General features: G+C 66.1%; 158 protein-coding genes, 6 tRNA genes, 5 pseudogenes and 1 riboswitch (1 of these 170 cut by a window edge). Of the genes and pseudogenes, 107 read left to right on the top strand and 62 right to left on the bottom strand.

The window, feature by feature from the left end:
• Positions 1-126: 126 nt before the first annotated feature.
• Positions 127-720: pseudogene (locus ACZI8W_RS09710) on the top strand (hypothetical protein); the annotation flags it as partial.
• A 93-nt stretch (positions 721-813) separates the two neighbouring features.
• On the opposite strand, the gene ACZI8W_RS09705 reads toward ACZI8W_RS09710, so the two are convergent.
• Complete coding sequence (locus ACZI8W_RS09705) at positions 814-1,353, bottom strand: alkylhydroperoxidase, AhpD family (RefSeq protein ID WP_463368274.1); 540 nt, start codon at positions 1,351-1,353, stop codon at positions 814-816.
• Positions 1,350-1,940 (bottom strand): peroxiredoxin, encoded by a 591-nt coding sequence (locus ACZI8W_RS09700; RefSeq protein ID WP_463368273.1) that lies wholly within the window; start codon positions 1,938-1,940, stop codon positions 1,350-1,352. Before ACZI8W_RS09700 ends, ACZI8W_RS09705 begins: the two co-directional genes overlap by 4 nt.
• A gap of 176 nt (positions 1,941-2,116) precedes the next feature.
• Here ACZI8W_RS09700 and ACZI8W_RS09695 point away from each other — a divergent pair, with 176 nt between their 5' ends.
• Positions 2,117-3,046 carry a LysR substrate-binding domain-containing protein gene (locus ACZI8W_RS09695; RefSeq protein WP_463368272.1) on the top strand — a complete coding sequence of 310 codons (930 nt, stop codon included), beginning with the start codon at positions 2,117-2,119 and terminating at the stop codon, positions 3,044-3,046.
• Between the two features lie 25 nt (positions 3,047-3,071).
• On the opposite strand, the gene ACZI8W_RS09690 is transcribed toward ACZI8W_RS09695, so the two are convergent.
• From ACZI8W_RS09690 to ACZI8W_RS09675, 4 genes are all read right to left on the bottom strand, one after another.
• Entirely contained in the window at positions 3,072-3,845 is a 774-nt protein-coding gene (locus tag ACZI8W_RS09690; RefSeq protein WP_463368271.1) for a LysR family substrate-binding domain-containing protein, read from the bottom strand.
• A 31-nt stretch (positions 3,846-3,876) separates the two neighbouring features.
• Positions 3,877-6,381, bottom strand: a complete 2,505-nt coding sequence (locus ACZI8W_RS09685; RefSeq protein WP_463368270.1) for a DEAD/DEAH box helicase — start codon at positions 6,379-6,381, stop codon at positions 3,877-3,879.
• Between the two features lie 31 nt (positions 6,382-6,412).
• Positions 6,413-7,450 carry an alpha/beta fold hydrolase gene (locus ACZI8W_RS09680; protein ID WP_463368269.1) on the bottom strand — a complete coding sequence of 346 codons (1,038 nt, stop codon included), beginning with the start codon at positions 7,448-7,450 and terminating at the stop codon, positions 6,413-6,415.
• A gap of 241 nt (positions 7,451-7,691) precedes the next feature.
• On the bottom strand, positions 7,692-8,633 hold the full coding sequence (locus tag ACZI8W_RS09675) for a proteasome assembly chaperone family protein (protein WP_463368268.1): 942 nt from the start codon (positions 8,631-8,633) through the stop codon (positions 7,692-7,694).
• A 143-nt stretch (positions 8,634-8,776) separates the two neighbouring features.
• Between ACZI8W_RS09675 and ACZI8W_RS09670 the strand changes: the two genes are divergently transcribed.
• Complete coding sequence (locus tag ACZI8W_RS09670; RefSeq protein WP_463368267.1) at positions 8,777-9,523, top strand: DUF5642 family protein; 747 nt, start codon at positions 8,777-8,779, stop codon at positions 9,521-9,523.
• Between the two features lie 227 nt (positions 9,524-9,750).
• Entirely contained in the window at positions 9,751-10,881 is a 1,131-nt protein-coding gene (locus tag ACZI8W_RS09665) for a DUF4192 domain-containing protein (protein ID WP_463368266.1), read from the top strand.
• Here ACZI8W_RS09665 and galE read toward each other — a convergent pair whose 3' ends face one another.
• Together galE and ACZI8W_RS09655 are read right to left on the bottom strand one after the other, a co-directional pair.
• Positions 10,882-11,877 carry a UDP-glucose 4-epimerase GalE gene (galE, locus tag ACZI8W_RS09660; RefSeq protein ID WP_463368265.1) on the bottom strand — a complete coding sequence of 332 codons (996 nt, stop codon included), beginning with the start codon at positions 11,875-11,877 and terminating at the stop codon, positions 10,882-10,884.
• Between the two features lie 54 nt (positions 11,878-11,931).
• Positions 11,932-12,618 carry an iron-dependent transcriptional repressor DtxR gene (locus ACZI8W_RS09655; RefSeq protein ID WP_463368264.1) on the bottom strand — a complete coding sequence of 229 codons (687 nt, stop codon included), beginning with the start codon at positions 12,616-12,618 and terminating at the stop codon, positions 11,932-11,934.
• A gap of 102 nt (positions 12,619-12,720) precedes the next feature.
• On the opposite strand from ACZI8W_RS09655, the gene ACZI8W_RS09650 reads away from it, so the two are divergent.
• On the top strand, positions 12,721-13,992 hold the full coding sequence (locus ACZI8W_RS09650; protein ID WP_463368263.1) for an acetoin utilization protein AcuC: 1,272 nt from the start codon (positions 12,721-12,723) through the stop codon (positions 13,990-13,992).
• An 88-nt stretch (positions 13,993-14,080) separates the two neighbouring features.
• Positions 14,081-16,732 (top strand): bifunctional acetate--CoA ligase family protein/GNAT family N-acetyltransferase, encoded by a 2,652-nt coding sequence (locus ACZI8W_RS09645; RefSeq protein WP_463368287.1) that lies wholly within the window; start codon positions 14,081-14,083, stop codon positions 16,730-16,732.
• A gap of 80 nt (positions 16,733-16,812) precedes the next feature.
• On the opposite strand, the gene ACZI8W_RS09640 is transcribed toward ACZI8W_RS09645, so the two are convergent.
• The 3 genes from ACZI8W_RS09640 to ACZI8W_RS09630 form a co-directional block, all read right to left on the bottom strand.
• Positions 16,813-17,775 (bottom strand): sigma-70 family RNA polymerase sigma factor, encoded by a 963-nt coding sequence (locus ACZI8W_RS09640; RefSeq protein WP_463368262.1) that lies wholly within the window; start codon positions 17,773-17,775, stop codon positions 16,813-16,815.
• Positions 17,776-17,969: 194 nt separating this feature from the next.
• Entirely contained in the window at positions 17,970-19,448 is a 1,479-nt protein-coding gene (locus ACZI8W_RS09635) for a DUF7782 domain-containing protein (RefSeq protein WP_463368261.1), read from the bottom strand.
• 51 nt (positions 19,449-19,499) lie between these two features.
• Positions 19,500-19,859, bottom strand: a complete 360-nt coding sequence (locus tag ACZI8W_RS09630) for a DUF3099 domain-containing protein (RefSeq protein WP_463368260.1) — start codon at positions 19,857-19,859, stop codon at positions 19,500-19,502.
• A gap of 73 nt (positions 19,860-19,932) precedes the next feature.
• On the opposite strand from ACZI8W_RS09630, the gene ACZI8W_RS09625 reads away from it, so the two are divergent.
• On the top strand, positions 19,933-20,169 hold the full coding sequence (locus ACZI8W_RS09625; RefSeq protein WP_054714474.1) for a DUF3039 domain-containing protein: 237 nt from the start codon (positions 19,933-19,935) through the stop codon (positions 20,167-20,169).
• On the opposite strand, the gene ACZI8W_RS09620 is transcribed toward ACZI8W_RS09625, so the two are convergent.
• Positions 20,142-21,431: a YihY/virulence factor BrkB family protein gene (locus ACZI8W_RS09620; protein ID WP_463368259.1), complete on the bottom strand. Its 1,290-nt coding sequence runs from the start codon at positions 21,429-21,431 to the stop codon at positions 20,142-20,144. The genes ACZI8W_RS09625 and ACZI8W_RS09620 overlap by 28 nt on opposite strands.
• Positions 21,432-21,652: 221 nt before the next feature.
• Here ACZI8W_RS09620 and ACZI8W_RS09615 point away from each other — a divergent pair, with 221 nt between their 5' ends.
• Positions 21,653-23,392 (top strand): DEAD/DEAH box helicase, encoded by a 1,740-nt coding sequence (locus ACZI8W_RS09615; RefSeq protein WP_463368258.1) that lies wholly within the window; start codon positions 21,653-21,655, stop codon positions 23,390-23,392.
• A gap of 112 nt (positions 23,393-23,504) precedes the next feature.
• Here ACZI8W_RS09615 and ACZI8W_RS09610 read toward each other — a convergent pair whose 3' ends face one another.
• Entirely contained in the window at positions 23,505-23,705 is a 201-nt protein-coding gene (locus ACZI8W_RS09610) for a DUF7455 domain-containing protein (protein ID WP_463368257.1), read from the bottom strand.
• Between the two features lie 284 nt (positions 23,706-23,989).
• Here ACZI8W_RS09610 and ACZI8W_RS09605 point away from each other — a divergent pair, with 284 nt between their 5' ends.
• Positions 23,990-24,334: a DUF952 domain-containing protein gene (locus tag ACZI8W_RS09605; RefSeq protein WP_463368256.1), complete on the top strand. Its 345-nt coding sequence runs from the start codon at positions 23,990-23,992 to the stop codon at positions 24,332-24,334.
• Positions 24,335-24,429: 95 nt separating this feature from the next.
• On the opposite strand, the gene ACZI8W_RS09600 is transcribed toward ACZI8W_RS09605, so the two are convergent.
• Positions 24,430-25,779 (bottom strand): RNA polymerase sigma factor, encoded by a 1,350-nt coding sequence (locus ACZI8W_RS09600; protein WP_463368255.1) that lies wholly within the window; start codon positions 25,777-25,779, stop codon positions 24,430-24,432.
• A gap of 134 nt (positions 25,780-25,913) precedes the next feature.
• Positions 25,914-26,696 carry a polyphosphate--glucose phosphotransferase gene (ppgK, locus tag ACZI8W_RS09595; RefSeq protein WP_463368254.1) on the bottom strand — a complete coding sequence of 261 codons (783 nt, stop codon included), beginning with the start codon at positions 26,694-26,696 and terminating at the stop codon, positions 25,914-25,916.
• Positions 26,697-26,810: 114 nt separating this feature from the next.
• Here ppgK and ACZI8W_RS09590 point away from each other — a divergent pair, with 114 nt between their 5' ends.
• Positions 26,811-27,752 carry an inositol monophosphatase family protein gene (locus ACZI8W_RS09590; protein ID WP_463368253.1) on the top strand — a complete coding sequence of 314 codons (942 nt, stop codon included), beginning with the start codon at positions 26,811-26,813 and terminating at the stop codon, positions 27,750-27,752.
• 105 nt (positions 27,753-27,857) lie between these two features.
• Here the strand turns inward: ACZI8W_RS09590 and cei are convergent, their stop codons facing one another.
• The gene (gene cei, locus ACZI8W_RS09585; protein ID WP_463368252.1) at positions 27,858-28,541 is read right to left on the bottom strand and encodes an envelope integrity protein Cei; all 684 of its coding nucleotides are present in this window, start codon (positions 28,539-28,541) and stop codon (positions 27,858-27,860) included.
• A gap of 466 nt (positions 28,542-29,007) precedes the next feature.
• On the opposite strand from cei, the gene ACZI8W_RS09580 reads away from it, so the two are divergent.
• The gene (locus tag ACZI8W_RS09580; RefSeq protein ID WP_378567551.1) at positions 29,008-29,310 is read left to right on the top strand and encodes a DUF4193 domain-containing protein; all 303 of its coding nucleotides are present in this window, start codon (positions 29,008-29,010) and stop codon (positions 29,308-29,310) included.
• An 85-nt stretch (positions 29,311-29,395) separates the two neighbouring features.
• On the opposite strand, the gene ACZI8W_RS09575 is transcribed toward ACZI8W_RS09580, so the two are convergent.
• Positions 29,396-29,899, bottom strand: a complete 504-nt coding sequence (locus ACZI8W_RS09575; RefSeq protein ID WP_463368251.1) for a DUF3093 domain-containing protein — start codon at positions 29,897-29,899, stop codon at positions 29,396-29,398.
• 54 nt (positions 29,900-29,953) lie between these two features.
• On the opposite strand from ACZI8W_RS09575, the gene dut reads away from it, so the two are divergent.
• Both dut and ACZI8W_RS09565 read left to right on the top strand, forming a co-directional pair.
• Entirely contained in the window at positions 29,954-30,430 is a 477-nt protein-coding gene (gene dut, locus ACZI8W_RS09570; protein ID WP_463368250.1) for a dUTP diphosphatase, read from the top strand.
• Position 30,431: 1 nt separating this feature from the next.
• Positions 30,432-31,262, top strand: a complete 831-nt coding sequence (locus tag ACZI8W_RS09565) for a DUF3710 domain-containing protein (RefSeq protein ID WP_463368249.1) — start codon at positions 30,432-30,434, stop codon at positions 31,260-31,262.
• A 47-nt stretch (positions 31,263-31,309) separates the two neighbouring features.
• Here ACZI8W_RS09565 and ACZI8W_RS09560 read toward each other — a convergent pair whose 3' ends face one another.
• A complete protein-coding gene (locus ACZI8W_RS09560; protein WP_463368248.1) occupies positions 31,310-32,056 on the bottom strand; it encodes an alpha/beta hydrolase in 747 nt (248 codons plus the stop codon).
• A gap of 133 nt (positions 32,057-32,189) precedes the next feature.
• Here ACZI8W_RS09560 and ACZI8W_RS09555 point away from each other — a divergent pair, with 133 nt between their 5' ends.
• The gene (locus ACZI8W_RS09555; RefSeq protein ID WP_463368247.1) at positions 32,190-32,567 is read left to right on the top strand and encodes an OB-fold nucleic acid binding domain-containing protein; all 378 of its coding nucleotides are present in this window, start codon (positions 32,190-32,192) and stop codon (positions 32,565-32,567) included.
• Between the two features lie 61 nt (positions 32,568-32,628).
• On the top strand, positions 32,629-33,357 hold the full coding sequence (locus ACZI8W_RS09550) for a DUF3159 domain-containing protein (protein ID WP_463368246.1): 729 nt from the start codon (positions 32,629-32,631) through the stop codon (positions 33,355-33,357).
• Here ACZI8W_RS09550 and ACZI8W_RS09545 read toward each other — a convergent pair.
• Together ACZI8W_RS09545 and ACZI8W_RS09540 are read right to left on the bottom strand one after the other, a co-directional pair.
• On the bottom strand, positions 33,354-34,007 hold the full coding sequence (locus tag ACZI8W_RS09545; protein ID WP_463368245.1) for a potassium channel family protein: 654 nt from the start codon (positions 34,005-34,007) through the stop codon (positions 33,354-33,356). The two genes, ACZI8W_RS09550 and ACZI8W_RS09545, sit on opposite strands and share 4 nt — an antisense overlap.
• Positions 34,008-34,017: 10 nt before the next feature.
• Positions 34,018-34,686: a potassium channel family protein gene (locus ACZI8W_RS09540; protein ID WP_463368244.1), complete on the bottom strand. Its 669-nt coding sequence runs from the start codon at positions 34,684-34,686 to the stop codon at positions 34,018-34,020.
• Between the two features lie 167 nt (positions 34,687-34,853).
• Here ACZI8W_RS09540 and ACZI8W_RS09535 point away from each other — a divergent pair, with 167 nt between their 5' ends.
• The 5 genes from ACZI8W_RS09535 to dxs all read left to right on the top strand — a co-directional run bounded on the left by ACZI8W_RS09535 (position 34,854) and on the right by dxs (position 42,450).
• The gene (locus tag ACZI8W_RS09535) at positions 34,854-36,878 is read left to right on the top strand and encodes an APC family permease (protein WP_463368243.1); all 2,025 of its coding nucleotides are present in this window, start codon (positions 34,854-34,856) and stop codon (positions 36,876-36,878) included.
• Entirely contained in the window at positions 36,875-38,167 is a 1,293-nt protein-coding gene (locus ACZI8W_RS09530) for a class I SAM-dependent RNA methyltransferase (protein ID WP_463368242.1), read from the top strand. The genes ACZI8W_RS09535 and ACZI8W_RS09530 overlap by 4 nt, the downstream gene beginning before the upstream one ends.
• A 114-nt stretch (positions 38,168-38,281) precedes the next feature.
• Positions 38,282-38,767: a MarR family winged helix-turn-helix transcriptional regulator gene (locus ACZI8W_RS09525; RefSeq protein ID WP_463368241.1), complete on the top strand. Its 486-nt coding sequence runs from the start codon at positions 38,282-38,284 to the stop codon at positions 38,765-38,767.
• Positions 38,764-40,386, top strand: a complete 1,623-nt coding sequence (locus ACZI8W_RS09520) for an MDR family MFS transporter (protein WP_463368240.1) — start codon at positions 38,764-38,766, stop codon at positions 40,384-40,386. The genes ACZI8W_RS09525 and ACZI8W_RS09520 overlap by 4 nt, the downstream gene beginning before the upstream one ends.
• Positions 40,387-40,536: 150 nt before the next feature.
• Complete coding sequence (gene dxs / locus ACZI8W_RS09515; RefSeq protein WP_463368239.1) at positions 40,537-42,450, top strand: 1-deoxy-D-xylulose-5-phosphate synthase; 1,914 nt, start codon at positions 40,537-40,539, stop codon at positions 42,448-42,450.
• 24 nt (positions 42,451-42,474) lie between these two features.
• Here the strand turns inward: dxs and ACZI8W_RS09510 are convergent, their stop codons facing one another.
• The 5 genes from ACZI8W_RS09510 to ACZI8W_RS09490 form a co-directional block, all read right to left on the bottom strand.
• Positions 42,475-43,881, bottom strand: coding sequence for a sugar porter family MFS transporter (locus ACZI8W_RS09510; RefSeq protein WP_463368238.1), 1,407 nt, complete (start codon positions 43,879-43,881; stop codon positions 42,475-42,477).
• Between the two features lie 187 nt (positions 43,882-44,068).
• Positions 44,069-46,177 carry a 3-hydroxyacyl-CoA dehydrogenase NAD-binding domain-containing protein gene (locus ACZI8W_RS09505; protein WP_463368237.1) on the bottom strand — a complete coding sequence of 703 codons (2,109 nt, stop codon included), beginning with the start codon at positions 46,175-46,177 and terminating at the stop codon, positions 44,069-44,071.
• Positions 46,178-46,179: 2 nt separating this feature from the next.
• The gene (locus tag ACZI8W_RS09500) at positions 46,180-47,388 is read right to left on the bottom strand and encodes a thiolase family protein (RefSeq protein ID WP_463368236.1); all 1,209 of its coding nucleotides are present in this window, start codon (positions 47,386-47,388) and stop codon (positions 46,180-46,182) included.
• 139 nt (positions 47,389-47,527) lie between these two features.
• A complete protein-coding gene (locus ACZI8W_RS09495; protein WP_463368235.1) occupies positions 47,528-48,781 on the bottom strand; it encodes an HRDC domain-containing protein in 1,254 nt (417 codons plus the stop codon).
• Positions 48,782-48,791: 10 nt separating this feature from the next.
• Entirely contained in the window at positions 48,792-49,367 is a 576-nt protein-coding gene (locus ACZI8W_RS09490; protein WP_463368234.1) for a DUF3000 domain-containing protein, read from the bottom strand.
• 117 nt (positions 49,368-49,484) lie between these two features.
• On the opposite strand from ACZI8W_RS09490, the gene hemE reads away from it, so the two are divergent.
• Genes hemE through ACZI8W_RS09460 form a run of 6 tightly spaced genes read left to right on the top strand, consistent with a single transcriptional unit; the run spans position 49,485 to position 57,067 of the window.
• Positions 49,485-50,582: a uroporphyrinogen decarboxylase gene (hemE, locus tag ACZI8W_RS09485; RefSeq protein ID WP_463368233.1), complete on the top strand. Its 1,098-nt coding sequence runs from the start codon at positions 49,485-49,487 to the stop codon at positions 50,580-50,582.
• Positions 50,579-51,937, top strand: coding sequence for a protoporphyrinogen oxidase (locus ACZI8W_RS09480; RefSeq protein ID WP_463368232.1), 1,359 nt, complete (start codon positions 50,579-50,581; stop codon positions 51,935-51,937). The genes hemE and ACZI8W_RS09480 overlap by 4 nt, the downstream gene beginning before the upstream one ends.
• A gap of 5 nt (positions 51,938-51,942) precedes the next feature.
• Complete coding sequence (gene hemQ / locus ACZI8W_RS09475) at positions 51,943-52,638, top strand: hydrogen peroxide-dependent heme synthase (protein WP_463368231.1); 696 nt, start codon at positions 51,943-51,945, stop codon at positions 52,636-52,638.
• A 53-nt stretch (positions 52,639-52,691) separates the two neighbouring features.
• Complete coding sequence (locus ACZI8W_RS09470) at positions 52,692-54,980, top strand: molybdopterin-dependent oxidoreductase (RefSeq protein ID WP_463368230.1); 2,289 nt, start codon at positions 52,692-52,694, stop codon at positions 54,978-54,980.
• 44 nt (positions 54,981-55,024) lie between these two features.
• Entirely contained in the window at positions 55,025-56,299 is a 1,275-nt protein-coding gene (locus ACZI8W_RS09465; protein ID WP_463368229.1) for a serine hydrolase domain-containing protein, read from the top strand.
• A 42-nt stretch (positions 56,300-56,341) separates the two neighbouring features.
• A complete protein-coding gene (locus ACZI8W_RS09460) occupies positions 56,342-57,067 on the top strand; it encodes an HAD family hydrolase (RefSeq protein ID WP_463368228.1) in 726 nt (241 codons plus the stop codon).
• Here the strand turns inward: ACZI8W_RS09460 and msrB are convergent.
• The 3 genes from msrB to ACZI8W_RS09445 form a co-directional block, all read right to left on the bottom strand.
• Positions 57,030-57,458: a peptide-methionine (R)-S-oxide reductase MsrB gene (msrB, locus tag ACZI8W_RS09455; protein WP_463368227.1), complete on the bottom strand. Its 429-nt coding sequence runs from the start codon at positions 57,456-57,458 to the stop codon at positions 57,030-57,032. The genes ACZI8W_RS09460 and msrB overlap by 38 nt on opposite strands.
• Before the next feature lie 96 nt (positions 57,459-57,554).
• Positions 57,555-58,814 (bottom strand): glycosyltransferase family 87 protein, encoded by a 1,260-nt coding sequence (locus ACZI8W_RS09450; protein WP_463368226.1) that lies wholly within the window; start codon positions 58,812-58,814, stop codon positions 57,555-57,557.
• Between the two features lie 61 nt (positions 58,815-58,875).
• The gene (locus ACZI8W_RS09445) at positions 58,876-60,435 is read right to left on the bottom strand and encodes an alpha/beta hydrolase (protein WP_463368286.1); all 1,560 of its coding nucleotides are present in this window, start codon (positions 60,433-60,435) and stop codon (positions 58,876-58,878) included.
• Positions 60,436-60,610: 175 nt separating this feature from the next.
• Here ACZI8W_RS09445 and zapE point away from each other — a divergent pair, with 175 nt between their 5' ends.
• Positions 60,611-61,621: a cell division protein ZapE gene (zapE, locus tag ACZI8W_RS09440; protein ID WP_463368225.1), complete on the top strand. Its 1,011-nt coding sequence runs from the start codon at positions 60,611-60,613 to the stop codon at positions 61,619-61,621.
• A gap of 97 nt (positions 61,622-61,718) precedes the next feature.
• Here the strand turns inward: zapE and ACZI8W_RS09435 are convergent, their stop codons facing one another.
• The gene (locus ACZI8W_RS09435) at positions 61,719-62,276 is read right to left on the bottom strand and encodes a GNAT family N-acetyltransferase (RefSeq protein ID WP_463368224.1); all 558 of its coding nucleotides are present in this window, start codon (positions 62,274-62,276) and stop codon (positions 61,719-61,721) included.
• A gap of 382 nt (positions 62,277-62,658) precedes the next feature.
• Between ACZI8W_RS09435 and ACZI8W_RS09430 the strand changes: the two genes are divergently transcribed.
• On the top strand, positions 62,659-63,192 hold the full coding sequence (locus tag ACZI8W_RS09430; RefSeq protein WP_463368223.1) for a 2-isopropylmalate synthase: 534 nt from the start codon (positions 62,659-62,661) through the stop codon (positions 63,190-63,192).
• Positions 63,193-63,245: 53 nt separating this feature from the next.
• Here the strand turns inward: ACZI8W_RS09430 and ACZI8W_RS09425 are convergent.
• The 5 genes from ACZI8W_RS09425 to ACZI8W_RS09405 form a co-directional block, all read right to left on the bottom strand.
• Positions 63,246-63,320: transfer RNA gene (locus ACZI8W_RS09425), tRNA-Val, on the bottom strand.
• A gap of 16 nt (positions 63,321-63,336) precedes the next feature.
• Positions 63,337-63,412: transfer RNA gene (locus ACZI8W_RS09420), tRNA-Gly, on the bottom strand.
• Between the two features lie 50 nt (positions 63,413-63,462).
• A tRNA-Val gene (locus ACZI8W_RS09415) sits at positions 63,463-63,537 on the bottom strand.
• A gap of 1 nt (position 63,538) precedes the next feature.
• Positions 63,539-63,609, bottom strand: a tRNA-Cys gene (locus tag ACZI8W_RS09410).
• 25 nt (positions 63,610-63,634) lie between these two features.
• Positions 63,635-63,707, bottom strand: a tRNA-Gly gene (locus tag ACZI8W_RS09405).
• 296 nt (positions 63,708-64,003) lie between these two features.
• On the opposite strand from ACZI8W_RS09405, the gene ACZI8W_RS09400 reads away from it, so the two are divergent.
• The 21 genes from ACZI8W_RS09400 to ACZI8W_RS09300 all read left to right on the top strand — a co-directional run bounded on the left by ACZI8W_RS09400 (position 64,004) and on the right by ACZI8W_RS09300 (position 85,893).
• A tRNA-Val gene (locus tag ACZI8W_RS09400) sits at positions 64,004-64,075 on the top strand.
• A gap of 486 nt (positions 64,076-64,561) precedes the next feature.
• Positions 64,562-64,909, top strand: coding sequence for a DUF742 domain-containing protein (locus ACZI8W_RS09395; RefSeq protein ID WP_463368222.1), 348 nt, complete (start codon positions 64,562-64,564; stop codon positions 64,907-64,909).
• Between the two features lie 152 nt (positions 64,910-65,061).
• Positions 65,062-67,140 (top strand): threonine--tRNA ligase, encoded by a 2,079-nt coding sequence (thrS, locus tag ACZI8W_RS09390; RefSeq protein ID WP_463368221.1) that lies wholly within the window; start codon positions 65,062-65,064, stop codon positions 67,138-67,140.
• A 41-nt stretch (positions 67,141-67,181) separates the two neighbouring features.
• Positions 67,182-67,703 carry an ATP adenylyltransferase gene (locus tag ACZI8W_RS09385; RefSeq protein WP_463368285.1) on the top strand — a complete coding sequence of 174 codons (522 nt, stop codon included), beginning with the start codon at positions 67,182-67,184 and terminating at the stop codon, positions 67,701-67,703.
• A gap of 109 nt (positions 67,704-67,812) precedes the next feature.
• Positions 67,813-68,481 carry a phosphatidylinositol phosphate synthase gene (gene pgsA / locus ACZI8W_RS09380; RefSeq protein ID WP_463368220.1) on the top strand — a complete coding sequence of 223 codons (669 nt, stop codon included), beginning with the start codon at positions 67,813-67,815 and terminating at the stop codon, positions 68,479-68,481.
• A 16-nt stretch (positions 68,482-68,497) separates the two neighbouring features.
• Positions 68,498-69,400, top strand: a complete 903-nt coding sequence (locus ACZI8W_RS09375; protein ID WP_463368219.1) for a phosphatidylinositol mannoside acyltransferase — start codon at positions 68,498-68,500, stop codon at positions 69,398-69,400.
• Entirely contained in the window at positions 69,401-70,528 is a 1,128-nt protein-coding gene (locus ACZI8W_RS09370) for a glycosyltransferase family 4 protein (RefSeq protein ID WP_463368218.1), read from the top strand. It begins immediately after the preceding gene.
• On the top strand, positions 70,525-71,604 hold the full coding sequence (locus ACZI8W_RS09365) for an NUDIX hydrolase (RefSeq protein ID WP_463368217.1): 1,080 nt from the start codon (positions 70,525-70,527) through the stop codon (positions 71,602-71,604). The genes ACZI8W_RS09370 and ACZI8W_RS09365 overlap by 4 nt, the downstream gene beginning before the upstream one ends.
• A 245-nt stretch (positions 71,605-71,849) precedes the next feature.
• Positions 71,850-72,752, top strand: a complete 903-nt coding sequence (pdxS, locus tag ACZI8W_RS09360) for a pyridoxal 5'-phosphate synthase lyase subunit PdxS (RefSeq protein WP_463368216.1) — start codon at positions 71,850-71,852, stop codon at positions 72,750-72,752.
• 68 nt (positions 72,753-72,820) lie between these two features.
• A complete protein-coding gene (locus tag ACZI8W_RS09355; protein ID WP_463368215.1) occupies positions 72,821-73,651 on the top strand; it encodes an acyl-CoA thioesterase in 831 nt (276 codons plus the stop codon).
• A gap of 77 nt (positions 73,652-73,728) precedes the next feature.
• On the top strand, positions 73,729-74,346 hold the full coding sequence (pdxT, locus tag ACZI8W_RS09350) for a pyridoxal 5'-phosphate synthase glutaminase subunit PdxT (protein WP_463368284.1): 618 nt from the start codon (positions 73,729-73,731) through the stop codon (positions 74,344-74,346).
• A 65-nt stretch (positions 74,347-74,411) separates the two neighbouring features.
• Positions 74,412-75,164: a YebC/PmpR family DNA-binding transcriptional regulator gene (locus ACZI8W_RS09345; protein ID WP_463368214.1), complete on the top strand. Its 753-nt coding sequence runs from the start codon at positions 74,412-74,414 to the stop codon at positions 75,162-75,164.
• A 134-nt stretch (positions 75,165-75,298) separates the two neighbouring features.
• Entirely contained in the window at positions 75,299-75,877 is a 579-nt protein-coding gene (gene ruvC, locus ACZI8W_RS09340) for a crossover junction endodeoxyribonuclease RuvC (RefSeq protein WP_463368283.1), read from the top strand.
• Positions 75,874-76,473: a Holliday junction branch migration protein RuvA gene (ruvA, locus tag ACZI8W_RS09335; protein WP_463368213.1), complete on the top strand. Its 600-nt coding sequence runs from the start codon at positions 75,874-75,876 to the stop codon at positions 76,471-76,473. Before ruvC ends, ruvA begins: the two co-directional genes overlap by 4 nt.
• Positions 76,470-77,564 (top strand): Holliday junction branch migration DNA helicase RuvB, encoded by a 1,095-nt coding sequence (gene ruvB, locus ACZI8W_RS09330; RefSeq protein ID WP_463368212.1) that lies wholly within the window; start codon positions 76,470-76,472, stop codon positions 77,562-77,564. Before ruvA ends, ruvB begins: the two co-directional genes overlap by 4 nt.
• A 157-nt stretch (positions 77,565-77,721) precedes the next feature.
• Complete coding sequence (gene yajC, locus ACZI8W_RS09325) at positions 77,722-78,060, top strand: preprotein translocase subunit YajC (protein WP_463368211.1); 339 nt, start codon at positions 77,722-77,724, stop codon at positions 78,058-78,060.
• 134 nt (positions 78,061-78,194) lie between these two features.
• Positions 78,195-79,994 (top strand): protein translocase subunit SecD, encoded by a 1,800-nt coding sequence (secD, locus tag ACZI8W_RS09320; protein WP_463368210.1) that lies wholly within the window; start codon positions 78,195-78,197, stop codon positions 79,992-79,994.
• A gap of 2 nt (positions 79,995-79,996) precedes the next feature.
• Positions 79,997-81,190, top strand: a complete 1,194-nt coding sequence (secF, locus tag ACZI8W_RS09315; protein WP_463368209.1) for a protein translocase subunit SecF — start codon at positions 79,997-79,999, stop codon at positions 81,188-81,190.
• A gap of 1 nt (position 81,191) precedes the next feature.
• Positions 81,192-82,943 (top strand): ABC transporter substrate-binding protein, encoded by a 1,752-nt coding sequence (locus tag ACZI8W_RS09310; RefSeq protein ID WP_463368208.1) that lies wholly within the window; start codon positions 81,192-81,194, stop codon positions 82,941-82,943.
• Positions 82,940-83,497, top strand: a complete 558-nt coding sequence (locus ACZI8W_RS09305; protein ID WP_463368207.1) for an adenine phosphoribosyltransferase — start codon at positions 82,940-82,942, stop codon at positions 83,495-83,497. Before ACZI8W_RS09310 ends, ACZI8W_RS09305 begins: the two co-directional genes overlap by 4 nt.
• Positions 83,498-83,580: 83 nt before the next feature.
• On the top strand, positions 83,581-85,893 hold the full coding sequence (locus ACZI8W_RS09300) for a RelA/SpoT family protein (protein WP_463368206.1): 2,313 nt from the start codon (positions 83,581-83,583) through the stop codon (positions 85,891-85,893).
• Between the two features lie 34 nt (positions 85,894-85,927).
• On the opposite strand, the gene ACZI8W_RS09295 is transcribed toward ACZI8W_RS09300, so the two are convergent.
• From ACZI8W_RS09295 to ACZI8W_RS09285, 3 genes are all read right to left on the bottom strand, one after another.
• Positions 85,928-86,749 carry a peptidylprolyl isomerase gene (locus ACZI8W_RS09295; RefSeq protein ID WP_463368205.1) on the bottom strand — a complete coding sequence of 274 codons (822 nt, stop codon included), beginning with the start codon at positions 86,747-86,749 and terminating at the stop codon, positions 85,928-85,930.
• 112 nt (positions 86,750-86,861) lie between these two features.
• Positions 86,862-87,635: a peptidylprolyl isomerase gene (locus ACZI8W_RS09290; protein ID WP_463368204.1), complete on the bottom strand. Its 774-nt coding sequence runs from the start codon at positions 87,633-87,635 to the stop codon at positions 86,862-86,864.
• Complete coding sequence (locus ACZI8W_RS09285) at positions 87,635-88,507, bottom strand: peptidylprolyl isomerase (RefSeq protein WP_463368203.1); 873 nt, start codon at positions 88,505-88,507, stop codon at positions 87,635-87,637. Before ACZI8W_RS09285 ends, ACZI8W_RS09290 begins: the two co-directional genes overlap by 1 nt.
• A 147-nt stretch (positions 88,508-88,654) precedes the next feature.
• Here ACZI8W_RS09285 and ACZI8W_RS09280 point away from each other — a divergent pair, with 147 nt between their 5' ends.
• From ACZI8W_RS09280 to ACZI8W_RS09270, 3 genes are all read left to right on the top strand, one after another.
• A complete protein-coding gene (locus ACZI8W_RS09280; RefSeq protein ID WP_463368282.1) occupies positions 88,655-89,338 on the top strand; it encodes an MBL fold metallo-hydrolase in 684 nt (227 codons plus the stop codon).
• Between the two features lie 61 nt (positions 89,339-89,399).
• A complete protein-coding gene (hisS, locus tag ACZI8W_RS09275; protein WP_463368202.1) occupies positions 89,400-90,674 on the top strand; it encodes a histidine--tRNA ligase in 1,275 nt (424 codons plus the stop codon).
• A complete protein-coding gene (locus ACZI8W_RS09270) occupies positions 90,661-91,311 on the top strand; it encodes a hypothetical protein (RefSeq protein WP_463368201.1) in 651 nt (216 codons plus the stop codon). The genes hisS and ACZI8W_RS09270 overlap by 14 nt, the downstream gene beginning before the upstream one ends.
• A gap of 75 nt (positions 91,312-91,386) precedes the next feature.
• Here ACZI8W_RS09270 and ACZI8W_RS09265 read toward each other — a convergent pair whose 3' ends face one another.
• Positions 91,387-92,619 carry a hypothetical protein gene (locus tag ACZI8W_RS09265; protein WP_463368200.1) on the bottom strand — a complete coding sequence of 411 codons (1,233 nt, stop codon included), beginning with the start codon at positions 92,617-92,619 and terminating at the stop codon, positions 91,387-91,389.
• A complete protein-coding gene (locus tag ACZI8W_RS09260; protein WP_463368199.1) occupies positions 92,616-92,954 on the bottom strand; it encodes a type VII secretion target in 339 nt (112 codons plus the stop codon). The genes ACZI8W_RS09265 and ACZI8W_RS09260 overlap by 4 nt, the downstream gene beginning before the upstream one ends.
• A 383-nt stretch (positions 92,955-93,337) precedes the next feature.
• Between ACZI8W_RS09260 and ACZI8W_RS09255 the strand changes: the two genes are divergently transcribed.
• Positions 93,338-95,929 (top strand): multicopper oxidase domain-containing protein, encoded by a 2,592-nt coding sequence (locus ACZI8W_RS09255; protein WP_463368198.1) that lies wholly within the window; start codon positions 93,338-93,340, stop codon positions 95,927-95,929.
• A 36-nt stretch (positions 95,930-95,965) separates the two neighbouring features.
• On the opposite strand, the gene mqo is transcribed toward ACZI8W_RS09255, so the two are convergent.
• A complete protein-coding gene (gene mqo / locus ACZI8W_RS09250) occupies positions 95,966-97,369 on the bottom strand; it encodes a malate dehydrogenase (quinone) (RefSeq protein ID WP_463368197.1) in 1,404 nt (467 codons plus the stop codon).
• A gap of 91 nt (positions 97,370-97,460) precedes the next feature.
• On the opposite strand from mqo, the gene ACZI8W_RS09245 reads away from it, so the two are divergent.
• Positions 97,461-98,396 (top strand): LysR substrate-binding domain-containing protein, encoded by a 936-nt coding sequence (locus tag ACZI8W_RS09245; RefSeq protein ID WP_463368196.1) that lies wholly within the window; start codon positions 97,461-97,463, stop codon positions 98,394-98,396.
• Between the two features lie 87 nt (positions 98,397-98,483).
• On the opposite strand, the gene ACZI8W_RS09240 is transcribed toward ACZI8W_RS09245, so the two are convergent.
• Complete coding sequence (locus ACZI8W_RS09240; RefSeq protein WP_463368195.1) at positions 98,484-98,903, bottom strand: glutaredoxin family protein; 420 nt, start codon at positions 98,901-98,903, stop codon at positions 98,484-98,486.
• Positions 98,904-98,980: 77 nt separating this feature from the next.
• On the opposite strand from ACZI8W_RS09240, the gene ACZI8W_RS09235 reads away from it, so the two are divergent.
• Complete coding sequence (locus ACZI8W_RS09235) at positions 98,981-99,700, top strand: phosphatase PAP2 family protein (protein ID WP_463368194.1); 720 nt, start codon at positions 98,981-98,983, stop codon at positions 99,698-99,700.
• Here ACZI8W_RS09235 and ACZI8W_RS09230 read toward each other — a convergent pair.
• The 3 genes from ACZI8W_RS09230 to ACZI8W_RS09220 form a co-directional block, all read right to left on the bottom strand.
• Positions 99,642-100,115 (bottom strand): carboxymuconolactone decarboxylase family protein, encoded by a 474-nt coding sequence (locus ACZI8W_RS09230; protein ID WP_463368193.1) that lies wholly within the window; start codon positions 100,113-100,115, stop codon positions 99,642-99,644. The genes ACZI8W_RS09235 and ACZI8W_RS09230 overlap by 59 nt on opposite strands.
• Positions 100,112-100,441, bottom strand: a complete 330-nt coding sequence (locus ACZI8W_RS09225) for a GNAT family N-acetyltransferase (protein WP_463368192.1) — start codon at positions 100,439-100,441, stop codon at positions 100,112-100,114. The genes ACZI8W_RS09230 and ACZI8W_RS09225 overlap by 4 nt, the downstream gene beginning before the upstream one ends.
• A gap of 83 nt (positions 100,442-100,524) precedes the next feature.
• Positions 100,525-100,995, bottom strand: coding sequence for a MarR family winged helix-turn-helix transcriptional regulator (locus ACZI8W_RS09220; protein WP_463368191.1), 471 nt, complete (start codon positions 100,993-100,995; stop codon positions 100,525-100,527).
• 113 nt (positions 100,996-101,108) lie between these two features.
• On the opposite strand from ACZI8W_RS09220, the gene ACZI8W_RS09215 reads away from it, so the two are divergent.
• The 3 genes from ACZI8W_RS09215 (at position 101,109) to ACZI8W_RS09205 (ending at position 103,510) form a co-directional block, all read left to right on the top strand.
• A complete protein-coding gene (locus ACZI8W_RS09215) occupies positions 101,109-101,627 on the top strand; it encodes a VOC family protein (protein ID WP_463368190.1) in 519 nt (172 codons plus the stop codon).
• A gap of 71 nt (positions 101,628-101,698) precedes the next feature.
• Entirely contained in the window at positions 101,699-102,706 is a 1,008-nt protein-coding gene (locus ACZI8W_RS09210; RefSeq protein ID WP_463368189.1) for a pirin family protein, read from the top strand.
• 18 nt (positions 102,707-102,724) lie between these two features.
• Complete coding sequence (locus ACZI8W_RS09205; protein WP_463368188.1) at positions 102,725-103,510, top strand: pirin family protein; 786 nt, start codon at positions 102,725-102,727, stop codon at positions 103,508-103,510.
• Positions 103,511-103,702: 192 nt separating this feature from the next.
• Here ACZI8W_RS09205 and ACZI8W_RS09200 read toward each other — a convergent pair whose 3' ends face one another.
• The 3 genes from ACZI8W_RS09200 to ACZI8W_RS09190 form a co-directional block, all read right to left on the bottom strand.
• Entirely contained in the window at positions 103,703-104,716 is a 1,014-nt protein-coding gene (locus tag ACZI8W_RS09200; RefSeq protein ID WP_463368187.1) for a hemolysin family protein, read from the bottom strand.
• Complete coding sequence (locus ACZI8W_RS09195; protein ID WP_463368186.1) at positions 104,709-106,076, bottom strand: hemolysin family protein; 1,368 nt, start codon at positions 106,074-106,076, stop codon at positions 104,709-104,711. The genes ACZI8W_RS09200 and ACZI8W_RS09195 overlap by 8 nt, the downstream gene beginning before the upstream one ends.
• 1,010 nt (positions 106,077-107,086) lie before the next feature.
• The gene (locus ACZI8W_RS09190) at positions 107,087-107,917 is read right to left on the bottom strand and encodes a formate/nitrite transporter family protein (RefSeq protein WP_463368185.1); all 831 of its coding nucleotides are present in this window, start codon (positions 107,915-107,917) and stop codon (positions 107,087-107,089) included.
• A gap of 162 nt (positions 107,918-108,079) precedes the next feature.
• Positions 108,080-108,192: riboswitch (SAM riboswitch) on the top strand.
• Positions 108,193-108,219: 27 nt separating this feature from the next.
• Between ACZI8W_RS09190 and ACZI8W_RS09185 the strand changes: the two genes are divergently transcribed.
• The gene (locus tag ACZI8W_RS09185; protein ID WP_463368184.1) at positions 108,220-108,585 is read left to right on the top strand and encodes a hypothetical protein; all 366 of its coding nucleotides are present in this window, start codon (positions 108,220-108,222) and stop codon (positions 108,583-108,585) included.
• 9 nt (positions 108,586-108,594) lie between these two features.
• On the opposite strand, the gene ACZI8W_RS09180 is transcribed toward ACZI8W_RS09185, so the two are convergent.
• The gene (locus tag ACZI8W_RS09180; RefSeq protein ID WP_463368183.1) at positions 108,595-109,626 is read right to left on the bottom strand and encodes an alpha/beta fold hydrolase; all 1,032 of its coding nucleotides are present in this window, start codon (positions 109,624-109,626) and stop codon (positions 108,595-108,597) included.
• A gap of 65 nt (positions 109,627-109,691) precedes the next feature.
• Between ACZI8W_RS09180 and ACZI8W_RS09175 the strand changes: the two genes are divergently transcribed.
• From ACZI8W_RS09175 to ACZI8W_RS09165, 3 genes are all read left to right on the top strand, one after another.
• A complete protein-coding gene (locus tag ACZI8W_RS09175) occupies positions 109,692-110,282 on the top strand; it encodes a TetR/AcrR family transcriptional regulator (RefSeq protein ID WP_463368182.1) in 591 nt (196 codons plus the stop codon).
• 71 nt (positions 110,283-110,353) lie between these two features.
• Positions 110,354-110,821 (top strand): hypothetical protein, encoded by a 468-nt coding sequence (locus ACZI8W_RS09170; protein WP_463368181.1) that lies wholly within the window; start codon positions 110,354-110,356, stop codon positions 110,819-110,821.
• A gap of 60 nt (positions 110,822-110,881) precedes the next feature.
• Positions 110,882-111,241, top strand: a complete 360-nt coding sequence (locus ACZI8W_RS09165) for a VOC family protein (protein WP_463368180.1) — start codon at positions 110,882-110,884, stop codon at positions 111,239-111,241.
• Between the two features lie 41 nt (positions 111,242-111,282).
• Here ACZI8W_RS09165 and idi read toward each other — a convergent pair whose 3' ends face one another.
• Complete coding sequence (gene idi, locus ACZI8W_RS09160) at positions 111,283-111,840, bottom strand: isopentenyl-diphosphate Delta-isomerase (protein WP_463368179.1); 558 nt, start codon at positions 111,838-111,840, stop codon at positions 111,283-111,285.
• Positions 111,841-112,041: 201 nt separating this feature from the next.
• Between idi and ACZI8W_RS09155 the strand changes: the two genes are divergently transcribed.
• Positions 112,042-112,389: a hypothetical protein gene (locus ACZI8W_RS09155; protein ID WP_463368178.1), complete on the top strand. Its 348-nt coding sequence runs from the start codon at positions 112,042-112,044 to the stop codon at positions 112,387-112,389.
• A gap of 10 nt (positions 112,390-112,399) precedes the next feature.
• Here ACZI8W_RS09155 and ACZI8W_RS09150 read toward each other — a convergent pair whose 3' ends face one another.
• Positions 112,400-113,581, bottom strand: coding sequence for a trans-sulfuration enzyme family protein (locus ACZI8W_RS09150; protein WP_463368177.1), 1,182 nt, complete (start codon positions 113,579-113,581; stop codon positions 112,400-112,402).
• Between the two features lie 209 nt (positions 113,582-113,790).
• On the opposite strand from ACZI8W_RS09150, the gene acnA reads away from it, so the two are divergent.
• Positions 113,791-116,586 (top strand): aconitate hydratase, encoded by a 2,796-nt coding sequence (gene acnA, locus ACZI8W_RS09145; RefSeq protein WP_463368176.1) that lies wholly within the window; start codon positions 113,791-113,793, stop codon positions 116,584-116,586.
• A 65-nt stretch (positions 116,587-116,651) separates the two neighbouring features.
• Here the strand turns inward: acnA and ACZI8W_RS09140 are convergent, their stop codons facing one another.
• Entirely contained in the window at positions 116,652-118,361 is a 1,710-nt protein-coding gene (locus tag ACZI8W_RS09140; RefSeq protein WP_463368175.1) for an alpha/beta hydrolase, read from the bottom strand.
• 41 nt (positions 118,362-118,402) lie between these two features.
• Between ACZI8W_RS09140 and ACZI8W_RS09135 the strand changes: the two genes are divergently transcribed.
• A complete protein-coding gene (locus ACZI8W_RS09135) occupies positions 118,403-119,275 on the top strand; it encodes a TIGR03620 family F420-dependent LLM class oxidoreductase (protein ID WP_463368174.1) in 873 nt (290 codons plus the stop codon).
• A 208-nt stretch (positions 119,276-119,483) separates the two neighbouring features.
• On the top strand, positions 119,484-120,251 hold the full coding sequence (locus ACZI8W_RS09130) for a hypothetical protein (protein ID WP_463368173.1): 768 nt from the start codon (positions 119,484-119,486) through the stop codon (positions 120,249-120,251).
• Between the two features lie 27 nt (positions 120,252-120,278).
• Here ACZI8W_RS09130 and ypfJ read toward each other — a convergent pair whose 3' ends face one another.
• Positions 120,279-121,184 (bottom strand): KPN_02809 family neutral zinc metallopeptidase, encoded by a 906-nt coding sequence (gene ypfJ / locus ACZI8W_RS09125; protein WP_463368172.1) that lies wholly within the window; start codon positions 121,182-121,184, stop codon positions 120,279-120,281.
• Positions 121,185-121,321: 137 nt separating this feature from the next.
• Here ypfJ and aspS point away from each other — a divergent pair, with 137 nt between their 5' ends.
• Both aspS and ACZI8W_RS09115 read left to right on the top strand, forming a co-directional pair.
• On the top strand, positions 121,322-123,112 hold the full coding sequence (gene aspS, locus ACZI8W_RS09120; RefSeq protein WP_463368171.1) for an aspartate--tRNA ligase: 1,791 nt from the start codon (positions 121,322-121,324) through the stop codon (positions 123,110-123,112).
• A 294-nt stretch (positions 123,113-123,406) separates the two neighbouring features.
• Positions 123,407-124,573: a kinase gene (locus ACZI8W_RS09115; RefSeq protein WP_463368281.1), complete on the top strand. Its 1,167-nt coding sequence runs from the start codon at positions 123,407-123,409 to the stop codon at positions 124,571-124,573.
• 35 nt (positions 124,574-124,608) lie between these two features.
• Here ACZI8W_RS09115 and ACZI8W_RS09110 read toward each other — a convergent pair whose 3' ends face one another.
• The gene (locus tag ACZI8W_RS09110; protein ID WP_463368170.1) at positions 124,609-126,234 is read right to left on the bottom strand and encodes an alkaline phosphatase D family protein; all 1,626 of its coding nucleotides are present in this window, start codon (positions 126,232-126,234) and stop codon (positions 124,609-124,611) included.
• A 174-nt stretch (positions 126,235-126,408) separates the two neighbouring features.
• Here ACZI8W_RS09110 and ACZI8W_RS09105 point away from each other — a divergent pair, with 174 nt between their 5' ends.
• From ACZI8W_RS09105 to ACZI8W_RS09075, 7 genes and pseudogenes are all read left to right on the top strand, one after another.
• Complete coding sequence (locus ACZI8W_RS09105) at positions 126,409-127,821, top strand: replication-associated recombination protein A (RefSeq protein ID WP_463368169.1); 1,413 nt, start codon at positions 126,409-126,411, stop codon at positions 127,819-127,821.
• Between the two features lie 121 nt (positions 127,822-127,942).
• Positions 127,943-130,609 (top strand): alanine--tRNA ligase, encoded by a 2,667-nt coding sequence (alaS, locus tag ACZI8W_RS09100; protein ID WP_463368168.1) that lies wholly within the window; start codon positions 127,943-127,945, stop codon positions 130,607-130,609.
• Positions 130,609-131,130: a Holliday junction resolvase RuvX gene (gene ruvX / locus ACZI8W_RS09095; RefSeq protein WP_463368280.1), complete on the top strand. Its 522-nt coding sequence runs from the start codon at positions 130,609-130,611 to the stop codon at positions 131,128-131,130. The genes alaS and ruvX overlap by 1 nt, the downstream gene beginning before the upstream one ends.
• Positions 131,127-132,797, top strand: coding sequence for an endolytic transglycosylase MltG (locus ACZI8W_RS09090; RefSeq protein ID WP_463368167.1), 1,671 nt, complete (start codon positions 131,127-131,129; stop codon positions 132,795-132,797). The genes ruvX and ACZI8W_RS09090 overlap by 4 nt, the downstream gene beginning before the upstream one ends.
• Positions 132,787-133,638, top strand: a complete 852-nt coding sequence (locus ACZI8W_RS09085) for a shikimate dehydrogenase (protein ID WP_463368166.1) — start codon at positions 132,787-132,789, stop codon at positions 133,636-133,638. The genes ACZI8W_RS09090 and ACZI8W_RS09085 overlap by 11 nt, the downstream gene beginning before the upstream one ends.
• Positions 133,639-133,681: 43 nt before the next feature.
• A pseudogene (locus ACZI8W_RS09080) lies at positions 133,682-133,936 on the top strand (YciI family protein); the annotation flags it as partial.
• 1 nt (position 133,937) lies between these two features.
• Positions 133,938-135,166: pseudogene (locus ACZI8W_RS09075) on the top strand (RNA polymerase sigma factor).
• Here ACZI8W_RS09075 and ACZI8W_RS09070 read toward each other — a convergent pair.
• Positions 135,153-135,515: a DUF1622 domain-containing protein gene (locus ACZI8W_RS09070; RefSeq protein ID WP_463368165.1), complete on the bottom strand. Its 363-nt coding sequence runs from the start codon at positions 135,513-135,515 to the stop codon at positions 135,153-135,155. The pseudogene ACZI8W_RS09075 and the gene ACZI8W_RS09070 overlap by 14 nt on opposite strands.
• A gap of 147 nt (positions 135,516-135,662) precedes the next feature.
• Here ACZI8W_RS09070 and ACZI8W_RS09065 point away from each other — a divergent pair, with 147 nt between their 5' ends.
• Genes ACZI8W_RS09065 through aroB form a run of 4 tightly spaced genes read left to right on the top strand, consistent with a single transcriptional unit; the run spans position 135,663 to position 139,194 of the window.
• The gene (locus ACZI8W_RS09065) at positions 135,663-136,289 is read left to right on the top strand and encodes a prepilin peptidase (RefSeq protein ID WP_463368164.1); all 627 of its coding nucleotides are present in this window, start codon (positions 135,663-135,665) and stop codon (positions 136,287-136,289) included.
• Positions 136,290-136,335: 46 nt separating this feature from the next.
• Positions 136,336-137,523 (top strand): chorismate synthase, encoded by a 1,188-nt coding sequence (gene aroC, locus ACZI8W_RS09060; protein WP_463368163.1) that lies wholly within the window; start codon positions 136,336-136,338, stop codon positions 137,521-137,523.
• 4 nt (positions 137,524-137,527) lie between these two features.
• Positions 137,528-138,088, top strand: a complete 561-nt coding sequence (locus tag ACZI8W_RS09055; RefSeq protein WP_463368162.1) for a shikimate kinase — start codon at positions 137,528-137,530, stop codon at positions 138,086-138,088.
• A complete protein-coding gene (gene aroB, locus ACZI8W_RS09050) occupies positions 138,085-139,194 on the top strand; it encodes a 3-dehydroquinate synthase (RefSeq protein WP_463368161.1) in 1,110 nt (369 codons plus the stop codon). The genes ACZI8W_RS09055 and aroB overlap by 4 nt, the downstream gene beginning before the upstream one ends.
• A gap of 4 nt (positions 139,195-139,198) precedes the next feature.
• Here the strand turns inward: aroB and ACZI8W_RS09045 are convergent, their stop codons facing one another.
• The 4 genes from ACZI8W_RS09045 to ACZI8W_RS09030 all read right to left on the bottom strand — a co-directional run bounded on the left by ACZI8W_RS09045 (position 139,199) and on the right by ACZI8W_RS09030 (position 141,810).
• Positions 139,199-139,792, bottom strand: coding sequence for a TIGR03086 family metal-binding protein (locus ACZI8W_RS09045; protein WP_463368160.1), 594 nt, complete (start codon positions 139,790-139,792; stop codon positions 139,199-139,201).
• Between the two features lie 81 nt (positions 139,793-139,873).
• Entirely contained in the window at positions 139,874-140,710 is an 837-nt protein-coding gene (locus tag ACZI8W_RS09040; protein WP_463368159.1) for an alpha/beta fold hydrolase, read from the bottom strand.
• Positions 140,707-141,135: a helix-turn-helix domain-containing protein gene (locus tag ACZI8W_RS09035; RefSeq protein ID WP_463368158.1), complete on the bottom strand. Its 429-nt coding sequence runs from the start codon at positions 141,133-141,135 to the stop codon at positions 140,707-140,709. Before ACZI8W_RS09035 ends, ACZI8W_RS09040 begins: the two co-directional genes overlap by 4 nt.
• A gap of 81 nt (positions 141,136-141,216) precedes the next feature.
• Positions 141,217-141,810 (bottom strand): B-4DMT family transporter, encoded by a 594-nt coding sequence (locus ACZI8W_RS09030; RefSeq protein WP_463368157.1) that lies wholly within the window; start codon positions 141,808-141,810, stop codon positions 141,217-141,219.
• Positions 141,811-141,885: 75 nt separating this feature from the next.
• Here ACZI8W_RS09030 and ACZI8W_RS09025 point away from each other — a divergent pair, with 75 nt between their 5' ends.
• The 16 genes from ACZI8W_RS09025 (at position 141,886) to ACZI8W_RS08950 (ending at position 159,646) form a co-directional block, all read left to right on the top strand.
• Positions 141,886-142,986 (top strand): M24 family metallopeptidase, encoded by a 1,101-nt coding sequence (locus ACZI8W_RS09025; RefSeq protein WP_463368156.1) that lies wholly within the window; start codon positions 141,886-141,888, stop codon positions 142,984-142,986.
• A 35-nt stretch (positions 142,987-143,021) separates the two neighbouring features.
• Positions 143,022-143,585 (top strand): elongation factor P, encoded by a 564-nt coding sequence (gene efp / locus ACZI8W_RS09020; RefSeq protein ID WP_463368155.1) that lies wholly within the window; start codon positions 143,022-143,024, stop codon positions 143,583-143,585.
• Positions 143,586-144,110, top strand: coding sequence for a transcription antitermination factor NusB (gene nusB, locus ACZI8W_RS09015; protein ID WP_463368154.1), 525 nt, complete (start codon positions 143,586-143,588; stop codon positions 144,108-144,110).
• 222 nt (positions 144,111-144,332) lie between these two features.
• Positions 144,333-144,950: a bifunctional pyr operon transcriptional regulator/uracil phosphoribosyltransferase PyrR gene (pyrR, locus tag ACZI8W_RS09010; protein ID WP_463368153.1), complete on the top strand. Its 618-nt coding sequence runs from the start codon at positions 144,333-144,335 to the stop codon at positions 144,948-144,950.
• Positions 144,947-145,888: an aspartate carbamoyltransferase catalytic subunit gene (locus tag ACZI8W_RS09005; RefSeq protein WP_463368152.1), complete on the top strand. Its 942-nt coding sequence runs from the start codon at positions 144,947-144,949 to the stop codon at positions 145,886-145,888. Before pyrR ends, ACZI8W_RS09005 begins: the two co-directional genes overlap by 4 nt.
• Before the next feature lie 29 nt (positions 145,889-145,917).
• On the top strand, positions 145,918-147,240 hold the full coding sequence (locus ACZI8W_RS09000) for a dihydroorotase (protein WP_463368279.1): 1,323 nt from the start codon (positions 145,918-145,920) through the stop codon (positions 147,238-147,240).
• On the top strand, positions 147,240-147,731 hold the full coding sequence (locus tag ACZI8W_RS08995) for a PH-like domain-containing protein (RefSeq protein WP_463368151.1): 492 nt from the start codon (positions 147,240-147,242) through the stop codon (positions 147,729-147,731). Before ACZI8W_RS09000 ends, ACZI8W_RS08995 begins: the two co-directional genes overlap by 1 nt.
• Before the next feature lie 105 nt (positions 147,732-147,836).
• A complete protein-coding gene (gene carA / locus ACZI8W_RS08990) occupies positions 147,837-149,021 on the top strand; it encodes a glutamine-hydrolyzing carbamoyl-phosphate synthase small subunit (protein WP_463368150.1) in 1,185 nt (394 codons plus the stop codon).
• Complete coding sequence (gene carB, locus ACZI8W_RS08985; RefSeq protein WP_463368149.1) at positions 149,021-152,359, top strand: carbamoyl-phosphate synthase large subunit; 3,339 nt, start codon at positions 149,021-149,023, stop codon at positions 152,357-152,359. Before carA ends, carB begins: the two co-directional genes overlap by 1 nt.
• A complete protein-coding gene (pyrF, locus tag ACZI8W_RS08980) occupies positions 152,356-153,234 on the top strand; it encodes an orotidine-5'-phosphate decarboxylase (protein ID WP_463368148.1) in 879 nt (292 codons plus the stop codon). Before carB ends, pyrF begins: the two co-directional genes overlap by 4 nt.
• A 400-nt stretch (positions 153,235-153,634) precedes the next feature.
• Positions 153,635-153,955 carry an integration host factor, actinobacterial type gene (mihF, locus tag ACZI8W_RS08975; protein WP_054720859.1) on the top strand — a complete coding sequence of 107 codons (321 nt, stop codon included), beginning with the start codon at positions 153,635-153,637 and terminating at the stop codon, positions 153,953-153,955.
• 5 nt (positions 153,956-153,960) lie between these two features.
• On the top strand, positions 153,961-154,572 hold the full coding sequence (gmk, locus tag ACZI8W_RS08970; RefSeq protein ID WP_463368147.1) for a guanylate kinase: 612 nt from the start codon (positions 153,961-153,963) through the stop codon (positions 154,570-154,572).
• A gap of 91 nt (positions 154,573-154,663) precedes the next feature.
• Positions 154,664-154,966, top strand: a complete 303-nt coding sequence (gene rpoZ, locus ACZI8W_RS08965) for a DNA-directed RNA polymerase subunit omega (protein WP_463368146.1) — start codon at positions 154,664-154,666, stop codon at positions 154,964-154,966.
• Complete coding sequence (coaBC, locus tag ACZI8W_RS08960) at positions 154,963-156,234, top strand: bifunctional phosphopantothenoylcysteine decarboxylase/phosphopantothenate--cysteine ligase CoaBC (protein ID WP_463368145.1); 1,272 nt, start codon at positions 154,963-154,965, stop codon at positions 156,232-156,234. The genes rpoZ and coaBC overlap by 4 nt, the downstream gene beginning before the upstream one ends.
• A gap of 161 nt (positions 156,235-156,395) precedes the next feature.
• Positions 156,396-157,610, top strand: coding sequence for a methionine adenosyltransferase (gene metK / locus ACZI8W_RS08955; RefSeq protein WP_463368144.1), 1,215 nt, complete (start codon positions 156,396-156,398; stop codon positions 157,608-157,610).
• Positions 157,611-157,627: 17 nt separating this feature from the next.
• On the top strand, positions 157,628-159,646 hold the full coding sequence (locus tag ACZI8W_RS08950; RefSeq protein WP_463368143.1) for a primosomal protein N': 2,019 nt from the start codon (positions 157,628-157,630) through the stop codon (positions 159,644-159,646).
• A gap of 9 nt (positions 159,647-159,655) precedes the next feature.
• Here ACZI8W_RS08950 and ACZI8W_RS08945 read toward each other — a convergent pair whose 3' ends face one another.
• Positions 159,656-160,075, bottom strand: a complete 420-nt coding sequence (locus tag ACZI8W_RS08945) for an NUDIX hydrolase (RefSeq protein WP_463368142.1) — start codon at positions 160,073-160,075, stop codon at positions 159,656-159,658.
• 138 nt (positions 160,076-160,213) lie between these two features.
• Here ACZI8W_RS08945 and ACZI8W_RS08940 point away from each other — a divergent pair, with 138 nt between their 5' ends.
• The 3 genes from ACZI8W_RS08940 to ACZI8W_RS08930 all read left to right on the top strand — a co-directional run bounded on the left by ACZI8W_RS08940 (position 160,214) and on the right by ACZI8W_RS08930 (position 163,699).
• Entirely contained in the window at positions 160,214-161,191 is a 978-nt protein-coding gene (locus ACZI8W_RS08940) for an esterase/lipase family protein (protein ID WP_463368141.1), read from the top strand.
• Between the two features lie 151 nt (positions 161,192-161,342).
• The gene (fmt, locus tag ACZI8W_RS08935; protein ID WP_463368140.1) at positions 161,343-162,266 is read left to right on the top strand and encodes a methionyl-tRNA formyltransferase; all 924 of its coding nucleotides are present in this window, start codon (positions 161,343-161,345) and stop codon (positions 162,264-162,266) included.
• Entirely contained in the window at positions 162,263-163,699 is a 1,437-nt protein-coding gene (locus tag ACZI8W_RS08930; RefSeq protein ID WP_463368139.1) for an RsmB/NOP family class I SAM-dependent RNA methyltransferase, read from the top strand. Before fmt ends, ACZI8W_RS08930 begins: the two co-directional genes overlap by 4 nt.
• A gap of 91 nt (positions 163,700-163,790) precedes the next feature.
• Here ACZI8W_RS08930 and ACZI8W_RS08925 read toward each other — a convergent pair whose 3' ends face one another.
• Positions 163,791-164,939, bottom strand: a complete 1,149-nt coding sequence (locus ACZI8W_RS08925; RefSeq protein WP_463368138.1) for an RNA-guided endonuclease InsQ/TnpB family protein — start codon at positions 164,937-164,939, stop codon at positions 163,791-163,793.
• A 7-nt stretch (positions 164,940-164,946) separates the two neighbouring features.
• On the opposite strand from ACZI8W_RS08925, the pseudogene tnpA reads away from it, so the two are divergent.
• A pseudogene (gene tnpA / locus ACZI8W_RS08920) lies at positions 164,947-165,369 on the top strand (IS200/IS605 family transposase); the annotation flags it as partial.
• Positions 165,370-165,431: 62 nt separating this feature from the next.
• Here the strand turns inward: tnpA and ACZI8W_RS08915 are convergent.
• Positions 165,432-166,121, bottom strand: a pseudogene (locus ACZI8W_RS08915) (response regulator transcription factor).
• Positions 166,118-166,402, bottom strand: coding sequence for a sensor histidine kinase (locus ACZI8W_RS08910; protein ID WP_463368137.1), 285 nt, complete (start codon positions 166,400-166,402; stop codon positions 166,118-166,120). Before ACZI8W_RS08910 ends, ACZI8W_RS08915 begins: the two are co-directional and overlap by 4 nt.
• 30 nt (positions 166,403-166,432) lie before the next feature.
• On the opposite strand from ACZI8W_RS08910, the gene ACZI8W_RS08905 reads away from it, so the two are divergent.
• The 8 genes from ACZI8W_RS08905 to ribH form a co-directional block, all read left to right on the top strand.
• Positions 166,433-166,696 (top strand): hypothetical protein, encoded by a 264-nt coding sequence (locus ACZI8W_RS08905; RefSeq protein WP_463368136.1) that lies wholly within the window; start codon positions 166,433-166,435, stop codon positions 166,694-166,696.
• A 48-nt stretch (positions 166,697-166,744) separates the two neighbouring features.
• Positions 166,745-167,209, top strand: a complete 465-nt coding sequence (locus ACZI8W_RS08900) for a class I SAM-dependent methyltransferase (protein WP_463368135.1) — start codon at positions 166,745-166,747, stop codon at positions 167,207-167,209.
• A gap of 9 nt (positions 167,210-167,218) precedes the next feature.
• Positions 167,219-168,148, top strand: coding sequence for a 1-phosphofructokinase family hexose kinase (locus ACZI8W_RS08895; protein ID WP_463368134.1), 930 nt, complete (start codon positions 167,219-167,221; stop codon positions 168,146-168,148).
• 556 nt (positions 168,149-168,704) lie between these two features.
• Complete coding sequence (rpe, locus tag ACZI8W_RS08890; protein ID WP_463368133.1) at positions 168,705-169,388, top strand: ribulose-phosphate 3-epimerase; 684 nt, start codon at positions 168,705-168,707, stop codon at positions 169,386-169,388.
• The gene (gene ribD, locus ACZI8W_RS08885) at positions 169,385-170,401 is read left to right on the top strand and encodes a bifunctional diaminohydroxyphosphoribosylaminopyrimidine deaminase/5-amino-6-(5-phosphoribosylamino)uracil reductase RibD (RefSeq protein WP_463368132.1); all 1,017 of its coding nucleotides are present in this window, start codon (positions 169,385-169,387) and stop codon (positions 170,399-170,401) included. The genes rpe and ribD overlap by 4 nt, the downstream gene beginning before the upstream one ends.
• A gap of 63 nt (positions 170,402-170,464) precedes the next feature.
• Complete coding sequence (locus ACZI8W_RS08880; RefSeq protein WP_463368131.1) at positions 170,465-171,070, top strand: riboflavin synthase; 606 nt, start codon at positions 170,465-170,467, stop codon at positions 171,068-171,070.
• Positions 171,071-171,143: 73 nt separating this feature from the next.
• Entirely contained in the window at positions 171,144-172,394 is a 1,251-nt protein-coding gene (locus ACZI8W_RS08875) for a bifunctional 3,4-dihydroxy-2-butanone-4-phosphate synthase/GTP cyclohydrolase II (RefSeq protein ID WP_463368130.1), read from the top strand.
• A protein-coding gene (gene ribH, locus ACZI8W_RS08870) for a 6,7-dimethyl-8-ribityllumazine synthase (protein WP_463368129.1) crosses the window boundary here: on the top strand, positions 172,394-172,866 show its 5' portion. Its footprint extends 10 nt past the window's final position; only the first 473 of its 483 coding nucleotides appear in the window; it begins with the start codon at positions 172,394-172,396; its stop codon lies beyond the right edge, outside the window. The genes ACZI8W_RS08875 and ribH overlap by 1 nt, the downstream gene beginning before the upstream one ends.

The raw sequence follows: 172,866 nt of genomic DNA, 5'->3' as shown, positions 1-172,866 counted from the left end.
GGAGATGTCAGACTTGCCCAGCAAGCAGTCCCCAACGAATCGTCTACCCACGGGTCGAATGTGCGGCACCGGGACTTCCGGGAAGTAATTCCCGGATCACTGAGAGAACTTGAAACTCAGTGAACGGCTATCCAGACCCTCACCAATGCCCCGGTCAACCACGTCGGCATGACGGTGGCGTTCGCGGACCTGCCGCCGCTGATGTGGCATGCCGAACTGGGGCGGAGCCTGCCCGACATGTGGACAGGTCGGCATCAACGCGGCGTCCAACTTCACGATCTGCGCAGCGCGGTCCAGGTGTGGGGAGCGCGCTACGGACAGCGCGGTTGGCTTCGTCAACTCGCGGATCCCGTCACCGGGGAACAAGAGGATCAGTTGCTGCGTACCATCGCTCGCCTGGACGGAACACCCTTCCCCTCCACAGCGAAACTCGCCGGGCGATGGTTCGCGGGTCGCGTGCCTCGCCTGAAGCGACGCGAGTCCGGTCTCGAAAGTGCGTACTGCGCCGAGGTCGTCGCAGTGACGATGGAAGCGATGGGACTGCTCGAACAGCGACGTCGCGGGAGCAGCTGGTACGACCCGGGAAGGTTCTGGAGCGGTGACAGATTGCCGCTGGCGCCCGGTGTCGAGTTCGGCGGTGAGATCGAAGTCGCACTCGCGGCGAGCGATATCGCGGCAGGTGAGGCGCTCGGTGGACATGTGCCGCACCGCACCCCATAGCCGTCCATCATCAGGCAGGCCGGAGAACGAAGAAAGGGACCCCTCCGAAGAGGGGTCCCTTGCCCGGTGCTGTGGTTGAGATGCTGCGATCGATCAGGCGTTGGCGCCGGCGAGGATCTCGCTTGCGGTGATCGCCTGGGCCACGCCCTGGAGGGTCGCGGCGACCTTGACAGCCTCCCAGACCTGCTCCTTGGTGAGGCCCTCCTTGCGCACGACGTTGTCGTGGGCCGCGGTGCAGTCGTGGCATCCGTTGATCGTGGAGACGGCCAGCGACCACAGCTCGAAGTCGGACTTCTCGACGCCCGGGCTGCCGATGATGTTCATCCGCAGGCCCATGCGCACCTGGGTGTATTCGTCGCCGAGGAAGCTCTTGGCGCGGTAGGCGACGTTGTTCATGCCCATGATCGACGCTGCGCCGAGCGCGGCGTTGTAGGCCTCCGCGGACAGCACGTCAGCGGCCTCTTCCGAGATCTCCTTCAGTACGGTCGCCGACTTGGTGGCGGCCGCGGCCGCGAGGAAGGTGCCCCACAGCTGCTGCTCGTTGAGCTCGGTCGAGCGAGCGAGCGAACTCAGGTTGAGCTTGAGATCCTTCGCGTATTCGGGAAGAGCGTTCTTCAGGTTGTCGACACTCACTTCAGCGCCGCCTTGACGAGCTCACCCGCGTTGAGGGTCGGGTCGTTCTTCTTCCAGTTGCATGCGCACAGCTCGTCGGACTGCAGGGCGTCGAGGACACGGAGGACCTCGTCGACGTTGCGGCCGACCGAGCCGGCGGTGACGGACACGAACTGGATCTCGTTGTTCGGGTCGATGATGAAGGTGGCGCGATCGGCAACACCGTCGGCGTTCAGGACGCCGGTGGCCGAGACGAGCTCACGGTTGAGGTCCGACAGCATCGGGAAGGGGAGGGTCTTGAGATCCTCGTGCTGTGCACGCCACTGGAAGTGCACGAATTCGTTGTCGACGGACGCACCCAGGACCTGCGTGTCGCGGTCTGCGAACTCCTCGTTCAGCTTGCCGAATGCGGCGATCTCGGTCGGGCAGATGAAGGTGAAGTCCTTCGGCCAGAAGAAGACGATCTTCCACTTGCCGGCGTAGTCATCGCTGGTGATGGTGGTGAAGTAGTCGTCGGGCTGTGCGGCGTCGACCTGCGACAGGTCGCCGCCGATGAGGGCCTTCAGGTTGAAAGCGGGGAACTGATCGCCGATGGTCAGCAATGCCATTTTCGGTCCTCTCGTGGGTGTCTTGTGAACAAGCGAGTCGATCGCGCACGCCACGCCCTCGGACGTGGGAATTGTGCATACCGGCCGAGCCTTGCGGTTCGTTCTCCGGCATGAAATTCATCTTGCAGGAAAATTTTCAAAAGGTAAAGGTGATTGCTCGCACTATACTGATAGGCGTGTCCGATCAGACTTATCACCCGACCCTGTCACAGCTGCGTGCGTTCGTGGCCGTCGCCACGTATAAGCATTTCGGAACGGCCGCAGCGCGTTTGAGTGTGAGCCAGCCCACACTGTCGCAGGGGCTCGCGTCGCTCGAGAACGGGCTCGGGGTGCAGCTGATCGAGCGAAGTACCCGTCGAGTGCTCGTCACTCCCGCCGGCGCACGACTTCTCCCCCAGGCCAAGGCGATCCTCGACGCCGCCGACGGGTTCGTCGCCGCGGCAGCGGGGGTCTCCGGCGGATTCTCGGGCCCGCTGAGGATCGGGTTGATTCCCACGGTCGCGCCCTACTTCCTTCCCGGATTGCTCGCCGAGCTTCGCACGCGTATGCCCAATCTCGCCGTGCACGTGATCGAGGACCAGACGTCCCGGCTCCTCGGGTCGCTCCGCTCGGGAAACCTGGACGTCGCCGTACTCGCCCTGCCGTCCGACGTCGCCGGTGTCGTGGAGATCCCGTTGTACACGGAGGAGTTCATCCTCGTCGTGCCCGCAGGCCACCCCCTCGCCGACCGGATCGATCTCCCGCTGTCGATCCTCGACGAACTCCCACTACTGCTTCTCGACGAAGGTCACTGTCTCCGCGACCAGACGCTCGATCTGTGCCGATCCGTCGACGCCCGGCCCGAGGCGGGGGACACCCGCGCGACCTCGCTGGCCACCGTTGTGCGGTGCGTGGCAGGAGGTCTCGGCGTCACTCTCGTACCCGCATCGGCGGTGCCAGTGGAAACGGCGGGCGGCGACCTGGCGATGGCGCACTTCGCTGCGCCCGAGCCGGGACGCACCATCGGACTCGTGTTCCGGGCGTCGAGCGCGCGGGCGGACGACTACCGAGCGTTGGCGGACGTGTTGCGGTCGCAAGCCCCACGGCAGGCGCGGGTGACCGGTTGATCAGCTGTGTCGCGGAGGAGGCCGATCAGCCACGTCCACGGCGGGAGCGACCGGTGTGCTTGCCGCGACCAGCGGTGCCCCGCCGAGACTTCGGTTTCTTGTCACCGACCACTTTTCTCGGTTGCGAACCCTGACGTTCGCCCCGACGTTTGCCCAGGCTCTTCGGCGCTGCCTCGGCTCCGGAGAGATCTTGCCGACCACGCGAACTGTTCGCCGTCCGGCCCCGGACGATGCCGACGAATTCGTCCACGCGATCGGTAGTGCGGTCGGTGACCCACACGAGACCCACTTGCGATTGAGGAGCGTCCACGACCGGCCGATAAGTCAGATCCTTACGGTGGTGCAGACGAGCGAGCGATTGCGGAGTAACGAGCACCCCCACCTCCGACGCGACATACGAGACCGCGTCCGCCGTGGTTGCCGGTCGCTCGAACGCCTCCTCGCCGGGCAGGCTCACCCAATCGAGCACATCGTCGAGGGGATGCAACACGGTTTCGTCCGCAAGGTCTGCCACCGACACTTCATCTACGGCGGCGATCGCGTGCTCCTTCGGCACCACCACGACGGAGGCCTCGGTGTAGAGGGCGATGACCGACAGTTCGGCACGCTCGAGTGGCAGCCTCAGTAGCGCGATGTCCGCCGTGCCGTCCCGTAGGCACTCCGCTCCCGATGTCGAGTCGATCGGAACCAGCTCGATCGGGACATCCGGAATCCGTTCCTTCCACACGCGAACCCACTTGGCGGGGGTCACGCCGGGGACATAGGAGAGGCGAAACACCGCAGCGGACTCATCGTTCACCGGAATGAGGTTACCGTTACCGACCTGGTGCTCACCCCTCGACGATCTCGAACTCGTCGAAGACGACCTCGCCGGCCGCATCCGATTCGGCGAGGTTGACTTCCCCGATCAACGCCCAGCCGTGATCGCCTTCCGGATCGGCCAGGGTCTGACGCACCCGCCACACCTCCGAGGTCATCTCGGCCGAGAACAATGCCGGTCCGCGCGCATCGGGCCCGGTGCCGATCTCGTCGTACTCGTCGAAGTAGAGTTCGAGCAGATCCGACCAGTCCACGGCCTCGAGCCCATCACCGAGCTCGGCGAGATCGATCCAGCGTCGCCGCGCCGCGAGTTCGACACGCTTGAACATCGCGTTGCGCACCATCACCCGGAACGCACGGGTGTTCGCCGAGAGCGGTCTCGGTGTGTCGGCCCCGAATGCGATCTGCTGATCGTCTGATTTGGCGCCCGGATTGGTGAGCGACTCCCATTCGTCGAGGAGCGACGAATCGACTTGCCGGATCAGCTCGCCGAGCCACTCCGTGATGTCTTCGAGTTCCTCGGTGCGCGCGGTGTCGGGAACCGTTTGACGCAGCGCCCGGTACGCATCCGCGAGATACCGAAGTACCAGCCCCTCCGATCGCGCCAGTCCGTAGTGGCTCACCAACTCCGCGAACGTCATCGCGCGCTCGATCATGTCGCGTACGACGGACTTCGGTGACAGCGGGAACTCGGAGACCCACGGGTGCCCGCCGCGGTAGGTCTCGAATGCGGGCTCGAGGAGCTCGACGAGTGGTTTGGGCCAGGTGATCTCATCGAGAAGTTCCATCCGCTCCTCGTACTCGATGCCGTCTGCCTTCATCTCGGCGACAGCTTCGCCACGCGCCGCATGCTGCTGCGCCATCAGGATCTGACGAGGATTGTCGAGGGTCGACTCGATCACCGACACCACCTCGAGCGCGTACGAGGTCGACTCCACGTCGAGGAGTTCGATCGCGGCCAGCGCGAACGGCGACAGCGGCTGGTTCAACGCGAAGTCGCGCTGCAGATCGACGGTCAGGCGCGCCATCCGGCCGTCCTCGTCGGGTTCGTCGAGTTGCTGCACGACCCCCGCCTGCACCAGGCCGCGGTACAACGAGATCGCTTTGAGAATGTGCTTGCGCTGCGCCGGTCGCTGTTCGTGGTTGTCCTCGAGCAGGTGACGCATCGCGTCGAAGCAGTTACCGGGTCGGGCGATGACGTTGAGTAGCATCGAGTTGCTCACCGCGAACCGGGACTGCAGTGGTTCCGGGGCCGCGGCGATGAGCTTGTCGAAGGTGGCCTGCCCCCAGGAGACGAATCCCTCCGGCGCCTTCTTCCGTTGGACCTTGCGTCGCTTCTTGGGATCATCACCGGCCTTGGCGAGTGCGCGGATGTTCTCGATCTCGTGCTCGGGTGCCTGCACGACGACGCTTCCCATCGTGTCGTAGCCGGCGCGCCCGGCCCGGCCGGCGATCTGGTGGAACTCCCGCGCCTTGAGCTGCCGCGTGCGGGTGCCGTCGTACTTGGTCAGTCCGGTGAGCAGTACCGTGCGGATCGGCACGTTGATGCCGACTCCGAGTGTGTCGGTACCGCAGATGACCTTGAGGAGGCCGTCCTGCGCGAGTTTCTCGATCAGGCGCCGATACTTGGGCAGCATGCCGGCGTGGTGGACGCCGATTCCGTGGCGGACCAACCGTGAGAGTGTCTTGCCGAATCCGGTGGTGAACCGGAACCCGCCCAAGGCCTCCGCGATGGCTGCCTTCTCGTCTTTGGAACACATGTTGACACTGGTGAGAGCCTGTGCCCGCTCGAGCGCGGCGGCCTGCGTGAAGTGCACGACGTACACCGGGGCCTGATGGGTGGTGACGAGTTCTTCGATTGCCTCGCCGATGGGAACCTGAGAGTAGGAGAAGGTCAGCGGAACAGGGCGTTCGGAGCCGGAGACCTCGACCGTGGGCAGCCCGGTTCGTCGGGTGAGATCGTTCTTCAGAAACGTGACGTCGCCGAGTGTGGCGGACATGAGCAGGAATTGCGCGTTCGGTAGTTCGACGATCGGTACTTGCCACGCCCAGCCGCGTTCGGGTTCCGAATAGAAATGGAACTCGTCCATCACGACCTGGCCGATGTCGGACTCCGCGCCCTCGCGCAACGCGAGGTTCGCGACGATCTCGGCGGTTGCGCAGATGATAGGGGCTCCCGGGTTGACAGCGGCGTCGCCGGTCATCATTCCGACCAGATCGGCACCGAACACATCGCACAGCGCGAAGAACTTCTCGCTCACGAGTGCCTTGATCGGTGCGGTGTAGAACGTGCGTCTCCCCGTGGCCAGCGCATGGAAATGAGCACCGAGCGCGACCATTGACTTCCCCGAACCGGTGGGCGTGGCGAGGATCACGTTGGAGCCGGAGACGAGCTCCATCAACGCCTCCTCCTGCGCCGGATAGAGCGTGATGCCCCGGTCCATCGTCCAAGAGGTGAACGCGTCGAACAGAGAGTCGTCGTCGACAGTATCGGGTATCAGATCCGGAAGCAGCACCGCTCCAGGCTAGTCGGAACGCCCACCGGCCTTACGTCGCGCTGCGTTCGTCCGATCCCATTGCGCCGAGGACGGCCGTGCGCGTGGCCGGGCCACCGGTGATCCGGGATTCGCGCACACCGGTGAGCAGCAGCTCGCGCCACTGCTCCTCGTCGAATTTCAGCGGAGTAGTGGAGTCGAGGAAGTCCTCGATCACCCGCAGGAATCGGATCGGGTCGTCCCGAAACGGGAAGTGACCCGAACCGTGGAACACCTCGAGTCGAGAGCCCGGCATGGCCGAATGCGCGAGGTATGCGTGCCCGACGGGGATCACACCGTCCTGATCACCCCAGATCAACTGCACGGGGACGTCCTCGGTGAGATAGCAACGATCGAGCATCGTGACCACCTGACCGCGCCAGTCGACGACCGCTCGCAAGGTGCGCAGATATGCCTCGTATGCGGTCGGATCGGGCAGACCGGACAGGATCCGGACGAGGTCGCTCGTATCGTGGAGCAGCGTCCCGGGTCGAAGCGGCGAACCGTGGAGGTGCCCGAGGACGGTGCCCGCGAGCTTCACCGCGGGCACCGCTCCGGGAATCCTGAGCAGCTTGAGCAGATCGCTCACCCCGGGCAGAGACACCAGCCGCAGTGCGGGATGAACACCCTTGGTGACACCGCCGGAGGACACGAGCACGAGCCGCTCGACCATCTCGGGGAATTGGTAGCCGAACTGCATCGCAACCCCACCACCGAGGGAGTGACCGATGATCGTGGCCCGCTCGACACCGAGGACCGACAGCAGATCGCGAATGCCGTTCGCGTATGCAGCGACGGAGTAGTCGGCGCGCGGCTTGTCCGACCGGCCGTGACCGAGTAGATCGGGGGCGATGACGGTGTACTTCTTCGCCAGATGCGGAATGATGTCGAGCCAGGTGGACGAATTGTCGCCTATCCCGTGAACCAACACCAGCACCGGACCACTGCCTGCGAGACGGAAAGCGCGCCGGTATCCGTGAATGGTTCGGAAGACCATCCGTGGTTCCGTATCGGGAACTGGACGCAATGTGCGTGCTCGCGATGTAGCCATCAATCTCTCCTGCCGTATCCACGGGCTGCAGCCTGGCCGGTCTCCGATCCGACTCGGGAGGTGATCGTTGTGTGCTCACCTTGGCATGCCGGGCGAGCATACTGCCTGTATGTGACGTCGGCAATAACGATTGTGACCGGTATGTGATGCCGCAGCAGTGATACCGAGCCGTCGCTGCTGAATCAACTGCTCCGGAACACTCGTGATTCTCAGGCGGGGCTGCCCGGCTCCGGGGACGGTGTCACGATTCGGAGTCCGGGTCGCCGTTCCCACGTTCGTACTCTGCGAGGAATCGCTCGAATTCGGCTCCGAGCTCGTCCCCGCTGGGCAGGGTTTCGTCGGTCGGTAGGGGAGTGGACTGCTGCTCTTGCGCCGCCACGTAGCTGTCGTACTGCCGTTCGAGCGCCTGCACGACCGACAGCACCTCCTCGTTGCCCTCGATGTGCTCGTCGACCTGCTCGCGGACACGGGCAGCGGCCTCACCCAAGCCGCCGACCGGAAGATCGAGATTCCCGACCTCGGCGACATTGGTCAGCAGCGATTCGGCCGCGGCCGGGTAGTCGGTTTGTGCCAGGTAGTGCGGTACGTGCACCGAGAACCCGACGGCTTCGTGCCCGTGCTGCGCCATCCGGAACTCGAGCAACGACGACGCCCCCGCCGGAACCTGTAGCTGACCGGACCAGCGGTGATGATCGGCGATCAGGTCTTTGTTCGTCGAGTGGGCGGTCACGCCCAGTGGCCGGGTGTGCGGAATCGCCATCGGGATCGAGTTCAGGCCGATCGTGCGCCGGACCCCGAACTGTTCTGCCAGCAGTCGGACCGCCGTGATGAAGCGCTCCCATTTCAGGTCCGGCTCGGTGCCGGCGAGCAGCAGGAACGGGGTGCCCGTGGTGTCGACGAGCGCGTACAGATTGAGCTCGGGCGCGGCATACTCGGAGTAGTGATCCGATTCGAACGTCATCATCGGCCGACGCGAGCGGTAGTCGACCAGTTCATCGACCGCGAAGGACGCCACGACCTCCGTTTCGAGTTGTTCGCGCAGATGAGTAGTGGCCAGATGCACGGCGTGCCCGGCATCGGAGAAACCTTCCAGCCCATGCACCAGCACAGGGCCCCGGCCGTCGGTCGATGTCAGTCGAGGAGCGGGAAACTCCAGCTCGTACATCCGGGACTGCTCGTCCATATCCGAACCACTCCGATCACGTCCTCGTAGCCTTCCGCTCGGTGGTGCACCGGCGTGGCATGGTGGTGTTCAAGTCTAATTGAACCGAAAACAGCGCTCGACGGGGTGTTCTGCTCCGGTGAACGAGAACAGCGGAGGTTCGGGTGGCCGTGAACGCAATGTGTCGGCAGAACGATCGGCGCGCAGGTCGTGTGGTCATGTGCGCGGCGCTGATCGTCTCTGCATCGGGGTGCGCGACCACGGTGGCCGGTACCGCACTGCCCGAATCGGCATCGAGCACCACGTCTGTGACCGGGATGTCCGATCCCACCCTGGACCGGCCGTTGCCCGCGGTGCTCCTACTGCCTCCTGAGCAGTTCCCCGCCTCGTACCCGGCCGTGACGCTCCCGCCCTCGGCGGTGGCGCAGGCCGCTCCCGACCTGGCCGGGATTCCGGTCGGGGCGAAGGTCGAACCGCCCGGATGCCTTCCGCTACCGCAGAACTACGGCCCCGAGGGGACGGCGATGGCGGTCGGCACCTCCGATGACGGTAGAGCCACCATCAGTGTCGAAGTGGTGGCCCCGGCGCCGGAACTTCCCGAACTGCGGATTCACCTCGGTGAGTGCGGTGAGGTCGAAGCCACGCACCGGGGTGTGACCTCCACCGTCACGACCGTCGCGGCACCGACGCCGCTTCCACCGATCGGGGGCCTACCGACCCTGGCGTACACCCGCACGGTGGCCTCCGGACAGCCGGGCCACGAGCTGATTCAGTTCATGGAGACACGTGGTGCTCAACTCGGAGACGCCAGGATACTGGTGACCTATATGACCTTCGACGACCACGATGTCGACCGCGACGCCCTCGACATCGCTTTCCGCAATGCCGTGGCGTATGCGTTCGATGGCTGATCGGAATACTTCGAGAACCAGGGCTGACCCTTTCCGCAACGCTTCAGCGAACGCACCCGCGGCCTCGGGCCACGCTAACAGTCTGCGCCGACACCCGGCGCCGTTCCCGGTCGCCGTGCTCGACTTCGGCTGCGTGGTTGTCCACAGTCGCCTCATCCATCCACAGATTTGCGGTTTTCGCGGCCGAGGCCGGATTTCGATGGTCGCGACCATGGATTGTGCTGGGCATGACCGCATCGACATCATCCTCCCAGCCACTGCACCTGACGGACATCGGCGAACTCCTCGCGGCAGTTCCCGCCATGCTCGGCTTCCACCCGACACGCTCGTTCCTCGTGCTGAGTCTCTCTCCCGCGCAGCGTTCACCGAACGAGGGCGGGCGAGGCGACGCGATCGGTGCCGTCATGCGGCACGACCTTCTGTTGCCCCACGACGATGAACCGATTTCAGCGCAGATGAGCGCCGCGTTCGAGCGGTTCCGCACGGTCTGCGTACGTGAGGGAGCGGGTGCTGTTCTGGTAGTGCTCGTCGACGACAGACTCGACCACCCACGTTGCCCGGCCTCCGGTGCCGCTGTGCGTCTGCTCGCCGAGTTCGCCGACGAACTCGCGCTGTCCGGCATCGAGGTGGCCGGTGTCCACGCCACCCCCGAAATTGCGCGTGGACGGGTGTGGTTCACCCCTGAGGGGGAAGTGAAGGGGACGATTCCCGATCCGGAGAGTTCGGTCGTTGCCGCCACACGAGTGTTCGGCGGTAGTCCGATCCGGCGGTCGCGGGACGAACTCGAGGCACTCCTCGCCCCCTCGTTGCCGGAACACCGTCGACGGGTGGGGCAGTGCATCGACGATGTGATCGATGCCCGCGACCTGGCGTACGAGCATGCGGCACGGGCCGGCGGGTCCGACCGTGCAGACCGGATGGAACTCGAATTCCTGCTCGAACGTCTCTCGGCATTCGAGGACGGAACCGAACTCCGGGCCGAGGAATGCGCTGAAGTAGCTGTGCTCCTGGCAAATCCGACGGTCCGCGACTCGGTACTCGCTTTGGCGGCAGGAGCGCAAGCACGCACTGCCGAACGCATGTGGGTCGAGCTTGCCCGTGCGTTGCCCGACCCGGAACGAGCCGACGCGGCCGCGCTCGTCGCCTTCAGTGCCTATGTGCGAGGCGACGGCCCGTTCGCGGGCGTTGCGCTCGGAGTGGCGCTGGAATCGAACCCGCGCCATCGCCTCTCGGATCTGCTCGACCAAGCGCTGCAGGCCGGGCTTCGTCCCGAAGCCGTTCGAGGGCTCGCTGACACAGGCTACGAGATCGCTGCCCGGATCGGTGTGGTGCTGCCCCCACCGGGGCCGGCGGACTGATCAGCGTCGGCCGGCGTGCGCGCGGTCACCGAGATTCCGCATGAATTCCCAGGCGTCCGCAACGATGTCGTCGAGGTCTGTGTGCGCGGGCTTCCAGCCGAGTTCGTCGATGGCGCGTGCGCTCGACGCAATCAGTACGGCTGGATCACCTGCACGTCGAGGTGCGTCGACCGCGGAAATGGGGAGTCCGGTGATTCGTTCGCACGACGAGATGACTTCGCGAACGGTGAAGCCCTCTCCGCTGCCGAGATTGTAGATGCGATGCGATCCCGCCACCGCCTTCGACAGAGCCAGCAAGTGCGCGTCGGCGAGGTCCTTGACATGGATGTAGTCGCGGATCGCGGTGCCGTCCTTGGTCGGCCAATCCGTGCCGAACACCGAAATCTGCGCGCGTTGCCCCAGCGCGACCTGCAGGACGAGTGGGATCAGATGTGTCTCGACGACACGGTTCTCGCCGGCGCCCTTGTACGCACCGGCCACGTTGAAGTAGCGCAGACTCGTCGCCGCGAGTCCGTGGGCGTGGGCGTAGGAGGAGATCGCATGATCGATCGCAAGTTTGGACGCCCCGTACGGGTTGGTCGGCCGGGTGGGTGCATCCTCGGCGATCGGCACCTGCTCGGGTTCACCGTAGGTCGCGGCGGTGGATGAGAAGACGAGCCGTGGCGTGCCCGACAACCGCATCGCGTCGAGCAGTGCGAGGGTGGTGACGACGTTTCCGTGCCAGTACTTTTCGGGAAACTCGACCGATTCGCCGACGAGTGATTGCGCACCGAAGTGGAGAACACCGTCGAACCGGGGTGATGTACCTCCGGCTCCGAGGACATTCGCGGCGACATCGGCGATGTCGCCGCGGATGAACTCGGCGCCGGACGGGACGGCATCGGCGTTACCGGTGGACAGGTCGTCGACGACCACCACGTCGTGGCCGTGCTCGAGCAATACCGTGCTGCATGCGCTGCCCACGTAGCCGGCGCCGCCGGTCACCAGAAGTTTCACGCTGGGTCTCCTCTTCCACCGGTCCATCCGGGGGCCGGTGGAAGAGGCGCGGTATCAGACCTGCTTCACCTGCACGGCATGGGCCATCTCGTCGGAAAGCTCGAATGTGCTGTGACCGGACACGGTGATCATCACCGAGCCCGGACGCGTCTCGACTGTAACGCGTGCGTCCGGAACAACGCCCGCCTCACGCAGCCGAGCAATCACGTCGGGATCCGACTGGACGTACTCGGCGAGCCTGCGCACCACGACGGCAGTCGGCTGCCCGCTCGGGATTTCGGTCAACCGGACCAGCTTCTCGTCCGAGACCGCGGCATTGTCGAGACCCAGTTCGGTGAGTCCGGGGATGGGGTTGCCGTACGGCGAGGTGGTCGGATTGTTGAGTACTTCGACGAGGCGCCGCTCCACCTCCTCGCTCATGACGTGTTCCCAGCGGCACGCCTCGGCGTGCACGTTCTCCCAGTCGAGCCCAATCACATCGACGAGCAACCGCTCGGCGAGACGGTGCTTGCGCATGACGGAGACGGCGAGATCGCGCCCCTTTTCCGTCAGCTGCAGGTGGCGGTCACCTGCGACGCGCAACAATCCGTCGCGTTCCATGCGGGCGACGGTCTGGCTGACCGTCGGACCGCTCTGTTCGAGGCGTTCGGCAATGCGTGCCCGCAAGGGCACCACACCTTCCTCCTCCAAGTCGTAGATCGTCCGGAGATACATCTCCGTTGTATCGACCAGGTCCTTCACTCTCACACCCCTTCGTCTGCGCCGATTCTAACCGTGGTGTTCGGGTGGTGGGTGAGGTCCGATGCTCGCGCGACCCGAGGCGGGCAAGTAGCGTCTGTGTTCATGACCACGAGCTCCACCGCAGCAGGCGGTTCGACACATCTGGGCGGCGACCGTGTGGTGGTCTGGAGCCCCGACTACCTCGACTATCGGTGGGGTCCGAGCCATCCGATGAACCCCACCCGGCTCGACCTGACGATGGCCCTGTCGCGCAGCATCGGGCTGCTCGAGGGGGTCGAGACGGTACGTCCGGATCCCGCCGCCGATGTGGATCTTCTCCGCATCCACACCTCCGGGTACATCGACGCCGTCAAGAAGGCCGGCTCGGCGCCGGCCGGGTCGGAGCCCGCGGCCGATACACCGCACGGTCTGGGTACCGAAGACAACCCGATCTTCCCGAAGATGCACGAAGCGAGCGCGACACTGGCGGGTGGCACGTTGGCTGCCGTCCGCGAGATCGCGTCCGGCCGAACCCGCCGGGCCGTGAGCATCGGTGGGGGCATGCACCACGCGATGGCCGACTGGGCTGCCGGGTTCTGTGTCTACAACGACGCGGCGATCGCGATCTCGTGGTTGCTCGACCACGGCTACGATCGCATCGCCTACGTGGACGTCGACGCCCATCACGGAGACGGGGTCCAGCACGCGTTCCTGGACGACCCGAGAGTGTTGACGGTCTCGATTCATCAACACCCGGCGACTCTGTGGCCGAACACGGGCTGGTCGAGTGAGGTGGGTGCGGGCGCAGCCGAAGGTACCGCCATCAATCTTCCCGTACTTCCCGGCACGGTCGATTCGTTGTGGCTGCGGGCGTTCCAGGCCGTCGTGCCGGGCGCGATCGCCGCGTTTCGTCCGCAGATTCTCATCAGTCAGTGCGGCGCCGACAGTCACCGCGAAGATCCGTTGGCCGACCTGTCACTCACTGTCGACGGTCAGCGGGCGTCGTACCTCATGATGCGCGATCTCGCCGATCGGTACTGCGAGGGGCGCTGGCTTGCGGTGGGAGGGGGAGGGTACGGCCTGGTTCGGGTTGTGCCGCGCTCCTGGACACACCTGATCGCCGCAGCGCTCGACCGTGAGATCGACCTCACTGCAACGGTTCCCGACGACTGGCGCGAGCGTGTGAAAACCCTGGCGCCGGGAATCGACCTGCCCGCTGAAATGGGTGAAGGAGCCGACTTGTCGTACCTGCCGTGGGACGGTCCCGGCGGCACACCGGAAACCGGTGTTGCGTCCCTCGATCGCGCGCTGACCCGAATCGATTCCGCGATCATCGCTACGCGCCGCGCATGCTTCCCGCTTCTCGGACTGGACCCGGAGGATCCTCGTGACTGACTCGGAAAGCACGCCGGCACGTGTGGGGGGCGAGACGACTCGCACATCTGATGCGGGTGTCGACCCGGCTCGTGAGCGGGCACTCGCGATCGCGCGTGACTATCCCCGGCACTGGGTTGCCGATGTGCTTGCCTCCGACGGTGGTGTCGTCCATCTGCGGCCGATCGTTCCGGAAGATGCCGACAAGATCGTCGAATTCCACGGCAAGTTGTCCGAACGAACGCGGTATCTCCGCTACTTCGGGCCCTATCCGACCATCTCGAAGCGGGACCTGTTCAATTTCACCGTCGTCGATCACCGCACGAGGGTGGCGTTCGTGGCGTTGCTCGGCGACGAGATCATCGCGGTGGGACGGTACGAGGGATTGTCATCGGAGGGCGATGGTCTGTCCGCCGAAGTCGCATTCACCGTGTCGGACTCACATCAGGGACGTGGGCTGGGGCCCATTCTGCTCGAGCATCTCGCCGGCGCGGCCGCGGAGAACGGACTCCGTCGCTTCGTTGCCGAGGTCCTCGCAGAGAATCGTCATATGATCTCGGTGTTCCGTGAGGCCGGATACCAGGTCAGCCGCAGTTTCGAGGGCGGTGTGGTGCGGCTGGAGTTCGCGATCGATCCCACCGAAGCGCTCGTTTCGGTGCGCAACGCACGTGAGCGCGCCGCGGAAGCCCGCAGCGTCCGCAACATCCTGAGTCCGGAAAGTGTCGCAGTGATCGGTGCATCCACCGACAGCAGGAAGGTCGGCAACGCTGTCTTGGTGAACATGCTGCGCAGCGGATTCACCGGACCGGTCTATCCGGTCAACGCCGAACACCGGTCGGTGCGGGGGGTGCGTGCCTACCCGACGGTGCGCGACATCCCCGACGAGATCGACCTCGCGATCGCCGCGGTTCCGGCCGACTCGATCGACGCGGTCCTCGACGACTGCCTCGCGAAGGGGGTCAAAGCGCTTCTCGTCGTGTCGTCCGGCTTCGGCGAGACCGGGCCCGAGGGGCGCGACGCGGAACGGCGACTGGCGCACGCTGCGCGTGCCCACGGGATGCGGCTGATCGGACCGAACGCCCTCGGAGTTGCCAACAACGATCCGGCGTTCAGGCTCAACGCGACGCTTGCCCCGATCCTGCCTGCGTCGGGCAACGTCGGGTTCTTCTGCCAGTCGGGTGCGTTGGGCATCGCGATCCTCGACGAAGCTGCCAAGACGGGGGTGGGCCTGTCTTCGTTCGTGTCGGCGGGTAACCGCGCCGATCTGTCGGGCAACGACCTGTTGCAGTACTGGGACACCGACCCCGCGACCGAGGTGGTTCTCCTCTACCTCGAGAGTTTCGGCAATCCACGCAAGTTCTCGCGCATCGCACGCCGTGTCGCACGGAGCAAGCCGATCGTGGCGGTCAAGTCCGGCCGGCACGCGGTGCCCCCGGTGCTCGAGGCCCGCACAGGTGAGATGGACGACGCGATCGTGCGTCATCTGTTCGAGCAGGCTGGCGTCGTTCAAGTGGAATCCATTGCACAACTGTTCGATTCGGCGTTGCTGTTCAGCTACCAGCCGCTGCCGGTGGGCCCGCGGGTCGCGGTGGTGGGCAACTCCACGGCACTCGGGGTGCTCGCCGTGGATGCGGCAAGGGGGCAGGGCCTCAAGCCCGCCGACGCAGTGGATCTCGGGGCGCAGGCCACCCCGGAAGAGTTCGCCGCCGCCGTCGCCCAGGCGCTCGCCGCACCCGAGATCGATGCGGTCATCGCGGTGTTCGTTCCTCCGGTTGCGGTGACGGTGGAACCCTACGCGCAAGCACTGCGCGACGCGGTGGCAGAGGCGGACAAGCCGGTCGTTACCACGTTCCTCGCGACCGAGGGCATCCCTGACGTCCTCGCGGTCAGAGATGAGGAGGGCAACCCGGTCAGAGGTTCGGTGCCCTCGTATCCCGGGCCGGAAAGAGCCGCGACCGCACTCGCGCGCGCGTGGCGGTATGCCAAGTGGCGGGCTCGACCGCCGTCGCAGGTCGTCCGTCCGGCGGGTATCGATCCGGAGCGCGCCCGTGCTCTGGTCGACGGCTGGCTCGACACAACCCCCAACGGCCGCTACCTTTCGGACACGGAGGCTGCATTGCTGCTCTCGTGCTACGGCGTGCACATCGCGACCTTCCGGTCGGTGACCACCGAGGACGAAGCGATCGCCGCAGCTCACGAGATCGGCTTCCCCGTGGCGGTCAAGGCGACCGGGGCGCAGTGGCGTCACCGGCCGGATCTGACCGGTGTCCGGCTCGACTTGGTCGACGACGATTCGGTCCGCATTGCCTATCGTGATCTTGCCACGGTGTCGGGGGAGCCGCTGTTGCACGTGCAGAAGATGGCGACCAAAGGAATCGGATGTGCGATTCGGGTGCAGGACGATCCCTCGTTCGGGTCGCTGATCTCGTTCGGCGTCGCGGGTGTGATCTCCGACCTGCTGGGTGACCGCGCCTACCAGGTGCTACCGCTGACCGAGGACGAGGCTGTCGAACTGGTCGACGCGCCCAAGGCCGCGCCTCTGCTGACCGGCTACCGCAATGCAGCGCCGGCCAATCGCCCCGCGCTCGTCGACATCGTGCAGCGCATCTCGGCGCTCGCCGACGACCTGCCCGAGGTTCGTGAACTCGTGTGCGAACCGGTGCTGGCATCTCCGATCGGTGCCGAGCTCACCGACGCGCACCTGCGGATCGGCCCCGAAGTACAGCACCCCCTCGACCTGGGGCCGCGCCGGTTGCGGTGACGGTCGCGAAAGATCCTCAACAGCGCGATCCCCGAGAACCCAGCCCGGTTCTCGGGGATCGCTGGAGCTGACGCGCCCGGTCAGCTTGCATATGCGCGGAGGCGTTCTGCACGCTCGCCTTCGCGGAGTTTGCCCATCACTTCGCGTTCGATCTGCCGCACGCGCTCGCGCGAGAGTCCGAACAGCTTGCCGATCTGGTCGAGCGTACGCGGCTGGCCGTCGTCGAGCCCGTACCGGAGACGGATGACCTGCTGCTCCCGCTCGTCGAGGGTTCCGAGGACACTACGGACGTCGCTGTGTAGGAGTCCGGCGATCACTGCGGTCTCGGCGGAGGTTGCTTCGGCGTCCTCGATGAAGTCGCCCAACGGTGCTTCCTCGTCGCTGCCGACCGGCATGTCCAGGCTCACCGGGTCGCGGCTGTGGTCGAGCAGATCGGCGATCTTCACGACCGGAATGCCGGACTCTGCCGACAATTCGTCGTCGGTGGCCTCGCGGCCGAGTTGCTGGTGCAGTTCCCGCTTGATCCTGGCGAGCTTGTTGACCTGTTCGACGAGGTGGACAGGGAGCCGGATGGTGCGGCTCTGATCGGCCATGCCGCGGGTGATGGCCTGCCGGATCCACCAGGTGGCATAGGTCGAGAACTTGAAGCCCTTCGCGTAGTCGAACTTCTCCATCGCCCGGATGAGACCGAGGTTGCCTTCCTGGATCAAGTCGAGCAGGGGCATTCCGCGTCCGGTGTAGCGCTTGGCGAGCGACACCACGAGGCGCAGGTTTGCTTCGAGCAGGTGACTACGAGCCGCCTGGCCTTCGCGTACCACGACCGCGAGGTCGCGCTTCTTCGCAGGTGAGAGACGCTTCTTGGTCTCGAGCACGTGCTTGGCGTAAAGGCCGGCCTCGATCCGCTTGGCCAGTTCGACCTCGTCCGCTGCGGTCAGCAGAGCCGTCTTTCCGATTCCGTTCAGATAAACGCGCACAAGATCGGCGGCGGGACTTTGGTTGTCGAGGTCGGAATTGACTCGAGCGGTTGTTGCGGGGCGTGCCATGACGTGCCTCCTCATCGGTGGTGTCTCACAGGGTTCAACGCTCCAGTTGCCCGGGAAAGTTCCCAACGGTTCCCGAGTCGCAATGCTGTGACCTGCGTAGACCTGGGAGCTCGTCTGAGAAGTTGCTGAGAGATCAGCGGAGGACGCCGCGGTGGGAACTGTGGCTGATCCCGGGGACCTACACCGCCTGGGACCTACGCCGGTTCGACGAGACCATGGCGAACCAGCCCCTGCATCAGGGGTACCGCCATGGCCGTCAACTCGTCCTTGTCCTCTCCGTGTGCTGCGGCGAGGAGACCGACCAGGTCCCCCAGCGGGAGACCATCGGCGCGCAGGCCACCGAGCAGGTTCGCCGCCAGGTCGTCCACCTCGTGCTGCCACGCGGGTCCGCCCCCACGATGAACCCGAGTGACGACCTGGGCCCAGCCTTCGTCGCCGGGCAGGAAGACGCGCTCGAGTGCGGTGTCGGCGCATACGCGGAATCGGGATTCGAGGACGTCGTGCTCGCGTAGCCATTGAAGCCGCGCGAAGTAGTCGACGGATTCGGGGCCGAGCGCATCGGTGAAGGCATGACGCAGGTCTTCTGCCAGCACATCCGACGGGCCCTCGGTGCGACGCAGATAGACGAAGCCGAATCCGACCCCCTCGATCCCGTTGCGCGCGAAGTGATCGAACCAGTCCTCGGCGCGTAGCGCGACGTCCGGGTCGCGCTGATCGGCGTCGCCGTCCCGGAGCCACGTCCCGATGTACAGAGCGGGATCGGCGACATCACGCTGCACGATCCACGCATCCACACCGTGCGCGGGCAACCAGGACGCAACGCGTGCCCGCCAGTCCTGGCCCTCGATATGAACCCATGAGGCGAGGATGGACGCGGTCCCTCCGGGATTCAGGTGGTCGACGGCCTGCGAGATCATCAGTGTGCTCGCGCCATCGAGATCCAGTCCTGAATCACGGTAGCTGTGCTCCACCTGACCGCTGCTCACCACGAACGGGGGATTCGCGACGATCCGGTCGAAGCGCCGTCCCGCCACGGGTTCGAACCACGAGCCTTCGAGCAGTTCGAGGTCGACTTCGTTCAGCGCGGCCGAGGCCGCCGCAAATGTGAGGCACCGCGGAGTGATGTCGGTCGCGGTCACCGTGCCGGCGTACCCGGTCGCATGGATCGCCTGAACACCGCATCCGGTGCCGAGATCGAGTACGGAACCGATGGGGTCGGTGGGAGTGGCCTGCAACAGTGACAGGGATGCCTGCCCGACCCCGAGTACATGGTCGGGACGCGTCGGCGCGGGGCGGAGCGCACCGTCGAGGTCCGACAGAACCCAGCGGTTGCCTCCGCCCGCGTCCAGTGGCCGCAGGTCGAGTGCGGATCGCACACGGTCCGCATCGCGTTCGAGCAGACCCGCATCGATCGCGTGGTCGAGATCCAGAGGCGCCAGGGCCGCGGCAACGTCATCGGCTGGGCAGGTGTCCTGCAACAGGAACAGACGCACCAACACCCCCAGATCGCCCGCGTCACGCGTGGCACGTCGGGCGGCAACGGGTTCGCTGCGGCCGAGCGCGGCGTGAGCTTCGGCACCCAGGAGTTCGCGCACGCTGTCGATGTCATAGCGACACCGGATCAGCGCACGACGGAGAGAGGGGCAGATCGACAGGAGCAGGTCGCGGTCCACACGAGCATTCTCGCAGCCACACCCATCACTCGCCGCAGCGCCCGGGTCGGCTCAGCCGTCGATCACGTGGTGCTTGCGTGCCTCGAGTGCCGCGACTTCCTCACGTCGGCCGTCCCAACGGCTCGGTTCGCCCTTGCGGCGCGGTGGCCGGTCGTTCGCGATTAGTACCGCGATCCACGGCAGCGGGATCGAGAGCCCGATGATCGCCATCGCTATCCACGGGTTCGCCCACACGCCGTACGAGACGGCAGCCAGGATCAGCGCGGGAATACGGAACGCCATCAGTGTCATGTACTTACGGACCCGCGCTCGGTGCTGGTCCTCGAGAGACGCCTCCGCCTCCGTGATCAGGACCGGGTTATCGGGTGATCCGCTCTCGTGGGATCCGCCGAAACCAGGTGTTCTTGCCATATCTACTACCTTCCCACGCCCGTAGGTCGAATGCACATACCGGTCGGGGGTCGAAGTGCGGCATCATGGACATGTGAGTACGGATATCAAGGAACGGCCGGATACCACCACCGACGAAACCACCAGCGACGACACACCCAAGTTCTTCCACTACGTGAAGAAGAACAAGATCGCTGAAAGCGCCGTCATGGGCACCCACGTGGTTGCACTCTGCGGGGAGGTCTTTCCGGTGACCAAGTCGGCGAAACCGGGTTCGCCGGTGTGCCCCGAATGCAAGAAGGTCTACGACGGCCTGCGTAAGGGCGACTGAGGTAGCCGGGTCGGGGGACCCTCCTCCGCTGGCCCGGCTTCTCGCGGTATGACCGGACCGTCATCGGCCGAGGTGGTCGGCTCCTCCTCGGCCGTTTCGTCGCGTCCGGAGATCGTCGGGTCGCTGGACGCGGCGCAGTGATCGGGCAGGTTGATCGGGCATGTGTCGGCCACACGTTCGTCGGACGGATACGGGTCGTCGTCGTACCCGGGAAGTTGCTCGGAACGGAGAAGGTCGCTGAGGCGGATGGGACTCGCCATCGTGATTCGCCGTGTCAGGTTGGTCACCGGGCCTTCCGCCGGTGACGGTTGCTTGTCGGCCTGCTCGGCGAGCCACACCCGCCACTGCTCGATTCGTGTTGCCCGCGCAGGCCACATCGCCTGGATGGTGGCGTTGAACTCGGCTCCGATGACCACTGCGAAGCCGAGGAAGAAGGTGAACAACAGGAACGCGATGGGCGCGGCGAGCGCACCGTAAGTGTAGCCGTGCTCGGCAATCCAGGTCAGATACCTGCGCAGTCCGGCGCTCGCGAGGATGAAGAACGCTCCTGCGAGAATCGCGCCACCGAGCAGTCGATGCCATGGTAGGGACTTCGGCAACGCCACCTTGTACAGCGTGGTCAGGGCGACGAGCAGCAGGAGCCCGACTCCCGGGTAGTAGAAGGTGTCGACGATCTGTGACCCCATCGTGTACCAGGACTGAGGCAGGAGGCGTCCGATCATGGTCGGCCCGAGCGCCACCAAGGGCAGCGTGACGACTGCCAGAATGAGAAACATCACGTACAGCAGCAGGCCGAACACGCGCTGCCAAACCGGATGGCGATGATCCTGTTGGCCGTGCGCTTCGACGATGGAGTCGACGAATGTCGAGATCGCCGACGAGCCTGCCCAGAGCGACAGCACGAAGCCCAGGGACATCACATCCGCACGTCCTCGGTTGAGCACGTCGTATACGGTCGGCGCGATGATCTCGTCGACGACGCTGTCACTGAATGCGGTGCGCGTGAACGTGACGATCTTGGACACGATGATGTCGGGGATGTCGGGGCCGAACCATCCGCCCACGTAGCCGAGGCTGCCGAGCAGTCCCAGGAGCAGCGGTGGCAGCGACAGGGTCTGCCAGAACGCGGCTGTCGCGGCCTTGCTGAAGATCGAGTGATCCCACGCGGATTGTGCGGTGTGGCCGAGCACTCGACCGCACGCGCGTACCGCGCGCCGGATGCGGCGCGGTCCGGGCGCAGGGGGCACAGCGGTAGCGTTCATCTACTTCCAGCATTCCTGATGACACGACGTAATGCGCGCTCCACATGCGGTTGTCGGTGTCCCGGATTCTGTCACGACCGTCACGTCCGATCCGCATCGCCCGGGCGGTTCGAGACGCCGATCTGCGTGCGGAGGCGATAGGCTGCATGGCGGTCGGCGACAGGGATTCGAGTTCTACCGTCGCTGACCGGAGTTGAGCGGACAAGGAGCACGAAGAACCGGTGAGCACCGAAACCGTCGGACAGGCTACGACCTCCGCCCCTGGAGGACAGCTGCGCGCGTGGCAGCGACGCGCCCTGACCAAGTACCTCGCCACCAAACCTCGCGATTTCCTCGCGGTGGCCACTCCCGGGGCCGGCAAGACCACCTTCGCGCTGAGGGTCGCCTCCGAACTGTTGAAGGACCGGACCGTTGATCAGGTCACGGTCGTTGCACCCACCGAACACCTCAAGCACCAGTGGTCGTCGGCAGCGGCACGAGTCGGCATCGCGCTCGATTCGAATTTCACCAACTCCACTGGGCAGACCTCGAGTGACTACCAGGGCGTCGTCGTGACCTACGCGCAGGTCGCGTCCCACCCGTTCAAGCACCGCGTCCGCACCGAAGCACGCCGCACGCTGGTCGTCCTCGACGAGATCCATCACGGCGGCGATGCGAAGAGCTGGGGTGAGGGGATCCTCGAAGCATTCGGCGACGCGACGCGACGGCTGGCGCTGACAGGCACACCGTTCCGCAGCGACGACAGCGCCATCCCGTTCGTGACGTACGAACCGAACGAGGAAGGCCTGATGCAATCGAAGGCCGACCACGCCTACGGGTACTCCGATGCCCTCGCAGACGGTGTGGTGCGCCCCGTCGTGTTCCTCGCCTACTCGGGTGAGGCCCGTTGGCGCACCAGCGCGGGGGAGGAATACACCGCCCGGCTCGGTGAGCCGCTGAGCGCCGAGCACACGGCGCGTGCGTGGCGTACCGCGCTGGATCCGGAGGGAGACTGGGTGCCTGCCGTGCTGGGTGCGGCCAACACCCGCCTCCAACAGTTGCGTGCGGGCGGCATGCCGGACGCGGGCGGGCTCGTCATCGCGACCGATCAGACGGTCGCTCGCGCATACGCCAAGACTCTCGAGCACCTGACGGGGGAACCGCCCGCCGTGGTCCTGTCCGACGATCCCACTGCCTCCGCGCGGATCTCCGAGTTCAGCGCAGGGAGCCAACGGTGGATGGTTGCCGTCCGCATGGTGTCCGAAGGCGTCGACGTCCCGCGGCTCGCGGTCGGTGTATATGCAACGAGCGCTTCGACTCCGCTGTTCTTCGCTCAGGCGATCGGACGTTTCGTGCGTGCGAGGCAGAAGGGTGAGACGGCCAGCGTGTTCCTGCCGTCGGTGCCGGTGCTACTCGAACTCGCCAGCCAGCTCGAAGCGCAACGCGACCACATTCTGGGTAAGCCGCACCGGGTCGACGAGGGCTTCGACGACCAACTACTCGCCGACGCCAATCGCAGGAAGGACGAGCCCGGTGAGGACGACAAGGCCTACACCTCGATCGGCGCGGAAGCCGAACTCGATCAGGTGATCTACGACGGTTCGTCCTTCGGCACTGCCACGTTCTCGGGCAGTGATGAGGAAGCGGACTATCTCGGTCTGCCCGGATTGCTGGATGCAGATCAGATGAGGGCATTGCTGCGTCAGCGGCAGGAGAAACAACTCGACAGACCTGCGACCAGGCCGGCACCGCAGGCTCAGCCGGCGGCGCCGCAACAGGTGACCGAGCGAGTCGCCGCCGCCGATGAGCTTCCCCAGCTGCGCCGCGAGCTCAATTCCTTGGTGGCGGTCGTGCACCATCGCACGCGTAAACCGCACGGGGTGATCCACGGAGAGCTTCGACGTCAATGCGGTGGCCCACCGACCGCGATGGCGAGCGCCGAGCAGTTGCGCGACCGCATCGCAATTCTGCGGAGTTGGTGAGGGAGCGGCGGGGCTGAGGAACCGGCCGCGAACGACGAAACGGGCGACTGCTGGAAAGGGCAGTCGCCCGTTTCACGGGTCGGGTCGCGGAACCGTGGTTCCGGACGGCGGATCAGACTGTTGCGTCGGCGTCGGCCTCGGTGACGATCGTGGCACCGAGCTCGCGGAGCCGATCGGTGTGTTCGTTTGCATGATGACCGCAGAACAACAGTTCGCCGCCCGTAGGAAGGACAGCTCGAACGCGAGCGGCTGCACTGCACCGATCGCACCTGTCGGCGGCGGTCAACTTCGGGGTGGTCAACGTACCGGGCATGACTCCTCCAAACTGGCCACCTTCGACAACGGTCGCCTGGGGTCTGGTCCGCCGCGCCGGGGTAGCGCGGTAGATCTACTCTTACAGACGATTCGCGTTCGCGGGTTGTTCCCCCCATCGTCCATTCGTGTTGTGTTTCACGAATCCGCAGAAAGAAACCCCAGGACGTGGGCATTTGCGGATCTGTTCGTTGCCTCACAGCGCGGTTGTTCGCTCACAGCGCAGCCGTGACGCACGGCGCGTCGCGATGGTGGCCGCGTGTCGGCGGCGCAAACATTGGGGGCATGACCGGAATTCTGCTGCACATTTGCCCGCAGGACGAATGGCTCCGTGCCCGCGAGACAGGCGTTGTGACGCCGTCGTCGCTCAGCGAGGTGGGTTTCGTGCACCTGTCGACCCCCGCCCAGGTACACCTGCCCGCGAATCGACTGTTTCGCGGGCGTACCGATCTTGTCCTGCTCCATATCGATCCGTCCCGTCTGATCGGCGACGTGCGGTTCGAACCGGGGGTGCCGGGCGATCCCGAGTCGATGCGATTCCCGCACCTGTACGGCCCGTTGCCGGTCGATGCGGTTGTGCGGGTCGTCGACTACCGGCCGGATGACGACGGTCGATTCGCTTCGTTGTGATCGAGGCGTGTCTCGCAGAAACGGCGAAGGGGCGAGGTTGCTCCTTCGCCGTTCCGCACCGCCCGGGCCCCACCGGCCATCGGTCGAGGGCGTGACTAGTCGAGATAGTCGCGCAGGACCTGGGACCGCGAGGGGTGTCGCAGCTTCGACATCGTCTTCGACTCGATCTGGCGGATGCGCTCACGGGTCACCCCGTACACCTGTCCGATCTCGTCGAGAGTGCGGGGTTGGCCGTCGGTGAGGCCGAAGCGCAACCGCACGACACCCGCCTCGCGCTCGGAGAGTGTCTCGAGGACGGACTGGAGCTGATCCTGCAGCAGCGTGAACGACACGGCATCGACCGCGACGACGGCCTCGGAGTCTTCGATGAAATCGCCGAGCTGACTGTCGCCCTCGTCGCCGATGGTCTGGTCGAGCGAAATGGGCTCGCGCGCGTACTGCTGGATTTCCAGCACCTTCTCCGGCGTGATGTCCATTTCCTTCGCGAGTTCTTCGGGAGTGGGTTCCCGACCCAGATCCTGGAGTAGTTCGCGCTGGATGCGGCCGAGCTTGTTGATGACCTCGACCATGTGAACCGGGATGCGAATCGTGCGGGCCTGGTCGGCCATGGCGCGGGTGATGGCCTGGCGGATCCACCATGTCGCGTACGTCGAGAACTTGTAGCCCTTGGTGTAGTCGAACTTCTCCACCGCACGGATCAGGCCCAGGTTGCCTTCCTGGATGAGGTCCAGGAACGCCATGCCGCGGCCGGTGTAGCGCTTGGCGAGGGAGACGACAAGCCGGAGGTTTGCCTCGAGCAGATGATTCTTGGCGCGGTTGCCATCGCGGCAGATCCAGTTCATGTCGCGGCGCTGGGCCACGGGAAGCTTTTCGCCCTTCGCGGCGAGTTCTTGCAAGCGGAACGTCGCATAGAGACCGGCCTCGATGCGCTTGGCGAGTTCGACCTCCTCCTCGGCGTTGAGGAGCGCAACCTTGCCGATCTGCTTGAGGTAGGCGCGGACCGAGTCTGCGGAGGCGGTGAGCTCGGCGTCCTTGCGTGCCTGACGCAACGCTTCGGACTCTTCTTCGTCCCATACGAAGTCGCCGGACGCTTTGTCTTTTTCGCTGGGCTCGTCTTCTTCGGTCGGCGCGTCTTCGGCGACCAGTTCGCCTTCCGCCACGTCGATGTCTTCGAGTTCCGGTTCGGCTGTGCCGTCGAAGTCGTCGTCGCCGGCCTTCCCGCCCTTGGCGAGTGCTTTCTTCGCTGGGGTCTTCTTGGCGGCTTTCTTGGCGGGTGCCTTCTTCGCGGGTGCCTTCTTGGCGGGTGCCTTTTTCGCGGCGGCCTTCTTCGCCGGGGGGTTCGCCGCGGGTGTTGCAGTGTTTGCAGCGTCGGCGGCGCCTGAAGCGTCCGCGACGGGTGCCGATTCCTTCTGTGAATCAGCGGTGTGGATGTCGGTGGCTGCCACGTACGCCCTTTCGTGACGAGGTAGTGCGGCGTCGCGCCAGAGGTGTTCCGGCGGAGAGGTCTGTCGGGATCAGGCCGGGTTCCGGCCGGCTGTGCACCATTGTAACGATCCCTGTGGCCGAGGATGTGCCGGACTCAAGGAGTCGAGCCTGTTTTCGCAGCGTAGGCAGCGCCGACGATCCCGGCGGTGTTGCGAAGCTCGGCCGGAACGACGGGAGTGTCGTTCGTCAGGAGGGGAATCCACTTCTCGTGTTTTCGGCTGATGCCACCTCCAGCGATGAACAGGTCGGGCCACAGCAGGGCCTCGAAGCGCTCCAGCACCCGGGAGACCTCACGGGCCCATCGTTTGTAGGACCAGTCGTTCTGCTCTTTCACCGACGACGCTGCGCGATGCTCGGCTTCCTTGCCGTCGACCTCCATATGGCCGAACTCGGTGTTCGGCAGCAGGACGCCGTTGTGCAGGACCGCTGAGCCGATACCGGTGCCGAAAGTCAGGAGGATGACCACGCCGTCGGTGTCGGCGGCCGCGCCGAACCGGTCCTCGGCGATGCCCGCTGCGTCGGCGTCGTTGAGGACCGTGACGTGTCGGGCGCCGAGCACGGTCGAGAACAGGGACCGCGCATTCGTGCCGATCCACGAGGAATCGATATTGGCTGCGGTCCTGGCGATGCCTCCGGCCACCACGCTCGGGAGGGTGATACCGACGGGGCCGTCCCACCCCGCCTGCTCGATGATTGCGGCCACCGTCGCGGCCACGGCGTCGGGGGTCGACGGTTGTGGCGTGAGGATCTTCGTCCGATCGCCGATCAACTGGCCTGTCGACAGGTCGACCAGGCCGCCTTTCACTCCGCTGCCACCGACGTCGACGCCGAACCCCACGTCGGCGGAGTCGGACGGGTCGGGTGTTCCCTGCGTCATGAGGTGCTCACTCTCCGGGTCGGTTCGCAGCGCCGATCGGTGGGTATCACCGATCGGCGTGCTTGTGGGGCAACGATAGTGCGAAAGGCACGGTTTGTGCGGGTGGTGCGGGCGATGCGCGTGTGTTCCGATGGTCGGGTGTCAGATGCCATCGAGTCCCACGCTGTCTCCGAGTTCGATCCGGCCTCGCTCCGCGCGGTCGCCGTCGCTGTTGCACTGGAAGCGGCTGCGCATGTGCGTGGTCGCCGGCGCGAGTTGTTCGGGTCGGACCGGGCGTTCGGTGGTGAGCGCAACTCGGTGCAGACGAAGTCCACCGATACCGACCCGGTCACCATCGCCGACACCGAGGCCGAGGATCTCATCCGCCGTCGACTGGGGCAGTTGAGGCCCGGCGACGGGTTCCTCGGCGAGGAGAGCGGTGACAGCGACGGTACGGGAGACGGCGGCGCGGGGGAGACCGGCGTGGGGGAGACTTTGGTGCAGTGGGTCGTCGATCCCATCGACGGCACGGTGAACTTCGTATACGGGATTCCCGCGTATGCGGTCAGTGTGGCGGCCCGGATCGGGGGGGTTTCGGTGGCAGGTGCCGTGGTCGACGTCGCGTCGGGAGATCTCTACTCGGCCGCGGTGGGCCTCGGCGCGACCCGTACCGATGCCGACGGGGTAGTGACGCAGCTGCGCTGCACGCCGGTGACCGATCTCGGACTAGCACTTGTTGCCACCGGGTTCTCCTACTCCGCGCAGCGGAGGGCGGTGCAGGGCCGGCTGGTAGCGAAACTGTTGCCGGAGGTGCGAGATATCCGGCGGATCGGGGCTGCGGCGCTGGATCTGTGCATGGTGGCGTCAGGACGGGTCGACGCCCACTACGAGCACGGCCTCAACCCCTGGGACTGGGCAGCGGGTGCGCTCATTGCATCCGAGGCGGGCGCCGACGTCCGGCTGCCCACGGGGTTCGGTAGCGACGGCGAGATCATGACGGCCGCAGCCCCGGGTGTGGCAGACGCATTCGCGGCGACGCTTGCGACGATCGGCGCGGTTGCTCCCGTTCCTGCGTAACTGCGTGGTCGAGTTCTCGTTCGGACACGTCGGTGAGTTCTGCCCAGCCTCGAGACGAATTCGGATAAAAGGGATAATTGTCCGAATTGATGAAAATGTGTGGTGTCAGCAGGGCGCGTTGAGCGCAGCATCGAGAAGTTCCACATCGAGGGGAGCGGAATTCTCGCCCACACGCGCTGCCCGCAAAGTGCGCAGCAACTCGTCGGCGTCGGCGCTCGGCGTGATGTCGCGGAAATATGTGCCCAGCGCCAGATCGACAGTGTCGTCCTCGCGGTCGTCGAGAATCAGCTCTGCACACGGCGCAACCAGGCGCGCGGTATTTGCTGCGGCGCGGCCGGTCTCGCCGAACCGGACCTGGCCGTGGCATTGCATGTTCTGACCGACGTACACGGGGTCGTTACCCGCCTGCACGTCCGGTGCGCTCGCAAATCCGTAGTCGCTGAGTTGTGCCGCGACGGTGGACGCCTGCCCGCGCTCTCCGTTCGCGTTGAACACGCGCACTCGGGTTGCGGCGAGGGGTGCCGGGTCGACGTCGAGCATGGTCGAACGGTCTACGACCTGCCCGAGGGGGGCCGGCGGGGCGCTGTCGGGATCGGTAGGCGCAGTGGGTGGAGGCGGGCACGCCACCGTGGTCGTACTGGTGTCGGCCGTGGTGAACACGGAGGTCCAGACCACGATCGTGCCCGCCGCGAGGACAGCGCCCGCGAGTGCAGCGGGAATCCACCGGCGACGATGGAACGGGCGACCGCGTTTGTCGGTTGCGCTGCCTTCGGTGATCAGGGAAACCACGCGGGCCTGCCTTTCGTCTCCTCACCGTGCGAACGGTGCGTCGTTACCGTGCGAACGGTGCGTCGTTCACTGCCGTGGAACGGTGCGTCGTTCACTGCCGTGGAACGGTGCGTCGTTCACTGCCGTGGAACGGTGCGTCGTTCACTGTAGAGGGCGGTGTGGTCGGCGTGATGGAGGCGTACCCGGTCAGGTATGTCACGGTCGCTGTGATGTCGGTGACGATTTCCTGTCGATTCCGAGGAAATTGTGAATCGATTGCATATTCCGCTCTGCTGTCGGCTATTGTTCGTCGGCCGAGCGTCGTCCATCGACGAGGGCGGTGGGGAGAACGCGGGCTGGTTCGGGGATACCGACGACAAACCGAGGTCTGTGGGAACTTCATCGCACGGTCGGGCGTTGCCTTGGCCGGGAGCATCACCGGGGTTCCCTGTCGAGCACTTGTAAGACGACTAGAGGTAAGAGGGAAATGGCGACTGACTACGACGCACCGCGGCGGACCGATAGCGACGATGTGTCGGAAGACTCACTCGAAGAACTGAAGGCACGGCGCAACGAGGCGCAGTCCGCGGTAGTGGACGTCGACGAATCGGACACGGCCGAGTCCTTCGAGCTCCCGGGGGCGGACTTGTCCGGCGAGGAGCTCTCTGTGCGCGTGGTGCCGAAACAGGCCGATGAATTCACCTGTTCGAGCTGCTTCCTGGTGCATCACCGGAGCCGCCTCGCGAGCGAGGAGGGCGGTCGGATGATCTGCCGTGACTGCGCATGGTGACGAAGCTCTCGCGCTGAGGTGGCTCGAAACGCCGTAGCAGTGACCTGGTGGGCCACTGCTGCGGCGTAGCGGTGCGCTGTGACCATCAGCCCGCCGCCGGCTCCTCGTGCCCCATGGCGGACAGGAGTTCTGCAGGTCGTCTGGTGCTGATCAACCAGTACGGGGTCGGATCTTCCGGATCGTCGAGGACGACGAGGGCCATCGTCTTGATCCACGGACGGTGCCGCACGAATGCGGCGGGATCGAGCTGTCGGCCGAGTGCGGAGCTCTTTGCGGAGCCGGGAACGACGATCCCGCGAGAGACCAGCTCCACCGGCAGGTGGGCCTGTTCGACGACGAGCTCACCGTCGATGACCTCGATGCGCCGTCGTGAGAGCCACACCAGTACCCACAGCGCGCAGGGGATCAGTACTGCATACGGCACCCAGGCATACATCCCGGGTGCCCCCATGTGCAGTTCGGCTGCAAGCAACGCTGCGATCCCGATGCCGATGGGCCACCACCAGATCGGAACCCACAACCGTTCGGAGTAGGTCGGCGTGCGGGTCAACGAACCGGTGGCGCTACCAGAGCTGGAGGTATCAGACACGAAACCAGGATAGTCGCCTCGCGAGGGGGCATCGACATCCGGAGAGTAGTCTCGGTGCACGTGACCGACCTTTCCCCCATCCCGCTGCGTCGTCTCGACCCGGGTGTACCCATGCCGACCCGGGCGCACGCAGGTGATGCAGGCGTCGACCTGTGCGCCACCAGCGATGTGACGATCGAACCCGGACAGCGAGTGCTCGTCGGAACCGGAATATCCGTGGCGTTGCCCTTGGGGACCGTCGGACTGATTCATCCCCGCTCGGGGCTCGCCGCCAAGTTCGGACTTTCCGTGGTGAATACACCGGGAACCGTCGATGCCGGTTACCGGGGGGAGATCAAGGTCTGCCTGATCAACCACGACACCGATCACACCATCGAGGTGAACCGGGGCGACCGAATCGCTCAGCTCCTGGTGCAGCGGGTCGAACTTGTCGACTTCGTGGAGGTCGACGAGCTCGACGACACCACCCGTGGTGCCGGCGGTTACGGCTCGAGTGGTGGCCACGCCGGCCTCGTGAAGGAAGGTTCCTGACATGTTCGGACGACGCCGTAAGAATCGCGCCGGCAACTCGGCAGACGCGACCACCGACGAATTCGACCGCATAGAAGGGTCTCGCTCGGGCGACTCCGCCGACGGCGCACTTTCCGACGGTGGTCCGTACGACATCGACGCGTTCGACGAGGGCGACGTCGGAACCTCGCGACTCGACCTCGGCTCCGTCCTCGTCCCGATTCCTCGGGGCGGCCAGATCCAGGTGGAAATGGCTCCCAACGGGAACCCGCAGGCGGTGCATCTGGTGACACAGCACGGCCGGATCACCGTTGCGGCGTACGCCGCGCCCAAGTCGCCCGGCCAGTGGCGTGAAGTCGCTGCCGAACTTGCCGAGACGCTGCGCAACGACAACGCCACTGTGAGTATGGAAACCGGGCCGTGGGGGCGGGAGTTGCACGGCAGCACTCCCAATGCAGACATGCGTTTCATCGGTGTCGACGGCTACCGATGGATGATCCGTTGTGTCGCCGCAGGTCCGGTGGGTGCTGCTTCGGCGAACGGTCCGTTGATCGCGGCGGCACATGCGGTCCTCGCGGATACCGTCGTGCGACGGGGAGAAGAACCCCATCCCGTACGCACGCCCCTGCCGGTCGTCCTTCCCCAGGCGCTCGCAAACCAGCTTGCCGCTGCCGCCGAACAACAGCAACAACAGCAGCAGGCGGCGCGCCGAGACGGCGGATCGCAGCAGGGGCAGGCTCGACCGCAGGCGCCGGGAGCGCCGAACTCAGGACAGCAGGCGCCTCCTGCGCGGCCGCAACCGCGTCCCCGCACGGGCGGGTCGGGGTCGGCCATGCAGCAGTTGGGCTTCTGACACCGCTCGAGCGCTCCGACACCACAGGTGATCTCGGTTCGTTGCTCTCACCTCGTCGCGGTGGCCCACTTCGCGCGGGCTGCCACGTCGAGTGCTTCGAGACACCCTTCGCCGAGGACAGCGGGGTCGGTTCCGACGTTGTCCAGGGTGACGGTCGTCAGGGACGCGAAGGGAAGTTCGGTTGCCCACCCACGGCCCACGTCCAGCGGATGAACCGCATCGTCGGCGGCAGCGGTGACGCCGACGGGCACCGTGACAGAACGTAGTTCGTCGACGTCGAGGGCTCGGTAGCCGGCTGCTTCGTCGAGTGCCTCGGGAAGGTGCGGCCACTGGGAGCGCCATGAGCGCGACAGGGTGGTTCCCAGCCACGTGGGGCTCGATTCGACCATGGCTGCAATGACCGACTCCAGGCCGTGTGTACGTAACTGCGATGCCGTCCAGCGGGCACTGGCGGCGGCGGGGGAGCCGTCGGGATTGCCCGTCCAGGCAGGGAGCGCTGCGAGTACACCTACTGCAAGCTCGGGGTGCTGTGCGGCCCAGTGCAGCGCGACGGCGGCTCCGATGGAGACACCGCCGACGAGGATGGGGCCGTCGAGAGCAGCACGGTCCATCGCCTCGGCGTAGCTGGTGACCACGCCGCGCGGATCCGGCTCGACCGCGACCGTGGCGATGCCGCGACGCTGCAGGGGAACTGCGAAGGCATTGTGGGCGAACTGCGCATCGGACCCCGTTCCAGGTAGGACGACTGCTGTGGCGGCGGTGCAATACTGTGCTGCAGGAGACTCTCGCGACATGGATGTGATCCTGCCCAATCGATTCGACGGCCGTCGACCCGGTGCGGTTGTCTCCCCGGGAGATCGGTCTACAGTGGCGGACGAAGGAAGTGTCGCGGCGCGAGACCTGCGCCGCCCGTGTCAGGAGCGCACTATGGCATCCGCCGCAGCCGGCTATATTCGTCGGCTCACCCGTCGCCTCACCGAGGATCTCGAGGAACTCGATGCGGAGGAGATGGCCGAATCATCACACGCGACGGGCGCGTTACCTGTCGTGTCCTGCAGCCGTGGTCAGGAAGTGACGATGTTCGGGCGCTTGAGAAGCGTGGAGTCCTCCTCGAAGGACGCGTGTGCCTCGGTCGAGGCGGAGCTCTTCGACGGCACCGATTCGATTCTGCTCGTGTGGATCGGACGGCGGCGCATTCCCGGGATCGAGCCTGGTAAGACCTTGCAGGTCCGTGGTCGTGTGGGCGAGCGGAACGGACGCAAGGCCATTTACAATCCGCATTACGAGCTCAGAGAGCCGGCCTGAACGGCGCACTGGTCGTTCGGCGGGAGCGGTCGGCGCGACCGAGTGTGGCACCCTCGTATACGTGAGCGATACCAATCGGCAGACCATGCTCGAACAACTCGGTGGACTCAGCGGGTTGGTGTACTCGACGTTGCCAGTGTTGGTGTTCGTGCCGATCAACAGCGTGTGGGGTCTCACTGCGGCGATCTGGACCGCGGTTGCGGTTGCCTGTGGTGTCCTGGTGTGGCGGCTGATCCGGCGGACGCCCGTCCAGCCCGCGATCTCCGGATTCGTGGGTGTTGCTCTGTGCGCCTTCATTGCGTACCGAACCGGCGATGCCAAGGGCTACTTCCTGTTCGGCATCTACGCGAGCCTGGTCTACGGTGGCGCGTTCGTGCTGTCGATGCTCGTGCGGCGACCGCTCGTCGGCGTGATCTGGGGGATGCTCAACGGGCAGGGGTCGCGCTGGCGTGCCCATCGCGACGCCGTGCGGGCTTATGACGTTGCGACCGCGGCATGGGCCCTGGTGTTCCTTGCGCGCTATCTCGTGCAGAATCATCTCTACGACGACGATCAGACCGGCTGGCTCGCTGCCGCGAGAATCGGTATGGGTTGGCCCCTGACTGCTCTGGCGCTACTCGTGACGCTCTGGGCGGTCCGCAAGGCCGATCGGGTCGTGGAGCCGGCGCCGGACGAGGACGACGCCGATGGGGTGTCCACAGCGGACACCGATACCGCGTCAGCCACCGATACCGCGTCAGACTTCGGGACCGTAGCTCACCGCAGGCCCACCTCGCACCACGAGCGTTAGCGCTCGATCAGGGCGCGAAGCTCGTCTTCGACGTCCTCTGCGGCGACGAAAAGCAGTTCGTCGCCGCCCTCGAGTGGATCGTCGGCTTGTGGGACGATGACGCGGTCACCGCGCAGGATCGTCACGAGCGCGACGTCGCGGGGTAGTGCGAGCTTACGGACGGCTTTGCCGGCCAGCGCGGTGGTGTCGGGCAGTGTGATCTCGACGAGGTTTGCGCCCTTGCGCAGTGTCATCAGGCGGACGAGATCGCCCACCGAGACCGCTTCCTCGACCAGTGAGGCCAGCATTCTCGGGGTGGACACGGCCACGTCGACGCCCCACGACTCGTCGAACAGCCATTCGTTGCGTGGGTCGTTGACCCGGGCCACGACGCGTGCGACACCGAACTCCGTGGTGGCGAGCAGGCTCAGCACCAGGTTGGCCTTGTCGTCGCCTGTCGCTGCGATCACCACGTCGTAGTGTTCGAGTCCCGCAGTCTCGAGCAGGGTGAGTTCACAGGCATCACCGTGGACCCACTTCGCTTCGGGCACGGCCGCGGGATCGACGTGATCGAGTTTGCGTTCGATGAGCATCACCTCGTGCTCGTTGCGCAGAAGTTCGCGGGCGATCGAGCGTCCGACAGCGCCTGCCCCTGCGATGACCACCTTCATCGGTATGTCCTCACTCGTCGTTGTCGGCGGGCGGATTCTCGGCCAGCGCGATCGATTCGGCGACGGTCCCCGAGACCGCCGCGATGTAGATCTGGTCGTCGGCCTGGATCAGGGTCTTCCGGTCCGGGAGCACTCCTGCCCCGAACCGGAGGAGAAAGGCTACGCGGGCTCCGGTGGCAGCCTCGAGATCGGTGACACGCCGGCCCACCCACTCCTCATGTACGTTCACCTCGCAGACCGCGACAGACCCTGTCGGATCACGCCAGCGTGCGCTCTCACTTTCGTGGGTAAGAGTGTGCAGGAGGCGATCGGTGGTCCACGGGACCGTGGCGATGGTGGGAATCCCGAGACGCTCGTACACCGCGGCGCGTTTCGCGTCGTAGATCCGTGCGACCACACGGTCCACACCGAAGGTTTCACGGGCTGTGCGGGCAGCGATGATGTTTGAATTGTCGCCGGAGGACACCGCGGCGAACGCGTCGGCGCGTTCTATTCCAGCGTCGATCAGGACCTCACGATCGAAGCCCATCCCGACGACCGTGCGGCCCGGGAAACCGTCACCCAGCCGGAGGAACGCCCCGGCGTCCCGGTCGATGACCGCGACGTCGTGACCGAGTCGGGCCAGCGCGGTGGCCACCGACGATCCCACTCGGCCGCAACCCATGACTACCACGTACACCGCGCACTCCGTTTCGTCGGTTCGCCGCCTCGGCCGGATCGGCTCATATCGGTACCGAGCCGGATCGGCTCTGCTGCCGAACGGAAACCGTACCGCCCCGGCAGCCGAACCGAGTGGAATGGCACGGTCCCGCAAGAAACGGCCCTGGCACGGCTTACTCTGGGCCCGTGTCCAAGCTTTCCACCGCCACGAAGCGGCTCCTGCTGGGTCGGCCGTTTCGAAGTGACACCCTTGGGCACACGTTGCTCCCCAAGCGCATCGCGCTGCCCGTGTTCGCCTCCGATGCCCTGTCGTCGATCGCGTACGCGCCCGAGGAGATCTTCCTGGTCTTGTCGGTTGCGGGTTTGTCGGCGTATGCGTTCACGCCGTGGGTCGGTGTGGCGGTCGCGGTGGTCCTCGTCATCGTGGTGGCGAGTTACCGCCAGAATGTGCGTGCCTACCCGTCCGGTGGTGGCGACTACGAGGTCGCAACGAAGAATCTCGGGCCCAGCGCGGGGCTGACGGTCGGCAGTGCGCTGCTCGTGGACTACGTGCTGATTCTCGCGGTGTCGATTTCGTCGGCCGCAGCCAATATCGGGTCAGCTGTGCCGTTCGTCGCACAGCACAAGGTGCTGTTCGCGATCCTGGCGATCGGTGTCCTCACCGCCATGAATCTGCGTGGAATGCGGGAGGCCGGGACTGCGTTCGCGATCCCCACGTACGCCTTCATGGTGGCCATGGCCACCATGATCGTCTGGGGATTCGTCCAGATCGTCGTGCTCGACGACGATCTGCGTGCCGAGTCGGCCGACTTCGAACTCGTGGCGGAGCAAACGGATCTGACGGCGATCGCATTCGTGTTCCTGATCGCGCGTGCGTTCTCGTCCGGATGTGCCGCACTGACGGGTGTGGAAGCGATCAGTACGGGAGTTCCGGCGTTCCGTAAGCCGAAGGCCCGCAACGCTGCGACCACGTTGTTGCTGCTCGGCGCGGTGGCGGTGCCACTGTTTCTCGGGGTCGTGTTCCTTGCCGGTCGGATCGGTGTCGTGGTGGCTGAGCATCCTACGACCCAATTGCGGGGTGCGCCCGAGGGGTACGAGCAGAAGACGCTCATCGCGCAACTTGCACACACGGTGTTCGAGGGCTTCCCTGTCGGCTTCTTTCTCGTCACCGTGGCTACCGCACTGATCCTGTTGCTCGCCGCCAACACCGCGTTCAGTGGGTTTCCGGCGTTGGCGTCGGTGTTGGCGCAGAATCGGTTTCTGCCGCGGCAACTGCACACTCGCGGCGACAAGTTGGCGTTCAGCAATGGGATCCTGTTCCTGTCGGGTGTGGCGGTTGTGTTCGTGTGGGTGTTCGATGCCCGGGTCACCCAGTTGATTCAGCTGTACATCGTGGGGGTGTTCGTCGCGTTCACCCTCGGACAGGCGGGCATGGTGCGGCACTGGACGCGGCACCTGGCGGTCGAAACCGACCCCGTCGAGCGGGGACGGATGATGCGGGCGCGCGTGATCAACGGTCTAGGGCTGATCGCCACCACCGTGGTGTTGATCATCGTGCTGGCCACTAAATTCTCTGGTGGAGCGTGGATTGCCGTTCTCATGATCCTGGTGATCTTCGTGCTGATGAAGGCGATTCGGCGTCATTACGACAGCGTGGCCGCCGAACTCGAGGCGGCGGAATGGGACGGTGTGCTGCCCAGTCGAACGCACTCGATCGTCCTGGTGTCGACGCTGCACATGCCGACCCGCCGGGCCTTGGCGTTCGCGCGGGCGACGCGCCCCGACACGCTCGAAGCGGTCACGGTCAACGTCGACGACGCGAATACCCGTCGTTTGGTCCGGGACTGGGACTCGAGCGACATCACGGTACCGTTGAAGGTCGTCGAGTCACCGTATCGTGAGATCACGCGGCCGGTTCTGGACTACGTACGACGCGTGCGACGGGATTCTCCGCGCGACGTCGTCACCGTGTTCATTCCGGAGTATGTGGTGGGGCACTGGTGGGAGCAGATCCTTCACAACCAGAGCGCCCTGAGATTGAAGAGTCGGCTGCTCTTCCAGCCGGGAGTGATGGTCACCAGTGTGCCGTGGCAGTTGCGCTCGTCTGCGAAGGCGCCCAAGGACCGCATCGACACCGTGCCCGGGGCGATCCGCCGCGGGCTGGAGAACGAAGTGGGTCACAGACCTGCGAAACAGGAGGAAGATCAGTGAGCCGCCAGGGGCAGCAGAGTGCAGGGACCGACTGGTCCGGGCAACGCATCGAGGTGATGCTCGGTAATCCCGCGCACGGGGGCTTCTGCGTCGCCCGCCATGAGGGGCGTGTGCTGTTCGTCCGGCACGGACTTCCGGGGGAGCGGGTGTTCGCCCTCGTCACCGAGGACCGCGGTGGCTCCTTCTGTTTCGCTGACGCGGTGGAGATCCTGGCAGCATCGGACGATCGTGTCGATCGCGTGTGTCCGATCTCCGGTCCCGGGGGTGCGGGTTGTTGCGACATGTCGCATGCCACTCCGTCGGCGCAACGGGAGATCGCGGCCGCCGTGGTCGCCGAACAACTTCGTCGCCTGGGCGGTGTGGAGCGTGACGTTCTCGTCGAGGAGGTTCCCGGAGGCGCCGCGGACGGCACTCGGTGGCGAACACGGGTGCGATTGGCGGTCGATGCGGCGGGAACGCCGGGATACCGGCGCTACCGCAGCAACGATGTGGTACCGGACCTCGGGTGTACCCAGATCGATCAGCGCGCCTACACCGATCTGGTCGAACACGTGTGGCAGCCGGGTGCAGACCTGCAGGTCGTCCTGGACGCGGATGGACAGCGGCACGTGGTGGAAATCGCGCCACCGGTGGTGTCGCGTACGGGTCGGCGTAGTTCGGGTAGGCGCGGTGCGTCGGCACGGCGTGCCGCGGTGAACGCGCCGCGCGCGGAGAAGGTGGTCGAGGGATCCGGCCGTCCGGTCGAGCGGGTCGGGTCGCGGGAGTGGCGGCCGGCCGCTACCGGTTTCTGGCAGGCCCATCGAGGGGCTGCACAGACGTACTCGACCGTGGTGCGCGAGTGGGCCGACGCCGTGGCCGGAGGCACGGTATGGGATCTCTACGGCGGCGTCGGCGTGTTCGCGGCGGCGGTGGCCGAGCAGGTCGGGGCATCCGGGAGTGTCGAGTCGGTGGAATCGTCCCGCCGGGCGGTGGACGACGGCGCGGAGGCGCTCGCCGACCTGCCTCAGGTGTCTTTCCGGCACGGGCGGGTGGAACGCGTCATCGGTGCACTCGCTGTCCCCGACGTGGTGATCCTCGATCCGCCCCGTGCCGGTGCAGGAAAGGATGTTGTCGCTGCGATCGCTGATGCGGGGCCTCGACGAGTGATCCATGTCGGGTGCGACCCGGCGTCGTTCGGGCGTGATGTGGGTCTCTACCGCGCGCAGGGGTTCGAGTTGGCGGACCTGCGCGCGTTCGCTGCATTCCCGTCGACTCACCACGTGGAGTGTGTCGCGCTGTTCACGCGCTGACATCACTTCGGCCCTGACGGGGACTGCCCGATTTGCGCAGTACTTGCTTGAGGCATGCAACTAAATGTATGGTTGCATGCCTCAAGCAAGTATTCGTCAAATCTGGAGGTCCGTGTGACTGCCGTTCAGCCCGACACGGTGCACGCACTCGCCGACGCAGTCTTCCTCTTCGGTCGAACCCTGCGTGCTGCGCTGACACGGAGCGAGCCGGATCTACTACCCAACGCACTGGCCGGTGTGCTCTTTCTGCTGGCCCGCACCGGGCAATGTCGTCCGAGTGAACTCGCCGCCGAAATGCACGTCGGTCAGTCGTCGCTCAGTCGACACATAGGCGACCTCGTCGACCGTGGCTTCATCGACCGCAGTCCGGACCCCGATGACAAACGGGCACACCTCGTGACCTGTTCCCCGGAGGGGCTCGACATGCTCGCCGCTATTCGCGCTCGGCGCACCGAACGGCTGGCCACCCAACTCGACGAATGGAGCGAGGCGGAGGTTGCCGACGCCCTCGAGATCGTCGCCCGGCTCGACGCCGCCCTGAGTCCGATCGCGGGCCACGACACCGCCACCACGACCGACGCCCAAAGGATCTGCTCATGAGTAGTACAACTGCTGTCACGGACGGCGCTTCTACGCCGCCGAGCGGTGGTCAGGACACCGAGGTGTCGCTGACCCATCGGGAGGTCCTCGCGATCCTCGCCGGTCTTCTCGCCGCATTGTTCACCGCGCTGCTCAGCAGCACGATCGTGTCTACCGCACTTCCGACGATCATCGCGGACCTGAAGGGCACCCAGACCCAATACGCCTGGGTGATCACCACGGCGTTACTCGCGAATGCCGCGTCGACCCCGATCTGGGGAAAGCTGTCCGACCTGTTCAACAAGAAGCTCCTCGTGCAGCTGTCGATCCTGATCTTCGTAGCTGGATCGGTGCTGGCAGGTGTAGCGCAGGACGTGACCGTGCTCCTCGGTGCGCGCGTCGTTCAAGGTATCGGGATGGGTGGTTTGACCGCGCTGGTCGTGGCAATCATCGGCAGCATCATCCCGCCGCGTGAGCGCGGTCGGTACTCCGGCTACATGGGCGCGGTGATGGCCGTCGCCATGTCGGGCGGACCGGTGCTCGGTGGCGTGATCGTCGACAGCCCCCTCGGGTGGCGTTGGTGCTTCTATGTGTGCGTGCCCCTCGCGGTCATAGCCTTGGTGCTCCTGCAACGCACCCTGACCGTCGCGACGGAACGCAAGGCGAACGTGAAGATCGACTGGCTCGGCGCGACGCTGATCACGGCCGGTGTGAGCGTCCTGCTGATCTGGGTGTCGTTCGCAGGCAAGGAGGGCTACTACGAGTGGTTCTCCCTGGAATCCGCCGTCTACGTCGGTGCGGGGCTGGCGCTGCTCGTCGCGACTGTGTTCGTGGAGTCGAAGGTTGCGGATCCGGTCATCCCGCTGAAGATCATCACCGAACGTACGACTGCGCTGGCGATCATCGCTTCGATCGCGGTCGGTGTCGGCCTGTTCGGTGCTACCACCTTCCTGACACAGTACTTCCAGACTGCGCGTGGCTTCAGCCCGACCGCAGCGGGTCTGCTCACCATTCCGATGGTTGCCGGCACGTTGGTGTCGTCGACGGCATCGGGACAATTGATCACCCGGTTCGGCAAGTGGAAGCCGTTCATCGTCGTAGGTGCCGTTCTGCAATTCGTCGGGTTCGCCCTCCTCGGAACGCTCGACCACACCACGTCCCTCGTTGTCATCGGCGTCTACATTGCGATCGTGGGTCTCGGCACCGGCATGCTGATGCAGAATCTGGTCCTCGCAGTGCAGAACACCGTGAGCGTGAAGAACATCGGTGCAGCGAGCAGTTCGGTCGCGTTCTTCCGCACCTTCGGCGGCGCCATCGGTGTGTCGATCCTGGGTTCGATCCTGGCAGCGCGTGTCTCCACGCTCTCCGCCGATGGATTCGCGAAGCTCGGAATCGACACCTCGGCGTCTGGTGGTGGCAACGCCGACCTGGACCTCGACGCGCTTCCCGCACCTGTCGCCGAGGTCGTGCATACGGCCTACGGGGACGCCACAGGTACGCTCTTCCTCGTAGCCGCCGGGTTCGCACTGATTACTCTGGTGGCTGTGGTGCTCATCCCCAACCGTGAGTTGCGCACCACGATCGACATCGTCGACGAGGAGCCCGCGACCGACCGTCGTGCCCCGGCCGCCGAGGTGTAGGAGCCATCGAGCAGGCGCATATTCGGCGTCCGAACTGGGGGTTCCTCGGATGTGAGTGATGTGACGGTCCGAACCGCATCACCGCTCCGTAGAATGCAGTAACTGCTCGCGCACCGTCGCGGGATCACGATCCGGAGGGAGCTAGATCAGTTGGGTGTCCTGTCCCGCATCCAGTCACCCGACGATGTGCGTCGTCTCTCGCCGAGCGAGGTCACGCAACTCGCAGGTGAGATCCGTGGCTTCCTCGTCGAGAAGGTGGCGGCAACCGGGGGACACCTCGGCCCGAACCTCGGTGTGGTCGAGCTGACGCTCGCGCTCCATCGGGTGTTCGACTCTCCGCAGGATCCGATCCTGTTCGACACCGGCCATCAGGCCTACGTCCACAAGATCCTCACCGGCCGCAAGGACGACTTCGACACGTTGCGGCAGCGCGGTGGTCTCTCGGGGTACCCGTGCCGGGCCGAGAGCGAGCACGACTGGATCGAGTCGTCGCACGCGTCCGCCGCGCTGTCCTATGCCGACGGTCTCGCGAAGGCATACGAGCTCAGCGGGCAGGAGCGCACGGTCGTCGCGGTTGTCGGCGACGGTGCCCTCACGGGCGGAATGTGCTGGGAGGCGCTCAACAACATCGCTGCCGGTGTCACACGATCACTTGTGATGGTGGTCAACGACAACGGCCGCTCGTACGCACCGACGATCGGTGGTCTCGCAGAGCACTTGGCGGCGTTGCGCCTGCGGCCGGGCTATGAGCGTGCACTCGACAGCGGCCGCCGCATGGTCAAGAAGATCCCGTGGCTCGGAGCCGCGGCGTACTCCGTGTTGCACGGGATGAAGACCGGGATCAAGGATGCGGTAAGTCCGCAAGTGTTGTTCACCGATCTCGGGATCAAGTATCTCGGACCGGTCGATGGCCACGACGAGCCCGCCCTCGAAGCGGCTCTCCGGCGCGCGAAGGCGTACGGCGGACCGGTGATCGTGCATGCGGTGACCAGGAAGGGTGCGGGGTACGCACCTGCCGAGAATCACCAGGCCGACCAGATGCACGCCACCGGCGTGATGGATCCGCGTACGGGACGCGCAACCGCGTCGTCGAAACCGGACTGGACTTCTGTGTTCTCGGACGAACTCATCGCTCGCGCCGAGGACCGCGACGACATCGTCGCGATCACTGCCGCGATGGCCGGTCCCACCGGGCTCGCAAAGTTCGCCGACCGCTTCCCCGATCGCACCTTCGACGTGGGGATCGCCGAGCAGCACGCCGTGACCTCCGCCGCAGGTCTGGCCCTCGGTGGTATGCATCCCGTCGTCGCGGTGTATTCGACGTTCCTCAACCGGGCATTCGACCAGCTTCTCATGGACGTGGCACTGCTGAAACAGCCCGTGACGTTGGTTCTCGATCGAGCCGGCGTCACGGGTACCGATGGTGCAAGCCACAACGGTGTGTGGGACATGTCACTTCTCGGTATCGTTCCCGGAATCCGTGTGGCGGCGCCGCGCGACGGTGCCACGCTCCGTGAAGAACTCGGTGAAGCCCTCGGCGTCGACGACGGCCCGACGGTAATCAGATTTCCGAAAGGTGCTGTCGGAGAAAACATTCCGGCGATCGAACGACTAGGCGGCACTCTCGATGTGTTGCGGATGTCAGACGCACGGAAAGGCGATGTCCTGTTCATCGCAGTCGGGGTGTTTGCATCTCTGACGCTCGACGCTGCCGACCGCCTCGCCAAACAAGGCATCACTGCCGCCGTCGTCGACCCGCGGTGGGTGCTTCCGGTGCCCGAGGCGATGATCGACCTCGCGGCCGGATTCCGGCTCGTTGTCACCGTCGAAGACGGCGGCGTGCACGGTGGGGTCGGATCGGCGGTGTCGTCGGCACTGCGGCGCAACGACATCGACGTGCCTGCCCGGGAGCTCGCGGTGCCCCAGCAGTTCCTCGACCACGCGTCACGGGGCGAGATCCATCAGCAGCTCGGCCTGACTGCGCAGGATGTCGCGCGTCAGGTCACGGGCTGGGTCGTGGGCCTCGATGGCAGCGATGCTTCGGAGACGATCGCACAGCGCTGAGCCGGAGGATCACCCACCACGGTGTCAGCTGTGCATGTCCTCGAGTTCCATGCCCTTGGTTTCGGGGATCTTCGACCTGACGAAGAAGAACGACAGCAGTGCGAAGAACGCGAACAGTCCGTAGAGGAACCACAGCCCCACCGACTCGGTGAGTGGGGGGAACGCCAGTGTCACCGTGAAGTTCGCGATCCAGTTGGCGGCGGTGCTCAAGCCCAACGCCAAGGCGCGCATCCGGTTGGGGAACATCTCGCCGAGCATCACCCACATGATCGGCCCCCACGTGGCGGCGAAGAACACCACGAACGCGTTTGCGCCGATGAGGGCGACCGTGCCCCAGGGGGCGGGCAACTCGAGGTCGTCGCCGCTCCCGGTGGCCTGCGAGAACGCAACGGCGGCGAGGAGGAGGCTCACGAACATCCCGATCGACCCCACCATCAGCAAGGGGCGCCGCCCGATCTTGTCGACGAACAGGATCGCGACGAATGTCATCACCACGTTGATGACGGCGGTGATCACGGAGGTCGTGAACGACTGGTTCTCGCTGAACCCCACTGATTTCCACAGGGTCGTCGAGTAGTAGAAGATGGCGTTGATACCGACGAACTGCTGGAAGATCGCCATTGTGATGCCGACCCACACCAGAGGTTGTAATCCGAATGTCGGTCCGCGAATGTCATCCCACGATCGTGCAGACTCTCTGCGCAGCGTCAGCCGGATCTCGGCGACACGTTCGTCCGGGTGGAGATCGCCGGTGACATTGGCGAGAACCTGGGCGGCCTCGTCGTCGAGGTCCTTACCGACCAGGAAGCGCGGCGACTCCGGGATCATCAGGGCCAATACGCCGTAGACGAGGGCGGGAACCACGCCCACAAGGAACATCCATCGCCAGGCCTCGAGGGTCCACCACAATTCGTTGGAGGCGCCGCCCGCAGCATTCTGCAGGATCGCGTCGGACAGCAGTGCGGAGAAGATACCCAATGTGATCGCGAGCTGTTGCAGTGATGCCAGACTGCCGCGGTAGCGCGCCGGTGCGATCTCCGAGATGTACGTGGGAGCGATGACGGACGCGATACCGATGCCGAGACCGCCGATCACGCGCCACAACATCAGGTCCGGCACGCTGAACGCGAGCCCCGAACCGATCGACGAGATCGTGAAGAGCGCCGAACCCAGCAGCATGACCTTCTTGCGGCCCCACCGATCGGCGAGCTGGCCGGCGAACCACGCACCGGCAGCACATCCGAGCAGTGCGATGGCGACAGCAAATCCCGTGAAGAACGAACCGAGCTCGAAATGTCCCTGGATGGAATCGACGGCCCCGTTGATGACCGAACTGTCGAAACCGAAGAGGAAGCCGCCGACCGCGGCGGCGACGGTGACGGCGATGACTTTGGCGGCGTGCCCGCTCGAGGGCTGCGTGGGCTGGGGCATGTCCTCTCACACCTGCTCTCCCGTGGGTACCGGTCACCGGCGGATGCTCGTCCCGCACAGTGTCGGACGGATTTACGCTAGTCCCCGGTGCACCTGTCCCGCGGCAAGATCGCGAAACGCGGGCGTGTCACCGATCGGTGACACGCCCGCGTTTCGGCCGATTGCGACGCCCCGATTGCCGGAAACGTCAGGACACGCTGGCGACTCCCGGGGCCAGGAAGCGCTGTCCGTTGACCGCGTCGGATGCGCCGGTGCGATCGAGGTACGGGGTGATACCGCCGTTCCAGAACGCGAAGCCGCCTCCGAGGATCAGGCACAGGTCGATGTCCTCGGCAGCCGCGACAACTCCCTCGTCGAGCATGATGCGGATCTCCTCGGCGAACGCACGGCGGGTGCGGTCGAGTACCTCCTCGGCGGTCGACGGAGTGTCACCCTGCGGCCACAGTGCTGCGACTTCGGGGTCGACGACCTGCGCGCCGCCCTCGTAGGACCACACACCGGGTTTCTTCGCCGCAACGAGTGCCTCGAGGCCGGCGGAGGAGACGAAGCGATCCGGGTAGACGGCCTGGAGTGTCTCACCGGTGTGCAGCGCGATGGCAGGACCGACGAGGGCGAGCAGCGTGAACGGTGACATCGGCATGCCCAACGCACCGACGGCGTTGTCCGCCACGTCGAACGGGGTGCCCTCGTCCACCGCGGCCATGACCTCACCGAGCGTGCGGGTGACCAGGCGGTTGAACACGAAACCGGGCTTGTCGCCGCACAACACCGCCGACTTCTTCAGCGACTTCGCGGTGGCGAAGGCCGTCGCGAGGGTCGCGTCGTCGGTCTTCTCGCCCTTGATCACCTCGAGGAGTGGCAGCACCGCGACGGGGTTGAAGAAGTGGAAGCCCACGACCCGCTCCGGGTGCTGCAGATCAGCGGCCATTTCGGTGATCGACAGGGACGACGTGTTGGTCGCGAGGATCGTCTCGGGCGAGACGTGCTGTTCGAGTTCGGCGAAGACGTTCTTCTTGACCTCAATGTTCTCGAAGACGGCTTCGATGACGAAATCCGTCTTCGCGAACGCAGCCTTGTCGAGAGAACCGGACACGAGGGACTTGAGACGATTCGCCGCGTCGGGGGAGAGACGTCCCTTCCCCTGCAGCTTGTCGATCTCGGTGTGCACATAGCCCACACCCTTGTCGATGCGTTCCTGATCGATGTCGGTGAGGATCACCGGTACCTTCAACTGCCGCACGAACAGCAGCGCGAGCTGGCTGGCCATCAGTCCGGCACCGACGACGCCCACACCGGTGATCGTCCGGGCGAGCGACTTGTCCGGGGCACCCGCCGGACGCTTGGCGCGCTTGTTGACGAGATCGAACGAGTACAGGCCCGCGCGCAGCTCATCGGTCAGCAGCAGATCCGCAAGTGCTTCGTCCTCGGCGGCGAAACCGGCATCGAGGGACACGGAGTCCGAGATATCGGTGCCGCGGGCGAGCTGGAGCAGCTCGATCGCACGCAGAGCGGCGGGAGCGAACCCGCGGGTCTTACCGTCGACCAGTGCTTTCGCTCGTGCAATCGCGGCATCCCAGCCTGCGCCGCGGTCGATCTCGGGGCGTGCCGGGGTGATCGCGCCGGAGATCACCTGCGCCGCCCAGGCGAGTGACTGCTCGAGGAAGTCCGCAGAGCCGAAGACCTCGTCGGCGTAGCCGAGCTTCTTCGCCTGCGGTGCGCGTATGGTGCGCCCGTTGTTGAGGGGGTTCTCGAGGATGAGGGTGACCGCGTGATCCGGGCCGACGATGTTCGGCAGCAACTGGGTGCCGCCCCATCCGGGGACGAGCCCGAGCATGGTCTCGGGCAGGCCCAGGGCCGGAACATTGTCCGCGACGGTGCGGTAGTGCGCGTGCAGACCCACTTCGAGTCCGCCGCCGAGCGCCAGGCCGTTCACGAATGCGAACGTCGGGATCGACGACTCACGCAGCTTCCTGAACACATCGTGCCCGAGCTTGCCGAGCTCGACGCCTTGCGCGTGCTCGGTAACCGCCGGGACACCCTTGAGGTCGGCACCGGCAGCGAAGATGAACGGCTTGCCGGTGACGGCGACGGCTGCGGGGTCGGCGGCGAACGCCTCGTCGAGCGCAGCGCTGAACGCTGCCAGACCGGCGGGACCGAACGAGTTGGGTTTGGTGTGATCGAATCCGTTGTCGAGGGTGATCAGGGCGATCTGCCCGTCGAGTCCGGGCACGGATACGAACGTGGTGTAGGCGTTCGTCACGACCTCGTCGGCGAACAGGGACGAAAGATCGGTCATGACTACTTGTCTCCCTCGAAGTTCGGGTTCTCCCAGATCACGGTGCCACCCATGCCGAGACCGATGCACATCGTGGTCAGTCCGTAGCGCACCTCGGGATGCTGCGCGAACTGGTGGGAGAGCTGGGTCATCAGGCGTACACCCGACGATGCGAGCGGGTGGCCGCAGGCGATCGCGCCGCCCCACTGGTTGACGCGGGGGTCGTCGTCCGCGATGCCGTAGTGCTCGAGGAACGCGAGCACTTGCACGGCGAACGCCTCGTTGATCTCGAACAGGCCGATGTCGTCGATGCTCAGACCGGTGCGGGCCAGTACTTTCTCGGTCGCCGGAACCGGACCGATGCCCATGACGGCGGGGTCGACACCCTGGAAGGCGAAGCCGACCATGCGCATCCCGATCGGCAGGCCGAGTTCCCGTGCGGTGTCTTCCCCCGCGAGGATCGCTGCGGTGGCACCGTCGTTGAGACCCGCGGCGTTGCCCGCGGTGATCCGGCCGGCCGGCCGGAACGGGGTCTTGAGCTTCGTGAGGTCCTCGATCGTCGTTCCGGGTCGGGGTGGTTCGTCCTCGGTGGCCAGGCCCCATCCGGAGTTCGAGCGAGTCGCGACGGGCACGAGGGTGTCGGCGATCCAGCCGGCCTTCTTGGCGGCGTCGTACTTGTTCTGGCTGTTCACCGCGTAGGCGTCGGTGCGGGCCTTGGTGATGCTGGGGAACCGGTCGTGCAGGTTCTCGGCGGTGTTGCCCATGACGAGCGCGCTCGGGTCGACGAGTTTGTCGGCGAGGAAGCGGGGGTTGGGGTCGGCGCCCTCACCCATGGGGTGGCGGCCCATGTGCTCGACGCCACCGGCGATGGCGACGTCGTACTGACCGAACCCGATTCCCGATGCGGTGGTGGTCACGGCGGTCATCGCGCCGGCGCACATGCGATCGATGGCGAAGCCGGGCACGGTTTCGGGAAGTCCGGCGAGAATCGCGGAGGTGCGACCGATCGTCAATCCCTGGTCGCCGGTCTGTGTGGTCGCTGCGACGGCGACCTCGTCGATGCGGCTGGGGTCGAGCTGGGGGTTGCGGCGCATCAGTTCCCGGATGGCCTTGACGACGAGATCGTCGGCGCGGGTGTCGGCGTAGATGCCTTTCGGGCCCGCCTTGCCGAACGGGGTACGTATGCCGTCGACGAAGACGACGTTGCGGTGGTTCGAGGTGGTGGAAGCCACGCTTTTCCTCCCGGTGGAGCGGTGTCCTCGCCGACACGTTCCGCGGCGAGGCGATACGGACCGGACACCGAGAGGTGACCGACCTCGTCACCACCCTACACGCGTATTACCGGCCAGTAACTTGCGTGGGCGCAGTGTTCTACTTCTCGTTCGTGAGCGCCTTCGCGAGCCGGGGGATCGTCAGCTCCCGCTGCCACGGACGCGCACCACCGGCGGTGAACACGGAGTCGATGTAGCCGACCGCGTCGGCGGTCGCAGCGAGATCCCACTCCCAGCTCAGGCGCCGGACGAGTTCCGGGCTCACGAGATTCTCGACCGGAATCGAGACCTCCTCGCTCAAGGCGGAGAGTTCGGTACGAGCGGCTGCGAGGCGAGCGGCGGCCTCAGGATGGTGACGCGACCAGCGCCCTGCGGGAGGCGGTCCGTCGAACGTCTGTGTCAGCGGCGGAAGCTCCGAGTCCGGCAGGGCGCGTGCGTGTTCGATCGCCGAGAGCCACACTCGAGATGAGCGGCGTTGACGCGGTCCACCGAAGACGGGTAGCTCGCGCAGATCCGTGATCGTCCGTGGAACAGCTTGCGCCGCTGCGACGATCGCGGAATCCGGAAGGATCCGGCCGGGTGCGATGTCGCGGCGGGCAGCGATGCCGTCTCGCGTCGACCACAATTCTCGAACGATCGCCAGCTTTCGGGTGTTCTTGATGGCATGGACACCCGAGGTGCGACGCCACCGATCCGGCTTCGGTTTCGGCGGACCCGCGAGCCGGATGTGTTCGAACTCCTGCGCGGCCCACTCCGATTTCCCCTGCCGGTCCAATTCGGCGACCATCTCGGCGCGGAGCTCGACGAGGATCTCGACATCGAGCGCGGCGTAATTGAGCCACGACTCGGGTAATGGGCGCTTCGACCAGTCGGCGGCGCCGTGCCCCTTCTTCAGTTCGAGCCCGAGTGTCTGCGCAACGATCGCGGCCAACCCGACCCGGGGAAACCCCGCGAGCCGGCCGGCAAGTTCGGTGTCGTAGAGCATCCGCGGACGCAGCCCGAGTTCCTCCAGTCCAGGCAGGTCCTGGTCGGCCGAATGCAGAACCCACTCGAGTTCGTTGAGCACCGATGCGAGGGACCCGAGTGCTCCGGCGGTCGGGATGGGATCGAGCAGGACTGTGCCCGCTCCGTCACGGCGCAGCTGGATGAGGTAAGCGCGTGCGGAGTACCGATAGCCCGAGGCACGTTCGGCGTCGACCGCAAGCGGACCGTGACCTCGCGCCAGGAGTGCGGCGGCCTCCTCCGCACCGGCTGCCGTGGTGACGACGTCGGGGACACCGTCGCGCGGGGCCAGCAACGGCACAGTGGACGCGTCGTCCGAGGGGATCGGGTCGTGATCGTTTCCTGCCGGCATGGCCGTGACTCTATCGCTGCAAGCGGGCGACCCCGGCCGGCGGCAGCCCCGCCGCATATGCGAGGACCTCGCAGAATGCCTCGACGTGAAGGCCGAGTGCCTCGGAAGTCGGCGTCCACGATGCGCGCAATTCCAGTTGATGTGCCCGCGCCGGACCAGCGATGTCGCCGAATCGCACCGAACTCGTCGAGGTGACCGTGCCCCCGAGGGCGGTGAGGGGCTCGTGATGGGCCTCGAGCGCATCGACGAGCCAGCTCCACGCCACCTCGGGCAGCAATGGGTCGGCGGCCAGGGTTGCATCGACATCGGCCTGGATGTACGAGACGAGACGGGTGGTCCCGTGCCAGGCCTCGTCGCCGTCGGGGTCGTACAGCAGAATCAGCCGCCCGAATGCGTCGCCCTCGGACTCTTCCGGAACGTCGATCTCGTCGGGGTGAAGCACCTCCGCGCCGAGTGCAAAACTGAACGGAGCGAGTCGCTGTGGCGGCCGGATCGGCTCGACCTCGATCTCCGGGCGCACAGTGGCCGCGCTCATCGCATCGACAGCAGCACGAAAACGGGCCGGCTCGGCAGGCGAGGTGGTCACGCCAGCGGACGTTAGTGCCGGTGACGGAGCACACGCGGGAGGCGCGCCGATTCCAGCGAACCGGACACGCGTGGCAGCATGGGCACCGACCCGTGCCTTTCGGAAGAACGAGGATCGATGACCGGCTTGGAGAACACGAACGTCGGCTCCGCTGCGGCCACGCAGTACCCCACGCGGCGGGCTCTCCCGCATGCTCCGCTACTCGCCGCGGCGCGTGGCGAGCAACCGGCGCAGCGGCCGGTTTGGTTCATGCGCCAGGCCGGACGCTCGCTGCCCGAATATCGTGAGATCCGCACCGGTATCGGCATGCTCGAATCCTGCTTCGACCCCGAGTTGGTGTGTGAGATCACCCTGCAACCGGTGCGACGGCACAGGGTCGACGCCGCCATCCTGTTCTCCGACATCGTCGTGCCCCTCAAGGCAGCGGGAATCGACCTCGACATCGTCGCCGGCACCGGCCCCGTCGTCGCGAACCCCATCCGCACTGCTGCAGATGTCACTGCGCTACCGCATCTCCAACAGGACGAGGTCGGTGCTGTTGCGCGTGCAGTGGCCCTGTTGACCTGCGAATTGGGCGACACACCGCTGATCGGATTCGCCGGCGCACCGTTCACTCTCGCGTCGTACCTCGTCGAGGGCGGACCGAGCCGCAATCACGAACGCACCAAGGCGCTCATGCACGCGGACCCGAAAACCTGGCACGCCCTGCTCGGCCGTCTCACCGACGTCGCCATCGTGTTTCTGCGCGCACAACTCGAAGCGGGTGTCGATGCCGTCCAACTCTTCGATTCGTGGGCGGGCGCACTCTCGCTTGCCGACTACCGGGAATTCGTCATGCCGCACTCCCAGCGGGTGTTCGCCGAGATCGCGTCCTCCGGCGTTCCCCGAATCCACTTCGGTGTCGGAACGGGCGAACTCCTCGGCGCGATGGGCGAAGTCGGCGCGGACGTCGTGGGGGTCGACTGGCGAGTGCCGCTCGACGTTGCGGCAGAGCGGGTCGGCGCGGGCAGAGCCCTGCAAGGCAATCTCGACCCGGCGCTGTTGTTCGCGGGATGGGACGTCGTCGATTCCGAGGTCCGCCGCGTGATCGCCTCCGCCGACCGTGCCCTCGCTTCCGGCGCGACGGGTCACATATTCAACCTCGGTCACGGCGTGCTCCCCGACACCGATCCGGCCATCCTCACTCAGGTGGTCGAGCTGGTGCATTCGCTGTGAACGGACCCACCTTCGCGGTTGTCGGCGGTGGGATCACCGGGCTTGTCGCGGCATACCGGCTGCGGGCCGCGTGTGGTCCGGACGCTCGCATCGTGCTGCTCGAACGATCGGACCGACTCGGCGGCAAGCTTCGCACGGTGTCGCTGGCAGGTGGCCCCGTCGACGTCGGCGCCGAGGCGTTCATCGGCAGGCGGCCCGAGGTACCCGCGCTGCTCGCCGAACTCGGACTCACCGGTCAGCTCGTCCACCCGTCGGGGGCGCGCCCCCTCGTCTACGCCGGCGGAGTACTGCACCCCATGCCCACCGGAACCCTGATGGGGATCCCCGTCGACGCCCGGTCACTCGACGGGCTCGTCGACGCCGCCACCCTCACCCGCATCGAAGGGGAGCCCGAGGTTCCGTTGCACTGGGACCGCGACAGGGACATGTCGGTTGCGGAGCTGGTGGGGTCGCGGTTCGGCGAGCAGGTGGTCCGCCGCAGCGTCGACCCGCTGCTCGGTGGCGTTTATTCGGGATTGTCCGATACAGCGGGAGTGCGGGCCACGGTGCCGACCCTCGCGCGTGCACTCGACGAGGGTGCCGCGAGCCTGACGCAGGCAGTCGCGCGAGCGCTCCCGGCTCCATCCGACCAGCCGGTGTTCGGCACCTTGCGCGGCGGCTACGGAGTGCTCCTCGACGCGCTCGAGAAGGCAGCCGGGGCCGAGATCCGCTACAGCACCGTCGCCTCGAACCTGCGTCGCACCGGGGAGCGCTGGGCACTCGATCCGGTCGGTGATGTCGACGGCGTGATCGTCGCGGTACCTGCACCGGACGCGACGGCGCTACTGGCCGGAGTGGTCCCGGCCGCCGCGGCGCATGCCGCCGAAATTCCCCTCGCGTCGTCGGTGACCGTGTCGCTCGCGTTGCCGCCTTCCATAGCGTTACCGCAGAACTCGGGCATCCTCGTCGCTACCGGAGAGCAACTGTCAGCCAAGGCGTTCACCCTGTCGGGGCGAAAATGGCCGCACCTCGCCGAACGCGACGTGGCTCTCGTGCGTGCCTCGTTCGGCAGATTCGGCGACGACAGGCTTGTCGACGCATCCGACGAGCAGCTGATCACCCTTGCTCGCGCCGACCTCGGCACCGTCACCGGCGTCACCGATGAACCCGCGGCGGCCTTCGTGCAGCGGTGGCACGGCGGCCTACCCCAATACCGGTCCGGACACACCGAGATCGTGGCGGCGTTCGAGCGGGAAATCGACGGAATCGACGGAATCGCCGTGGCCGGTGCGATGCTGCACGGAGTGGGTGTCCCGGCATGTGTCGAATCAGGCACAAAGGCCGCAGCACGGCTCACGACCCGAGTGGCAGGATGAGAAGCATGGCACGTCTCGATTTCGACAAGCTCAATTCCACACTTCGCTACGCGATGTGGTCGGTGTTCCAGGTCAGGCCGGGTGCGCTCGGCGAAGAACGGACGGAGGCGATCGAGGACTTCCAGAAGTTCCTGGCTTCGTTCGAGGGCACCGACGTCATCGTGCGCGGGATCTACGATATTGCGGGGATGCGCGCCGACGCCGACTTCATGATCTGGACCCACGCCGAGCACATCGAGGATCTGCAGAAGTTCTACGCGGACTTCCGTCGCACCACGGTCCTCGGGCGCGCGAGTACCGCCGTGTGGTCGAACACCGCGCTGCACCGGCCGGCGGAGTTCAACAAGAGCCACCTTCCGGCGTTCGTCGCGGGGGAGGAGCCGGGTGACTACATCTGCGTGTACCCGTTCGTGCGGTCATACGACTGGTACCTGCTTCCCGACGCCGACCGTCGTAAGATGCTCGCCGACCACGGCAAGGAAGCTCGCCCGTACCCGGAGGTACGTGCGAATACGGTGCCCGCGTTCGCGCTCGGCGATTACGAGTGGATTCTCGCGTTCGAAGCTCCTGCCCTTGATCGGATCGTCGATCTGATGCGTGATCTGCGTGCCACCGAGGCCCGGCGACACGTCCGTGAGGAGACCCCGTTCTTCTCGGGTCCCCGCGTGGCACCCGAGTCGCTGATCATCTCGCTACCCTGACCATGCCCGGCGGGTCGCGGCACTCCGGAACGGCCGATGCGAGGTATTCGCAGATGGCCCACTGGGGGATGTTCTCGGCACAGGTGGACGGCGGAGAGGTCGTCGATGTGCAGCCGTACGCCGGCGACCGCGACCCGTCACCCCTCCTCGGAAACGTGCCCGGTTCGGTGCGGCACCGGGCACGCATCGCCGGGCCGGTGGTCCGCCGCGGGTGGCTCGAGAGCGGGCCCGGGCCCACCACACGCCGCGGAAACGACGAGTTCGTCGCCGTGTCGTGGGACGAACTGACCGAACGGCTTGCACGTGAGCTGCGCCGAGTCGTCGATCGCTACGGGAATCGTTCACTCTTCGGTGGCTCCTACGGCTGGTCGGCGCCCGGACGGTTCCATCACGCGCAGAGCCAGGTGCACCGCTTTCTCAAGATGTTCGGCGGATACACGCGGTCGGTGCACAGCTATTCGCTCGGCGCGACCGGTGTGGTCTTGCCCCGTGTCGTCGGAACCCACTGGAAGCTGTTCGCGCGGTCGACCAACTGGGATCTCATCGCGCGGCACACCGAACTTTTCGTGTGCTTCGGCGGTGTCCCCGTCAAGAACACCTCCATCAACGACGGTGGGAACAGCGACCACCCCACCCGCGATGCGCTCGACCGGATGCGCGCTCGTGGGGGCCGTATCGTGTCGGTCAGCCCGCTGCGCGACGACACACACGGAGAGTGCGAGTGGCTCGCACCGCGGCCCGGGAGTGATGTCGCGGTCATGCTTGCGTTGGCCCATGTCCTCGCCACCGAGGGCCTCGCCGACCGACACTTCCTCGACCGCTACTGCACGGGCTACGACAAGTTCGAGGACTATCTGCTCGGTCGCGCCGACGGGATCCCGAAATCGCCGCAGTGGGCGGCGCAGCTGTCGGGCCTGTCCGCGCACACCTTGACCGATCTCGCACGGCGAATGGCATCCTCACGCACGTTGGTGACGGTGTCGTGGTCGCTGCAGCGGGTACGGCACGGCGAGCAGGCTCCGTGGGCCGGAATCACGTTGGCCGCCATGCTCGGGCAGATCGGGGTCCCGGGCGGGGGATTCGGCCACGGGTACGGATCGATGAACGAACCGGGCACCGCACCGGTACCGTATCCGCTGCCCACCCTGTTTCAGGGCAACAACGACGTGGACGCGTTCATCCCGGTGGCCGCGATCTCCGATCTGTTGCTGAGGCCGGGGGAGACGTTCGATTACGACGGCGCCCAGTACACGTTCCCCGACATTCGGCTCGTCTACTGGGCGGGTGGAAATCCGTTCCACCACCATCAGGACATCGGCCGGCTCCGGCGCGCACTGGGACGTCCCGACACGATCGTCGTCCACGATCCGTACTGGACCCCGATGGCCAAGCACGCCGACATCGTCGTTCCCTCCACCACGACCCTCGAACGCAACGACCTGACCTGCACGCGCAGCGATCCATTGCTGGTCGCGATGCAGGCGGCGGTGCCCCGATTCGAGGACGCCCGCGACGACTACGACACCTTCTCGGCGCTCGCCTACCGGCTCGGTTTCGGCGACCGGTTCACCGAGAAGCGCAGCGCGCAGGAGTGGCTCGAGTATCTCTACGCGCAGTGGCGCGGATTCGTCCTCGCCGATCCTGCCAGGGTGGAGGACCCGCCCGAGTTCGACGAGTTCTGGCGTCGCGGTCACGTGCGGATGCGGACCGAGGACGACCTGACGCTGTTCGAGGAGTTCCGCGACGACCCGCAACGCGACCCGCTTCGGACCCCGAGCGGCCGTATCGAGATATTCTCCGCCGACATCGACAGTTTCGGATACGACGACTGCGCCGGCCATCCGACGTGGTACGAGCCGCAAGAGTGGCTCGGAGGCGCACGTGCCCAGCAGTTCCCACTCCATCTGATTGCGAATCAGCCGCGCACCCGGCTCCACGGCCAGCTCGACCACGGCGCGGTCAGCCAGGCGTCGAAGATTCGGGGGCGTGAACCGATCCGGCTGCATCCCGACGACGCCGCGGAGCGGAACCTCTCGGAAGGTGATGTGGTGCGCGTATTCAACGACCGCGGTGCCTGCCTCGCCGGAGTGATACTCGACGATGGGGTGTTGCGCGGCGTGGTGCAGCTCTCGACCGGCGCCTGGTATGACCCCTTGGACCCCGAGGACCCCGAGTCGATGTGTGTGCACGGAAATCCGAACGTGCTCACCGCGGATGTGGGTTCGTCGCGACTGTCGCACGGCTGCACCGGGCAGCACGTGCTGGTCGAGATAGAGCGCTTCGACGGTGAACTCCCGCCGATCCGTGCCTACGACCCGCCCATCATCCGGAAGAATATGTGAAATACCTCACATATGTGGCTGGTGTCACAGTAATCTGAGTGCTCATGAAGCGTCGTGCGGTACGGGGTCGTCGACTGCAGGCTGCTGGGGCGGCAGTGGCAGTGGTTCTGCTCACTGGCTCGTGCGCGGATTCGGGGGACGATGCCGCGTCGGCAGCGTCCGCCCCGGCCGCGACGTCGGAGGCCACGTCAGGCTCGGAAGCGCCGGCGGCCGGGGCGCCGACCCCGGTAGACCAGGCCGAACTGCAGTCGGCGCTCGAAGCCGGTGCGCAGGAATTCCTGTTGCCCGGCGCGGTTGCGCTGCTGCGCACGCCGTCCGGCACCGTCACCGCGACGTACGGAACCACCGAGCGTGACGGCGGCGACCCGGTCTCTGTCGACGACCACATCCGCGTCGGCTCCAACACGAAGACCTGGACGGCGACGGTCATCCTGCAGATGGCGTCCGAGGGCGCACTGTCGCTGTCGGACCCGGTGTCGGATCATCGTCCTGATGTTCCGAACGGCGAGAACATCACGATCGAGCAGCTGTTGAACATGCGCTCGGGCCTGTACAACTACAGCGAGACGCCGGAACTCAACGAGGCTCTCGACAACGACCCGGAGCGAGTGTGGCAGCCCGACGAGTTGCTGGCGCTCGGATTCGCGCACCCACCGTACTTCCCGCCAGGGGAGGGCTTTCACTACTCGAACACGAACTACGTCCTGCTCGGCTTGATCGCAGAACAGCTCGATGGCCAGCCATTGCCGGATATCTTCGACGAACGGATCTTCCGGTCGACCAGGATGGCGAATTCATCGTTCCCGGACGCGACCGAGGTGGCTCTCCCCACCCCCTACTCTCACGGCTATTTCTTCGGCACCAACATGCTCACCCTCACCGATCCGGCCCTGCCGGAGGAGATGCAGACCGAAGCGAAGAACGGCACTCTCGCCCCGGCGGACGTCACGAACACCAATCCGTCGTGGGCGTGGGCCGCCGGGGCGGGAATCTCGAACGCCGACGACCTCGCAACGTGGGTCGAAGCGCTCACGGATGGCTCGATGCTCGACTCGGACCTGCAACGGCAGCGGATGGACAGTATCGTCTCGACCGACCCGTCCGTGCCGGACGCGGCAGGTTACGGCTGGGGAATCGCCAAGATGGGCCCGATGTACGGGCACACCGGTGAGCTGCCGGGATACAACTCGTTCATGGGATCCGACCCGGAGAACGGACTCACACTGATCGTGTGGGCGAACCTGGCACCCGGCGTCGACGGACGCGATCCCGCCACGACGATCGCGAAGGGCCTGATCGACGAAATGTACGGACTCTGATATCCGGGCCCGCATCGGTGGGAAGAGATTAACCTTCGAAGTATGGGTACGACCTCGTTCGACGCCGTCCTGTTCGACTTCTCCGGCACCCTGTTCAGGCTCGAGGAGGACGACAGCTGGATGGAGCAGATCACCGACAGCGCAGGTGCACAGTTCGACGTGCACCGGCAGGCCGAACTGATGCGACGCCTCACCGTCCCGACCGGTCAACCTGTCGAGATGGACGCAGAAGAGCATCACGCCTGGACCAACCGCGACCGCGACCCGGCGTGGCATCGGGACGCGTATCTCACGGTGCTGAGCAAATCCGGCGTGGCAGATCCGGTACAGGCACAGCGTCTGTACGCAAAGATGACGGACCCGGCGTGCTGGACGGTCTATCCCGACACTGTCCCGGTGATCGAGGCATTGTCGGGGGACGGTTACCGCATCGGGGTACTCAGCAACATCGCCTTCGACATCCGGCCGGCCTTCGCCGCACTCGGAGTCGACGACCTCGTCTCGGCATTCACCTTGTCGTTCGAAGTGGGTGCGGTCAAGCCGGAACCAGGGATCTTCCGGCACGCCGTCGACACCCTCGGGGTGGATCCCACCCGTACCCTCATGATCGGCGACAGCGAGAAAGCCGACGGCGCCGCCCGCGAAATCGGGTGTTCGTTCCAACTCGTCGAATCTCGTCCCACCGCGGAACGCCCCGACGCATTGTGGCGAGCACTGTCGGCAGCCGGCATCAGTCCGTCGGAACCAGGCGCAGGGAGATCGAGTTGATGCAGTACCGCTGATCGGTGGGCGTCGGATAACCCTCGCCCTCGAACACATGGCCCATGTGGCTGTGGCAAGACGCGCACAGCACCTCGACCCGACGCATTCCGAGGCTGTCGTCGGCACGCAGGATCACGGCATCGGACTCGGCCGGATCGAAGAACGACGGCCAGCCGCAGTGCGAATGGAACTTCTCCGAGCTCCGGAACAGTTCTGCACCGCACGCGCGGCACTCGTAGACACCGTCGGTCTCGGTGTCGGTGTATTCACCGATGAACGGACGTTCGGTACCCGCCTGTCGCAGCACTGCGTACTCGGACGGGGTCAGCGCGGCGCGCCACTCGTCGTCGCTGCGGGTGACCTTCGGTGCGGGTTCCGATCGGGGAGCGGTAGTCATGCATCCACGCTAGCGGCCAGTGGGTGACTGTGCCATGAGGTACGTCAAGGGCCATGAGGTACGTCAAGGGAGAGTCAGGCCACGAGGTCGACCGAGTCACACGCGGTCCGGTCGAGGTGGTGCAATCTCTTGCTCGGGTTCCCGGACCAACAGATGCGACGGCTCGATACCACCGTCGAGGCGACCCTCGCGGCGCGCGGCCAGGTAGCGGTCGAGGAGCACCGCGAAAACCACGATGAGCAGCAGAGACCAGCCGAACGTCGTCTTCATGTATTCGGCCGCACGCCCGGCCTCGACCCAGCGTCCGGACAGCCACGAGTCGTAGCTGAGGAAACCGTAGACGGCAAGCCACGCAGGCCAGTTCCTCACCACCGAGTTCGGGAGCAGCACGGTCATGAGCAGCGGGAACAGCATCATCGAGTAGTACATCTGGCCGAGGGAGCTGAGCAGGAACGACGCACCCAGAAGCACACCGGTGCTCGTGCAGAGGAAGAACACTTCGTCGTCGCGGCAGAAGCGGTACAGCAGCCACATCGACGCCACGACCATCAGCCCGAGCACGACCCGCAGACCCGCGACCAGCCAGCCCGGCAGTCCGTAGTACATGCCGTTGCCGACGATCGCGCTGTTGAAGTAGTCGCGCGACTCGAGCAGATACGGGACGGTGTGCTCGACGAACTGCCACGCGTCGACAGACAACGGCCACGCGATGAGCGTCAGTGCCAAAGGAACACCGGCAGCGGTGAGAAACACCTTCCACTGACCTCGCACAAGCGGTAACAACAGCAAGGGCGCCAGAATCGGTTTCACCGCGAAGGTGAGGCCGAGTGCGGCTCCCGCCCACAGGTCACGACGTTTGAGCAACAGCATCAGGAACGCCACTTCGCCGAGCAACACGAGGCCGTTGATGTTGGTGAAGACGAGAGTGTTCGTCACCGTCTCCGAGGAGAACGCGGCGAGCACGAGGATCGGTGCAACGGGGGAATCGAGACGCAGCCCGAACATCCGCAGCAGCAGGTACAGCGCGATCAGGATCGCGATGGCGTTCGCGAGGATGAACAACCATCGGGAGCGCTCCGGATCGAGCACGGCGATCGGTGAGATGAGCAGCGTCCCGGACGGCGGATACAGGTAGTGCGGATCCACCCAATCGAAGTTGGCGGTGTACACCGGGCGACGATTGAGGAACGCCAGGGCGGCCTCGTACACGGGCTTGAAGTCGTCCGTCCGGAATCTGTTGACCGCTTTGATGACGACCCGGTGCAGCACCGTCAGTACGGCCAGTGGCCACACGACGCACTTGACCACTTCCGCAGTGGTGCGGGCGGTGCGGGGCTCGAGACTCCTGAGGAACACTACGGCACGGTACACCGCCGCCGAACCGACCGACGCATCCAGGGACGCTGCCCACCCGAGATCACGCCGGGCAGAGGCTCCCGTTCGGCGGAAGCACGCCGTCGGCCACATACGCCTCGGCGCGACTCTGCGCGCATGTCGAATGGAGCGTCGCCGAATATCCGGCACCCTGCCACGCCAGCGCTGACCACCGGATACCGCTCGCGGTCAATGCCCCGGTGACCGATTCCAGGCCCGCATTTCCGATGATCGGGTCTGCTGCCGCACTGGTGACGAGCACCGGTACGTCCAGGGCCGCGGGGAGCGGCGGCGGTGCCACGCTCGGCCATGCAGCACACGACGTCGCAGCGACGGCGGCATCACCACCGAACAACGGGTACGTCGTGGACCAGCTCTCCTGTAGCTCGGCGGCGCGCATCGGTGTCGGCCACCGCTGCCCGTCGCTGCACTGCGACACCCACTGGCCGTCGGTCGACAGCATCGCTTCCGCTGCCCCCACGGACTCGAGCAGTGGCATGACATCGCCGTCACGCGCCGCGGCCAGCATGTCGGACAGCTCGCGGATACGGGCCTGCAGGTCGGCGCGGGGTGTCCCCAGGAATGCAGTGATCGTCGTAAGCAGCGCATTCGACGAGACCGGCGCGAGCAATCCGTCCGCGGCGCGACCGTAGAGGTCCTCGATCGCACTGCGCGGATCCGGTCCGAGTGAACACTCCAGCGCGGCGCAACGGCGGGAGAACTCGTCGACAGCAGCCTCCGCGCCTCGCGCACTGGATTCGGCGAGCAACTCGGCATCCGCGGTCGCTGCCGCAGGTGAGTCCAGGATCAGCCGCCCGACACCACCCGGATACGCCGCCGCGTACGCGAGCGCGACCGTTGCGCCGTTGCCGATGCCGAGCAACCCCAGCCGGTCGACCTCCCAGGCCCGGCGCAACTGCTCGATATCGCTCGCAGCATCCGATGCACCGAACAACAGTTGCTGCGGCTGCAAGTAGTCGGTGCACGAGATGGTCGCCTGCCGGCCGAGTTCGGCGACACGTTCGGTCGCATCCCCGCTGCGACCGAATTGTCCGAGGTCTGCAAGGGCACGGTGATCGGCCCCGAAGATGCAGTCGATCTCCTGGGACATCCCCAATCCACGACGGTCGACGGCGACCAGAGGCCGAGCGGTCAGGATCGCCGACATCGGGCCCGTCGCGAGTGCGGCCAGCGCGCGGCTCGACGGAAGATCGGAGCCGGTTGTCACGACCAGCGGTGCAACATCGTCGGGCGTATCGGCGATCCGCGCTCGGAGTACTCCGAGCGGAAACGACCCCGGAACTGAGCCGGTCACGTCGATCGGTGTGGGAACCTGTGCGCATTCGAGCACAAGCCCGGTTGGGCCCGGTGGCAGTGCGAACCCACCGATCGTCTCGGCGGTGCAGTCGCGCCAGTCGAGATCGCCCTGCGGTACCGGAAGTTCGGCGGCCGCCGGGGCGGTCTCTTCGGACTCGGCCGGTTGCTCACCGCCCACGTCCTGGACGACTGCCACGTCGGGGCGGATCGAGGGACCCGCTCCGCACGCGGCGACCGCCGACGCAACTGCGACCCAACACACAGCGAGCACCCCGGTTCTGCGCATGCGGACAGCCTGCCAGGTACGTGCCGCGGCGGCGCGTACCGGTGCGCCCGGAGAGGGGCGACGTGTACTCCCGTCGTGCTCCGACGCGGTGAACTCACCGTGAACGGTCTGTGAAGTAGGTCCCATTACCCCGTCCTGTGCTGGATGTGCCATTCGCCGCCACTATCCTGGTGCAATGCACGAACGTCTCGTCGACCGGAATCCGGTGGTGCCCGCAGATCAACTGGTGGCGCAAATGGTGCCGCCCGCGATGTTCGACGAGGTGAGTTTCGCGTCGTACATCCCGGATCCTCAGGAGCCGAGCCAGGCAGCTGCCGTGGCCGCCGCCGGGGCGTTCGCCGGGAAGGTCGGGAAGATCCGCAGCGGTAAGCGCGGGTTGTTCGGCCGCAAGGCGCCGTCCACGGGCGCCGGTCTGTACCTCGACGGGGGGTTCGGTGTCGGCAAGACGCACCTGCTCGCCTCGATTTTTCACAGTGCCCCGTCACCGAAGGCATTCGGCACCTTCGTCGAACTCACCCACGTCGTCGGTGCGCTCGGCTTCAACAAGGCCGTCGAGGAACTGTCGAGTCACAGCGTGCTGTGCATCGACGAGTTCGAACTCGACGATCCCGGCGACACCATGCTCGTGTCTCGGCTCCTGACCGAGCTGTCGGCACGCGGTGTCTCGATTGTCGCCACCTCGAACACGCTGCCCGGTCAGCTCGGCGAGGGCCGATTCGCGGCGCAGGACTTCCTTCGGGAGATCAAGAAGCTCGGCTCCATCTTCGAGACGCTCCGCGTCGACGGTCCTGACTACCGTCACCGCGACCTCCCGCCGGCGCCCGAGCCGGTGGACGCAAAGGTCCTCGTCGAACGTGCCAACGAGATTCCCGGCGCGACGCTCGATGATTTCGACGAGTTGTGCGCTCATCTCAGCACGCTGCACCCGTCGCGGTACGGAAAGCTGGTCGAGGGTGTGACTGCGGTGTTCCTCAACGGCGTCCACCCGGCTGAGGATCAGTCTGTTGCACTGCGGCTGGTGGTCCTCGCCGACCGACTCTACGACGCAAGTGTGCCGGTGACGGTGGCGGGCGCGAAGCTCGACGAGATCTTCACGCCCGACATGTTGGCCGGTGGCTACCGTAAGAAGTATCTGCGCGCCACCTCGCGTCTCCTTGCGCTGTCGCGCTTCGAGGTGCCCGCCTGACGCGGTCCGATCGGCGGGCATCGTTCGCAGACCCTGACTCCCTGCTGTTCCGACGCTCCGTCTGTGCTGATCCCCTGCGACCGTGATGCGGCTCACCCTATAGGGTGCGCTGCATCACGTGGTCTTTGTGAACTTGCGAACCCACAGCGAATGTGCGCTCGCCGACGACGCGGAACCCTTCCTTCCTGTAAAAGCGATGGGCTCGCGCATTCTGCTTGTTGACCCCGAGCCACAAGCCGGTGTGGCCGCTCGCACGAGCGAGTTCCACGATGGCTGCCATCAGTGCCTTTGAGACGCCCGTACCATGCTGACCTGCGCGTACATAGAACTTGCTGATCTCGATAGGCGGCTGCGCGGTGATCATTACGGCGATGTCCGGGTCGTCGGGCGGAGCATCGATTGCCATGAGATACCCGACGATCTCACCGTTGATCGAGGCCTTGAGGATTGTCCGTGTCGGGTCCGTCAGGTATTCGCTGAATCGCTCGGCCGTGAGCGCTGCATCGATGAATGCCGCAACGTCGGCGTTCGTGGCATCGGGTGGGCACGCCATCGGAAATGTCGCCGCTGCCACGTCGGCGATGCTCTCGGCGTCCCAGATTCCCGCACGTTCCACAGAAACGGGGGCGGTGGCTTCGTCGAGTGGGGTCGGCATGGTTCCAGTGAACCAGCAGTCTCGAATGCGATGTGTCCCGGCTGAGGTGTTCCGGCTCGGAAAGCACCCCGGATATGGCTGAACCCCAGCCTTGGATGGGGGGGTCATGGCTGGGGTTCATTACCATCGGGGGGGATGGCATCTCTCACGATACATGAGGGATTCCTCAGCTTCCAAGTTGCGGACAGGTTCGCGCGGTCACGGTTTCGTCACATGATTCTCGGGTAGGGGTTTGCACTCGTCACAGCGAGGTTCTAGGCTGGGGCTCATGAAGGCTGCACTCGTAGTTCACCGCCGTAGCGGGGTCTGATTCGGACCGACCCCTCGCTGCGGGTCATCGAGCTACGTGTCGGTCCTCCCTTCTTGTGGAAGACCAACCCCCATGAACGCCTTCGACTTCACAGCTTTCGATCCCATTACCGTTGATTCCACTACCTCCGAGTCGGCCGTTTCCGGCGCGTCTGCTTCGGTCCACACTCCCCGCTCCGCGCGATCCTGGCGGGACCGGCTGCCACTGCTGATGCGGGCAGACGCTGCGGGTCTGACCTGGGAACGGTTCACTGCCATCTATGCACCGCAGAACGGTCCCGTGCGTCTCGGTGGCTGGACCGCCACCGCGCTGGGCGGGGGTCGGAGCCTCTATGAGGCGACACTCGCGGTGGATGCGTCGATTCACACGGCGTCGGCTGTTGCGCACGGTCCGGTGGCGGGAATGACCGCTATGCTCCACGATCTCGGACTCGATCTCGAAATCCTCTCGTTCGACCAGCGTGAACAAGGTGGGGTGCATGCCACGTACCTTCTTTGTCGCCGGGGGGACCGGCAGAGGTGGGCCATGGGCACTGGTCAGACTGCGAACGAGTCCGCGCTGCGCGCCATGATCGCCGGTACAAACCGGCTCGGCGCCACGCACTGATCGCAAAACCGAAGTACCCCTTCGGAATCCGAAGGGGTACTTCACTGCATTTCTGGTGCGCGATACTGGGATTGAACCAGTGACCTCTTCCGTGTCAGGGAAGCGCTCTCCCGCTGAGCTAATCGCGCCGGCTGGACGCCGGTGTGGAGCGGATGACGGGATTCGAACCCGCGACCCTCACCTTGGCAAGGTGATGCGCTACCAGCTGCGCTACATCCGCATGTGCACGTTGGGTGAAACTCGAGAATCGACCCACGTGCTGATCGACCTTGGTGCGCGATACTGGGATTGAACCAGTGACCTCTTCCGTGTCAGGGAAGCGCTCTCCCGCTGAGCTAATCGCGCGAGGTGGAGACGGGAATCGAACCCGTGTGCACGGCTTTGCAGGCCGTTGCCTCACCACTCGGCCACTCCACCATGAAAGGTCGAGTCCAACCTCTCGAGCGGATGACGGGATTCGAACCCGCGACCCTCACCTTGGCAAGGTGATGCGCTACCAGCTGCGCTACATCCGCACTTGCACCGTGGCGTTGCGCTCTCCGTGGTGCGGTTAAAAACTTAGCCGACCATCGCGGAAACACACAAATCTGCAGGTCAATGCAAGAAAAGCTGGCCAGGATGGCGTTGAGTGCGCTATCTGTGCGCCGGGAGGTGTTCGGCGGTGTTGTTCTCTCGACGGGAGGGGCCCGAGTGGGGACGCCCCGGAATCATCATTCATGTGCGATCCCGGAAAGTGACGTGACCTGCGGATTCGTGTTCGCGCGCGGGGACATGTTAGGTTTCTCTGCGTTCGAGCCGCTACAAGCGGTACGGTCCCGTGGCTCAGTGGAAGAGCGTCCCGTTCACACCGGGGAGGTCGCTGGTTCGATCCCAGCCGGGACCACAGGTTCGCAAAAGGGCACCCTGCACAGGGTGCCCTTTTTGCGTATCTTGGCATGCAACTGTCGAACGCAGCGGTGGCTGTGTGATCCAGTGGGACGAGAGGTTCGTGGCCCGCTCGACAATGTGCACGTCTGCGGCCATCGAAGTCCGTGCGGGCGATGCAGGGACAGACCACGGTGGTTCGAGGAGGATTCGTCAGATGAGTGTCGCAGACGGCCCATGGCCGGCAGTGGGGACGACGGGTGCTCGGTTCGGTTCCCGGCGTCCACGTCACCGTGCGAAGCGGGACGATCTTGTATATTCGCCCCCTGAGGACGGGGGTCGGTTGTCGGAGTTGAGCGCTGCTTCGACAGTGGGGTCGGCCAAGGGAGTGGAGCGGGCGACCGGAGAGCAGGCCCCCGCCGGTGGGATGACTCCTCGGGAGTCACGCACGATGGATCGCACATTCGACGGCACTGAGTACGAAAGCACTGGGAGAGTCGGAAAAGTGGAAGAGCACACGTCGTCGTTCGTGAGGCCGTTCGTGCGTATCGGTGGCCGGACCCGAACCGATGTGGACCTACCGCTCGAGGCCCTGGTATCCACAGTCCCGTCCGCGTCGAGCATGATGGCCGGAAAGTTCGCCGAGGAACACCGCGTGGTCGTCGGTCTGTGTGCGCAACCGCGGTCCACTATGGAAGTGGCAGCCCTGGCAGGGATTCCCCTCGGAGTCGCCCGTGTACTGATCGGCGACCTTGCGGGGGCGGGCATTCTGACCGTGCACAGCACTGTGGACCGGGTCGGGCCGGGTAGTGATCTTCTCGAACGGGTTCTCACGGGGCTGCATTCGCTCTGACTGTTCGAGCGCCATCGCGATGTTCGTTCCGGCACGCCCGGTGTGCGGTGCTGTGAGCGTATGTCGATAGCATGGGGAGGTTGCCGTCGCGCATTGCCGGCGCGCCCGGTAACAGCCCCCAGAACAGGCATCCAGCCGAGGAGTCCAGCACAGTGACCACGCCCGCATCCGCGAAACCAGCCACGCTCGTCCGGGTGCCCGTGGGAACCACTGCCGGTGCTGCCGTCCGTGAGGCCGGGCTGCCGGTCAAAGGCCCCGACGCGATCGTCGTCGTCCGCGACGGAGAAGGTATGTTGCGCGACCTGTCGTGGATGCCCGACGTCGACATCGAGGTCGAGGCGGTCGCCGCTGACACAGAAGACGGCCGCAGCGTCATCCGGCATTCCGCCGCGCACGTTCTTGCGCAGGCCGTGCAGCAGGAGTTCCCGGAAGCCAAGCTCGGCATCGGCCCCCCGATCAAGGACGGCTTCTACTACGACTTCCAGGTCGAACGACCCTTCACCCCGGAAGATCTCGCGAAGCTCGAGAAGCGGATGAAGAAGATCGTCAAAGACGCGCAGCGCTTCTCCCGTCGCGTCGTCGAGAACCTCGAGGACGCTCGCGCGGAACTGGAGAACGAGCCGTTCAAACTGGAACTGATCGACGACAAATCCGGCAGCGGCGACGTCGAGCCGGACCCCGAGATCATGGAGATCGGCGGCGCCGAGCTGACGATCTACGACAACCTCAACCCGCGCACCGGTGAGGTGGTGTGGAAGGATCTGTGCCGCGGCCCGCACCTGCCGACCACGAAGTTCATCCCCGCGTTCAAACTGACCCGCAGCTCCGCCGCCTACTGGCGGGGCGACCAGGACAATGCCGATCTTCAGCGCGTTTACGGCACGGCCTGGGAGTCGGTCGAAGCGCAGGATCGGCACCTCGAACTGCTCGCCGAAGCGGAGCGCCGCGACCATCGCAAGCTCGGGGCCGAACTCGATCTGTTCTCCTTCCCCGACGAACTCGGTTCGGGTCTGCCGGTGTTCCATCCCAAGGGCGGCATCATCCGCCAGGAGATGGAGAACTACTCGCGCGAGCGCCACGTGAAGGCCGGCTACGACTTCGTCAACACCCCGCACATCACCAAAGGTCATCTGTACGAGGTGTCCGGTCACCTCGACTGGTACCGCGACGGCATGTTCCCGGCGATGCACATCGACGAGGAACTCAACGAGGACGGAAGCATCCGGAAGCCCGGCCAGGACTACTACCTCAAGCCGATGAATTGCCCCATGCACGACCTGATCTTCCGGTCGCGTGGGCGCTCCTACCGCGAACTGCCACTGCGGATGTTCGAGTTCGGTTCCGTCTACCGCTACGAGAAATCCGGGGTCGTGCACGGGCTCACCCGTGTGCGCGGCATGACGCAGGACGACGCGCACATCTTCTGCACGCCCGAGCAGATGCGCGACGAACTCACCACGATCCTCAATTTCATCCTCGATGTGCTGAAGGACTACGGACTCGACGACTACTACCTCGAACTGTCGACGAAGAACCCGAAGAAGTTCGTCGGCAGCGACGAACTGTGGGACACGGCCACCGAGACGCTGCGTGAGGTCGCCGAAGCATCGGGCCTGACTCTCGTACCGGACCCGGGCGGCGCTGCGTTCTACGGACCCAAGATCTCCGTGCAGGTCAATGATGCGCTCGGCCGCAATTGGCAGATGTCGACGATTCAGCTGGACTTCAATCTTCCCGAGTTGTTCGAGCTCGAATACACCGGCACCGACGGCGCGAAGCATCGCCCCGTGATGATTCACCGGGCGCTGTTCGGTTCGATCGAACGGTTTTTCGGTGTCCTCACCGAGCATTACGCGGGCGCGTTCCCGGCATGGCTGTCCCCCGTGCAGGTCGTCGGTATCCCGGTCGCCGAGAACTTCGCGGACCATCTGCTCGATGTCACCCGGAAGTTGAAGGCCGAAGGCATCCGGGCCGAGGTCGACCTCAGCGACGACCGTATGCAGAAGAAGATCCGCACCCACACCACGCAGAAGGTGCCGTTCATGCTGCTGGCCGGGGAACGCGACGTCGACGCAGGCGCGGTGAGTTTCCGGTTCCGCGACGGCACCCAGGTCAACGGTGTGCCCGTCGAAGAGGCCGTGAGCATCGTCGCAGAGTGGGTTCGCCGACGCGACAACGCTTCTCCCACTGCGGAGTTGGTGCGTCCGTCAGAACAGGGAGCGACCCCTTGACCGGCGAGAGGAATCCGGGGCCGGCCGACACCTCCGACTCGATGATCGATCGCGGTGTCGGTGAATCCGACCACCTGCAGCGACTGTGGTCCCCACACCGCATGTCGTATATCACCGAATCCCCGGGATTGCGGAGCGAGCCGTACGAGCCGTTCACCGAGATACCCAAGATGGCCGACGAGGAAGGTCTGGTCGTTGCCCGCGGCGAATCCGTATACGCGGTGCTCAATCTCTACCCGTACAACCCTGGCCACCTCATGGTGGTGCCGTACCGGCGGGTCGCGAACCTCGAAGACCTCACGGTAGCGGAAAGCGCCGAGCTCATGACGTTCGCTCAGCGAGCGCTTCGGGTGATCAAGAAGGTGTCGCGCCCCCACGGGTTCAACGTCGGACTCAATCTGGGTGCCGCCGCCGGAGGTTCGCTGTCCGAACACCTGCACCTGCACGTGGTGCCGCGCTGGGGCGGCGACGCGAACTTCATCACGGTGCTCGGTGGGTCCAAGGTGATGGTTCAGTTGCTGCGCGACACCCGCGCATTGCTGGCCTCGGCATGGGACGAGTGACCCCGGCCGAACGCGGGTCCGAACTCGACCACATCTGTGGCCTCCCAGCGCGTCATGGCAGGATCGAGATCCGGACACGTCGGTCGAAGGGGAAATCGGGGGTCTCGGAATGCTGAGCTTCTTCGGTCGCGCATCGGTATCGAAGGTGACTGCACCGCTCGGTCACGCCTTGATCCGCACGGGCTTGACCCCGGACGCCGTGACTGTCATCGGCACGCTCGCTACGATCGCAGCCGCCCTCACCTTGTTCCCGACCGGCCATCTGTTCGTCGGCACGCTCGTCATCTGGCTGTTCGTGATGTTCGACATGCTCGACGGTGCCATGGCACGCGCCCGCGGCGGCGGAACGCGGTTCGGTGCGGTCCTCGACGCCACGTGCGACAGAGTTGCAGACGGAGCGATTTTTGCCGGTCTGGCGTGGTGGGCGGTCTATCACGAGCAAAGCAGGCCGCTGGTGATCGCGACGCTGATCTGCCTCGTATGTTCACAGGTGATCTCGTATGCCAAGGCGCGTGCCGAGGCGAGCGGCCTGTCGGCGGATGGCGGCCTCATCGAGCGTCCTGATCGGCTCGTGATCGTGCTCGTCGGTTCCGGTCTGACCGGTCTCGGTCTCGACTGGGCCATTCACATCGCGATGTGGCTGCTCGCCGCAGGATCGGTCATCACAGTGTTCCAGCGAGTACTTGCGGTGAGGAATTCGCCGGGCGCGCGTGATCTGTTGCCGATCGCGCCGGCCTCGACGCCAGAGACGGATACCGACAGCGAGGAGCGGACGTGAAGGGCGAGACCCGAGCATGAACACGGCCGAGCGCCTCTCGGATTTCGGATACGCTGCGGGATGGCGTCTGGTGCGACTCCTGCCGGAACGTGTCGCGACGCGGCTGTTCGATGCGGGCGCCGACATTGCTGCGCGCCGCAATGGCGGACCGACGCAACTACGCCGCAATCTTTCCCGTGTCATCGGGGTTCCTCCGGAACAAGTTCCTGATGATCTGATCAGGGCCTCGGTCCGGTCGTACGCACGCTACTGGCGAGAATCTTTCCGCCTTCCGTCGATGGATCTCGACGCCACCGCGACGTCGATCGACGCGGTGGTCGAAGGACGTGAGCACATCGAGACAGCGTTGGCGGACGGGCGGGGGGCGATCCTGGCGCTGCCGCACAGCGGCAATTGGGACATGGCCGGGGTGTGGTGCGCCCGTACCTACGGGCAGTTCTCCACGGTCGCCGAGCGCCTGCGACCGGAGTCTCTGTACCAGCGGTTCGTCGACTACCGGGAACACCTCGGGTTCGAAGTGTTCCCGCTTTCCGGTGGTGAGAGCCCTCCGTTCGTCGAACTGTCCGCGCGCCTACGGGACAATCGAATCGTGGCTCTGCTCGGGGAACGCGACCTGGCCCGCAAGGGTGTGCCCGTGACGTTCATGGGCGAGAAGACGCGGATGCCTGCCGGGCCTGCCAAACTGGCGATCGACACCGGTGCGCCCCTACTTCCCGTGCACTGCTGGTTCACCGACGGCGGATGGGGGTTCCGGGTCCACCCGGAGGTCGACGTCACCGGCGGCATCGACAGCGCCACGCAGCAATTGGCCGACCGATTCGCCGCCGATATCGCCGAGCACCCGGCAGACTGGCACATGTTGCAACCATTGTGGATCGATGATCTGTCCGACTCACGACGCGCTCGAATGGAGGAGTGAGTGAGGATCGGAATGGTCTGCCCGTACTCTTTCGATGTACCGGGCGGCGTCCAGGCCCACGTTGTGGATCTCGCCGAAGTGCTCATCGCCCGCGGTCACGAGGTGAGCGTTCTCGCGCCTGCCTCCGAGACCACAGCGCTGCCCGACTTCGTCGTCTCTGCGGGCAGAGCTGTTGCGATTCCGTACAACGGATCGGTGGCCCGGCTGAGCTTCGGACCCGTCTCGTATTCGCGGGTGCGCCGCTGGATCAACGACAACAACTTCGACGTCCTCCACATCCACGAGCCGAACGCGCCGAGCCTGTCGATGCTCGCATTGAAGATCGCCGAGGGGCCGATCGTCGCGACATTCCACACGTCGACAACGAAGTCGCTGGTACTGAGCACCTTCCAAGGGGTTCTACAGCCGTTTCTCGAGAAGATCAGCGGTCGCATCGCCGTCTCCGAACTCGCCCGGCGCTGGCAGGTCACCTCTCTCGGGGCCGATGCCGTGGAGGTCCCGAACGGGGTCGATGTGCCATTCTTCCGGCACTCGCCGCCGCTACCCGGTTATCCGCGAGCCGGTCGGACGGTGCTGTTCCTCGGTCGCTTCGATGAATCCCGGAAGGGCATGGACGTTCTCATCGGTGCGCTGCCCGCTCTGGTGGTCAGGTATCCGGACATCGAGATCCTGGTGGTGGGTCGCGGCGACGAAGACAGGCTCCGCAAAGACGCCGGACCGCACGCAGGGCACCTCCGGTTTCTCGGTCAGGTCGACGACGACAAGAAGGCCTCTGCGATGCGCGGCGCCGACGTCTACTGCGCACCGAACCTCGGTGGGGAGAGCTTCGGGATCGTCCTCGTCGAAGCGATGGCATCCGGTACCGCCGTCGTCGCCTCCGAACTCGATGCGTTCAGGCGAGTGCTCCGCGACGGGCGGGCAGGAGTGCTCGTCCCCATCGGCGATTCTGCAGCACTTGCCGACGGCATCCTGGAGGTTCTCGACGACGACGACCGTCGCGCCGCGTTGATCCAGGCCGGATCCGAGGTCGTGGAAACCTACGACTGGCCGGTGGTGGCAGACCAGATCCTGCGGGTGTACGAGACGGTCACCGTCGGTGCCGGTCCGGTACGGGAGGTGCGTTCGTGACGCTCAGCGCGCTGACGATCTTCGTGCTGGCGCTGATCGCAGCCGTCGTACTGCTGCTCGGGCTGTGGGCATACGGGACAGCCAATCGCCTCGATCGGTTGCATGTACGGTCGGACCTGTCGTGGCAGGCGCTCGATGCCGCCCTCGCGCGGCGCGCCGTGGTGGTGCGAAGCATCGCAGCCTCCTCGAGCGCTTCGGACGGTAGACGGTTGTCGGTGCTGGCAGATCGGGCGGAACGTGCGGATCGTGCGCATCGCGAGACCGCCGAGAACGAACTCTCCGTCGCGCTCGCGGGCCTCGACGTCGAGCGTTTGCGACCGCAGTTGGTCGCCGAACTTGCCGACTCCGAGGCCCGGGTCCTCATCGCCAGACGATTCCACAACGATTCGGTGCGTGACACACTCGCGTTGCGGACCCGTCGCCCGGTGAGGTGGCTCCACCTCGGTGGTACTGCGCCGCTGCCGACCTATTTCGAGATCGCCGAACGCGAAGTCGACAAGGCACGGATCGCGGAGGGAATCGGGCCAGTCGAGACAACTGCGGCTGTCCCACCCCGGTCGCCGATACCGGATCGGGCTCGCACATCGGCGCGGGTGGTGCTGCTCGACGACACCGGACGCGTGCTCCTGCTTCGAGGGCATGATCCGGCCCGCCCGGAGGTGCGCTTCTGGTTCACCGTCGGCGGTGCTGTGGAACCTGGCGAAGATCTGCGCGTCGCGGCCGTCCGGGAGCTCGCGGAAGAGACGGGGCAGGGAGTTGCCCCCGAACGGCTCGTCGGGCCTGTGTGGCGGAGGGTGGCGGTCTTTCCGTTCAACGGTGAGGTCCTGCACTCCGAAGAACTGTTCTTCGTCCTGCAGACACCCGGATTCGAACCGGGCTCTGCAGGGTTCACCGAGCTCGAACGTCATATGGACCTCGAGTTCAGGTGGTTCGATACCGACGGACTTCGAGACCTGGTCTCCGAGGGAGAACCGCTGTACCCGCAGGATCTTCCGGAGCTCCTCGACGAGGCCAGGCGTATCGCCGGCGCTCGCGAGGAACCCGGACGCAACATTCCACTGCGCGTCATTCGCTGACAGTGCTCGTCACGGGCAGTATGTGACACGAGAAGGGTGTGACATGAGCAGGCCAGCGCATCGCGACTGGCTATGGGGACCCACCCGTCTGCAGTCATAGGCTCGGCGGGTCGCGATTCGCATGTGCGCGGCGACCCGACCTCGTCGTGCCGGACTGCTGTGTCAGCTTGCTGCTTCGAGTTCTGCTACTTCGAGTTCTGCTGTGTCGGGTTCTGCTGTGTCGAGATTGTCTGAGGAGTTCAGCTGTGAGTAGCCCGGATACCACTGCCCCCACCGGTACCGCCCGCGTCAAGCGCGGCATGGCCGAAATGCTCAAGGGCGGTGTGATCATGGATGTGGTCACTCCCGACCAAGCCAAGATCGCCGAGGACGCGGGTGCGGTCGCAGTCATGGCACTCGAACGCGTGCCCGCGGATATCCGCGCGCAGGGCGGGGTGTCTCGGATGAGCGATCCCGACATGATCGACGGCATCATCAGCGCCGTCTCCATTCCCGTCATGGCCAAGGCCCGGATCGGACACTTCGTCGAGGCACAGGTGTTGCAGGCGCTCGGAGTCGACTACGTCGACGAATCCGAGGTTCTCACCCCCGCCGACTACGAGAACCACATCGACAAGTTCGCATTCACCGTGCCGTTCGTGTGCGGTGCCACCAATCTGGGGGAAGCGTTGCGTCGCATCAACGAAGGTGCTGCGATGATTCGCTCCAAGGGCGAGGCCGGTACCGGGGACGTCTCGAACGCCACGACCCACATGCGTCAGATTCGTCAGCAGATCCGGCGACTGGGCTCACTTCCCGAGGATGAACTCTATGTCGCGGCGAAGGAGCTGCAGGCTCCCTACGACCTCGTCGTCGAAGTCGCGAAGGCCGGGAAGCTTCCGGTGACGCTGTTCACGGCCGGAGGAATCGCAACCCCCGCGGATGCTGCGATGATGATGCAGCTCGGCGCCGAAGGCGTGTTCGTCGGTTCCGGGATCTTCAAGTCCGGCAACCCCGAACAGCGCGCCGCAGCAATCGTCAAGGCCACCACCTTCTACGACGACCCCGATGTGCTCGCCAAGGTGTCGCGCGGACTGGGCGAGGCCATGGTCGGCATCAACGTCGACGACATTCCGGTGCCCCACCGGCTTGCCGAGCGCGGATGGTGACCATCCCCGCCTTCTACTCGTCGTCCGGCGGATAACCTACTTCCGGGTACAAGACGGAAGGGTCCCGAATGGCGAAGATCGAAGACATCCTCGAGCTCGAACGCATCGAAGAGAACATCTTCCGCGGTATCGCAACGGAGACGTTGCTGCCGCGGACGTTCGGCGGTCAGGTGGCGGGGCAGGCGCTGGTGTCCGCGGTACGCACCGTGGTCCCGGAATTCCAGGTCCATTCCTTGCACGGCTACTTCCTCCGCCCCGGAGATCCTGCGAAGGGGATCGTGTACCAGGTCGACCGTATCCGGGACGGGCGCTCGTTCTGCACGCGCCGGGTCACCGCTGTTCAGGGCGGTCGCGCGATCTTCACGATGTCGGCGTCGTTCCACGCCGACGATCAGGGCCTCGAGCATCAGGACGAGATGCCTGCGGTGCCCGAGCCGGAGACTCTCCCCGACGCGAAGACACTCGTCGAACAGGGACGTGAGGAGTTCGCGTGGGCACTGCGCGAGTGGTCGAATTGGGATTTTCGATTCGTTCCACCGGAACACCTGGTGGCCGACCGCGGGGTGGCCGCACACCAGCGGGTGTGGTTCCGTTCGCGCGCGACGCTTCCGGACGACCCGGTCTTCCACGTGTGCACACTCGCCTACATGAGCGATATGACGCTGCTCGGATCCGCACATGTCATCCATCCCGACGACAGAACTCAGGATGCGTCGCTCGACCACGCCATGTGGTTCCTGCGTCCGTTCCGGGCCGACGACTGGTTGCTCTACGACCAGACGTCGCCTTCCGCAGGGTTCGGCCGCGCGTTGACCCAGGGCCGGATCTACGACAGCAATGGAAACATGGTCGCCGCAGTCGTGCAGGAAGGGCTCACGCGCTATCTGCGTGAGTCCTGATCTGCCCGACCTCCGTAGTGAGCGCGGCGACCCTCGACGATATGAGAGGGAGGCGATCCGTCGTGGCCACTTCGCTGCTGCACTCCACTGCGACGATCGGGGTGCTCGCACTTCAAGGCGACGTTCGGGAGCACCGATCCGCGCTCGAAGCGGCGGGCGCGCGCACTGTCGCGCTGCGACGCGAGAGCGAACTCGATGCGGTCGACGGCATTGTGATTCCCGGTGGCGAATCGACGACCATGAGTCGGTTGCTCCGGGTGTTCGACCTGCTCGAACCGCTGCGGGCGCGGCTGAAGGACGGGCTTCCGGCCTACGGTTCGTGCGCCGGGATGATCCTCCTCGCCACCGAGGTGCTCGACACCCGGCCGGATGCCGAGCATCTCGACGCGCTCGACATCACTGTGCGGCGGAACGCCTTCGGTCGCCAGGTGGATTCGTTCGAGACCGATCTCGACATGACCGGAGTCGACGGTGCTCCGGTGCGGGCCGTGTTCATCCGTGCACCCTGGGTGGAGCGGGTCGGGCCCGACGTCGAGGTCCTCGCCCGTGTTCCCCACGGTCCGGCGAAGGGGCGGGTGGTGGCGGTGCGGCAGGGCGGAGTCTTCGCGACGTCGTTCCACCCCGAGGTAACCGGTGATCTGCGGGTCCATCGGCTTTTTGTCGAGGCTGTGCGCTCGCAGGCCAGGGCCCGGTAGGTAGACTCGATCCTCCGAACTGTCGGCTCGACCGACTTCACATCGCCGGAAGGGGCTCGAAGCGAATGAGCGGCCACTCCAAATGGGCCACCACCAAGCACAAGAAGGCGGCCATCGACGCCAAGCGCGGCAAGATGTTCGCGAAACTCATCAAGAACATCGAGGTGGCAGCCCGTACCGGCGGTGGTGACCCTGCCGGGAATCCGACCCTGTTCGACGCCATCCAGAAGGCGAAGAAGAGTTCGGTCCCGAACGACAATATCGAACGCGCCCGCAAACGGGGCGGGGGCGAAGAGGCCGGCGGCGCCGACTGGCAGAACATCACGTACGAGGGATACGGCCCCAACGGTGTCGCCCTGCTCATCGAATGCCTGACCGACAACCGCAATCGCGCCGCGGGTGAGGTACGTACCGCCATGACACGCAACGGCGGCAACATGGCGGATCCTGGCTCGGTGGCGTATCTGTTCACCCGCAAGGGGGTCGTCACGCTCGAGAAGAACGGTCGCTCCGATGACGACCTCCTCGAGATCGTCCTCGACGCGGGTGCCGAGGAGATCAACGATCTCGGGGAGTCCTTCGAGATCGTGTCCGAGCCGACGGATCTCGTTGCCGTGCGTACCGCGCTCATCGATGCCGGAATCGACTACGACGCGGCTGATCCCGACTTCCGTGCGTCGGTGGAGGTGCCCGTCGACGCGGAGGGTGCGCGGAAGATCATGAAGCTCATCGATGCGCTCGAAGATTGTGACGATGTGCAAGACGTCTACTCGAACGTCGACATCCCCGACGAGGTTCTTGCCGAACTCGACGCCTGATCCGCCCTCGTGGCGCCGTCCTGCAAGGGCGGCGCCGCGGTCGGTCGCGGCGCGGCGCGTGTCGTTCGGGCGGCAGTCGGAGTGTTCGGCTAGGCTCTCGAACAACTGTTCGTAGCGTGTGAAGGGTGTGGCGGTTGCGTGTGATGGGTGTCGACCCCGGGCTGACGCGCTGCGGGTTCGGGATGGTCGACACCGGCCGAGGCCGGGTCGTCGTACCCGTGGCCGTCGACGTGATCCGCACGCCCACCGATCTCGACCTCGCGGAGCGTCTGCTGCAGATCTCCGATGCCGCCGAAGACTGGCTCGACCGCTACCGGCCGGATGTCGTCGCCGTCGAGCGTGTCTTTTCTCAGAACAATGTCCGCACCGCAATGGGTACCGCACAGGCCGGAGGAGTGGTAGCGCTGTCCGCTGCCCGGCGGGGTATCCCGGTCATGTTCCACACTCCCAGTCAGGTCAAATCCGCGATCACCGGTCACGGCAGTGCCGACAAGAAGCAGATGACCGCGATGGTCACCCGGATCCTCGGTCTCGACACCCCACCGAAACCGGCCGACGCCGCCGACGCACTGGCCCTGGCGATCTGTCACTGTTGGCGGGCGCCCATGCTGGCGCGGATGGCCGCAGCAGAAGCTGCGGCAGAGGAACAGAAGCGACGGTACGAGCAACGGCTGCGCGACCAGCTCGCAGCCCGGAAGGCAGGGTCACGGTGATCGCCTCGGTACGTGGAGAGGTCCTCGAGATTGCGCTCGACCACGTCGTCGTCGAGTCCGCAGGAGTCGGGTATCGCGTCAACGCCACACCCGCCACCCTCGCGACGTTGCGTCGCGGCAGTGAAACACGCCTCGTGACGGCGATGATCGTGCGTGAGGATTCCATGACCCTGTACGGATTCGCCGATCCGGAGGCGCGCGATCTCTTCGGGCTGCTGCAGACCGTCTCCGGTGTGGGGCCCCGCCTGGCGATGGCGACGCTCGCCGTGCTCGAGCCCGCCGCGCTACGTACAGCGCTCGCGGAGGGGAACACCGCGGCGCTCACCCGGGTCCCCGGCATCGGTAAGCGCGGCGCCGAACGCATGATCGTCGAACTGCGCGACAAGGTTGCCGCATGCGGCCCCGACGAGGACGCACCTACTCTGTCCGCGGTGTCCTCACCGATCAGAGAGCAGGTTGTCGAAGCTCTCGTCGGTCTGGGCTTCCCGCTCAAGCAGGCGGAGCAGTCGACCGATGCGGTGTTGAACGCGGATCCTGCTGCCGACACGTCCACGGCGTTGCGTGCGGCATTGTCGGCGTTGGGTACGTCGCGATGACCGACGACGACACACCCGATCCATTCGCCGACGAGTCGCCGGTGACTGCGGAGTACACCACGTCCGACGGCGAGATCGAAGCGAGTCTGCGTCCGAAGAGTCTCGACGACTTCATCGGTCAACCCCGGGTACGAGAGCAACTTCAGCTGGTGCTGCGCGGCGCCAAGATGCGGGGGGGCACGCCCGATCACATCCTCCTGTCGGGTCCGCCCGGGCTGGGGAAGACCTCGATGGCGATGATCATCGCTGGAGAACTCGGGTCCTCGCTTCGACTGACGTCAGGGCCGGCGCTCGAACGTGCCGGCGACCTTGCCGCAATGCTGTCGAACCTGGTGGAGGGCGACGTTCTGTTCATCGACGAGATCCACCGAATCGCCCGACCGGCAGAGGAGATGCTGTATCTGGCGATGGAGGACTTCCGCGTGGATGTCGTCGTCGGGAAGGGCCCTGGCGCAACGTCGATCCCGCTCGAGGTCGCCCCGTTCACGCTGGTCGGCGCGACCACTCGGTCCGGCGCCCTGACGGGTCCGCTGCGCGACCGGTTCGGCTTCACCGCCCACATGGACTTCTACGATCCGCCCGAGCTCCAGCGGATTCTGCAGCGTTCGGCGCGCATCCTCGGTATCGAATTGCACGAGGACGCGAGTGCGGAAATCGCCGGTCGTTCCCGAGGGACCCCGCGTATCGCGAACCGCTTGCTCCGGCGTGTCCGCGACTACGCCGACGTGCGCGCCGACGGTGTCATCACCGTCGGGATCGCGCATGCCGCTCTCGAGGTGTACGACGTCGATCCGATCGGGCTCGATCGCCTCGACCGGGCAGTGCTCGGGGCACTCGTGCGCAGCTTCGGTGGCGGGCCGGTGGGTGTATCGACGCTTGCGGTTGCCGTGGGGGAGGAGCCTGCCACCGTCGAGGAGGTCTGCGAGCCGTTTCTCGTGCGTGCGGGCATGGTGGCGCGCACTCCGAGGGGCCGCGTCGCGACGCAGGCCGCGTGGCTGCAGTTGGGGTTGACGCCTCCTCCGGATGCGGCGGCCGGTGGGATCGAGGTGCGTGCTCGCGAGCCGCACGTCGACTCGTGCGCCGAGGAGTGAACATGCTCTGTCGCGGCACATCGGACAACGGGACGTACCTTCCCGCCCACGGTAGTGGCACACTGGTTTATTGCGTCGGTCCGCAGAGGCCGACAGAGCGTTGCTGTGGTGGACTCCGCCGCGACACCGGTTACGAATCTGAGGACTGACTTCAACCATGGAATTGCTCTTCCCGCTCTTGATCCTCGCACTGTTGGTGCCCACCTTCCTGGGTGTGCGGCGCCAGAAGAAGGAGATGCAAAAGGTCACTGCGCTTCAGGACTCCCTGCGTATCGGCGACCGTGTCGTGACCACGGCCGGTCTGCACGCCAGCGTGGCAGCCCTGCGCGACGACACCGTCGATCTCGAGATTGCTCCGGGCGTCGTGACGGTATGGTCACGCTTGGTCATCCGTGAGCGCATCGAGGAGACCTCCGAGGCCGACGATCTCGACTCGATTTCTCTGAGCAAGGACGACAACGCCGCATCATCAGAAACGGGTCCTACCGAGCGCTGAGGCGTACGCTCGGCCCTCTCGACCCGCGACGCGTCACCGCGTGGTCGGCACCGCAGTAGCCGGTGTCGGCCCGTTGTGTGCTGCGCGGCCGCCCTGACCGACCCACTCACTCGTATCGAGGAGACTGACAGACCGTGGCACCTTCCAATGGATCGGTGCATCCCGCGCGCGCACTCACCCTGTTCGGGGTGATTCTCGTCGCGTTGTATGCACTGGTCTTCTTCACCGGGGACAAGTCGCCGGCCCCGAAACTCGGCATCGATCTGCAGGGCGGCACCCGAGTGACGCTGACGGCACGGACACCCGACGGGAGCACCCCGAGCCAGGACAGCCTCAGTCAGGCCCAGCAGATCATCGAGACTCGTGTCAACGGTCTCGGTGTGTCGGGTTCCGAAGTGGTCGTCGACGGCGACAACTTGGTGATCACGGTTCCCGGTGACGACAGCTCGCAGGCGAGGACCCTCGGCCAGACCGCCCGGTTGTACATCAGGCCGGTGGTCGGTGGACCGATCGACAGTTCACTGACGGCCGAGCAGCTGGCCGAGCAGGCGCCCGCGGAGGGGTCCGACCCAGTGGTACCGGAGGGGTCCGACCCAGTGGTACCGGAGGGGTCCGACCCGGCAGCACCGGAGGGCATCGACCCGGCAGCACCGGCCCAGCCGGACACCGCAGAGCAGCCCGCAAACGATGCTCCGGAACCGCAGGGCAGGCCGTTCCCCGCGCAGGACCCCACCGATTCTCCGGTCGAGCCGGCCGACGAGATTGCACCGGCAACGGAAGAACCTGCGCCGGGGCCGGACGATTCCGAGCCGCTCACCCAGCAGGAGCAGGCAGCAGCCGATATCGCTGCAGCGAAGGAGACCCGGCAGAGCGAAGACCCGATGGTGCAGCAGGAGGCCGCGCTTGCGCTCGACTGCTCGGCCACCGACCCGCTGGCGGGTAACGACGATCCGGCGCTCCCACTGGTGGCGTGCTCGACCGACGGCACCTCGATCTACCTGCTCGGACCGAGCATCATCGATGGGCAGCAGATCGACGACGCGACCTCCGGATTCAACAGCCAGCAGTCGCGGTACGAGGTGAGCCTGACGTTCGACAGCGAGGGCAGCACCACGTGGGCGCAGTACACCGCTGCGAACATCGGTTCGCAGGCCGCATTCGTCCTCGACTCGAAGGTGGTCAGTGCGCCTGTCATCCAGGGCGCCACGCCTGCCGGCAGTGCCACCTCGATCACGGGCCAGTTCACCAACACTCAGGCCACCGAGCTGGCGAACACCCTCAAATACGGCTCGCTTCCGCTGTCGTTTGTCGCATCCGAGGCGCAGACGGTCTCGGCGACTTTGGGATTCGCATCCCTCGAAGCAGGTTTGATCGCGGGTGCGGTCGGCCTGGTTCTGGTTCTGCTGTTCTGTTTGGTGTACTACCGGATGCTGGGTCTGCTCACCGCGTTGTCGCTGGTGCTTGCGGGTCTCGCCGTCTACGCCATCATGGTGCTGCTCGGCCGGTACATCGGATACACCCTCGACCTCGCAGGTATCGCAGGTTTGATCATCGGTATCGGTATGACGGCCGACTCGTTCGTGGTCTTCTTCGAACGAATCAAGGACGAGATCCGGGAGGGTCGTAGTTTCCGGTCGGCTGTGCCTCGCGGCTGGGCCCGTGCCCGCCGCACCATCCTCTCGGGTAACGCGGTGAGCTTCATATCCGCTGCGGTGTTGTACGTCCTGGCGATCGGGCAGGTCCGAGGCTTCGCATTCACGTTGGGCCTGACCACAATTCTCGATGTCGTCGTGGTGTTCTTGGTGACTTGGCCGCTCGTGCACCTCGCATCCAGATCGAAGACGTGGTCCAAGCCGAGCATGAATGGTCTCGGTGCGATTCAAGAGGTGGCGCGTGAGCGCCAGCTCGCTGCGGCTTCGGCGAAGGAGGCGTGACGATGACCGACACGACGACAACGACATCGACCGTCTCGCGGAAGGGCAGGCTGTCCGGCCTGTACACCGGTACGGGCGCCTTCGAGATCATCGGGCGGCGGAAGCGCTACTACATCCTCACCGCGGTGATCGTGGCGGTTGCCCTGCTCAGCATGCTGGTGCGTGGCTTCACCTGGGGTATCGATTTCGAGGGCGGTACCCGGATCCAGATGCCGGCGGTGGCCGGTGCGACCATCTCCGAGGTCGAGACGGTGTTCAGCGACGCGATCGGTTCCGGGCCGGAATCGGTGCAGACCGTCGGTGCGGGTGCCGGCGCCACCTTCCAGATCCGGTCGGAGACTCTCGACCTCGGTCAGGTCGAGGCGGTGCAGACGGCGCTGTTCGACGAGTTCCAGCCGGTGGGCGCCGACGGAGAGCCCTCTCGCAACGCGATCAGTGTGGCCGACGTGAGTTCGACCTGGGGTGGGCAGATCACCCAGAAGGCGCTGATCGCGTTGCTGGTGTTCCTGGTGATCGTCAGCGTATACATCGGGGTGCGGTACGAGCGTGACATGGCGATCGCCGCGATCACCGCGATGTTCTTCGACATCGCCGTCACCGCCGGCGTTTATTCCTTGGTCGGGTTCGAGGTGACACCGGCGACGGTCATCGGTTTGCTCACGATCCTCGGATTCTCCTTGTACGACACGGTGATCGTTTTCGACAAGGTCGAGGAGAACACCCGGGGGATCATGCATCTGCACCGTCGTACTTACGCGGAGCAAGCCAACTTGGCGGTCAATCAGACCCTGATGCGGTCGATCAATACCACGGTAATCTCGGTGCTTCCGGTGATCGCGTTGATGGTGATCGCCGTGTGGTTGCTCGGTGTGGGAACTCTCAAGGATCTGGCTCTGGTGCAGCTGGTGGGAATCGTGGTCGGCACCTACTCGTCGGTGTTCTTCGCGAGTCCGCTTCTCGTTTCGCTCAAGGAATGGCGTGGTCCGATCGCGAAGCACACCCGCAAGGTGCTCGCGAAGCGGGAAGAGGCTGCCGCACGTGCGGAGAGCCGCGCTGGCGACCTCGCCCCGGCGGGTGCCGACGCGACGGCTTCCCCGGCCGTGAGCGTCGCAGCGCAGCGCCCCGCGGCAGCACCGCAGCGGACCCCGCAACCGGGTGCCCGACCGACCGGAAAGCGTGCCAAGAGAAGGTCCTGATATGGCTGCGACTGAACGCAACGAGCGACCCGACACCCGACGCAGCCGATTCTCCCGCAGGGTGGTGGCGGTGGGCGCGGCACTTGCCGCAGCCGCCGTAACCACCGTGGCCTGCGGCACGGAAGAGGAGCCGCTGCCGTCGGTCGGATACATGATCGACAACACGGTGACCTCGTACAACGCGAATACGGTCGACGGTGCTGCCTCAGGTGCCCCGCAGGCGCTGGCGAGGGTCTTGCCGGGCTTCGGGTATGTGGGCCCGGCCGGTCGCGTCGTTGCCGATACCGATATCGGCACCGCGTCGGCGGTCCCGGGTGAGCAACTCACCGTCCAATATCGGCTTTCCCCGGGCAGCGTCTACTCCGATGGTGTCCCGATGTCGTGCGACGATATGGTGCTCACCTGGGCTGCTGCGAGCGGCCGTTTCACGGCGCCCGATGAGTCGGGTGCCGAATCCAACCTCTTCGATGCGGCGCTGCGCGGCGGCTACGCTGATATCGAGCGCATCGACTGTGCTCCGGGTTCGAAGGACGCCACCGTGGTGTTCCGTCCCGATCGTGGTGACACCGATTGGAGGGCACTGTTCGGCGCAACCGAATTGATGCCGTCGCATGTCGTGGCGCGGGAATCGGGCGTCGGCGACCTCGTCGGGGTCCTGAGCGGCGACGATCTCGACGCGGTCCGGCCGATCGCCGAGTTCTGGAATACCGGGTGGGCATTGACGCCGGGTGCTCTGGATCCGGCGTTGCTGCCGTCGTCGGGGCCGTATCGGATCGAGTCCTACACCGCGGACGACGGGCTCGTTCTCGTGGCGAACGAGCGGTGGTGGGGCAATTCGCCGGGTACCGACCGGATCGTCGTGTGGCCACGCGGGACGGCAGCGCCCACGGCGGTCGAAGAGGGTCAGGTCCAGGTGGTCGACAGCGCCGAAGGAGCGCTCGGGTACACCTCGGCGCTCGGGGACACGGTCGAGACGGCCACTGTGGTCTCACGCAACCTCGAACAACTCGTCCTGGCGACGAACGGGGTCTTCGAGAACCCCGCTGCTCGCCGGGCCCTGGCGTCGTGCGTGCCGCGGCAGCAACTGTTCGACGAGCTCGGCGCTGCGACCGACGACGAGCGGTCGGGCCCGGTGGGCTCTCGGTTGCTTCCGATGGATTCGCCGCTGTATCCACTTGTCCTCGGCCCGTCCGAGCGGTTCGGCACGGTGGACCTCGAGGCCGCGCGCGCTGAACGCGAACGCTCCGGGCAGGAGCGGATGGAGGTGCGGATCGGATATTCGTCACCGGACATGCGCCGCGCACGCACCGTCGAACTGATTGCCCAGTCGTGCCGTGATGCGGGTATCGATGTCGTCGACGCGGGGTCCGAGACGTTCGTCCCGTCGCAGCTGGGTGCGGGTGAGATCGACGCCGTCCTCAGCGGGACCGCCGGCGCGTCCGGAGCCGGTGGCCGGGCCGACATGGAAGATGCACGCGGCGCACTGAACTCCCGCGCGGGAAGCAACATCGGCGGCTACGCGAACGCGCGTATCGACGAGATCCTCGACGGGCTCCTCGTGGCCGGCGACAATGCGGCGGTGCTGAGCTTGGTGGAGGAAGGCGAGCGGATTCTATGGGACGAGATGCCAACTCTGCCGCTGTACCTTCAGCCCCGCACCATCGGGTTCGCCCCGAACATGCACGCAGCTGTCGGTAACCCGACGGTCGCGGGTGCAGGGTGGAACATGGATCGGTGGATACTGACGGGGTGAACGTTCTACGCACTGCCGATCCAGACTTGCTCCGAGAGGCCGCTGCCGCGGTGACGGCGCACACACGCTGGGTCGACGATTTCCCGAGCCCAGGTGTGCACTTCGCCGATCTCACGCCTGTGTTCGCTCACGGACCGGCGTACTCGGCCGTCGTCGCGGCGCTGGCCTCGGCAGCACCGGATGCGGAGGTCGTGGCCGGGATCGATGCCCGTGGGTTCTTGCTCGGTGGTGGAATGGCGCGCGAGCTCGGTGTGGGGGTCCTCGCGGTACGCAAAGCAGGCAAACTTCCCCCACCGGTGCAGAAGTGCGAGTACAGACTCGAATACGGCACAGCTGCCATCGAGATCCCCGACGGCTCGCCATCGCTGCGGGGACGCAAGGTGCTTGTGGTGGACGATGTACTCGCCACCGGCGGAACACTTCGCGCCACCCTCGACCTGCTCGAGCGGGTCGGAGCGGACGTCGTCGGAGTCACGGTGGTGACCGAGCTCGAAGCACTCGGAGGACGTACGCGTCTGGAAAGCTACCCGTTGACGTCGCTCGTGCGCCTCTGAGGCCGAGTCGCTCCGACACCGTCACGAAGGATTACAGTTGGCGGGAAGCCGGTCTGCCGGAGCCAGCGATGGGAGGAGTGGGGATGACCCAGAATCTTGACAAGTCCCAGAGCGCTGGTGCGGCCCCCACTCCTACACCCGCGTCGAGTTCGGCGTCGCGGCGCGTGCGGGCCCGGCTCGCACGCCGGATCACCGGGCAGCGTGGTACCACCGTCAAACCGGTGCTCGAGCCGCTGGTGACGATCCACCGGGAGTTGTATCCCAAGGCCGACTTGTCGCAGCTGCAGCGTGCCTACGATGTCGCGGAAGAACGGCACGCGAGTCAGCGTCGCAAATCCGGCGATCCGTACATCACCCACCCCCTGGCGGTCGCGACCATCCTCGCCGAGCTCGGCATGGACACCACGACGTTGATCGCCGCGTTGCTGCACGACACGGTCGAGGACACCGGATACACCCTCGAACAGCTCACCTCGGAATTCGACGAGGAGGTCGCGCACCTCGTAGACGGCGTCACCAAACTCGACAAGGTCGTGCTCGGCAACGCCGCAGAGGCCGAGACCATCCGCAAGATGATCATCGCAATGGCGCGCGACCCCAGGGTCCTGGTGATCAAGGTTGCGGACCGCTTGCACAACATGCGCACGATGCGATTCCTTCCGCCCGAAAAGCAAGCACGCAAGGCCCGCGAAACCCTCGAGGTCATCGCGCCGCTCGCACACCGGCTCGGGATGGCGACCGTCAAATGGGAACTCGAGGACCTCTCGTTCGCGATCCTGCATCCGAAGAAGTACGAGGAGATCGTACGACTGGTCGCGAACCGCGCCCCGTCCCGCGACACGTACCTGGCCAAGGTGCGCGACGAGATCGGGTCCTCGCTCACCTCGTCCCGGATCGACGCGACCGTCGAAGGCCGGCCGAAGCACTACTGGTCGATCTACCAGAAGATGATCGTCAAGGGTCGGGACTTCGACGACATCCACGACCTGGTGGGAATACGGATCCTGTGCAACGAAGTTCGCGACTGCTATGCCGCTGTCGGGGTCGTGCATTCTCTGTGGCAACCGATGGCGGGCCGGTTCAAGGACTACATTGCGCAGCCACGGTACGGCGTGTATCAGTCGCTGCACACCACGGTCATCGGTCCGGAAGGCAAGCCGCTCGAGGTGCAGATCCGCACCCGCGACATGCATCGGACTGCCGAGTTCGGCATCGCCGCGCACTGGCGGTACAAGGAAACGAAGGGTCGGCATTCGGGCGATGTCGCTGAGGTCGACGACATGGCGTGGATGCGTCAGCTCCTCGATTGGCAGCGTGAAGCCGCAGATCCGGGCGAGTTCCTCGAATCACTGCGTTACGACCTTGCGGTCAAAGAGATCTTCGTGTTCACCCCCAAGGGGGAAGTGATCACGCTGCCGTCGGGTTCGACGCCGGTGGATTTCGCGTATGCGGTGCACACCGAGGTCGGGCATCGATGTATCGGCGCACGGGTCAACGGGCGGCTCGTCGCTCTCGAGCGAAAGCTGGAGAACGGCGAGGTCGTCGAGGTGTTCACCTCGAAGGACCCGAATGCCGGACCGAGCCGCGATTGGCAGGCCTTCGTTGTCTCACCCCGCGCGAAGGCGAAGATCCGGCAGTGGTTTGCGAAGGAACGCCGTGAGGAGGCGCTCGAGGCGGGCAAGGACGCGATCGCGAAGGAAGTTCGCCGCGTCGGGTTGCCGTTGCAGCGATTGATGAACGCCGACCTGATGGTCGCTGGAGCGAAGGAATTGCACTACGCCGATGTGTCGGCGCTCTACACCGCGGTCGGTGAGCATCATGTGTCGGCGCACCACGCCGTGCAGCGGCTCGTGGCGTTGCTCGGGGGCGTCGGCGGGGTCGAAGAAGAACTTGCCGAACGGTCTACACCGTCCACGATCCCCACCCGGTCGAGGCAGAGTGGCGACTCCGGCATCCTCGTCCCGGGCGCACCGGGTACCGTGTCGAAGCTCGCGAAATGCTGCACGCCGGTCCCCGGCGACGAAATCATGGGATTCGTGACGCGCACCGGATCGGTGAGCGTGCACCGCACGGACTGCACGAATGCGGGTTCTCTCCGCGAACAGTCGGAACGAATCATCGAGGTCGAGTGGGCGCCGTCGCCGTCTTCGGTGTTTCTCGTGGCGATCCAGATCGAGGCGCTCGATCGGCACCGGTTGCTCTCGGATGTGACGAAAGCGTTGGCCGACGAGAAGGTGAACATCCTGTCCGCATCCGTCACGACGACCGGCGACAGGGTCGCCGTGAGTCGCTTCACCTTCGAAATGGGCGATCCGAAGCACCTCGGGCATGTGCTGAACGTGGTTCGCAACGTGGAGGGTGTGTACGACGTCTACCGGGTCACGTCGGCAGCCTAGAGTTCTGCCGGCTCGGAGTCCTTCAGGTCGAGGATCACTCCACCGAGGCGATCGTCACCGGGGTGTTCGGTACGCCCCCACCCAGCACCGAGCTGCCGTCGTGACCTGCCGCGGCCGCGGCGTCGAGGAGCGCCAGTGACTCGTCGGTGATGCGGCCGAACGCGGTGTAGTCGGGACGCAGCAGCGTGTCGCCGGTGACGAGGAAGAACTGGCTCCCGTTGGTGTCGGCTCGGCCACTGTTCGCTACGGCCACGGTCCCGCGCGGATATGCGACGACGCTTGCCGGACGTCCCGTCGCGGTCTGTGCTGCGAACTCGGGCACGGGGTATTCGTCGGGGAAGGTGTAGCCGGGGCCACCGGTGCCGGTCCCTGTCGGATCGCCGCACTGGTAGTACTGCGCACCGATTTCGTCGGACAGCCTGTGGCATGAGGTGCCGGTGTAGAACCCTTGCTGCGCGAGGGTGACGAAACTGTTGACCGCGCAGGGAGCATGGCCGCGGTCGAGTACGAGACCGAGGCGCCCGATCGACGTGTCGAACGCTACTTCGGGGCTGCCGATCGTCGATGCGGAGGTCGAAGGCATCGTCGCTGGGCGTGAGGCAGCTCCGGTAGGTGTGTACGAGCAGGTAACGGTGGCCGTATCCAGCGGTGGCACATCGGGGAGACCTGGGTACTGCGAGATGGACTCGCTGGTCAGGGCGTGGCTGTCGGATTGGGTTGTTGTGGTGGTGGTGGCCGAGGGGGGTGGCACGGCTTCGCCGCCGGAGCAGCCGACCGTCAACGCTGCACCGAGGAGCGTGCCCGCGGCGGCAATACCGCGCAATCCGGACGGGCCGGTCGATGTAGTTGATATCACAGAGTCGGAATCGTAGCGTATCCAACCACGATTCGGCAGGGGGTGCTCCGCACCATGACGGTACGGAGCACCCCCTGTGTTCCGGAGCCCGTATTCTGTTCGGGAACCGTGCCTATGACGGGACAGTCACCGATTCGATCTGGACAGGAAGGTTCGGGGCGCCGCCACCGGCAGACATCGAACCGTCGTCGCCTGCGGCGGCGACCTCCTCGACGACGGCGAGGCCGGCCTCGTCGATCGTGCCGAACACCGTGTACGTCGGGGGCAGCTGCGAGTCCTCGTAGACGAGGAAGAACTGGCTGCCGTTGCTGCCCGGCTGCCCGGTGTTGGCCATGGCGATCGTGCCGCGCGGGTAGACCACCGGCTGGCGCAGTTGCGGTGCACCCTGTGCGTAGAAGTTCTCGGGGTACTCGGTGTCGAAACCGTAGCCGGGGCCACCGGTGCCCGTGCCCGTCGGGTCACCGCACTGCAGCACCTGCAGCCCCGGCGACGTCACGAGCCGATGGCAGGGGGTGTCGTCGAAATAACCCTGCTCGGCGAGGGAGACGAAACTGTTCACTGTGCACGGAGCGGACGCCCGGTCCAACAGCAGCCCGATGTCGCCGGCGCTTGTCGTCACCGACACCTCTGCGATACCGCTTGCGGACACGTCCGAGTCGGAGGGTGGGGTCACGTCCGCGGCGGCCTGCCCGTCCGGTGTGTAGGTGCACGACACCGGGTCGCCGTCCGTGGGGCGCTCCGGCAGCATGCCCGACGCCGGCGGCTGTTCGGCTTCGGAGCTGATGGATGTGGTCGTCGTGGTGTCGCTCGCCGAGTCGTCGGCGCAGCCGGTCAGCAGGAGGGCAAGGCCCGCGCCGGTGGCAACGCTGGTGCGCAATCGGATCATCAGTCCATCCTCACACTCGTAAGAGTTGTTTCGAGCGCCGGGGCGTCGTCCTGGCCGCCACCCACGACTCCGTCCGCTGCGATCTTGTCGAGGGTCGTGAGTCCGGTCTCGTCGATCTCACCGAAGACCGTGTATTGCGGTGGCAGGACAGAATCGCCGTACACCAGGAAGAACTGGCTGCCGTTGGTCCCCGGTCCGGCGTTCGCCATCGCGAGGGTGCCGCGTGGATAGGTCATGGGTTCCTGCGCGGCAGGGTCGTCGGCCGCGAACTGATCGGTCGGGAACTCGTTCGCGAACTGATAGCCGGGCCCGCCGGATCCGGTGCCGGTCGGATCGCCGCATTGCAACACCTGCAAGGAAGGGTCTGTTGTCAGCCGATGGCAGGTGGTGGCGTCGAAGTATCCCTGCGCCGCGAGCGACAGGAAGCTGTTGACCGTGCACGGTGAATCGTCGTTGTGCAGGATCAGCCCGATGTTGCCCTGCGACGTCTCGACACTGACGCTGATGTCGGTGTTGGATTCACCGGAGGTGAGGATCCCGTCGGTGCGCGGCGGTTCCACCGGTGTCGACGGTTCGCTGCCGCCAGCCGGATACTCGCAGCTCACCGACTCGGCGAGAGGTTCGGCGCGGCCCTCGGGCACGGTCGGGTACTCGGGCGCCGATGTGTCCGTGCCGGCGGCGTCGGTGGCGGGGTCCTCGGAGTCGCCGGTGACGGACCACAGGACCGCGGCCATACCGACCACCACCACAACCCCGAGCGCCGACAATCCGATAGTCAGACGACGCCGCTTACGCTCGCGTTCCGCTCGACGCTCGAGCTGGCGCTCGAGTTTGCGTTTCGCGGCCTGGCGCCGCTGTGCATTGCTCGGCACTGCAGTTGTCCTCCCGTGAACCGATCGATGTGTGTGCCCGCGTTCAGGCCGAGTCGAGTTTGCCACCCCAACCTGAGAACCGGCCGTCAGGGCACAGCGCCTAGGCTGTACGAGACCACGAATGCCCACACCGTAGGAGCGATGCTCGTGCTCGTAACCGGATTTCCCGCTGGGATGTTCCAGACGAACTGCTACATCCTTGCGCAGGACAACGCGAAAGAGTGCGTCATCGTCGACCCAGGCCAGGACGCCTCGGAGCCTCTGATCGAGTTCCTCACCGGCTCCGACATGACTCCGCGTGCGGTCCTGCTCACGCACGGTCACCTCGACCACGTGTGGTCTGCCCAGACGGTTGCCGATCGATTCTCGATCCCCGCCTACATCCACCCGGACGACCGACACATGCTCAGCGACCCCGGTGTCGGACTGGGATCGAGCCTTGCTCCGATGCTCGAGGGAATCACGTTCACCGAGCCGCACGAGGTGATCGAACTCGCAGACGGCGACGAGATCGAGCACGCGGGCATCAAGTTCGCGGTCGACCACACTCCCGGCCACACCCAGGGCTCTGTCGTGCTGCGCACCCGCACCACGAACCCGGACGGAGGCGAATTCGAGGTCGCCTTGACCGGCGACACGCTGTTCCAAGGATCCATTGGCCGCTCCGACCTGCCTGGCGGCAACCACGAGCAGTTGCTCGTGTCGATCGCCGAGAAGATGCTCGTCCTCGACGACACCACCGCGATCCTGCCCGGGCACGGCGGATCCAGCACCATCGGGCAGGAGCGCGCCTCCAACCCGTTCCTGGTCGGCCTCACCGGATCCCGCTGACAACGGCTCCGCGCGGCCACAGCTGGGCAGCAGAACCTTCCGACGAGAGAAAGCAGCGACAGTGAGCAAGGCCTCTACGTTTTCGGCTCCCAAAGGTGTGCCCGATTACGTTCCCCCTCAGTCCGCCGAGTTCGTGGCGGTACGCGACGGTTTGACCCGGGCCGCGCGTCTGGCGGGATACGGGCACATCGAGCTTCCGATCTTCGAGGACACCGGACTGTTCGCACGTGGCGTCGGCGAGTCGACCGATGTCGTCACCAAGGAGATGTACACCTTTGCCGATCGAGGTGATCGATCGGTCACGCTCCGACCGGAGGGCACCGCCGGCGTGATGCGCGCGGTGATCGAGCACGGCCTCGATCGTGGGCAGCTACCGGTCAAGTTGTCGTACTCGGGCCCCTTCTTCCGCTACGAGCGACCTCAGGCGGGTCGCTATCGGCAGCTGCAGCAGGTCGGAGTCGAGGCTATCGGCATCGACGATCCTGCCCTCGACGCAGAGGTCATCGCCATCGCCGATGCCGGCTTCCGTGCTCTCGGTCTCGAAGATTTTCGTCTCGAACTCACCTCGCTGGGCGACGACACCTGCCGCCCGCAGTATCGGGAACAGTTGCAGGAGTTCCTGCTCGGCCTGCCGCTCGATGAGGAGACGCGTCGCCGTGCGGAGATCAACCCGCTGCGCGTGCTCGACGACAAGCGTCCCGAGGTTCGGGAGATGACCGCCGGCGCACCGCTGATGCTCGATCATCTGTCCGACACCGCGCAGGCACACTTCGACGAAGTGCGTGTACACCTCGACGCGCTCGGGGTGCCGTACGTGGTGAACCCCCGCATGGTGCGCGGACTCGACTACTACACCAAGACGACGTTCGAATTCGTGCACGACGGCCTCGGCGCCCAGTCCGGCATCGGCGGTGGAGGCCGGTACGACGGACTCATGGAGCAACTCGGCGGACAGCCATTGTCCGGCATCGGATTCGGGCTCGGGGTCGATCGCACCATCCTCGCTCTCGCCGCGGAGGGTCGGTCAGCGGGCAGCCCCGCGCGGTGCGAGGTGTACGGCATTCCGATGGGTGATGCCGCGAGAATCGCGCTCGTACCCGTGGCGCAGCGTCTGCGGACCGCGGGAATTCGCGTCGACCTCGCCTACGGTGGCCGCGGTCTCAAGGGTGCGATGAAGGCAGCCGACAAGTCTGGTGCTGTCATCGCCCTCGTTCTCGGCGACCGGGAACTCGACGCAGGGGAGATCGTCATCAAGGATCTCCGCAACGGCGAACAGGAGACGGTGCCGATCTCCGACATCGTTGCACGTGTAGGTGAGGCAGTTGACCGCGCCTGACGGCCGGCGCACGCCGCCGGAGCCTGTGGCCCTCGATCTCGTTCCGGCGCAACTGCTGGCACCGCGCGCCCGCAAACTCGCGATGGTGGCTGTTCTCGCCGGTCTGATCGTCGGTGCGATCGTGTGGCTCGCCGTCCCCTGGTGGGTTGCTGCCCTTGTCGCCGCTGTGGTCGGGCTGCCACCGGCACTCGGCGCACTCGCTGCGACGAAGCGGCATATTCGGCTCGTCGGCACCGTGGTCACTGCGAGTGGATTGTTCCGATCACGCAGCGTCGAACTCGAGTGTCTCGCGGGGATCGAACTTCTCGTGCGCACGGCCCGGGTATCGCAGGTCATCGTGCGGGTCAACGATGGCAGCCACGGCCTGATCATGGTGCCGATTGCGCTGTACAGCGGCGAAGGCGGCCGCGAGCTGGATATTCTTGCTCTACGAAAATTGGCAGATGCGTTCGCCTCGAGTGAACTTGCATCCGCGGCCGCTATCTCGTCGGTGCTCGTCGAACAACTACGCGCGGAAGCGCGGGGCGCGGAGTTGAGTGAGCGCCCGTTGTACCGCGCGGTCGAACTGGCCCGTGCGGCGGGGCGGGTACCGCAGACGACGCTGACCGATCACGAGGTTGCATCTCTCGTCGAGTAGGCCTTCCGGACCCTCTCGGGGTCCGGAAGGCCTCCATCGAAGGAAGTGGCGTCCGGGTGCGATGGCGCCGGCCGTTCACCAGTCGTCGTCGACAGCCCCGATCACCGCGGGGGTCACGAACGGCATCTCGCCGACCACTTCGCTGCTGTTTCCGGAGGTGACGAGAATGCCCCGACTGCGGTGTTCGGTGTCCTCACCTCGGTTCGCTGCAGCTATCGGTGCGCCACCGAGGACAGGGCTGCGCGCCGCCCCGGTGCCGGGGTTCGCGGTGCTCACTGGGCCCGTGCCGCTGGAGGTCGGGGCCATGGCAAAAGGTGCGCCGGCCGACGGCATCGCTGCCGCACCGGCATTCGCCGCTCCGTAGCTTCCGGCCGCGCTACCGTACGCCGCACTCGGACTTCCCGCGCCGAGGGCTGCGGCGCCGACACCGGACGTGGCCGAGGCCGCCATCGTGGCAGCTGCGCCGGTGGGCACGGTGGAGGTGGGGAAGGTCGAAGCAGGCCCACCTGCGGTGCCGGAGAAGACCTCACCGATGGGCTGGACCGCACCCGAGACCGTGCTCGCGACCGTGCTCGGATCGAGCGGTATCGAGGTCAAGGCAGGTGCCGGCACCGGGATGGGGGGAGTCAAGGCGTTCATTGCCACGGTGTGCCCGGTCAGTTCTCCGCGGGTGCGTGCGACGACTGCGAGCGCCGAACTGACGTGCTCGACGGCCGACGCGATCAGTGCTGCCTGCCCGGGCGGAGTCATCGCCACCGGCGCGGTCGCCACTGCCGATGCGATGAAAGACTGTGCGATGCCGGTCAACTCGATGTTCCCGCGCTCCACGGTTGCTGTCGCCGCGCGGGTCACCTGACCGATGAGGTTGCCGCGTTCGCTCAATTCGTAGGACGCAATCTGCGCTCTCGTCGAGTGATCGGCCGCAGTCTCGGCGGCAGTGCCCTCCCACGATTCGGGCAGTACGGCCAGGGCTGATCGACCGAGCGACGCAGCACCGTCGAGAAGGTGCGAACCCTGCTGGAGAAGGGACGAAGGATCGAGTGCCTCGCACACGCCGGTGCCGAACATGTTGCCGAGTTCGGCGATCGGCCGGAGCAGTTCGTCGATCTCGGGCAGCGTGGGAACAGGAATCGACTGCAGCAGTTCTGCAATCGATTCCGGCCCGGGTGCAGCCGGTGGCGTGAAGGTGGGCATCTCCGGCACCGGCGGTAGGGGCATGTCGAGTACCGGCGCCACTGGCGATGCGTGCAACGCGTCGAGCACGGTCGGTGAGGCTTCGGGCGCCGGCAGGGGCGCCGTGGCGCTCACGCCAGGCTCCCGTTGGAACGCGCGAGGGCGATGGCGGTGGCGGCGTCGGTGCCGTCGTACGCGGCTGCGGCCTCATGTGCGGCAACGCCATTGGATGCGTACGCGAGTGTCAGTTGCCCGACCGCGCGCGTGTGTTCGCTCTGCGCGGCCACGAAGGCCGCGAGGAAGTCGGCGCCGATCAATCCCATGGCCGGACTCAGTGACGAGACGTTCGCCCCCAGGTCCATCGATCCGGCCTGTGCGACCTGTTCTGCTGCACGGAGATTGGTGCTTCCGTACATCCGCACTCCATCGGGAACCACCCGGATTCCGGCACCGGGAAACAAACCGCTCATCGAACCCCCCTCGATATCAACGTGAGGAGCACTTTAGCTCGAGGTGTCCGTCTGTGCGACCGGGCCTTCGCCGTCGGGCTGGCGATGGCGATGATCGAACACAAACTCGCTGGTATGGTTGACGCTATCTAGTGCAAGTGTTCGATTGTGGGCATGCGGTGGACAACGCGGACGGTGGTGCGCTGCCCGGGCTCGAGCGCTCAGGCCGGCGTCGGCCCGCTTCCCGGTACCCGAACTGCTCAGTCCTCCGATGCTCATCTGAAGAACCCGGGCCTGTTGGGTAGAGGCCTTCGTCGGATATCTTTGCGGGATTTCGCCACCCGCGATGTGGGGGCTACGACAGTAGGTAGTATTCGATGCCTGCGCAGTCCTACCATCGAGCCGTGACCACCACACACCCCGCGAAGCGACCCAAGAGCTGGCATCAGCGAGCTGGCATGCCCGTGCGCGTGTGGCTCGTGCTGCTGATTCTCGCCGGGCTCACACATCCGTTTCTTCCGGAGTCGCGCTGGCTGCTTGTGCACCTGTTCACTCTCGGCGCCGTCACCAACTCCATCGTGGTGTGGTCTCAGGCGCTCGCCGAGCGCTTTCTGGAATATCACCTCCCCGAATCCGAGCGGAGGTCTCAGCTGGTCAAGATCTATCTGCTCAACGCGGGGATCGTTGTCACGATCATCGGTGTCGTCGGTGGCTGGTTCCCCGTCACCCTCGCCGGATCGGTACTCGTCGGAGCAATGGTGTCCTGGCATGCGATCGCGCTGTTGCTGCTGATCCGGCGCGCGCAGCGCGCGAGAGCCGAGGCGGGGGACGGCCCGGCCGAGCACACGCCGAGCGTGTGGTTCCTGGTTGCCTCGTCGGCGCTGTTGCCGTTCGGTGCCGGATTCGGTGCCGTGCTGGCCTACGGAGCAACCGAGCAGGCAGAAGCCGGCTTCCTGCTCGCTCACCAGGCCATGAACATCCTCGGGTTCCTGGGGTTGGCCGCCGCGGGTGTGCTCACCGTGCTGTACCCGAATCTGATCGGAATGCCGAGGAGCGAGGCAGGACGGCGTCCCGTCGCCCTGGTGATTCTGCTCGTCGGTATCGCCTTGTTCATGGTCGGCGCGTTGACCGGGCATCCGCTCGGTGCGGCGGTCGGCTGCGCTGTCTATCTCGCCGGGTGGGTCGTCGTGGCAGCACCGCTGTTGCGGGGCGCCCTCACACGTCCGCCCGCCGGCTATGCCGCCGCCTCCGTCACAGCGGCGATGCTGTGGTTGCTCGGGTCGCTTGCGAGCTTGGCGATCGTGCTCGCGACGGGCCCGATGGACCCCGACAGGGCGACGCTGATGACCGTTCCCTTCCTGGCCGGATTCGCAGCGCAATTGTTGTTCGGCGTCATGAGCCATCTGCTGCCCACCCTGATGGGTGGCGGGCCGGAGGTGGTCGGCGCGGGCGTCGACAAGATGAACCGATGGTGGGTCTGGCGCATTGTCGTCATCAACGTCGGCCTGCTGCTGAACCTGCTTCCGCTTGCGAGCTGGATGCGGGTGGGGGTCACTGCGCTGATCATGCTGGCATTCGTGATGTTCCTGCCGATCATGATCACCAGCGCCAAAGCGTCGGTTGCGGGTCGCCGTGCCGTGATGTCGGGGCACGTCGCACCGAAACGTGTTCCCGCCACCCATCAACGTGGCCTGCAAGCCACCTCCGCGTTGGCGTGCCTGGCGCTCGTCGCCGCCGTCACATCGGGTATCGGTGGTGGGGGTATCGGTGATCAGGACGCCTCGGCCGGTGTCACCCCGACCGGCGACACCACCGAAATCCACGTCGAGGCGGTCGGAATGCGCTTCACTCCCGAGACTGTCACCGTACCGGCGGGCGACCGCCTCGTTCTCACCTTCACCAACTCCGACGATCAGGTGCACGACCTGGTCCTGGCCACCGGCCACGACACCGGCAGAGTGGCGCCGGGGGAGTCCGCGACTCTCGACGTGGGTGTGGTCGGTACCGACATCGAAGGATGGTGTTCGATCGTCGGTCACCGGCAACAGGGCATGGTGTTCCACATTGTTGCCGAGGGTGGGGACGGCTCGGTGACGAGCCACGACCACGGTTCGACCGGCGAGACCCCGACAGTGGACCTCGCTGCGGTACCTGGCGAGGATTTCGTGGCGCGTGACCCGCTGCTCGCGCCCGCACCCGAGGGAACGACACATCGCTTCACCTTCGAGATCACCGAGGTGCCGGGTCACTATGCGGTGGGGGTACCTCAGACGATGTGGACCTACAACGGGCAGCCGATGGGGCCCACGCTGCGCGGGCGGGTCGGTGACATCTTCGAGATCACGATGATCAACCACGGAAGCATGGGGCATTCCATCGACTTCCACGCCGGGATGGTCGGGCCCGATGACCCGATGCGCACGATCAACCCGGGTGAGGAGCTGGTCTATCGATTCCGCGCCGAGCACAGCGGAATCTGGCTGTACCACTGCGCAACCGCGCCGATGGCGGTGCACATCGCCGCCGGGATGTTCGGTGCGGTCGTCATCGATCCGCCGAGTCTCGGCCCCGTCGACGCCGAGTACCTCATGGTGCAGTCGGAGGCGTACCTCGGAGACGGTGAGGTCGACGCGGACAAGGTTGCCGCGGGCACCCCGGATCTGGTGATGTTCAACGGGTTCGCCGACCAGTACGTACATCGACCACTGCATGCCGGGGTCGGCGACCGGGTGCGTGTCTGGGTGCTCGATGCCGGTCCGAACGCGACCGTCAGCTTCCACGTCGTCGGGAGTCAGTTCGACACCGTCTACAAGGAGGGCGCATATCTGTTGCGTGCCGACGATCCCGACAGTGGGGGATCACAGGTCCTCGACCTCGCGGTCGCGCAGGGCGGGTTCGTCGAACTGCAGTTCCTCGAACCCGGCACCTACACGTTCCTCAACCACCGACTGTTCGACGGAGACCGCGGCGCCATGGGGACGATCATCGTCGAATAGCCCCGGGCGGAGCCGAACAGAGCAGCAGGCGGGCCTTCATGCCGCGTCGTGCCACAGGTCCGGTATCAGTTCACCGAGAGCGGGTGCCCAGGCGTCCTGCCGGTCCGGAAAGCAGCGCGCGAGCAGGTCGACCACGATGGCGGGAGCAATGGAAGCGCCCGGCGACGCGCCGAGTAGCCCGGCGATCGTCCCCTCGGCGCTCGTGACCAGTTCGGTTCCGAACATCAGCACGCCGCGGCCGTGTTCGTCCGGTTTGATCAACTGGGCTCGCTGTCCGGCCTGGACGAGGGACCAATCGGCGGGATCGGCGCCGGGATAGAACCGGCGGAGGTGCTCGAACTTGCGCTTCTTCGGTGAGGTGAGTTGCCCGAGGAGGTACCGCACGAGAGCCAGGTTGCGCAGGCCGGCGGTGACCATCGAGACGGTGTTGCGCAGGCGGATCGTCCGGAACAGATCGGTCAGCCGGCCGTGTCGGAGGAGTCGGGTGCTGAATGTCGCGTACGGCCCGAACATCAACGACGGTGTCCCGTCGACCACGCGCAGGTCGAGGTGCGGCACCGACATCGGTGGAGCTCCGACGTCGGCCTGGCCGTAGACCTTGGTGTCGTGCCGCGCGACGACCACCGGGTTGTCGGTGCGGAAGAACTGCGCTCCGACGGGGAACACGGCGTATCCGCAGACCTCGTCGACCCGCGCCTTCTGGAGCAACTCCAGTGCGTAGCCTCCCGCACCGACGAAAACGAAGCGCGACGTGAGACGGAAGTGTTGCCCGGTGGTCCGGTCTCGGCCGGAGACAACCCACACTCCATCGGCGCGGCGGTGCAGGCGGGTGACTTCGTGGCGTAGGCGCACGTCGGTGCCGCGGGTTGCGATGTCGTCCACGAGCCACCGGGTCAGTGCACCGAAATCGACGTCTGTGCCGGCCCGATGGCGTGAGGCGGCGATGGGGCCGGTGTCGGTGCGGCCCTCGATCAGGAGGGGAGCCCACTCGCGGATGGTCTCGGGGTCCTCGGTGTACTCCATCTCGGTGAACGCGGGTGAGGTCCGTAAGGTCGTCACCCGGGTGCGCAGGTACTCGACGTCTCGTTCGCCGAAGACGAGGTCCATGTGCGGTGCGGGAGTGAGGAACTCCGGCATGATGTCGGTGGCTGCCAGCGACGACCAGAACTGCCGGGAGAGCCGGAACCGGCGCGCGATGTCCTCCGCCGTCGTGCCATCGGTGGGGTCGGGCATGTAGTTGAGTTCCGCATAGCCGGAGTGTCCGGTGCCCGCGTTGTTCCATGCGGCGGAACTCTCACCGGCGACCTCGTCGAGGCGTTCGAGGAGGACGACCGAGGCGTCGGGCTCGAGACGAGAGAGCATCGCTCCGAGGGTTGCGGACATGATCCCGCCGCCGACCAGGACGACATCGTGGATGGTGTCGGATGTGTTGTCACTCATGGGGAGACACTCCTTCTGACGCGGATGAGTCCAGCTTCCTCCGCGGCTATCGAACCGTCCAATGAGATCATGGTTGTTCTATCATCCGAATATGGATGGATATGTATCTGCGGAGGTCGTCGAGATCGTGCCGCTACTCGCCGCGTTCGACACTGCAGCAGCCGAGGGGCACGTCACTCACGCGGCCGCCGTCCTGGGGGTGCCGCAGTCGTCACTGAGCAGGCGACTCAAGACGCTCGAGCAGATCCTCGGGGTGGCACTCTTCCAGCCGGCCGGTCGGGGTGTCGCGCTGACCGCGGCGGGTCGCGAGCTCCACGAACGTACCCGCGGCGCGGTCCGGATGCTCGGTGACGCGGTGAACGTCGTGCGCAGTAGTGCCGACCCGGAGAGCGGTGCAGTCCGGTTCGGGTTTCCCCTCACGCTCGGGCCGGTGAGCATTCCTTCGCTGCTCGCCGAATTCCACGAGACCGCACCACGTATCCGGTTCGGTCTCGTTCAGGCTCACGGCGAAGCCCTGTGCTCGATGGTCCGCGACGGTCGTCTCGATCTGGCCGTTGTCATTCCGCCTCCGGACGACCTGCCGGTCGTGCACCTCGGAACACAACGCATCATGCTGCACGTCGCGCGGTCGCACCCGCTGGCGGAGCGGGCGCAGGTAGACCTGACCGAACTGGCGGAGGAGTTGTTCATCGCGAACCCGCCCGAATTTCATCTGCGCCGACTTCTCGAAATCTGGTGCAAGGAAGCGGGTTTCGTGCCGCGAGTGGCGTTCGAGATCGGGGAGTTCGAGACGGCACGCGTACTCGTTGCGCAAGGGCTCGGCGTTGCCCTCCTACCGGTTTCCGAGCACAGTGTCACCGCAGACCGCGGTACCTCCCGCAGCGATCTCGTCGGGATACCGCTGACAGGGGACCGCGATCGCCGCATCGGTCTGATCAGAGGGAATCATCGCCCGACACCGGCCGTCGCGCGGTTGCACGACCACCTCGTGCGCCGAGCGGACGCGTTCATTCCCGGGACCCGGTGACCGGGGGAGACGGTCGAGTAAAGTGATCGCGCAGATGCGTGCCGGGCACGGCGCACGCGTCGTCGGCGACCGGCGCTGCACCACCGCTCAGCTGAGCTGTGCGCGCATCCACTCGGAATCAGGATTGGTGTGCGCGGCCTCCCCGACGAACACGGTGGGTACTGTCTCGTTCCCGTGGTTGGCCTCCCGCACCCGTGCTGCCGCTGCCCGGTCGCGCCAGATGTTCACCCAGATCGCCCGATTGGCACGGTGGAGCAGGGATACCCGCAGGCGCATACAGAACATGCACCCCGGCCGCCAGTAGACCACGGGAGTATTCGTGTCGGCGGCCTCGAGACGGGCGGTTGCGTCGTCGACGTGGCGCGGGAAGGCCAGCGGGGATCCGAGCCAGGCGAGCGCGAACAGGACGACCGCAATGGCGATCGAGGCGGGAGTGAGGGCCCCGGTTGTCAGCACGAGCACCGCGACCGCGGCGATTGCCAGCGATGGCACCCAGGTTCTCCACATGGGTCACAGCGTACTGCCGGTCCCGTCGGGCGAGTCGAACGCCGAGCCGGGGAGCGGCCACGTTAGCGTTGTCGATCATGGTTGTCACCGAGCGTTCATCTCGAATTCCCCCGAAGTTCGTTCAGTCGATGCTTCTCCCCGCGATGCCGACGGCGGTCGTATTGGCGTTGCTGGCTGTGGCGGCTGTGCCCGTTCGTGACGAGCTCTATCTCGCGATTGCGCAGACATTCGAGGCGTCGTTCCTCGGGCCGGTCGCGGGTGTCGTCGCGGACAAGGGGTTGCTCGTCCTCGTAGCCACCGCGGGGGCACTGGCGGTGTGGTCCTGGCGCGAGGACCGACGCGCCTTCCGGATTCTCGTCGTGGCCGGAGCAGGGGTGATCACTGCCTACCTGCTCAGCGAATTCATCAAGCTGGTGGTGACCGAACCGCGGCCCTGCCGGACCCTGGACGTCGCGACCGTCCTGGAGTGTCCGGAGATCGGCGACTGGTCGTGGCCGTCGAACCATTCCGTGATCGCAGCGGCCTTTGCCACCGCGTGTGTGCTTGCCGTCCGGCGGACCCTCTGGTTCGTCGCACCGCTTGCCGTGGTGCTCGGTCTCTCCCGCGTCACCGTCGGTGTGCACTACGTCCACGATGTGTTCTCGGGCATGGCGTTGGGCGTGCTCGTGGTATCGCTGATGACGGCGACGCTACTCCCGGTCGTGGCGAGGGTCGGTGCGCGCTCGCAATCCGATCCGATCAGGCCTTCCAGTCGTCCGGGCGAACTCGGTGGCGGCTCAGGATCGAGATGCGGTTGAACGAGTTCATTGCGATCGCAACCCAGATGACGGCGGAGACCTGGGCGTCGTCGAGGGCCTTCGTGGCTTCGGCGTAGCGGCAGTCCTGCTCGTACGACGACGGCAAGGTGGTCACCAATTCGGCGAGTGTCAGTGCGGCACGCTCCGCGTCGGTGAACAGATCCGTATCGCGCCATGCGGGTAGTACGGCGAGGCGCTGTGCCCGCTCACCCGCCTTCAGGGCGTCCCGAATGTGCACGTCGAGGCAGTACGCGCATTCGTTGATCTGCGACACGCGCACATTGACGAGTTCGGCGAGCTTCCTGTCGAGGCCTGCATCGCTGACTGCGTCTCGGACAGCGACTGCGACGGCCACCTGTGCGCGGTAGACCGGGCGGGTCTGCTTGTCGATCGAGATCCGCTCGCCGGGAATCATGCGGGTGCTCCGGGTGGGTCGATGATGCTGTCGTAATCGTGGTGCTCGGTGACGTACTTGGCGACGTACGGGCACACGGGGACGATGCGTCCGCCCTGTGCTGCGACGTCGTCGAGCGCGAACTTCACGAGGCGGCCGGCGAAGCCGAGGCCACCGTAGTTCGCGTCCACTTCGGTGTGGACGAACACGCGCTGCACACCTTCACCGGCGCGGTAATCCGTGTGCCCGATGACGGTGTCGCCGTCGAGGATCTCGTAGCGGTTCCGTTGGGGATTGTGGGCGACGCTGATGTCAGCGAGGCGTGGATCGGGGGTATCCGTAGGCATGTCTGCGTCCTTCCGATGAATGCGGCCGGTTCGAGCGTAGCCGGGTATGGCCGACGTGTCGGTCGTGTGCGGAGACCTTCCGGTCAGGTCGTACGCCGACGCTCCTGCAGGTGGTCGCGCATGGCGGAGAAGGCATCGGCGATCACGGTCAGATCGTCGGGGGAGAGGATGTCGAACATGGCCGCGCGTACCGCGTCGACATGGCCGGGGCCGGCCGAGGCGAGTGTCGCGGCGCCTTTGTCGGTCAACTCGGCCCATGCACCTCGTTTGTCGGACTGGCAGTCGACGCGGTGCACCCATCCTGCGGCTTCCATGCGGGTGATCGCGCGAGTGATGCCGCTGCGGGTGGTGGTGCTCGCGTCGGAGAGGTCCCGCATCCGGAGTCTGCGATCTCTTGCTTCGGACAGTAGGACGAGGATCTCGTAGTCGGCGAACGAGATCCCCGAGTCGCGCGCGAGCTGCTTGTCCAGATCCTGGACAAGCATGCGGGTGGTGTCGAGGTAGGAACGCCACAGCCGGTGCTCGTCGTGGGTCAGCCATCTTGTCGGTTCCATGGCACTTATCCTAGCAGATAGTTGACTAAGCAACTATCGATCTGCCATGATGATCTGCAAGTTCAATTGATTCGGCAGATGGGCGTCCGCTGCCGGTCGGCTAGGGGGTCGCGATGGCAACCGCGCAATCTGACGATTCGTGGGCACAGCGACGCGAGGAGATCCGCGATCGCCATCTATTGTCCGAGGGCTCACGTCCGCCGTCATCGGCGCGGGGATTGCATCACACGGCCATCGTGAGCGGCGACGTCGAGCGCACCGTGACGTTCTACCAGGACCTGCTCGAATTCCCCCTGGTAGAGCTGATCGAGAACCGCGACTATCCCGGATCGTCACACTTCTTCTTCGACATTGGGAATGGAAACCTCTTGGCGTTCTTCGACTTCCCCGGTCTCGACGTCGGGCCCTACCGGGAGGTGCTGGGCGGGCTTCATCACATCGCGATCAGTATGGAACTCCCCGCATGGGAGTACCTGCGCGACAAACTGACAGCCGCCGGTATCGACCTCGTCGAACACAGCGAGGTATCACTGTATTTCTCGGGCCCCGACGGCGAAAGACTCGAACTCATCGCCGATCCGCTCGGTGAGATGTACGGTTCGACGATCCTCCGAACCGTTAGCGACGGGTAGGTGAACGCGCAGTCGCGGTAGCGCAGACCCGAGCCACGAGATCCGCACCGAACCGGAAGGCCACGATCGAGATGAGCAATACCGACGCCAGCCCTGTCGAACTGCGCTGCCGGACCGAGGACCGTCCGGTCGGCGACATCCGGAACCCACACGTCGAGATCATCACCGCGCGCGAGGTGCCGCTCGGTGGTCCGCGAGCTATGAGGGTACGACGTACCCTGCCTCAACGGCAGCGCTCACTCATCGGTGCGTGGTGCTTCGTCGACCACTACGGGCCCGACGACATCTCTGCCACCGGCGGTATGGACGTCGCTCCTCACCCGCATACCGGCCTGCAGACCGTGAGCTGGCTGTTCACCGGTGAGATCGAGCACCGGGACAGCGACGGCGTGCACGCTATGGTGCTGCCGGGGGAGATGAACCTGATGACGGGTGGATACGGCATCTGCCACTCCGAGGTCTCGACACCGGCGACCGGCATCCTGCACGGGGTGCAGCTGTGGGTGGCGCTCCCCGGATCCGACCGCGACGCCCCACGCGATTTTCAGCACCACGTGCCCGAACCCATCGACCTCGGCGGCGGCACCAGCAGGGTGTTCCTCGGTACTCTCGCCGGCGACACTGCACCCGTCCGCACCTTCACCCCGCTGCTCGGCGCCGAGATCGTCGTCGACCCCGATGCCACTATCACCCTCGACATCGATACCGCGTTCGAACACGGAGTCCTCGTCGACACCGGAGAAGTGGCGCTGTTCGACACCGTCCTGCAACGCGCTGCGCTCGGCTACGTCGGCACCGGTGTACCTCGGCTGACACTGACCAACCGCACCGGCGAACCCGCTCGCCTGATCCTTCTGGGTGGCACACCGTTCGGTGAGGAGATCGTCATGTGGTGGAACTTCGTCGGTCGTTCCCACGACGAGATCGTCGCCTACCGCGACGCCTGGCAGAGCGAATCCGACAGGTTCGGGCGCGTCGAAGGCTACGGTGGCGATGTCGCGCGACTCCCCGCCCCACCTCTGCCGAATGCCCGAATTCGGCCCCGCCGCAACCCGCCCACCACCGACCCGAACTGCTGACCCGGAGAATCGACCACCATGAGCACCACCGTCAAGGAACCGCGCCTCGAAGTCCGCCGCGCCCATGACCGACTGAAGACGAAGATCGACTGGCTCGATTCGAAGCATTCCTTCTCCTTCGGTCACCACTACGACCCTGTGAACACCCACCACGGTGTGCTGATGGTCAACAACGACGACATCGTCACCCCCGGTCAGGGTTTCGATACACACCCCCACCAGGACATGGAGATCGTCACCTGGGTCCTGCAAGGATCGCTCGTCCACCAGGATTCGACGGGCCATGCCGGAATCATCTATCCCGGTCTGGCTCAGCGCATGACCGCCGGCTCCGGAATCCTGCACTCGGAGAGGAACGACTCGTGGCGTTTCGACGGCGCTACCGGTCTCCACGCCGAACAGCACGATACCCCCGTGCACTTCGTCCAGATGTGGGTGCTGCCCGATGAAGCCGGAGTGACCCCGGGATACGAGCAACTCGAAATCGATCGCGAACTGCTCTCCGGGGGACTCGTCCCCATCGCCTCCGGAATGAAGACCCACGCAGACCACGCGGCCATCCGTATCCGGAATCGGGATGCGGCGCTGCATGTGTCGCGGATGCAGCCCGGGCATCCGGTCTCGCTACCCGACGCACCGTTCCTGCATGTGTTCGTCGCTCGCGGCAACGCCGCTCTCGAAGGGGTGGGGCTGCTCGCCGAAGGCGACGCGGTACGAGTCAGCGGTGGAGGTGGGCAACAGCTCAGCACCGATACGAACGCCGAGCTCCTCGTGTGGGAGATGCACGCCACCGTCGGCGGCTGACCTCCGCCGGAGCGTCGCCGTACGCGCTCGTGAATCCGACCTCTGCATCGAACTCGGTCCGGCGCAGCGGTGGCGACGTGCGCCGTTCGTCACAGAGTGATGCGCGAGCGAGTTCCTCGACGCACCGGAGCTGTCCCCGAAAGGCCTTGGGCCGTGTGCTCGGGGGCAGCGACCGGTGACGTCGAGAGCTGCTCAGGCTGCGTCGTGTTCTTCCGGGAGCAGCCGTGCCAGCACGTCGGCGAGGGTGATCAGTCCGACCACCCGACCGTCATCGGCCACTGTCGCCAGATGACTCCGGGTCTCGCGCATTATGCCCAGCGCCTCGTACACCGGAATCGCCGTTTCGAGCATGAGTGCCGGGCGCATGAGATCCGCGGCTGTCACCCCGTCATCGGCCTGGAGGCTGTCGCGCACATGCACGACCCCGTCGATGTGGCCGTTGCCGCGCACCAGCAGACGTAGATGTCCGGTGCGGCGGACCGCCTCCTGGATCTCCTCCGCAGTCGCTTCCGGGGCGACGCTGCTCGGGGGTGCAGCGGGCGTGACGATATCGCCTACCGTGAGGGCCTGGAGTTCGAGCGCGCTCGTGAGATGGCCGTGGTAACGCTCGTCGAGTGTCCCGACCGTGGCGGAGTGCTCGACGAGATGACGCAGTGCGTCGGGGTCTTGGCCCGACGCCACCTGGTCCACCGCCTCCACACCGAGCTTGCTCAAGATCCAGTTCGCCATATGGTTGAGCTGCACGATCAGTGGTCGCGTGACCCACATGAATGCGCGCATGGGAAGTGCGAGCATCGTCGCCGACTTTTCCGGGTGCGCAATGGCCCACGACTTCGGCGCCATCTCGCCGACCACCAGATGCAGGAACGTGACGATGATCAGTGCCAACACGAACCCGGCGACGTCGGCGAGCCACAACGGCGCACCCCACGCTTCGAACGCCGGCGTGAGCCAATGGTGCACCGCGGGTTTGGTGATTGCGCCGAGAGCCAGCGTGCACACGGTGATTCCGAGCTGCGAGCCGGCGAGCAGCACCGACAGTTCCGATGCGCTGCGTAGGGCTGCGCGAGCAGAACGGCTCTGCGGCGCAGCATCTTCCAATCGGTGTCGGCGCGCGGCGATCAATGCGAACTCGACCGCGACGAAGAATGCGCTCGCCGCGATCAACACCACGGTCGCGACCGCGACCACCCAGGGGTTACTCATCGTCGTTCACCTCGTCGGTCTGCAGCGTGACGAACACAGAGGACGGAACGTGCTTGTCGACTGCGCGTACCTCGGCGATGAGGTGCTTGGCGGGAGGCGCCGACTCGTGCACGAGGTCGGCCGGATCCGGATCGATGGCGACGGTCACCGTGTCGCCCACCTCGGGAAGCCCCCCGAACTCCGCGATCACCAGACCTGCGAGGGTCTCGTAGTCCCCTTCGGGAAGGATGGCGTCCAGTGTGCGGATCACCTCGTCGAGGTGCACGTCGCCGCGGATCAGCCAACCGTCACCCGAGCGTGTGATCACCTGGGTCTCGACTGCCGGGTCGTGTTCGTCGGCGATCTCGCCGACGAGTTCCTCGGCGATGTCCTCGACGGTGACGACACCGGCGAACCCGCCGTATTCGTCGATCACCAGCGCCATCTCCTCACCCTCGATGTTCAACTGCTCGAGTACGTCGGGCAGTGCCAGGGTCGTGGGCACGATGAACGCGGGCCTGCACAGCGTTCCCGCCGTACCGGCAGGGTTCTCGATGGCCAGCAGGTCGTGCAGATGCACGACACCCCGGACGTCGTCCGAGGATGTGCCGGCGACCGGGTACCGGGTGTGACCGGTACCCATCTTGGCCAGCACACTGGCGACGGATTCGTCCACGTCGACGAAGTCCACCCGCGCCCGGGGGATCATCGCGTGTTCGGCGGTACGGGTCGGGAAGTCGAGAATTCGGTCGAGGAGCTTCGACAGCTCGGCGGGCAGCTCACCGGTGTCGCGGGATTCCGCGACGATGTGCTCGAGGTCTCGGGGTGTCGCCGAATGCTCCACGTCGTGGACCGGCTCGATCCTCAACGTCTTCAACAGCAGGTTCGACGACGCGTCGAACAGGCGGATCAACCAACCGAATATCTTCAGATACACGGTGGTGGACAGCGCGAGCCACCGAGCGACAGGTTCGGGTCGGGCGATCGCCAGGTTCTTGGGGACGAGCTCACCGAACACCATCTGGACCACTGTCGAGAACAGCACTGCAAGGACAGTGCCGATTGCGATGCCGACGGCAGTGGGCACCCCCACACCTCCGAGCAACTCGCCGAGGCCACTACCGATCAGAGGCTCCGCGACGTAGCCCACGAGCAGGCCCGTGACGGTGATGCCGAGCTGTGCTCCGGAGAGCATGAAGGAGGTGCGGCGCGTGACGGACAGGACACGCGCAGAAGGCTTGTCTCCGCTTTCGGCGCGGGCCTTCATCCGCGAGCGGTCGACCGCCATGTAGGCGAATTCCTGAGCCACGAAATAGCCGGTCAGGGCGGTGATGGCCAGGACGACGAAGATTCCGAAGGCGATCCCGAGCGCTGTCAGCATCGGGGGTACCGGGTGTCGGGAACGAACCGGGGTTCAGGACCGGGGTGGTCGTTCGCAGACGGGGACGGGGCGGGTCTTCGAGGTTTGCGCTTGGCGCGTCTCATAGTTCTCTCTGTGTGTATTCGCGGACAAGTACTCACCCAGGATAAGGGTCGTCGACCGGGCGCCGCGTATCGGCAGCCTGCGCGTGGCGGTGATGGTCTCTTCGCCGCGGCACTGTCGCAAGCCGGCAGGCCTTCGATGAATGCAGCGCGAAGGCGCGGAGACGACCCGGTTGCAGCGTGCCGCGAGGAAAGGGTCGTCGAATTGGTGCATAATTTCGGTTTGTCCGATGCGTCGAATGCCGACGATGAAATTCCTGCTCGTCGATGTGCAATTCGATCTTCTCCGGTTGTTCGAGGTCGGTTTTTCTCGGCGCTGATCAATTATCCGTAAATAGGACGGCGCTCAGGGAGTCGGCGCATCTACCTGCTGAAAGGTAGATCATTTCACACCTGTGATCGGTTCGTGATTGGATCCGACCAGGCGGAATGTGATGTGGAACTCAGTGTGTCCACGCTGCGGGATCAGGATCTTCTGGTAACAATTGAAGGGCGTTCGTCACCGCGATCGCACCGCTGTTGATTCTCCACAGATGGGATTTACATCATGCTCGCTGATCTGGCCGAATTCTTCGTCAACGCCGCAGACCTCTTCGGTGCACTCGACTTCTTCACCGGTTCTGCTGAAGGAATCAGCAGCGCCCAGCAGTAGGGCTCCCGACCATCGGACCCGTGGGCTGCGGCCCCCGGGTCCGAGTCGTTTCCGGACATCGAGGGCCGAACGCCGGATGGTGCGGGCAGTAGAGCTGGTCGACGGCCCGCGGCGCGGCGGACCTCGACCGCCCGGTTCGTCAGATCCGGGGGGCGCGGCGTCGGCACCAGATATCGTCATGGTCAGCCGGTCCGGTCGTGCATTCCGCACGCTTGGTGAGTGCAGCAGATGAGATCGGAACGAACGATGCCGTCCGATCATGCCGGCGTCGGCGTGTTCCCGACTGATCGCTTGGGCTGCGTCCGCACATGGGTGACGTAGAGGGCGAGACCGACGAAGACGACACCACCGACCAGATTGCCCAGTACTGTCGGGATCTCGTTCCAGATCAGGTAGTCGCTGAGCGTGAAGTCGCCGCCGAGCAGGAGGCCGGACGGGAACAGGAACATGTTGACGACCGAGTGTTCGAAGCCCATGTAGAAGAACAGCATGACGGGCATCCACATGACGAGAACCTTGCCCGGCACGCTCTTGGACATCATCGCTGCGACGACGCCGGTGGATACCATCCAGTTGCACAACATGCCACGGAAGAACAGGGTCGCCATGCCGGCTGCGCCGTGCTCTGCATAGCCGAGGGTGCGTTCCTCGCCGATTTCGCCGAGACGTTCGCCGATGGCGTCCGGTGGAATCGAGTATCCGTAGGTGAGGACGAAGGTGATCAGTACGGCCACCGTCAAGGCGCCGAGGAAGTTCCCGATGAAGACGAGACCCCAGTTCCGGAGCATCGACCCGATCGTCACCCCGGGGCGTTTGTCGAGGTAGGCGATGGGAACCATGGTGAACACGCCGGTGAGCAGGTCGAAGCCCAGTAGATAGAGCAGGCAGAATCCGACCGGGAAGAGAATCGCTCCGAGCAGCGCGTTGCCTGTCTGCACGGTGACAGTGATCGCGAACGCCGCTCCGAGCGAGAGGATCGCGCCGGCCATGTACGCCCTGATCATGGTGTCGCGGGTGGACATGAGGACCTTGCTCTGGCCGGCGTCGACCATCGCGCGGGCCAACTCGGCGGGTGGAACGTAGGACACGGCAACCTCCTGGTGCGAACAGTGCCCGGCCAGTGTCGACGGTGCCCGTCACCGCTGCGTTTCGGAGCAGTAAGGACGCGTTGCGTTCTCCGCCGAGGTCGGTCGCTCGGGTTGTGAGGTCGCTGTGTCGTGTAGGTCGCTGCGTCGTGTAGAGTGGCGGTGCTTCACGAGATGTCGTCGCCAAGCTCCGACTGGACGGCACGCCAACCCCACGCTCGCGGGTGGCTCGGATGACGAAGCGGCCCGCGGCCGACCGGCCCGGGCACGAGCGCCCCGCCCGGGGCCGACCCGGAGGAAATATCATGACCGACCCCCATCAATGCGCCGCGTTCGGAGACGGGCACCACGTCCATTTCATCCGCGCCCGTAAGGCTTTCGACGACTCTGACCTGAGTGTCGGTGCGTTGGTGCACGTGCTTGACAGTACGAGCGTCGAACTATCCTGGGACGGAATACGACTCGAGTTTCGACACCATGACACAGCTGCGATATCCCGCGCAGTCCATGTGGGTGGAGAGATCGGAACGTGGATTCCTCGGTGGCGGGTGTTGATCCTTCCGGGGCCGAATCCGCATGTGCCGGTGACATTCACCCTGGCTGCCCCCGATCACTGGACAGGGTGTGTGCCGGGACGTGTTCCGGTGCTGACCTACGTGCCGGGCTGCTGACCGGCCGGGTCAACTCTGGTCGGAATCGTTCCAGAATGCGGGAAGTTCTACGGCTAGACGATCTTTCGCCTGCATGGGCAGGGAGTGGGTGGTGTCGGGGAAAACGTCGACGGTCGCGTGTGGAAGTGTACCTGCCCGCTCGGCCGCGGCAGTGTCACCGGCAAGCGAATCGCGTTCTGCGATAGCGACATAGGTAGGCATGGTGAGACGTCCCATGTCCTCGTCGTTCATGGGCGAGGGCGTCGGCAGCACGGCGGAATAGTGTTCTGAGCCTGCAGCGATCATCTTCGCCATGTCGTCGTCCGGGTCGAACTCGGCGCCGCCCACCTTGCTGAGCGCGGTGTTCCGCCATGCCTCGGGCAGGAAGGGGAGGCTGGACACCATCGTCCACGCCATCATTCGGGCGGACGGGTGTGCGAACGTGAAGACAGGTTCGAGAAGGGTGAGTGATCGGACGCGATCGGGGAATTGCCGAGCGTAGGTGGCTGCGATCGCGCCGCCGAACGAATGACCGGTGATGTGCACGGGGTCGGTTGTGAGTTCGCCGAGGGCATCGGCGATCCAGAGCGCCTGATCGTCGAACGAGGTCAACGGGACATTCTGCACCGACAATCCGGCGTCGCCGAGTGCGTCGAAGGCGAGGACGCGCCGGTGCGGCACGAAGTCGGCGAGGTTTTCGGCCCACATCGGGACACCCGACGAGCGGCCGGGAACCAAGACGACCGGAGCGGTGTTCTCGAGTTCCGGAGTGCTCCACTCGTAGACGCGGACCGTACCGAATCGGGTCGGAACGTCGTGGGTTGTCGATGGTGCTGGAAGTGCAGACATCGCCCGGGTGTAGGCCTCGACGTAGGTGCGGCGTCCCTCGGCGTCGCGGAAGTGGCCCACGCCCGGAGCTCCGAAGAAGAACTGCTGGATGCCTACTGCGCCCAGTGCGGCCAGTGCGGCAACCACGACGATTCCGCTGCGGCGCAGCCATCGGCGCCGACGGGTGGGTGGTGGATGGTCGGGTCGGGGGTCTGTGCTGGTGTGTTCACTCATGGAGGTCTTCCTGACGTTCGGTGAACCGTGCTGTTTGCAGTATAAACATATTGTAAACTGTCGTCATGCCGAGAGTTGTCGACCATGCTGAGCGTCGTAGAGAGATCGTGTGGGCACTGTGGGCAGTGATCCACGAACGGGGCATCGACGGGGTGACGTTCCAGTCGGTGGCGGCCGAGGCCGGCGTCTCGATTGGCAGAATCCAACACTATTTCGAATCGAAACAACAGCTGATCCGGTCGGGAGCGCAGGAGATGGTCACCGGTGCCGAGCAGGTGTACCACGGGCGGGGGGCGGCGGGCGATCCGAGAGCAGCCCTCGCAGCTTTGCTCACTCAACCCGTTCCGACGAGCGCACCGTCCCGTGTGGGTGTGTCGGTCTGGTTCGCCTATCTCGCGAAGGCGGCGAACGACCCGTGGATCAGGTCGTTCCTCGCCGAAGCGTCGCGGGGGACGGTGTCCGAGGCCGAGCGGCTTCTATGTCGGGCGGGTCTCTCCGAGATAGAAGCGCACAGCGAGGCCATGAGGTTGGTCGTACTCAGTACTGGTGCGACGCAATCCGTGCTGATTGCGGGGATGGACGCCGACAGCGCGGTCGAACTCGTCATCCGGGAGATCGATCGGTGCATCGAAATCGCCACGGCCGGCGGGAAGTAACGAAGTTCCCGAGTTCGTGTCGGACCTCACTGCAATGCTGGAGTGGCAAGAAGAGGAGATTGGAGGATGTCATGAGGACATCGACCACCAACTCGCACGGCACGGCGCAGCCGATCGACATTTCGGATTCCGATCGGGTTCCCCCGGCCGCATCCGACCGCTCGGGGCAGGCGGAATTGGACGAGGCGCTGATGTGCGGCGGTCACCGTGCTCGGCTGCTCGCGGCGCACGACGACGGCACCGATATCGACTACGTGCTTCTGCTGGTCGGCGAGATGTCCGGCCGACGCGAGATCCTCGTTCGCGAGGTCGACGAGGAAGTGCTGCTCATCGAAGGAAGTCGGCCCGCATCCGAACCTCGGATCTTGCTCGGTGTCGCGTCGCAACCACCACACGACACCGGCGACACGGACTCTCTCGCACGCGTGCTTCGTGAGTCCGGCGCCGTTCGCTCGATGCTCGCCAGGGGCGGAGTCCGATCGGTGATCGTCGGCCGGCAGAGCGAGTGGAAGAGCGCGACCGCGGTCTCGGCGTCGTGATGGGGTAAGGGAATGCCCGGTTCGGCGGCGCATGTCGATGGGTGGGTTCACGATGGCTCCATGGGAACCAGACATCACGTAATCGACTACATCGAACTCGGCGCTACCGATCTCCCCACGACACGCGCCTTCTACGAATCCGCCTTCGGCTGGAGCTTCAACGACTACGGGCCCGATTACGCCGGAATTCGTGCTGTCGAGGGCGACGGAGAGGTCGGTGGCCTGACGACTCTGCGCCCACCGGGTGGGGTTGGGCCTCTGGTGTTGCTGTACTCCAGCGATCTCGACGCCACCGTCCGCGCGGTCGAACGTGCCGGAGGCCAGATTTCGTCGGGGCCGTACGATTTTCCGGGTGGCCGTCGATTCACCTTCCTCGACCCGAGTGGAAACGAATTAGGGGCCTGGTCCGACGACGCGTGAACCCGTTCGCCCTCCGATCGTCGAGGGCGCGTGGGTGCCACTCAGGAAGCGCTGGAAATCCGCCGCGCAATTCCGGCCTGGTTGAGTTGCGGGATCTGCTCGGCCGCCCACGGGCTGATCAGCCACGGAACGGTTGCCGCCGTCTGCATATCGGCCCACGACACCCACCTCCACTCCATCACCTCTGACGGTTCTGGCTGGAGGCCGGAGACGGCGCGGGCGCAGAACACCGGACACACCTCGTTCTCCACGGTCCCGTCGGCTGCCGTCGCGCGGTACCGGAAGTGCGGCAATACACACGTGACATCATCGACGGCGAGGCCCAACTCCTGTTCGACGCGACGGCGGACCGCGTCCTCGAGGGATTCCTCCGGCCCTGGATGACCGCAACACGCGTTCGTCCACACACCGGGCCACGTGATCTTGCTCAGTGCGCGTCGCGTCACGAGGACCCGGCCCGCGTCATCGAACACGTAGCAAGAGAACGCCAGGTGAAGAGGGGTGTCTGTGTGATGGACGGTGGCTTTCGGAGCTGTACCGATGGGGCGCTCGTGTTCGTCGAGCAGAACGACGAGTTCTTCGTGGGCAGGCGCTGTCATGTGGTGGATCTCCATGGGGTTGATCTGGGTGTCGGGCAGCGTCCGGCACCCGCCGGATCGACACGGGTGGTGTATCTCGCACCGACCGGGCCCTGTATTGGTGCCGACCCGAGACTACGCTCGGCCGTGGTAGATGCCGCTGATGTCACCACCGAATCGTTGCCCTCAGACGCAACCTCCGACGTACCGGGACGTGATCGCATGAGCAACACTGCACCCACCGACCGCGCCGATGACTCCGCGCACAGTGTGGAAGCCCACTACGAGGGGCGAAACCTGGATGTATCCGGTCCGTACCGGATCTACCCGTCAGGACTCTGGTACTTCCGCTCGGCCGACTCCGACCCCGCACCTACGTGGATTCCCGCGGGTCATCTCGAAGAGGTCACTCGAAGAGACGAACGCGTGGACGTAGGCCGAAGCCTGGTCGGGGCGGTCACACATCCATTGTTCGTCACCCCATTCGGATTCGTGATGTCCGCCATGTCCTGGCTGACATCTGCCTTCCGATCCCGACTCGATCCGCTGGGTGCCCGACCACCGATGTGAGCTGTGCCGGTCAAACCGTGACGGCCTCGAGAGCCCGGGTGAGATCGGCGACAAGATCGTCGGCGTCTTCGAGACCGACCGACAACCGGATCATCGACCCGGTAATCCCGCGCCGCCGCCGTTCCTGAGGCGAGAGGTCGTAATGAGTAGTGGTCACCGGCTGCGTCACCAGGCTTTCGACGCCACCGAGGCTGGGAGCCAACGTGAACAGTTCGAGGCGATCGACCACCTGCACCGTCGTCTCGGTGTCGCCGGCGATCTCGATCGTCACGATGCCGCCGAAGCCCCGCATCTGCTTCGCTGCGACTCTGTGCCCGGGGAAGCTCCGCAGACCCGGATAGAGCACGCGCGCGACCCGGGGATCGGCCTCCAGCGCGTCCGCGATCGCCTGAGCATTGGCGTTGTGCTGCTTGACGCGGACGATGAGCGTGCGCAGGCTGCGCGACAACAGCGCCGCGGGTTCCGGCGCGATGCACGATCCGAAACTCTTGCGCCACGGTTTCAACGGGTCGATCAACTCGGCCGCACCGAGCACGAACCCGGCGGTGACGTCCGAATGCCCGCCGAGAAACTTGGTCGCCGAGTAGGAGACGAGGTCGGCGCCGAGAGCGAGGGGTTGCTGATTGACGGGCGAGGCGAACGTGTTGTCGACCGCCACGAGTGCGTCGTGACGGTGCGCGATGTCGGCGATCGAAGCGATGTCGTAGATGTCGAGTGCAGGATTCGTGGGGGTTTCGAAGAACACCAACTTCGGCCCGCCGCGGAGTGCCTCGTCCAGGTGATCGGTTTCGTCGCCGAGCAGGAAGGTGGTGGGGATGCCGAGCAGGGACAGTTGAGTGGTGAGCAGTTCCATGGTCCCGCCGTAGACGTCGCCGATGCATACGATGCCGTTGCGCCCGTACTGCGCGAACAACGAGGTCTCCGCAGCCATGCCCGAGCAGAAGGCCAACGCGCTCTCGGCGCCTTCGATCGACGTCATCGTCTCCTCGAGCGCGAAGATCGTCGGGTTGAGCCCGTAGCGGGTGTAGAGCGGACCTTTGCGGCGACCATCGGCGACGTCGAGCAGCGCCGCGGTGTTCTCGAACGCGAACGTCGTCGTGTTGTAGACCGGCAGGTGCGGCGCGCCGTGAGCATCGGTGACGCTGGTGCCGTGGATGGCATGGGTCGACTGACCTGCTGATTTCTGCTTCACGCCTGAACTCCGTTCACAAGGTGCGTTCGAGGGACCGCCACGAGTATCGCGTGGGCCGCTGCGACGAGTGCACGCCGATGCTCCCTATCGTGATCGGCTGACGGAGTGCTTCGGGTGTCGTAGCGTCGAGGTGACACCGTTTCGGCACGGTGATCGAGGTGCGGCGGTGTCGGACACGTACTCGAGCTGTGCAGCCGAGGAGGCACGATATGAGTGACGACAGCTTCAGCACACGAGACACCCTCACTGTCGGGAACACCGACTACCGGATCTATCGCATTGACAAGGTACCCGGCTCGGGACGCTTGCCGTACAGCCTCAAGGTTCTGCTGGAGAATCTGCTTCGCACCGAGGACGGACGGCTGGTCACCCGCGAGCAGATCGAAGCGGTTGCGGGATGGGACCCGGACTCCACGCACAACCCCGAGATCCAATTTTCGCCTGCCCGCGTGCTCATGCAGGACTTCACGGGTGTGCCGTGCGTGGTCGATCTGGTCGCGATGCGCGATGCTATGACGATCCGCAGTGGCAACGCCAACCGTATCAACCCGCTGATTCCCACTGAACTCGTCATCGACCACTCGGTGATCGCCGATGTGTTCGGGACAGAGGACGCATTTCGCATCAATACCGACCTCGAATTCGCACGTAACCGCGAACGCTACGAATTGTTGCGATGGGCGCAAGGTGCGTTCGACGACTTCAAGGTGGTACCGCCCGGGACCGGCATCTGCCATCAGGTGAACCTCGAGCACCTCGGTCGGGTCGTCTTCACCCGCGAGGCCGACGGCGGGGAGACGCTGGCCTACCCGGATTCACTGGTCGGAACCGATTCGCACACGCCGATGATCAACGGCATCGGTGTCGTCGGGTGGGGAGTCGGCGGGATCGAAGCCGAGGCCGCGATGCTGGGGCAGCCTGCCTCGATGCTGATCCCGCAGGTCGTGGGATTCAAACTCAGCGGCGAACTGGGGGCAGGTACCACCGCAACGGATCTGGTGCTCACCGTCGCCGAGATGCTGCGCAAGACCGGGGTGGTGGGCAAATTCGTCGAGTTCTTCGGGCCCGGTGTGGCGAACGTGCCACTCGCCAACCGCGCCACCATCGGCAACATGAGCCCCGAATACGGCTCGACCATCTCGATCTTCCCGATCGACGACATCACCCTCGACTATATGCGTCTCACCGGTCGTTCCGACGATCAGGTGCGTCTCGTCGAGGCGTACGCCAAAGCACAGGGGTTGTGGCACGATCCCGACCGCGAACCCGAATACAGTCAGGTCGTCGAACTCGACCTGTCGACGGTGCGTCCGTCGATCGCCGGGCCCAAACGACCGCAAGACCGCATCCCGGTGGCACTCGCGCCACGGGCGGTCGCGGCGCTGCTCGCCGGCGCGGACGTTCCCGGCGTCGTAGCGCAGGTGCAGGAGGTGGGCCTCGACGAGGGTGCGATCGAGTCGTTCCCCGCGAGCGACCCCGTCGCGATTTCCGGGAAGGACACCAGCGCACCACCGCGCAACCCCCTCCCCGACGATCTCGCCGCGGGTGATCCGCCGTCGCGCAAAGTCCCGGTGCACATCGGCGACGGCCCCGACTTCGAACTCGACCACGGCCACGTCGTGATCGCCGCGATCACGTCGTGCACCAACACCTCGAACCCGTCGGTCATGATCGGGGCCGGACTGCTTGCCAAGAACGCCGTCGAGAAGGGCCTGCGCAGTAAACCGTGGGTCAAGACCACGCTTGCGCCCGGATCGAGGATCGTCACCGACTATTACGAACGGGCGGGGCTGACGCCCTACCTCGAGAAACTCGGCTTCAACCTCGTGGGATACGGATGCACCACGTGCATCGGCAACTCCGGCCCCTTGCTCGACGAGATCGCCACCGCCGTCGACGACCATGACCTCAACGTGTCGGCCGTGTTGTCGGGCAACCGCAACTTCGAAGGCCGCATCCACCCGCAGACGAAGATGAACTTCCTTGCGTCGCCGCCCCTGGTGATCACCTATGCACTGGCAGGGTCGATGCTCGTCGATGTCTTCGAAGACGAACTCGGCACCGACACCGACGGCAACCCCGTATTTCTGCGCGACATCTGGCCGTCCACCGAGGAGATCCAGGCTGTCATCGACGAGTGCGTCCGCTCGGACATGTTCGAATCCGGTTACGCCGATGTTTATCACGGTGACGACACATGGCGGAACCTCGATGTCCCCACCGGTGAGGTGTTCGAGTGGAAGGACGACTCGACGTATGTGCGGCGCCCACCGTACTTCGACGGGATGAGCACCGAGCCCGAGCCGCTGCGCGACATCGCGGGCGCGCGGGTCCTAGCGCTCCTCGGTGACTCGGTCACCACCGACCACATCTCCCCGGCCGGTGCGATCCGCCGTGACGGCCCCGCCGGACGCTACCTGCAGGAACACGGAGTCGATCCGGCGGATTTCAACTCCTACGGGTCGCGGCGCGGCAACCACGAGGTGATGATCCGCGGCACTTTCGCCAATATCCGGCTGCGGAATCAGCTCGTCCCCGACGTCGAAGGGGGAGTCACCCGGTACCTTCCCACCGGCGAACAGATGGACATCTACGACGCCGCACAGAAATACGCGAACGACGGCACACCGTTGGTCGTGCTTGCCGGCGCCGAATACGGATCGGGTTCATCGCGCGACTGGGCGGCCAAGGGCACTTTGTTGCTGGGAGTGCGTGCAGTGATCGCGCAGTCGTACGAGCGCATCCACCGGTCCAACCTCATCGGAATGGGTGTGCTACCACTGCAATTCCCGGACGGCGCGTCGGCCGGGAGCCTTGGGCTGACCGGGGAGGAAGAATTCGAGATCACTGGACTGGCCGAGGTAGACGCGATACCCGACACCGTGCACGTGCGCGCAGGGGGTATCGAGTTCGATGCGAAGGTACGCATCGACACCCCGGCGGAGGCGGAGTACTTCCGGCACGGCGGCATCCTGCAGTACGTACTCCGCCAGCTCGCAGCATGACCGCGTCCGCCGCACTGGCGGCCGACATGTTCGGACCGCCGGCGAGGTAGGCCGATTCGAGCGGTTCAGACCCCGAGGTGCATATCGGAGATCGCGTCCGCGACCCGCTGGGTGTCGGCTTCGGTCCATCCGACCGGGGCTGTGACCGCCGCCCATCCGTACGGGATGAGGTCCTCGTAGTTGTGACCATGCCCGACCGGAGGCGACGTGCCGACCATGATGTCCGCTGCCACCTGCCAGAACGTGACGATCGGATACCAACGCATCGACGGCACCCGATCCGCACCCGGTGGCTCGGCGAGCCAATCGGGCCGCTCGAACAGCAACCCGGGACCCCACCACACCACCGGGTCCGATGCGTGCTGAAGGTACAGTACGCGCGGATCGTGCCACGGCCCTTCGAAGGATCCCAGATTCTGACTGCTCGCAGCAAAGCGCACTTCGAGACCGTCGTGGTATTCCGGAAGCACCTCCGGCGAGCCGGGATCGCGAGCGGCGACGATGCTCCGCCACAACGAGTTGGAGTTGGGCGGACCCACGAGCAGTGCGCCGTCGACATCACTGCGCAGATCGACGAGGTCGTCGAACGCCGCCTCGGCAGACTGCGATCCGAGACTCTCGCCGTACACCACCAGTTTCGGGCGTCGATCCTCGGGAAGCTGTGCCCATCGCTCATGCACACCGTGGATGAGCGCGTCACCCGCGGCTTTCGCGGCCGAACCGTCGACGAGGAACGAAATCCAGCTCGGAAGGAACGAATACTGGATCGCCGCGATCGCCGAATTGCCGTTGTAGATCATCTCGATCGAATCCGCCGCCACCGGATTGACCCACCCCGTGCCGGTCGTCCCCGACACCACCAGAATGTCTCGTTCCCACGCCCTGGTCCGGTCCAGTTCGTCGAGAATCAACTGCACCTGCGACTCGGTGGAGGTGTCGGCCTGCAGGCCCGCGTACACCCGGATCGGTTCGCGGGCGGGAGTGCCGTTGAGTTCGGTCAGTTCGTCGGCCCGCAGTCCGCCGTCGGCAAACGTGCGGCCCTGCCTGCCGAGACTGTCCCACGAGGATGCGGACGCAGAACTGCCGGACCGCTGCGGTTCCTGCGGTTGTACGACGCCCGGGTCGGTGCTGTTGTTGTCGGACGCGAACACGAATCGTGCGGCGGTCGATGTGCTCGCGAGGATCACCTGGTCGACGAAGATCACCGCCGCCACCGCGAGCACCGCAGGTGCGATCACATGAGCTACCGGAATCGGCATACGCAGCCGGGTACTGATCAACCGTGCGAACCCGCGGGCCACGCGGCGCAGGGCGCGTCCGAGCAGCAGGAGAACCGCGAAGATCGCCACACTGACCAGCCCGGTGCGCAGATACGCGAATGACGTGGTGTCCTCGATACCCATGAGGGCGCGGATATCGTTCTGCCAGTTCGCCGCGACCAGGAGCGATCCGGTCACCGTGATGAGAGCGAGAACAGCCACGACGATCTGCGCAATGATGCGGGCGGTCCGTCGCCTGCGCCACCAGGTGAGGCGCGGCGCGATCCAGCGGCGCGCCGGATAGGCGAGCAGAACTCCGAGTCCGTATCCCGTGACGCTGGTGATCCCGCTGATGAGACCTTGATACAGCCATTCCCGGGAGATCAGCGACGGACTCAGGCTCCACGCGAAGAAGAACACCGCAACCACGAGCCCGACGAAATCCAGCCCGAATACCGAGTAGTACGGTCGCTGTTCGACGGTCGGGGAGCCAGCACGGTCCGATGCGGTCGTCATCCGCCGACGGTATCCCGGTGCGGGAAGATAGTGTCGGAACGATGACGAGACGAGTGAGTGTGTGGGGCGGCGGATTCTGGCTCAGCGGGAAGACCAGGGGTGCCGCACTCGATGCGGCGCGTGAACTCGACGAGCTGGGTTTCTCGAGGTTGTGGACGTCGGGCGGATTCGGCGAGGGTGTGCCCTCGATCTACGGTGAGGTGCTCGGAGCGACATCGAAGCTCGGTGTTGCCAGTGGCATCGTCAGTATCTGGCACGCCGATCCGGTGGACGCCGCGACTGCGGTCGACCGATTCGAGCGGGAGTATCCCGGACGTTTCCTACTGGGCCTGGGCACCAGTCACGGACCCGTCGTCGATGCGACCGAAGCCGGCAGGTACACGAAACCCTACAGCCGCATGGTCGAGTACCTCGACGCGTTGGATGCGACGAGCACCCCGGTGCCCGCGGAGCGTCTCGTGCTTGCGGCGCTCGGTCCCCGAATGCTGACACTGGCGGCCGAGCGCACCTCGGGCGCACATCCCTATTTCGTTCCCGCCGAACACACTGCACAGGCCCGGGAAATACTCGGCGGCGGCCCGCTTCTGGCACCGGAAGTCGCCGTGGTGCTCGACGAGAACGAAGACACCGCCCGAGGAATCGCACAGGAGTACATGCGGGGCTACCTGTCGCTTCCGAACTACTCCGATAACCTCCTGCGCCTCGGCTACACCGAGGACGATGTAGCGGGAGCAGGCAGCGAGCGGTTGCGCGAGGCGTTGATTCCGTCGGGCAGCATCGAACGTGTCGTGGCCGGGATCGAACGGCACTACGAGGCCGGTGCCGACGAGGTGCCCATCCAGGTACTGACAGCAGACCAGATGTCGTTCCCCACCCAGGCGTACCGGGACCTTGCTGCAGCGCTCATCGCCTGACCCACGGGACCCGACCCATCACTCGAGCGAATGTGTCACTGGGTCGCGTGAACGAGCCGAATGTGCCAGCCGCTCGGAACGACCAGAAGTCGTGGTCGACGCACACGCCCCATGCAGTCGCGCCGAGGGACGGAGATATCGGCGGCATTCCCTCGTCCGATCACCTAGCGTGAGCCGGAGGAAACGGGCTGAGGGGAACGTGTCGTCGGTGAATCGAATTCGTGGATCTGCCTGGATCGGTGTGGCGGCACTCGTGCTGCTCTCCTGCGGCGCAGCGCGCGAACAACCGGAACCGCTACCTGCGAATCAGCTGGTGTTCAGCGTCGGCACCGGCGGCCACGGATGGACACCGTATGTGGTCCAGGCGATCCATTCGCCGGTGCTCGCGGTCTACGGCGACGGCCGCGTGGTTTTCACCGACAGAACCGAACCCGACACGATGGCGCCACCGGAGTATCTGGTTGTGCAGGCGGAGCCAGGTGAGGTGGCCCGGTTCGCCGACGAACTCGAGGCGCAACACCTGATCGACCTGGGCACCGATGTCGGAAGCCCCGGCGTGACCGATCAGGCGACGACCACCGTCACCTTCCACGGACGTGGCGACGCCTCCGAACTGCGTGTTTACGCGTTCGGGACCCGGTTTGAACGCCATCTGCCGTCGACCGCGCTCGAGAATCGTGAGGCATTGCGCGCCGTGATAGCAGCCGCCTGGGGTCTGGCCGAAGGCGCCACCGAGCCTTACGTCCCCGAAACCGTGTATGTCCATCGGCCGACGGTGGGAGCTGCCCCCGACGACGACGTTCCGCACTGGCCCGGCCCCGATCCCGCAACGTTCACGACGGACGACGCTGCGTCGCCCGGAGTGATCACCGGAGACGCCGCAGCCCGTGTCTACACCGCAGCACGTGGGAACCCGGAGGCGTGGTGGCGCGTCGGTGACGATGTCGTGCGGCTCGTTGTCGACCCGGTGCCGTGACGACGGCCGGATGGGCCGACCGGGTGATCAGCGCAGCGCGGTGGGAACGTCCAGATCGGAAGCCGAGTATGTGTCGCACGCGGCGATCTGTCCGGTGTCGTATCCCGCGATGAACCACTTCTGGCGTTGTTCGGACGAACCGTGAGTCCAGGCTTCCGGGTTGATGCGACCGGCCGCGGCAGATTGGATCCGGTCGTCGCCGACCGCAGAGGCGGCGGAGAGCGCGTCGCGGATGTCGCTCTCGCGCAGCGGTGTCAGGAACGGCACACCAGTGTCCGGATCGGGGAGGGTGTCCGCGTAGTGCGCCCACACTCCGGCGTAGCAATCGGCCTGGAGTTCGGTGCGCACCGCTCCCGACTCGGGTCCGTGGGGATCGGCCTGCGCGCGCCCGAGATCTCCGAGCTGGTGCTGTAGGTGGTGACCCACCTCGTGCGCGACAACGTACTCCTGGGCAAGCGGTCCGCCACTCGAACCGAACTGTGTCACGAGCTGCTGAAAGAAGCTGGTGTCGAAGTACGCGGTCTGATCGGCCGGGCAGTAGAACGGGCCGATGTCGCTGGTCGCGTTGCCGCACCCGGTCGAGGTCGCGGAGGTGAACAACACGACTTCGGGAGGCACGTAGGCGACGCCGGTCTGCGCGGCGAATTGCTGCTCCCACACCGAGTCGAGCGACCCGACCGTGTACAGCACACGGCAGTCGACATCGGAATTGGCGGCGGTGGCGTCGCAGTGCTCGAGTCCGCCGATGCCGTCCTGCTCGGACGCCTCGGGCACACCTGATCCGAGGAGTGATGACGGATCTCCACCGAGCAACAACGCCAGGATCAGCACGATCAGGCCACCGGCTCCGCCTCCCAGCGCGACCTTGCCGGCCCGGCCACCTCCGGTGCGGACCCGATTCGGATCCATCCGGGCGCCCTCGTTGAACGTCATCATCCGCCTCGTCGTCGAGCCACTCGAGCCGCACAAGTCTGGCACGGCCGATTCGGCACGTGTGTGCTCGGGCAGTTCCCGCCTTTCGTAGGATTGCAGCGACGAACCCCGTCGCTGATCGTTTCGAAAGGAATTCCGTGCTGCGCACCCATCTCGCCGGCTCGTTGCGAGCCGAGCACGCCGAGCAAACCGTCACCCTCACCGGTTGGGTTGCCCGGCGCCGCGACCACGGCGGGGTCATCTTCATCGACCTGCGCGACGCCTCCGGCGTGTCCCAGGTGGTGTTCCGGGACGCGGATGTGCTCGAGCAGGCACACAGACTGCGAGCCGAATACTGTGTGAAGGTGACCGGAGTCGTCGAGGTCCGGCCCGAAGGCAACCAGAACTTCGAGATCCCGACCGGCGCGGTCGAGGTCAATGCCACCGAACTCGAGGTGCTCGGCGAGGCCGCACCCCTGCCGTTCCAGCTCGACGACCAGGCCGGTGAAGAAGCCCGTCTCAAATACCGGTACCTGGACCTGCGTAGGGAAGGGCCGGGCAAGGCCATCCGCCTACGCAGCAAGATCAACGCAGCTGCCCGCTCGGTGCTCGCCCATCACGAGTTCATCGAGGTCGAAACCCCGACACTGACCCGCTCGACTCCCGAAGGCGCCCGTGACTTCCTGGTGCCTGCGCGTCTGCAGCCGGGTAACTTCTACGCGCTGCCGCAGTCGCCGCAGCTGTTCAAGCAGCTACTCATGGCGGGTGGCATCGAGCGGTACTACCAGATCGCGCGCTGCTACCGAGACGAGGACTTCCGCGCAGACCGGCAGCCGGAGTTCACCCAGCTCGACATCGAGATGGCGTTCGTGAACCAGGACGACGTGATCCTGCTCGCCGAAGAGGTGCTGCACGCGCTGTGGCGACTGGTCGGATACGAGCTCGAGACGCCGATCCCGCGCATGACCTATGCCGACGCCATGCGACGATTCGGCAGCGACAAGCCCGACCTGCGCTTCGACATCGAACTCGTCGAGTGCAAGGAGTTCTTCTCCGACACCACCTTCCGGGTTTTCCAGGCAGAGTATGTCGGTGCAGTCGTCATGCCAGGAGGCGCGTCGCAACCGCGTCGTCAGCTCGACGCGTGGCAGGAATGGGCCAAGCAACGCGGCGCCAAGGGCCTCGCCTACGTGCTCGTGGGCGAGGGCGGGGAGCTCACCGGTCCCGTCGCGAAGAATCTCACCGACACCGAGCGAGCCGGATTGGCTGCACATGTGGGAGCCGAGTCCGGCGACTGCATCTTCTTCGCTGCCGGTGCAACCAAGCCGATGCGCGCCTTGCTTGGTGCAGCGCGCGGCGAGATCGCCCGCAAGCTCGACCTCATCGACCCGAGGGCGTGGGCATTCGTGTGGGTCGTCGATGCCCCATTGTTCGAGCCGGCCGCCGATGCGACCGCATCCGGTGATGTGGCCCTCGGTTCGTCGGCGTGGACGGCGGTGCACCACGCATTCACCTCACCCAAGCCGGAATTCCTCGACACGTTCGACACCGATCCGGGTTCGGCGCTGGCGTATGCCTACGACATCGTGTGCAACGGCAACGAGATCGGTGGCGGCTCGATCCGTATTCACCGGCCGGACATCCAGGAACGCGTGTTCAAGGTGATGGGAATTCCCGAGGACGAAGCGAACGAGAAGTTCGGGTTCCTGCTCGAGGCGTTCAAGTACGGTGCACCGCCGCACGGCGGTATCGCCTTCGGATGGGACCGGATTGCCGCACTGCTGGCCGGTGTGGACTCGATCCGCGAGGTGATTGCGTTCCCCAAGTCCGGTGGGGGAGTCGACCCGCTCACCGACGCACCCGGCCCGATCAGCGAGGGACAGCGCAAGGAGTCCGGGATGGACTTCAAGCCCGAGGACGCGCAGGATGCGGCTCCGGCCGCGCAGTAGGTCCGGCACCTCACAGCAGACCGACGGGGCGCGTTCATCTCGGTGAGCGTGCCCCGATCGTTCTTCGCTCTGGAATCGGCTCCTCGGCTTCTACTTCCGAGAAGAACTTTCAAGGATTTTTGTTGCATCCCGTACGTATTGTCCGGTTCCGTGAAACACCTCGATGAGCAGGCGCAAGCCGGATTCTCCGGGCAGTTCGGCGGCGCCGATCCGGCCGAGGCGGACGTTGGTCCCTCGTCGATGGAGGATTCCGTACGTCCTACCGGCGCCCGCGACGATGTAGATTGTTCGGTAATGACCGCAACACTGGCAGACCCCGTTTCGGAGGTAGTGCAGGCAGCCGAGACGCTGCTCACTCGTCGCACCGGCGCCCCGGTCACCCTTGCAGATCCTGTGGATCTCGGTGGCAGTGGCCGATCGGTGGTGCTCCGCGTCCGAGTTGCTGCCAATCCCTTTTCGTTGCCTCGCACACTCGTCCTGAAGCAGGTGCCGCCGATGCTCGCTGCCGGTCATGTCGACCTGCGCGGTGCGGAGGCAGACGAAGAAGTCGCGTTCCTCCGTGAAGCGGTGTCCTACCAATTCGCGACAGCGCTCGCCAAAGACCATCGACCCGGGGCGGAGCTGCTCGCCTACGATTTCGAAACCCGCTTGCTGGTGCTGAGTGATCTCGGCGACGCCACGCCGCTGGGGACACTGCTGCGCAGCGGTGACACCGACACCGTCGGAAATACGCTCATGGCGCTCGCGCAGGCCCTCGGCCGCATGCATGCCGCGACGGTCGGCCGGGAGGAAGACTTCTCGGCGTTGCTCCGTAGGGCAGGCGTCGCGTCCGTCGGCGATGCGGTGGCCGAACAGGCCAACGACGCGGTTCGGGGTGTGCCCGCACTGCTCGCGCACGATTTCGGGGTCACCGTCCCCCGGTCGGTACTCGACCGTGCGGAACGCGCCGCGAAGTTGTTCACCGGGGGGCGATTCCGTGCGTTCAGTCCGTCGGATCTGTGCCCCGACAACATCGTCGTCGGAGACGACGGAGTGCAGTTTCTCGATTACGAATGGGGTGGGTTCCGCGACGCGACCCTCGACATCGCGTATGCGCTCACCTCGTTCCCATTGTGCCTGTGTGCAGCACCCTTGACTTCCGAGCGAGTGCGGGCGATGGCCGATGCATGGCGTGCCGAAGTGGTGGGCATGTGGCCGCAACTCGCCTACGACGAAGTTCTCGCCGAGCGTCTCCTCGACGCCCAGCTCGCCTGTGTCTGGTTGAGCACGCATCTGTTCCTGCCCGAGGACCACGCCCGCATCGCATCGGTGCGTGCCCACGAACTTTCTGTGGCACGGCTCCCCGCGCTGAGTGCGCGGTGGTCGCTGCTGGCCGACTTCGCGAGCGATTCCGGACACGACGATATTGCGTCGCACGCACGCACCGTTCTGGAACACCTGGATCAGCGGGTCGCAGACTGACCCCTCCGCTGATCCGGTACTGCACCGCTCCGGTGCTAGATCGGCGGTGCCGATTCGACCCGTGCGCTCCCTGCAGCAACTCGCAGTCCTGCGGCACGGGTCACCCCGGTGTGAGGATCGGTGCGGTCATGCAGATAGAACCAGTCCATCTGGACCGCGTCGGGTGCGACGTCGAGAACGCCGTAGCCGTGTGAGTCGAGTTCGACGTACCTGATGTGGCGGTTGGTGGCCTGGATCGTCGCTTCGAGAGCAGGGCTCGCCGTCCGCGGCGGAACTTCGAGCAGTTCGTCCATGTTCGACGAGGTTACGGAGGGCACCACGAACTCGGTCGCGACCGTGCCGGCTGCCGGGTATGCGGCCGCATCCGCCGGGATGTCCGCACCCCATGACGTGTGGATGTCTCCTGTGAGAAACACGACATTGCGGCGACCCGCGTCGGCGATCGCGTCGAGCAGTCGCCGCCGGTCGGACGGGTAGCCGTCCCACTGGTCGGTGTTGTAGGGCACACCGTTCGATGGCACACCGAGAAGTTCGGTCAGCGCACCTGTCGTGTGCGGGTCCAAGGGTGGGAGCAGTACCGGTGCGATCATCACCGAGTTGCCCACCAGCTGCCACTGTGTCTGCGAGCTCGTCAACCCCGCGGTCAGCCAGTCCATCTGTTCGGGCCCGGTGATCGTGCGCGTGTCGTCGTCGACGGTGCGCCATTCCGCACCAGGACTCACCTGCCGGCTCCGGTAGCTGCGCAGATCGAGCATAGACAGTTCGGCGAGGTCCCCGAACTGGAGCCGACGGTAGAGGCGGGTGCCGTCCATCCGGACGGGCATCCACTCCGAGTAGGCCTGAACTGAGGCGGCTTTTCGCGTAGCCCAGTCGCCCTCGGTCTCCGGGTCATGGTTTTCCGCACCGTCGGCGTACGCGTCGTTGGCCGATTCGTGGTCGTCCCACACCACGATCCATGGCCTACTCGCGTGGAGGGCGTGCAGGTCGGCATCGGTCTTGTACTGTCCGTGCCGGATCCGGTAGTCGGCCAAGGTCACGATCTCGTTGGCCGGTGCGTGAGTCCGGGTGCCGGTTCCGGAGACAGGGAAATCGCCGGCCGCATATTCGTACAGATAGTCGCCGAGATGCAGAATCGCGAACAGATCGTCGCGGGCCGCGAGGTGTCGGTATGCACCGAAGTAGCCGCCCTCCCAATTCGAACACGACACCACGCCGAAACGCAGACGATCCGTCGGAGCGCCCGGCGCCGGGGCGGTACGGGTGCGTCCCGTCGGCGACGAGACATCCCCGACGAGGAAGCGGTAGTGATACTCGGTCTCGGGGGTGAGTCCGGTCGCGTCGACCTTGACGGTGTGATCCGAGGCGGCCGTCGTGGTGACTGCCCCGCCCGCGACGATCGTCCCGAAGTCCGCGTCGCGGGCGAGTTCCCACCGCACCCGCGTGTCGGGGCCGAGCCCTGAACCGGGGGTCGCTTCAGGGGAAGGCGTCACCCGCGTCCAGAGGATCACCGCGTCCGGGAGCGGATCTCCGGAGGCGATGCCGTGGTGGAATATGGCAGGTGACGCTGATGCCGTGCTTCCGGTACCGGCGAGTGCGGCTGCGCCGGCGACGCCGACTCCGGAGCGCAGCAGTGTGCGGCGGGACAATCGTGTTGAGATCACGCCCCGATGCCAACACAATTCTGGACGGTCGTCCAACTTTCGGCCGGGTATCCACCGAGTGTTCACCGAAGGTTCGTCTTCTGGGGCCCGTCTCCCGAGCGAACGGCTCGGCGCGCTCGGGGAGATCGGCGGTGTATTCGCTCGGAGTGAGGAGACGCTTGTAGCGTCGACGGGGTGAGTGATCTTTTCGGTGCGAACGACCCGTCGGCCGAACCGGACGCTTTGTTCGAAGCCCCACGCGAATCGGAACCCGATCCGGAGCCGTCGATCCGTCGTGTCCCGGCCGGCTCGACCGGGCCGGACGCACCACTGGCGGCGCGGATGCGCCCGGCGAACCTCGACGAGGTCCTCGGCCAGCAGCATCTGCTCGAGCCTGGCGCGCCCCTGCGACGACTCGTCGAAGGCTCCGGTGCTGCATCTGTCGTCCTCTACGGGCCTCCGGGGACCGGTAAGACCACCCTTGCGTCTCTCATCTCCGGGGCCACAGGACGACGTTTCGAAGCGTTGTCCGCGCTGTCCGCGGGCGTGAAGGACGTGCGCGCCGTCATCGACCTCGCGCGCCGCCGGCTCACTCAGGGCGGGCAGACCGTGTTGTTCATCGACGAGGTTCACCGCTTCTCCAAGACCCAGCAGGACGCGCTGCTCGCGGCGGTCGAGAACCGCATCGTGCTGCTGGTCGCGGCGACGACCGAGAATCCGTCGTTTTCCGTCGTAGCCCCGCTGCTGTCGCGGTCGCTGGTGCTCCAGTTGCAGCCCCTGCGCCCGGACGACATCCGCGCGTTGCTCGAACGGGCCCGCATGGATCCGCGCGGGCTCGGCGGGACGGTCGCGATCACCGAGGAGGCGCTCGATCACCTCGTGAGACTCGCCGGCGGCGATGCCCGCCGCGCACTGACCGCGCTGGAGGCGTCGTCGGAAACCGCTCTGGATCGCGCCGGCGACACCGAAGCTGTCATCGATCTGCGGACCGTCGAGTCCAGCATCGACAAGGCCGCGGTCCGGTACGACCGCGACGGTGACCAGCACTACGACGTCGCCAGTGCCTTCATCAAGTCGTTGCGAGGCTCCGACGTCGATGCTGCATTGCACTACCTCGCGCGGATGATCGTGGCGGGGGAGGACCCGAGGTTCATCGCCCGGCGCCTGATGATCCAGGCGAGCGAGGAAGTCGGCATGGCAGATCCCACCGCGCTCCAGACCGCGGTCGCCGCGGCACAGGTGGTGCAACAGGTCGGCATGCCCGAAGCGCAGCTCGCCCTCGCGCAGGCCACCATCCACATCGCGACCGCGCCGAAATCCGGTTCGGTGACCGCCGCGCTCTTCGCCGCGATCGGGGATGTGAGGGCCGGTAGAGCGGGGCCGGTCCCGAGTCACTTGCGCGACGGCCACTACCAGGGTGCGCAGAAACTGGGCAATGCCATCGGCTACCGATACCCGCACGACCACCCGGACGGTGTGCTTGCGCAGCAGTACCCGCCGGACGAACTGGCGGGTGTCGATTACTACGAGCCGACAGGCCGCGGCGTCGAGCGTGAGTTGTCGTCGCGGGTGCCGAAGCTGCGCCGCATCGTGCGCGGGACGAGGTAGCTGCCGTGGTCGTGATAATCCGCTCGCAACGGCGCGATAAGCTGAAATACGGCCGATTGACCTGATCGACCGCCCCGAGCCGGGCAGCTCCGCCACCGTCAGACCACAAAGGACCATCGACGTGCAGACCCACGAGATCCGCAGGCGCTTTCTCGACCACTTCGTGAAGGCCGGCCATACCGAAGTGCCGAGCGCCTCGCTGACCCTGGCCGATCCGAACCTGCTGTTCGTCAATGCAGGCATGGTCCCGTTCGTACCGTTCTTCCTCGGTCAGCAGACTCCGCCCTACTCTCGGGCGACCTCGGTGCAGAAGTGTGTGCGCACCCGCGACATCGAAGAAGTGGGCATCACGACCCGCCACAACACGTTCTTCCAGATGGCGGGTAATTTCTCGTTCGGCGACTACTTCAAGGAAGAAGCGATCACGCACGCGTGGTCGCTGCTCACCGGCTCCGTCGACGCGGGTGGATACGGGATCGATCCCGAAAAGTTGTGGGCGACCGTGTATCTCGATGACGACGAGGCGTACTCGATCTGGCACGACAAGATCGGTGTCTCGGCCGAGCGGATCCAGCGCCGCGGTATGGTAGACAACTACTGGTCGATGGAGATTCCCGGCCCGTGCGGCCCGTGCTCAGAGATCTTCTACGACCGCGGTCCCGACTACGGAGTCGAAGGCGGCCCGGAGGCCGACGAGGACCGCTACATCGAGATCTGGAATCTCGTGTTCATGCAGAACGAGCGCGGCGAGGGAGGCGCCAAGGACAACTACCCGGTTCTCGGGCCGCTGCCGAAGAAGAACATCGACACCGGCATGGGAGTCGAACGGGTCGCCTTCCTGCTGCAGGGCGTCGAGAACGTCTACGAGACGGATCTGCTGCGCCCGGTCATCGACAAGGCGCAGGAGCTGACCGGCAGCCGGTATGGAGCCGAACACAATTCCGACGTGCGTTTCCGCGTGATCGCCGACCATGCGCGCACCGCCGCAATGCTCATCGTCGACGGCGTCAACCCCGGCAACGACGGCCGCGGTTATGTCCTGCGCCGTCTGTTGCGTCGCATCGTGCGGTCGGCGCGACTGCTCGGCGCCGACCAACCCGTCATGGCCGCATTCATGACCGTCGTCCGCGACACGATGGCTCCGTCGTACCCCGAGCTCGCGACGGACTTCTCGCGCATCGAGACCGTGGCAGTGGGTGAGGAGACTGCGTTCCTCAAGACCCTCGGCACCGGCAGCAAACTGTTCGAAGGCGCCGTCGAGTCGGTGAAGGCACAGGGTAAGTCCGTGCTCGGCGGCACCGAGGCGTTCGCGCTGCACGACACATACGGTTTCCCGATCGATCTGACCCTCGAGATGGCGTCCGAGGCGGGGCTGTCCGTCGACGAAGAGGGCTTCCGTTCCCTCATGGCCGAACAGCGTCAGCGCGCGAAGGACGACGCTCGGGCCCGCAAGCACGCGCACGCCGACCTCACCGTCTACAAAGAACTGCTCGACCGCGGCCCCACCGAGTTCACCGGATTCACCGAACTGGTGACCGAAGCCCATGTCCTCGCGGTGATCACCGGCGGTGAACGCCTGCACAGCGCGACGGCCGGACAGGAAGTCGAACTCATCCTCGACCGCAGCCCGCTGTATGCGGAAGCGGGCGGGCAGATCGCCGATATCGGCTCGATCACCGGGCCCGGCCTGAAGATCAAGGTCGACGACGTGCAGAAGATCGCCAAACAGTTGTGGACCCACAAGGTCACCATTGTCGACGGGCAGGTGACCGAAGGCGACGCCGTGCTCGTGCAGGTGGATCCGGAATGGCGCAAGGGCGCCACACAGGGGCACTCCGGCACCCACCTGGTGCACGCCGCGTTGCGGCAGGTTCTCGGTCCGAACGCCGCGCAGGCCGGCTCGCTCAACAAGCCCGGCTACCTGCGTTTCGACTTCTCGTGGCCCGGTGCGCTGTCGGAACAGCAGAAACAGGATATCGAAACCGTCACCAACGAGGCCGTTGCCGCGAACTACCCGGTGAACACCTTCGTCACCGATCTGGACAAGGCGAAGAAGATGGGCGCGATGGCGCTGTTCGGTGAGAACTACGGCGACGAAGTGCGTGTCGTCGAGATGGGCGGGCCGTTCTCGATGGAACTGTGCGGTGGCACGCACGTGCAGCACTCGTCGCACGTCGGCACCGTCACGTTGCTCGGTGAACAGTCGGTCGGCTCGGGCGTGCGCCGCGTGGAGGCCTACGTGGGCCTCGATTCCTACCGGCACCTGGCGAAGGAGCGTGCTCTGCTCGCGGGTCTGTCGTCGACGCTGAAAGTGCCGTCGGACGAGGTGCCCGGACGTGTCGAGTCACTGCTCGAGCGGCTCAAGGTCGCCGAGAAGGAACTCGAGAAGACCCGCGCCGCGAATGTCGCGGCCGCTGCCGGTTCCTTCGCCGACAAGGCCGAGCGCATCGGCGATGTGCTGGTGGTCGCGGGCCGGGCACCCGAAGGGGTATCCGGCAATGCACTGCGCACTCTGGCGTCCGACGTCCGAGGACGTCTCGGCAGCGAACCTGCCGTGGTGCTGCTGCTCGGCACGGCTGACGGCAAGGTGCCGTTCGTCGTGGCGACCAGCGACGCCGCACGGGCCAAGGGCATCAAAGCAGGCGACCTCGTGTCGAGCTTCGGCCCGGCGATCGGCGGTCGCGGCGGTGGCAAGCCCGACATGGCGCAGGGACAAGGCTCGGACGCCTCGGGTATCGATGCGGCGCTCGACGCGTTCCGCGGCCGGCTGCGTGAGCTGGCCGGCTGATCGTGGCGGAAATTCCCGGCCCTGATCGTCCCGGTTCGGATGATCCGGGCCGGGGTCGTCGTATCGCCGTCGACGTCGGCAGTGTGCGGATCGGGGTGGCGTCCTGCGACCCCGACTGCATCCTCGCTACCCCGGTCGAGACTGTGTCGCGGTCCAAGGAACGTGGCCCCGACGCGCCCGATCTCCGGCGCATTGTCCAGATCGTTATGGAATATGAGGCGGTTGAGGTTATCGTCGGGCTGCCGCAGACCCTGCGCGGCGAGCCGGGGAAGGCCGCAAAGCTGGCGAGCGAATTCGCACGCCGACTTCGTCGGCAGATTCCCGAGGTTCCCGTTCGGATGGCCGACGAACGCTTCACCACGGTCACTGCGGCGCGTGCGCTTCGCGAGAGCGGAGTCAGTGCGCGCGGTGCGCGGCCCGTGATCGACCAGGCCGCGGCCGTCGCCATCTTGCAAGGTTGGTTGGACGAGCGGAGTGCAGCAGTGAACGTGGAAGACGGGGACCAGGGGAGCGGCCGGTGAGCCGGGACGGGCGGTACGGTGACGACACTCCCGATGTTCGGCAGGGCGGAATGTTCAGCGACCCCTACGCCGGAACGTACGACACCGCGGGTCGCTACACCCCGACGCCTCCTCCAGCGGTACCGCCACGCGACGATCGCGGTCGGAACCGGACCGGCGGCGACCGGCATCCGGACGACGACCCCACCAACGTCCTCCGTTTCGAGGAGGGCGCCTTCGACGGACCTCCACCGCAGCAGGACGGGCGGTTCGAGGACCACCCCCGACAGACCCATCACGATGACGAATACGCTGGTGGTTACTCCTATGCCCACCGTCGAGAATACGATCACTACGGTCGAGAAGACGATCATTACGCGGGGGCGGACTACGACGAGCCCGGTGTGTTCGATCGTACCGAGACCATCGACGCGATCCCCGCTGACGACGCGGATACCGAGTGGGACGACGACGGCGATCGTGCGGCCCCGGCCGCCGTCGGCGCTACGGCAGAACAGCGAGCCGAGACCACTGCTTCGACGAAACGTCGTAAGCGAGGCAAGGTCGTGGGTTCGCTGGCGGCTGTGTTGCTGCTCGTGGTGGTGGGCGGCGGCTACTTCGCCTACGACCGGTTCATGGGGCCGGGGCTCCCCCCCGACTTCACCGGACCCGCGGGACCAGTCGCGATCGTGCAGGTGCATCCCGGCGAGACCGCAACCGAGATCAGCAGCGAAGTCGCAGCCAAGGGCGTGACCGCAAGTTCCGGCGCCTTCTACAATGCCGCAGTGCAGAATGCCGGCATGAACGCCGTGCATCCCGGTTTCTATGCCATCCCCACCAATATCTCCGGCGTCGACGCGGTCACCGCGTTCGTCGACCCGGAGAGTCGAGTCGGTGCGCTCGTCATCTCGGAGGGCCGGCAACTCCACGACATCCGCGACGTCAACACGGGTGCCGTCCGCAAGGGCATCTACACCCTCATCGCGGAGGCAAGCTGCTACGACGATGCCGGTGTCACACAATGCCTGTCGTACGACGAACTCGTCGCGGCGGGGGCGACGACCGACCTGGAGGCACTCGGGGTCCCGGCATGGGCGCGCGACGCCGTGACGCAGGTGCCGAACCGCGAGCGCCAACTCGAAGGTCTGATCGCTGCGGGTAGCTGGGATTTCGACCCGTCGGCCGAGCCTGTCGAGGTGCTCCGCACGCTCGTGACAGGCAGCGCAGCCCGATACGACGACACAGGAATTGCCGCCGCGGCGCCGGCGGTGGGACTGACACCGTACGAGATGCTCGTCGCCGCCTCGTTGGTCGAGCGCGAAGCCATGCCGGACGATTTCGCGCGCGTTGCACGGGTGATCCTCAACCGACTCGAGATCGACCAGATGCTGCAATTCGACTCGACGGTCAACTATGCGCTCGACGAGACCGAGCTCGCCACCACCGATGCGGATCGCGCACGCGTGACCCCGTGGAATACATACGCCAGCGTAGGTCTGCCGGCCACTCCGATCTCGTCACCGAGCATCGGTGCCCTCCAAGCAGTGGAGAACCCGGAACCGGGCGAATGGACATACTTCGTGACGATCGACGAGCAGGGGACCACTCTGTTCGCCGATACCTACGAAGAACACCTTGTCAATACCCAACTGGCGCTCGAAAGCGGAATACTCAACAGTGGTCGATGACAGCACGTACACACCTCGCAAGGCCGCGCCTCGAAGGGCAGCAGTGCTCGGCAGTCCGATCGGTCATTCGAAGTCCCCGCTGCTGCACCTCGCCGCGTATCGGGCACTCGGACTGACCGACTGGACCTACGAGCGCATCGACTGCACCGGTGAGCAACTTCCCGGTTTCGTGTCCGGTCTCGGCGACGAGTGGGTCGGCCTGTCCGTCACGATGCCCGGCAAGTTCGCCGCGCTCGAGTTCGCGACGGACCGCACCGAACGGGCAGTTCTGATCGGCTCGGCGAACACACTTGTCCGGATTGACGGCGGATGGCGCGCCGACTGCACCGACATCGACGGTGTCAGCGGTGCGCTCGGTACCATCGGGCTCACCGATCTGACAGGACAGTCCGCGGTCGTCGTCGGCAACGGTGGCACCTCCCGTCCCGCGATCGTCGGGCTTGCCGACCTGGGTGTCCGCGAGGTGACCATCGTGGCGCGCTCGGAGCAGCGGGCCACCGAAATCTTCGACTGCGCCGAGGCCGTGGGGGTCACCCCGCGCTGGGTGGCGTTCGACGATCCGGCACTGGGCGAGCTGTGTGCGGCGTCCGGAGCCTTGGTGTCGACGGTGCCCGCTGCCGCGGCCGCACCGCATGCCGACGCGCTGGCGCGGGCACCATTCATTCTCGACGCCATCTACGACCCGTGGCCGACTCCGCTGGGTGTGGCTGCCCGGGCACGTGGCAGCGTCGTCGTCTCCGGCTTGTTCATGCTGCTGCACCAGGCGTTCGGTCAGGTGCAGCAGTTCACGGGCCGTCCCGCGCCCAAGGACGCTATGGCCGCGGCAGTCGGCCTCGGCTAGCGAATCGAACATTCTCGGGTCGGGTGTCGAATCCGGCACCGCGGAACTCCGAGAGTCGGGCGCGTGGGTGTTCTCCGGTGGGCTGCACCCGCCGAGCAGCGCCACGGTGGTCTCGGCAAAGGACGGCGACGTCCTGACCACCGACGGCCTCTATCTCGAAGGCAAGGAACACCTCGGTGGATTCAACGTCATCGAGGTACCCGACCTCGACGCGGCCCTCGACTGGGGACGCACACTCGCGAAGGCGACGACTCTCCCGATCGAAGTACGTCCCCTGCAGTGGGGCTCGTGCAACTGACGTGAGCGAGGTCCCCGCACCGCGGATCGAGCTGATCTTCCGCGACGAATACGGACGTGCCGTTGCTGTGCTCACCCGCGTCCTCGGCGACATCGACGCCGCCGAGGACGCGGTGCAGGACGCGTTCACTATCGCCGCAGATCGATGGCCCGTCGACGGGATACCGCCGAGTCCCGCCGGCTGGATCATCACGACCGCGCGGCGACGCGCAATCGACCGCGCACGACGTGAAAAGACTCGCACGTCCAGGCATGAGGAAGCCGAAATCCTGCGGCCCGGTGGTGAGCCGGGCCCGATCGAACCGACCGACATGCTCGACCATCGATTGCGCCTGATCTTCACGTGCTGCCACCCGGCGCTCGCCCCCGCCGCGCGGGTCGCGCTGACGCTGCGATTGCTCGGTGGCCTCACCACCGGACAGATCGCCCACGCCTTCCTCGTACCCGAACCGACGATGGCGCAACGAATTACGCGGACCAAGAACAAGATCCGTGACGCGAGAATACCGTTTCGGACCCCGGACGAGCACGACCTGCCTGAACGGCTGACCGCGGTGCACGCCGTGTTGTACCTGATCTACACCGAAGGACACATGTCGAGCAGGGGTAGTGATCTCGTCGCCGTCGACCTGTGTACCGAAGCCACCCGCCTGGCTCGGTTGCTGGCCGAGCTGATGCCCGACGATCCGGAGACCACGGGCCTGCTCGCGCTGGTCCTGCTCGGTGAATCCCGCCGACCTGCACGGACGTCGGACGACGGTGAACTCGCGCTCCTCGCAGGTCAGGACCGGTCGTTGTGGGACCGGGTGCTCCTCGAGGAGGGGAGGCCCTCGTCCACCGCTGTCTGCGGTGGAACACGCCGGGGCCCTACCAGATCCAAGCGGCCATCGCCGCCGTGCACTCGGATGCACCCACTGCTGCCGACACCGATTGGTCTCAGATCGTGCAGCTCTACGATCAGCTGTATTTGGTCGCGCCCACGCCGGTCGTCGCACCGCACCGCGCGGTTGCGGTCGCTGAGGTGGACGGTCCGGCAGTGGCCTTGGCGATCGTCGACACACTCGCACTCGACCGCTATCACGTGGTCCACGTGGTGCGCGCCGATCTGCTGCGACGCCTCGGCCGCAGGACGGAGGCCGCGGCCGAGTACACCATCGCGGCCGACCAGACCGGAAACGACGTCGAACGCCAGTTCCTGCTGCGTCGCCGCGATGAGCTCAGCTCGCCGTAGCGGCGGGGTCCACCTTCTTCTGCCACGGCCACCGGCCTTCGATCTCGAGCTGGAGTGACCAGCTGAGGAACGTCCGGATGAGAACGATGATCGCGAGTACTCCGACCGAAGTGAACGTGGGCGTGACCGCGACCGTCTTGATGATGTCGGCCGCGACCAGGAATTCGAGTCCGAGCAGAATCGATCGCCCGAGATTTCGGCGGTAGGGCTCGTAGATCTGCGCGCCGCTCCTGCGCCGCCACGAATCCAGCGCGATCCAGGTGGACACTGCCGCGCCCAGAACGATGCACGCGACACCGACGACATCGATCGCCGATCCCACGTGCTCGAGAAGTTCTGCCACCTGCATCAGTGAAAACTCCATCCCACCCGGAGACGATCGACGTGCTCATGCTTGCACGCCGAGTTGTCCACAGGTGGCGCATCGATCCACAGATTCGGCGATTCCGGTGTCGGCGACCCCACGCGGTGGCGCAAACATCTCATGCTGCGATGCGTGATCCCCACCGTCGTGATCCCAGTAGTGATGGCGCTCCTCGGAGCGGTGGTCGGCGTGCATGTGCGGAAGCTCACGGCGCGACTGTCCGGAACAGAACCGTGGCGCGGTGCCTGCGAGACCGCGTGCGCAGTCGGCGGAGTCCTCGCCGCCACGGCGACGTGGCCCGCGACGGCAGCGCTCGCCCTGTTGATGTGGTGGTGCGTGTGCTGCAGTGGGGTCGACGTGATGGTGCAACGGCTTCCCAACATGCTCACCTTCGGTGGGGGACTGATGGTCGTGACGATCGGGATCTGTGCAGGACACGGCCGCGCAGTCACTGTCGGGGCTGTGCTGCTGACCACGGTGATGCTCACCGCGCATCTGCTCGCCCCGCGGTCGCTGGGTGCAGGCGACGTCAAACTCGCGATCGGACTGGGCGGCGCCTCAGGTATCGCCGGCGCGCATGCCTGGATGATCGCGCTGCTGCTCCCGCCGCTGCTGACCGCCGCCGTCGGGTCGCTCGTCCTCCTGCGACGGCGCCTCGAGCGAGCTTCGTCGCGTGAGCGGTCGCCCACGTCGACCGTGGTGCCGCACGGTCCGTCGATGTGTGTCGCGACGGTGCTGGCGGTGTTCTCCGCCGGTTGACCAGGGCCCGTCACAACCTGCCCGGTGACCATGGAAGGATGGATGCGTGCTGCGCTGGATAACTGCCGGAGAATCTCATGGTCCCGCCCTCGTTGCGATGCTCGAGGGCATGGTTGCCGGCGTCGAGGTGACGTCGAACGACATCGCGGAGCAGCTCGCGCGGCGTCGTCTCGGGTACGGACGAGGCGCGCGCATGAAGTTCGAGGCCGACAAGGTCACCATCATCGGAGGTGTCCGGCACGGACTCACACTCGGTGGCCCGGTCGCCGTCGAGATCGGCAACACCGAATGGCCCAAGTGGGAAACCATCATGGCTGCCGACCCGGTCGACCCCGAACTGCTCGCCGGGCAGGCGCGCAACGCCCCGCTTACTCGCCCGCGGCCCGGCCACGCCGACTACTCGGGCATGCTCAAGTACGGATTCGACGATGCCCGCCCGGTGCTCGAACGCGCGAGCGCGCGCGAGACCGCGGCCCGCGTCGCCGCCGGAACCGTGGCCCGCAACTTCCTGCGCCAGGTGTTCGGCGCCGAGATCGTCTCGCACGTCATCTCCATCGGAGCTTCCGACCCGTACGTGGGCCCGGAGCCGTCGGCTGCCGACCTCGACGCGATCGATGCGAGCCCGGTGCGCGCTTTCGACAAAACTGCGCAAGAGTCGATGATCGACGAGATCGAAGCCGCCAAACGCGACGGTGACACCCTCGGTGGTGTCGTCGAGGTGGTGGTGCACGGCCTGCCGGTAGGACTCGGTTCGTTCGTCAGCGGTGCAGAGCGCCTCGATTCCCGCCTCGCCGCCGCACTGATGGGTATCCAAGCGATCAAAGGCGTCGAGGTCGGTGACGGTTTCGATACCGCGCGTCGGCGCGGTAGCGTCGCCCACGACGAGATGGTGCCGGGACAGGACGGGATACTCCGGTCGACCAACCGCGCCGGTGGTCTGGAAGGCGGAATGACCAACGGCGAGGCGCTGCGCGTGCGCGCGGCGATGAAGCCGATCTCGACGGTGCCGCGCGCTCTGTCCACCATCGACATGAGCACCGGCGAAGAGGCCGTCGCGATCCACCAGCGCTCCGATGTGTGTGCGGTGCCCGCAGCGGGTGTGGTGGCCGAGGCGATGGTTGCTCTCGTCGTCGCACAGGCGGCTCTCGAGAAGTTCGGTGGCGACTCACTGGCCGAGACGGCGAGCAACGTCGACCGTTATCTGAAGGGGATCGCGGCGCGTCCGCCGCGGTGACATCATGACGCCGCGCGCAGTTCTGATCGGGCCACCTGGAGCCGGAAAGTCCACCATCGGACGGCGGGTCGCCCAGGCGCTCGAGGTGCCGTTGCTCGACACCGACGTGGAGATCGAGCGCACCACCGGGCGGACGATTCCTGAAATCTTCGTCGAGGACGGAGAACGGGAGTTCCGCCGGATCGAGGAAGGGATCGTCGCAGATGCTCTGGCTTCGCACGCCGGGGTGGTGTCGCTCGGTGGTGGTGCGATCCTGTCGGAACGCACGCGTGAGCGGCTTGCCGGTTGTACGGTGGTCTATCTCGAGATCAGCGTCGCGGAGGGTTTGCGCAGGACCGGAACGAACACAACGCGGCCCCTGCTCAACGGCGGCGACCCGGCGCAGAAATACCGTGATCTGATGCGGCGACGGCGTCCGCTGTACCGCAGGGCAGCGACGATCCGGGTGCGCACCGACGGCCGCAGCCCCGGTCGCGTCGTTCAACAGGTTCTCGCCAAACTTGATGCGGCGCAAGAAGGCTCGAACAGTACGATCAGCGAAGAGAATCGGAGCAGCACACCGTGACCGAACCGGTACGCATCGACGTCGAGACCGCGCAGCCCTACCCGGTTGTCATCGGGCGCGGACTGCTCGGCGATGTGGTCGAGACCCTCGCGGGCACCCGCACCGTTGCGATCTTCCATCAACCGACGCTTGCCGCTACTGCGGAGGCGGTGCGGGAGGCATTGGCAGAGACGGGCATCGACGCGCATCGTATCGAGATCCCGGATGCCGAGGACGGCAAGGAACTTGCGGTTGCCGGCTTCTGCTGGGAAGTACTCGGAAAGATCGGGCTCACCCGTTCGGACGCGGTCGTCGGCCTCGGTGGCGGCGCCGCCACCGACCTCGCGGGTTTCGTGGCCGCAACCTGGATGCGCGGTGTGCGGGTCTACCACATTCCGACGACGTTACTCGCCATGGTCGACGCGGCCGTGGGTGGCAAGACGGGCATCAATACCGAAGCCGGCAAGAACCTGGTGGGGTCTTTCCACGAGCCGTCGGCAGTGTTCGTCGACCTCGCGACCCTCGAGACGGTGCCGCGCAACGAGATCATTGCGGGTATGGCGGAGGTCGTCAAGACGGGTTTCATCGCCGATCCGGTGATCCTCGAGCTGATCGAGGAGAACCCGGAGGCTGCACTCGACCCGTCCGGGACCGTGCTGCCCGAGCTGATCCGACGGTCGGTCGAGGTCAAGGCGAAAGTCGTGGCTGCGGATCTGTTGGAGTCGAGCCTGCGCGAGATCCTCAACTACGGCCACACCCTCGGTCACGCGATCGAGCGCCGCGAACGGTACAAGTGGCGTCACGGTGCGGCTGTGTCCGTCGGTCTGGTGTTCGCCGCAGAGTTGGGCAGGCTCGCGGGCCGTCTCGATGACGCCACTGCCGACCGGCATCGCACGATTCTCGAATCGGTGGGCCTGCCCACCACATACGCGTCGGATGCGTTCAGCGACCTGCTTTCGGGCATGCAGACCGACAAGAAGAACCGCGCCGGAATGCTCCGATTCGTCGTGCTCGACGGTCTCGCGAAGCCGGGTCGGCTGGAGGGGCCGGATCCGTCGCTACTGGCAGCCGCCTATTCCGAAGTGGCCCGGCAGGGCACTGCCGACGCGGGAACCGTTCTGCTGTAATTCGTCAGTTGCCGTCAGATACCCACGACGGATCGCGACCGGTGAGCGCGATCAACCGATCGAGGTCGGATGCGTGGGCAGGAAGGGGAGCGACCGGACCGAACAGGCCACCGGCGTCCCGCTGTTCGTCGGTGATCGACTCAGCGAACGCGGTACATGCAGCGATCTCGATCGGCGTGCACGAGTACGGCCGTCCAGTGGCGACGGCCAGATCCCACCCGTGCACGACCAGTTCGTCGAGCGCGACGAGCCCGGCCATGTTTCCGGGCAGGTCGAGGCCGCCCGCGCGGGTCGGGCCCGACCACGCACCCGGATTCTGCCACGCACTGCGGAGCGCCTCGAGACGGTCGCGGCCCACTGTTCGCCAGTCGTCGGGCAGGTCCACCGCGCCGGGTGCGGGAGCGTTGTCGGTGAGATCACCGAGGTCCTTGCGTGCGGCGGCCTCGAACGCGAGCGACAAGCCCAACACGTGCACGATGAGCACCCGGACCGGCATCCCGTCGCAGGGCGTGCGCCGATCCAAGTGATCGTCGCCGATTCCTTCGAGGACACCGGCCATCCGGTCGGCGGCGGGCGACAGGTCGAGCATTTGGGGCATGATGTTTCCTTCGTCGGTGGTTCTGTCAGTTCGGTGGGGTCTGGCAGTACCGACTGCGGCCGAGTGGGAAACTGAGCGCCGCTACGGTTCACGTAGGAATTCGAGTACCGTGCCGGTCTGGCCGAGGAGGGCATGCCCGACTCCGGGCAGGACATGCACCCGGGCGGTGGGCAGGGCACGTCCGAGCCGTGTCGCGGTGTCGGCGGAATCGAACATCAGGTCCCGGTCGCCGACGATTGCCAGCACCGGTACGCCGATGCCGGCCAGCGCGGCGTCGGCGAACACGGGGAGTCGCTCGGTGCGGGGCCGGAAGATCCCGAAAGTGGCGGTGATCTCGTCGAGGATCGGATCGTCCGGGGCGAGGCCGGTCATCCGCGCAGCGGACCGGCGTCGACCCCGGTGCCCGAACAGACTCAGCGCGGCTGCTGTGGCGACACGCCCCGTGGTCTGCCGTCCGATCCCGCCGGGGCACAGCAGCACCAGGCGGTCGACCCGATCCGGTCTGCGGAGGGTGTAGTCGAGCGCGCTCCACCCGCCGAGCGACATTCCCACGAGGGTGGCGCTGGACAGCCCGAGTGCGTCGAGGACGTCGTCGAGCCAAAGTGTGACCGCGTCGGTGTCGAGGCGCGGGCGGGATCGGGCACTCAGGCCCGGTTCGCCCACCAGGTCCACCGCGAACACACGGAAATCCCGAGACCACGACGCGATATCGCCTTGCCACGTCGATGAGTTCGCTCCGGAACCATGCAACAGCACCACGGGGGGTGCATCGGTGGGACCGCACGCAAGAGCAAAGGTCTCGCCCTCGCGGGTGTCGATGCGCAGGTGCTCGGCGGGCACGGGCCACGCGTCGAGTTGTGCGCGGTAGTGCTGGATGATCCGGCGTCCGCCGGCCTCTGATCGATAGATGGTGCTCATGAGTCGAGCACCGCCTCGACGGATTCGAGCAGCCGTGCGGTGTCGGCGAGGCTGCCGAGGACGACGACCTTCATGCGACCGCGTTGTTCGTCGTAGATCGTGTCGAGACGCAGCTTCGTGCGGTCGTCGCGTTGAGCCACCGATGCCGTGAGCAGGGTGCTGAGGCGATAGGCGGTGTGAGGGTCGACGGCATCGATTTCGACGATGCTCGACACCTCGCTGTGCCGCTCGGTCGGGCTGGTGTCGCGGAGCGATGGTGGTGCGGGGCGGCCGGTGAACACCTCGAGGTCTTCTCGGGTGATCCGGTACTGCTTGCCGATACGCACGGCTGGGAGCTTTCCGTCGCGCACGTAGTTGCGCACAGTGCGCACGTGGAGCCCCAGCCGTTCCGCAACCTGATCCACCGAATACAAGGTTTCTGACATGAAACAACCCTATCTTCCCCTATGGATGGTGATCAATAGGGAACGATAGGGTTGTTTGAGGAATCTGATGGAATGTGGGAGTCAGCGCTCGGGGTGTCGGCTGTCGGGATCGACCGCCGGGAACACCTCCGTCGGCGCGTCGTCGCCGCGCCATGCCCCGGGCCCGGACTCGGCGGTCGGTGCCGTTGACCCGACCAGGGCAGACTCGCGCTCACGTCGGTTCGAGTGGTCGGACCAGTCGTCGTCGCCGGGCTTGTCGTGCCGCACCAGGAATCGGCCTACCGCGACCGCGGCCACCGCAGGAAGGAACACCAGCAGCACGGTGAAGGCTGCGCCGGAGGTCAGCTCGAAGAACAACGACTTCACCCCCACCGGAATGGCGGTGACGGTGTCGATCAGCCACGTCACGAAGCCTCCGACGAGGCCTGTGACCGCCCCGGCGGCGAGCCACCGCATCGTCAGATCGTCGCCGTCGTTCGTATCCGGGTGGGCGCGACGGTCGCGGATCCCGTCGAGACCGGCCCATGCCACCGCCGCGAGCACGACCACGACCAGCCCGGCCCACCGTAGGACCGACCCCTGCAGGGGCCACTGGATCAGCGCGGCACCGAGCAGGACGCGCACGACGACGTGGACCACGGCGAGCCCGAGCCCGCGAAGCAACCAGGGTTTCATGTACCCGAGAGTAACGCTTGCCGGTGTGGAAGTGTGTTCGGGCCCACAATCAATCTGCGAGGTAGGTTGAACGACATGTCCGCCGATCATGCTTCCCGCCGCGCGGCGCTGCGCGGACTCCTGGCCGAACGAGGCCTCGACGCTGTGTTGGTGACCGATCTGCTCAACATCCGATACCTCACCGGATTCACCGGATCCAACGCCGCCCTGCTCGTGTCGACCGCCGACGACGCAGACGAAACGCGCACTCTGATCTGTACAGATGGGCGCTATCTGTCTCAGGTGGCCGAGCAGGTCCCGGACCTCCGCGCAGAGATCGCCCGAGCATCCGCCGCGCATCTGGTCGGCACTGTGGGGCGCGGATCGAGCGAGATGTGGGGTTTCGAAAGTCACCTCGTGACCGTCGACGAGCGCGCCCAGTGGAACACTCTCGACGCCGCCGTAACCTTCGCCGCCGCTCCCCGCCTCGTCGAGCAGTTGCGCATGATCAAGGACGAACACGAGATCGGCCTGCTCCGGCGGGCGTGCGGTGCTGCGGATCGGGCGCTCGCCGATCTGATCGCCGCGGGCGGCCTGCGACCCGGACGAACCGAGAAGGAAGTCGCGCGCGACCTCGAATGGCGCATGTTCGAGCACGGAGCCGACGGTATCTCGTTCGAGACGATTGTCGCCGCCGGCGCCAATTCCGCCGTGCCGCACCACCGTCCGACCGGTGCGGTTCTGACGTCCGGGGATTTCGTGAAGTTCGATTTCGGCGCACAGGTCGGTGGGTACCACTCCGACATGACCCGTACCTATGTCCTCGACCGCGCCGACGACTGGCAGCGCGACGTCTACGACGTAGTGCTGCGCGCTCAACGGGCCGGACGGGAAGCCCTCGCGCCGGGAATCGAGTGCGCCGCGGTGGACGCGGCCGCCCGTGCGGTCATTGCCGCGGCAGGACACGCGGAGTTGTTCCTGCACGGACTCGGGCACGGAGTCGGCCTCGAGATCCACGAAGCGCCCGGAATCGGCGCGGCAGCGCCCGGTACACTTGTCGCCGGTGCGGCGGTGACCGTCGAACCGGGCGTGTACTTCCCGGGGCGCGGAGGCGTGCGGATCGAGGACACGCTCGTGGTGCGCGAGCAGTCTCCGGAGCTGCTGACGCTCACCGCCAAGACATTGACCGTCGTATAAGGGGCGGTCCCCCGACTCTAGGAGACGCGAAATAAGTGGCTGACACCAGTGATTTCAAGAACGGGCTCGTTCTGAAGATCGACGGCCAGCTCTGGCAGATCATCGAGTTCCAGCACGTCAAGCCGGGTAAGGGCCCCGCTTTTGTGCGGACGAAACTCAAGAATGTGACGTCGGGCAAAACTGTCGACAAGACGTGGAATGCCGGTGTCAAGGTCGAGACTGCCACGGTTGACCGTCGCGATATGACGTACCTGTACAACGATGGGACCGACTACGTCTTCATGGATGGCGAGACCTTCGACCAGATCTCGATCACGCCCGAGTTGCTCGGCGACGCCGCGAAGTTCCTGCTCGAGAACATGCCGGTCCAGGTGGCCACCCACGACGATCTGCCGCTGTTCGTCGAGCTGCCCGTGACCATCGAGCTCGTTGTGAAGCACACCGATCCCGGTCTGCAGGGCGACCGCTCCACTGGCGGCACCAAGCCCGCCACCCTGGAGACCGGCGCCGAGATCCAGGTCCCGCTGTTCATCAACACCGGCGACAAGCTCAAGGTCGATACCCGTGACGGAAACTACCTGGGGCGAGTGAACTCCTGAGTGTCCGGTACGCAGAAGAAACTCGGAGCCCGTCACAAGGCGCGTAAGCGCGCCGTCGACCTGCTGTTCGAGGCGGAAGCCCGCGACACCCACCCGGTCGACCTCGCTGCCGATCGAGTGGCGCTCGCTGTCCGCGACGACCAGGTCGCCCCGGTACCGCCGTACGCACAGACGATCATCCGTGGTGTCGCCGAGTACCTCGACGAGATTGATCGCACGATCGCCGACCACTTGCACGAGTGGACTCTCGATCGCCTGCCGGCCGTGGACCGCGCGATCCTGCGGCTGTCGGTATGGGAGCTGTTCCACACCACCGACGTACCGCCCGTGGTGGCCGTCGACGAGGCCGTCGAGCTGGCCAAGCAATTGTCGACCGACGATTCGCCGGCCTTCGTCAACGGTGTGCTCGGTCAGATCGTGACACTCGCCGACCAGGTGCGTGCTGCGGCCGCGGCGACCTCGGTCCGCCCGGCTGCCGAGGGGCGGGGCCCCGACGCGGAGTCGGCAGACCCCGACCGCCGGTGACCTGCCATCACTTCGCTGTTCCGTATCGAGCGGGTCTGCCCAGGTTCGCCGGGTGGGCCCGCTCGATGCGTTGTCCTCGATGTCGACGGTGATGTTTCGGCGGTGGCTGTGTTGAGCTTCACCTGCGAACCGGGCCGAGCGCGGTCTGCCCGCTGATAGGGTCAATGACCGTCAGGCATCCTTTAACGACCCGTCCAGTGAGGCGGAGAAGGAGGTCGCTGGATGGCCATGTCCGAGGACAGGTCCACAGCTTCACCCGAGTCGACACCCGACGTGGCCCCACCGGCCCGCGAACTGCTGTCCGCTGCCGATGTCGGCCGGACCATCGCGCGAATCGCGCATCAGATCATCGAGAAGACCGCACTGGATGCGTCCGACGACCGCGCGCCCCGCGTCGTCCTGCTCGGGATTCCCACCCGCGGCATCACGCTGGCGCACCGCCTCGCCGACCGTATCGAAGAATTCTCCGGTGTTCGCGTCCCCGTGGGATCACTCGATATCACCCTCTACCGCGACGACCTGCGCACCAAGCCGCATCGTCCCCTCGAACGCACCTCGGTGCCCGAAGGCGGCGTCGACCACACTCTCGTCGTCCTCGTCGACGACGTGCTCTTCTCCGGTCGCTCGGTGCGCGCCGCTCTCGATGCGCTGCGCGACCTCGGCCGGCCCGATGCCGTCCAGCTGGCCGTGCTCGTCGACCGCGGGCATCGCGAATTACCGCTGCGCGCAGACTATGTCGGCAAGAACGTGCCGACTGCCCGCACGGAGGACGTTCGGGTCCTGCTCGACGAACAGGACGGCCGCGACGCCGTGGAAATCTCGGGAGGCAAGACCTCGTGAAGCACCTGCTCTCCATCGCGGACCTGACCCGGGACTCCGCGAACGAGCTTCTCGACGACGCCGAACGCTTCGAGCAAGCACTGCTCGGCCGTGAGGTGCGCAAGTTGCCCACGTTGCGTGGCCGCACCGTCATGACGGTGTTCTTCGAGAACTCCACCCGTACCCGAGTCTCTTTCGAAGTCGCGGGGAAATGGATGAGCGCGGACGTGATCAACGTGGCCGCGTCGAGTTCGTCGGTGGCGAAGGGGGAGTCGCTGCGTGATACCGCCCTGACCCTGCACGCCGCCGGCGCAGACGCCCTGATCGTCCGTCACCCTGCATCCGGTGCCGCGCACCGCATCGCGGAGTGGACCAACGAATCGGGTTCCGGCCCCGCGGTCGTCAACGCCGGTGACGGCACCCACGAACACCCTACCCAGGCGTTGCTCGACGTCCTGACGATCCGTCAGCGGCTCGGCTCGGTCGAGGGCCGTCGGATTGCGATCGTCGGCGACGTCCTGCACAGTCGGGTCGCCCGGTCGAACGCGTTGCTGCTGAGCATGCTCGGCGCCGAGGTCGTGCTCGTCGCTCCCCGCACGTTGCTGCCCGTAGGGGTCGACACGTGGCCGGTGACCGTCGCGGATTCGCTCGACGCCGAACTGCCGGCGCTCGACGCGGTGATGATGCTGCGTGTGCAGGCTGAACGCATGAACGGCGGGTTCTTCCCGTCCGCACGGGAATACTCGATCCGTTACGGCCTCAGCGCCCGCCGCGCCGCGATGCTGCCCGAGCACGCCGTGGTACTGCACCCCGGTCCGATGCTGCGTGGAATGGAGATCGGATTCCCGGTCGCCGATGCACCGCAGTCCGCCGTCCTGCAGCAGGTCACCAACGGTGTGCACGTCCGGATGGCCGTGCTCTTCCGGTTGCTCGTCGGCACGGAGGGAGACCTGTCGTGACCACACCCTCAGGAACAGGAGACACATCGGTGACGCCGCAGGTGCTCATCCGCAACGTCCGGCTCTACGGCGAAGGAGATCCGGTCGACGTCCTGCTCGGCGACGAACAGATCCTCGCGATCGGTACCGCTGTCGACGCCCGCGCCGACGCGACCATCGTCGACGGAACCGGGCAGATCCTCCTGCCCGGATTCGTGGATCTGCACACCCACCTGCGTGAACCGGGCCGCGAGGATACTGAGACGATCGAGACGGGCTCGGCTGCGGCTGCCTTGGGTGGCTACACGGCTGTGTTCGCGATGGCCAACACCGACCCGGTCGCCGACTCGGTGGTCGTCACCGACCACGTGTGGCGCCGCGGCCAGGAATGCGGCCTCGTCGACGTGCACCCCGTCGGTGCCGTGACCGTGGGACTCGAAGGCAAGCAGCTCGCCGAGATGGGCACCATGGCCGCGGGCGTCGGCCAGGTCAAGATGTTCTCGGACGACGGCAAATGTGTCCACGACCCCCTCGTCATGCGGCGTGCGCTCGAATACTCCAGTTCCCTCGGGGTGCTCATCGCGCAGCACGCGGAAGAGCCGCGACTGACGGTCGGCGCGGTCGCGCACGAAGGACCCACCGCCGCACGACTCGGTCTGGCAGGCTGGCCGCGTGCCGCGGAGGAATCGATCGTTGCGCGCGACGCGCTGCTCGCCCGCGACGCCGGGGCGCGCGTGCACATCTGCCACGCCTCCACTGCCGGAACGGTCGCACTCGTCGAATGGGCTCGCGGGCAGGGTATCCCGATCAGCGCCGAGGTCACTCCGCACCACCTGCTGCTCGACGACACTCGACTCGAGACGTATGACGCCGTGAACAAGGTCAACCCGCCGCTGCGGGAACGCTCCGATGTCGAAGCGCTTCGCCGTGGCCTGGCCGCGGGCATCATCGACTGTGTGGCCACCGACCATGCCCCGCACGCCGAGCAGGACAAGTGTTGCGAGTTCGCGCAGGCACGCCCGGGCATGCTGGGGCTCGAAACAGCTCTGTCGATCGTGATCGAGACGATGGTGCGCCCCGGTCTGCTCGACTGGCGCGGTGTCGCGAAGGTGATGAGCGAGCGTCCCGCACAGATCGTCGGGCTCGACGACCAGGGCCGGCCGCTGGCTGTTGGTGAACCCGCCAACGTGGTACTCGTCGACCCCGACGCGGAGTGGACGGTGAGCGGGCCGGATCTGGCGAGCATCTCACGCAACACTCCGTACGACGCGATGACCATGCCGGGAAAGGTCACGGCCACCGCACTGCGCGGACGGATCACCGCCCGCGACGGCACGGTGTTCCCCGGCCACGGCGGGGAGTGGGCACTCTGATGGACCGCATCCTGATGACCTCGGCCTTCGTCGCCCTGTGGGTGGTCCTGGTCCTGCTCATGTGGAAGGGCTGGCGCGGACGCGCCCGGCGACAGGCCGATGTCGTCGGTGAACTGCCCGTGTTGCCCGACGACATCGGCGACGAACTCATCGCCCCGAGCACCGGCCTGTACGTGGGCAGCACGCTGGCACCGAGCTGGCAGGATCGCATCGCCGTCGGTGATCTCGGGCACCGCGCAGAATCGGAGCTGAGCCGTCACACCAAGGGCATCGTGTTGAGCCGTACCGGTGAGACGCCCATCTGGATTCCGCAGGACTCGATCCGTGCGATCCGGACCGAACGGGGACTCGCCGGGAAGGTGATGTCCAAGGACGGTGTCCTGGTGATCCGGTGGGAGTTGCCGTCGGGTACCGAGATCGACACCGGATTCCGCGGCGACGACAAGTCGGTGTACCCGGCTTGGACCGGCGAAGAAGACGAAAAATCATAGGACAGTGACGATCACAACGACGATGACGATCACGACAATCACGACACGCGAGAATTCAGCCCCTGCGGCCGGCTCTGGTGAGGTCGAACAGAACGGAGACAACGCATGAGCGGCAGAACATTCGGCGGTGGTATCGCGGTGTTGGTCCTCGAGGACGGGCGCGTCTTCCGCGGCACCCCTTTCGGCGCTGTCGGGCAGACCCTCGGTGAGGCCGTGTTCAGCACCGGCATGACCGGCTACCAGGAAACTCTGACCGATCCCAGCTACCACCGTCAGATCGTCGTGGCCACCGCGCCGCAGATCGGCAACACCGGATGGAACCAGGAGGACAACGAATCGGTCGGCCCGACCGGCGAGGCGTCCGAATCGAAGATCTGGGTGGCCGGATTCGTGGTTCGCGATCCGGCCCGCCGCACCTCGAGCTGGCGTGCCACCGGATCTCTGCAGGACGAACTCGCGCGGCAGAACATCGTCGGGCTCGCAGGCATCGATACCCGTGCGCTGGTGCGACACCTACGCACCCGCGGTTCGATGCGCGCCGGTGTGTTCTCCGGCGACGCACTCGCGTGGGTGGGTGACGATCTCGACATCGACACCCTTCTCGACCGCGTCACGAGCCAGCCGTCGATGCTCGGAGCCGACTTGGCCGGCCAGGTGAGTACCAGCACCGGATACGTCGTCGAACCCACCGGGGGTGCGGCGCGGTTCACCGTCGCCGCGATCGACCTCGGTATCAAGACCAACACCCCGCGCATGTTCGCGCAGCGCGGCATCCGCGTGCACGTGCTTCCGTCCACTGCAACCCTGCGCGACATCCGGGATCTGAAGGCAGACGGTGTTTTCCTGTCCAACGGACCCGGCGACCCGGCCACCGCAGACGGCGCGGTCCACCTGACGAAAGAGGTGCTCGGTGCGGGGCTTCCGCTGTTCGGTATCTGCTTCGGCAATCAGATCCTCGGCCGTGCGCTGGGGCTGAACACCTACAAGATGAAGTTCGGTCACCGCGGTATCAACATCCCGGTCGTCGAGCATGAGACCGGTCGCATCGCCATCACTGCGCAGAACCACGGGTTCGCTCTCGAAGGTGAGGCGGGCCAGGAGTTCGACACCCCGTTCGGTCGTGCGGTGATCAGCCACACGTGCGCGAACGACGGCGCCGTCGAGGGTGTCAAGCTTGCCAACGGATCCGCGTTCTCGGTGCAGTACCACCCGGAAGCCGCGGCCGGACCGCACGACGCCGCCTACTTGTTCGACCGTTTCACCCGCATGCTCGAGGGAGAGAAGAACTGATGCCACGCCGTACCGATCTCTCCCACGTCCTGGTCATCGGATCCGGCCCGATCGTCATCGGCCAGGCCTGCGAGTTCGACTATTCCGGCACCCAAGCGTGCCGGGTGCTGCGCGAGGAAGGCCTGCGTGTCTCGCTCGTGAACTCGAACCCCGCCACGATCATGACCGATCCGGAGTTCGCCGACTCCACCTACATCGAGCCGATCACCGCCGAATTCGTCGAGAAGGTCTTCGCGACCGAGGCGGCGAACGGCACCCCCATCGACGCGGTACTGGCGACGCTCGGCGGACAGACCGCACTCAACACCGCGGTCGCACTGTCCGAGCAAGGGCTCCTCGACAAGTACGACGTCGAACTCATCGGCGCCGACTTCGACGCCATCCAGCGCGGCGAGGACCGCCAGAAGTTCAAGGACATCGTCGCCAAGTGTGGCGGCGAATCCGCACGCTCCGCGGTCTGCTACACGATGGACGAGGTTCATGCGACCGTCGCCGAACTCGGCTATCCCGTCGTGGTTCGCCCGTCGTTCACGATGGGCGGTCTCGGCTCCGGCATGGCGTACGACGAGGCCGACCTCGAACGTATTGCCGGTGGCGGCCTCGCGGCCTCGCCCACTGCGAATGTCCTGATCGAGGAGTCCATCCTCGGATGGAAGGAATACGAACTCGAGTTGATGCGCGACGGCCGCGACAACGTCGTGATCGTCTGCTCGATCGAGAACATCGATCCGGTCGGTGTGCACACCGGCGACTCGATCACTGTTGCCCCGGCCATGACGCTGACCGACCGCGAGTACCAGGCGATGCGTGATCTGTCGATTGCGATTCTGCGCGAGGTCGGCGTCGACACCGGCGGGTGCAACATCCAGTTCGCGATGGATCCGCGTGATGGGCGTCTCGTCGTCATCGAGATGAATCCGCGTGTCTCGCGGTCCTCGGCGCTCGCCTCGAAGGCCACCGGCTATCCGATCGCGAAGATGGCGGCCAAGCTCGCCATCGGCTACACGCTCGACGAGATCGTCAACGACATCACCAAGGAAACCCCGGCCTGCTTCGAGCCGACGCTCGACTATGTGGTGGTCAAGGCCCCGCGGTTCGCGTTCGAGAAATTCCCGGGAGCCGATGGCACCCTCACCACCACCATGAAGTCGGTGGGGGAGGCCATGTCGATCGGACGCAATTTCACCGAGGCCTTCGGCAAGGTCCTGCGCTCGCTCGAAACCAAACGTGCCGGATTCTGGACAGGTCCCGAGGTGGACGGCACCCTCGACGAGTTGCTCGAGGCGATCACGACCCCCACCGACGTGCGGTTCTATCAGATCGCACGCGCCCTCGACCTGGGTGCGACCGTCGAGCAGCTGTTCGACGCGACCCAGATCGACCCGTGGTTCCTCGACCAGTTCCAGCAGATCACGGAGCTGGCGGAGGACGTACGCTCGGCCGAGCAGTTCGGTGCCACCGAACTGCGGTACGCCAAGCATCACGGCTTCTCCGACCGGCAGATCGCGGCCTTGCGTCCCGCACAGTTCGGGTCTGAGGACGATGTGCGGGCCCTGCGGAGGGAGCTCGGTATCCACCCGGTCTACAAGACGGTCGATACCTGTGCCGCCGAATTCGAGGCGAAGACCCCGTACCACTACTCGACCTATGAACTCGATCCCGCGGCCGAGACCGAGGTCGCACCGCAGCCGGACAAGCCGAAGGTCCTCATCCTCGGCTCGGGCCCCAACCGCATCGGGCAGGGCATCGAATTCGACTACTCGTGTGTCCATGCGGCGTTGACCCTGTCGGAGGCCGGGTACGAGACCGTCATGGTCAACTGCAACCCGGAAACCGTGTCCACCGACTACGACACGGCCGATCGGCTGTACTTCGAGCCGCTCACGTTCGAGGACGTACTCGAGGTGTATCGCGCCGAATGCGAATCCGGCACGGTCGAGGGTGTCATCGTGCAACTCGGCGGGCAGACGCCGCTGGGGCTGGCGCGGCGTCTGAAGGATGCGGGTGTCCCCATCGTCGGCACCAGTCCCGAGGCCATCGACCTCGCGGAGGATCGCGGCGAGTTCGGCCGTGTGCTGGACGACGCGGATCTGCCGGCCGCGAAGTACGGCACCGCCACCACGTTCGACGGTGCACGTGAGATCGCCGCCGGCATCGGTTACCCGGTTCTGGTACGCCCGTCGTACGTGCTCGGCGGCCGGGGTATGGAGATCGTCTACGACGAGAAGGCTCTCGCCACGTACATCGAGAACGCCACCGAGATCTCCGACGATCGTCCCGTGCTGGTCGACAGGTTCCTCGACGACGCGATCGAGATCGACGTCGACGCGCTGTGCGACGGAACCGACGTGTACATCGGTGGCATCATGGAGCACATCGAGGAGGCCGGGATCCACTCCGGCGACTCGGCGTGTGCCCTGCCTCCGATCACCCTCGGCCGAGCCGATGTCGAGAACGTCCGCCGTTCCACGGAAGCGCTGGCGAAGGGCATCGGCGTCAAGGGGTTGCTCAACGTCCAGTACGCCCTCAAGGATGACATCCTGTACGTCCTCGAGGCGAACCCCCGGGCGAGCCGCACGGTGCCGTTCGTGTCGAAGGCCACCGCGGTGCAGCTCGCCAAGGCATGCGCCCGGGTGATGCTCGGCGAGACCATCGCAGAATTGCGTGTCTCGGGGATCCTGCCCGCAACGGGTGACGGCAGTGATACCCGACTCGACACCCCGGTCGCGGTGAAGGAAGCGGTGCTGCCGTTCAACCGGTTCCGTCGCGCCGACGGCACCGGCGTCGACACCCTGCTCAGCCCCGAGATGAAATCGACGGGTGAAGTGATGGGTATCGATGAGGACTTCGGGACGGCGTTCGCCAAGAGTCAGGCCGGCGCCTACGGCCCGCTGCCGACCTCGGGTGTGGTGTTCGTCTCGCTCGCCAACAAGGACAAGCGGTCGATGATCTTCCCGGTCAAGCGGCTCGCTGATCTCGGTTTCCACGTGATGGCTACCGTCGGTACTGCAGAAGTGCTGCGCCGCAACGGTATTCCGTGCGAGCAGGTGTACAAGGTGTCGGGTGAAGACCGGCCGGAAGGTGCGCTGGATGTCGTCGACCGGATCCGTGCCGGTGATGTCGATATGGTGATCAACACCCCGTGGGGCAACTCCGGTCCTCGCGTCGACGGATACGAGATCCGCAGCGCCGCGGTCGCGGCGAACATCCCGTGCGTCACGACCGTGCAGGGTGCATCCGCTGCGATCCAGGGCATCGAGGCCGCCCTGCGCGGCGACATCGGGGTCTCGTCGATACAGCGGCTGCAGGCACGGCTGCGCGACAGCGCCGCGCAGTGAACGAGCACGCCAGCGGGCCCGAGCGCACACCAGCGACCGGGTCTGCCGCACCGGCGCCGTTCGGAGAGCGGCTCGTATCGGCCATGGCCGGTCGCGGGCCGTTGTGCGTGGGCATCGACCCGCACCCGCAGTTGCTCAGCGCGTGGGGACTGAAGGTCGATGCCGCCGGTCTCGAGGAGTTCAGTGCGCGGTGCGTCGACGCCTTCGACGGTGTTGCCCTGGTCAAGCCGCAGGTGGCGTTCTTCGAGGCGTTCGGATCGGCGGGTATCGCCGTTCTCGAGCGGACGATCGGCGCGCTGCGGGAGTCGGGCACGCTGGTGCTCGCCGACGCCAAGCGCGGCGACATCGGGTCGACGATGGACGCCTACGCCCGCACCTGGCTCTCCGACGGCTCTGCACTGCGCTCCGACTCCGTCACCGTGTCGCCCTACCTCGGATTCGGCGCGCTCACTCCGGCCCTGGAGCTTGCTTCAGAGACCCGGCGCGGGGTATTCGTGCTCGCGGCCACCTCCAACCCGGAAGGTGCTCAGGTTCAGCGGGCGCGGGTGGAGGACGGTCGCACCGTCGCGCAGGTGATGGTCGACGAGGCGGCCGGACGCAATGCCGGCGCCGAGACCCTCGGGTCGGTGGGCGTGGTGATCGGATCCACCCTCACCGACGCGCCGGATCTGAGCGCGCTGCACGGGCCGATCCTGATGCCCGGAGTGGGGGCGCAGGGTGGTACCGCCGCCGACGTGCGCCGTCTCGCGGGCGAGGCGCTCCGGTCGGTCGTGCCGACCGTCTCGCGTCAAGTGTTGCGCGCGGGGCCCTCCGTCGCGTCGTTGCGCGACGCGGTGGCTCGCACGGTCGACGGGTTCGCCTTCCTCCAGGCGTGAACGCCAGGGCCGGCCGCGGTCCGAACATGCACGGTGTACGCCCTTTTCCCAGGTCTGTGCCCTGCGCGACACGCGCAGGGCACAGACTTTTTTCTTTCCGCCCGTCGAGGGTGTCGTGCTCGACGGGCGGCGCGGGGGTGCACGTGCCACCCGAACGTGACCATTGTGACCATATGCGCCTCTCACCTGGGGTTTTTCGACGAAGAAGGAAGCGGAGTTCGTTCCGGCGGTGCGTCGACCTGCGGGTTCCGAGCCGCGGGATCCGGCTGCAATACCGCACGGATTTTCGAGTGGAACGGCGGGGGTCGGGTTCGCAATCGTCGGCGCGCGTGAGTACGGTCGCTATCGCCGCTGGTTACAGCGGTCGAAGACTGTTTTCCAACGATGAGACGGAGGAATCGTGGCCCTTCCCCAGCTGACTGACGAGCAGCGCGCCGCTGCTCTGGAGAAGGCGGCTGCTGCCCGTCGTGCCCGGGCAGAGCTCAAGGAGCGCCTGAAGCGTGGCGGCACCGACCTCAAGCAGGTGCTCGCCGATGCCGAGAACGACGAGATCCTCGGCAAGATGAAGGTGTCTGCCCTGCTCGAGGCACTGCCGAAGGTCGGCAAGGTCAAGGCGCAGGAGATCATGACCGAACTGGAGATCGCTCCGACCCGCCGTCTGCGCGGACTCGGCGATCGCCAGCGCAAGGCACTGCTTGCCAGGTTCGATTTCGAAGCCTGAGCACCGTGGTAGCTGACGCACAACCTGTGTCGGACAGCGCACCCGAGACGCGAAGGGGCCGGCTGGTCGTTCTGGCCGGCCCCTCCGCCGTCGGGAAGTCGACTGTCGTCCGGCTCCTGCGCACCCTCGTGCCGGATCTGCTGTTCAGCGTGTCGGCGACGACCCGCGATCCGCGGCCCGGCGAGGTCGACGGGCACGATTACTACTTCGTCACCCGGGATACCTTCGATCGCATGATCGACAACGGTGATCTGCTCGAATGGGCGGAGATCCACGGTGGACTGCAACGCTCGGGGACCCCGGCCGCACCCGTCGCCGAGGCGCTCGACGCAGGCCGCCCCGTCCTCGTCGAGGTCGACCTCGCGGGAGCCCGCGCTGTCCGTGCCGCGATGCCGGAGGCCACGCTCGCGTTCCTTGCACCACCCAGCTGGGAGGTGCTCGTCGAACGCCTGACCGGTCGCGGCACCGAATCCGAGGAGGTCGTGGCCCGCCGGCTCGATACCGCGCGCACCGAACTCGCCGCGAAGGACGAGTTCGACACCGTGATCGTGAACGATGATGTCGACCGCGCTTGCGCAGAGTTGGTATCCTTGTTGGTTGGACCCCACGCCGCCTAGCCGAGGTTCGCGACCGACCCGTCGGTCGGGGACGGTTCGGGCACGTGTCCGTCACAGTTTTCATTTCCGCCGATACTCAGGAGAACACCGAGTGAGCAGCATTCAGGCATCCGCGATCGACCGGGCGGGCAATGCCCTCCCGGCCTACGACACCCCGCTGGGTATCACCAACCCGCCGATCGACGAGCTGCTCGAGCGCGCATCCTCGAAGTACGCGCTGGTGATCTACGCGGCCAAGCGCGCCCGCCAGATCAACGACTACTACAACCAGCTCGGCGACGGCATCCTCGAGTATGTCGGGCCGTTGGTCGAGCCGGGCCTGCAGGAGAAGCCGCTGTCGATCGCGATGCGCGAGATCCATTCGGATCTGCTCGAGCACACCGAAGGCGAGTGAACGCTCCGGCTGTCGACGGCGCCCCGGACTCCGGGCGTCGTCGCGTCGTCGTCGGGGTTGCCGGTGGCATCGCTGCCTACAAATCCTGCGCGCTGATCCGCGCGCTCACCGAGTCCGGACACCAGGTGCGTGTGGTTCCGACCGACTCTGCGCTGGAGTTCGTCGGGCGGGCCACCTTCGAAGCGCTTTCCGGGAACCCTGTGCACACCGATGTGTTCACCGACGTGACGCAGGTGCCGCACGTGCGACTCGGCCAAGAGGCCGATCTGGTCGTGATCGCTCCCGCGACCGCCGACCTGATGGCGCGTGCCGCGACCGGACGGGCCGACGATCTGCTGACCGCGACACTGCTCACCGCGCGGTGCCCGGTGATGTTCGTGCCCGCGATGCATACCGAGATGTGGGAACACCCCGCAACGGTCGAGAATGTTGCCACCTTGCGGCGCCGTGGCAGCGTCGTCGTCGAGCCGGCGTCGGGACGCTTGACCGGCAAGGATACGGGAGCCGGGCGTCTGCCCGAACCGGATGAGATCTTCGCGCTCGCATCGCTGTTGCTCGAGCGTGCCGATGCGCTTCCCCGCGATCTCACCGGTCGCCGCCTGGTGATCTCGGCCGGCGGTACCCGTGAGCCGCTCGACCCCGTCCGCTTCCTCGGTAACCGCAGCTCCGGTAAGCAGGGCTACGCGCTCGCGCGCCTCGCCACGCAGCGCGGCGCCGACGTCACCCTGGTCGCCGGAGCGGTTGCCGGACTCGAGGATCCCGCCGCTGTCGACGTGGTGCGGGTCCAGACCGCGCAGCAGATGGGCGATGCCGTCGCCAAGTGCGCCGTCGGTGCCGATGCCGTCATCATGTCTGCTGCGGTCGCCGATTTCCGCCCGGTGTCCTTCGCCAGCAGCAAGATCAAGAAGGGGGCGGGGGAGCCGGACTCGATTGCATTGACCAAGAACGACGACATCCTGGCAGGCCTGGTGCGGTCTCGCAACGACGGCACGCTCTCGGCCGAGACGGTCATCGTCGGCTTCGCCGCCGAAACGGGAGACGAGCACGGCGACGTCCTCACCTACGCTCGCGCGAAACTCGCCCGCAAAGGATGCGACTTGCTCGTGGTCAACGCGGTCGGCGACGGTAAGGCCTTCGAAGTCGACCACAATGACGGATGGTTGCTTGCGGCAGACGGCTCGGAGACGGCGCTCGCGCATGGATCCAAGGCGCTGATGGCCAGTCGCGTACTCGATGCACTGCGCCCCTTGCTGCCCGGGTCGAGTTGATCGAGTTCCGCTCGCAGTTTTTACTCGAGTGATTTTCAGCACTCGCGCCGACGCTCCGGGAGCAGTAGCGTCGGCACGTGGTCGGATGTGGTCCGATCAGCAGCGTTCGCGCTCCACCAGGTACGGTTCAGCGCTACATCCAACAGTCGAGAGGGAGTTCTGTGAGCAAGACCGGCAGTCGGCTTTTCACCAGTGAGTCCGTGACAGAAGGACACCCGGACAAGATCTGTGACGCGATCAGCGACTCCGTCCTCGACGCGCTGCTCACCGAGGATCCCCGCTCGCGCGTGGCGGTGGAAACCCTCGTCACCACTGGGCAGGTCCACGTTGTCGGTGAGGTCACCACCTCTGCCTACGCGGACATCCCCAAGATCGTGCGCGACCGCGTCCTCGAGATCGGCTACGACTCGTCCTCCAAGGGCTTCGACGGCAACTCGTGCGGCGTCAACGTCGCGATCGGTGCGCAGTCGCCGGAGATCGCCGGCGGCGTCGACGTCTCCCATGAGGCCCGCACCGGCACACTGACCGACGACGAGGTTGCCCTCCAGGGTGCTGGTGATCAGGGCTTGATGTTCGGCTACGCCTGCTCGGATACCCCGGAACTGATGCCGCTGCCGATCTCTCTGTCGCACCGGCTCTCTCGCCGGCTCACGGAGGTTCGCAAGACCGGTGTGCTGCCGTACCTCCGACCCGATGGCAAGACCCAGGTGACCATCGAGTACGACGGCGACACCCCGGTCCGTCTCGACACCATCGTGATCTCCACACAGCACGCCGCGGACATCGACCTGAACAACCTGCTTGCCCCCGACCTGCGCACCCACGTTGTCGATGCCGTCCTGGCCGATCCGAACCTCGCGCAGCTCGACACCTCCGAGATCCGATTGCTGGTCAACCCGTCGGGATCGTTCGTCCTCGGCGGCCCCATGGGCGACGCCGGCCTGACCGGTCGCAAGATCATCGTCGACACCTACGGCGGCATGGCCCGCCACGGCGGGGGTGCGTTCTCCGGCAAGGACCCGTCGAAAGTCGACCGCTCGGCCGCATATGCCATGCGGTGGGTCGCGAAGAACGTCGTCGCAGCCGGATTGGCCGATCGCATCGAGGTGCAGGTCGCTTACGCCATCGGTAAGGCAGCTCCGGTAGGACTGTTCGTGGAGACCTTCGGCACCGAGAAGGCCGATCCCGCGCAGATCCAGCAGGCCATCGGCGAGGTATTCGATCTGCGTCCCGGCGCGATCATCCGTGATCTCGACCTGCTGCGCCCGATCTACGCGCAGACCGCAGCGTATGGACACTTCGGCCGCACCGACATCTCCCTGCCGTGGGAGAGCACCGATCGCGCGGAGAAGCTCCGCGCGGCCGCCGGTCTGTAACCCGGCAACGGGTCGTGGTGGCCGAACCGCGGCGCGCCGCGGAGTCAGACCCGGTCGCGCGGGTACTTCCGCTGCTTCCGCTGCCTCACCTCGACCGCGAATTCGACTACCTGATCCCGCACGACCTCGACGCGGACGCCCGACCGGGCGTCCGCGTCCGTGTGCGGTTCGCGGGTCGTCTCGTCGACGGATTCCTGCTGTCCCGTGTCGCCACAAGTGATCATCCCGGCAAACTGGGCTGGCTCGACCGCGTGGTATCCGGCGAGGTAGTCCTCACCGAGGAGATCGTCGAACTCGCCGACGAGGTCGCCACCCGTTACGCCGGCACCCGCGCCGACGTGTTGCGGCTCGCTGTCCCGCCGCGGCACGCCCGCGTCGAAGCCGAAGCTCTCCGCGTCACCGAGACCCCGCCGCCGCCCGAGCTCGAGCACAGCGCGTGGGCGCGTTACCGGCACGGCGAGAACTTCCTCGAAGCCCTGGGTGCCGGTCGCGCTGTCCGCGCGGCATGGCAGGCGTTGCCCGGGGACGACTGGCCACGCCGGCTCGCCGAACTCGCCGCCATTGTGGCATCCACCGACCGCGCCGCGGTCCTCGTCGTCCCGGATCAGCGCGACCTCGACCGGGTTCTTGCCGCGTGTGACGACGTGTCCGGTGCAGGTCAGGTCGTCGGTCTCGCCGCTGGGCTCGGCCCCGCAGAACGTTATCGACGCTGGCTCGCCGCGTTGCGTGGTTCGGCCCGTATCGTCGTCGGAACCCGTGCCGCGGTGTTCGCGCCCACACCGCGTATCGGTCTGCTCGTCATCTGGGACGACGGCGACGACTTGCACTGCGAGCCGCGCTCGCCTTATCCGCACACGCGGGAGGTCGCGGCGTTGCGCGCTCATGCCACCAGCGCCTCGGTGGTCATCGCAGGGCACGCCCGCACCGCCGAGACCCAGGCGCTCGTCGAAGCCGGGTGGGCACACGATCTGGTGCCCTCCCGCGAGGTGCTGCGCGCGTGGGCACCGAAGGTCACTGCGCTCGCCGACAGCGACCAGGCGTTGGCGCGTGATCCCGCGGCCCGAGCGGCCCGGCTCCCGGCGATCGCCTTTGCGGCGGCCCGTTCTGCGCTCAGCGCCGGTCACGGTGTGCTGGTACAGGTACCGCGTCGCGGTTATGTCCCCGCCCTGGCCTGCGGAAAGTGTCGGGCGCCCGCACGGTGCCGACATTGCAACGGGCCACTTGCCCTGCCGTCGGCGGGCGGACCGGACGGCGCGGCGGTGCCAGCTTGTCGCTGGTGCGGTATCGCCGACGCCACTCACCGGTGCCACGCGTGCGGCGCCCGGTCGTTGCGCGCAGTCGTGGTCGGGGCAGGACGCACCGCGGAGGAACTGGGTCGTGCGTTCCCCGGTGTGCAGGTGGTGGTCTCCGGAGGAACAGACGTGAAAGCCGTTGCACCCGCGGGAGCGGCACTGGTTGTATCCACCGTCGGCGCAGAGCCTGTCGCCCCCGGCGGATACGGTGCCGCTCTGCTGCTGGACGGATGGGCGCTGCTCGGCCGTGCCGATCTGCGCGCCACCGAGGAGACGATGCGCCGGTGGCTCAGCGCCTCGGCGCTGGTGCGGCCGTTCTCGGACGGTGGTCAGGTCGTCGTGGTCGCGGATTCGGGGATCCCGACCGTGCAGGCGCTGGTGCGCTGGGATCCGGTCGGACACGCACGCAACGAGGTCGCGGAGCGCGCGGAGGTCGGTTTTCCGCCTGCTGTGCACATGGCCGCGGTCGATGGGGGAGCGTCCGCGGTAGCCGAGCTGATCGACGCCACACACCTCCCCGACGGCGCGGAGGTGCTGGGGCCGGTGCCCCTTCCGCCCGGTCAGCGGCTGCCGTTCAACGCCGACGATCCTGAGCCCGACGAGGTGCACCGAATGCTCATCCGAGTCGCCCGTAACCGAGGGCGCGAACTCGGCTCGGCGTTGAGGCAGGCGCAGGCGACACGTACCGCACGCCGCGCGAACGGGCCGCTACGCGTTCAGATGGACCCGCCGAAGATCGGCTGACGGCGAAGTTCAGCGCTCGATCGGTGCGGCCCGCAGCGCGGGAAGCAGCTGTGCGGTCAGCGGCGCGATGTCGTCCGTGATGACGTCGAGACCGAGGTCGAGCCAGCGCACCTCGTCGATCTCGGCTGCCGGCCCCCCGATCGGCACCGTCGGATGTTCGAACACTGTGGCTTCGACGTCGAAACCGGTTTCGTTTGCGGCTGCGGCCCGGAACACTCCGAGCCGGCGGAGGGAGCCGGGGTCGAGCCTCACGCCGAGCTCTTCGTCGAGCTCACGGATCAGTGTCTCGGCGGCCGTCTCGCCCGGTTCGGGCTTGCCGCCGGGAAACATGAACCGGTCTGTTCCGCGCTTGCGCACCGTCAGCACCGACGACCCCTCCGCGTTACGCAACACGACTGCACTGACGGTGATCACCCCGGTCGTTGCCACCCCGACATGCTAACGGTTCGCGGCCGGTGGCCGACATCTGGTTGTGTGTCTTCTCATGCCGACAAGACAATCGTGCTGTGGAAGGTCACAATTGGTCAGGGTTGGGTATGTGGGTTGGGTACGTGGAAAGAGGACGCGGTGCAGGCACATCGAATGGTCGGCGCGGTGATCGGCGCGCTCTGCGCTGTCGCGCTCGTCGTGGGTCCCGCGGGTGCGCAACCTGCGGGCGGCTCCACCTCATTCGTCCCTACCGCACCCGGCCCGCAGGCTCACACGCATGCGGAGGCAGCCGAATATGCCGAGAATCACCGAGGTGTCGCGCCGACGGGCGTCAACGACTTCACGTGCGTGCCGTCGGCCGACCACCCCGTGCCTGTGATCCTCGCCCATGGCACCGACTCGAACAGTTACTCCGATTTCGCTGCTCTCGCACCACTGCTCGCGGAGTCCGGCTGGTGCGTGTTCGCCCTGGACTACGGCCTCGCCGTAGGCGACGAGCAGTACGGCACCGGAGACATCCGCGTCAGTGCAGCCCAGCTCGGCGAATTCGTCGACACCGTTCGCGCGGCGACCGGCGCCGACGAGGTCGACCTGCTCGGCTATTCGCAGGGTGCCACCGTCGCCCGCTACTACATCAAGAATTTGGGCGGTGCCGACGTCGTCGACCGTTGGGTCGGTGTCGCGTCCCCGAGTTACGGAGGGACTTTCTACGGACTCGGCGCCGCTGCGGCTCTGATACCCGGTGCGCTGACGATCGCGCAGGAGGCGTTTTCCGAAGCGCTCGTCCAGCAACTCGAGGGTTCGGAACTGCTTGCCGAGGTCAACACCCCCACCGACACGGTGCCCGGGGTGCATTACACGACGATCGGCACGAATGTAGACGAGGTGATCCAACCCGCAGGCAACGTCGCACTGCGCAGTGGTGACGCCGTGAACTACGTGATTCAGGACCTGTGTCCACAGAACCTGACGGGGCATTTCAACATGGTCTACGACCCGTTCGCCCTGTCCCTGATGCGGCACGCCCTCGATCCGGACCGTTACGGTCTCGGCGAGTGCGTTCCCGTGGCGCTGGGCACCGGCATCCCCGAGATGATCATCCAGAGCAACTTCTGAACCGACCGATCGGCTGCCTCCGATCTGCCACCGATCGATTCCTTAGACTGTGTGAATCATCGTCGTCGAGATTCGGGAGCAGCATTCGTGACACGTCCGGCCGGACCCATCCCCACCGCAACACATCGCGTCGTGCCGGTGGTGCGCTGACATGCGCGTCGTGTTTGCGGGCACACCCGAACCCGCCGTCCCATCGCTGCGCCGGCTGATCGAGTCCGCCCGGCACGACGTCGTCGCCGTGGTGACCCGCCCCGACACCACCGCCGGTCGCGGCCGCAAGATAGTGCGGTCGGCCGTCGGGCAGCTCGCCGACGATCACGGCATCGAGGTGCTCACACCCCGTTCCCCGCGCGACCAGGACTTCATCGCCCGGTTGACCGAGCTGGCACCGGACTGCTGCCCAGTAGTCGCCTACGGAGCGTTGATCCCGCAGGACGTCCTCGACATCCCCTCCCACGGATGGGTCAACCTGCACTTCTCACTACTCCCTGCGTGGCGCGGCGCCGCGCCTGTGCAGGCTGCTCTCGAGGCGGGAGACGAGATCACCGGAGCGAGCACTTTTCTTCTCGAACCAAGCCTCGACACCGGCCCTGTCTTTGGTGTGGTCACCGAAACGATCCGTCCCACGGATACGGCCGGTGACCTCCTCGACCGCCTCTCCGACGCCGGAGCGGTCCTCCTCGAATCGACCCTGGACGGTATCGCCGACGGCATCCTCAGCCCCGCACCCCAACCCGCCGACGGAGTCTCACTGGCCCCGAAGATCACAGTCGATGCTGCCCGGGTCACGTGGACGCATCCGGCGCATGTCGTGGACAGGCACATCCGTGCGGTGACCCCCGCACCCGGCGCGTGGACGATGATCGGCGACGTGCGCGTGAAACTCGGGCCCGTCACGGTGACGGACACAACTCTCGAACCCGGGGAGATCCTCTCCCGCAAGGACGGCCTGCTGATCGGGACGGCGACCACCGCAATCCGGGTCGGCACCGTCCAGCCGCCCGGCAAGAAGGCGATGGCCGCGGAAGATTGGGCGCGCGGCGCCCGCCTCGACGACAAGGTGCGTGCACAGTGACCGAATCCCGCAGGCCCGCACGGCGCCCCGGCAAGGGGACCGGTGATCGCAACGCGAAACCGCGTCAGGCTCGGAGGCCTTCTCAGTCTGCGGTGGACGCGGCACGCACTGCGGCCCGGGACGTGCTGCGCGCGGTCCGTGAGCGAGACGCCTACGCCAATCTGGTGTTGCCTGCCCTGCTGCGCGAGCGAAAGCTCGATTCCCGCGACGCCGCGCTCGCCACCGAACTGACCTACGGCGCTGCCCGCGCGCAGGGCCTACTCGACGCCGTCATCGAATCGGCGGCGCAGCGCCCGGTCGACGCAATCGATGGCGCGTTGCTCGACGTGCTGCGCCTGGGCACCTATCAGCTGCTCCGCACCCGCGTTGCGCATCACGCCGCCGTCGCGACCAGCGTGGATCTGGTCCGCACCGAGTTCGGCCAGGGGCGAGCAGGATTCGTCAACGCGGTGTTGCGTCGGGTGGGGGAGAAGAGCGAGGAACAGTGGATCGAGCGGCTCGCTCCGGATGCAGATCGGGACCCGGTCGGGCACCTCGCGTTCCGCTACGCGCATCCAGTGTGGATCACGCAGGCCTTCGCACACGCGCTCGGCGAGGATGCCGGTGAGCTCGCCGAGGTGCTCGCCGCCGATGACGCCCGCCCGATCGTGCACCTCGTCGCCCGTCCAGGAATCATCACGGCGGAGGAACTCGCCCTCGTCACCGGCGGTGAACAAGGCCCGTGGTCGCCGTACGCGGTACACCTCGAGCACGGCGATCCGGGCAGGCTCGAACCCGTCCGCGACGGCATGGCCGCCGTGCAGGACGAGGGCAGCCAGCTCGTCGGCCGGGCGTTGACCCTCGCGCCGCTCACCGGCGACGACGCTGGACGCTGGCTCGACCTGTGCGCCGGACCGGGTGGCAAGGCCGCGTTGCTCGGAGCGCTCGCCGACCTCGACGGATTCACCGTCGACGCCGTCGAACCGGTCGAACACCGCGCCGACCTGGTGCGCAAGACCACTCGCGGTCTGCCGGTCACGGTGCACGTCGCCGACGGACGCGAACCAGGTCTCGAACCCGGCTACGACCGCATCCTCGTCGACGCGCCCTGCACCGGTCTCGGTGCGTTGCGCCGCCGACCCGAGGCACGGTGGCGCCGTCGACCCGGCGACGTCGCCGATCTGGTGCGCCTGCAGAAACAGCTCCTCGCATCCGCGATCGGATTGCTGCGTCCGGGCGGGGTCGTGCTGTATTCGACGTGCTCTCCGCACGTCTCGGAAACCGTCGCCGTCGTGGCCGACGCGGTGCGCCGTCACGGCGTCGACGAACTCGACACGCGCAAGCTCGTGCCCGGGGTGCCACGGCTCGGTGACGGACCGGGCGTGCAGCTGTGGCCGCACCGGCACGGCACCGATGCCATGTTCATGGCGGCACTGCGCAAGCCGGAGGATTGACGTCCTCCACGGCCTGAAGGCCGAGGATTCCGACCAGCACCCATACCGGCACTCTCGGTGGGTTCCTGTTTCACAGAGTCGTGCTCCCCACTCACGCGGGGAGGCTCACCGTCTCTCCGCAGGCGTTTCGCCTCTCCGCCCGTCCGGCGGCGAGGATATTCTTGGCAGCGTTGAGATCGCGGTCGTGGACCGCCCCGCACGGGCAGGTCCATTCCCGGACCGACAGTGGTTTCTTCCCGTCGACCCTGCCGCAATCCGAGCAGGTCTGCGACGACGGGAACCACCGGTCCACCTTGATCACGGTCCGCCCGTACCGGGCGGCTTTGTACTCGACCAGGCCCACGAACTGTCCCCACCCGGCGTCGTGCACGGATTTCGCCAGGCGGGTGCGGGCCAAACCGTTCACGCACAAGTCCTCGACGTAGATCGCTTGGTTCTCGCGGATCAACCTCGTGGATTGTTTGTGCGCGAAGTCGCGTCTGGCGTCGGCGACCTTGGCGTGGGCTTTGGCGACGCGGATGCGCGCCTTGGCCCGGTTGTTGCTGCCCTTGTCCTTGCGGGAAAGATTCTGCTGCGCCTTGCGGAGCTTGCGCTCGGCGCGGCGCAGGAACTTCGGGGACTCGATGATCTTCCCGTTGGACATCACCGCGAACGTCGTCAGGCCGAGGTCGATACCGACTTCGGTGTCCAACTCCGGCATCGGTTCGTCGTCGACCGCCACCACGAACGACGCGAAGTATCGTCCCGCCGCGTCCATGATGACCGTCACCGACGACGGCTCCGACGGCAGGTCGCGGGACCAGCAGACCGGGATGTCCCCGATCTTCGGGAGCCGCAGTTTCCCACCCTCGGTGACCGCGAACCGGGCGTTGCGGGTGAACCGAATCGCCTGCGTGTTGTCGCGGCGGGACCGGAACCTCGGAGCCCCCACTGTCGGGCCTGTCCGTTTCCCCGAGCGGGACGCGAAGAAGTTGCGGTAGGCGGCGAAAGCATCGGCGAGGGCCTGCTGCAACACCACGGACGACACCTCGGTCAGCCATGCCCGATCCGGTGTGTTCTTCACCGCCGTGAGCGCTGTCGACAGTTCGGCGTCCGTCGGGTACGGCAGGCTATCGCGTCGGGCGTGTTCGCGGGCGGCGATCGCATCGTTGAACACGACCCGGGCGCAGCCGAATGCGCGTGCCAGAGCCGACTGCTGCCCCGGCGTGGGGGTCAGGCGGTACTGGTATCGCAACTGCACCCCCACAGTGTGGCATTGGCCTACGACAGAGTACGACGACATTCGCACCGGCAGACACCGCACTGTCGTCCACGCACACTTGGTTTTCGTCACCCAGTACCGGCATCGCGTGTTCACCGACGAGCACCTCGAACGGATGGAGGAGATCATGCGGGCGGTGTGCGCCGACTTCGAGGTCGAACTGGTCGAGTTCAACGGCGAAAGCAACCACGTCCACCTGCTCGTGAACTTCCCGCCGAAGGTCGCCCTGCCGACGCTGGTGAACAGCCTCACAGGCGTGTCGTCGCGCCGGATGCGGCAGGAGTTCCCCGAGCTGGTCCGGCACTACTGGCGAGCCCAGAGACTCTGGTCGGGGTCGTACTTCGCCGGGTCGGTCGGCGGCGCACCACTGTCGGTGTTGCGGCAGTACATCGAGCAGCAGGACCGTCCCGCGTGCGCCTTCACCTCCACCCTGAAGGGTGGAGCACTAGCGCACATTCCGGTAGCGGCACCTCAGGCGGGTGGTGTCGGACGCCGGCCAGGATCGAGCCCGGGTACGACCAGGCCCGACTCGTATCCGATCACCACGAGCTGGGAGCGATCGCGGGCTCCGAGTTTCGACAGCAGTCGGCTCACATAAGTGCGTGCGGTCGCGGGGCTGATGTGCAGGCTCGCGCCGATTTCGCCGTTCGATTCGCCGATACCCACTCAGGCCAGGACATCGCGTTCCCGCTCGGTGAGCGAGTCGAGCAGTTCCGGTTTCACCCGGTGGTCCGACTGTGTCGCGAGGAAACCCATCACCTTCGTGGCAATACTCGGAGACAGCAACGAGTTTCCGGCCGCGACCGTCCGGATTGCGGCGCGGAGGTCGGCGGGATCGACGTCCTTGAGCAGGTAGCCGGCTGCGCCCGCCCGGATGGCGCCCAACACGTTCTCGTCCTCGTCGAATGTGGTCAGAACGATCACGCGAACACCGACCAGCGACGGGTCGCCGACGATCCGTTCGGTCGCTGTGATCCCGTCGATGTCAGGCATTCGGACCTCCATGAGGACGACGTCCGGTCGGTGGCGATGCACAGCGCTGAGTGCGGACTGCCCGTCCTCGGCCTCGGCGACGATCTCGATGTCACCGTCTCGCTCGGCGAGCATCCGCACACCTGCACGCACCACCTCCTGATCATCGACCAGTGCGACACGGATCATGTCGTCAGCGTCACGGGAAGGGCAGCAGCGACAATGAACCCGCCGCCGGGTGCAGTACCTGTGGTGAGCCGGCCACCCAGAAGGTGTACCCGTTCGGCCATCCCCGCGAGACCGTATCCTTCGCGGTGGCTTCCAGGAGCGCCGACACCGTTGTCGCGCACGGTGATCCGAAGGATACCGTCTTCGACGGCGCCGGTGATCGTGGCGCCACTCGCATGCGAGTGGCGACGGCCCGCTCGCCCACCCGATCGCGATCGTCCCCATGCTCGCGGTGAATGCACTGTGGGGACTCGGCGCAGGATGTGTGGCCTATGTCATCAGGCGCTCCCGGACCGGCCGCGACGTGTCCCACCGGATTTGACCACCCCGTGCGCAGGGTCGGTGTCGGAGCACTCGGGGTGGTCGGTGGCCTGCTGGCGGGGATCATCGCCGCGGACCTCCTCGCGGCAAGCCCGGTCGGGGATGCGGTGGCGATCCTGATGCCACTGTGGGGCATCCTCGGCGCCCTCGTCGCGATCGCCCTCGACAATCGGGGCCAGCGCACTTCGAGACCCGCCCGTCCGAGCGGCCGGTGATGGCGGCATCGTGTTGAACTGGACCGCCCGAGCAACAAGACTCGAGCAGTGACCACCCGACTCTCACCACGCCTCGCCGAAATCGTGGCAGCCCTACCGATCCGACCCCACCTGCGCGTGCTCGAGATCGGCTGCGGTCCCGGTGCCGCGGCACGCGCGATCGCCGATGAACTGACCACGGGCCACATCCTCGCGATCGACAGGTCCGCCACCGCGATCGAACAGCTGACGGCGCTCTCGACCGGCCAGATCGATGCAGGCCGCCTGAGCGCACGCCACGTGGCCGTCGAGGACTTCGCCCTGGCTGGTGATGACGAGCCGTTCGACCTCGTCTTCGCGATCCGTGTCGGCGCACTCGACGGCCGACATCCCCGAGCAGGCCGAGTAGCCATCGAACGCATCGCGGCGGCAACACACCCACACGCTCGGCTCTTCATCGACGGTGGAAACCCGCTCCGTGAACTGCCGATTCACCGGCCCTTCGAGTCGACGTGCGAGCCCCTCGGCCAATAGGGTTCGCATATGCCCGACATCGTCACACTGACCATGAACCCGGCCCTCGATGTCACCACCTTCACCGACCAGGTGATTCCCACCCGCAAACTTCGGTGTGACGAGCCCTTCTACGACGCGGGAGGAGGCGGGGTGAACGTCGCGAAGGTCGCGCGCGTGCTCGGTGCGTCGGCCGCAGCGGTGTATCCGGCGGGGGGCGCTCGCGGCGAGCAGATGAGCGGGTTGCTCGACGACGACGATGTCGAAGAACACATCGTGCCCATTGCCGATGACACCCGGGAATGCTTCACGGCGATCGATCGTGCGAGTGGTCTCGAATACCGGTTCGTCACTCCCGGCCCCGAGTTGACTGTCGAAGAGCAGCAACAGTGCCTTGCTGCTCTGACCGAGGCGGCGAAGGACGCGAAATATGTCGTCGCCAGCGGAAGCTTCCCGCCCGGTGTGCCGGGCACCTTCGTACGCCGGATTGCAGCGGCCGCGCGCATAGCCGGGGCTCGGTTCGTCCTCGATTCGTCGGGCGATGCACTCGCGAGCATCGAGTCGGGGGTGTTTCTCGTCAAACCGTCGTTGGGTGAACTGTGCGAATGGGTCGGTCACGACCTTCCCACGTCGCACGACCGGATCGCCGCCGCCCGCGAACTCGTCGAACGCGGTGTCGCGGAGGTCGTGGTGGTATCGCTCGGTGCCGACGGGGCCATCATGGTCACCGCCGAGGACGCCGTGCAGGTGCCGGCTCTCGACGTGGAGGTGCGCAGTGCGGTCGGGGCCGGTGACAGCATGGTCGCCGGACTCGTCGTGGGATTACTGCAGGACCGGCCGTTGCGAGGCGCGTTGGCGCTGGGGATCGCTTGTGGTTCCGCAGCCCTGCTCACGGCAGGTAGCCACGTCTGCCGTCGCGAGGACATCGACCGCTTCGATGCGCTCGTCCGCAGTCGGTGATGTCGACGGCGCCGCTGGCCTGAACGACCGAGCCTTCCTCCAGTTGCACGGCCTTCCGTGGCTCGACGACCCACGGAAACTCGTGCAAGCGGAGGAAAGTTCCGGAAGTCGACGCGCGGTCAGTCGAGGAACAGGGTGCGGTCGCCGGCGTCGTTGCCCGACTGGAGAAGGTGGGGCATCTCACGCGCGAGCCCGATCCGTGCGACGGACGCACACGGCACCCGCGTGGTCGGGCGAACAGCCGTGATCGAGTCGCACGAGGCGCTGTTCGGGGGAGTGCCCGCCTGACTCGGCATCATCCGGACGCCGCGGCATCGCGGTTGCGGTCACCGGAACGACCCCCTGCGGCGTTTCAGTGACCGTGACCGCGACAGCGCGTGGATACGGACCCGGGCACTTCGTCGAGTTCGGGGACTCTCCGTGGTTGCGGGCACGGTGCCATGAGCATACTCGAGGAAACCATCCGTCCGGTATCCGCGACAGAGGAGAAAGACCCTGATTCGGTGCGGTGGGCGCGCCGACGCGGAGGTCGCCGTGCGCACTAGACTTGCCCGACGTGGCCCACCCGATGATTGCTCCCTCCATCCTGTCCGCAGACTTCGCGCGTTTGGCCGATGAAGCGCACGCCGTTGCCGGCGCCGATTGGTTGCACGTCGATGTCATGGACGCGCATTTCGTGCCGAATCTGACCCTCGGCCTGCCGATCGTGCAGTCGCTGCTGAAGGCAACCGACATTCCCCTCGACTGCCACCTGATGATCGAGGATCCGGGCAGGTGGGCGCCGCCGTACGCGGAGGCCGGTGCACACAACGTCACCTTCCACGCCGAGGCCACCGACGACCCTGTCGCCGTCGCGCGGGACATCCGGGCGGCAGGCGGCAAGGCGGGGCTGTCCGTCAAGCCCGGCACCCCCATCGAGCCGTACCTCGAGATCCTGAAGGAGTTCGACACCCTTCTCGTGATGAGTGTCGAACCGGGATTCGGGGGCCAGTCGTTCATCCCTGACGTGCTCGGCAAGGCCCGCGCGGTGCGGCGGCTGGTGGACTCCGGCGAGCTGCGCCTGCTCGTCGAGATCGACGGGGGCATCAACGCCGACACCATCGAGGCCGCAGCCGAAGCCGGCGTCGATTGCTTCGTCGCCGGCTCTGCGGTCTACGGTGCGGCGGATCCGGGCGACGCGGTGCGCAAGCTACGCGCGCAGGCGGGGGTGGCCTCCGCGCACCTGACTCTCGCGCCGTGACCGCACCGGAACTCGCCGAAGCGCTGCAGTTCGCGCTCGACGCCGCAGAAGCAGTTCGCGGGACGACGAGCCCCAACCCACCGGTGGGCGCCGCCATTCTCGACGCGGACGGTCGTATCGCCGGGGTCGGGGCCACCGCACCACCCGGCGGGCCCCACGCCGAGGTGCGCGCACTTGCGGCGGCCGGGGACCGCGCGCGCGACGGCACGGCTGTCGTCACCCTCGAACCCTGCAACCACACCGGTCGCACCGGGCCGTGCACCCGGGCCCTGATCGACGCCGGCATCGCGACCGTCCACTACGCGATCCCCGATCCGAACCCGGTTGCCGGAGGCGGTGCGGACATCTTGCGTGCCTCCGGAATCACGGTCCACGAAGGTCTCGGCGCCGACGCGGTGGCGCACGGTACCCTCCGGGCGTGGCTGCATCGGCAGCGCACGGGCCGGGCGCACGTGACCTGGAAGTACGCGGCGGGACTCGACGGGCGCAGCGCGGCCGCCGACGGCACCAGCCAGTGGATCTCCGGCCCGGACTCCCGCACGCGGGTACACGACGAACGTAGTCGGCTGGACGCGATTGTGGTGGGTACCGGCACCGTCCTCGCCGACGACCCGTGGTTGACCGCGCGCCTGCCCGATGGTGATCTTGCACCGCATCAGCCTCTGCGCGTGGTCGTCGGGTTCAGCGACATCCCCACCGGTGCGCGGGTGCTCGACGACAGCGCACCGACTCTGGTTCTGCGCACACACGACATCGACGAGGTGCTGACGGCGCTCACTGATCACCCCGATGTGCTCATCGAGGGTGGCCCCCGGCTTGCCGGGGCATTCCTTGCGGCGGGTCGCGTCGACCGAATCCAGGCGTATATCGCGCCGGTCGTGCTCGGGGACGGGACTGCCGCTGTGCAGGACGCGGGCGTCACCACGATCACCGAGGCGCTACGGTTTCGTCGGGAGCGCGTCGAAACCGTCGGCGCTGATGTCCTGATGACCCTGGTCCCGGATCGGGACTGATGAGCCTGGTCCCGGATCGGGACTGATGAGCCCGGTCCCGGACCGGGAGTGAAGGAGCCGAACATGTTCACCGGCATCGTCGAAGAACTAGGTGAAATCGTGGCACGCGACGATCTCGCGGACGCCGCGCGGTTCACTGTCCGTGGACCTGTGGTGACCACCGACGCCAAGCACGGCGACTCGATCGCGGTGAACGGGGTGTGCCTGACCGTCGTCGATGTGGTCGATCACGAGTCGTTCACCGCGGACGTGATGCAAGAGACGCTCAACCGCTCGAGCCTCGAGAATCTGACCGCGGGCAGCCGTGTCAACCTCGAACGCGCCGCAGCGGTGAACAGCCGCCTCGGTGGCCACATCGTGCAGGGGCACGTCGACGGCACCGGTTCCGTCGTCTCCCGCACGCCGTCCGAGAACTGGACCGTGGTTCGGATCTCGTTGCCTGCAGCCATCGCCCGGTACGTGGTGGAGAAGGGGTCGATCACCGTCGACGGTGTGTCGCTGACGGTATCGGCGCTCGGCGGCGAACCCGGCGACGAATGGTTCGAGATATCGCTGATTCCGACGACGTTGTCGCTGACCACACTCGGAGGCGCTGAGGCAGGTACCACCGTGAACCTCGAGGTCGATGTGATCGCGAAGTACGTGGAGCGGCTGCAGAACGCAGGGTGAGAGGTCGTACTGTGGAACAGGACAGTGGACGCGGAGCACGAGTCGTCCGACTAGAAGATGTGGAGTCAGGGCAGTGACGAGGTTGGACACCATCGAGCGCGCGGTCGCCGACATCGCCGCCGGTAAAGCGGTCGTCGTGGTCGACGACGAAGACCGTGAGAACGAGGGAGACCTCATTTTCGCCGCCGAGAAGGCCACTCCCGAGTTGGTAGCGTTCATGGTGCGCTACACCTCCGGGTACCTGTGCGTGCCGCTCGACGGTGACGACTGCGACCGACTCGGACTCCCGCCGATGTACTCCACGAATCAGGACAAGCACGGCACGGCATACACCGTCACGGTCGACGCGAAGGAAGGTATCGGCACCGGCATCTCGGCGTCCGACCGCGCCACCACGATGCGGCTGCTCGCCGATCCCGATTCGACCGTGCTGGACTTCACTCGTCCCGGTCACGTGGTGCCACTGCGCGCGAAGGAAGGCGGGGTGCTGCGTCGTCCCGGCCACACCGAAGCCGCGGTCGATCTCGCTCGCATGGCTGATCTGCGGCCGGCCGGTGTGATCTGCGAGATCGTCTCGCAGAAGGACGAGGGCCATATGGCCCGCACCGATGAGCTGCGGGTGTTCGCCGATGAGCACGACCTCGCGCTGATCTCCATCGCGGATCTCATCGCGTGGCGCCGTAAGCATGAGAAGCACGTCGTGCGGATAGCCGAAGCGCGGATCCCCACCCGGCACGGTGAGTTCACCGCGGTCGGCTACCAGAGCATCTACGACGAGGTCGAACACGTCGCGCTCGTCCGCGGCGATCTCGCCGGAGCCGACGGTGACGGTGCGGACGTGCTCGTGCGCGTGCACTCCGAATGCCTGACCGGTGACGTGTTCGGATCGCTGCGGTGCGATTGCGGCCCGCAACTCGACGCGGCACTCGAGATGGTGGCGGCGGAGGGGCGCGGAGTCGTCCTCTACATGCGGGGTCACGAGGGGCGCGGTATCGGCCTGATGCACAAGCTGCAGGCGTACCAGCTGCAGGATGCCGGGTCCGACACCGTCGACGCGAACCTGGAACTCGGGTTGCCCGCCGACGCTCGCGACTACGGCATCGGCGCGCAGATCCTCGTCGATCTCGGCGTCTCGTCGATGCGGCTGCTCACCAACAATCCGGCCAAGCGGGTCGGGTTGGACGGGTACGGTCTGCAGATCACCGAGCGTGTTGCGATGCCGCTGCGCGCCAACGCAGAGAACCTCACCTACCTACGCACCAAACGCGATCGGATGGGACACGACCTGATCGGACTCGACGACTACGACGCCGGGGACGCCTGATGAGCGGTGAAGGGCTGCCCGACCTGCAACTCGCCGAGGGCGCCGGGTTGCGTCTGGCGATCGTGGCGGGACGGTGGCACACCGCACTTTCCGATGCGCTCATCGCCGGGGCACGGCGCGTCGCCGAGGATGCCGGGATCGCCGACATCACCGTCGAGCGGGTTGCCGGCGCGATCGAACTGCCCGTGGTCGCGCAGCAACTCGCCCGCACTCACGATGCCGTGGTTGCGTTGGGTGTCGTGATCCGTGGCGGAACCCCGCACTTCGAGTACGTGTGCGACGCCGTGACCTACGGGTTGACGCGTATCGCACTCGACGAGGGGACGCCGGTGGGCAACGGTGTGCTCACCACCGATACCGAGCAACAGGCACTCGACCGCGCTGGGCTGCCGGGTTCGGTCGAGGACAAGGGCGGTCAGGCGTGTGCCGCCGCACTCGACGCCGCCGTCACCTTACGTCGGCTCCGGGGAGT

This window comes from Rhodococcus ruitaii, assembly GCF_055230935.1.
The sequence above is the reverse complement of the archived record's forward strand: the minus strand, read 5'-3'. Positions and strand labels throughout refer to the sequence as shown.

Bases quoted from the DNA above. Each gene is read 5' to 3' on its own strand.
- msrB (WP_463368227.1), bottom strand. From the start codon at position 57,458: ATGACTACCGCTCCCCGATCGGAACCCGCACCGAAGGTCACCCGCAGC.
- ACZI8W_RS09650 (WP_463368263.1), top strand. From the start codon at position 12,721: ATGACCACGAGCTCCACCGCAGCAGGCGGTTCGACACATCTGGGCGGC.
- acnA (WP_463368176.1), top strand. From the start codon at position 113,791: ATGAGTGACGACAGCTTCAGCACACGAGACACCCTCACTGTCGGGAAC.
- idi (WP_463368179.1), bottom strand. From the start codon at position 111,840: ATGACAGCGCCTGCCCACGAAGAACTCGTCGTTCTGCTCGACGAACAC.
- carB (WP_463368149.1), top strand. From the start codon at position 149,021: ATGCCACGCCGTACCGATCTCTCCCACGTCCTGGTCATCGGATCCGGC.
- ACZI8W_RS09230 (WP_463368193.1), bottom strand. From the start codon at position 100,115: ATGATTCCCGGCGAGCGGATCTCGATCGACAAGCAGACCCGCCCGGTC.
- ACZI8W_RS09035 (WP_463368158.1), bottom strand. From the start codon at position 141,135: ATGTCAGAAACCTTGTATTCGGTGGATCAGGTTGCGGAACGGCTGGGG.
- ACZI8W_RS09195 (WP_463368186.1), bottom strand. From the start codon at position 106,076: ATGCTGACAGCGCTCGGGATCGCCTTCGGAATCTTCGTCGTCCTGGCC.
- ACZI8W_RS09290 (WP_463368204.1), bottom strand. From the start codon at position 87,635: ATGATCCGATTGCGCACCAGCGTTGCCACCGGCGCGGGCCTTGCCCTC.
- ACZI8W_RS09345 (WP_463368214.1), top strand. From the start codon at position 74,412: ATGAGCGGCCACTCCAAATGGGCCACCACCAAGCACAAGAAGGCGGCC.
- ACZI8W_RS09460 (WP_463368228.1), top strand. From the start codon at position 56,342: ATGGGTACGACCTCGTTCGACGCCGTCCTGTTCGACTTCTCCGGCACC.
- ACZI8W_RS09135 (WP_463368174.1), top strand. From the start codon at position 118,403: ATGACGAGACGAGTGAGTGTGTGGGGCGGCGGATTCTGGCTCAGCGGG.
- ACZI8W_RS09210 (WP_463368189.1), top strand. From the start codon at position 101,699: ATGAGCAATACCGACGCCAGCCCTGTCGAACTGCGCTGCCGGACCGAG.
- ACZI8W_RS09465 (WP_463368229.1), top strand. From the start codon at position 55,025: ATGAAGCGTCGTGCGGTACGGGGTCGTCGACTGCAGGCTGCTGGGGCG.
- ACZI8W_RS09630 (WP_463368260.1), bottom strand. From the start codon at position 19,859: ATGGCAAGAACACCTGGTTTCGGCGGATCCCACGAGAGCGGATCACCC.
- ACZI8W_RS09640 (WP_463368262.1), bottom strand. From the start codon at position 17,775: ATGGCACGCCCCGCAACAACCGCTCGAGTCAATTCCGACCTCGACAAC.
- zapE (WP_463368225.1), top strand. From the start codon at position 60,611: ATGCACGAACGTCTCGTCGACCGGAATCCGGTGGTGCCCGCAGATCAA.
- ACZI8W_RS09055 (WP_463368162.1), top strand. From the start codon at position 137,528: ATGACGCCGCGCGCAGTTCTGATCGGGCCACCTGGAGCCGGAAAGTCC.
- ACZI8W_RS09225 (WP_463368192.1), bottom strand. From the start codon at position 100,441: ATGCCTACGGATACCCCCGATCCACGCCTCGCTGACATCAGCGTCGCC.
- ACZI8W_RS09375 (WP_463368219.1), top strand. From the start codon at position 68,498: ATGAACACGGCCGAGCGCCTCTCGGATTTCGGATACGCTGCGGGATGG.
- ruvB (WP_463368212.1), top strand. From the start codon at position 76,470: ATGACCGACGACGACACACCCGATCCATTCGCCGACGAGTCGCCGGTG.
- ACZI8W_RS09555 (WP_463368247.1), top strand. From the start codon at position 32,190: ATGGCATCCGCCGCAGCCGGCTATATTCGTCGGCTCACCCGTCGCCTC.
- ACZI8W_RS09565 (WP_463368249.1), top strand. From the start codon at position 30,432: ATGTTCGGACGACGCCGTAAGAATCGCGCCGGCAACTCGGCAGACGCG.
- ACZI8W_RS09505 (WP_463368237.1), bottom strand. From the start codon at position 46,177: ATGACCGATCTTTCGTCCCTGTTCGCCGACGAGGTCGTGACGAACGCC.
- ACZI8W_RS09175 (WP_463368182.1), top strand. From the start codon at position 109,692: ATGCCGAGAGTTGTCGACCATGCTGAGCGTCGTAGAGAGATCGTGTGG.
- ACZI8W_RS09040 (WP_463368159.1), bottom strand. From the start codon at position 140,710: ATGAGCACCATCTATCGATCAGAGGCCGGCGGACGCCGGATCATCCAG.
- ACZI8W_RS08995 (WP_463368151.1), top strand. From the start codon at position 147,240: ATGGACCGCATCCTGATGACCTCGGCCTTCGTCGCCCTGTGGGTGGTC.
- ACZI8W_RS09215 (WP_463368190.1), top strand. From the start codon at position 101,109: ATGGCAACCGCGCAATCTGACGATTCGTGGGCACAGCGACGCGAGGAG.
- hemQ (WP_463368231.1), top strand. From the start codon at position 51,943: ATGGCACGTCTCGATTTCGACAAGCTCAATTCCACACTTCGCTACGCG.
- pgsA (WP_463368220.1), top strand. From the start codon at position 67,813: ATGCTGAGCTTCTTCGGTCGCGCATCGGTATCGAAGGTGACTGCACCG.
- ypfJ (WP_463368172.1), bottom strand. From the start codon at position 121,184: ATGACGTTCAACGAGGGCGCCCGGATGGATCCGAATCGGGTCCGCACC.
- ACZI8W_RS09070 (WP_463368165.1), bottom strand. From the start codon at position 135,515: ATGCAGGTGGCAGAACTTCTCGAGCACGTGGGATCGGCGATCGATGTC.
- ACZI8W_RS09605 (WP_463368256.1), top strand. From the start codon at position 23,990: ATGACCGGAATTCTGCTGCACATTTGCCCGCAGGACGAATGGCTCCGT.
- ACZI8W_RS09590 (WP_463368253.1), top strand. From the start codon at position 26,811: ATGCGCGTGTGTTCCGATGGTCGGGTGTCAGATGCCATCGAGTCCCAC.
- ACZI8W_RS09155 (WP_463368178.1), top strand. From the start codon at position 112,042: ATGAGCAACACTGCACCCACCGACCGCGCCGATGACTCCGCGCACAGT.
- ACZI8W_RS09260 (WP_463368199.1), bottom strand. From the start codon at position 92,954: ATGAGCGGTTTGTTTCCCGGTGCCGGAATCCGGGTGGTTCCCGATGGA.
- ACZI8W_RS09235 (WP_463368194.1), top strand. From the start codon at position 98,981: ATGGTTGTCACCGAGCGTTCATCTCGAATTCCCCCGAAGTTCGTTCAG.
- ACZI8W_RS09435 (WP_463368224.1), bottom strand. From the start codon at position 62,276: ATGCCGACCCCACTCGACGAAGCCACCGCCCCCGTTTCTGTGGAACGT.
- ACZI8W_RS09700 (WP_463368273.1), bottom strand. From the start codon at position 1,940: ATGGCATTGCTGACCATCGGCGATCAGTTCCCCGCTTTCAACCTGAAG.
- ACZI8W_RS09205 (WP_463368188.1), top strand. From the start codon at position 102,725: ATGAGCACCACCGTCAAGGAACCGCGCCTCGAAGTCCGCCGCGCCCAT.
- ppgK (WP_463368254.1), bottom strand. From the start codon at position 26,696: ATGACGCAGGGAACACCCGACCCGTCCGACTCCGCCGACGTGGGGTTC.
- ACZI8W_RS09185 (WP_463368184.1), top strand. From the start codon at position 108,220: ATGACCGACCCCCATCAATGCGCCGCGTTCGGAGACGGGCACCACGTC.
- ACZI8W_RS09520 (WP_463368240.1), top strand. From the start codon at position 38,764: ATGAGTAGTACAACTGCTGTCACGGACGGCGCTTCTACGCCGCCGAGC.
- ACZI8W_RS09240 (WP_463368195.1), bottom strand. From the start codon at position 98,903: ATGTGGAGAACCTGGGTGCCATCGCTGGCAATCGCCGCGGTCGCGGTG.
- ACZI8W_RS09140 (WP_463368175.1), bottom strand. From the start codon at position 118,361: ATGACGACCGCATCGGACCGTGCTGGCTCCCCGACCGTCGAACAGCGA.
- ACZI8W_RS09680 (WP_463368269.1), bottom strand. From the start codon at position 7,450: ATGGCTACATCGCGAGCACGCACATTGCGTCCAGTTCCCGATACGGAA.
- carA (WP_463368150.1), top strand. From the start codon at position 147,837: ATGAGCGGCAGAACATTCGGCGGTGGTATCGCGGTGTTGGTCCTCGAG.
- ACZI8W_RS09385 (WP_463368285.1), top strand. From the start codon at position 67,182: ATGATCGATCGCGGTGTCGGTGAATCCGACCACCTGCAGCGACTGTGG.
- ACZI8W_RS08905 (WP_463368136.1), top strand. From the start codon at position 166,433: ATGTCATCAGGCGCTCCCGGACCGGCCGCGACGTGTCCCACCGGATTT.
- secF (WP_463368209.1), top strand. From the start codon at position 79,997: ATGACCGACACGACGACAACGACATCGACCGTCTCGCGGAAGGGCAGG.
- ACZI8W_RS09045 (WP_463368160.1), bottom strand. From the start codon at position 139,792: ATGCCCCAAATGCTCGACCTGTCGCCCGCCGCCGACCGGATGGCCGGT.
- ACZI8W_RS09510 (WP_463368238.1), bottom strand. From the start codon at position 43,881: ATGCCCCAGCCCACGCAGCCCTCGAGCGGGCACGCCGCCAAAGTCATC.
- ACZI8W_RS09310 (WP_463368208.1), top strand. From the start codon at position 81,192: ATGGCTGCGACTGAACGCAACGAGCGACCCGACACCCGACGCAGCCGA.
- ACZI8W_RS08895 (WP_463368134.1), top strand. From the start codon at position 167,219: ATGCCCGACATCGTCACACTGACCATGAACCCGGCCCTCGATGTCACC.
- hemE (WP_463368233.1), top strand. From the start codon at position 49,485: ATGACCGGCTTGGAGAACACGAACGTCGGCTCCGCTGCGGCCACGCAG.
- ACZI8W_RS09675 (WP_463368268.1), bottom strand. From the start codon at position 8,633: ATGGACGAGCAGTCCCGGATGTACGAGCTGGAGTTTCCCGCTCCTCGA.
- ACZI8W_RS08880 (WP_463368131.1), top strand. From the start codon at position 170,465: ATGTTCACCGGCATCGTCGAAGAACTAGGTGAAATCGTGGCACGCGAC.
- ACZI8W_RS09560 (WP_463368248.1), bottom strand. From the start codon at position 32,056: ATGTCGCGAGAGTCTCCTGCAGCACAGTATTGCACCGCCGCCACAGCA.
- ACZI8W_RS09430 (WP_463368223.1), top strand. From the start codon at position 62,659: ATGAACGCCTTCGACTTCACAGCTTTCGATCCCATTACCGTTGATTCC.
- ACZI8W_RS09220 (WP_463368191.1), bottom strand. From the start codon at position 100,995: ATGGAACCGACAAGATGGCTGACCCACGACGAGCACCGGCTGTGGCGT.
- ACZI8W_RS09355 (WP_463368215.1), top strand. From the start codon at position 72,821: ATGGCGAAGATCGAAGACATCCTCGAGCTCGAACGCATCGAAGAGAAC.
- ACZI8W_RS09115 (WP_463368281.1), top strand. From the start codon at position 123,407: ATGACCGCAACACTGGCAGACCCCGTTTCGGAGGTAGTGCAGGCAGCC.
- ACZI8W_RS09620 (WP_463368259.1), bottom strand. From the start codon at position 21,431: ATGAACGCTACCGCTGTGCCCCCTGCGCCCGGACCGCGCCGCATCCGG.
- ACZI8W_RS09445 (WP_463368286.1), bottom strand. From the start codon at position 60,435: ATGCGCAGAACCGGGGTGCTCGCTGTGTGTTGGGTCGCAGTTGCGTCG.
- ACZI8W_RS09610 (WP_463368257.1), bottom strand. From the start codon at position 23,705: ATGCCCGGTACGTTGACCACCCCGAAGTTGACCGCCGCCGACAGGTGC.
- ACZI8W_RS09200 (WP_463368187.1), bottom strand. From the start codon at position 104,716: ATGAGTAACCCCTGGGTGGTCGCGGTCGCGACCGTGGTGTTGATCGCG.
- ACZI8W_RS09580 (WP_378567551.1), top strand. From the start codon at position 29,008: ATGGCGACTGACTACGACGCACCGCGGCGGACCGATAGCGACGATGTG.
- ACZI8W_RS09245 (WP_463368196.1), top strand. From the start codon at position 97,461: ATGGATGGATATGTATCTGCGGAGGTCGTCGAGATCGTGCCGCTACTC.
- ACZI8W_RS09025 (WP_463368156.1), top strand. From the start codon at position 141,886: ATGTCCGCCGATCATGCTTCCCGCCGCGCGGCGCTGCGCGGACTCCTG.
- ACZI8W_RS09180 (WP_463368183.1), bottom strand. From the start codon at position 109,626: ATGAGTGAACACACCAGCACAGACCCCCGACCCGACCATCCACCACCC.
- yajC (WP_463368211.1), top strand. From the start codon at position 77,722: ATGGAATTGCTCTTCCCGCTCTTGATCCTCGCACTGTTGGTGCCCACC.
- ACZI8W_RS09030 (WP_463368157.1), bottom strand. From the start codon at position 141,810: ATGAAACCCTGGTTGCTTCGCGGGCTCGGGCTCGCCGTGGTCCACGTC.
- mqo (WP_463368197.1), bottom strand. From the start codon at position 97,369: ATGAGTGACAACACATCCGACACCATCCACGATGTCGTCCTGGTCGGC.
- pyrR (WP_463368153.1), top strand. From the start codon at position 144,333: ATGGCCATGTCCGAGGACAGGTCCACAGCTTCACCCGAGTCGACACCC.
- ACZI8W_RS09545 (WP_463368245.1), bottom strand. From the start codon at position 34,007: ATGAAGGTGGTCATCGCAGGGGCAGGCGCTGTCGGACGCTCGATCGCC.
- ACZI8W_RS09300 (WP_463368206.1), top strand. From the start codon at position 83,581: ATGACCCAGAATCTTGACAAGTCCCAGAGCGCTGGTGCGGCCCCCACT.
- ACZI8W_RS09665 (WP_463368266.1), top strand. From the start codon at position 9,751: ATGACCGCATCGACATCATCCTCCCAGCCACTGCACCTGACGGACATC.
- ACZI8W_RS09165 (WP_463368180.1), top strand. From the start codon at position 110,882: ATGGGAACCAGACATCACGTAATCGACTACATCGAACTCGGCGCTACC.
- fmt (WP_463368140.1), top strand. From the start codon at position 161,343: ATGCGCGTCGTGTTTGCGGGCACACCCGAACCCGCCGTCCCATCGCTG.
- ACZI8W_RS09170 (WP_463368181.1), top strand. From the start codon at position 110,354: ATGAGGACATCGACCACCAACTCGCACGGCACGGCGCAGCCGATCGAC.
- ACZI8W_RS09470 (WP_463368230.1), top strand. From the start codon at position 52,692: ATGGCCCACTGGGGGATGTTCTCGGCACAGGTGGACGGCGGAGAGGTC.
- ACZI8W_RS09495 (WP_463368235.1), bottom strand. From the start codon at position 48,781: ATGCCGGCAGGAAACGATCACGACCCGATCCCCTCGGACGACGCGTCC.